Here is a 172,301-nt window from a genome sequence, read left to right on the forward strand (position 1 = left end):
ATTGCCGTAGCAACGAAAGCCCCAGTGATCGAAGCCGTTCTTGTCCCACCGTCTGCTTGAATGACATCACAATCAATCCAGATTGTACGTTCTCCTAACGCATCCAAATCGACTACCGCTCGGAGCGCCCTTCCAATAAGACGTTGAATTTCCATTGTTCTTCCTGAAACCTTCCCTTTAGAAGATTCGCGAATGTTTCTCGTTTCCGTTGCTCTTGGCAACATGGAATATTCAGCCGTGATCCACCCTTTTCCACTGTTTCTCATAAAAGGAGGCACTCGTTCTTCGATGCTGGCATTACAAATGACCTTTGTTTCTCCAACCGTTATGAGGACGGAGCCTTCCGGATGCTTCACATAATCTGTCTCGATTTCAATATTCCGCAATTGATTCTTTTCTCTACCATCTGTTCTCATATCATTACCTCCTGTATTTTCGTACGTTATGTAAAAACGGTCTAATCAAAAATAGAAGAGGTGGCATTTTGCCAACCTCTTTTCAGATGTTTCTATAATAGTATATCAAAAAATCGTTATTTAAAAACTAATTGCATTCACATTTTCTGGTCTTGTCACTGGTTCTGTGATGGTTTCGCCGTCTTTAGACACTACCGTTGCTTCACCATTCACTAAAACAGAGACTCCTTTAATCCCTTTTTGCTCTGTTAAAGAAAGAACGAGAGAATTTAACATATGTTCAGAAACCATTTTTTCTTCAAGGCTTCCATAAACTGCTTCGTTAAAGTTCAATGTTACGGTTCCGTCTTCAAGCTTCGGATCGTCTAATAGTTTGGCACCTGTAAAATCACTTGCAAGTGCAGAAGAGTATCCTGGTCCATCAATCAACTCTTTCACAACCGCAGTGATTTCATCCACTGAATTTGAGCTTACGCGTTTAGTAACAGGAACGTAATACGTTTTATCATCCGTTTGCGATACATAATACACCGTTAGTGGTTTTGTGCTCGTAAGATCCACCACACCGGAAGTATCCACGTTGATACCGACTTTTCTCGTTAATCCTTTTTCATCAATCGGTGTTCCGTTAACAGGCATTTCAGTCAGTGGATATCCATTCACTCTAAGCTCTACTTTTTCAACTGAATCAAATTGAGTAAGCGTCCACGTGACGGATTGAAGAATTTTCTGCTCATCTTCAGGCTGGTAGTTATTGAATTCCGGAGAGAAATCGGCAATGGCCGTTCCGTCTTTAATATCGACCGTCACTTGTGTATCCGCCGGAAGCACGGCTCTAAAACCATTCGGCAGCACATTTTGAACCGGTCCATCTACGACCAGATACTCAAGAGCTTGTTTTGCCACACTTTCTTCACCTGGGAGCGGCAGCGATTGTGAGACAACATACCCCTTTTTATCGATGAGATATAGCTCTGTCATGACCGTTTCAGCAGTTGCTTCTTCCTTGCTCACTTCTTTTTCTGCGTCTTCTCCTTTAGCCGTATCCACTTTCTCCCCTTCTTTTAAGTAGGATAGGTCTTGAGGAGGATCGATTTTCTCTTTATCATCACCGAAACTGAGTAATCCACAACCTGAAAGATATACAGAAGAAGCTAAAACCGTTACAGCAATTGATACCTTTGCTTTTTTTGCCATTGGGAAACCTCCTAAAAGACAGTTTGTACTAACATGTATACGAGCCCGCTCTATAAAATAGACCGAAACTTTTTGAAAATAAAAGAACCATCCGATCACAGGATACTAATCCTGTAATCGAATGGTTTCTGCTTTCACTTCTCCGACTGTCAGCCAATCGGAGGCAATGCGTGAAAAGATGGCCGAAGACCCTGTGTTGAAAAAGCGGTGTTCAGGCTTTTGCACTCCCCTGTATAGGAGATTGTAATAATCGAGAATCGTACTTACTTCCCGTGCCGTTTCATCTCCGGAGCTTATCACACTGATCTCCGGACCCATGTAGGCTTTAATCTTAGGCTGTAATAGCGGGTAGTGGGTGCACCCCAGAATCAGCGTATCGATATCCGTATCTTTAATGGGGCGGAGAGTCTCTTCTACTATTTCTTCCGCCATGGAGCTATTGTATTCTCCACTTTCTACTAAAGGGACAAATTTCGGACAGGCGAGTGACGTGACATCCAAGCTGCCGTGCAGGGAGTGGAGTGCTTCTACATAGGCACCGCTATTAATCGTCCCGACTGTTCCAAGGACACCGATTCTCTTATTATGAGTATGCTTGATTGCCGCTCTGGCCCCAGGGTGAATGACGCCTATTACCGGGATGTCCAAGTGGGTCTGAATTTCATCCAGCACAACCGCAGTGGCGGTATTACATGCGATGATCAGCATCTTCATATCATATTGCATGAGATATTGGGTCATTTCCCATGTGAATGTTTTCACTTCTTGAGCTGTTCTGGGTCCGTAGGGACAACGGGCTGTGTCACCAAGATAGTAGATGGTCTCTTTCGGTAGCTGACGCATCACTTCTCTGGCAACGGTAAGCCCCCCAACCCCAGAATCAATGATGCCAATTGGTTGAATCACGTTATTCCCTCATTCTGGTTTCATTTCTTGATGAAGCTTTGCTAAATTATCTTTTAATAGTAACACTTCTTGTTCGGAGAAATCCGTCAGGACACTCTGTAAATAATCTTGCCTTTTATTGATGACTTCTTCAATAATTCTTTCGCCCTCTTTTAGCATATGAATCCGGACGACCCTGCGATCATTTTCATCCTTCACGCGTTCCACCAACTGATTTTTCTCCATTCTATCCACGAGATCGGTTGTGGTACTGCAGGCAAGGTACATTCTATTCGATAGATCACCAATGGTCATATCACCATATTCAAATAACCACTGCAGTGCAATGAACTGCGGCGGGGTGATGGTGTACTGACTCAATATTTCCCTTCCTTTTTGCTTAATGATCGATGATATGTAGCGCAGGTCTTTTTCTATATCTGCAACAACCTGTAATTCTCCAATGATTTCTTTAGAATTCGTCATGATTACTCTCCTTTTAAAATCAGAAACCGGATATGTACTCCTTATTGAAAACGGGAATCGATCACATAAGACCTTCCTGTTTTAGCTTCTATTATATGATGGGACCTAAGTGACCTTTCTTTCAGCCTAGACTTCCCCTACTAGCATTTTCGCTCTTTTACTGTAAAAATTCAAGACAAGTTCACAAATGGTCCAGAACTAAAAGAGACTGACTCTCATTCAAACATTAATAGGCATCCGCGGAAGACCCGTTAATTGTTTGTCATTAGAATCAGTCCCTTACAATTAAAGCTTGAGTTCCCCCATGCGAAGAAGCTCTACAACAGCTTGAGATCGCCCCTTCACTCCAAGCTTTTGCATGGCGTTGGAAATATGATTCCGAACTGTTTTCTCGCTAATAAATAGATCACTAGCTATTTCTTTAGTTGTTTTGTCTTGAACTAACAGTTCGAATACTTCTTTTTCTCTTTTGGTGAGCAACGGTTTGTGTGTAAAATCATTGTCCTTCAATTATGGTAACCCTCCTTGCCTTCGCCAGCTTTAAACCGCGGGGATGGGTATTGTGGTCGTCAGAATATCATATGTGAAGGGAGGGTTTGGAGTGACATAGAGAAGGAAGTTAAATGAAAAATAGGCAACGGTTTTTACAACACACTACAATGGGCTAAGATACCGCCATTTTGCAGTCAAGCTTCGCCTTCATTTCTTCCGTCCAAGGGACACCTTTTCCGGTCTGTTTTGATATTTGGACCATGGTTCCTCTACCTGTAAAGCAAACCTCTTCTCTTTCATTCAGACCCATATAGTGTAAATCCACTGAAGATTTCCCCACACTATTCGCCTTTACACAAACCTTCAGCTGTTCGTCGAAGAATACTTGTTTGACAAAATCACATTGTAGATCTGCAACGACAGGAATCGTATCGTGTTCAGGTTTTACCCAGTTTTGCATAAATCCTTTGTGTTTAAAAAATTCGATCCTAGCTTCTTCGAAATAAGTGAATGGAATGGTATTGTTCATATGTCCAAACATATCAGTCTCGGAAAACCGAACCTTTATATGGATTGAAAATGAAAATTCTTTTTGCCATGTTGCTATATCATCAATGTATGTAAAATGCTTCAAATTGGCTCCTCCTTTTGGGAAATGAATATAGAATAAGAAAATGAATGATCATTCATTATTTATTATAATCTTTTTCTGATAAATAAGAAACCTATAAAAGACAAAAAAAGCACTCCCCGAAGGAAAGTGCTTTTTGACTTTTACGATTAATCAACCATATGGTCGCTTCCGAAGAAGTTTTTAAACATTTGGAAAGTGGTCTCTCTATTCAGTGCTGCAATCGATGTCGTAAGAGGAATCCCCTTTGGACATGATTGAACACAGTTTTGAGAGTTCCCGCAGTTTGCAAGGCCTCCGTCTCCCATGATCGATTCAAGACGCTCATCCTGATTCATGGCACCCGTTGGATGGGCATTGAACAGACGGACCTGTGATAATGGAGCAGGACCGATGAAGTCCGATTTACTGTTTACGTTAGGACATGCTTCCAAACAAACACCACATGTCATACATTTCGATAACTCATATGCCCATTGACGTTTTTTCTCCGGCATACGCGGTCCGGGACCAAGATCGTATGTTCCATCAATCGGAATCCATGCTTTTACTTTCTTTAAGCTGTCGAACATGCGGCTGCGGTCTACCTGCAGGTCACGAACAACAGGGAAAGTACGCATAGGCTCCAAGCGGATCGGTTGTTCCAATTGATCAACTAAAGCGGTACAAGATTGTCTTGGCTTTCCGTTGATCACCATTGAACAAGCCCCACATACTTCTTCCAGACAGTTCATATCCCAGTTAATCGGAGTTGTTTGTTCCCCTTTTGCATTGACCGGATTACGACGGATTTCCATCAGTGCAGAAATAACGTTCATATTCGGACGGTAATCAAGCTCGAACTCTTCTTGGAAAGTTGCTGTTTCCGGGCCATCTTGACGAGTAATGATAAAACGGACTCTTTTGTTTTCACTCATCATTTATTTCCCCCTTTTTTCTTAGAATAGTCACGCTTCCGTGGTGCAATCAGTGAAGTATCTACTTCCTCGTAATGGAATTCAGGTGAATTCGTTGCGGCATTGTATTTAGCCATCGTTGTCTTCAGGAATTCTTCATCATTACGTTCAGGGAAGTCAGGTTTATAGTGAGCTCCACGGCTCTCGTTACGATTTAAAGCACCGATTGTAATAACACGGGCCAGTTGCAGCATGTTCCACAATTGACGGGTGAATGTTGCCCCTTGGTTGCTCCATTTAGCCGTGTCATTGATATTGATGTTTTGGTAACGTTCCATTAATTCCTGGATCTTTTCATCGGTCTGTTTCAGCTTATCGTTATGACGTACAACGGTTACGTTATCCGTCATCCACTCACCAAGTTCTTTATGAATGACATAAGCATTCTCAGTACCATTCATGGACATGATGTTGTTCCATTTTTCTTCTTCCTGTTTCACATAACGATCGAATAGAGAAGAAGGGACGGATTCAACTGTTTTCTCAAGCCCTGAGATATATTTAATAGCATTAGGACCTGCAACCATACCACCATATATAGCGGATAGTAATGAGTTCGCCCCTAAGCGGTTACCTCCGTGCTGAGAATAATCACACTCACCAGCAGCGAATAAACCAGGGATATTGGTCATTTGATCATAATCCACCCATAGTCCACCCATGGAATAGTGAACCGCAGGGAAGATTTTCATTGGTACTTTACGCGGGTCATCACCCATGAACTTCTCATAGATTTCGATGATTCCGCCAAGCTTAATGTCAAGCTCTTTTGAATCTTTATGAGATAGATCCAGGTAAACCATGTTTTCACCGTTAATACCAAGCTTTTGGTTTACGCACACATCAAAGATTTCACGTGTTGCGATATCACGGGGTACAAGGTTTCCGTATGCAGGATACTTCTCTTCAAGGAAGTACCACGGCTTTCCATCTTTATATGTCCAAACTCGTCCACCTTCACCACGGGCCGATTCACTCATGAGGCGAAGCTTATCGTCCCCTGGAATGGCTGTCGGGTGAATTTGAATGAACTCACCATTTGAATAGTAAGCACCTTGTTGATAGACGATCGAAGCGGCTGAACCTGTATTGATAACAGAGTTGGTGGATTTACCGAAGATAATCCCTGGTCCTCCGGTTGCCATGATCACTGCATCAGCTGCGAACGATTTAATTTCCATCGTTTGAAGGTTTTGAGCAACGATTCCTCTTGCCACTCCTTCGTCATCGACCACGACGCCAAGGAATTCCCAACCTTCGAACTTATTCACAAGCCCTGCTACTTCATGACGTCGAACCTGCTCGTCCAACGCATACAATAATTGTTGACCAGTCGTAGCACCAGCGAAAGCTGTTCTATGATGCTGCGTTCCACCGAAACGACGGAAATCCAGTAATCCTTCCGGTGTACGATTGAACATTACCCCCATACGATCCAGTAAATGAATAATCCCCGGTGCCGCTTCTGTCATTGCTTTAACAGGTGGTTGGTTCGCTAAGAAATCCCCACCATATACTGTATCATCGAAATGTTCCCAAGGAGAGTCTCCTTCTCCCTTGGTATTAACGGCTCCGTTAATACCACCTTGTGCACATACAGAGTGAGAACGCTTAACGGGTACCAGTGAGAATAAATCTACTTGCGTTCCTTTTTCTGCTGCTTTAATTGTGGCCATCAGGCCGGCTAAACCGCCACCGACAACGATGATTTTGCCTTTACTCATCGTGACTCACTCCTTTTCCTACCATACTTCGAGAGCACTTATTTAATCTATTAGACTCGTATCTATTTCTTCTTATACGAAGGCAAAAATTGCACGCATACCGACAATCGATAATGCTACAAAGATTCCGATCGTAACATATGTAGCAATTAATTGAGAACGAGGTGACACTGTAATTCCCCAGCTCACGCAGAATGACCATAAACCATTCGCAAAGTGGAAGATTGTTGAAAGAACACCCAGCACATAAAACCCTAGCATAAATGGATTAGATAAGATGTTTTCCATCATTTGAAAGTTCACTTCAGCCCCAAATGCTGCTGCTACTCTTGTTTCCCATACATGCCAAGTAACAAAAATAAATGTGATTACTCCAGACACACGTTGAAGTAAAAACATCCAGTTACGGAAATAGCCAAACTTACTTGCATTGTTCTTAGAAGTGAATGCAATGTAAATTCCGTAGATTGCATGGAAATACAATGGAAGGAAGATGATAAAAATTTCAAGGATATAACGGAAAGGTAAACTTTCCATGAAGTGTGCCGCCTGGTTAAATGATTCTTCCCCGCCAGTGGCAAAATAGTTCACGACTAAATGTTGTGTTAAAAATAATCCAACTGGAATAACACCTAGCAATGAATGAAGCCTGCGATAATTAAATTCTCGATTTCCAGCCATGATTTACCCCCCTTAATGATAAAATATGAATTCGTTTTCTAATGCATTTATAAGAATGACTAGACGACGATACATATTTTATATTGTAACAATAATGTGACATGTTCATTTTACTCCCAAGGAGTGGAAGCGTCAAGAAAACGTATACATAATTTCGACAATACCGCAAAAATATTTTCAATTTATTGATAACAGAAAAGATGAGGTATCGTCCCGTTAAATGTTCGAAAATTCAAATAAATATCAAATAAAAGTTATATCACCAAAATATCCCAAGGTCATTTTTCAAGGTATGGGATGATAAATCCCCTGTTCATGTATATAATAGTTTTATAGAAAGAGGGGATTTACTTGGAACAGAAAAAAGAAGAAGTACATCAACCGTCCGTTCCAATCTTCGGATATGAAATGTTACGTGACATATTGATTCCAGAAATTTTAGGAAAGCATACTCCCGATATATTATACTGGGGTGGAAAACAGCTCTCTCGGAAATTCCCCCTTCAGTCATCAGAGGAACTGATTTCGTTCTTCGCTGAAGCCGGCTGGGGAACTCTTACACTGCTGGAACAAAAAAAGAACGAGATGACCTTTGAAATAAGCGGACCGGTGTTAGAACGACGCCTTGCCTTAAAGTCGGATGTAACATTCAAACTGGAAACGGGCTTCCTGGCCGAACAAGTACAGTTACAAAAGAAATGTGTGGCAGAAGCTGCCGACGAACTACATAAACGAAGTCAGTCAGTGAAAGTGATTGTAAGATGGGACGAGAAAGATAAAGTAGAATAGTCCCTGCACAACCAACCACTAATACTTTAATAAAGGGTTGCCCCAATCGATGGGGCAACCCTTTTTCACTTGTCCCGTTCTCTGCTACTTTAGTATTATAACGTGATTTCTTCCATCTTCACCGCGTCCAGGTTAAAGGCAGTATGTAGGACGCCTGCTGCTTTTTGCATATTTTTCTCGTCTACGACTGCCGATACTTTGATTTCAGATGTGCTGACCATTTTCACCACGATGTCGTTTTGGGCCAGCACTTCGAACATCTCCGCCGCCACTCCAGGATTGGAGATCATACCGGAGCCGACGATCGATACTTTTGCAAGCTCACTTTCATGCTCAACATGGGTAAAGCCTAATGGCTCTTTGTTTCGTTCCAGAACAGCAAGGGTTTCCTCCAGGTCTTGTTCTTTAATAGAGAATGATAAATTGGTCGTATTCTGATCGGTCTGGCTTTGAATGATAATATCCACATTCAGGTGATTTTTGGCTAAGGTGGTAAACACTGAAGATAGTCCCGTTAATGCGTTCCCCAGTCCAAATACAGTTACACGGGTGATTTCCCCTTCAAAGGCTACGCCTCTCACGATCAGGTTTTGTTCCATGCTTGCTTCCTCCTCAATATACGTTCCTTCAACTTTTTCAATACTGGATCTGACCTCTAACGGAATTTGATAATTCTTGGCAAATTCCACTGCCCGTGGATGCAGGACTCCGGCCCCTAAATTAGCCAGTTCCAACATTTCATCATAGGAAATGGACGGTAACTTTCGTGCTCCTTTAATATATCGCGGGTCCGTTGTGTAGACCCCGTCTACATCTGTATAAATATCACAGCGTTCTGCTTTCAAGGCAGCCGCGATTGCAACGGCGGTTGTATCCGATCCGCCGCGACCGAGAGTTGTAATTTCCCCCGCTTCAGTCATCCCTTGGAATCCTGCTACGATCACCACTCTTCCCGATTGAAGGTGACTCATCATCTTTTCAGTATGAATATTGGTGATCCTCGCATTGCTGTGAACGGATTCCGTCTCGATCCCTGCCTGCCAGCCTGTGAATGAGATGGCATCATGTCCGGATTGAATCAGGGCCATCGTGAGAAGCGAAATGGTGACCTGCTCTCCTGTAGAAAGAAGCATATCCATTTCTCTCTTACTTGGTTGCGATGTAATCTCCCTTGCCAATCCAACGAGTGTATCCGTCGTTTTCCCCATGGCGGATACGACGACCACAACATCATTTCCTCTTTCTTTTTCCTCTGCGATTCTTGACGCAACATTTTGAATTCTTTCCACAGAACCTACTGAAGTCCCACCGAATTTTTGAACAATAATACTCACAGCTTCTCCCTCTTTCTCAATCGAGTGCTTCGTTAAGACTCATTTTTTGATGGTGAAGAGTACAATCACAATCATCCTAAAACGTTCATGGAACAGGTTCATCACCTGCGCTGGATAATAAAAAAAGCAATGAGAATAATATCTCATTGCTTTATGAACATACAGCAGAACATACTAAATAGGTTCATGGGCATTGTGAGATAGCTCTCCAAGATTGAATCATCTTGACAATCCTACATTTCTTAAACGTAGAACCAGCGGAATCAGCATGAGACCAAAACCACTTCGGCGAATCTCCCCTTTCCAAGCATCTCAACAGAGCTCATACTCCTCTTTACCTGTACTTTTGAAGTTCGCACCTCTATCACCACTTTAAAAAGTGATAATGTTATAAATTTTCGTTAATTATAGCACAGGAGAAATATTGATTCAATGTCTAATTGAAACAATATTTCATTTGATTATTCATTCGTGTGCTGTTTTGAATGAGCATGCGGTGGTTGATTTCCGCTGCAGGTGCTCGCTTTCCGCGGGGCGTGAGTTGAGCCTCCTCGGGCTTTGCCCTGCGGGGTCTCAACTTTCCCGCTATTCCCGCAGGAGTCGAGCACCTTCCGCTCCAATCAACTATCATAGTCAATTAGTAACTTGGAAAATACCAAATTAACAACACACTTTAAAAAATGAGCGATTATAATCAACTTACTATTTCTTATGTCCCCTACTTCAACTTCTCAGCCAAAACCTTCGCCACGGATTCGGGTATCCCGATCTCTACAAACTCTTCCACCGTCGCTTCTTTCATTTTCTTCATGGAGCCGAAGTGTTTAAGAAGCTGTTTCTTTCGTTTTGGTCCGATGCCGTCGATGTCGTCAAGGGTGGACTGGAAGGCGCTTTTTCCTCTGAGCTGTCTGTGGAAGGTGATGGCGAATCGGTGGACTTCATCCTGGATCCGCTGCAGCAGGTAGAATTCCTGGCTTCTCTTTCCAAGGGGGATGATTTGCAATGGATTACCATACAGCAGTTCAGACGTCTGATGCTTATCGTCTTTCGCAAGGCCGCCAAGCGGGATATCCAACCCCAACTCATTCTCAATGACATCCCTCGCCGCTTCAATCTGACCTTTCCCCCCATCGATGATGATGAGATCCGGTAAAGGAAGACCATCTTTTAGAACTCTCGTATACCGTCTGCGAACGACCTCCCTCATGGATTCATAATCATCAGGGCCTTTCACGGTTTTAATCTTATACTTTCGATACTCATTCTTCGCAGGCTTTCCGTCAAGGAATACAATCATCGCAGACACAGGGTCCGAACCTTGGATATTCGAGTTATCAAATGCTTCGATACGGAAAGGAGTATAAATGCCCATATGCTCCCCTAGACTTTCGATCGCCTTTATCGTCCGCTCTTCATCTCTTTCAATCAGGGCGAACTTTTCTTCAAGTGCCTGTTTCGCATTCTTTTCGGCAAGCTTGACCAACTCTTTCTTCTTTCCCCGTCTAGGCTTGGTGATTTTCACCTCTATCAGCTTAGCCGCCAATTCTTCATCAATCTCCTCAGGCAAAAAAAGTTCCTTTGGCTTAAAATGATTGGATTTCGAATAAAACTGACCTAAGAAAGTAAGAAATTCGTCCTCGGGTTCATTATAGAGTGGGAACAGTGACACATCCCGTTCAATGAGCTTACCTTGACGCACAAAGAATACCTGTACACACATCCAGCCTTTATCAACGGAATATCCGAACACATCCCGATCAGTGAAGTCGGTCATGGTCATCTTTTGCTTTTCCATTGTCGCTTCAATGTGAAGGATTTGATCACGGAATTCCTTCGCTCTCTCAAATTCCAGATTCTCTGCTGCTTCATTCATTTTCACCGTTAATTGATTCTTGATCTGTTTGTATCCGCCATTCAGGAACCTGGAAATTTCGTCAGTCATTTGTCTATATGTGTCTTTGCTTACTTCTTTGATACAAGGAGCCAGACATTGACCCATATGGTAATAAAGACATGCCCGATCAGGAAGGGTGGTGCATTTTCGTAACGGATACAGTCGATCCAGGAGCTTTTTCGTTTCATTTGCGGCTCCTACGTTAGGATACGGACCAAAGTACCGGCCTTTTCCCCTTTGGACTTTGCGGGTCGTAATAAGTCTCGGGTGTCTCTCGTTCGTTAACTTGATAAACGGATAGCTTTTATCATCCTTTAACATGACATTGTATTTAGGGTCATATTTTTTGATCAGGTTCATTTCAAGCACAAGGGCTTCCAGATCAGATGAGGTCATGATGTATTCGAAGTCCTCAATTTCACCTACCAGCCGTTGAGTCTTGGCATCATGAGAGCCGGTGAAATAAGAGCGTACTCGATTCTTCAGAACTTTTGCTTTCCCCACATAAATAATCGTACCTTGTCTGTCTTTCATCAAATAACATCCCGGCTGATCCGGTAATAGAGCTAATTTATTCGTAATGGTAGAGTTCATCGTCTCTCCCCCTTCTTGTCTGCCCATTTATAGACGGTGATGGTTGAATAAACAGGATCGAATAGCTCCTGTGAATGGAATACTTGGACTTTTTCTATTTTTTCATCAAGGTTTTCAATACCCTGTTGTTCGAATCCTTTAACCACTGCTCCGGTCAGGTAGATCTCTTTATTCGTATGCTGAATGTCCTGAAGGAATTGAGAATAGGTTAACACACGCTTATGTGAGTAAGGTGCATCCAGATAGGAGTATACTCTTGTTTCTTCCCATGTGTACACCACAATCGGAGTTTTCTCATTTTGCTCTGTGAAGTATGACTCTGTTTTGTAGACGGCGGGTGCAGAAGCGTGATAATCGGTCAATACGCCCACACTTGTTCCTATATGCAAAATAAACCAAAGGCTCAGAGCGATGATCTTCGTTGCATTGAGTTTTTTCATCCATCCTATCAACAAGAAGAAAACTGCTAATATGGCCAGAGGCAGAATATGTCTCGGTTTATCAATATTTTGTGCAAATAACCCCCAGATAAAATAGGATCCAAAGGCAATCAGGAGCAATATGGTGCCTGTACCAGGTTTAGTCCACTTTCCAGTCATTTTTACACTTAATAAAAATAGAAGCGCCGTGATGACCATAATAGAAAGTGATTGTGTAAATAATCCGTTCCAGCCTATATTGATAAATATATAATTCCATAACCTTTCAAAAAATCCTGTATCTGACTCTACCGTTCCTCCCCATTCCGTAAAGTGTCCGTCGGTAAACCCTAAGGCAATCTGTAGCAGGGTCTGAAGGCTCCCCGCATTGGCAGCCAGTGCCGATAGCCACACCCCTTGTGAAAGTATGAGTAGAGTCAGGTGAAAAGCGATGGCTTTCACTTTTTCTGAACCATTGCCACTCTCCTTCCAAAACACAAACCAATAGTAAAGGATCCCCGCACCAAAACCGATATAGGATAATCGTATACCCATCAAGATGGCAAAGAGGAGAATGGGAAGGACAGCCGCATCCTTCGTCTTCCGTATGACAGCCCGGTGCAGACTCCATAAGTACCACCATAATACCGGGATGGCCGCACCTTCACTCATAGCTTGAACGGTCATCACACTCGGATAAGAAAGGGAAAAAAGGAAAAGCGTCGCAATGATGGCTTTCTTTCTCTCAAGGTAATGGCCAAATAACCAATAAACAGGAAGAATCGAGCTAACCAGCAAAATCGTATTGAAAATCTGAAGGGATAGAACCGGGTCATCAACAAAGATGTGCACCATCATTCCCCCGAAAATAAAAAAAGGGTACCCTGGAAAATGAGGCTGCATCTTCAATAAATCGAATTCAATCACGCCCAGAGCATAATCGACTTCGTCCCAGCTTGAAGCATAGGGCGGAAGCAATATAAGTCTGTATATAAAGTACAGGCTGAAAACAACCAGTATACTTATCATCCATTTGTTCAAATGTTTATCGATCATTGTTTTTCTCCTGTTTCTCTCCAAATAAAAACCAACTCAGTTTGAAAACCTTCTTAGCCTATTGTAAGGCTTTATAAGAAAGGTTTCCAATCATGAGTTGGCTCAGGGGGATTTAAGCATTTATTGATTTCACATCATGCGATTTTTTGATTGTCTTTTTCTGTTGTTCCATCCCCGCAGGCACGGACTTTCGATTAAAAGGGTTAATGAGTTTATCCGTTCGGATTAAGTATATCCATAAGAATACGAATCCGAAGTAGAACCAATAGGCAAGCACCTGTTCAATCGTTGGATTGTGGCTATAGCCGAACATTGCCGCCATGAACAGACCAACTTGACCGCTGATCAGAACCTCATTTCCTGTGTCTCTCTCATAGTGAAGCTCATCTTGAAAGTGCTCAGGCATAATTTCCACAAGATTATATACTTCCGCGGGTTTTCCTTCTGCTGTTGTATATAAAGAGCCCATGATCCCAAGATCCTGAAGAATCCCTACTCCTTGAACAAGTAACCCGGCTGCGATGAACATGATCAGCAAACCTGTCACATTAAAGAATGTTTTCAACTTGAATTTCATGGCACCTGAGAAGAACGCATACCCAAGAACCATGGCAAGTAATAATCCACTGAGCGCTCCGTAGCTTGTGAATACTTTCGTTACGTCTCCTCCACTGATGGCAGCGAAGAAAAATACGGTTTCGACACCTTCACGAAGGACGATCAAGTATGAGTGAATGATCATCGCTGATACGCTGCCTGCCGTCAAGGCCGCATTGATCTTCTTCTCCATTTCCGTGTTGATCCCTTTGGACTGCTTTCTCATCCAGCCAACCATATGAGTCAGCAGGAAAACGGATGCGAACATGATGCCAACCTTCAAGTAAACTTCAGCTCCAAAGCTCGAGAACCCTGTCAGGACGACTTGGAACAGTAAAGCGACTAGAAAGCTGGATACAAGTGCAAGTAAGACTCCTACATAAACCCATTTCTTATATTTGTCTGCTTTTAATCTTGTAAGATAAGAAAGAATCAACCCTACAATCAGAATGGCTTCTAAAGACTCTCTCAGTGTAATCAAAAATGCTTGGAAATCCACTTTGTTTCCCCCTTTGTTACCTTCTATTACTGTTTATTTTTACGTTTATTGATCGTTATGAGTACAATAAGAATCAAAATCAGTGCTAGTGAGAAATAGAGCCAGAAGCTTGAGCTTCCCCCTTCTCCCATTCCATCTAAGAAGCCAAGATTCTCTTCGCTTAAATGACTTTCATCGGCTTTTTCAGAAGGAATCGGAAATAACGGTCGAAGTTCTTTGATGATCGACTCTACTTCTTTATCGAAAGCATCAGGATCATTATCTTTGCTTCCAATCCCGAACAACCCGGGATTTCCCAAAGAATTTAGGGCAGTATCGAATGAAGCATAAATCTTATCTGCTTCTTCCTGGCTTTTTTCTTCAACAACAAATGGTTCCAATACATTAAAAGTCCCTCTTGCTTTGGCAAGAAGAAGTTTCGCCTGACCATAATCGTCGAATTGATTTTGAGCAAAATGCAGTCTTCTTTCGATATTCAGCATCAATGCCGCTCTCCAGCTTTCTAATAAAAGATCCTTGTCTTTTTCCTTGAAAGCTTTCTTAATGTCGGGCTGCACCTTTGAAAAATATAGTCCAAAATCCTTTTCATACGAATCATATATTTTCTTTGCATTATCCCAGTCATCATTCTCTAAGCTGTTTTCGAGCTCTTTATACGCTTCAGCGATTTTCTCTTCTCCTGGATCCCCATAAGAATAAGCAGACGCCTGTGACGGGATAAATATGTAATTGAGAATAAATATCAATGTAAGACTAAAAAAAAGGCTTTTTTTCATATGGAAATCCTCCTGTATTTTCAATGATAATGATTATCATTATACTTGTCAATACGATTTTAAAGGCTTTCAAACGATGTTGCAGAAATTTTGTGAACATTATATTCTATATCCACTTTTTCAACCGGCCGCTTCATTTCTTTCGCGATCGCCGGAAGTACATTAAACATATAAGCTTTGAACTTGATGAAGGATCGTCCCTTCGTCCGAACCCTATATTCAATCGGAACTTCCGTCATTCTGAAACCTTTACGCATGATATTTAGAGTCACCACTTGAGCATAATTATAGTCATGAATGATTTCAGCATGTTCCATTACTTGTTTGGAGAATGCTCTCATCCCTGATTGACCGTCATAAATCCAGGTTCTCAGCAACACACATTGTAGTAAGGTGAAACAATAATTGCCGAGGCGGCGATGGATCTTCATTCCGTCGATGGTCCCCTTAAAGCGGGATCCCATTGTATAGTCTGACTGATTTGTGAAGATTGGCTCTAATAGCTCAGGAATTTGAGATGCAGGATATTCTCCATCCGCATCAATCATGACACCAATATCCGCACCCTTTATCAGCGATTCCTTTAACCCTCTTCTTACTGCCGCCCCTAAGCCTGAATTACGTTCCATATGTACGATATAGTCTGCTCCTGCTTCTTCTGCAACCTTAACGGTGTCATCGGTCGACCCATCATTCACGACCAGTACTTCCACTCTGACATCAGGATGAAACTCTCTGGGAATGTCACGAATGACATCCCCGATGGTTTCTTCTTCATTATAAGCAGGCAAAAAAACAACAACCTTCTGTTTATTCACGGTGTTCTTCCTTTCTTCTAAACGCTTCTTCTAATACAGGTCCACGTGCATGGCTCGGGAAAGGTGCTCCCAGAATATGAGCGATGGTGCTGGCCATGGAAACAAGACTATGCTTTGATTCTACCTTGCGTCCCTTTTGGATATTAGGTCCATGCATAATAAATGGCACGAATCGCTCCCCTTCATCAAGATGCCCGTGTCCCCCGATTCCATCAGCCTGTCCATGATCGGCACAGATAAATAATGTTGTGTTTTCCATCTTGCCTTCTTCCGTCATCCATTGGACAAAGTCTTCAATCAATCGGTCTGCTTCTTTTATCTTTTGCAAATACTCGTCGTATAAAACCCCGCGACTGTGTCCGGTTTGATCGGTCCCGATCATTTGTACGATGAATAAATCCGGATCTTGTTCTTTCATGATATGTTTCGCTTTTTTCATGATTGTCGGATCCGCTTTATCGTTATGCATGACGGCTGTGAACGTATCCACGTCAGACCCCATGGAATCGACCAGATGGGCAACCCCTAAAAGCCTTCCCTTCTTCCCTACTTTTCGTAAAGAGTCAAAGATGCTTTCGACTTTAATCCCCAGCTTCCATACCATATTCGAAGTGATCCCGTGTTCATACGGATACGTCCCGGTGAACATGGATGAAAAACAGACCACCGTGCGGGCAGGATATACCGTCTCCATGTTGGAGAATTCGGTTCCTTCTGCCTTGAGGGAATCCAAAAACGGGGTTTCCGCTTCCTGGTAACGTTCCTTCCTCATCCCGTCCACCACAATGACCACTACACGATCTGCCCGATCCTCTTTCCAATCTTCCGCCTCTTTTGCATATTCTTCATACATCTTTGGCTTCCAATCGAATAAATAACGGTGAAGAATGAAGGTGAAAACCAAAAGACCCCCAAAGAAGCTTAAAAACTGAACAATTGGCAGCTGCTGGCTTGTATCAAGGAGTGAGTAAGTGTACTGCCAGTAAGCCAGCAATAATAGAAATTTAGGAAGCTGCTCCTGGGCATTTCCACTTGTAGAGTCACTGTTTTTCAGTACGAGCTTCCAGAACCTTGTGAAGTTAAGCCACGACGTTCCGATGCGTAAGTGATAATATAATGTTCCCCAGAATAAAATTGTGAAGAAAAAGTAAAGACCGATTCCTAACAGGGATAACCCGAGATTCCATTCCCATCCGATGATTAAGTAAGCCACAATCGGCAGCCACAGGTAGTTCCTTAAAAACAATGGGAAATCATAAACAAAAAATAATATAAATAGTGGCAGGGTGATCGCTAAACTAATTGTGAAATTCAGCCAAAATGGTAACGAGGCAAAATCACCAAGATGAAAGAGAAGCATCGTACCTACAGTAAAAATGGGTGTGAAGGGTTTTCCTTCATTTAATAAATTCCAGCAGCGTGCTGCTACCTTTTCAAACTTAGAGGCGCTTTTCACTTCATGCCCCTCCTTTTCTTTTACTTAACTTTTTAATGAGTGTCAGTGAAATAGGATACTTCACCAGGGCATACAGTCCAACAGAATAGGAGAATATGAATTTGATCCCATGTGTCAGAACTGCGATGGTAATACCTGTTTCCATCGGTATTGAGAATTGATTGAGGCCAAAAGCCATGATCGTTTCATAATTCGCAAGCCCACCGGGTGTAATTTGAAAGACCTGACCGAGAATGGTTAGGCTATTCACCCAGATACCCTGAAAGGTCGAGATTCCTGTATTCGTTGCGATGCATACAGACAGCAACAGGGCCGCTTCCAATATCCAACTGATGAAAACAAGGAAAAATGCATAGGAAAATCCCCTCCCCTTTATGAGAGAGAGCGTGACATTCCATTGCTGATAGAGGAATTGACGCTTGTAATAAGAGATCCATCCTATCACCAATAAGATGATTCCTCCGACCACCAATATAACATCTGTTGATAGTGGGTTTTCCAATGCTACAAACGATATCCCCAATGATACGAGTAGACAGAGTGAAAGGATATCCATCAGCCTTACTATAATAACAGATTGAGCCGAAGCTGATTTAGATAATCCTTCTCTTTCATATAAAATATACGAACGGAGAACGTCCCCGCCCTTGATGGGCAGCAGATGATTGAGTGCCAAGCTGTACCAAAGACCATACATGGCACTGGAAAGCTTGATTTGATCACCTAGAAGTTTTTTCGTGGCTATCCCTTTTAAATAGAAAGAGGAACCGTAAATGACCATACTCGAAATCACCATGACGGGATGAAGGATCAGCTGGTATAATAACCGTTTAAACTGCTCATGGTCCCATCCTGTTGCAATGAACCATATAAAATAGCAAAGGATTCCGAGTCCGATAATGAACTTAAGAGATTTATAAATGCTTTTCATTTTGTTTTGCCCACAGAATGGTATTCCCTATTCCCTCTTCAATGGTGGTGATTGGAGAATATCCCAGGTGAGATTGAGCCTTTGAAATATCTGAATGAGTAGAAAAAACATCCCCGAGGCGATAAGTATCATAATTCACGTTCATTTCAGGAAAATGGTGACGAAGAATCTCTAACAATCTAGTCATTTTCACAACCCGACCACTTCCCAGATTGTAGGTTTCTCCTCTTTTCCCCTTATGTAAGGTTAATTCAATCCCGTGGATGATATCATCGATATACGTATAGTCCCGTCCACTGTCACTGCCAAAAATGGAGATGGACTCGTTTTTCAGAAGTTTCGAAATGAATTTAGGAATCGCCATATCCGGTCTTCCCCATGGGTCATACACCGTAAAGAAACGAAGGATGTTCACATGCATATCGTACATATGTGCATACATATGGCAGAAGCTTTCTGCACTCCACTTCGAAGCAGCGTATGGAGAAATGGTCATACCGTCTGCATCCTCTTCCTTTAACGGCATTCCCGGCTTATCCCCATAAACAGAGGATGAAGACGCAAACAAGAAATGTTTGACTCCGGCTTCTCCACAAGCCTCTACCATATTGATGGTGGCTTTAATATCATAATCCACATATTTCAGCGGCTCCTCCAATGAATAGGCCACCCCTGGCAAAGCGGCTAAATGGATGACCGCGTCGGGCTTCAATTCATTGATGATCGCTCTAGTCTTATCACGATCTAAGAGGTCAACTTCGTATAAATCCCCAGTAGGGAATTTAATCTCACTCACATGCTGTTTTTTTCGATGAGCTGAATAATAGGTATGGAAACAATCAATGATTGAAACCTGATGACCCACTTTGAGAAGCCTTTTTGTCAGGTGCATCCCGATAAATCCCGCACCACCTGTAATCACTATTTTCACTTTCATCACACTCTCTTGACTTTTAGACAATAGGTTTAGTTTAGCACAAACGTGCATGGAGAATAAGAATGACTTACAAATAGAGACTGACCTCAACATAAGGCCAGCCTCCATACACTATATTATAATTGATTCAGGATGTTAAGAATAGATTCACTATGCTGTTTCGCTTCATCTGCTTTTTCAGAAGAGATCGCTTCAAACCATTTTTGAGAAAGATCAAACAGTTCTTGTGATTTCTCTTCTCCCAGTTGATTCTTCACGTCCACCTCTAGCATTTTAACAAACATATTGCCTTCCATAGCCTCTACTTTTGCTTTCGCAACATCACCAGACTCTAGAGCTTCTGCAGCTTCTTCATGATATCCTGCTGCTTTACCTTTGATTGCTTTCGTGTAAAGTGAATTTACTTTATCAGCATCAATCGTGGATGGGTCATTCTCCAGGGAGAAGATGGAATCCAATTCATTTGCAGCAGCCTCGTCTCCACCAGCTAAAGATCCTTTAATAGCCTGGAGGAAACCATATCCTTCGGCTTGCATAATCGCTAACTCTTCCGTATTTCCTTCTTCAACCGCTTTGCTGATTTTTTCAGCATACGAATTTGAAGCAAGGTAATAGCTTTGATAGATCGATTTATCTGTCACTTGCTTATAAACAGCGAAGTCTTCCGCATTTGAATCAGCCAATGCTTCTTCCTGTAGAGATAGACCGTTGTTAATGTTTTCTACCATGCTGGATTCACCTGATAATTCATATAAGCTATCACGCTTTTCAGCTGTAGGAATGAATACATTTTCTGCTAAGTACTTGACTTCAGCAAACTTTGCTTTGGCATCATCCGCTTTATCCGCCTCAATGTCCTCAGCTGCTTGGCCCTGTAATCCTTTTTGAACTTGATAGAAATACGATTGTGTCAGTTTATCAATGATTTGACGGGCAACGTTTTTCTCAAGCTCGCCTGATTGACCGCCTGAAATAGCGGCTTCAATCCCTTGAGAAAATTCACCATTCACTTCATTAACCGATGCTTGTAACTCAGAAGTATATAGGTCATTGACAGTCTCCCAATTTACTTCCTTGTCTTCTTTCATCTTCTCTAATTCAGCTTTCATATCTGTGTACGCTTTAACTTGTGATTCTGCATTAAGTGCCATTTCTTCTTTTTCTTCTTTTGGTTCTTCTTTCTTCTCTTCAGAAGATTGATCTGTTTCTTTCGGTTCTTCAGATGTGCTTCCGCAACCTGCTAATACGGAACCTGTTAAAAGGAATGCTGCGAAAATTTTAGTTAGATCTCTCTTTTTCATATGTATGTACCCCCAGAATGTATTGAAATATAAATGATAATGATTTTCATTTCCGTTTAAAATTATATCGAGAATGATTCTCATAGTCAACGTTTTTTGAAAATTTTGTTGAAATAAAAAGAGAGAGGGCTCAATCTTGAGTGACCAGCAGTATGTACCATCCATAAAATACAAAAACACCGGGGCTGTCATGACAGCCCCGGTGTTTTAATAGTGCTTCTTATGCATGTTTGTTTAATAGTTCAGCAAGTGCTTCCTTAGGTTGGAAACCGATTACTTTATCTACTACTTCGCCGTCTTTAAGGACAACTAAAGTCGGGATACTCATAACCCCGTATTTACCTGCTGTTTCCTGGTTTTCATCAACGTCAACTTTGACGATTTTTACTTTGTCGCCCATTTCTCCATCTAACTCTTCCAGAACTGGAGCGATCATTTTACAAGGTCCACACCAAGGTGCCCAGAAATCCGCTAATACCAGTCCAGAATTTGTTTCAGTCGAGAATGATTGATCAGTAGCATGTGTAATTGCCATTTATATGCGCCTCCTAATATCTTTGAATGTAACGTAAGTATATCACCGTTTTTTTTGTGATGCTATTAATCTGCTCGTAGGTAATATTCCCTTCAGATAACGGAATATACAGGGAAGAAAAATAAGGATCAGCCATCTGGCTGCATCCTTATTTTCACTACATACTATGCTCATACCCTTTAGACGCTACTTCAAAACGTCAATGGAATTAAGAAGAGGATACTTTAAGCTTTTTAAACTCTTCAGTCAGCATCGGTACCACTTCGAACAGGTCACCAACGATTCCATAATCCGCTACGTTGAAGATGTTCGCTTCAGGATCTTTGTTGATCGCAACGATGACTTTTGAATTCGACATACCCGCTAAATGCTGGATGGCTCCAGAAATACCACATGCAATATAAAGGTCAGGCGTTACGACTTTACCTGTTTGACCAATCTGCAGGGAATAGTCACAGTAGTCGGCATCACATGCTCCACGTGATGCTCCTACAGCTCCACCAAGAACCTCCGCCAGTTCTTGAAGAGGATTAAATCCATCTTCACTTTTCACTCCGCGTCCGCCGGCGATGATGACTTTCGCTTCAGAAAGGTCCACCCCTTCGCTTGCTTTACGTACGACTTCTTTAATGATTGTGCGTAAGTCTTTAATATCGACGGAAAGGGAAGAAACTTCTCCTGTACGTGACTCATCTTTCGCTAATGGTTCGATGTTATTCGGACGAATCGTCGCAAAAATCACACCGTCAGTCACGATTTTCTTTTCAAATGCTTTCCCGGAATAAATCGGTCTAGTGAAAACGAGGTTCCCTCCAGCTTCTTCAAGATCCGTTGCATCAGAAATCAATCCTGTGCTTAGCTTACTGGCCACTTTAGGAGACAAATCTTTTCCAAGTGCAGTATGTCCGAAGATGATACCTTCAGGCTTCTCTTGGTCGATAACCGATAGTACGGCTTGAGAATAGCCATCCGGCGTATACTGCTCCAGTTTATCATCTTCCACAACCACTACTTTGTCCGCACCATATTGAATCATTTCCTCACCTAAAGCGCTTACACTTTTGCCGATTAGAACGGCTATTACTTCTCCGCCTTCAGATACTGTTTTACCTGCCGCAATCGCTTCAAAGGAAACATTACGTAATGATCCGTCCCGAACTTCTCCAAGTACTAATACTTTTCTCGCCATGTTAAATACCCCCTGAATGTTAGTTATTACTATGAGTCAGCCTTATATAACTTTCGCTTCATTGCGAAGAAGTGAAACAAGCTCTGATACTTGAGCATCCAATTCGCCTTCTAACACTTTACCTGCTTCCTTCTTCGGTGGAAGGTAGATTTCAATCGTTTTTGTCTTCGCTTCTACTTCATCTTCGTCTAAATCGATATCATCCAATTCCACTTCATCTAAAGGCTTTTTCTTCGCTTTCATGATTCCTGGAAGTGATGGATATCGTGGTTCGTTCAATCCTTGCTGTGCCGTAACAAGTAAAGGTAGGGATGTTTCAATCACTTCTGAATCCCCTTCTACGTCACGTGTGACTGTTACCGTTTCGCCATCAATTTCTAATTTCGTTATCGTTGTTACATAAGGGATGTCAAGCTGTTCTGCCACACGTGGTCCAACTTGTCCAGATCCACCATCGATCGCAACATTACCTGCCAGGATTAAATCTACTTCCTGTTCTTTTAAATAGTGGGCAAGAATTTTGGCTGTAGTGAATTGATCACCATGATCAAGGTCATCCTCTGTGTTGATCAGGACTGCTTTATCTGCACCCATTGCCAGTGCTGTTCTCAGTTGCTTTTCACTTTCTTCTCCGCCAACTGTCACAACCGTCACTTCTCCACCATGTGCATCGCGAACTTGAATAGCTTCTTCCACTGCATATTCATCGTAAGGATTTATGATAAATTCAGCTCCATCTTCAGAAATTTGACCGTTTTGGATCGAAATTTTCTCCTCAGTATCAAACGTTCTTTTCAAAAGTACATAGATGTTCATGCGTAAGTCCCTCCTAATAATGTAAACATTCTTTCCCTTAAAAAGATTTTGACAATTTAACCCCTTTGAATGGGCAGCTTGAACGGAAACGTCCATTCAATACTGCCCCTCAATAAGAGTTTACTATATTACAAGAATGTATTCTAGCCTTTAAAGTGCGGTTCTCTCTTTTCAACAAACGCTGAAATACCCTCTTTGGCATCCGCCGATACAAAAATTTCACCGAAAAGATCCGATTCTCTCATTACACCTTCATAGAAACGATCATCTTTTGTATAACTTAACAGCTCAATGGCTGCTTTCATCGCCCCTGGGCTCTTCTTCGCTATCTTATCGGCCATTTCCTTTGCTTTATCGAAAAGCTGGTCCTCAGGATATGCTTTATTGGCAAGTCCCCACTGTACCGCTTCTGTTCCGCTGATAGGCTCACTCGTTAATAGCATTTCTGCCGCTTTTGCCCTGCCTACCAATTTCGGCAAGCGCTGGGAGCCGGCAAATCCAGGTACAAGGCCTAACTGAAGCTCCGGCAGACCGAGCTTTGCATTCTCGCTGACCAATCGGATGTGACATCCCATTGCAAGCTCCAAACCTCCTCCTAGCGCTGCGCCATGGATGGCTGCAATGATCGGCTTTGAAAAGTTCTCCATCCGCTCAAAGACGTCCTGGCCTTTTTTCGCCAATTGAGAGAATTCTTCACCCGTTTCAATCGTTGTGAATTCTTTAATGTCAGCTCCTGCCGAGAAGAAACGCCCCTCACCCTTCAGTAAGATCACACGTACTTCAGCGTTTTCTTCCAGCTCATCCAGAACTGAATCGATTTCTTTAATAAGTCCACTGGCTAAAGCATTAGCAGGAGGTCTTTGGATTAGAACCGTTGCTACCTTTCCCTCTAATGACCATGATAAACTTTCCATCTCTCATCCCCCTAAACTAATTTAGTTCCTGCCGCCACACCCATGAAGTAATAGTTTGTGAATAGCAGGGACTTGAGCTACTAAGTCATATTTCTGTTCGTTCATCACCCACGTTGTCACCATTTCATCCAGAGTACCGAAGATCATTTGACGAGCCAGCCGGACATCCAGATCACTTGAAAATTCTCCGGATTCTATTCCGCTAATCAGAATTTTATCGACTAATTGCAGATATCCTTTTAATACATCGTTGATTTTCAAGCGGATATCCTTATTGGATTGCCTGAGCTCCAGTTGGGTCACAATCGCCAGATGGTGATCATCCGACAGAATTTTACAATGATTTTCAATCATCACTAATAATTTCTCTGAAACTGTCTGTTTTCCTGCTATAACTTCCTCAATTTTTTCGACAAAGAGTACCATTTTTTCTTTGAACAACGAAATCAGGATATCTTCTTTATTTTTAAAATAGAGATAAATCGTTCCATCAGCGACCCCGGCCTGCTTCGCAATCTTGGATACTTGTGCCTGATGGTAACCATTTTCTGCTATAACGATAACAGCAGCATCGATAATTTGCTTGTATTTAGGTTTATTTCGTTTCATGAGTTATTGACCTGCCTTAAGAAAATATGAATGACTGTTCATTCATATTTTTATAATAAAAGGTTTCTCTTTACTTGTCAAGAAAAGATGCCTTGTCCAATTTCACAGCAAAAAGAAAAAGCCCAATGGTATTCATTTAACTTGTTTTCTGTTCTTCTTCTGTCTTTTGGCGCTCTTCTTCTACAAGTGCTCTGCGTAATATTTTTCCTACTGCCGTTTTAGGAAGCTCTTTTCTAAACTCATAAATCCGGGGCACCTTGTAGGCAGCCAGGTATTTACGGGCAAATTCATTGAGTTCTTCCTCTGTCAGGACTTCTCCTTCTTTCAGGACCACATACGCCTTTACGGTTTCTCCTCGGTACTCATCCGGAACGCCTGCAGCTACAACCTCTTGAATCGCAGGGTGTTCATAGAGGACCTCTTCGATTTCACGAGGGTAAATATTAAAGCCTCCCGCAATGATCATATCCTTTTTGCGATCCACAACATAGAAGTAACCTCTCTCATCCATATACCCCAAATCCCCGGTCAATAGCCAGCCATCCCTTAACGTTTGTTCGGTTTCCTCAGGACGATTCCAGTAACCCTTCATCACTTGAGGACCTTTCACGACGATTTCACCCATTTCATTCGGCGGAAGCGGTTCTCCTGTTTCCAGTGAGAAGATGGCTGCATCCGTACTTGGCCAAGGAACCCCTACGCTTCCCTTGATCCTCTCTTTATCCCAAAGGAAATTGGAATGTGTGACAGGTGAAGATTCTGTCAATCCATATCCTTCAACCAGTTTCCCGCCGGTGACGACTTCAAATTGCTGCTGCACTTCAACAGGCAATGGGGCGCTTCCACTTAGGCATGAATCGATGGAGGATAAGTCATAATTCTTCAGTTCCGGATGATTCAGCAGGCCGATATAGATGGTAGGTGCACCAGGAAATAGGGTCGGTTTCTGCTTTTGAATGGTTTTCAAGGTTGTTTCCGGATCAAATTTAGGGAGTAAGATCATTTTATATCCCTGCATGACGGATAATATCATAACGGCTGTCATACCGTACACATGAAAGAATGGAAGGATTCCAAGGACACGCTCTTCTCCTTTTTTACATTTATAAAGCCATGCGTCACACATGGAAGCATTGGCGACAAGGTTCTTATGAGTAAGCATAACCCCTTTCGGGAAACCTGTCGTCCCGCCTGTGTATTGAAGAAGGGCAACATCGTTTTCAAAATCGAATGCCTGATCGGCACTTTCTGGTTTGGCTGTTTTCATGATCTCGGTAAATAAGTGATTCTGTCCTGAATGGTCCACTTTCACAACAATGCCGTATTGTTTCTTCTGGATGAATGGGTAGATGAGATTCTTGGGAAATGGAAGGTAGTCTTTGATAGCGGTTACAATAATGTGCTCAAGTTCAGTATTCTTCATCACTTTCGACACTCTTGGATATAAAATATCCAATGTCAGGATCACCTTGGCACCCGAGTCCTTCATTTGGTATTCGATTTCCCTCTCCATATATAGTGGATTGGTTTGTACGACAATTCCACCTGCATAGAGAATGCCATAGTACGCGATGACGGATTGTGGAGTATTCGGCAGCATGATCGCCACCCGATCGTCTTTCTTAATCCCAAGCGTCTTCAGGTAATGAGCGAACTTGAGTGCGGATTCATGTAATTCTGTGTAGGTCAACTCCTTGCCCATAAATTGAATGGCTACTTTACTGCTATAAAGGGTAGCTGCCTCAGTTAAATAGGACTGTAGCGGCTTTTCAGTCAGATCGAGCTCCGTGGGAATCTCTGCTGGATATTCAGCAAACCATGGTTTGTTCATTGTAATCCCTCCCTTTGAATATTTAGAAAATTTCTTCTATTCACTATTATAATATAAGGGGACTTCAGTTACAATTTCAATTCAATCCACTCGATACTTTTTTCCTATTTCTTAGGCTTGACCTTCCTTACAGATGATTTTATCAAAGAAAAAAGACTGCCTATTCAACCATATGACAGTCTGCTCGTACATTATTATTATTTTAGCATTGTTTCAATATCCAAGCTCTTTATGATATTAACCTCGATATAAGTTCAATCATTTACGTAAAAAACAACATATAAATGATCCCTACGAGTAAAAAGCCCCCACATAGCGTGAGCATAACCTTTGCCAATGTTTCCATATTCCCTCTCCTTACGATATTCCGGCTCCTATGACATAGGATAAACCAACTGAAATGACCAATGAAATGAAGCCGACTGCCCGGTTGTCATTAGCGATTTCTTCATCAATTTTAAATTTGGGTGTGAGAAATTCATAAATGAAATAGCCGATCAGTAGTAGAAAAAAGCCAAACACACCCCACCCGATGGTTGTCAGGATGGTATCGTTATGGCTGATGGAATGGCGGAAGATATTCGCTATCCCGAATATCTTCCCTCCGGTTGCCATCGCCACGGCCAAGTTGCCTTTATTTATTTCTTCCCAATTCTTGTACTTGGTGACCAGTTCGAAGATAGCCAAGAACAGAACCAGACACAGTATGACCACGCTATAATTCCCAGCCGTTTGAACAAATTCATTTTCCCAAAAGTTCTTCATTGTAAAGCTCCCTTTACCGCTTTATTTAAACCACTCTATTTATTGGAGCAGTCTCAAAGGCTCTTATTTAAATTGAACGACTGTGACACCGGTTCCACCTTCACCTGCATCCCCGAAACGAATGTTTTTGACCGATCGGTGATTGTTCAAGTATTCCTGCACTCCTTGCCTTAAAGCTCCCGTACCTTTCCCATGAATGATGGAAACCCGGGGATAACCAGCAAGCAGAGCATCATCGATGTATTTCTCCACTCTGGATAACGCATTTTCGAAACGCTCACCACGCAGATCCAGCTCAAGGCTGACGTGAAAATCTTTCCCTTTCACTGTGGCAAGTGGCTTCGTCTCTACCTTCTGTTGTGATTGAATGAATTCAAGATCTGATTCCTTCACCTTCATTTTCATGATGCCCATCTGTACCTGCCATTCTTTCGCAGACAATCGTTCAATCAAGTGGCCTTTTTGATCAAAGCTTATAACTTTGACTTCGTCCCCGGCTTTTAACTCATGCTTCGCCTGATTGACTTTTTTCTTTTGACCGGACGTTTTCAATTTCGGTGTAGCCTCTTCCAATTGTTTCTTCGCATGGATCAGTTCATGTTCTTTGATTCCAGCTGATTTTTCATGCTGCATTTTTCGTAAATCTTTAATCACTTGTTCAGCTTCTGCCTTCGCCTTTTCTACGACTTCAGTGGCTTTTTGTTGAGCTTTTTCGTAAAGTGTATCCTTTTTCTCATAATACTCCATCATTTGCTTCTGCATATCTTTATGCATTTTCTCAGCTTGCCTTAATAGTTCATGGGCTTCCTCAAGCTCCCGTTCCCCCTGGCGTCTGCTGTCTTCGAGGGAGGCAATCATATTCTCCACTTCTTTACTATCCGTTCCGATATGGGACTTTGCTCTCTGAATGACTGAATCTGAAAGCCCTAAACGCTTCGAAATCTCAAATGCATTACTTCTTCCCGGGACCCCGAGCAAAAGCTTATAGGTAGGACTTAATGTTTCTACATTAAATTCCACACTGGCATTCACGACTCCTTCACGATTGTACCCATATGCTTTCAATTCAGGATAGTGAGTGGTCGCCACGACTCTTGCACCCGTTCCATGTACATCATCCAAAATGGAAATGGCAAGGGCCGCACCTTCTTGAGGATCTGTACCGGCACCCAGTTCATCAAACAGCACTAAACTCTCATGATCTGCCTTTTTAAGGATGTCCACGATATTGACCATATGAGAAGAGAAGGTACTTAAGCTTTGTTCAATCGATTGCTCGTCGCCGATATCAGCATACACGGTGCGGAAGACGCCGACTTCTGATCCATCGAGAGCCGGGATCGGGAGACCGGCCTGGGCCATTAAACTCGTTAATCCCAATGTTTTCAGGGTAACGGTTTTCCCCCCGGTATTCGGCCCGGTGATGACAATGGAAGAAAAGTCAGTTCCCAACTCGATATCATTCGCCACCGCCTCATCCATCGGCAAAAGAGGATGTCGGGCTTTGTTGAGCCTCACCCGACGTTCATTATTGATCGTCGGTTTAGACCCTTTAATAGATCGTCCGAATTTTGCTTTTGTGAACATGAAGTCAATATCCGACAGGACGCTGACAATCAAGAGCAGTTCTTCTCCTGATTCTTGTACACTTTCAGACAGCTCCTGGAGAATCTTTTCAATTTCAGCTTGCTCTTTTAATCGAAGCTCACGAAGTTGATTATTCAGTTGAACGATGGCTTCCGGTTCAATAAATAACGTTTGCCCCGATGATGATTGATCATGGATGATCCCGCCATATTGACCCCTGTACTCCTGTTTAACCGGAATCACATATCGATCGTTCCGAATGGTAATGATTGCATCTGATAACATTTTTTGAGCATTGGAAGAGCGGATCATTCGTTCAAGTTTCTCCCGGATCTGTCCTTCATTGGCCCGGAGCTGCGTACGGATCGAGCGGAGTGCTTCACTGGCTGTATCAAGGATTTCTCCGTTATCGTCGACGACCTTCCTAATATCCTGCTCTAAATGAGGAAGGGGAATGACCGTACCCATTTTCTCCTGCAGCAGGGGTACGTCCACTTCTTCCTCCAATAATTCCTCTACAAAAAGCGTCAGCTTCCTGCTTGCCCGGATTGTACTCGCCACCTGAACGAATTCAGAAGGGGAAAGCATCCCGCCTATTTGAGCACGCTTGACGTGAGGACGTATATCGAAAATCCCGCCTAATGGGGCATGCCCCTTCAACCTGAGGATGGTCATGGCTTCATCTGTTTCTTCGTGAAGAGCTGTAATTTCTTCATACTCAACGGATGGCATGAGAGAAGATACCTTTGCATGACCAAGAGCCGATGCAGCATATTGCTTTAATAATTCTTTGATTTTATCAAACTCTAACGTTTTTAATACTTTAGAATTCACGGAATGTATTCCACCTTTTATCAGTTTCGCTTAATAAATTTGATTAACTCTTTTTTATCCCAAGTATTGATTACAGTATCTTTCCTGATCCAGCCTTTTCGAGCTGTTCCGATTCCGACTTTCATGAATTCCAGGTGATCGATACTGTGTGCATCTGTGTTGATGACGAGCTTTACATTCTGTTCCTGGGCTTTACGGATATTTTCTGCAGACAGATCGAGCCGATTCGGATTTGCATTAAGCTCCAACGCCGTATCGGTTTCTTTCGCCAGCTGGATAAGAAGATCCATATCTACGTCATAGCCTTCTCTTCGACCAATGATCCTCCCTGTTGGATGAGCAATGATATCCACGTGGGCGCTCTTCAGGGCCGTTGTCAGCCTTTCCATGATCTTTTCTTGTGATTGAGAAAAACTCGAATGAATCGAGGCAATCACAAGATCGACTTTTTCAAGAATGTCATCCTCATAGTCCAATGTACCGTCAGGAAGAATATCCATCTCGATTCCTGACAGGACTTCTATATCGTCATACTTCTTATTGATCTCTTTAATTTCATCGATTTGCTTGAGTAATCGTTCTGTAGTCAGCCCGTTTGCCACACGTAAGTACTGGGAGTGATCTGTGATGGCCATATATTGATATCCTTTGGCACGGCAAGCCTCTACCATTTCTTCAATCGAAAATGCACCATCCGACCAGGTGGTGTGCATATGAAGATCCCCTTTTATATCTTCTAATGTGATAAGGGAATAATCCTTATGGAACTCTTCCACTTCTTTCCCATCTTCCCTCAGCTCTGGCGGGATCAGGGGCAGATCAAAATGGTGATAAAATTCTTCTTCGGATTTAAATGTCTGTATCTCACCGGTTTCATTATTCTCGACGCCATATTCACTAATCTTTTCGCCGCGTTCTTTGGCAAGCTTTCGCATGCGGACATTATGATCCTTTGATCCGGTAAAATGATGAAGCGCAGTAGCAAACTCTTCAGGCTTCACGATTCGAAAATCAATGCTGACATCCCAATCATACGAAAGAGTCAGTGATACTTTCGTATCTCCTGCAGCGATGGTTTCCACGATATTAGGCAGTTTCAACAGACCTTCCTTCACTTCTTGAGGATTCTCTGTTGCGAGGATGAAATCGAGGTCCTTGATGGTTTCTCTCATTCTCCTTAAGCTTCCCGCCCTTGAAAAGGTTTGGATGCTGTCCATGCCTAAAAGAAAACCTTCCATTTCCTCAGCGATCCCATTCATAAATGCGATCGGCAGACGGTCGGGTCTCTTGCCAACCTGTTCGATGGATGCGAGGATCTTCTCTTCCGTCTTCTTACCGAAGCCTGCTAAACCTTGTACTTTATTTTCCTTACACGCCTGCTCCAGGTCTTCAATACCTTCCACCCCAAGTTCACTATAAAGCTTCGCGATTTTCTTTCCACCTAATCCAGGTAATTGAAGGAGGGGGATCAATCCCTTAGGAACCTCTTCCTTTAACTCTTCAAGGACAGAAGATGTTCCTTCGTTTATGTATTCCTCGATGACTCCCGCCGTACCTTTGCCGATCCCGCTCAGCTTCGTGAAGTCACTGATTTCCTGTAAGCTTCGGTCATCATTCTCAAGTGCTGCTGCCGCTTTTCGATAGGCGGATATTTTAAAAGAGTTTTCGCCTTTCAATTCCATATATATCGCAATGTTTTCTAATAATTTTATAATATCTTTTTTGTTCAAGAGATTCACCCACTATCTTAGAATTAACGATCAGGATCCTTTAAGATTCCAAGTCCCTTGCAAAAGCAAAATAACTCCATCTATATAGTAGCAAAATTGCTATAAAAAGAAAAAAGACTGACTTATAAGATGAACAAATTCGCTAAGGCATCCCTAACGAATTTGAATTGCATACTTATAGTCAGCCCCTTCTTTTAGGCTACATATTCAATCCACCAAGATTTCACCATATCAGAGAAAACAGGAGTATGTTTAACCATCGCTTGCGCAATAAATGAGTTATTAATGAATGTTTGAACCGACTCGATCGGCAATAATACGGCGATAAATAATAGAATGAAGATCATTAAGTATGCTTCGATAAAACCTAATATCCCTCCGCCAAGAACATTCAACTGCTTTAATAGAGGAAGATGTGCAACAAAATCGAGCATCGATCCAATGATTTGCAGGATGATCCGGACTGCGAAGAAAATCATGGCAAATGCGATTACACGATAATAAGCCTGATCTAAATTGGTCGATTCAAAAATCATATTCAATGTGGACTGCTCGTCCAATACAGGATAAGGAATCCATAATGTTAACTTCGGTGCAAGCTGATCATAATATATGTATGCTACAATAAAAGAAACGATAAATCCAAATATGTGGACCAGTTGCAAAATGAATCCACGTTTTAAACCTATTAAAAATCCTATCACCAGGATGATCAACAAAGCTAAATCCAGCATCTTTTTTTCAATCCTTTAAACGTTTGATTTCTCGTTCCAGCTCTTCAAACTTTTCTTGTAGTTTGAGATAATCATTTACGGCATTCACCGCTGTCAGAACGGCGAGCCTGCTTGTGTCGAGAGATGGATTCATGGAGTTTATTTCTCTCATTTTGTCATCCACTTTAGAACAAACAAATCGGATTTGACTAGTTGATTCAGTCCCAACAATCGTATATGGTTGACCATATATGTCTACAGTGGTGCGATTTTTTTGTTGTTCAGACAACCTGAAAGCCCCCCATTCATAAGAATCCTAAACATTATCATACCACGAAATCTTTTGATTTTGGAAGGAATTTGTCATATTAGCTCACATTTTTTATTATAAACATGAATTTTGTCATAAGGAGAGAGAAACTTGGCTAATACCGTCATTCAAGCAAACAAAGAAACCATTGAGAAAATGAAAGGCCACTACCAAAACGTATTAACGGAGAAACTGCCTCCGGGTGCCGTTTTTGTAGCAAAGCCATCCGGCTGTACGATCACTGCCTATAAATCGGGGAAAGTATTGTTTCAGGGGTCTAACGGAGAAGGAGAATCAAGTCAGTGGGGCAAAATTGAACCTCCAAAGGTAAAATCACCTTCCAAAGGGACGACGACACTGCCTGAGAACTTCGCCGACTGGTCTGTCATCGGATCGGATGAAGTGGGCACAGGCGACTTTTTCGGACCGATCACTGTGGTAAGTGCGTACGTGAAGAGGGAGCATCTTCCACTTATGAAGGAACTCGGAGTAAAGGATTCTAAAAATTTATCCGACCCTCAAATCATCAAAATTGCCCGGGATTTAATTGCCGCCATTCCGTATTCATTACTCATCCTGCATAATCCTAAATACAATGCGATGCAGGCAAAAGGGATGACCCAGGGGAAAATGAAGGCTCTCCTGCACAATCAGGCGATCCTGAATCTGTTGGAAAAAATGGACCCGGAACTACCCGAGGGCATATTGATCGATCAGTTTGTTGAAAAGAATACATACTACAAGCATATTTCTGCACAAAAGAAAATCCAACGGGACCGCGTGTATTTCAGCACAAAAGGTGAAAGCATCCATCTTGCTGTAGCCGCTGCCTCGATCATCGCACGTTACGCCTTCTTAAAGGAAATGGACAAATTGAGTGAGAAAGCTGGTGTCGAAATACCCAAAGGCGCCGGAAAACATGTAGACGTTGCCGCAGCGAAAATCATTAAACGTAAAGGGATTGAAGAATTAAAGTCCATGACGAAATGGCATTTCGCGAATAGTGAGAAGGCGATGAAGTTAGCCGGGAAATAAGTAAAATCCCCATCGGTTATTCCGGTGGGGATTTCTGTTTGGATGGTTGTGTTATCTTGGATTCAGCCATTGAATTATGAATGATATTTACCTGTTGAATTTACTGCAATATTCTCCTGTTAAAATCCCCCCGATATCCTCCTGCTGAATTCACCCCAATATTCTCCTGTTAAAATCCGTTCATTTTTCAACAGGCAAAAACCTCTCCAAACAGCAAAAAGGTGCCAGACGATTGTCTGACACCTTCCACTTTGATCTGTATTACCCTCTCAACTCTGCTCCAGCTTTTTCCTTCACTGTTTGCAGTACTTTATCATGTACTTTGACCACTTCTTCATCCGTCAATGTCTTAGCCGGGTCGAAGTATTTTAACGAGAACGCAAGGGATTTCTTGCCTACTTCCATATGCTCCCCTTCATAAAGATCGAAGACTGAAACTTCTTTCAGAAGCTTGCCTCCTGCGTCTTTAATGAGGGACTCAAGCTCCCCGGCTTTCACATCTGTATCCACGACCAGGGCGATATCCCTTGTGATCGATGGATGACGCGGGATTGGCGTGTAGCTTAATGCCGGCTTTTCGTAATGGAAGATTGGTGAAGCCTTCAGTTCGAACACATAGGTTTCGTTCAGGTCCAACTCTTTTTCCGCTTCCGGATGAATCGCTCCTACAAAACCGATGACTTCATTGTCCAATAGGATTTCAGCCGTTCTTCCCGGGTGCATGCCCTCTACCGTTGCCTGGCGGTAAGAAATGACTTCGGATACGCCGATTTCTTCGAACAGCCCTTCAAGGATACCCTTCGCTACGTAGAAGTCAGCAGGCTTCTTTTCTCCCTGCCAAGGATGCAGATGCCAAAGGCCCGTCATCGCCCCTGCAATATGCTCCTCTTCTTTAGGCAGCTCTTCTCCTGGTTCCTGTAAGAAAACGGATCCCACTTCATAAAAGGCAAGTGAATCATTTTGGCGTGCTTTATTGTACGTAAGCACTTCAAGAAGCTGTGGAATGATGCTTAAGCGGAGATTGCTTCGCTCTTCACTCATAGGCATCAATAAGCGGACAGGCTCTCTTACGTCCAGTGCATATTGTGTTGCTTTCTTATCATTGGTTAGAGAATACGTAATCCCCTGCAGGAGTCCTGCTCCCTCTAAATAACGGCGAACCGTACGGCGTTTCAACTGATGATTTGAAAGTCCGCCAGGTGTTGATTCTCCCTTAGGCAGTGTCAGCGGAAGGTTGTCATAACCGAAAAGACGTGCCACTTCTTCAAGTAAATCTTCAGGGATCGTAATATCCCCTCTTCTTGTAGGAGCCGTTACAACAAACGTTTCTCCAATGACTTCTCCGTCAAATTGAAGACGGCGGAAAATATCTTCCACTGTATCAGCTGAGATGGACGTTCCCAGTGAAGAATTGATTTTTTCTAACGTAATCTCTACTTTCACAGGTTCAACTTCAAGTTCGTTAAATAAAACCGTGCCTTCAAGCACTTTCCCCTGTGCATATTCAGCCATCAGTTGGGCAGCTCTCTCCCCTGCTTTCAGGACACGATCAGGATCGACACCCTTTTCATATCGTGTGCTCGCTTCACTGCGCAGTCCGTGATCTTTCGAGGCTCCCCTGACAATCGCACCAGTGAAATAAGCTGCCTCAAGAAGGACCGTCGTTGTATCATTTTGAACCTCAGAATCCGCTCCACCCATCACTCCTGCAAGAGCGACCGGCTCAGTACCATTCGTAATGACAAGCTGGCTGCTTGATAAGGTTCTTTCTGCATCATCAAGTGTTACGAATGTCTCCCCATCAGTCGCACGACGGACAAGGATCTCCTTGGAGCCAAGGCGGTCGTAATCAAACGCATGAAGAGGCTGACCATATTCCAATAACACATAGTTCGTAATATCGACTACGTTATTATGTGGTCGGATCCCGGCTGAGATCAACGCATTTTGCATCCATAATGGAGATGGACCGATTTTCACATCTTTGATGATTTTGGCACCGTATAGAGGATTATCTTCTTTCGCCTCCACTTTTACCGTTACATAATCTGACGCTTTTTCGCTGCATGCAGTTAAATCTGTTTGAGGAAGCTTCACTTCACGATCCAAAATGGCGGCTACTTCATACGCCACTCCCAGCATGCTTAAGCAATCAGAACGATTGGGCGTTAAGCCCAATTCCAGAATCGCATCATCAAGATTCAATAATTCAACTGCATCTCTGCCTACTTCAGCATCATCCGAGAACACATAAATTCCCTCTGCATGTTCTTTCGGTACTAGCTTTCCTTCTACTCCAAGCTCTTGAAGGGAACAGATCATCCCGTGAGATGCTTCACCACGAAGCTTGGCTTTCTTGATTTTGAAGTTACCCGGCAGGACCGCTCCAACCTTTGCGACAGCCACTTTTTGACCCTTGGCAACATTGGGTGCTCCGCAAATGATTTGAACAGGTTCGTCTTCTCCTACATCCACTAAGCATTTATTTAATTTATCCGCATCGGGATGTGGCTCACATTGTAATACATGACCGACGACCACATTTTTGATTTCTTCCCCGATTCGTTCAACACCTTCAACTTCAATACCGCTTCTTGTAATCTTCTCTGCCAACTCTTCAGGTGTGACACCAGACAAGTCTACATAATTTTCTAACCATTTATATGAAACAAACATGTGTTAGTACCTCCTACCAATTTTCTTTTACTCTTCTGTTCCGAACTGAGTGACAAAGCGCGTGTCGTTTGTGTAGAAATGACGGATATCATCGATTCCGTATTTCAGCATGGCAATACGTTCAGGTCCCATTCCGAATGCGAAGCCTGTGTATTTCTTGGAATCGAATCCTGCCATTTCGAGTACGTTCGGGTGAACCATCCCAGCTCCAAGAATTTCGATCCATCCCGTTCCTTTACATACACGACAGCCTTTTCCACCACAGATCTTACATGAAATATCCATCTCGACTGAAGGCTCTGTGAATGGGAAGAAGCTCGGGCGCAAGCGGATTTCACGATCTTCGCCGAACATCTTTTTCGCAAACACATTAAGCGTTCCTTTCAGGTCACTCATGCGGATGTCTTCATCAATGACGAGTCCCTCGATTTGAGTGAATTGATGAGAGTGTGTTGCGTCATCTGTATCACGACGATACACTTTCCCTGGACAAATAATTTTAATTGGTCCTTTGCCTTTGGCCAGTTCCATCGTTCTTGCCTGCACCGGAGATGTATGAGTGCGCAGAAGGGTTTCTTCCGTAATATAGAAGGAATCCTGCATATCACGTGCCGGGTGTCCCTTGGGAAGGTTCAGTGCTTCAAAATTATAATAATCCTTTTCCACTTCCGGCCCTTCAGCAACGGTATAGCCCATTCCGATAAATAAATCTTCAATTTCTTCCACAATCATCGTAAGCGGATGGTGATTCCCTTTTTTCACAGGGCGCCCCGGTAACGTAACATCGATCGTTTCAGATTGAAGCTTCTTTTCAACTGCTTCTTTTTCAAGAATGGCCTGCTTCGCTTCAAGTGTTTCTGTAATGGCTCCACGAACTTCATTTGCAAGGGCCCCCATTTTAGGACGCTCTTCCGCTGAAAGTTTCCCCATTCCTTTTAAAGCTTCGGTTACAGGTCCTTTTTTCCCCAGGTAAGCTACACGGATATTATTCAGTTCTTTTAAATCCTGTGCTTCGTTCACTTTTTCGATTGCTTCTTGTTGAAGGGATCGTAATTTGTCCTCCATTTATACTTCCTCCTTTAATGTATATCGTCCGAATGATCGTACTGGATTGGTTTAAAAACAAATAAAAAAACCCCATCCCAAAAAGGGACGAGGTTTATATCGCGGTACCACCCTTATAAGCATATCCACGAGGGACATACTCACTTCATTCGGATAACGGCTTTGCCGGAGCATCTTTACATTCATCAACTGAATGGTCCCGATGCCAACTCGAGAGGTGAAATCTTCACATCATGCTATCTTAAGAATGCTTTCAGTCCAGGGCATTCTCTCCCTTAAAGAAGGTCATGTGCTACTTTCCTCTTTCAACGTTTTTTAAGTTATATGTGCATTATTATAGTGAATTTCCAGGCGGATTTCAAACCTTTTCAAGAAATTCACTGCCCATTTTTAAAATAGTATAATAAAACGCCTGCTGCGATCGCTACATTTAACGACTCGCTTTTCCCATAGATGGGAATATATAGATTCTGATCGGTTTCAGTCAGGAGGTCTTTCGATATACCATTTCCTTCGTTACCTACTATAAGAGCATAGGAAGATTGGGGGTTGATCGTTGTATATTCAACACCATTTTCAAGTGCTGTCCCGTAAACTGGGATTTCCCGTTCTTTCAATTTTGAAATGGTTTCATTGAGATCCCCTCTGATGATCGGAATATGAAAGTGACCTCCTTGTGCGGAGCGCAATACCTTAGGGTTATATGGGTCAACCGTTCCTTTGCCTAATACGACCATATCAATACCCGCTGCATCAGCCGTGCGAATGATCGTCCCGATATTCCCGGGATCCTGAAGGCCATCCAAGAGCATGAATGTTGCCGCTTTTTCAATGTCATGTTCATCTTCTTTTTGCTTACAAACGGCGAAAACTCCTTGTGACGTCTCGGTATCGGACAAGGCTTTACCGACTTCTTCTGATACCATCGTCATGGAAACGGAGTCTACGGTCCATTTTTGCGGAAGATCCGTTCCTTCCACCACTATAAGCTCAAGGATCGTATCTTCTTGCTTTAATGCTTCTTCCACCAGGTGAAAGCCTTCAACTATGTATGTACGGGTAAGATCCCGTTCCTTTTTGGTTAATAATTTTTTCCACTGCTTCACAACAGGATTTTTTGAGGATTGAATATACTTCAATCGTATCCGCTCCTTTAGATTACTATTCAGGGTCTCATTATACCTTAACTTTCCTACATAATAAATTCAATTTGAGACAAGATAACAATGAATTCCTCAACTATCGAAAAAGGAGAAATGTGTGATGAATCTAAACTTACGAAAAGCGATCATACACAACGTATCTGGCAACAACCAGGACGAACTGAGAGACACCATCGTTGACGCAATCCAGGGAGGAGAAGAAAAAACCCTTCCAGGTCTCGGTGTACTCCTTGAAGTCTTCTGGCAAAACGCAGATCCCCAGGAACAAAAAATGGTCCTTGAAACATTAGAGGAATCATTGCAGCAGCAACAAACACAGTAAGGACATGGGTAACCCTGAATAGGGGTTGCCCTTGTTTATTTGTCTTCACCTTCCATATTAAAATTCCCCCTGATTTGGTTTTACTGCATCTCCTCCAGTGGTAATGAAGAATACATAAGGTAACGGAAGGGGGAACGAGTGTATGAGTCAAAAGAAAAGCGCATTAGTGATCATCGACATGATTAACACTTTTGATTTCCAAGGTGGAGAGGATTTATACGAAAACACCTTGAATATTGTAGATAATATCCGCGAAATGAAGAGAAAGGCGAAGGAATCCGGCATTCCGGTCATTTATGTGAATGATAACTACGGCCTCTGGCAGGACAATATGAATGACATCATCGAGCATTGCAAAAAGAAAAAAGGTGAAACCGTAATTGAAAGACTTCACCCTGATACAGATGACTATTTTATCATCAAACCGAAGCATTCGTGCTTTTTCGGGACGCAACTTGATATCCTGCTTCATCAGCTGGATGTAAAACACCTGATACTAACCGGAATCGCAGGGGATATCTGTGTACTCTACACCGCCAATGATGCCTACATGAGAGAGTACGCTATCTCGATACCGAAGGATTGCATGGCTTCAGAGACAGACGAGGACAATGAAAGTGCCATTCGCATTATTAAAAAAACGATCGGTGCCGACATGACCCTATCTGATCAAATGACTTTATAATGACAGCCCCACTGTCTCATGAAAAAGAGACCCTAATCCAATAGGGTCTCTTCATTGCAATCAATCAAATGTAATCTTCGCCACTGTATCTTTATCTAACTTCTTGATTACTTCTGTAATCAGTTTAACCGCATTCTCATAATCATCACGATGCAACATCGCAGCATGGGAATGGATATAGCGCGTCGCAATGGTGATGGATAAAGCAGGAACTCCGTTTGCAGTTAAATGAATCGCACCGGAATCCGTTCCACCACCGGCAATGGCATCAAATTGATACGGAATGTTATGCTCATCCGCTGTTTCTGTTACAAAGTCACGAAGCCCTTTGTGAGAGATCATGGATGCATCATACAGGATGATTTGTGGGCCTTCACCCATCTTACTTGAGGCTTCCTTGTCAGAAACGCCAGGTGTATCCCCTGCAATTCCAACATCTACACCAAAGGCAATGTCAGGCTGGATCTTGGCTGCTGACGTTCTCGCTCCACGCAGGCCAACTTCTTCCTGCACTGTTCCTACACCATACACCACGTTTGGATGCTCTTGACCTTTCAGGTTTTTCAGTACATCAATGGCAATCGCGCATCCGATGCGGTTATCCCATGCTTTCGCAAGAAGCATTTTCTCATTGTTCATCACCGTGAATTCGAAATGAGGGACAACCATATCCCCCGGCTTCACTCCCCACTCCTGTACTTCTTCGCGGCTTGAAGCTCCGATATCAATAAACATATCTTTAATATCAACCGGCTTTTTACGTGCTTCCGGAGGCAGGATATGCGGTGGTTTGGAACCGATCACTCCCGTTACTTCTCCTTTATTCGTCACGATCGTCACTCGTTGGGCAAGCATGACCTGTGACCACCAGCCTCCTACTGTTTGAAAACGCAGGAATCCTTTGCTGTCGATTTGTGTGATCATGAAGCCGACTTCATCAAGATGCCCGGCCACCATGATCTTAGGTCCGTTCTCATCGCCGACTTTTTTAGCAATTAAGCTTCCCAGGTTATCTGTTGTGATTTCATCTGCAAATGGTTCTATGTATCGCTTCATTACGTTTCGTACTTCTCTTTCATTACCCGGTACACCTTTTGCATCGGTTAAATCCTTGAGCATAGTCAATGTTTCGTCTAATTTTGTCACTGTTTCGACCCCCTAAATGTTTATACACTCTCATTATACTAAAATCTGTCCGATTCATCAAAATTTCCTGAATCTTCTTAAACTATCGCTCGTGAACCGGATTAATATCCTTCTTTTTGACGATTATAATTCACTTCATTCTTCTTTACATAAGCCTCAAACACCTCTTTATGGGAAAACCCTAACAGCTCACCCAAATAGACATAATGCCTGAACAATTGTTGAAAATGCTCAACCGAACGCTCCTCAGCAAAGTGATTGGCCGACTTGAATACTTCCAGGAATTGTTTCGTTACATCTTCATTTGCGTAATTGGTTTCCCCTAAATCAAATTGCTGAATACCGATTTCAAGTCCCAGTGAGAGAATAAAATGGATTCCATCCACAAATTCTTCAAGGATCACTTCCTTCGATGAAGAGGTTTTCTTACTCCAGAACTTAAAGCTTCTCGTTTCGTTTGCCAGTTCACCCACTTCAACAAGGAGGGCAAGGATCTTCTTTTCAATTAAATCTGCGTTTTGCAAACCATGTTCTTCTTCAATATGCTGATCCAGCTTCTCCTGCATGTCCAATAACGTTTCAATATTCATGACGTTTTCTCCCCTCGTGATGCTCATTTTTCTGATGTTCTCTCTTAGTATGACAAATTTTCTAAGAAATTTTAAATAAAATGAAACCTTTTTCTGTTTTTATCGTAAATAATAGGAGAAGACTTATGCCTAGGGAGGTAATGGTAATGCTTTGGCTTATTCGGTTAGTGATTTTTTTCCTTATTCTTTATCTTTTATACCGCAGTGTGAAATACATTATAGACCCAAAGCGAAAACTGGAACTTGCCCAGGAGCAGAAACGTTTTTACTTTCTCGATGATCAGGAAAATGTACGTAAGAATTTTCACGTAACCTATAAAGGAGTTCTTTTCGAAGGAGAAAAATATTTAGGAGCAACTGAAAAATCCTTTGAGGTGGTCTCCATCTTTGTTTGGTCAAAAAACATCTCTTCTTTAAAGGGACTGACTCAAGAAGATTTTCAATACCTGCAGAATGAAATCAAAGAAAGATACCCGAATGCAAAGCTGGATTGGAAAAGCCCGATTCATGAATTCCTACAAAATAAGCAATAAAAAAACGGCTGCTTAGCCGTTTTTTTATTTACCCGGAAAGAACTCTCTCCATTCGATCACTCTTACTTTTTCTCTTAGCAGGTAAAAGAGGACGATGAGTGCCAGCAAAATCATGACAAGAATAGGAGGGGAAAATTGTTTGATGTATTGACCGAAAACCGTGTAAAAAAACGCCAGGGGAATATTAGAAATAACTGAGGCCCGGATGAAAGGTTTAAGCTTTTTCTTGCGTTCAAGCAAACAAAGGTTCAGCAGCTGATAATGGACAAAAGGAATCAACCGCAGAATAGCCACTTGACCGGTTGTGAGAGTCGCATTCCTTCCAAACCATTTTTCTTTCAGTCTCAGGAGCTTTTCATAGAAAGATGTAAAGCTCTTAATGACAAAATAAAAAGTAATAGATAAGAGCGTTAATCCGATTAATGAATACAGAGTGCCGAATATACTTCCGAACAGCACTCCTCCCGCCATACATACAAGGGCTACCGGGATGAACAAAAATTGCCTTAGGATATGAAACAAGATAAACAGAACAGGAGCCAAATACCCACTAGCTTCCATGAGGGCGAATGCAGCAACTAACCGTTCGTCCATGGCTAAGGTGACCTCCTCTGCTTTTCTAAGCTGTTATAGCCACTCTCTATATAGTATGTAGAGGAGACGGGTTAAAGAATGAAAACTTCAATTTCTACAACTTAGTATTCAGCCAGATAAAAAGCAGGCTATGAAGCATGACAAGAAGCGGAAAACCGAAAGCGAATACTTTATGTTTCGTTTTATGCCTGTATACCTTCATCCCCATATAGGCGCCTATGCTGCCCCCGAGGATCGCCACCTGCCACAAAGTACTCTCCCTGATGCGATATTCATTTCGCTTGGCCTTCCTTTTATCCTTGCCCATGATGATAAAGCCGATGATATTGATGACAATGGCATAGAGATATAAGATACCTGTTAACGTACCCATGATTCCTACCTGCTTTCCAATGAGATTTATATAAGAAAGGACCGGCCAGAGGCCAGTCCTTTTTGTCTGCTAGCTTAGCAGGTTATTATTTGTTTAGTTGAGCTTTAGCAGCATCTGCTAATTGGTTGAATGCTTTTTCGTCAGCAATCGCAAGCTCAGCAAGCATTTTACGGTTAACTTCGATACCAGCAAGCTTTAATCCGTGCATTAAACGGCTGTAAGAAAGACCGTTCATACGAGCAGCCGCATTGATACGTGTGATCCATAATTTACGGAAATCACGTTTCTTTTGGCGACGATCACGATAAGCATACATGTATGATTTCATGACTTGTTGATTTGCTACTTTATATAAAGTATGTTTTGAACCGAAATAACCTTTGGCTAATTTAAGAACTTTTTTACGACGTCTGCGTGTTACTGTTCCGCCTTTTACGCGTGGCATAATAATTCCCTCCTGTTTCTATTACTTCTTATTTTAGGTTGTCAAGCATATGACGAATGCGTTTGAAATCTCCTTTAGAGACAACAGCCGCTTTACGTAACTTACGCTTTGCTTTAGTAGATTTGTTTGCGAATAAGTGGCTTGTGTAAGCGTGTGAACGTTTAAGTTTACCAGAACCTGTTTTCTTGAAACGCTTAGCTGAGCCGCGGTGAGTTTTCATTTTTGGCATGTGCTTTTCCTCCTCGGGTCCTTTATTTTTCGTTAACTGGTGCAAGCACCAAGAACATACTGCGACCATCCATTTTCGGTTTTGATTCAACGGTTGCTACATCTTTACACTCATCACTGAAGCGATCCAGAACGCGTTGACCAATTTCTTTGTGCGTAATCGCACGACCTTTAAATCGGATTGACGCTTTAACTTTGTCTCCTTTTTCAAGGAACTTACGAGCGTTACGAAGCTTAGTGTTGAAATCATGCTCATCAATCGTCGGGCTTAAACGAACCTCTTTAAGATTGATGATCTTCTGATTCTTACGTGCTTCTTTGTCTTTCTTCTGTTGTTCAAACTTAAACTTACCGTAGTCCATGATACGAGCAACGGGTGGTTTTGCATTTGGAGCAACCAGAACAAGATCAAGATTTACACGTTCAGCGATTTCAAGAGCTTCATTCTTGGTTTTAATCCCAAGTTGCTCACCGTTTTGATCGATAAGACGTACTTCACGGGCACGAATCGTTTCGTTTAAAATCATGTCTTTGCTAATAATTAGCCACCTCCAAGGTTTATTAAAAGAATACACGGCTTTGGCCGACGCACTCGGACCTCCTCTGCATGCTTGAAGCATACAAAAAAGATGCGAGTGTCGAAACACCCGCACCTGATTATTAAGCATATATAATGGCTTTAATAGTCAATCACATACCTGTAAACAGCTGAACGCGTTATTCAGGTGAGAAGCGGGTAGCTTCTTCTTGTACCAAACTGTATTCAATTCACCTTAGATAATATATCACATGACAATACCGCTGTCAAATAATCATTTAATATCACAACGTATTTCATAATATCAGACATCTAAGGAGAGTGCAATAGTTTTTTGAAATTTATATGGGAGGGACGGACCTTGGTGCAAGGTCCGTCCCTCTTTCTCTTCTTATCGTTTGGCTTCTTTTGTGATGTGGCCGATGAACTCGTCAAGGGAAATCGTTTCTGATTTCTGCTCTCCGTATTTACGGACGTTGACAGCCGTTTCCTTGATTTCATTATCCCCCACCACAAGCATGTAAGGTACTTTACTCATCTGTGCTTCACGGATCTTGTAACCGATCTTTTCATTACGGTCATCGATATCAACGCGCAGCCCTTCAGACTGAAGCTTTTCTTTCACTTCTTTCGCATAGTCGAAGTGGACATCCGGAGAAACCGGGATCACCTGAACCTGCGTTGGAGCAAGCCAAGTCGGGAATGCTCCTTTGTATTCTTCGATCAGGAATGCCACGAAGCGTTCCATTGTAGATACGACACCACGGTGGATGACAACCGGGCGATGCTGCTTCCCGTCTTCCCCTACATATGTTAAGTCAAAGCGCTCTGGAAGTAAGAAGTCCAGCTGAACAGTGGATAACGTTTCTTCCTTACCAAGGGCCGTTTTCACTTGAACATCCAGTTTAGGGCCGTAGAATGCCGCTTCCCCTTCTGCTTCAAAGTACTCAACGTCCAGTTCATCCATGGCTTCCTTGATCATTCCTTGTGCACGGTTCCACATCTCATCATCATCAAAGTACTTCTCCGTATCTTCAGGGTCACGATAAGACAGCCGGAAGGAATAGTCATTCAGATCAAAGTCTTTGTACACTTCTTGAACCAGGCGGACCACACGCTTGAATTCTTCCTTGATTTGATCAGGACGGACGAAGATATGTGCATCATTCAGAGTCATCCCACGAACACGTTGAAGTCCTGATAGTGCTCCTGACAATTCATAACGGTGCATCAGACCAAGCTCGGCGATCCGGATCGGAAGCTCACGATAGCTGTGAATGCCGTTTTTATAAATCATCATATGATGAGGGCAGTTCATCGGGCGAAGGACAAGATCTTCATTATCCATCTCCATGACAGGGAACATATTCTCCTGGTAATGATCCCAGTGACCGCTTGTTTTGTACAGCTCAACGCTTCCCATGACAGGTGTGTATACGTGGTCATAGCCTAAACGCTCTTCTTTATCAACGATATAACGCTCGATGATACGACGGATCGTGGCACCTTTAGGCAGCCACATCGGCAGGCCTTGTCCTACTTTTTGCGAGTTCATGAATAGGTTTAATTCTTTACCGATTTTACGGTGATCACGCTCTTTCGCTTCTTCCAAAAGACGCAGATGCTCTTCCAGGTCTTCTTTCTTGAAGAAGGCTGTACCGTAAATGCGTTGAAGCATTTTATTATCACTGTTTCCGCGCCAGTAAGCCCCAGCGATGCTTAACAGCTTGAACTCTTTAATTTTATTCGTGGACGGAATGTGGATTCCACGACATAAATCGAGGAATTCTCCTTGCTCGTAAATCGAGACTTGTTCTCCTTCAGGAATCGCCTCAAGTAATTCAAGCTTATACTCGTCACCGATTTCTTCATACATTTTCTGTGCTTCGTCGCGGCTTACTTCTTTACGGACCACTTCCAGGTTTTCTCCAGTGATCTTCTTCATTTCTTTCTCGATCAGTGGGAGATCTTCGGGAGTGAACGTGTGCTCGGAATCAATATCATAATAGAATCCGCCTTCGATGACAGGTCCGATTCCAAGTTTGGTTTCAGGATATAGTCGTTTAATCGCCTGTGCCATTAAATGGGCTGTACTGTGACGAAGAATTTCCAGTGCATCTTCTCCTGGAGGTGTAACGATTTCAATCGCCCCATCCTCTTGAATCCCTGTACGTAAATCAATTAATACATTATTTATTTTACCAGCGAGCGCCTTCTTCTTCAGTCCGGGACTGATGGACGCAGCAATCTCTTCTGTTGTCGTCCCTTTAGGAAACTCCTTGACATTTCCATCAGGGAACTGCATTTTCACTACTTCTGACATGTGATTTCACTCCTTAAGTAATCTCTATAAAACATAAAAAACCCCGACCCTTCACGTTTGAAGGGACGAGGTTAATAAGTAAACTCGTGGTTCCACCCAACTTCTCATTGTGTGCAAAATACAGACAATGACTTCATTGAAAACGAATAACGACATTTAGCCGTCAATCATTACTGTGAATCCGTCAAGATTCAGTTCATAATTGAAGTTCCGAGGTGGTAAATATCACTACCGAATTAGGAAGCTTGCAGCCAGGTGACTTCCCTCTCTGTGAATGGAATAGGAATATTGTTGTCCTCATCATAACCTTTATTTATTGACTTATTATGTAGGTATTATAATCGGTTATGTTTTGAAAAGCAAGAGCATTCTATAAAATAAGAAGCCTATTCATTCGCGATATCCCAGGAAGGATAGAGCAGTGTATCAGGGAAGTAACTCGACGGCAAGAGATCGATCCGTTCTTCAAAAATATTCTGAAGCGTCCTGATCAATTGATGGTCCCCATTCCCGTACACGAGTATCTTCTCCGGTGCAAGGGATAATAACGGAGCTATGGTGTACGAATCAACGTATAACGGGTGATTCGTCAGAAGGCGTTTATCAATCGCCTTCGTCAATTCCTGCCGTGTCACCTCTTTCATGTCTTCATCAAAGAAACGATAGCCGTAACCCGTGGAGTACAGATGGATCGTGCGCATTTTCTGCTCCCTCGATGCCAGATACTCCCGCAGCATATGGACAAACATTTGATATTCCTGCTCCATCTTATATTCATCAATAGCAAGATCCAGCATGAGGAGCAGTCTCTCCTGAAGCTTCTTCAGCCTGAACTTGCTGAAGGAGTCGAATGATATGGGGGCCTTCCCTTCCAACAAAAGCTCCAGGCTGTCATGGACGTATTCGGCCTCGTCCCATTCACCGATCAGCTCCATCAATTCAGGTCGTTCACCCATCCTCATCTCTGATACGATTTCTAATATTTGATTGATTTCATCAACATCTTCATAGAAGTAATTTTCTTTCAGGGCTGATTCGGACCAGTCCATGCATTTATCATTTAAGACAAAGTGGGAAACCCCATTGAACAGTTTTTCTCTTTCCTTGAAGAAAGGGGAAACCTCTATCGTCAGATTATAGTGAGTGTTATGTTGAAAGAGCGTTTCATGAAACCATGATTGGATGAACTCTTTATTGAGGTGTGCTTGAAGCTTTAACGCATCATTTTTTTGCTTGAAAATAAATTCAATCAAACTTTCTCGCCTCCTTAAACCCAAATCCCTGATTTATATATATGGGAGGCTTGTATCATTTAGAAGTTGATGAGGGAATTTAATTATCTCTTTTCGAATCTATTAATAGTAAATGAAGCGAGTAGTGGGATTTCCGCTCCAGGGGGCTCGCTTTCCGCGGGGCGTGAGTTGAGCCTCCTCGGGCTTTGCCCTGCGGGGTCTCAACTTTCCCGCTATTCCCGCAGGAGTCGAGCCCCCTTCCGCTCCAATCAACATTGTATTTTTAAACATCTCAGGATTCGTTATCATTCACCCAATAGAATAAACTCTTATTGGAACAATGCTTAGGAAATAAATAATGAATTTATTTCACCAAAAATTCATTAATGAAAAAGAAAAGGTCAAACGCTAAGCGAATGACCTTCCTTTTTTACTTTATACTATTCTCTTCTATTCCTTCCATCAATCAACACAGGCTGGGACAGGTATTTAATCCGTTCCATGATTCGTGCAGCCTTCAGTTTTTCTTCTTCTCCCCGTTGACTGTACGTCAAGTGATGCGTCAGTTCGTTGAAGTTGAAGTTGGAGGTGAAGAATGTCGGCAGGTTTTCAAGCATTCTGTACTGGAGGATCGTTCCGAGGATTTCATCTCTTCCCCAGCTTGACATGGTTTCTGCGCCGATGTCATCGAGCATGAGGATCGGTGCCGCTTTAACCATTTCCAGCTTTTCATTTACCGTGTTGTCTCCCAGCGATTGCTTGATTTCTCTAAAGAACTCAGGAACGTACACAATCAGGGACGCGATTTTTTTCTCGGCGAGTTCATTGGCCATCGCCCCTAATAAATAGGACTTACCCACTCCGAACTTGCCGTAAAAATAGAGTCCTTTCATTTTTGTACCTTCCGTGTAGTTCTCCACGAAATTCTTCGCTAATCGCACAGCCTCCAATCGGCTTTTCGAATCAAGATCCAGGGTTGAGAAGGATGCTTGTAAAATATCCTTCGGCACATACAGGCTCTTGATTAGACGCTGGGCGCTCGTTCTTTCATCGTGAATGATTTTTCGAGGGCAGCGATGGTAATCGATGTCGATGGTGTTGCCTCTGATCACCAAATGAGGGTCATACCCTTCCATCATATTCTTACACTCCTGTAAAGAAGGACAGTATCGACATTCTTTACTTTGAGAGATGTATTCATATAACTTCATCAGACTCTCATTTACCATTTCCCCTGTTACACGGCCTTCATTCCTGCGGATAAAATCCTTCACATCATTGTTTTCAAGAATCTCTTTTTTCATTTGCTCATATCTTTGTTGAAACGAACCAGAAGTCGCCAACTTTTTCAGGGTGTTATTTATTCTCTCCACCGCTACGTTCACCTACTTCCGAAAATTTTTAAGCTCTTCTTCGAGTTTCTTCTTTTCTGCTTCGAAATCATATCCATCAAGGGAAGAATCAATTTCTTTCTCGGTTTCACCTTCCTGGAACCATTCCGGGAGTTTTTCCGTACGAGTCGGCTTTCTTCGCCTATTCGTTTTATTTTCCTTTTTCCCTTCAGCCCACTCAAGATACTGCTTATGTTCTTTTTTGGCTAATTCCATGGCTTCACTTGCAGTCGTCACCTTTTTCCTCGACCAATGGGCCGCGATTTTTTCCATATATCCTTTTGTGAGCTTCATGTCCGTTTTCAGCAAAACATATTGTACCAGGACATTCATGACACCAATCGGCAACTTCTGTGACATGAGCACCTCTTCAACAGCCTGAAGGTCCGCCTTGGAAGGAGCTCCTCCATTTGATATGTCAGATAGAACATCCTTGGGCGACGTTGTTTCCAGATAATCAATAAGCTCTTCTTCTTTCGTGCGGGGTTTGTCCGATTTCACAGGCACTTTAGTCTCTATTCTCGCAGTCAAATCTGGCAGTTGATCACCTGTCTGAACCCCATACCAATCACGTGCGGTTTTGCGCAGCAGCTCTATATCGATGGTATCATCTGCATCCAGGGAGCTTAAGACGATATTTTTCATCTGAAGAGGATCAATTCCGTACAGATAGCTGAGTTTCAGAACCGTTTCCTTTACAGTAGACGTAAAGGCTTTACGTGGAACCATGGATTCAGATAATCCTGCCAGTAATAACTGAAAATCAAAATCGATATCATCCAGTGGAAGACCACCATTCTTCCCATATTTCATATATTGTTCACCAGACTTAGTCTCGGAATCCATATTTGCATCGTGTTGGAGAAAATTAATCTGTTCCGATGTGAAAACATCCTGAAAGGACCGGGTGATGTTTACATGTTGCTGTTTATCCACCGATTCGTCAGTGAAGAATTTCTTTAAACGCAAATAATGAGTCCTGCCTATTTTCCGGTAAAGATACACATTTAACATGCCATCATGAAAGAATTCCTGAGGGGTAAGAGGTGGCTGCAGTTCATAAAGAAAGCTCCGATCCTCGTTGTCCCTTTTTTCGAACGCCTTTAACAATCCTATCCCTTCAAGCTTCATTCTCGCTTCATATACTTCTTGAAGATTGACAGACAGAACGTTCATCAGATGATAATGAGTAGAATGTGTGGACCACAGCCTGTTTTCTTCTACTTCTCCCCACAAACTCATATAAAGACTGTAACAAACCGAACCAATTAAAGGCTGGTACAGAAACGTGATGATTTTCCGATCGTATTCCTGAAGAATCCCATTTGTCCCTACCGTGTAGTGATCGATTGGTTGTATTTCATTCCAATGCTTCTTCATCATAGTTGGATTCTACCTTTCAAAAAAATAAAGAGAAAAGAGCTAAAGAATTACATCTTCAGCTCATTCTTCTACTCTTTTTTTATTAATTCTTTCAGTTCGTCTATAAATACATTAATATCCTTGAATTGTCTATACACAGATGCAAAGCGTACGTATGCAACCTCATCTACCTTAGCAAGTTGATCCATGACCATCTCACCGATCTTAACCGATTCTACTTCAGAAGCACCCTGATTACGGAGGTCCTTTTCAATATCCGTTGAGATCTTTTCTAATCTCTCAAGAGGTACCGGGCGTTTCTCACAAGCCTTGATCAACCCTCTCAAAATCTTCTCTCGACTAAACTCTTCTCTAACCCCTTCTTTTTTCACCACAATTAAAGGAAGCTCCTCAACCTTCTCGAAGGTCGTGAAGCGGAAAGTACATACTTCACATTCTCTTCTTCTCCTGATTGAACGTCCTTCATCAGCAGGTCGGGAGTCCACTACTCGTGTACCATTATGCTGGCAAGACGGGCACTTCATAATATCAGCTCCGTTATTACATACTATTACTTTCATCATATAAAAAAGCTGCGACTTACACAAGCTTCTATCGGATTTACCGTTATTTCACTTTTGTCAGTTCGCTGTCAAGCCTTTGATAATAATGGTTAATCTGTGCTTTTAAGACCGTATATGTACCAAAGATTTTCCCTTTATCCGCACTGACCTTGAAATCGATTGCCGTTTCAAAAGGTCTTACCGTGATGACCGTTGCGACGATAAACAGTTGGGGAGTACCATTTTTACGGACCGTAATTTCCCCTCTGTCCTTGGACTGGGAAATCACCTCATACTCAGAGGATGAGAATAATTCTAATACTGCATTAAATGCACCTTGATGCATGGATTTATAATAGCGTGATTTCAGGTCTTTATCTTCGTGCTGATCAGATGTCTCACATTCTGATTGAAACCGTTTAAAAAAAGTACGTATTCCGCTCATATAAAGTTCCTCCCTTTATTTACCCTTATTTTACACGAAAACCACACGAATGAAAATTCAAAATCAATTCCTGTTCAAAAGCATAAAAAAAGAGATGCATCTAATACGCATCTCTTCTGAGTTATCTTCGATTAAAGGGCTTGAGCTTGAGCCTGAGACTTCTTCACTTGTACAGGACCCATGCCACGTGGCAATTCGATTGTTTCACGTGTGTCAGCACCAAGAGCATCTGCAATATATTCAGCAGCGATGTTAGGATCTAAATCACCGCAAGTATATACATCAATACTGGCATAACCATGTTCAGGAAAACTGTGAATAGTCAGATGTGATTCTGAAATGATCACAACTCCACTAACACCTTGAGGAGCAAATTTATGGAAAGCTACCTCACGTACCTCTGCACCTGATTTCAGCGCAGCATCTACGAATGTTTTTTCAATTCCTACAACATCGTTTAATTTTTCAAAATCGCAACCCCATAATTCTGAGATTACATGACGACCCATTGTTTCCATTTCGTGTTTCCCCCTTTGACATAATTTTTTTCGTCAAAATGAACGTGTCCTTTGGCAAAATCTTAACTACCACGGGGGAAAGTTAGTCCGAAGAGGTCCTAACCCTTTAAGTAGCTAAATCAGTATTCATTTGCTAATAAGAAGTTCACGAAAAATAGTATACTTTGTTTAAAACTCTTTTGCAATAAATTTTTATAAACTTTTTTATATGGGTGGACGATCGTTGACTGCAACTAGATTACGCGGGTTATCGCCCAATATAGTAAAGTGCGTATTGGATTATGTTCTAAACGTTGACCGTTCCTTTTCGCTCCAGGCACTCGCTTTCCGCGGGGCGGGCGGTGAGCCTCCTCGGCTGTGCCTGCGGGGTCTCACCTGTCCCGCTGTTCCCGCAGGAGTCGAGTGCCTTCCGCTACAATCCACTCTATGCTACTACACTAGTTACATGTTTTGACAGATAGATGCAAAGAAAAACATTCCTAAATAAACTTTCTGCCAAAGGAACTAAATATATCAACCATACAAAAAAGTTGTAAGATTCTACTACTTATAAAAAGTGTAATAAAAGAAAAAAACGCACCTGGAAAGGTACGTTCTAAGGATGCAGCTTATTGTTTATTTGGGTTCTTTCAAACGTTGACTTCTTGTTTTGCGTTCATTTTTGATGCGACGAATTTAGCCAGGTCGACGACGCGGCATGAGTAGCCCCATTCGTTATCGTACCAGGCCAGTACCTTGACTTTTCGATTTCCCATTACCATTGTGGATAGTCCGTCGATGATCGCTGAATGAGGATTTGTATTGAAGTCGATTGAAACTAATGGTTCCGTTGTGTATTGCAGTACTCCGTGTAAGGAACCAACAGATGCCGTAATGAAAGCTTCATTGATTTCTTCTACTGTTACGTCTCTTTTCACATCCACAACAAGGTCCACCAGGGAAACATTTGGTGTTGGTACACGTAATGCCATTCCGTGAAGCTTGCCGTTTAATTGAGGCAGAACCAATGATAATGCTTTGGCTGCACCAGTCGTGGTCGGGATGATCGATTGACCGCATGCTCTGGCTCTTCTTAAATCTTTATGTGGATTATCAATATTCTTCTGGTCATTTGTGTAAGCATGGACAGTCGTCATAAGTCCATTTTCAATACCAAATTGCTCATCTAATACCTTCGCAACCGGCGCTAAGCAGTTCGTCGTACAAGATGCATTTGAAATGATGCTGTGTTCTTCAATATTTAATGCGCTTTCATTTACACCCATCACAATGGTAATGTCTTCATTTTTACCCGGAGCTGTCAGGATGACCTTTTTCGCTCCCGCTTCTAAATGAAGGCTCGCTTGATCTTTCGAATTGAATTTTCCAGTAGCTTCAATCACAATGTCGATATTTAATTCGCCCCAAGGCAAAGCTTTAGGATCACGATTGCTTAATAGTAGGACACGTTTCCCATTGACGATGAGTGCATCATCTTCCGTCACGACATCTGCCTGGAATGTTCCATGATTTGTGTCATACTTAATTAAATGTGCTAATGTTTCAGCCGGGTAGCTTGCGTTAATGGCTACAACCTCTAAGTTTTCCTCTAATATTGCTTTTCTGAAAACCATTCTCCCAATACGTCCAAAACCATTGATTGCAATTTTCGCCTTCATAAATCCGGCTCCCCTCTATATTAATGTTATACTTATATGTTTATTTGCTAAAAATAGTATAACATATTTAGAGAATATGTTAATAAGTATTTTGCGGATTTTTAATGTTTTATTATTCTGACAATAGTCTTATTGAATGTATATTTTTGTGGTTTGAATTCATACATCCTTTTCGAGGCTCCGGACTTTTATATTGTCTTTTTTTACGGGTAAGTGCTGGTTGAGTTCCGCTCCAGGTTGCTCGCTTTCCGCGGGGTGGGCGGTGAGCCTCCTCGGCTTCGCCTGCGGGGTCTCACCTGTCCCACTTTTCCCGCAGGAGTCGAGCAACCTTCCGCTACACTCAACTTTGATATCTAGCTCTCAAAAGATAATGAGTGTAAAACATTTATTCAAATAGCATAAGATCAAAATAAAAAGCCGACAAGAGGTTTCCTTGTCAGCTCATTTGTCATTCTATGGTTTTAGATCCCACTCGACTAGTAGTGCATCAAGTTGTTGTTTGGTCTCGTGTAGGGTTCCGTTGTTGTTGATGACTGCGTCGGCAAGGCTTGCTTTGTCCTTTAAGGGGAATTGAGAAGCGATGCGGGATGATGCGTCTTCCTGATTGAAGTGGTTCCGCTCCATTAGTCGGGATAGTTGGGTTTCTTCGTTCACGTATACTACGACTGTGCGATCGACCATCCACGTCAGGTTGCTTTCGAATAAAAGCGGGATATCCATGAAAATCGTATTTTTACCAGCTGCAATGGCTTCATCCTTGTGTGCGAGCATCATGCTTCTGACGGCAGGATGAACGATTCCATTCAGCTTTTTTCGTTTTTCTTCAGAGTTAAAGATGATCTGGCCGAGTTTTTCCCGATTGATGGTTGAATCGTGATCGTGCAGTATGTGTTCACCGAATTCTTCCACAATCGCAAGGTAAGCCGGCTGATCAACCTCCACCACCATACGGGCAGCAAGATCAGCATCAATGATCGTATAGCCTTTTTCATTTAACATTTTCGACACTGTACTTTTACCACTTGCAATGCCACCTGTTAATCCTATAATGCTAGCCATTATCCTATCCTATTCCTTTCCAGCTCAGCCATTAAAACCTCAGGATCCCTATAAGGATCAACAGAACTCCCGGGAGAAATGACACTCGGTGGATCCATCGCAAATGAGAGAAGAATTCCCCCATTTTTAATCCTGAGAATAAGAACGTAAAGCTCATCACCAGGATGGCTAAAGTAAGTATGAATGGCGAGAAATTTAATAACGCTGCGCCAATTCCGGCACCGAATGCATCCAATGATAGTGCAATTCCAAGCATAAATGCTTCAATACCAGTAATTGTACCCGATCTATCAAAGTCTGCCGTTAATGGCCTTCTTAAAATTTGAACCACCAAGCCTATGGATTTAATCTCAAAGTTGATTAACGTTTTTTCTTGGGATAATACCGTTTCTTTTTCCGGTCTAAAGAACTGGTACAGTACGGCCGCTCCGATCACAACCAGAATCAGCCCGCCGATCCTGCCAGCCCAAAGCGGAGTGATGATGGATCCGATGGTCTGACCAAGCAACATGGCCAACAATAAGGAGCTCGCCGAACAAATGGATATGATGCTGATTGATTTTGTAGGGATTTTCACTTTTCGTAATCCGTAAGTTAAACCTGTGCTAAAACTATCAAGACTTACAGCAAACGCCAGCAGTAATAAGGAGATTGTTTCACTCATCTAATAGCCCTCCCAAAAATCATTACAATACTATATGGTAAGGGCTTATCAGATGTTAATTGTTCTTTCTAACGTTGGCAGTCGGGACAATAGTGCGTCCCTCTCCCTGCTGAGACCTTCTTCTCGATGGGAGTGCCACACTTTCGACAAGGTTCTTCCTTCCGGCTATACACCAAGAGGTTCTGTTGGAACATACCCATTTGTCCCTGAGAATTCACATAGGAGCGAATCGTACTCCCTCCCATTTCCACGGCTTCGGTTAGCGTATGAATGATTTCTTTGTGCAAACGTTCAATTTCTTCAGGTGAAAGAGATTTCGATTTCCGGTCAGGATGTATACCTGCACGAAACAACGCTTCATCCACATAGATGTTCCCCAGTCCCACGAGGACGGTCTGATCTAATAATGTGGCTTTCACAATTCTTTCTGTCCTGCCCAGTTTTTCAGCCAGGTAGCCAGCCGTAAATTCGGATTGGAATGGCTCCGGACCCAACTGCAGGAGGGGAAGATGAAGCAGTTCCTCCCCTTTCCTGAATAGGTGCATCGTCCCGAACTTCCGGACATCACGGTATCTGAGTTCTGTGTTATCCGTAAAGTGAAATATGACGTGAGTGTGCTTTTCAATGGGATCCCGACTTTCGGACAGGTTGTACTTCCCTTCCATTCTCAAGTGAGAAACAAGGGCCACGTCGTTTAAATAAAAGATCAGGAATTTCCCTCTTCTTCTCATTTCAAGTATTTCCTGCCCCTTCAAGCTATGAACAAATTCATCGGGTTCGTCGGGGCTTTTAATCATCTTAGGCCAAAAAACCGAGACGTCTTTGATTTTCTTTCCAATCACAAGAAGCTCCAATGTCCTTCTGACCGTTTCTACTTCAGGCAGCTCCGGCACTCTGCCACCTCCTTATCAAACTCTACTTCGCGTCATACCATGTTTGACCGTATGAGTAATCGACCTTTAATGGAACTTCTAACTCCATCGCATTCTCCATTACTTCAGGAACAATTTTCTTTAACACTTCGATTTCTTCTTCAGGCGCTTCAAAGATCAATTCATCATGCACCTGCAGCAATAATCGTGATTGAAGATTTTCTTCTTTCAATCTGGCTGCCATATCAATCATGGCTTTCTTGATGATGTCGGCTGCACTTCCCTGAATCGGCGTGTTCATCGCTGTACGTTCAGCGAAACTTCTTAAGTTGAAATTACGGCTCGTGATTTCAGGCAGGTAACGTCGGCGATTAAGCAGAGTCGTCACATAGCCCTTCTGTTTGGCATCCTGGACGATATCATCCATATATTCTTTTACACCAGGGAAGCTTTCCAGGTACTTCTTAATGAATTCCCCTGCTTCTTTTCGTGAAATATCAAGGCTTTGAGATAGACCGTAGTCACTGATTCCGTATACGATTCCGAAGTTAACGGCTTTCGCATGCCTTCTCATATTGGAAGTGACCTCTTCCTTTGCCACCCCGAAGACGTCCATCGCTGTTTTCGTATGAATGTCCATATCATTTCTGAAAGCTTCCACTAATTTCTCATCCTTGGCAATATGGGCAAGTACTCGCAGCTCGATTTGAGAGTAGTCCGCTGCGAACATGACCCAGCCTTTTTCAGATGGAATGAACGCCTGACGGATCTTCCTTCCTTCTTCAAGCCGGATCGGAATATTTTGCAGGTTAGGGTCCGTCGAGCTTAATCGGCCTGTTTGAGTCAGGGCCTGGTTGAATCGTGTATGAATCTTACTCGAATCTTGATGGACGACCTTCAATAACCCTTCTAGATAGGTGGATTGCAACTTCCCTAACTGACGATAGTGAAGGATATGATCAATGATTTCATGCTTGGACTGAAGTTTTTCCAGTACGTCAGCAGAAGTGGAATAACCGGTTTTGGTTTTCTTCACGACCGGTAAACCCAGCTTTTCAAAAAGAATCACGCCGAGCTGCTTAGGAGAATTAATATTAAAGCTCTCTCCGGCTTGTTCATGTATGTTCTTTTCCAGCTCTTCCAGGCGGTGTGAAAGCTCTTCTTTCATAGTGAGCAAACGCTCTTGATCCACTTTCACGCCGGTGAATTCCATTTCGGCTAAAATAAGGGCCAGGGGTAATTCTAACTCTGCAAATAATTCATAGAGATTGTTTTCTTCTAATTCTTCCATACATGTGTTCTTCAATTCATGAAGAATGAATGCTTTTCGCGCAAGATGCTCCGATAGAATATCAGTGGAAGGAACCTTCTGCTTGGCACCTTTTCCGTATACCGCTTCATCGGATTCGATAGAAGGCTGACCGTGTCCTTTTGAGATCGTAGCGAAGTCTTCACTCGATTCAGAAGGATTGATAATGTAAGATGCTAACAGCAAATCAAACTCGATCCCTTTTATGTCAACTCCCTGTCTCTTTAGAGCGACGACGGTTTCCTTCGAGTTATACACGTATTTTGTTGCGCTTTCGTTTTCAGCCCATTCCTTAAATGCTTCTGAATTCAATGCGGTCTGAAGGGTAAAGAAAATCGTGCCTTTCTCATTGTGCAGACTCATCCCGATTACTTCGCCGAGGTGATAATTCTCCTCCAGCATTTCAATGTATAAGGAGCTTTCGTCTGCAAGATGTTCTTCTTTGATGGTTTCCACTATCTCAAAGGAGATATCATCCAGTTCCTGAGGCTCTTCTTGAGTGGTTTCGCCCATTTTCTCCAGTAGTGAGTTGAATCCGAGATCCCGGTAAACTCCCTTTAGTTTCCCTTCATCCATCCCATCATAATTCAGTTCTTCCACTCCAATCTCGATTGGAGCTTCCCTCAGGATGGTCGCGAGTTCCTTACTCATGATCGCTTGTTCTTTATTTTCTTCGAGCTTTTCTTTTAATTTCTTCCCGCTGACCTGGTCAATGGAGTCTAGCAGCTTCTCAAGGGAATCAAATTCTTTTAGCAGCTTGATCGCCGTTTTCTCCCCTACACCCGGCACGCCTGGAATATTATCAGAGCTATCCCCCATCAGACCTTTCATATCGATGATGCGATCAGGTGTGATTTCCCATTTTTCTTTTATATGATCCGGAGTATACACTTCAATATCCGTTATGCCTTTTCTCGTAATACAAACCGTCGTAGTCTTCGAGCTTAACTGGGTTAAATCCTTATCCCCGGAATACACTTTTACCTCGTACCCGTCAGATTCCGCTTGCAGGGAGAGCGTTCCGATAATATCATCCGCTTCATAGTTTTCTTTTTCATAGCGCTTAATTCCGTATGCATCCAGAAGCTCGCGGATATATGGAAATTGCTCGGACAATTCCGGTGGAGTCTTTTGTCTGCCACCTTTGTATTCCTTGAATGTCTTATGTCTGAAAGTCGTTTTCCCTGCATCAAAGGCGACTAAAATATGTGATGGTTTTTCGTCTTCGAGTATTTTTTGCAGCATGGTGGTAAAACCATATACTGCGTTTGTATGTACACCTTTGTCGTTATTTAATAAAGGCAGTGCAAAGAATGCACGGTAAGCAATACTATTGCCGTCGATCAATACTAATTTCTTGGACATGTAAGTACCTCCTGTAAAGGCTTCTGATTCTATATGTTTATTCTATCATGTTGGGGAATGAAAGGAAAAAAGGGGGGCCTTATTAAGTAGTTAAATCAAACGAATCAATAGTCTAACTGATGAGACCAAAACAAAAAAACTGTTGAAGAATGAGATTACCTCAATCTTCAACAGCTCCTTTTATTCTGTATACCCCATTAACAGTCTTGCGTATGGGGAGTCGGATGGTAAGATGATGACCGTTTTATCATCCACTGTTTTCTTATATGTTTCAAGCGTTTTGTAGAGGTCATAGAAGTCGGGATCCTTGGAGAATGATTTGTTGTAGATTTGTGCCGCTTCCGATTCTCCTTCTGCCCTGATGACATTGGCGTCGGCCCCGGCTTTTGCCAGCAGTTCCTTCACTTCACGATCTGTTTCAGCGGTGATTCGCTGTTTCTCGGCATCCCCCATCGACAGGTATTCCTGAGCCTTTGATTCACGTTCTGAAATCATACGCGTATAGACGGAGTTTTCATTGGCTTCCGGTAAATCCGTACGTTTCATGCGGACATCCTGAACGACAATTCCGTATCCATCCCGTTCTAGAAGCTCGTTCACTTTGTCTGTCACCCGATCGTTCAAACTTCCCCGTGAAGACTTTTCATCATTGATGATTTCATCATATTCTAATTGCCCGAGCTCGGACCTGACGACAGAGTAGATGAACTCTTCCATTTTCGTCTCTGCGTTGATGACCGTCCTTGCATTCTTGATCATTTTAAGAGGATCTTCGATGCGCCAAACCGCATAGTTGTCGATGAGCATCCGCTTCTTATCTTTCGTATTAATTTCAGCTTCTGTCACATCATAGGTCATTTGATGCTTAGGAAGGGTTGTAACCGACTGAATGAACGGAAGCTTATATTTCAAACCTGGTTCTTTGTCTATTCTTACGACTTCCCCGAATTGACGGACGACTTTATATTCTCCTTCTTTGACAATAAAGAGACTGGTAAACAGCAGAAGAAGGACGGCAGCGAGAATGACAAGGAAGATTCCTAATTTTGTATATCGCTTCCACTCGATAGGCTCTTTCTTCTTTTGATTGATGTCAAAGACGTTTTGATCACTCATTCTCTTCACTCCCTTCCTGCTTCACCGGGCCGTTTTGATTTTCAAGCTGTCGAATCGGGAAGTATTTCAACGTTTCTCCACTATCCTTCATAATGTAGATTTCCGCATTTGGAAGAACATTTTCCAAGGTTTCTAATACTAGTCGTTTTCTCGTAATCTCAGGATTCGATTTGTATTCGTTGTACAGCTTATCAAATACGGCTACATCTCCACGGGCCTGCTCCACACGCGCAATTTTATCCCCTTTTGCCCTGGACATGATCGCATCTTTTTCACCTTTTGCTTCATTTGATCGTTGGTTCCGGTATTTCTTTGCTTCATTGATTTTCGTGTTCATCGTTTCCCTTGCATCCGTTACGGCTGTAAAAGCTGATCGGACCTCTGCATTCGGCAGTTCTACATCCTGTAGTTTCACTGCAAGAATGGAAATACCGATATCATAATCATCGATCAGGGTCGTTAGTAATTCTCTTACTTCCGCCTCGATTTCAGCTTTTCCAGACGTTAACGCATCATCTATTAAAGAGCTCCCTATAATGCTTCTTAAAGAAGAGGAAGTAGCATCGTAAAGAATTTCTTTCGGGTTGTCTGAGTTAAATAAGTACGTTTCAGGATCTGTGATTTTCCATTGAACCACTAGATCAGCGAGAACGATGTACTCATCTCCCGTGATCATTTTCGTTTCTTTCGGAAAGTCCTTGATCTTTCCGTCTTTTTCTTCATATCCAAATTGAAGACTGAAGGTTTCTTTAGACAGGACTTCCACTGATTGCATCGGCCATGGCATCTTGAAATGCAGCCCCGGCTCAATGACCGGCTCTCCCGCTTCTCCAAACGTCAATACCAGCGCTTGTTCTGATTCATCAACGGTATACCAGGAAGTCAATAATACAACAATTAAAATAATGGCTGCCACAACCATCCCTGTCACCATGTAAATTCTTTTTAAGCTCATATGCGCCCTCCCTTTTCTATCTCTATATCTTATTAATCGCCTACTAAGATATACGGACTTACTACAGAAAGGTTTCAAGAATATTAAGAGAAGATGACAAAAGAGGGAGGAGCGGGCTCGAGGTGAGTGGATTCCTAACTGAATGCACCCGTCAGGCGACAACGTAAAGTTTTGATCTAAACCCAGCATTCACCGGATAGATAACCCTTTCAAAATAAAAGGCTCTTTTCGCAAAGACTGTGGTTATCTTAAGGAAGCAAGTAGTAGTTGATTTCCGCTACAGGATGCTCGCTTTCCGCGGGGCTGGCGGTGAGCCTCCTCGGCTGCGCCTCCGGGGTCTCACCTGTCCAGCTATTCCCGCAGGAGTCGAGCATCCTTCCGCTCCAATCAACTTTCTGAGCATGTATCCTTAATAGAAAACAATTAAAACAAGCTTTTTAGCAAACGATCTCATTTGAGGTAAGTAGAGATTGATTGTCCTTTTAGGGAAGAAGAATTATTTTTTCTACTTATATTGTTTTCTGGTACACCTTGAAGCTCTGTCACGAAAAAACTATTAAAGATGGTGAGGGGAACTGCGCAGACTCCTGCGGAAGTACGGGCGTGCCGAGACCCCGGAAGCGAAGCTGAGGAGGCTCGGCCGAACGTCCGCGGAAAGCGGAGCAGTTCCCCTCACCATCCAGCATAAACCTGGTTGACAGAGCCCTGGCAGATTCTATGCTAGAATTCAACAACCTTTGCGAAAAGAGCCAAATAAAAAAGCGAAAAGACGAGAACGGGGTTAGTTCTCGCCTTTTCTTAACACCTTGGATGAAGGGGTTTCACTTAGTATCGTAACACCCTTTTATTAACAGGATTTTAACCTATTGTAAATCCAATGTAAAATAATTGTAAACTTACTAAGATTTGCTCGTCCCATTACCCAACGAATAGCTTGAAGACTGTTTGTATAAGGATACTGTGAACGTCGTACCTTCATTCACTTCACTGTCGACTTGAATCTTCCCTTCATGGGCTTCAATAATATGCTTCACAATGGCTAAACCTAAGCCCGTTCCGCCGGAATTACGGCTTCTTGCTTTGTCCACGCGATAAAATCGTTCAAAAATACGGGGAAGTTCTTCTTTACTGATTCCCATCCCGTTATCCTTGATGCTCACATGAACCATTTCCTTATCTTCCGTCACTGAAATCAAGACATCCCCACCCTTTGGAGTGTAGGCAATCGCATTACTGACCAGATTAATGAAAACTTGTTTTAATCGGTAGGAGTCTACATCCGCAAGACCTCTTGACTCAAAGGACGTTTGAAGGGAAATATCTTTTGACTTGGCTTTTTCCTTCAGTATCGGAATCACGTCCTCAATTAAACCGGCAATCTCTACTTCCTGCAGAGAAAGCTCGAACCCCTGTTTTTCAATCTTGGACAATTCCAATAAATCCTGTATTAAGGATTGCAGGCGGTCGCTTTCCATCAGAATGATATCCAGGAAGGATTTTAACGTATCCTGATCATTCATCGCCCCATCCAGTAGTGTCTCCGAGAAACCTTTAATGGATGTGATCGGTGTCTTCAACTCATGAGAGACATTCGCAACGAAGTCTTTTCTCATCTGCTCGAGCTTCTTGAGCTCCGTGATGTCATGGAAGACCACGACAATCCCTTTCCACTCATCGTTATGACCGATTATTGGAGCCCCGTATACTTCATAATGCTTTCTTTCTATTTTATGAGGAAGAAGGATCTGCTTTCTTAACCGTTCCTCTGTCATGAAGATTTCTTCCACAAGCTTATTCACTTCCTGATAGTGAATGACCTCATGGTATCTTACTTTTTTCAGCTGGCTTTCTTTCAGATTAAAAAAGTCCCTGAACGTACGGTTCGTCAATACAACAAAACCGCGATGATCAATTAAGAGAAGGGCACTTCCCATGTTTTCAATCAGCGTCGTTAAGCGGTCCTGCTGCATTTCCTGGGAATTGACCATTTCCTGCAGATTACGGGCGAGAATGTTAATGGAGGTACTTAACATTGTCGTTTCATCCAGGCGGTCTTCGTATGTCCTTGCCCGATAATTCCCTTTGGCGAGCTCCATTGCCACATTCGTCGCCGATTCAATGGGCTTTGTATACCTTACCGTGATCCTCGATCCCAAAATGATAATGAGAATTAGCGCAAGCCCTAAGGAAATGGATAGCACAAACCAAATTTGCTGTATACCTTTCTCGAAGGCTTCTACCTCGGTACTCATGATAAGCAGCCCATTTAACTGGTTATTCCCGCTCTTAAGGGGGTACCAGTAATATCTGTACTCCACACCTGCTGTCACCAGTTTTCTATGCTTTTGCTTTACATCCCAGTTCTGCTGGATTTCTTTAATGATCCTTTTTTGCTGAGGACCAACCAGTGATTCCGAACTTTCCGTATCATGGACTATACTTCCTGATTTATCAAGAATGGTAATCCTGACATCCAATATGTCACTCAATTCTATGATCATGTCGGGATTGATTTCTTTCGGTGTCCCGTTTTCTTCAATGGAATTAGCCAGTAACCTTGCCTCTTTTTGAATCCGGGAATTAAATGTATCCAGATAGAAATTCTTGAAAATCTGACCCAGAAGCAAACCAAGTCCTATTAATACAGCAATGATCAAGGTGATTAGAGCAAAAAGAAGCTTTGTTCTAAACTTGGTCATCGATTTTTAGGCTCCTCCAATTTATATCCAAGCCCTCGGATGGTTTTTATATAAGTTGGTTTTTTCGTGTTGGATTCTATTTTTTCCCGTAAATGACTGATATGAACATCCACTATTCTGGTGTCCCCGGCAAAATCATAATTCCATACCGCACTTAATAGCTGATCTCTCGTCAAGACCCTGCCCTTATTGTCCGTTAGATATAAAAGAAGTTCGAATTCTTTAGGTGTTAATTCCATTTGTTCACCTTGGAAATATGCTTCATACTGTTCCGGATAAACCTTTAATTCTCCCACTTCCTTGTAATCCGTCGGTTCAATGGAAGAGGATTCCGCCGCTTCCTGTATGGCTTGACTGCGTCTTAGAATAGCCTTGACCCTTGCAACCACTTCACGTGGACTGAACGGCTTTGTCATATAGTCGTCTGCCCCAAGCTCGAGTCCAAGAACTTTATCAAACTCGTCATCCTTCGCCGTCAACATAAGAATGGGGATATTAATCTTCCTCTGGCGCAGTTCTTTACAGACTTCGATTCCATCCATGGAAGGAAGCATCAGGTCTAGAATAATCAGGTCTGGGGATTGCTCAATCGCTTTATCCCTTCCTTCTTCACCATCATGTGCCGTAGTAACGGAATAACCGGATTGCTCAAGATTGTACTTTAAGAGTGTTGCAATAGACTGTTCATCATCGACTACCAAGATTTTTTTGCTCATTTGTTGTGCCTCCATACAAAAGAAATTAACCCCAACATCCAACGTCATTATGTAATTGTACTTTCATTATAATATAAATCTTGAGGGTTACCATCATTTAGAGAGTTTTAATACTTTTTAGTTTTCTTGCCGTACGATACTAACCGGTCCAAACTTTGTTCTCTTCTTATATATGATGCACTTCTCCCGCTTTCTTTATCAATTTTATGCATAATAAAAAGAGCTATGGATATCATAGCTCCTTCAGGTGTTTAGAAGTTTTCTAATGCATGGCTGTTCATTTTTTCTAATCGGTGAGGGGGGCATACTTTGATGGTACCGTTGATGACCTTCTCATCTTCTTCATTGGTAGCTGTTACATCGATGGTTACCAAATGAGTGTTGGGATCCACTTCCTTCACTTCAAACAGGAATTGTACGGTTGCGTAATGATAGACCGGTTTAGGGAATTCAATGTTTTGCTCTACTATATGAGAGCCCGGACCCGGTAAGTATTTGGAAACGGCAGATGTAATGATGCCTGTTAACATGATTGAAGGGACAATCGGCTTTTTGAATGGCGTTTGAGAAGCATAATCATGCTGGATGTATAATGGATTGGCATCATTTGTGAGCCCCAGGTATAGAAGCAGTGCGTTATCTTCTATTTTTTCTGTAAGGGTCAGCTTTTCACCAATTGTCATTTCTTCAATTTTTCTTCCCAGTTTTCTCTTTTTCCCTAATAACATAAGAAGCACCTCCGCGTATGTAAACGATTACAATTTTAAATTATAAAAATTGTTTTTATTATCTGTCTATTAATATTTTATCATTTATAGGGTTTCCATACAAAGAGTTTTTACGCGTTGGGTGATTATTTTAATAGAACATCATTTTGCAAAGTCTAGTTGGTTAAACTTCCTCGATGAGCGAGTAGTGGTTGATTTCCGCTCCAGGTGCTCGCTTTCCGCGGGGCGTGAGTTGAGCCTCCTCGGGCTTTGCCCTGCGGGGTCTCAACTTTCCCGCTATTCCCGCAGGAGTCGAGCACCTTCCGCTACAATCAACTTTCTGAGTATGTTTCTTTAAAAGAAAATAAATAAAAAATCCTTTTAATACAGAACACTATTATAAAAAGAAACTCGATCATTTCCACCAGTATTCTTCCATAAAAAAACTGACCCCCAATATGGAAGCCAGTTTTGGATTGAGTGTGTATTAAGCCAAAGAAGACATGACGTTTTTAACGGCGTCTGCAGAGTTTGCGAGTGCGGCTTTTTCTTCTTCGGTTAGTTCGAGTTCGATGATTTTTTCCAGTCCGTTACCGCCTAGGATGGTTGGAACACCGAGGTAGATCCCTTCGAATCCGTATTCGCCTTCCAGGTATGCAATGGCTGGGATGACGCGGCGTTGGTCCTTAAGGATGGCTTCTACCATTTGTACAAGTGAAGCAGCAGGAGCATAATAAGCACTTCCGTTACCCAGAAGGCCTACAATTTCCCCTCCGCCTTTACGGGTACGCTCGACGATCGCGTCTAATCGATCTTTAGGGATTAATGTTTCCAGAGGGATTCCTCCAGCGTACGAGTAACGAATAAGAGGAACCATGTCATCCCCATGGCCGCCAAGAACGAATCCTGTAATATCTTTCACAGAAAGGTTCAATTCTTGAGCGACAAATGTGCGGAAACGGGCTGTATCCAGAACGCCGGATTGTCCGATAACGCGCTCTTTAGGGAATCCGGACTCTTTGAAGACTGTATAGGTCATAGCATCCACCGGGTTTGTCAGAACGATGATGTAGCAATCCGGCGAATATTTAACGATTTGCTGCGTGACCGATTTCATGACCTTTTGATTGGTTTGAACCAGATCATCACGGCTCATTCCAGGTTTACGGGCAATCCCTGCAGTGATGACAACGATATCCGAATCCTTTGTATCTTCATAATTGGAAGTACCGATGATGTTTGAATCAAATCCTTGTACCGGGCTCGCTTCAAGCATATCCAACGCTTTCCCTTTCGTTGGGTCTTCATTTTGAGGAATATCGACCAGCACAACATCTCCAAGCTCTTTCTGAGCAAGCATCAGTGCTGTAGTCGCCCCTGTGAAACCTCCACCGATAACAGATACTTTTCTACGTTTAATAGCCATCATAACTCCTCCTATTCGTGTCATTATGTAAAGGAAGGAGTGCTCCGTTTCGAAGCACCCCATCCCTATTTCAAATTAAGATTATCCCATGTTTTCGATTAAAGCAGAACCGAACTCAGAACATTTCACTTCTGTTGCTCCATCCATTAGACGGGCGAAGTCATATGTTACGACTTTAGAAGCGATTGTTTTCTCCATGGATTTCGTGATTAAGTTAGCAGCTTCTGTCCAACCAAGGTGCTCAAGCATAAGCACACCGGAAAGGATGACAGATGAAGGATTCACTTTATCCATACCTGCATATTTAGGAGCCGTTCCGTGAGTTGCCTCAAAGATCGCATGTCCTGATTCGTAGTTGATGTTTGCTCCAGGAGCGATTCCGATTCCACCAACTTGAGCGGCTAATGCATCAGAGATATAATCCCCGTTTAGGTTCATTGTTGCCACTACATCAAACTCAGCCGGACGAGTAAGGATTTGCTGTAAGAAGATATCAGCGATTGAATCCTTCACGATGATCTTGCCAGCTGCTTCAGCTTCGGATTGTGCTTTGTTAGCAGCTTCCAATCCGTCAGCATCTTTGATTTTGTCATATTGAGCCCAAGTGAATACTTTATCACCGAATTCTTTTTCAGCAAGCTCGTAACCCCAGTTTTTGAAAGCTCCTTCAGTGAACTTCATGATGTTCCCTTTGTGAACCAACGTTACTGATTTACGGCCTTCTGTGATCGCGTAATTGATCGCTGCACGAACAAGACGGTTTGTCCCTTCTTCAGATACAGGCTTGATTCCGATACCGGATGTTTCTGGGAAACGGATTTTGTTAGCACCCATTTCATCTTGAAGGAAAGTGATTAATTTCTTCACTTCATCAGAACCTTTTGCGTATTCGATACCTGCATAGATGTCTTCAGTGTTTTCACGGAAGATGACCATGTCAGTGTCTTCAGGACGCTTAACCGGTGATGGAACACCTTCGAAGTAGCGTACCGGACGCAGGCAAGTGAACAGGTCTAATTCCTGACGAAGCGCAACGTTCAATGAACGGATTCCGCCGCCGACAGGAGTAGTAAGTGGCCCTTTGATCGCGATGAAATATTCACGGATTGCTTCAAGTGTATCGTTTGGAAGCCATTCGCCCGTTTTGTTGAATGCCTTTTCCCCTGCATATACTTCTTTCCAAGAAATCTTGCGCTCACCTTTGTATGCTTTTTCTACAGAAGCATCCAGCACGCGCTTGGCTGCTGCCCAAATATCTGGACCCGTTCCGTCACCTTCAATGAATGGGACGATTGGATTGTTTGGCACATTAAGTTGGCCGTTCTGGTTTGTAATTTTTTCACCTTGTGTCATTATGTAACCTCCATTTATTCATTATCAAAGGGGATGACCCATAATTGCCTTATGCATTTAGAGTCAGTCCCCTTCTCATATTCATTACACCAATATTTTCACCATTTGTAAATATGGATGTTTAACCTCTTTGTTCTACAGGCACATATTCCTGCTTGCCAGGCCCTACGTAATCAGCACGTGGACGGATCAGGCGGTTGTTTGAATACTGCTCCAGGATATGAGCTAACCAGCCGGATACCCGGCTTACAGCGAAGATCGGCGTGAATAGGTCATGATCGATGCCTAAGCTGTGGTAAACGGATGCTGAATAGAAATCAACATTAGGCGGTAAGCCTTTATTAGATGTAAATACATCTTCTACCTTAACGGACATTTCGTAATATTTACTTTGTCCAGTTAATTCAGTTAATTTTTTAGACATTTCTTTAAGGTGCTTGGCACGCGGATCTCCTTGACGGTATACACGGTGACCGAAGCCCATGATTTTTTCTTTCTTGTCCAGTTTGTCGAGGATATACTCTTCCGCTTTATCGACAGAACCGATTTCAGTAAGCATCTTCATTACCTGCTCATTTGCTCCACCGTGCAGTGGTCCTTTTAAAGCACCGATCGCAGCAGTGACACCTGAATACACATCAGAAAGAGTCGCGACACATACACGTGCAGTGAATGTAGAAGCGTTTAACTCGTGATCCGCATGAAGAACAAGCGCTTTATTGAACGCCTCGATTTCAACCGGCTCAGGATCTTTCCCGGTTAACATATATAAGAAATTAGCAGCGAATCCTAAATCTTTGCGAGGAGCAATCGGCTCTTGTCCATTACGAATACGTGAAAAGCTCGTAACGATTGTAGGAATTTTTGCTTGAAGTCGAACAGCTTTTAAATAGTTTTCCTTTTCGTCCATTACATCTGCTTTATCATCATATAGTCCAAGTAAAGACACGGCAGAACGTAAAGCCGCCATAGGATGGACTTCCTTGATGTTGTACATCTTGAAGTGCTCGATGACCTCTTTAGGCAATTCAGCGTTATCTGCCAATAGCTCTGTAAATTCCTGAAGCTCTGATGAAGTAGGTAATTTCAGATGCCATAATAAGTAGATAACCTCTTCGAAACTGGCATTGTTTGCTAAATCATCAATGTTGTAGCCAACATATGTAAGAGTATCATCAATGATCGAACTGATGGATGATGTTGTTGCTACAACCCCTTCTAACCCGCGAGTTGCTGTCATAATAACCTCTCCTTTTGTTAAGTATTTCTCTTTACCCATTTTCATATGAGCATAAAACCCTACAAGACTATCAAATAAGTCAGTAGGCTTGTTTAAAAAGAACATAAATAAAGGTTGAGCGATTGCTCAATTCCTATACAAAAAATGATTCCCGGCTCTTCCTATGATATCACGAGAGCTTGGGATGCGCTTACATTTCCTATTATAAACAATTATCTGACTTTTGTGAATGAAAACGCATCAATTTCTATAAAAATTATTTTTCTAGAAAAATAAACCATAGCATTGAGGCGTGCAAACGGGGTGGTTACAGGGGTTTCTCATCCCGTTGTAAAAGCACTAAATATGTCGAAGATGTATAATCAAAGTCAACCTCCCATCAGAGATATGGAGGATGGATCCTGCCACCGGCACGGACGCCAGTGGCATTCTATAAGAACAACTCATATAATTTCATCACGAGGTACGCAATACCGGCTCCAATCAACGGCCCCACAGCCACTGCTTTAAAGAATGCCACCGCCAAGACTGTACCGAGGACAAGAGCTGTCGTAATATGAGGGTCCTCCTCCAACAGCGTTAACCCGCTCTTTGCAATTAAGGCCACCGCCATCCCGGAAGCGAGGGCAATCCACGCATAAGGTGACTTTAATGAGTCATACAGGTCTTTAAAACCGATCTCGCCTGTAGCGATTGGTGCCAATACGGCAATCGTTATGATGGTAACACCCCAGTTAATCCCTTTGGACTGAATGCTCGTAAACACTTTTTCATCGATGCCTGCCAGCTTTAGAAGGATTAGAAATGTTACGGCTATAATAATGGACTGGTTTTTTGCAGCGAAGCCAATTCCCAATAGGAGCAACAAAAACATGAATGCCTGTGACATTAGTAACCTCTTCCTTTCGTAATCATTATCCTGACATATCAACTTTTATCATTTGTTGTAAAATTGATCAACCTCGTTAAATTAAACTTCCTTTCATTTCCTGTCTCCTTTAAAATAGAAGTAGAAGATCGGGTAGGAGGGAAGCCCTTGAATGTAGAATATGTTTATCGAACGATGAGGTTCATAATCGTTTTAGCTATCGTCATGCTCTCATTGATTTCACTCTATTACATATGGAAGCTTGCTTATCCGTTTATCATTGCCATTGCCATCGCGTTACTCATCAATCCTCTTGTGAATTGGCTTGAAAAATGGCTGCCCAGGATATGGGCGGTTGCTTTATCTCTCATATTGATTATTGCGATTTTTGCTGGGCTTATCACCTTATTGATTGCTGAGATTGTTTCCGGAGCGAATTATTTAGCTGAAGAGCTTCCTAAGCATGTGCAGACCCTGGTCAAATATGCTGAGGATTTCATCGTAGGTCAGGTGATTCCACTATACAACCAGCTATCAGGTTTATTCAAGAACCTTGAAGCAGGGCAGCAGGATACCATATTAGAAAATGTCCAGACCGCCGGAACGAAAATCGCCACATCGGCAGGGGATTTCCTGCAAAACTTTTTCACCAAATTGCCTCAGTTGATCTCATGGATTCCCAACGCGGCATCCGTCCTGATTTTTGCCGCTTTAGCCACATTTTTCATCAGTAAAGACTGGTATTCATTATCTGCCAAAGCAGAGAAAATCATTCCCGGAAAGGCAATGAGCAGCGGGAGAAAAGTATTCATCGACCTGAAAAGGGCCCTATTCGGATTTGTAAGGGCACAGTTCACCCTCATCTCCATCACGGCTATCATCGTGTTAATCGGATTGATCATATTGAGAGTGGATTACGCCATCACCATTGCGCTCGTAACGGGTCTCGTTGATATTTTACCGTATCTTGGTACAGGAGCGGTTTTCGTACCTTGGATCATTTATGAGTTTATTACAGGGAACGTAGGATTAGGTATCGGTTTATCCGTTCTCTATCTAGTTGTCGTGGTACAGCGTCAAATCATGGAGCCGAAAGTCCTGTCATCAAGCATCGGACTCGATCCACTCGCCACCCTGATCGCCCTCTTTGTCGGCTTTAAGCTCATCGGGTTTCTTGGCTTGATTGTCGGTCCCGTTGTGCTGGTCATTCTATCCACCCTCAAAAGAGCCGGCGTCTTTGAAGATACGTGGAAATTTATTATGGGTGTAAAATAGCAAAAAGCACTGCTCCCCATGAGCAGTGCTTTTTGTATTATCTGTATATGATCACATTCCCATTATTGACCCAGCGTTTGAACAGCTTATAAATGAACGGTTTGAACATTTTGCGTGTAGGTGGCAGTAATAGCAGGAACCCGATTGCATCGGTAATAAAACCAGGTGTCAACAGAACGACCCCTCCGACCAGAATGCACAATCCATCAATGATGGCATCTCCCGGCAGCTGACCGTACTGCATATCCTGCTGCGCTTTTCGAAGTGTTTCCATTCCCTGTTTTTTCGCCAAATAAGCTCCCAGAATTCCTGTTGTAATAATCAGTAAAACGGTCGGGATCAAGCCAAACGCTTGTCCGGAAAGAACAAGCAAACCAATTTCCAACGCGGGCACGATAATTAGCAATAACAATATATATCTCATGAGGGATTCCTCCATAAATTTAATACTTATTACTCTCTATTATAACATATTAAGAATTTTAAAGTATTATGTGAGGATTGACTTAGTTAAGCAGAAAAAGCCAGAGTCCATTCCAGACTCTGGCTTTTCATATTTCAAATTATAATACGCTTGCGTGTCCGTTATAGATGACACCGCGAGTAGCGTCTACTGTAATTTCCTGACCATTTGTGAATAAAGAAGTGGCATTGTCCACACCAACGACTACTGGAATTCCTAAGTTGATACCTACTACTGCTGCATGACTTGTCAGACCGCCTTCTTCAACGATCAAGGCAGAACATTTCTCAAGGGCTGGCATCATGTCTTTATCAGTCCCGATTGTCACAAGAACTGATCCTGGCGTAGTATTCTTCACTGCTTCATCTGCAGACATCGCCACGACTGCTCTTCCATAAGCAGATTTACGGCCGATTCCTTGACCTTTAGCAACGACATCGCCTACCACATGGATTTTCATCAGATTGGTTGTTCCAGATTCACCGATCGGAACACCTGCTGTGATGATAATGCGATCTCCATGCTTCGTCATTCCTGAATTGACGCTTTCTTCTACTGCCATATCAAGCATTTCGTCCGTAGTTGTCACTTTGCGTCCAACTGTAGGGTAAACGCCCCAGACAAGTGCCAAGCGGCGTGATACGGAATCTGTTCCCGTTACTGCTACGATTGGAGCTTTTGGACGGTACTTAGAAATCATGCGTGCTGTGTGCCCGCTTTCCGTTGGAGCCACAATCGCATTGACGTCAAGGTTAAGAGCCGTGTGCGCTACAGATTGCCCGATGGCATCCGTCATATTATGCTCACTGTCTTTGCTGCGTGCCGCCAGGATATCATTGAAATCAAGGGCTGTTTCCGCTCTTGAAGCAATGTTGTGCATCGTTTGCACTGCTTCTACAGGATATGTACCTGCAGCTGTTTCACCAGATAGCATGATCGCATCTGTACCATCGAAGATCGCATTGGCTACGTCACTTGCCTCTGCTCTAGTCGGTCTAGGGTTGCGTTGCATGGAATCAAGCATTTGAGTGGCCGTGATGACAGGCTTACCAAGTGAGTTACACTTCCTGATCAACATCTTCTGAACCAATGGTACTTCTTCAGCCGGGATTTCCACACCAAGATCTCCACGAGCTACCATCAATCCGTCTGATACTTCAAGGATTTCATTGATATTGTCTACACCCTCTTGATTCTCGATCTTAGGGATGATTTGAATATGAGAAGCGTCATGCTCTTCCAATAATTGACGAATTTCAAGTACATCAGATGCACGGCGAACGAATGATGCCGCAATAAAGTCGACACCCTGTCCGATACCGAATACGATATCCTGAGCATCCTTATCCGTAATCCCTGGAAGGTTTACGGAAACTCCCGGTACGTTTACACCTTTTTTATTCTTTAAAGTGCCGCTGTTGGCAACATACGTATGAATCTCGCCATTCGCTTTATCGATTTCCGTTACTTCCAATCCGATCAGACCATCGTCAAGAAGGATTTTAGAACCAACATGGACATCTTCGATTAATCCTTCGTATGTAACGGAGAATTTCTCAGTTGTCCCGAGTACTTCTTTCATGGAAACGATAACGCTTGAACCTTGCGTTAATTCGATTGCACCATCTTCCATATTATTCGTACGGATTTCCGGGCCTTTTGTATCAAGAAGGATCCCGACTGTTTTTCCGGCTTTTTCGGCTGCTTCACGGATATTGATGATTCTCTGTCCATGTTCTTCATGGTCACCATGTGAAAAGTTTAAGCGGGAAACATTCATTCCGGCTTCGATCAGTTGTGATAACTTCTCTACACTCTCACTTGCAGGACCGATCGTACATACTATTTTCGTTTTTCTCATTTTCTTTACCTCCTGAAATCTTACAACAATTTAGATTGAAAGCTCTTTGGAAAGTCTGTACATGCCCAAGTCAATTTGATGTGGCTTGGCAAGTGCTTCAATAATATCGTAATCAACTAGTTGATTTTTCTCAATTCCTACTGCTCTTCCGCCTTTTCCTTCAATCAATAACTCTACTGCACGTGCACCTAAACGGCTTGCTAGCACGCGATCAGATGCGGTTGGTGTTCCACCGCGCTGAATATGGCCAAGGACAGAAACACGCGTATCCATTCCCGTAGCTTCAGTGAAACGATTAGCAAATTCATTTGCCGACATGACACCTTCGGCCACAATGATGACACTATGTTTCTTCCCGCGCTCCTGACCTTTTTTCAGACGGGTCACGACATCATCAAGATCGAATTTCTCCTCAGGGATCAGAATGGTTTCAGCACCGCCTGCAAGACCGGACCACAGGGCAAGATCTCCTGCATTACGTCCCATTACTTCGATGATGAATGTTCTTTCATGTGAGGTTGCCGTATCGCGAATCTTATCGATCGCGTCGATGACCGTATTCAAAGCCGTATCGAAACCGATTGTGTATTCAGTTCCCGGAATATCGTTATCGATCGTTCCCGGTACACCCACACATGGATATCCCCATTCAGTTAATGCTTTTGCCCCTTGGTACGAACCATCTCCACCAATGACAACAAGACCTTCAATTCCATGCTTCTCTAATTGCTCGATGCCTTTTTTCTGTCCTTCTTTGGTCTTGAATTCTTCACAGCGGGCTGTATACAGCATCGTTCCGCCACGATGAATGATATCTCCAACTGAACCAAGTTCAAGCTTCTTGATGTTCCCGTTAATCAGTCCGTTATACCCCTGATAAATACCGTACACTTCAATATCAAGGAAAATGGCTTTACGCACAACCGCACGAACGGCTGCATTCATACCTGGTGAATCTCCACCACTTGTTAATACACCAATCTTTCTCACTACGATCACCTCATTAAGAAATATGCCTTTATATGTAAATGAATGGTACAACTTGTTAATGGTTTCACATATATCTAAGAAAAGGAAAATGGAACAAACTATCCTGTTGCATTCACTACATTATTATGGACCAATAGACTATGGATTATTTCTAAAATAACACGAAGATACAAGGTTCTCAACAAGTTACTCAAAGGAAATGCTAAAGACGAAATAATCTATTAAATGGAAGCGTTTTAATTGTTAAAACCTTCAAAATACCGTCACAAATCTTTAATTGGATGGAAAATTAATGAAAAAGACTGACAAAAGGTATTTCCTATTTGTCAGTCCATAGTTCATTATGATTTTACCCCAATTAAATCATTTAAAACAGAATATTCACCCATCGCTTTAAATTTTTCATAGCGATGCTGGATCAATTCATCTTTTTTCATGGGGATTAATTCTTTCAAGGATGCCTTTAATACATCATTGATATATTGTGCTTGCTCTTCGACACCTTTATGAGCACCGCCTTTAACTTCCGTGACGATTTCATCAATGATTCCGAGCTCCTTCAAATCCGGTGCTGTAACCTTCATGGATTCAGCCGCCCGTTTCGCTTGTGTGGAATCCTTCCACAGAATGGCCGCCGCCCCTTCAGGTGATATCACGGAGTAGGTGGAATTTTCAAGCATATGAATATGGTTCCCGACTCCCAGTGCCAGGGCACCTCCACTACCACCTTCACCGATGACCATGCAGATAACGGGAACGGTCAAGCCTGCCATTTCTACAAGATTTCTTGCAATGGCTTCACTTTGCCCCCGCTCCTCTGCCGCTTTACCGGGATATGCGCCCTTTGTATCAATAAAGCAGATGATCGGACGGTTGAACTTGTCCGCTTGCTTCATCAATCGTAAGGCTTTTCGGTACCCTTCCGGATGAGGCATTCCAAAGTTCCGGCGAATATTTTCTTTCGTATCTTTCCCTCTTTGGTGTCCGATGATGGTCACAGGGACATCATGAAATTTACCTACGCCTGAAACAATGGCTTCGTCGTCCCCATACAGGCGGTCTCCATGCATTTCGATGAAGTCCGTAAAGAGATAGCCGATATAATCAAGCGTCGTCGGGCGATTCGGGTGTCGTGCTACCTGAACCCTTTCCCACGGCTTCATGTTTTCATAGATATCATTTTCAAGCTTCGTGAGCCTGTTCTCCAGTTTCTCGATTTCTTTTGATAAATCGACGTCGGAATTTTGAGTGAACTCCTTCAGCTCGGCTATTTTTTTCTTGAGCTCAAATACAGGCTTTTCAAATTCCATCTCATTTACCATGGCAGATCACCGTCCCACTGATGTATATCAAGTACTGTCCCGATTTTCTCTTTTAACTCGAGCCTCGAGATGACTCCGTCAAGTTGACCATGCTTCAATAAAAATTCGGATGTTTGGAAGTCTTCCGGTAAGTCTTCCCTGATCGTCTGCTCAATGATCCTTCTGCCTGCGAAGCCGATAAGCGCTCCGGGTTCAGCAAAATTATAGTCCCCTACGGAAGCGAAACTTGCGGATACACCGCCTGTTGTCGGGTGCGTCATGATCGAGATGAAGAGTCCTCCATTTTCGCTCAATCGATTAAGGGCCACACTGGTCTTGGCCATTTGCATCAAGGAAAGGACACCTTCCTGCATTCTCGCGCCTCCAGATGCTGTGAAAATAATGAATGGGACTTTTCGTTTGTCGGCTTCTTCGATGGCTCTCGTGATCTTCTCACCGACGACAGAGCCCATGCTTCCCATTCTGAAACGTGAATCCATGATGGCCGTGACCACTTCGATTCCGTTCACCTTACCTGAACCAGTTAAGACCGCCTCATTCATACCTGTCTTTTTACGGTCCTTTTCCACTTTCCCCTCATAATCAGGAAAGTTCAAAGGATTACCGGAAGTAAGGTCATGATCAAGCTCCTTGAAGGTACCTTCATCTATAAAACTATCGACTCTCTCCGGTGAGCTCATCCCATGATGATATCCGCAATGAATGCACACCTTTAAGTTTTTTTGAAGTTCTTTCGTGTACATGATCTTTTTACAATCAGGACATTTGGTCATGATGCCTTCTGGAACGTCATGTTTAGCCGCTTCAGAAGGGATGGTTGCATATTTTTTCTTTTTGGATTTATTAAAAAGTTCCTTAAGCAAGGTGAAACCTCCTTAACTAATTACAGTCGCTTATACGTCTTCTGAAGAAAAAAAATGAAGGTGATAAATACTTTAAATCAATTTCCCAGGGACAGCTTCCGCTTTCGTTTCTAGTAGTAAATGCACGATATAAAACTGCTTGACTATCAGTTTAATGGAAAGGTTTAAAAAAAGATGTTGGAAATTGTCGCATCCATATCGACAATTTCCCTGACCCTTTTATACGTCTCTTGCACAGTCTCTTTATCCTGTTTCTCTATTCCTTGAAGCATTAGGATAATCTCTTCCCTCATAGAATTCGTCATCTTGATTTCTCCACAAATCAATGTTTCAAAATCATTTAAGATGTTCCAAATCCGTTGAGCCAAATGATTGGCGTTCATCATCACGATGTCCCTGAACACATCGTCCAGGCATTCCGCTTCTGTCACTTTATCAAAAAGAGCATCCATCTTCTTTTTTTCTGAAAATAGATCTTTCAGCGCTTCTTTTTCAATCATCATTTTCGTATAAAGAATGTCCTCCTGGGCTTTGTGGTCCTCGAGGATGAACATTCCTAACAAGTCGATGAGGTGATGATCGCGAAAATCCCTTAAGAAGGTACCCTCGCCTCTTTTGGTTTCAATCAGTCCCAGCAATTCCAAGGCCCGTAATGCCTCCCTGACAGAAGAGCGCCCAACGTTCAATCGTTCGGACAGCTCTCTTTCAGAAGGGATTTTATCGCCTGGCTTGAGGCCGTCTTTAGATATCATTTCTCGCAGTTGGTGAACAATTCCAATATATACTTTAGCGTGGGAATGGAGAGAGTTCACTTCTGACATCATTCACTCTTCCCGATTACCGCTAAATCTTCTGTCTTTTTGCGAATGTCTTCCGGATCCACCTTCAAACGGGCGACTCCCGTCTCCATGGCGGATTTTGCGACTGCAGCTGCAACAGCAGGTGCTACACGCTTATCAAATGGTGCAGGGATGACGTAATCCTCGTTCAATTCATCTTCTCCGATTAAAGCCGCAATCGCTTCAACAGCAGCTTGCTTCATCTTCTCATTGATGTGTGTCGCGCGAACATCCAGTGCCCCTCGGAAAATTCCAGGGAATGCAAGGACATTATTTACCTGGTTAGGAAAATCAGATCGACCGGTTCCAACCACTTTGGCTCCAGCCGCTTTTGCCAACTGAGGCATAATTTCAGGAACAGGATTGGCCATGGCGAAGATAATCGGATCCTGTTTCATAGAGGCAACCATTTCTTCTGTTAACGCTCCTGCAACAGACACACCGATAAACACATCTGCGTCTTTTAGTACTTCAGTCAGTCCACCTTTGATCTGATCACGATTCGTAAACTTGGCAACTTCGTCTTTGATTCCATTCATTCCTTCGGGACGGCCTTCGTAAATCGCTCCCTTGGAATCACACATAATGATGTCTCTCACACCATAACGGTAAAGAAGCTTAATGATCGCCATGCCCGCAGCACCGGCTCCATTGGCCACTACTTTAATTTCTGACATCTTCTTCCCGACAATCTTGAGGGCATTCATAAGACCGGCCACGGTTACAATGGCTGTACCATGTTGATCATCGTGAAACACAGGGATATTGGTCTCTTTCTTCAAGCGCTCTTCAATTTCAAAGCAATTCGGAGCTGCTATGTCTTCTAAATTCACTCCGCCAAAGGTAGGCTCAAGAAGTTTAACCGTTTCAACAATCTTGTCCACATCCGTTGTGTTCAAACAGATTGGAAACGCATCCACACCCGCAAAGCTCTTGAATAGAACGGCTTTCCCTTCCATAACAGGCAAGGAAGCTTCCGGTCCGATATTTCCAAGACCTAAAACCGCCGTACCATCTGAAACAACCGCTACCATGTTCCCTTTCATTGTGTAATCGTAAACCGTTTCAGGCTTGTCATAAATGACTTTACACGGTTCTGCCACCCCTGGGGAATAAGCCAGGCTCAGGTCTTCAGCATTCCGGACCTCCACCTTGGATGTTGTTTCTAATTTCCCTTTGTTTACCCGATGCATATGCAGAGCTTCTTCACGCAATGACAATCCACTCACTCCTTCTGTTTCTTTACATGCTATATGTCGATTCATGATTATCATAAATCTTCTAACTGTACATGATTGATAGTGAAAAAAATAAAGATATAGAGGTGGTCTGACCACCTTTTTCTATTAAACAATAATATAAATATTGGTTTTAGTAAAGTAGGTTATTGTAATATGACATTTGCCTCACCCAGAATCCGATGCATTTCCCTAAGAGCCTCTTGAGACGGGGACACACGTAAATGATCCGGAAGCTGGACACTCTTTTTTTCACGTTCATAATAAACGATGACAGGATTCTTCCCTTTGAACCGTTGAATCGTTTGCTGAATGCGCTGCGTACAAGCCTCTTCATCCTGATCCATGGCAATTTTCAAATAGAGCTTCTGGTCCCTTGCTTTCACTCTCGCCTGGACTTCTTCCATCGCTTCCACCTGATTCACAATGAACTGAAGCTTATCGTTACGTTCTTCCACGTTTCCACCAAACAGGAGGATATTCCCTTCTTTAAGCTGAATCATATGATTTCGATAGACATTCGGAAACACTACCGCTTCGATCTCTCCACTTTCATCACCGATTTCGAGGAAGGCCATCACTTCCCCTTTTTTCGTCCGGATGGATTTTACTCCGGTTATATAACCGCCAAATGTGATTTTCGACCCCTTCTGAAGATCGGCTATTTGCTGTAAGCCAAGATCATCATACAGGTGACGGTAGGAAGAAACGGGATGGTCGGATAAGTAAAGACCCAGCACCTGTTTCTCGAATTGAAGCTTCGTATCGATGGTCATATCCTCTACTTCGACATGCTTGGGCTTTAACAGGAACGCCTCTTCCTCATGAAACAGATCGGGATCACCTTCAGGGTTGACAAGTTCCGCATGCTGAGCCGCAACATCAAGGCTCGCAAGCAGTGTGGCACGATCCATTTCGAATTCATCGAACGCCCCGGATAATACTAAATTTTCGAGAATCTTCCGGTTAATCGTTTTGGAAGATACCCTCATGCAAAAATCAAACAGATCCTGAAATGGTTTGTCTTTTCTGGCACGGATGATTTCCTTTAAAGCAGCTGCCCCTATTCCTTTGATGGCCCCTAAGCTGTAACGGATCCTATTCTTTCCTTCTACCGTAAAGACAAATTGACTCGTGTTAATGGACGGCGGCAGGATCTCAATATCATAAAGCTTTGCTTCCCGGATGTACTGCGCCACTTTCGTCTCATTTCCCACTACCGATGTCAGGAGGGATGATAGGAAAAAAGCAGGATAATGTGTTTTCAAATAAGCCAGTTGATAGGCGATCATACTATAGGCCACCGCGTGGGAGCGGTTGAATCCATAATCTGCGAAACGGACAATCAAGTCATATATGGTGTGCGCGACTTCTTCGGTATATCCTTTCCGTGTTGAACCGGAAACAAAATGCTCCCGTTCCTGGTCGAGGACATCCTTTTTCTTCTTCGAAACCGCTCTTCTGAGCAAATCTGCTTCCCCGAGGGAGAAACCGGCCATTTTCGAAGCAATCTGCATGATCTGTTCCTGATATACAATGACACCATAAGTCATTTCAAGAATCGGCTTTAAGTCAGGCAACGGATATTCCACCTTTTCCCCACCGTGCTTCCGTTTGATATACGTCGGGATATTTTCCATCGGCCCCGGACGATACAATGCATTTACGGCCACGATATCTTCGAAAGAATTAGGCTTCAGTCTTTTTAATACATTCCGCATTCCTTCAGATTCAAGCTGGAATATTCCATTGGTCAGTCCTTTACTTAATAATTCAAAGGTTTTCGCATCATTCATGGGAATAGACTCAATGGAGAATGATTTATTGGTTCCCATTTGAACGTTCTTCACAATTCTTTCTAATATACTTAGATTACGGAGGCCGAGGAAATCCATTTTCAACAACCCGATTTCTTCCAATATATCCATAGAGAATTGAGTAAGATGGATTCCGGATGAACTTCCCTGGATGGGTACCCATTGCACTAACGGAGCTTCACTCATCACGACTCCCGCCGCATGGGTCGACGTGTGTCTTGGAAGCCCTTCAAGTTTAAGAGCCGTCTGAAATAATTTCTTATAATGATCAGAGCTCGTCACAAATTCGCGGAATCCCTTTGACTTTTCATAGGCTTCCTGCAGCGTGATCCCCAGCTGATTGGGAACAAGCTTGGATACCTGCTCCTGCTCCTTCATATTCAATCCGAATACACGACCTGTATCACGCAGGGCTGCCTTCGCTGCAAACGTCCCGAACGTAATGATCTGGGCAACGTGAAGGCTCCCATACTTCCCTTCCACATACTCGATCACTTCGTCCCGCCGGTGATCGGGAAAATCGATATCGATATCCGGCATGGACACCCGTTCAGGATTTAAAAATCGTTCAAACAACAAATGATGCTCGATCGGATCCACATCTGTAATCCTCAACGCGTAAGAGACCAAAGAACCCGCTGCCGATCCCCTTCCCGGTCCCGTCAGGATCTTCCTTTCCTTCGCATACTTCATAAAATCCCAGACAATCAGGAAGTAATCGCTGAATCCCATCCTGCCGATGACTTCAAGCTCATAATCCAATCGTTCTATGTACTCATCGGAAACCGACTCTACTCTTTCACTCAGGCCTTTCTCACAAAGATGTGTCAATTCCTGAAGGGCAGACACTCCCTCAGGCAGGGGATATTTCGGGAGGAGCTGCTGATGGAAGGGGATGGTCAGGTGACACTGATCGGCAATCTTCATCGTGTTTTCAAGCTCCGTGACATGATCAGGAAACAAATCCACCATCTGCTCTTTAGACTTGAAATAATACTCCTGTGAACCCAATACGTCCCGGTCATCTTCGGATAGCTTTACTCCGTCACGTATCGCACCCATGCATTCATGGGCGAAATGATCTTCCTGGTCTAAATACTGAACATCATTGGTAGCCACCATATCCGTTCCTGTCTCCTTGGCGACTTGTTGAAGTAAAGGAATAAGAGTATCCTCAGACGGAATCCCATGATTTTGTATGCTTAAATAAAAGGAGTCCCTGCCGAACATCTGTTGATAGGCGTGGATGCACTCCTTTGCTTTTTCACTTTCATCATTCAATAAAAGGGTCTCAATCTCCCCTTTGATTCCAGGTGAGATCGCGATTAATCCCTTGCTATAAGATTGAAGCCACTTCAACGGAAGCCCATTTTTAGTCTTGGCTCCGATCGCACTCGAGATCTTCAATAGATTTTGATAGCCCGTCTGGTTTTTCACCAACAGAACAAGCGGATAGGACCCTTCCTCGTTTTCCGTTGCAATATCTGCAGTTAACCCGATAATCGGTTTTATATTTTCTTTTAAACACGCCTTATAAAAAGGGATGGCGGCATACATCATATTTCTATCGGTTAAAGCCAGTGCTTTATACCCTGAATTCTTCGCTTTATGTACAAGTCCATTTATCGATATCGTGCTAGACAGGAGACTATAGGCACTCGCTATTTGTAAATGAACAAATGACATGTTATGCACAACCTTTTTCTCAATATACTTTTATTATAGGAAAGAAACCGCAAAAAAGAAAATATGTTCTCCCTCATATCTTGTCTACTAACCCCATATAGTTATCGTAAAGACACGTAATAGATGGAGATGATGAAATGGCAGAAGCTTTCTTTCCGGAATTGGTGAAAAGTTTTTTCATAGCCTTTGGTGTTTTACTAGGTGGATCCCTGCTCGGCGGTTTAGCTTCTTTTGCTATGGGACAGCCTTTATTCATTGAAATGTGGCGTTTATCTAATTTCCTTAGGATATGGGCGATCATTGCGGCCATCGGAGGTACATTCGATACAGTATACAGCTTTGAAAAAGGCTTCTTAAACGGTGAAACAAAGGAGTTATTCAAACAGTTTCTATTAATACTATCAGCTTTAGGCGGTGCAAACACGGGTGGGATGATTATTAATTGGCTTACACAGGAGCATATTTCATCATGAGAATCCCACCCTTTTACCGGCTTCCTTCCTGGCAGCGGTTCTTCGCCGGAATGGTCGTGGGAGGCATCATCAGCTGGATGATTTTTCTCTTTATGTTCGGCGCCATGCATGAAAAACAAACGCATCTAATAGAAGAGCAGAAAAATGACATCAGCAAACTGAAAAATACCCTGTCTTATTTACAGGAAGAATACAAACAACTAAACAGCGAAAACGAAGACCAACTCACCATCCAGGAAGTCAAAGTGAAGATCATCAACAATACCAAAACAAAAGTTGAATTACTCAGCATACACGAAACAGAGGACCAGTTGAGCGAAGATTTGCGGAGCCTTTTGACCAAAGACTTAGAAACGGTGTACGGGAATAAGGAACTCATCAAGAAAATCATCGAAAATAAAACCGTTAAATTAAATGATAAGTCCTTCAATTTGAAAGTGCGGGAGATGTACTTTTATACGACTACGCAGATTACGTTGGAGTTGAAGTATGAGGAATGATGAATGATGATTGATGCTGCCGGACGAACCTGTTGGAGAGGCGTTAGTGCCTATGATGAGAGGTTCGTCTTTTGTTGAGTGAAGGCTTTTCTTTGCTGTAAATGATTCATTTCTTTTGAAACGATTGGGATATTCCTTTCCGGTCCTTCGATACTGCTCCTTAACCGGCAATTCGAGCATACTTACCCTAGACTTCCATTGTAATTGCGTCGTTCCTTACCATAATTGCGTCGATTCCAACCACAATTGCGTCTAGATTGATGGTAATTGCGTCATTTTTTTAATTATTGCGTCTGGAATCCCCATAATTGCGTCAATATCCTGAGTTATTGCGTCAATTACCATATTATTACACCATCTTCCACATACTTCGGATACCTGAAGATGAGGGTATCATTACGATTAGTACATCATTATTCTGACCATGATCAATCACTTCACTATGATCTATGTTTAATTCCGGATACATTTCTCTAATTCTTTCTTCATGCCTCCTCACTGTCTTCTTTCAAAAGAACCATCATGATTTTCCTTCAAAAACAAATCATACTCTTCCGCAAATCGCTCTGCCTCTTCCAGGAAGGGATAATGGTTACTCTTCTCAAAGATTACTAATCTGGAGTGAGGTATACCTTCAGCCATCTCAATGGAATACATTAAAGGACATTGGACATCATATCGGCCACACATGACTAAAGTGGGGGCTGAAATAAACTCCAGTTTTCTACTGACATCATAAACTTGTAATTCACGGATAAAAAAGTTCATTCTCGAAGCAGACATCCCTTTATGAATATCTAGTGAAAAATGCTCACTATATTTTTCAGGTGCATATAAAGATAATTTCGTCCTTTCCATCGACAATTCTTTTCTTTTCTCCATTGGTAAATCCGGTCGCTTTAACGTTTCAATCAGTTCCTGCATTCTGTGGAAATCCGGGTGGGCACTATTATAAATGCAATCCTTCGAAAATGTCATATACTCTCTCGCAGCCGCTCCGACAATCACATTAAATGTCAGACTTTCCGAGAAATGAATCCCGTAAAGTACACCTAACATCCCTCCAGTTGAATGACCGGCGAATCCCCATTGAAGAAACCCTAGTGCTTCCCGAATCGCTTCCAAGTCGATTAAGGATTCCAGCATACTTAACTGATAGGGTTCGATTGCTTTATCCGATTGACCTGCTTCCCGTAAGTTGATCAAGAAGACTTGGTTGGTTCTTGTAAATGACTCCGCAAAATAGTCCCCGGTTTCGTTGAACTCAGAATAATGGTGGGTCACACAAATCGGTGCTCCCTGACCCTTGATAAATAGCTCAAATACTCCGCGTGTGGTATGTTGTAATTTTCTTTTCCATTTTCCCATAATCATGTTCCTTTCTGATTGAAACTGTTTTTATACAAAAGCATTAATAAAGGATTTTTGTATTCTAGAAAAAAAGCAATTTCATGGATAGCTTAAAATAATCATAAATAAGAAAATAGAAATATTAACACCACATACATATAAGCATTATTTGGTGACTTTTTATTGATTGTTTTCCTTTTTATATCTATGGTTAAAAATGCAAGAAAAATAATGATCAATACAAATGTAATAGCTTCCTTAATTGACAACAGTCCAGTTATAAGTTTCAGTAGTAAAACTAAACTCACGATGAATAAGAACGTTAAAGGAATATATTCAAGTTTGAATTTGACGTTTTCCAAGTGAATCACCCCCAATATTCCTCACCTTTTTTCATCAGCTTGCTCTCACTTTAGAATGAATCAGAATAAAAAATCGAAAGCTTAACCTAAATCACGTTCTCTTCTCAGCTTCCTTTCAACTCCAGCTTTACCATCTCCGGCTGCTTGCATATTCTTTTTCCAAATAACTTTCCTCATCATAATACCAATGGTTCCTATTAATATCAGGACCACGCCAATCCCCCTGAACACAAGCAATACTCCAAAATGATGAATAAGTACACCGCCAAGAAGGGGTCCGGCAATAAACAATATACTCAACGTAGAATCCACTATACCCGATACCCTGCCTATCGCTTCAGCTGGAGGTTCCTTCTGGATCATGTAATTCACTGCCGTAAAAGTTATCCCAGTGCCAATACCTCCGATAAAAGCAAAACAGATTGCTGAGATGAATGTACTTTGATGATCCAGAAAACCTAAACCGCCTGTCATAACACCGATCAGGAGACTGCCAGTCCCGAAGAACCATCCATAGCTCTTGATGGTATCCAGCTTAGTAAGAATAAGAATAACCAGAAGAGAGCCGACCCCGATCGCCGATATCGTCCAGCCTGTCATCTCTGTCCTGTTGGGAAACACCTCGCTGAATAATGTTACAAGCTGAGCATCGATCATTTGAATGGTCAGGGTAATGACCATACCGTAAAGTATACTTGCCAGCAGGATCCTGTTCTTAAAAACGATTTCCCATCCTTCCTTCCACGAACGTAAGAAATGAACATGAACATCCGGGGTTGTTCCTTCGTTATTCTCGTTATTTCGTAAAGCTATTCTTGAGAGGATGATTCCTGAGAGGATGAAGGAAGCAGAATTGATGCCAATAGAAATGTCCGGACTGAATACCGCGGATACCGACCCACCAATTAGCGGACCCACCACTTTCACCAATTGAAGCAGGCTACCGTTAATGGTAACAGCCTTCATTAAATGATCTTCATCGACAATGTTCCTCACTAACCCTTGCTGGGCCGGGGTGCCGACCACTCCAACGGAATTCCTTAACAGAAGAACTAACAGAGCCACTATAGGGGAGGACACAAACACAAGCAATAGCGTTAGACATCCCCTGATCCAATCGGAATAAATCAGGATTCTCAGCTTGTCTTTCCGGTCCACAAACACCCCTGCCAACTGGCCAAATAACGTACTCGGAATGGCATACATAACAGGGATCATGGCAATCAACATAGGTTCAGCATTCCATGTATACCTGAATAGAATGAGAACGGCGATAAAGTCAAACCAATTCCCAAGATTCGATAGTGCATTTGCTGAAAAAAACTTGATGAAATTATGATCTCTCCAGATCGATCGATTTTTCTCCATACTTGATTCCTCCACATTCACTCTTTATTAAAGAATAATCGGCGAATGTCAGAGGAATATCAGAGAAAAGCATCAAGCTGGTTTCGAATGATAAATTCTAAATCAACTAATTGAAACTCTTCCTCATATCTCTTCAACTGAATGGCATAAAATTGTGAAAGGTCACGGTCCCTTACGAATTCAGTCAAATAAAACAAAATGATATTTAGGCTAATGAACAATCCAGGGACATATCTTGCTTGTAAAAACTGGTCCAATCCTCGATCAAAATAGTATTTCGCTTCGACTGCATCCCTTTTGTAGAGAGAGGCAATTCCTTTAATAACCATAAAACTTGCTTTCTCTCTTAAAAAAGGATACTGTTCAAGTTCTTTCTCAATCTCCAATAGTCTTCCTGTTATCCGGTCATCTTCTTTTTTTGATAATAGTATGTAGAGCTCAATGAAGGAAAGGAGTGGAATAAACCCATCCACTTTCTTTTCATGAACCACTTTTTTCGATTCTGCTAAAAGAATTTCGGCTTCCTCCAGCTGCCCATTGAATACAAGAAGGGGTAACCGATTTAACCATTCCAATTCAGTACGATGATCTACTGGGATGTTCGGATTGGATGTTGCTTTGGTGAAATACTCCAGACACTTTTTCTTGTCCCTTGCTATGTAGGAATATATGTGAAGCAAGTAATAACATCGATCCCAAAATGGAATATCACTAGATTCAGCTATCCATTTGAAATTCCCCTTCATGAATTGAAGATAAAGACGGTTCTGTATATTCATTTCAAATCCCAATACGGACTGATTTTCCTCCAGAAGCTTCAGGGCATCACCTTGCCCATATAAGTGATATTTTCGAAAGAGCATTGCCATACTGGAAGATACCGCATCGTCCTTCAGTAGGACATTCTCCCTGACCATTTCCCTGATCTTCAGCTTATAACCTACTCCCCTTATGGTCTCAACGCTCATAATGGAAGAAAGGGGCTTCAATTTTTTCCTGACTCTGTAGATATGATCATCGACCGTTCTGTCAGTTGGTTCTTCCCTTGTCCAAACTGCATCCAGCAACTCATCCCGTGTGAAAATGCGGGACGGACTCCGAAATAAACACTCAAATAACAGAAATTCCTTTCTCAAAAAATGAATTTCTTCTGAATGATATTTTAGTATATATTCATTGTGTAATAGCTTAATATTATCCATTGATTCACCTACATCGTGTATCCTTTTTCATGAAAACACTTCATTAGTTTTTCTTTTAAAGCTAAATGCTTTTCTACTGAATACAAGTAAGTGCTATCCATCCAATGTTTTGGAGAATAATTCCACACCGGTTTTGTAATATTCTCTTCCCTTTCCCATTCGTACCTGGGGAAAATGTGGGCGTGTAAGAAGGCATCTGTGTTTCCGTAAATGACATACTACGAACCTCCCAATTCACATTTTTTACCTCCCGATCATGAAAACAAAACAATAAAAATTTGATAAAAGCGAAACAGCGCTCCTATAAATACGACACCTACAGCAGCCATCATTAGGTACCTGAATTTGAATAACCACTGGTGTTTATATTCATTGGGGTCCTTCCACTTCTTAACATCCTTTTTCAAAGTGTAAAAGAAAAGGAGGATCAGCGGCAAAACAATAAGTAAGAAAATACCAAGAAAGAAAACCTGATTGTAGTACACCATGGATGATTCCTTCAGAAAAACTTTCAATACTTCACCCAGTGCAACAAAAAGCAAAATCAACAGCATGACATTGGATGTAAAAACAGTAGAAAGTTTTCTCCCTTTCCTAATGTTCCTAATGATTAAATATGGAATCATAAGAAGGAGGACAAGCACTGCCAATGCGTAAAAATATGTACGTCCAGACATGGAATCCCTCCTCTTTTACTTAACTAACAAAAAACTGTGACATCCAAGCAATATAGTATGAGGCAGGGATAAATATTAGTTGCGCAATCACTGTTCCAAACAGTCTGGAAATGATCATCATGATGGAAAGACCTTTTAATTCTGTATAATTCCCCTTCCCATTTGCCACATCATCAGCCAACACGGAAATCTTTGGATCAATGAACAGGGTAAGTAATATGGTTGCGATACCATTGATCAACCCCGAAGCCATCATCGCACTGTGTCCTCTATCAGGTACGATGATCGCAGCATATAGCGCAGATAAAACACCAACCGTGTATACCGCTGTAATCATCATATTAATAAAAAATAATCTCTTGGGAATTGCCCTAAAGTTGATTCCCTCCAAATATCTTTTACCCGGCTTGGAAATATGATTGATCCCCCTTTTATAAAGGTCATTTTTAAACCCAAGCTTGATCAATCGGGGAACAGAACCTCCCTGCTCTGAAAGATGGATAATCCCTCTGGAGAACAAAGCAACGAATGTAGGCAATAATACAATTCCCAGGATTGTCCCTAAAGTCGATGCACCAATCAACACCCTGAATTGCCCTTCTATCACTTCTAATTCTCTGCCCTCAGGTGCAGCATCGATGAGACCGCCTGTAAAGGGCTGCTGCATCATATTCGACATCCTTGAAACAATGACCATCATATTAAACAAAGAAAGACCCGAAGCAATTAGCTTCACCCTTGCCCCGGATAACCGGACAGCATAAGCAAGGGTTTCAATGCTATGTATAATCAGAATAAATAGTGCAATCGATATAACTGGTAAAGAAACAAACTCCACGACGACAACTCCCTTATTTATCCAAAACATATTATAACATTAAAAATAAGGAACATTCTGTATTTTTGAAATGTTCCCTGAGTTCGACTCTCCTTTATTTTCTATACGCCTCATACCAATGAAAAGGTTGCACTTCTTTTAAAGTCTTAAATAGAAGATTACCTTCCGGATGAAAAATGCCCACCTTCACGCTATCTCCCCATTAGAAGAGCCTTTCCTGACATATACCACATGGTGTTAGTACTTTGTACTCGGAGTTTTCATCATCCCGCACGACACAAATGGAATGAGTGACTTCAGTATCCAGTTTATGTGCTTCCAGTATGGCTCCGGTTTCGATACATAGTTCTGTGGAAGCATTGATGATTTCCGGGGAAACACTAGTGAGGATTTTTCCGCTTTTTGTATACATTGCAGCAGCACCACCCCAACCTGTCGGGTATCTATTTTGGATTAAGGCTAATGCTTCTTCGAAAAGTGTTATTTCAATATTCATCTATTGGCCCCCTCTAAAAAGTAAATTTCAAACTTCCTATGTACTCTATACTACGTTGGTCATTTTCATTTTACCAGGCGAATGAAGGGCTGAAATCTTCCTATTCTAACTCGAAAACTATTGAAATCAAATGAAATGACGTATTTTCCGCTTCAATAAGTGCTCATTCGGAGTAGAACCTAGATCGGTACTCTCTCTCCAGCGGTTTATGATCCGGTTTGGACTCTTTTTGATCCTCTTTTTGAAAATATGATCCGGTTTCGGGAACTTATGATCCTGATTTTCGATATATAATCCTGATTTTCCCTTTATGATCCTTTTGTCGAAAAGTCCTCATTCAAGGGCTTTCTGCAAAATAGAAAAGCTCCAAGCATTTGATCAACTACCTGAGTTCTTAGGAGCAGTCAATACGTCTGTAAGAAGAAACCATGTACCAATAAGCGCATTCCTAGTCAAAAGAAAAGAAACTGGTTACACTAAAAATAATGATCTTATAGAAGTGGAGAGGATATGATGAAAGCACTCATATTTGAGAAATTTGGAGGACCGGATGTCTTGCATTACCGTGAAATTGAAGATGCCGCCATCGGAGCGGATGAAATCTTATTAGAAATGAAAGCAATCGGCCTGAACTTCGCCGATGTATATAGAAGAAAAGGAAATTATCATTTAGCAGGAAATCCTCCTTACATATGTGGGTATGAAGGAGCCGGTATCGTCAAGCGTGTCGGAAGCAACGTCTCAGGAATAGAAGTCGGGGACCGCATCGCTTTTGCCGATGTCCCTTATGCGAACGCTGAACTTGTGGCCGTACCAAAGGAAAAAGCCATTCCACTGCCTGACGATATATCGTACGAAACAGCTGCCTCCCTTTTATTACAAGGGCTCACTGCTCATTACTTAACGAAAGACAGCTATAGTATCAAAAATGGGGATACTGCTTTAATCCATGCGGCAGCAGGAGGAGTCGGACAGCTCCTTGTCCAAATCATCAAGATTTTAGGTGGAAGCGTCATCGGTTTAACGTCCTCTGAAGAAAAGAGACAAGCGGCGTTGTCCACTGGAGCCGACCATATGTTTTTATATAGCGAAGACTGGAAACAGCGAGTCAAGGATGTTACTGAAGGTAAAGGCGCGGACGTTGTATATGAATCCGTAGGTTCCACATTAATGGACAGCTTTGAGGTCACCCGCATCGGAGGGACGGTCGTATTCTTCGGTATGGCGGGCGGCGATCCTGTTTCGGTTGATCCCCGTATGCTGATGGACACCTCGAAGACACTGACAGGCGGAGACCTATGGAATGTGTTGACGTCTCACGAGGAACGGGTGACCCGCTCACACGAATTATTCGGATGGATTCAGGAAGAAAAGTTAAAGGTTTCTGAACCAACGATCTTTCCATTAAGCGAAGGTGCAAAAGCCCATGAATACCTGGAAAGCAGAAAAAGTACAGGAAAGATTTTATTGATTCCGTAAACATATTTGAAGAGACCCTCCCTTGCAGGACCGGGTCTCTTTTATCCAAGCACTCTATAACTGCTGGGACAACCGGATCATATCACGACACTGGATGCCATTTTCAAATATTTCTTCCGGGTAGTGCCTGATGAAAAAATCCAAATCCACCCCGACGATCCTGAATCCACATTTCTGATAAAGAGCCAATTGACCAATACCAGAGTTCCCGGTACCCACTTCTATGGTCTTATATCCTTTCTCCCTTGCCACTTTAACCGCATTCATCACCAGCTGTTTACCGATCCCTTTTCCATGCAACCCTTCTGCAACCGCTACATTCACTAACTCGACGGTCTCTGGTCTTGTTGGGAGTAATACGTAGACTCCAACAATCTTCCCTTCACTTTCCGCTACATAACACTCCCCTCTACTCACATATTCCTTTACAATTTCTTCTGAAGGATCTGCGAGTAGCAGCAATTCCATTGGGAGATCTTCATCTGTCTTTCGTTTTCTGATAACCATTTTACCCTCACCTAACCATTGACGTTTGTTTCAATCCATACATATTGCTCAATAAATAGTCCTTTTTAGCACAATCGCTATTCGGCTAGTAAGCTATCTTATATGCTTGCTACACTTATTTCCTGCAAAACAGATGCCTATAAATATATGATTATTTAGACTCAAACAACCCTGTTGACTTTGTTATATGAATAACTCCATTGTTCGCTTCTTTTTCAGATGCGAGGAAAGATTGAAACTGTGATAACTTATCATCGACCAAGGTCTTATTCAGGTCTGTATTAGAGGAAAGCAGATAATCGACTATTGCTTTTTCTTCTGTAATGTTCAACCCGCCTGGAAAATCTTTGTAAACGATCTCACTGAAATAACCCTGAAGTTGCTCAGCTCCATTTTCCACTCCGAACTTCAAGGCATGTTCTCTAGCCGATGGAAAGTCTAAATTTGGATCAAAGCGTTTTAACAACCCACCAAATTCTTTCATATGATTTTGCCCGATAGTTGAACTGTAAAATGTACCATCCGGTTTTAACACTCGCCTTACCTCTTTTAATGCTTTTTTTCTATTTGGGACATGATACAACATATGGCTGGCTATAATAATATCAAAGCGATTATCTTCAAAGGGAATATCCTCAATATTTAATGGACGGTAATAGATATTTGGGATCCCCTCTAAATTCTTTTGAGCTGACTCAACCATACCCTCGGAATAATCAGAGAGAATCAAATTCCAGCTACTATCAATCCGTTCTCTATTTTTCAACCAAAAAGTACCGTCCCCGCATCCCATTTCAAGAATCCTACTAGTAGGAGAGATGTTCATCTGTTCAAAAAGCCATAGATGCCAATCCTTTTTATGGTCACTATACTTCTCATGAATGTTTATCCGGGTATTTAGATTCGCTGGATTACGATATTGTTCTTCTAATGAATTCAAGCTTTAATCCCTCCACACACTAAATTTTTCCCTATTGATTATTTAACCTGATATCCCACTAACACGTCTTCAATCATGTCGACAGTTTCAACCAAATAAGTAGGGCTAGATTGACTTATTTCCTCAAATGAACCATATCCATACGTCACTCCGATAGAGTCAATTCCGGTATTATGTGCCCCAATAATATCGTGCTTCCTGTCTCCTATCATAATAAAGCTGCCTGGTTCAAATTCATTATAAATATCTAGAATGTATTGAATGATCTCAGTTTTTGATGTTCTTGTTCCATCAAGGTTGCTTCCTGCAATCAGGGTGAAAAACTGGTCAATAGTAAAATACTTCAGGATTTGTTCAGCGAATACAGTAGGCTTTGAAGTTGCAACAACCAACGTAAATCCTTTTTTCTTTAATGATTTCAATAATGATGGGATATTAGAATATAGCTTATTTTCAAACATCCCCTTCTCCTTGAATCGCTCTCTGTAAAAATCAATTGCTCTTTGTGTTTTCTCCTCATCAAAATCGTAATTTTCAGCAAATGACACCTGTAGTGGTGGTCCAATAAAACATTCCAGCTCATGAACATCTGGCACCTCAACGTCCAAATTCTCTAATGCATACTGAACCGATTTAGTGATCCCTTCTTTTGGGTCGGAAAGTGTTCCATCTAAATCGAATAAAATGATTTTATATTTGTCCATATAAGCTCCTTTCAATTAATATCAGAAACTTCTACATACGCCTTTCAGTTGGACAAGAAAATGAATAAAGGTTCGTTTACTACCTCTCAATCTTCAATACATCCTCAGAAGGAGACAGATAGTCTTTTTCTCCAATTGAAAAAGAAGTTCTTTGACGTTTTAGTTCAGCATACTGAACAACTTTATCCTCATTAAGAAAAACCATTAAATAGATATCATCTCTACTACGGATGTTGCTGGGATCTTCAAATTCAACCCCCAACTGCTTTTCAATATATTCTTCTGGAGTATAAGGTTCAAACAAGTAAGCTTTACCCCACTTAAAATCCGCTAATGATCTAACTTTTATAACCTTATTATCTTGATCTTTAACCATTGAATAAACGGCCTTCTCAAAATCCTTATTATGAAGACCATCACTTTGGCTACAGCCAACAATCATGAATACTATGAGTAGGAAGGAAACCGTTATTATTCTCAAGGCAGACAGCTCACTTTCCTTATTATGATTTGCCCCTGGTAGAGCCTCCCCCTGATACATGCACATTAATTATTTATTTGATTCTTCAAATACTCTATCTTCCCCATATCTTTATGATTATTTTGATCTGCCCGATAGCTGTCCTTGGATGAAGCCTCGTAAACACGTAAATATTGCTCGGGACTCAGCAGATAATATTTCACTTCTCCCTTACGATGCATTTCCAGATCTTCCAATCGTACCCCCGCAAAGTCCGGCAACGTGTCGATGATTCCAAACTCAACGGATAATCCATCTTTAGAGAACTCATGTTCATGTAAATCGATTAGGCGATATTTCATTGAATTCATGATGTTCACAATTTCGTTCCAGTTATGTATGGATGTTTCAGGAGGTACTTCCCATCCTCTCTTATCGCCAGGCACATGTATGTCCAGATCCTGTGCGTCCCAGCTCTTTTCTGTGACCACTTCCAATCCCACAGAGCCCATCAGCAATGGAGTGATTCCAATACCATTTAGCTTCCTGGCAATTTCAATAAACTCATTAAACTTTTGATGATACGCCTTCACTTCTAAAAAACTCCTCCCCCGAGAATACGTTATGGTAGTTTTCCTTTTCATAGTTGAGTATTTTTGTAATGCTCTAATATTTCGATTAGAACCGCTTTGTTGTATCCTGTTTTTCCATGGATTCTTTCAGCCCACTCTTCCACCGTTTCAAGCTTCGGATCCTTCATCAGCCCTTCTGTCGTACTTAAAAAGCTCTCCCAGTTATAAAACTCCCAATGAGCAATTTCAGATTTGTACGGGATTTTGCATTCCAATAATGGATGGTTCTTTATCATTTGTTGAGAATGCTCAGCAGCCATTAAAAAAGTATCCATCTCAACTGGCGCGGTCTGAAAAACTTGCCTCGATACTTTTCCATTCGGTCGATGATAAAGAATTTCTGTTCCTGTTGGATGATCTTTAACCTGTACTTTTGCTGCGGGGAAGAAACCACTTACCTTTTCGCTGGAGTAATCTATGCTATCCGTATCGATTAAAATCGGATTCAACCATTGGTCACCCAAATCACAAAGGAATCGTTCACCCTTTTCATTCAGTGCGATGACAGCCGCATGAGCCTCTTCCGAATTCAGGTTATGACCAACGGGATAAGCCTCTACCCCATCCCGTCTAAACTCATCCAGTAACCAGAGTGCAAGATCGAAACAATTCCCGGACATCCCGAATTGTTCCCGATGCTCCCGCATAAGAGAAACATCCCGCTGTTTCTTCTCGCTTCCCCCGTTATAAAACCAAACCTTTGTTAATGTCTCCATGGGAAAATCATTGAATTTCTTCCACGTCTTTAAAATACTTTCTGAAGCTATCATTCTTGCACCTCGGATTCTTTCTTTATTTGATCTATGTATGGCTTGATATAGCTTTTATATTCGTCCGTTAAGATTATTGAGTTTGAAAAATTTGATATCAACAGATTACGGCTATCTGGAGCTACGATGCTTTCACTTAAATCATTAAAACTATTTTTCACTGCTGCTACTTAGTAATATATCTTTGATTTCCCTAATAGAAGACACAATTGAATATGGAATATGATCCGTTGGTTTTTCTCCCCCTCTGGAATTGACCCATATTGCATCCATTCCTGCTTCCATGGGGCCAAGAACATCATGTGTCCACGAATCACCTATGAATATCGTCTCTTCAGGTTTCTTATTAAAAGCTTCTAAAGCAATAGTATAGATTCTGGAATCAGGCTTTCTAATACCTATTTGTTCAGCATGAACTATTTTATTGTGGCTGAATATATGTCCTAGTCCCATATTGACTATCTTTTGTCGAGGGTCATAAAGTCCGTTTGTTACAATTCCTACTTCATATTGCATATTCAGTTCATTCATTAAATGTAATACATATTCGTTAACAGTAATGAATTTCATGCTTGTATTAGTAAAAAGAGATTCGAGTTGTTCAATTGCTTCCATGTTCACCTTCACTTCAAAGTAGTCAAAAGCACTCTTCCATCTTTCTCTCTTAAATTCCAATGTGTTTATTTCCCCACTTACAAGTTTCTCTATTAAAGATTTTGGAGGTTGTTTTATTTTCTTCAGAAATAGTTGTTTATCCATCCCCTTTGTCAGTGGGTGTTCTGTAAGAGACTGAACCAGTCCATCATCAAACCAAGACGAATTTTCAAGTAGCGTGTCATCCAAGTCAAATAAAAGAAGGCTATACTTTTTCATTGACGTATCAACCCTTTTAACAATTTTTTATAGAGTACGAAATCATTTGTATACTAAAGTTGCCTCTTCAACACAACCTCCCCCCACATTATTTCACCCGTCTTCTCAAATCCCAGACCTTCATATAATCTGATGGCACTCACATTTTCCGGTTCCGCACTTGTGAATAATTCTATATTTCCATATGTATGGGTCAATTTTTCTAAAAGTAGTTGCGTTGCCTTTTTACCATAGCCTCTCCCTTGATAATTTTGATCGATCATTAACCGGCACATCTCCATACGGTTTGTTTCAGGGTCGATCCCATACATGATGAACCCTACCATGCTATGTTGATGATAAATGGCCAATGGATATTGTTCTTCCATAAATGTTGATTGCAGCAATGAATAAGCGTTATCTGCGACAAATTCCTTCTGATGCTCCGAGACAGATAAGGTTACACATTCCTCCCAATTGTCAGCATTGATCTCCTTTAATGCCAGATTCATATAAACCACCCTTTCGATATTATGGATGAAATCGTCCCATCACCACGGTATCGTAATAACGTCCATCCGATAATAATTTATCCTTCTTCAGCACCCCTTCTACTTCAAAACCGTTGTTTTTATATAGTGTTATGGCTTTTTCATTTGTTTCAAGCACATTCAAGGTGATCTTCTTAATCTCGTTGGCATCTGCCCAACGGATTGACTCTCTTAATAGATTTTTCCCAATGCCGTATCCCCAGAACTCTTGTAATACACATACACCAAACTCCACTTTATGAGCAATCCGCTTTAATGGTTTCCCCTCACACCTTGAGAAACCTGCAATCCTGTCTTTCACTTCACACACCAAAAAGAGATTCTGGGGACTCTCCGTATCTTCTTTAATGAGGTGTTTAAAGCCCGCCTCATCTATGTATGCTTCACCCTTTTCCCTATCCATGTTTTCTGTCTCTCCGTCTGCCTGCAGTCGGACTTCTGAGAGACTTTTTGCATCATCTTCCCTTGCTGACCTTATGATATAGGTTAGATTACGAATATGAAATTCTATTGGATTAATGATTATTTCGATCCACTCCTCGCATTGGGGATCACTCCCACCATCAAGCTATCACAAAATATTATCCATTAATTTCTAATTTCTAACAACACTTTTCATCCAGACACAGTAAGGAAATCCTTCCTGTCCTTCAAAGCCGAATCAGTGATATGAGGGAACAAATGAATAAGGAGTTGAAGTCGTTGGGTCGGTTGAATGACTTGGTGTTTTATTAAGAAGAGATGAATTATTTTTGTGACTGTCATGTTAGAGCTTCTGATTAGTTACAGTCTGTATTGGAAATGTCAAAAATAGCTGAAGATCGTTCTAGTGACCTCCAGCTGTACCTCCAATCAGCGGTGCGACGGCCATGATCCCTGCATCTTCCTCAATTGCATGATCTGACCCGTATGGTAAGCATCGTGCATCATGATGTCCAACAATTTCTCTTCAAGAGAATTTTCTTCTAGCATTTCAGTCGTTGTTTTACTAAGCGCCTCCCTTAAGCGACGTTGGGACGATTCAACACGCTCAACGACTGCTTTCCATTCCTTATCATCATTTATTTGTTCCGTAAGATAGAAAGTTTCATTGCCATCGAGAGTCTGAGCCCATTCCCGACCTTCCAATTGTGCCGTCAGTCTTTCTTTGTAATAAGTAAGGTGATTCACATTTTCCCATATGGTTTTCGTCGCTTCTCCATCCGGTCTCCAACAAGCCTGTTCAGCACTGACCCCTTCAATTGCTTGTTTTAACGGTGCATACCAACTTTCCTGGTCGTATGTAGTATCGAGCATTCTTAAGAGCAAGTCAGTTCGTTTCATGGGTATTTTCCTCCTTGGGATTGAAGTTTCATATTGATAGTACTTCCGCATAAAGTGAAGAACTCCTCCTTTTAAAAGGGTCGGTACAAAAAAATCGGGCCAGACCTCATCTTTCATTTCCACACTCTTTTTCACATAATGTAAGCCCTCCTGGAAAATAGTAAGAGCATATGCGAAAAGGAGAATCACAATGAAAAAAGCTATCCTCTTTACCATCATTCTTGCTCTTATTCTTCCATCAACACCCTCCGCATCCATAAACAATCAAGTTAAAGCTGCTTTTATCAGGGAGGGGAATTTGTGGACCTTGATAGATAACCATGAAACACAAGTAACGAATTCCGGAAACGTGCACTCTCAACCGAAATGGTCAACCGACGGAACCTGGATTGCCTATCAAGTAGAGACCACTTCTGAATTCGATAAAAGGGAAATGCAGTCAGAGCTGTGGACTTACAATCTTAAAACGGGGAAAAAGAAGAGAATTTCTTATAACGGTCATTCTCCAGAATGGGCTCCCCATAAAAACCATGTTGCTTATAATAATAGAGGAATTCTAGATATTTCAGACCTCAAGCGTTTCTACAACATTGCAACCGGGGTCAGTGATTTCACGTGGCTTCCGGATGGCAGTGGCTTCCTTCTGTCTTCGTCAGGGACCCTCAACCCGGATGGATGGTCAAGTGCCTCTTTGTTCATAAAAAAAGTCGGAGATAACTATGAGGATATTATTCTTTTTGGTGGCGTGGAGCTATTCTTCACCCTTCCAAGGGAAATTGGGACAAGTGAGCAAAACAAACTGATTGCCGTCTATGCCGAGCAGCTGACCTATTCACCGAGCGGCAAATGGATTTCATTCGTTGTGTCTCCCACCGCGTCCTGGTCCATGGACAGTAATATGGTATGTGTCATAGATAAAGAAGGGAAAAATTTCGAGATATTGGACGAGATGATCCTGGATGTCGGACAGCCCAAATGGTCACCGTCAACAGATACGCTAGCCTATATCGCAGGCGGAGGGAGAATCGTGTTCGGCTTCAAAAATAAAGATCTAAAGGTAAAGGAAATGCCTGTTTCAGGAACCTACACGCCTGCCCATTACGCTGATCTTGATTTTAATTGGATGACCAATAAATCTCTGGTGGTTTCAAGAATCAAAGAACAGGAGTGGACCAATGAATTCAATAAGCACCCGCTGCCTGCCCTTTATACTCTGAATATCGATTCGAATCACCAAATAAAAATCACGAGTCCCCCTAAAGGATATGGAGACTATGCCCCTCAGTATATCGCGTCCATTTCAAAACTTGTTTGGTTAAGAGGGACATCTATAACAGATACGAAAAGGGACCTGTGGATAGGGAACAAGGATGGTACTGATACTAAGCAATGGTTGCGGAATATTGAGGAAATTGTATTTTATAAAAGGTAAGGTTGGATCAAATATCCTGAAAGCGGATCATAAATCTAAAATCCGGATCATAAGTAACGCAAACCGGATCATATCTCAATGTAGCCTGAATTTGTTCAAGGTTTTTAGGTTCCAAGTGGATTTTATAATTACTACTCGCAAAATCCCCCCTCCATTTCCTTGTAAAAAGAAGAAAAAAACCAAAAAGCCGGGCATAACCCCGGCTTACAATTAATACATTCAAAAAAATGACCTCCACTAATAACAAGTCACTTTTCAATCTCTAACACAACCACATCAAACAACTGCCCATCCGCATAAAGCACGAACGCCCACTCACCCCGTTCAGGAATGGTAACAGCCGATGGGGCATGAACATCTGCACCATTGTTCTCACCGCCCAGAGGAATGGTCCAGCCTTCACCGTTATTCAATACAGGGTGCACTGTCTCCGACTCTCTGTGATAACCAACCACTGTCAGTTCTGAAGCATCCGTATTCCACAGATGCCACATCCATTTTTGTGCGGTCAGGCTTGGCATATCAGCTCCGATGATGCCTGATTTGTTTTCATTTCCGATCATATTCCGGTCAAACGTGGTTGCCTTCAGGTCCCAGTTAATTTTGTCAAAGTCACTTTCCTGAACGTATTCCGGAATATCTTCTGGTAATGTGACAGGGCTCCCTTCTTCTATTTCATCCACACGTACGACGACATCTCCATAAGCCTTGCCGTCAAGGGAGACTTCATACCTCCATAGTCCGCTATATGGAACCTGGAAACTTGTGGTGAAGCGCTTCAGGCCTGAGTATCCTGGTGATGGCTCTGTTATTTTTTGAGGCGACACCACTTCAATTTTCTGATCTGTTTCCTTATGAACTGCCGAAATGGAGAGTTCTTTCCCTTTGTATGTGTCAAAAGGTTCTTTGAAACTGAAAATATAGCCATAAGGCATACCGGCATGCAGTTCAGGGTCGGGTAAGATGCTGAACAGGATTTTGTGATTCTCCTGATAATCATGATGGACTTGCCATGTATCCGGACTGCCATTGTTTGTTTCATTTTGCTTAAACAACAATTCGGTCGAAACGAAGAAGCCTATTAAACAAATGGCAACAGTGGTCATGATGAAAATAATGAATGGATTAGGTTTTTTTGCCTGGACCGGACTATGAACGGCTTGCCGAATCTTATTTCTTTGAAATTCCGTAAAGTGCCGGCCCTTGTGAGTTGTAGAATCCATCGCTTTCTTTAAATCATTAAGCTTATCCTCCATCATGCTCCCCCCTTTCCATCATTTTTTTCAGCTTACTCCTGCCTCTGTTCAACCTTGTTTTGATTGTATTTCCATTCAGACCTAATAGCCCTTCCATTTCATCAATGGAACATTCTTCATAATAATAAAGCGTGAAGACCTCCCGATACTTTACGGGCAGGGCCAGGACACATCGTGAAAGAAGCTCTTCCTCACTTCGCTTCAGTAAACTCATTTCAGGTAACGGGTCACTTGATGTAAAAAGAGAAAAAAGGCTTGAATTCATCACCACTCTCTTAAAGGCGGAACTCTTCAGGACATCCTTCGATCGGTTAATGACCAGTCGATATATCCATGCTTTAAATGAGGTAATTTCATCTATTTTTTCATAATGCTTGTAGCATGTGATAAATACATCCTGAACGATGTCTTCAGCCAGACTCCAATCCTTTACATAGTTATAAGCTAATTTCGTAAGATGTTCGCCGTATTCCTCCATGATCATTTCCAGCCAGGACTCCCGGTCTTCTGAATGGGCTTCGTTCTTCACCCTCCTCACACGCTCCTCACCTCATTCCCCTTTATGCTAAGACGAATCAATCAGGGATTGGTTTCATTTTTTAAAAAATCTGCCTCCTCTGCATTCAACACGCCTATCCAAGTATTCTTTGATTTATCCAGAAAATAACATATAATTCTTATAGATTAGAAGTTTAAACAAGAGGGGGAAAATACATGTCTATTCACCATAAAGTCATCGGAGAAGGTTTTCCCATTGTGATGATTCATGGGTGGACGCTTGACCACCAGGCGATGCTGCATGCAATGGAACCGAATTTCGAGAACAGAAGCGGTTGGAAAAGGATATACATAGACCTGCCGGGAATGGGGCTTTCCGAACCTCAACCATCCATTAAGAACTCGGATGATATGTTAGAAGCCGTTGTTGGGCTGCTGGATGAGCTGATCCCCGATCAACCGTTCATCGTGTGCGGGTATTCCTATGGGGGATACGTGGCAAGGGGAATCGTAGAGGCACGACATGACAAGATTTGCGGCTTAATGCTTCTGGCACCCATGATCATACCGGATTCTGACAAAAGAGAACTACCGGAGCAGGTCGTTTTGAAAAAGGATCCGAGCCTGCTATCAGATCTCTCTTCAGAGGAAGCGGATGCATTTTCCTCCATGGGAGTCGTTCTAGGTAAAACGGAATGGGAGAGGTTCCGGGACGACATACTGCTTCCTTCGAGCCAAACGAATGCTGAATTCGTAAACATGATCCGAGAGAATGGATATGGCTTCACCTTCGAACTTTCAGAGAAGCTTGACTATCCAACATTAATTGTAACTGGGCGGCAAGACCATGTAGTCGGATATCAGGATGCCTGGCAACTGATAGAGTATTATCCAAGGGCAACGTTTGCTGTGCTTGATATGGCGGGTCATAATGTACAAATCGAGCAAGTCGATGTATTCAATTCTCTAGTGCATAACTGGCTGGACAAACTTGAAACTGAAATCATCGTACACTCTTAACTATTCTTAAGTAAAAGGACCATTTAAACGTGGTCCTTTTACTCTCTTTGCCCGGTCTCATTATCATTTTATGACTACAAAGATTTCGTCATGCCGAACCATCATCTTCGGTCGTTTTTTTCAGTACGCGTATTTTTTAATAGAATGTTAGACATTTGTTAATTTGCTCCTGCGCCTAAAATACTTGTCTCAATTCAATCTGACCTTCCCCATGCATTCTGTTTCAAGAAACTTTGTCGTATTGAAGTGTTTGTACATCTCTGTTCCATTCAGGATATGGACCGCTCTATTCTGAATCACATTGACACCTCCCTTACACATTCATTCGATCATTTTTACAAACAAGATTCTATCTTGATTCAGTCCATCATAATTGGAAAATACCGATACTCCATCCACATCTTTATCGCCTTGTTCCACTTCAAACCCCATCTTAGTATGATAAGCGATCGAACCCTTATTGACCGGGGAAGTGACAGCACGGACTACACCTCTATTATGCATTTGAACCGACATGAAGAACTCCTCATACAGTCGCTTCCCAATCTGTCTTTTCCGGTATTCAGGATTAACCCCGACAAAGTGGATATATGCTGAATTCTCATCCGACTGAGACAGGAATCCAATTAAAAAGCCCACTATCTCTCCATCATGTTCAGCTATAAAACTAGTATCTTTAAAATGTACGAAGAATAACTTAGGTAGCATATCCGACATCTGTCTTCCACCCCACCATTCGTTAATCAATGGGGAAATGACACCATAATCAGAACTTCTGACATTCCTAATTTGCATAGAGACCCCCCTTTCCCAATTATATTTTTTGTGCTTTTGCAGGAAATAGTTTTTTTAATTCCAATAAATCCTCAATGATCATATCAGCCTTAGCAAGCTCCTCTTCCTGGGCAAAATCAAAACGGCATCCAACTGCCACCAGACCATTGTCCTTTGCCGCATGGATATCCGATAGCCGGTCCCCTACGACTGCTCCTCTCGAAATCTCGTATGTATCAACAATATGCCGGACCAAATCTGATTTATTCATAGATTCAATATGCTGAATACTGAATACCCCTGACACCCATTCATCCAAGCCATAATAACCGACAATGGCGTTTAAGTATTCTATTAATCCGTTACTGGCTATGTATATGCTGAATCCATTTCCTTTTAAATGGCTGAATACCTCCTGAACATGAGGATATAGGGCACCTTTTCCCTTCCTTATATTTTGAATTAACCTCTCTAGAAAATAAACATCGGTCTGTTCTCTATCTTCTAGAGAATGGTCGGGAAGTAATGTTTCCCATACCTTTGGCAAAGGCACACCCATGATCTCCCGGTATTTTTCAATCGGCGTTTCAGCATCCCACTGATTTTGTGTTCGTAACCGTTCAAAGGTATCATCCAGAGAAGTTTCTAGTATTTTATCTGTTTGAAAGAGTGTTCCATCCATATCAAAAATGAGTGATTGTGTCATGATTATTGTTCCTTTCCTTCAATCCATTAAATTCCAATTATTCCAAAAACTCTCCCAATAAACAATCGATTTGTAAATCTTTTATCTACATAAAAATTCGCTATTCCCACTTATTACCATTCATATAATACTATATTGTGACAGGAATATTTTTACACAGAGCAGGTCCTTACATGAAATTTTACAAGTTTTTAAGAATAACACGGACTGCTCTACCGTAAAATGAATTTTGTGACAAGACGAAATCCACCTCAAGACCTAGGCTAATATTAGCCTAGAGGTGGCTGTGATGCCGTTCGTATTACAGTATCTTTAAAAAGAAGGTTAAAAGACAAATCAGTATTAGGGGGGAAACACATGCAAGCTTTAACCAATTGGGTATTCCGCAATAAGGCAGCCATGACACTATTTATCATCATTACATTGCTTCTCGGCATCATCAGTTATTTCCGTCTGCCTATGGAATTCCTGCCTGAAGCGGATAATCCGCAAGTGACAGTCGTCACCCTGGGTCAGGGGTATGACGCCGGCTCCATGACAACGAACATCACAGAGCCTGTGGAACAGGCTGTGACATCGATTTCAGGAAAAACATCGATTCTGTCCACGACCGGGGAAGGATATTCCCAGGTGACCATCAACTTTGATTCAAAAAGTGATATGAAGGAAGCCAAAAACAAGGTCGAAGAAGCGATCAAAGGAATCCAGCTTCCTGATGGATTCGGGCAACCGCAAATCTCTCAGTTGAATACGTCCATGATTCCGATTAGTCAAGTCTCGGTGACATTTGATGACGGCTTGACCAAAAAGAACCTTGACCTCGTCAATGATGAGTTCAAGCCGCTCTTTGAAAATAAGGGCTCCCTGTCTCAGGTAAGCATTGCTGGAGAAAACAGCCCACGGGTCCAAATCAATCTTGATCATGACAAACTGGAAAAGTTACATATCCCGGTCAACGCAGTGATGGGCGTGTTGCAAGGTCAGGATGTTTCCGCCTCTGCCGGGAGCACGACGATTGACGGTCAGAAGAGTACCATCAACGTCACGGACAATCTGACTTCCGTCGATGCGTTGAAGAACTTGCCGGTACCTTTACAAGTCCCGAATGCTCCTGTCGTTCAATTGAAAGACATCGCCACCATTGAAAAAGTGAAACCCGAAAACACCATCACCCGTGTCAACGGGAAAGAAGCCTTGGCATTCGTCCTCTTTAAAGAGAGCGATGCCAGTGCCGTTACCGCCGGAGACGATGTTAAAGAAACAGTCGATCAAATCAATAAGGACTATGACGGTGTAGAAGCAACGGCACTGTTTACTACTGGTGATATGGTGGAGAACTCAGTGAACAGCATGGTTCGCGAAGTGGCACTGGGTGCTCTTTTCGCAACGCTTGTCATTCTCTTATTCCTAAGAAAATTCAAGCCAACCCTGATCACCGTCGTTTCCATTCCATTATCGCTCTGTATCACGCTATTCCTGCTCTGGTTATCCGGAGTCACCTTGAACATCCTTACATTGGGAGGAGTCGCAGTAGCGGTCGGTCGACTCGTTGATGACAGCATCGTTGTCGTCGAGAATATTTTCAGGCGAAGCCAAAATGAAAAACTGACCAAACAGAATGTACTGCTCGCGACAAAGGAAGTTTCCCGTGCGATTACGTCTTCCACTCTCATCACAGTGGCTGTATTCCTGCCGATGGGACTCGTCAACGGATCGTTGAAAGCATTCCTGCTTCCGTTCGGTTTGACTGTTACGTATTCATTGCTCGCATCACTGCTTGTAGCCGTTACGGTCGTGCCATTATTAAGCCGAGGAATGTTGAAAAATACAACCTTGCCAAAACACAACACGCCGCACCGCTATGTGAATGTGCTGCGTTGGTCACTCAATCACAAATGGATTCCCATCCTGTTGGCCATTCTTGTATTCGGGGGATCCACCGCTCTTTATATCACGTTACCGAAAGCTGCTACGAGTGCAAATGACGCCTCTTTTGTTGCTGTCACCATGGAGTTCCCGAGTGATACACCAGAAGAGACAATCAAAGACCGCACGATGAAATTCGAAGATACATTATCAAGTTTTGAAGGATACGATTACCTGATCTCTCAGTACGGTGCAAGTGAAGAAAACGCCGAATACGGAGCCGTGAGTGATCCAAACACAGCGGTGTATACCGTCATCATGAAAGAAGGATCCGATGCAGAATCCTTCATCGAAGAAGTGAATGAAACGAAGAAGGATGAAAAAGGTGTGACGATTACAGCTTCACCATCGTCCATCTTCGGAGGCTCATCCAACTCAAGCATCACCTATGATGTCGTCGGAAATGACACCAATGAACTTCTGACTACATCCAAAACCATCATGGATAAGATCAAAGATGTAGACGGAGCGAAGAAAGTCTCAAGCAACCAGGAGAAAACGTCACCTGTCTTCACAGTGAACGTCAACACGGAGAAAGCAAATGCACAGCAAACCGCCATGCAAATCCGTTCCTTATTGAATCCGCAGCCGATCGGAGCCATCAATCTGGATGATGTAACGACACCTGTATTCCTGGACGCAGGCCTCAATCCTGAATCAACGTCAGATTTGAAAGACTTGACGATTGCCACAAACTCAGGCATCCAGCCTCTTGCGGAAGTGGCATCCATCACGGAAGAAGAAAAACCAAGTACCGTCCTGCATAAAGATGGTGATTTATATGTTCGAATTACGGCAGAGGTAAAACCTGAAGAGCTTTCGGTCATTTCGAAGAATATCGGTACCGAAATCAAGGATATCGACCTACCAAAAGGGGTTTCCCTGGATACCGGCGGCGCCGCTGCCCAGCAGGCCGACGACTTCAAGGACCTTGGCATGACGATGCTTGCTTCCATCATGATCGTCTATCTGATCATGGTCCTGACCTTTAAAACGTTGAAAGCACCACTCGCGATTCTGATCACGCTTCCACTCGCCTCAATCGGCGCCGTCCTCGGACTGCTGATTGCTAGGGTCCCTGCAGACGCAACGGCGCTTATCGGAGCATTGATGCTGATTGGTATTGTTGTGACGAACGCCATCGTCCTGATTGACCGCGTGAAGCAGAATGAGGAAACGATGATCATTCGTGACGCGATTTTAGAAGCATGCGGCACTCGCCTTCGTCCAGTCGTCATGACGGCCATCGCCACGATCTGTGCCATGCTTCCGCTTCTCTTCGGTCACACAGAAGACGGAAGTCTCGTATCGAAATCCCTTGCTGTTGTCGTCATCGGCGGTCTTGCCGGTGCCACGGTTCTGACGCTTGTGGTCGTTCCTGTGTTTTATGAATTGCTGTATTTCAGGAAGTCGAAGCGCGAGCGTGCTCAGCAGTTGGAAGGTGAGGAGAAAGTGGCTCAGTAGATGAAAGTAAAATAGAATGAAACAGGTGCTTGTCCTCTTGGGGATAAGCACCTGTTTTTCTTTACATGGTTGATTAGTTTATTCAGCTGCTGAACCCAACGACCCTACGAAATGCATCCATTTACAAATCTCTGTAAATGACAAAATGATTAAAGGAAATCCATCCTCTGCATAGAACATATCTAATAGAAAGTTTATAAAAGGAGAAGATACGAAATGATCGATCAACTCATACCAGCAGTCATTGCTTTTATACTAGTCTCAGTCCTATCTCCACAATTCATTGCTCTCTTAAGAAGATTAAATCTCCTGCAGCCGATACGAAAAGAGCTTCCTTCCAATCATCAAATAAAAAAGGGTACACCGTTAATGTTTGGAATCATTCTCTTTATCGGAATCATCGTATCCTTATTTTTTTCACCTACGCCCCTGATGTTTTTCTTGGCCATTACCTACATTCTTTTCAGCTTCATTGGCTTTTTGGATGATTTTTGGAAAGCGTCACGTCAAGATCCCGGCGGTGTATCAAGTAGAACGAAGCTTATCTTCCAATTTCTATTTACCGGTACCCTGCTTTACTACCTGATGAATGCACAAGGGATTGATACGACCATCGGTATCTATCAAGATTTCTCTATTGATCTTCCAATGGCCTTATATCTCATCGTAATTACCTTATTCGTCGTGGCCTCTGCCAATGCGATTAATTTTACTGACGGCTTGGACGGTCTATTAGGAGTGGTCGCGATCCCTACCTATTTTTTCTTTTTTATGATTTCGGACAGTAGTGAGGTCCAGCTTTTTTGTTTAGTCATGATCGGATGCTTGCTCGGCTTTCTCATCTATAATATCTTTCCTGCCCGGGCTTTTATGGGGGATACAGGATCATTGGCGATAGGGGGCTCCCTTTCATTTCTTGCCGTTATTGAAAAAGTGGAGATTCTCATTCCCCTCCTATTCTTTATCTACTTTGCTGAACAACTTTCGGTCATTCTACAGGTGGCTTCATTTAAATCGAGGGGTAAGCGAATCTTCAGAATGACTCCGATTCATTATCATTACGGGTTAAAATATGGATGGGGTGAAACGACCATTGTGACCGCCTTTGGATTTGTTTCGTGGATATGTACGTTTATCTGTTTCGCGTATTGGAAGTTTGTTCTCTAGCCGCATGATAAAAGGACAAAGGAGCTTCAGTAGTTTGAAGCTCCTTTGTCCTTTAGATTTATTCCCTTCAGACCAAATGAAAAGAGTCTTTCACCATCCCGCTGAACTTTTCTTGTTCTTCTAAATGAGGTGAATGGTTACTATTTTCAAAGATATAAAATGTTGAATTGGGAACAAGATTGAAAATCTCTTCTGAATATACAAATGGGCATTGAGAGTCGTGTTTTCCACAAAAAACGATGGTCGGGGTATTAATTTTCGAAATGTCCTCTCTGATATCATACGTTGGCAGTTCGTTAGAAGCATAATACTCTAAACGTTTTTGAACCACTTTTCCACTGCTTGGCTTAGAAAAGTATTCATCAAATCTGCTTGGGTCATTCAACGACATTTTCGTCCATTCCCTGCCTGCTTGTACCCGTTCTTCTTTTGTTGCATCATCGGATTTCAGGATGGAAAATACCTCTTTCAATCGATTGTTATTAGGATTTTCATCACAATAAATACTTTCCTGATCGTTCACATACTCATTTGTAGCTGAAGCCCCACCTACAATTAATCGATTTAGAGAATCGGGATGACCAGCAGCATAAACCAGCCCTAACATTCCACCTGTGGAATGGCCGGCAAAGTTCCAGCTGTCATATCCTAAAGCTGATCGGATGGATTCCAGATCCTTGCTGGTTTCACTCATACTTAGCTCTTCCTCATCTTGAATCTCAGTGGATTTCCCCGTTTCTTTCAAGTTGACCAGGTACACTTTAAAATCTTCCACAAACCGGTCAGCGAAATGGTAGCCTCGCTTGTTAAACTCGCTATATAGATGAGTCACACATAATGGTTCCCCATGTCCCGCCTCAAAGATTTCGAAATCCCCTCGATCTGTTTGGATCAGCTTTTGTTGCCACATACTTTCTCCCCCACTCTGTTTTGTCTGTATCGTTAATTTAGATTTATTGGGTATTTTTTCTTAAACACTACTACCTATTAGACGGGAGCCAAAAGAGAATAGTTTCAATTATTCTGTTAACTTTCGTTTTAATCCATTTGAAACGGTACAGCTGCAGATCATTATCTATTGCTGTTTGTTATAATCTCTTCCTTTAGAACCTCTGCAACATCTGTTTGAGCCGATTCATGAAGCACCGTTTAAGTATTTTATACTTCTAATAGAAGACACAGCTTTCGAAGAAGCAGGATAATTATGAGGAGAAAAATGAATGAAGAAAGATTCAGGAGTTTCATTTCAGATTCGAGAGAAAACCACGGGGCGGGCAGGTTGGGTCATGCTATTTATTGTACCAACGTACCTGCCCGCCTTGGCTTGATGAATTTCTATACTTATGAAATAAGTTGATTTAGAGCAGCCCCAAATAAGATATAGAACTTTATTTGAGTAAAACTCTTATACTTCTAACGAAAACTTATATGATCTGCAAGCAAATGTATTAATCCCTCAGCTGTCTCTTTTTTACTACTATACTTTATTGGTAATTGAAATGTAGAAACAATAAAATGTTCTGATTCTTCACCATAGAGCGAACCTGTTTTATTAGCAACCACCAATTCCGCTTTGGAAGTCCTCATTCTAAGCTTTGCCCTTTCGAACAAGTACTCATGATCATCTGTATGCTCTAACTTAAATCCGACAAGTAAACAGGACCTTTTTTCCTTTTAATAGACTCATATATTCACCTTCTGCATTCTTCCTTATTGGTATCTAATCTTCCTATAAACTCCGACTCCCAGGTAATATAAGAGACCAATCCCCATTATGATTACTCCATAGACCATAAATCCCAATCCTTCAAATCCTCTGATAAAGACAATTCCTATTACAAAGGATATATAACCTATTGTTGATATGGATAAGGGGATAATGAATCCTCTTTTATTTTTGGCCATGAAGAAATGAATAAAACTCAAAATCAAAATGGCAGCCAGGACTGATACAGCAATTACTGCATCTCCATAATACTTCCACCACATGAAAATCTACCCCCTTTCGTATTATCTTTCGACTGTTACCAAGTAAAGGTTGTGTCACGTATATACCTCTTTCAGTTAATTAAAAAGATCATCATCTTTGTACGAGGTGATGGGAAGTCTAATTTTTAATGATTGGATTTGTTTGTTATGGCTAATAACACCTCGTATACGTAAGCCTCATCAGCCCCTCTTCTCACTTCATCCCCAATCAATGAATAGAGAATTGAGTCCTCTAATTCTCTGGCCACTTCTCTTTGCTCATACAAAGTCTCGAATATGTCACGGAACGTTACCACTTTTGTTTCAGTTGTAACGTTTTTATTCTGTTCAAACATATACAGTTTTGCGTGAGCTATTATATCCGAGATATTTGCCAATAGGACGATGAAAATGACCACACCTAGTATGATACTGATTTTCCTCAAAGATATGCTCCCCCTCATACCCTAAATCAATCCTGAATAATGTGATTCTGTTTTATTGTTTAACGTTCAGAACTCAAATACCGCTCCTTAATCAACCTTCGATGATGATTTTCATGCCCGGCAATAATGTACGCAATCGCACGGGCTGTCACTTCTGAACCGTTTGCGTTTCCACGCCGGCGCAACGATTCTTCATCCATGCTGCTTAGAAGAAGAATGGTGTGTTGGCGGACAAGAGCTTGATGATGTAAAAGGTCCGATAATGAAAAGCGATTGAACTGCCCTCTTTTCACATACTCATCATCATTATATCCAGGAAGCATTTCCTGTTCTCCCCTGCCGATACTGAGAAGGCGGTAGCACATAATGCGCTCCGTATCGGTTATGTGGCCGATGACTTCCTTGATGGTCCATTTTCCCGGAGCATACTTAAATTCTGCCGTTTCCTCACTTAAGTCTTTCAACAGTTTCTTGGTTTTCTTTTGTTGATCATCAAGAATCTGGAGCAGGTCTCCATCTGGGACATTGTTTACATATTCCTTATAATATGGGGGATATTCGTTTGTTTCTGGCTTCTTCAACATAGCTTCTACTCCTTTACACATGCTAAATGCATATCAATGATCGATTTACTTCTAAGAAACCCAAGATCTTCATAAAGTTTAATCGCTGAATTATCCTTAATGACAGATAAGCGGGTAGCCGGATACCCTGCACTCGAAGAATGGATCGAATGGGTTAACAAATATCGTCCAAGCCCCCTCTGTTGGTGATCAGGGTCCACGACTAAACTCATGATAAGAGGATAGTCTTCAAATTCCATGTGCAGACAGACACCCACAATGTTGTTAGTGCGATGATCGATCACAACTCTTGAACACTCATCCATGATTTTATTATGTTTATGTTGATTGATAAATTCGTTTACGTGGAGAAGATAATCCTCTTTCGTTCCGATTTGCTTATACGCCGGATTGGCTCTATAGGCTTTCATGAGTAAACATGCGATATCATTCGCATCTCCACGTGAAACAGCCCTTGAACTATACCCTTCAGGGAGAATGGCCTTCATTGGTTCCGTCGGACGGATCATCCATACATTCACTTCATGAATCTTGCATCCTAGTTGTTTATACGCTGCCACATCTTCTTCTACCACTTCTCTTACAATGATTTTATCTTCAGTAGTCGATATCTTTTTAACATAGTTTAATAGCTTCTGGACCAACCCTTCATAATCCTTATAGGGTGGCACAACAAATAAATCCGACATGAAATTAGGTTTTAGAAATGCACCGCCAATAATGGTATCGCCATCCATGATGAAATATCCGCAGTCAAAAATGGATGCGACTTCTATTAACGACTCAGAGGACCTTCTAAAATAGGAATCTGCATTTTTTTGTCCATGATAAATGGAATAGTACCGTATGTATTCTTTGGGTTCTTGATAAACTAATCTTAATCCGTCTTCTAGTTTAATAAGTTGTTTCAAAGATTGACCTTGCTCACTCATGTTTTTCGCCCTTTCTCTTCAGCTCTACTCTGACCCTTTAACTTAATACCAATTATTTCAAATTCAAACGGGTTACTCAAGTAAATGGTCGAAAAAAATGATGAAAGTTCCCTATCTAGATAACAAAAAGAACATTGGGGGTATAAGCTCTTCCCAATGTTCTTTATCTTCAATTAACCTGCCTTATCGTATTTTCTAATTAAAAAGTAAAGGAAAAGTAAATATTACGAAAGCCGCCCAAAGTCCGTAGACCGGCAAATACTTAGTAACGGAATCTTGGATGGTTGAAGGTCCGGATTTGTTTTGTAGAAAACGCATATAGGAGAACATAATCCAAATTAGATTTGCCCAGATAAGGATGTTTACACCTAAAACAGCAAGTCTGTTTGGAGTAATCCCATAAGAAGAAAGTCTGAACACGATGGCTGACAATGCCACACTGTCAATGATAAGGGCAAGAACAATCAGGGCAAAATTTATATAGTCTGAAATGGTTTTTTTCTCATCTGAGTCGCTTTCGGTAATGGAAAATATGGTAACGACCAATACACCAAGGAGTATTCCGTTGAAGGCTATCAGGAAATTACGGTCCAAGAATGGATTTTTTCCGAGCCATATAACCGCAATAAGATAGACCAACAATGTGATCAGGACAAGAGGGCTAAAAATTTTAGCTAGATAGGGTGTAATATTCTTAGCAAGTTTAAGGTTCATTGATACCAGGTAGGCAGCCACAATAGCGAGAGAGGAAGCACCAAATAAAACGACATTGCTAAAATAAAATTCCTCTATTTGCAAGCCGATAAAGCTGAATAACTGCATGGTTAATGCCGCCAGTACCATTCCACTCACAGCCATGCTGGCGTAGAGAATACTAAATTCCAAATTAAATTTGATATAGGCTAATCTAGTACTACCTTTTGAATACTCATTTCCTGTAAATGCAATCCCTAACACGATCCATAAGAATATGGGCATGTGTAAATAAGTAAGGATAATACTGTCTTTATCATTTAAAGGCAGCATATTAAGATAAACCCCGGAAATCAGGAACAACCCTACAAGGGAATAAACAACACTTTTTTTCGGGGTATTTTTGTAAACAAAATAGGTAGCAATAAAAGGAATGATACCAAAGGCGAGGTTAATTGGAGCAATCACTTCCTGTTCGACAAAATGAAAAATGATCCTGGTCAATATCCCTGCCATAATGGCTAAAATGCCCATGAATATAAAATCTTTTTGAACCTTGGAAGATTTTTCTGTATTTGCTGCCTCTTTATAATTCAATCTTTCATACCAAACGCCAAGGACCTGAGAATCAGGATTGTGTTCCCATGCCTGTAAGAAGGAATTTTTAAAAGCTTTTGGGTCTTTTCTATATATTCTCTCCAGTTCATGAGGATTGGTCATGTTTTCAATAATCACGTTGTTAAATTCCATCGTAATACCTCCCCTAATAATTAATAATTACCTCCAAACTGTTTAACTGTCTTCGTCATTTTTGTATTCCAAAATATCCAAGCTGACACTCTAAAGCCTTACAAATTGCTTCCAAGGTGGATAATTTATTCTGTTATTGATTTTAATATAATATTTATTGTTTTACAATAAATATTTATTAATTTTTAAAATAATTTTATTGTTATTAATAAAAATTAATAACAATACCTAAATCTGCTCTGGCAGGTCAAACAGGTTTTTTGTCGAAACTTATACATGAGACATGAGACGTATGAAATTCACTAAATTGGGGGGGAACATGATGGCAGAAGTTTTGTTGTTACACCATGTTTTAGGCAGAACAAAGGGGATTGAAGCAATCGCCGATCAACTGAGAGATGCGGGGCATACTGTGCATGTGCCAGATTTATTTGAAGGCCGCATATTTTCCTCATTGGAAGAAGGTTTAGGATTTGTTAAGGAAATCGGGTTTAAAGAAGTGACGGCGCGTGGCGTTCGGGCAGCCGGCGACCTTCCACGTGATGTCGTTTATGCTGGTTTTTCACTCGGTGTCCCCGCAGCACAGCAGCTCTCTCAAACTCGTGAAGGCGCAAGAGGCGCACTGTTTTTTCATGCCTGCCTCTCGACCTCGGAGTTCGAATCTCAGTGGCCTGACGACTTGCCTGTGCAAATTCATGCCATGAGTGAAGATCCTTTCTTTGTAGAAGACGGTGATATCAACGCGGCCCGTGAACTTGTGGCATCGACCAATCACGCTGAACTTTTTCTATACGAGGGCAAGGAACACCTCTTTACCGATAGCAGTATGCCTTCTTACGATGCTGACGCGACGAAGCTTGTGATCAAGCGGGTTCTCGAGTTTCTCGCATAGCTGTATCTTGGTCAATCACAGGGTCCATTTTAAAGGATTTTCCAAGAAGGATTTAAATCGTTAAGGTTCAATTCCTTTGAAGCACGGAGACGGTTCTGTGCTTCCTTTTTGATTTAAAGGAAGCAATAAACAAGGAGGAACGAACAATGAAACCAAGAATTACCGTATTAACTCTCGGAGTAGATGATCTGGAAAAATCACTGGAATTTTATCAAAACGGTCTACATCTTCCAACTGAAGGGATAGTTGGGAAGGAATTTGAGAATGGCGCCGTGGCTTTCTTCGATCTGCAAAATGGAGTCAAACTCGCCATCTGGGAACGAAAAAGTTTAGCGAAAGAAGCCAATGTCCCCCTCTCTCCCAGGAGTCCTTCTGAATTCACAATCGGACATAATGTAAGCAGTAGAGCGGAAGTGGATCAGGTGATGCGGGAGGCTGAAACAGCCGGGGCAACAATCACTGATCCAGCGAAGGATACATTTTGGGGAGGATATTCTGGTCACTTCCTGGATTTAGACGGACATTTATGGGAAGTAGTTTGGAATCCACATTGGGAATTAGAGCAGTAAAGATGCTTGGTAAAACCAGCTCAATATTATTGTGCTGGTTTTTTCTTTCTATTCTAACTAAAAGGAGTTTGACATGTATCACATTTTCGCATGATTAAACACCTTTATAGTAGAAGTTCGTTGTTGATTATTTTGCTCTTGTTATCCTTCAAAAATTAATTATTAAGATCTTCTGCTATCTTCCGGAAGAACCCAGGCACGGGGACACCACTATCCATAAAATACAGCTCACTTACAATGAGAAAGAACAGTGAAAATACAATAGCAATAACAATAAAAACGGTCCATACTTTGCTATCTTTAAATTTTCTTTCATTATGTTTCTTCTTTCTGTATAAGCTTTGCGCCATTCGCATCCGTTGGTTTTTATCTTGTTTGTGAGCATTCATAGGTTTCATTCCCTCCCTACTAACAATCCCTTTCAAGGATTAAGAATTTCGACAAGAATGATTCACATTACCAGTGCTTTCCTACTGAAAAATGAAAAACACTTTTCACCATGCTCCATCTTAATTCTAACTACAAAACGGCCTTTTATAGACTTAATACCAATTATTCCAAAATAAACCAGAATACTCAAGGGGAATTTCAGATAAAAGGGACTTACCCTATTCTGGATAAGCCCCCTTCCCTCTATTGCTCTTTCAATATTGAATACTTTCGATAAGCCTTATAATAACTCCCGGCCAATAAAACTACCATAAAGGCCGGAAACAATTTCAAAAGGACAAATGGAGTTTCAAATAAGAATGCTTTCCAAAATAATGCACTCTCCATACTCCAAAGACCTTCATGGTATAATCCCGGATCCCTGTAGTAGCTAAAAGAATAAATCAGAAAAATCATACCAAACCAAAAGGAATAGCCCATGATTCGTTTATAATAATGACTCTTTGACTCTCGGTCAGAGAAGATTTCATTCTGGCCATCATTTTCTTTTTGCCAATACCGTATTCCACTCAGCCAGTACCCCTTCAGGTAGTTCCAACCGAAATCCTCATAGATCCCTTTGTATTCCTCGAACTTTTTCTTGGATAAATAATCTTGATAGTCCAGTCGCATCACAAATCTCTTGTCTGTTTTTTCGAAGGTGTATATTCCCAGCCCACTAATGTTTGTGCAGAGATAGCCTTTTTGTAATTGCTCGTTCAGCCAATGCTCTTCTTTTTCAATACTTATGAAAAATTTAAACTTCTTCATTCGCTTCACTTCCTTCATACAAGGATAAAAGATGCAAGAGCCTTTCTTGCTCCATTTTCAAAATAGCGCTTCCTTCTGAAGTTATACTGTAAATTTTTCTCCGGCCTGAATGTCCAACAGGTTCAATCCACCCGTGTTTATTCAAGTTTTCAATCGCACCGTATAATGTCCCGGCCGCTAACAGAACGGTCCCATTACTCATTTCTTCAATCTTCTGCATGGCAGCATAGCCGTGGAGTGGCTCACGCAGAGCTAATAAAATGTAATGCATGGTTTCAGACAACGGCAATAATTTATGTTTCATGTTCTCACCCTTTTATTCAGTTCAACTATATAGTTCAGCTTAATAATAATTTATTACAGTTCAACTGAATAGTCAACCGTATTTTCAAATTTCAATCAAAAAAAGCCGATTTCCGCTACGTTCGGAAATCGACTTGCTGTATTCCATATTACCAGTGGGCTTGCAGCATATTGCCATCTAGATCATAAAAGTGGAAAAAGGCATGACCGTTATCTTCTTTAATATCATCGACCTTAACCTGATGATCCAGTAAGTGTTGATGAAATTTAGCCAGCTCCGGACTTGTAAAGCCAATGCTGAATTCTTGTTCTTGGTTAATGGTAAAATGGGCAAAAGTTACGTCTTCTGTTGGGATTAGGATCAGTAAGAAAGGTCCTTCATTTACTTTTATCACCGCAAGTTCCTCCGTTAAGTTTACTAACTGAAGACCTAATACATCTCTGTACCAATGTGCAGACCGTTCTAAATTCTTTACTGGAATTCTAATATAATGCACTTGTTCAATGAATGAATTACTCATATCCTTCTCTCCTTTTTACTGGTATATCAAGTAGTTCGCTTTCTATATACCTTCCTCTTCAAATTCCTAATTAAATTCTACAATACTAAGATTTACTGTGAATGCACTTCATTTCTCTCTACTACTAATGTCTTTGTCAACTGTTATCAGTTCTATCACTATCTTCTTCCAGACCTTTCACTTTACCGTCTAAAATATCGTCTACAGGAGTGTAATGATTATTAGGGAGTTTCTTTCTTCTAATAGCTTTAATAATAATAAACGCTGGTATGGCAATATAAACAACAAAAGCAAGTCCACTAGATAGTACCTCTTGTACGCTATTTATAATTTCCAACTGTTTACCCTTACCTCCCTTATAGAAAAAAATAATTTTATACTATTAGAAAGTGAACTGCTGGAAAAAGAATCACCCGGGAGCACCTGGTTATACAGCTGATGCTCCATTAATCGATAATCTCATATGAAATATTTCAGAATGCCTTCCGAAAACTCTTCATACTTAAACGACCCCAATCTCCTTTTAGATCATCAAGATGCACTATACTCCAAGCGTTAAAAAAGGTTTGTCCGCGTTTGTTAAAGAAGAAGTGGTCGTCTATGCAGTAAGATGCGTGTTGGATGATCCCGTCTGAATCTTCCCACGTCACCACATCGCCCGCCCTCAAATCTTGAGAGGTGACATGATATTCTTCAAGTTCTAAACGTTGAAGAAACGTTTGAGGATGGACCCATTCATGTATGATCCATTCTTGTTGAGTGATGGCGAACAGAGTGGCTGATAAACAATTACTACCTGCTCTGGAGGGAAAGGTGTTGGCAAACTTAATTAAGTGTGGAGGTGTTTTGATCGGATAATCGTAGCAAATCCAATCCTCCCATTGTTGTGCAATATCTTTCATTATTTCTTCCTTACTGTGATAAGAGAGTTCATCCCACATCGCTTTATGGAGGACTAGATACTCCTCATCCTTCACTTTTATCATATTTCCACTGAGGGATGATGTGCCTACAGTGTAGTCAGAGATTGGATGAATCAACCCCCTGCCCGCTTCTATTTGAATGCGAAAAAGGTCGATTTTCTTCTCAACAGGAAGATGATTCACCCAGCCTGGAGGTGTCACCAGTACATAGGCCACGTCCTTTGATAGATTCCAATACTCATAACTGTTCACAAGTTGTATCTGTTTATAAGATGAATGGTTCATAAACTCTTCGTGAGGAATGACCAAGACATTGCTTACATATTCTTTAAAACTAGCAAGTTTAGTCTCTGGGAGGAAAAAGAGATCTTTATCCGGTACATACGTTTGTATCCATTCTTTTATAGTGTTTGGTGTTGGCTGGATCTTTCTTTTCAATTTCATTCACCTCTGTCGTTTATCCTCTACGAAATTCCAAGACAAGTCCATCTCCAATCTGAGAAGACTGTTTCAGCAGCTCCTTGCTGGCAGAATCAATCCAATAATATTGAAGGGTCTCTCCAAAATACGTTTTCACCTTCCAAGCTTCAACAAAATCTTCTACCCCTCTTTTGACACGCTCTAATTCTACTACTTGAATATGAATATCGACTTTTGACTCAAGTGTTGCATTGAAACCATCCAATTGCAGAGAGTAACCCGCCTTTAAAGGAAGCACCCGCAATATAAGCTCGACAGAAAATGTGTCAAAGTAGTTTCCGATTAATTCGAATGTTTTTTCTGTATCTTTATTCGTGATATGTACTCCTTCATCACCATATTCGGCTTTGACATGTTGACTACCATTTAAGTAATCAGTAAATGAAACGGGTCTAAACGTTGCCTTTTCAATGATTGTAATGCCTTTTCTGTTGCCTAAAATGTCTGAATTCAATTTTTGGACTCTCTCAATAGCTTCTCGGCCATTGATACGAACAAACTTTACCTTTTCAGTAGTAGAACCAACCTTTGTTTCTCTTCCGTTCTCAATAAGATAAATGTCTTTTTCATCTTCAGTCTCAGTTAATGAAGCTCCACTTATTCTGACTGATTGTGATTGACTACCTGCCATTTCCCCACCCCTTTTTTATCTGATTTCCTCCGCCAGTTCTAGAATAATTTCCTCCTAGTTTCGTGAAACTTTCAATAGCTTGTATTGAATTGTTAGAAATTTGTTTGTATTCACTATGTATGAATGCATTTTTAGCAAACCTGCCTCGATAAATGCAGAAAGGCTTTAACCGGAGATGCTGATCTGCACCGATGACCAACAGTATCATATTAGGGGTTTCTACTAAACTCAGTTATTAATTCCTCTGTGGCCAGTATTGTGGCAAATTCATCATTCAAAGTAGCCATCAACTATAATTAATGCTTGTCTCCCTCACACTATAAGATCACCCTCAAGTATGATGTCTTCACAATACCAATTATTTCAAATTCACTCATAAAACTCAATGATTAACCCCCATTTACACGATTAATACAACTATATGCTTTGACGGACGATCGCATCGACTACTTGCTCAATTGGTGCAGTTGCGTCAATGATCCTTCCGTTTCTCGGAATGTCTTCTTTCGTTTCGTGCAAACGAAAGATGAGCTCCCGTTCCGATTTCTTCTCGCCAAATTCATTATCAGGTCGCGCGTCCAGGCGGCGGTTTAATGTTTCCATATCGACTTCTAGAACAAATACACCGTCAAATAAACCGATGAATTTCGAGAAGTTACGAGAGCCACCGCAGAAAAAAGTTAACGGCTCCTCCTCACTATCGATCAACGCTTTTACTTTATCTACATCCCATATATGGTTCTCATGGGAGGCGGTGTCGGTCTGTTCACCAGTTTCCGGATCGCCCTGATAGGCTAGTTCCCGGTCACCATGAATAGCTTGATAGCCGCGACGCTGCAATTCATTACAGACAGTGGTTTTGCCAGTGCAGGATACACCTTCAATCAGATAATTCTTAACGCCCATTCCTAAAGCCTCCTTTTCATTAGAAACTAATAAGTAAGCTTTCAAAATTTGGCATCTCGTTGAAAGCTTAATGTTATCATTAACCCAATACTCCCAATAGTGTAAGTACTTAGATTCACAATCAATCAAACGTAATTTCTTTACTCGGGTAAACATCTGCAAACCAACGTAATACTCCATTATGATGGTTTATAATTTGTTGGGCAGTAATGTCCTGTGAATCCCAGGTGCTGTGTGCATCTGAAGCTAAAGTGACCTTATATTCCATACTAAAGGCTCTTCTACAGGTTGTATCAACACACGCTTCTGTTTGAATTCCTGCAATGACTAAATGTTCAATCCCTAGTTTTTTCAGTTCATCATCTAATGAAGTATGAAAAAATGAATCCGGAGTCGTTTTTTGAATGATGACATCTTCTGTGTTTGGAGTAATGGCAGGATGAATCTCCCATCCCTTTGTGCCATATTCCAAGGGTTTACCAGCAGGCGCATTATGTTGTATATAAAGAATGGGTGTCTCGGTAGAGCGTGCTTTTTCGATTAAATCTTTTAAAGTTTCTATTAATCTTTCTCCTTTCGACACAACATGCCCTTCTTGAAACATCCCATTTTGGACATCTATCACCAGTAGTGCATTCTTCATGATTCTCCCCCCACTTGAGATAACCTCTTTCCATTAAGGTTTTTCCTTGTATTTCATTAATGAGACTTAACCCGGCTTACAAACGAACGTAATTCCTGAGTACTAATTGAAATGATTATGACTTCTGTAAAGCAATCATATCCTTATTTGAATAAGAGTTCCTTAATATCTTATTAATTAAAAATAAACTTCATATAGTCTGCGTGACCTCTTATTAGTTCAGTTTCTTCGTCAGTTGATACCCAAAAAAATTGAAAGGTAAGTTCTTTTTCTTCACCTCCACCTGTAGGGTTATGCTCCCATTCATCAGCAATTTCATTACAAACTATTTTATAAAAATACCTATTATGTATAGCACCATCATCATTTTTCCAGTAGTCTTCTGAAATCAATTTTTCCACTTCCATCCCTTGAATTCCAGTTTCCTCTTTGATTTCTCTAATTACTGCCTTATACGTGTCTTCATTCTCTTTTACTGTACCTTTAGGTATTTGAATACCAGCCTCAGGAATACCCTTGTGCCGAAATACCAATACTTGTGTCTTTTCATCTAGTACTCTAGTGACGTATCCATAAACTTTTTTTATTGGTAGCATACATACACTCTCCAATGTTAATTTCATTCTCTATAGAGTATGATACCGTTCACCGTAACGCCTTTAAAGGTAAAATTAGCGAATTTCAAAATTTCTCATAATATTTTTTTGGAATTTTCCTCTAGGCAAAAAAGGATCTGGAAGCTTGCTTTCAGATCCTTTCCATTTCCCCCCCCTATAAAAGGCGCTAGTTTCTCCAGTACTCAGTCAGACTGATATTCTGTAATACTTACTACCGGGATAAAAAAATAACCGAATAGTGAAGGTGTAAATACCACATTTTCAAGCAGCTATTCAGTCGGTATGATCTATTGAATTTACTTTTCTCCACGGCCAATCGCATCGTTCAACTTAGCGCGATGCTTGTCATTCCATGTTTCCGAGTCCTTTACCAGTTCATCACAGAAAGCAGCTACGTCCTCACCCGTGAGGTCAGTGACTTTCTTGCCTTCCGCTGCACCTTCTTCGAACAGGTCGAGAATACCATTAAAGATACGGCTTGTGTCCTTCCAGTCGGTGATACCCCCAGCGGTCCACATATATTTTTGGATCGCTTTGTAAGCATGGAGGTACTCACTTGGAAGTGTCTTCGCGCGAGCCTCCATTGCTCTCCATTCCCGCTTGTCGGCCAAACTTCCGGTGATTTTTTCAATAAATTTCATTTTACCCTCTCCTTTTGATTTCTTTCGTTTTGAGTTCGTTCATTTTGCTTGAGACGAAATCCCATTTTCCCCAGAAGATTTCGAGTTTCTCATGACCTGCTTCGTTAAGTGTGTAGAATTTTCTCGGCGGCCCCACGGTAGATCGCTTTTTTTCGATGTTCACCAGATTGTTTTTCTCAAGGCGCATGGTGATCGTATACACTGTGCCTTCAACCACATCCGTGAAGCCAAGCTCTCTCAGCTGTTGCGTGATTTCATAGCCATACGTTTCACCGCGGCTGATGATTTCTAGCACACAACCCTCAAGTACCCCTTTTAGCATTTCAGTGAAATTTTCCAACTATACACCCCCTCAATTGTATTTTCCTATATTCTCAGTACTTTGTTTCAGAGGAATTTCGGTATTGTACTTAGTATTACTTACTACTGGTATATAGTATGACAAAGTAGCTTGAATTGTCAAGAAAATTTTTAAAAGCTGAAGACGGACTACCCGATCTTCAGCTTTTATTTCGTTGATTTATATTAAAGACTAGTTTAGAAAGAAAAGGTATCTCCCAGTTGATAAATTTTCCTATATTTTTTTTGAAATTAAGATTATATTCCAGTCCCTAGATTTCCAGAAGCTTTCTTGACATAGCCTTTACTATAAGAAAGTGAGGGCTGGTCATGAGATAGCGATAAGACTTTTCTTTCACTTCTTTCATCCTTTCTTGCGGTTGGGGTTCAATCAGCTCATCGAGATTGAAAAATTGAGTGGTTTCATTAATAATACTCTGCATGGGCCTTCTGTAAAAACTTACGTCAATCGTAATATTCGGTTTGTTCCAGGTTTCTGTTAAGAATTGGGTCTTAAAATAATCTTCGCATTGGTGTCTTGTATAGTCCATAAATGGGTGATGAACCGAAAATAAAAAGGTTCCACCTGCTTTTAGAATGCGATGGAATTCTTGAAATGTATGAGTCCAATCCTTTAGATAATGAAGCGTAAGTGAGCTTACAATCACATCAAAGGAATCATCCTCAAACGGAAGGGACTCTTGAAGATCATGACAAAGAAGTGTCGCTTCGTCCCCTAATCGATGCCGCGCTGCTTTTACCATTTCGGAACTACTATCTATACCAGTGACCTCAGCCCCCTGAAGCAATAATTGAGAAGAATACCATCCCGCCGCACAACCGGCATCAAGCACCCTTTTCCCTTTTAATCGGGAGGGCAAAGCCTTCATCATGGCTGGTCGTTCATAATAAGCGTTATAAGGACTTTTCTCATCAACGTCGTTTTGATATGTATTGGCTAACTTATTATAAATGTCTTTAGTAGAATTTCTCATTTCATTCCTTCTTTCATGACAAGGGAGTGGTTGCTTTTAACAATCACCGCCTGGTTAATTATCTTACTTATTTTCGATATCACTTTCAGTGGTTCCCAAAAAGTAATTATCTCTTACCTTTTCGTTCTAAAAGAATAGGTGCTATATTTAGTAAGATTGAAGCAATTGTCAAAAACCATAGTGCCCTTGCCATACCAGGCACTACATCCGATAAAGCCGCCCAATCTTCCACCTTTACCCACCGAGATACATAACTGTAATCTGCACAAAGTGTTAATGCTGTAAATGATAACCCTAACGCCATAGCGAGCTTATAGTCCTTTCCTGCTGTATACATATAAAGATTTATAACAGTTGCTACTATTGCAATAACCCCTAATATTACCCACATAACTCTTCCTCCATATATTTTTATTTATAACATTCAATAATACTCATGTGCTTCATTTCAATTTTCGCATTACTTTTTTATCAGACATTAATTCAGGTACCACATGTTAGTTGAATAAGAAAATATACTACCTGATTGAGGAGGACAATTGGTTTCAAATAGCTCCATCGCCCCATATGGGCAACAATGAAGTTCACTCAACAACCGTAAACTCGATATAAGGCATCTTTTCGTTAGCTTCTTCCATGGCATCATATAGTTCTAATACTACTTTCTCATACTCGTTTTTGGGGTCATTGTTCTTTATATAATCTACGGTATTATCGTTACCTATATAAATTGCACGGTATTTATGCGCTTCTGAATCTATGACATCGACAATGCCAGAAGAAAAGTGGTCGTTTAACCCTGAAAAACCATCTGCAACAGATAACCTAGCTGCTTCTTCCCCTGCCTTTTCAATTTTAATTTCGGTGTATCGCAAGGTTTTATTTGTCATCTCTTTTCTAGTTAAAACAGTACTTTTTGGAGGGGAATCAAAATCGTTGACCTCAAGCTTTTCATAAATAATAGAATCTCCATTATTAAAACAACCAGCTAGAAGAAAAGCTGCCATTATAATATATAAACAATATTTAATAAGAACGCCTCCTTAACGCTTGGCACCAAAGCATATTCAACAACTTAAATGACAGTTTCGTGGATTGTATATAGGACTACAACCAATATCCTACTCAAAAAGTAGAACAAAAAAGCTGAAGAACCGTGCGTTGAACTTCAACCCTTGTCATTCTTTAGAAAAGCTTCAGATTGTTCAAATTTCAGTTAGAAACATTTGTAGTGCTTTTCTTTTTTTTAGTTTTTAAAATAGTGACTGCTAACATAACTAGACTATTGAAGAGTAACAAAAGTGCTAAATATGCTGATCCAAATGCTTGACCTTGATCGTGAAGATAGCTTGCATAAGTAAGACCAATAATATGAAACAATACGGGGCTCAAAAGCATGATTAAGCAGAGAATCCAATTGGACTTTCCTTTGCTTTTGTTTCTTACAAAAACAAACCATCCACCTGCAAAAATTAATATCGCTAATAGAATTAGCATCTATTTAACCACCTCTGGAAACATTATATTCACCAAATTTACATTTTCCTTAATTGTTTCAAATATATGTAAAATACACAATCACTTATTTGATTAACTGTCCCTTTATCGAAATATACATCCACAGTTACAGGCTTCCCTTCCTTTGTTACTTCGCCAACGACTAACTAAAAAAAACGAGCCTAAAATCTTTATGATTTCAAACTCGATGTTTATGGTGAATCTACTGTTTCCCATAAATCACTTTATACTACTGGATATAAACATGGAGGCATCCTGATTCATGAAAATACTTTCTCCATGATGGAATGTCTTGATTACCGTTGACTTAAATCCCGCTTCGGATAGCCTTTCTTTCAGTTCTTCATGGACAAAACCGTTATGAACCTTCGGGTGGCTGATATGATCGTTTTTATCAAAATCAACAATTATGAGCTTGCCACCATCATTCAGAATGTGAAACAACTCATTTAAAATCTTTTCAGTATCGCGAATATGAAGAAGGACGAGTGACATTAACACGATATCCGCCTTAAGATCTGGAGTTCCCTGAGTAAAATCTGAATAAAGAGCTTCCGAGTTGGTGGTACCTTTTTGAGAAATCTTTGCTTTCGCAACCTCTACCATTTGTTCTGATGAATCCACCAACAAAATGGATTCCACTAAATCCGTTAATTGAAGACTAATCAGACCAGTCCCACTCCCGTAGTCGATTAAAGATTTTGATTTACTATTTTGTAGTTCTTGTTTTACTTCCTTAACAATTACTTTAGCTAATTCTATTCGATCTTCTGTATCGTATCTTTTCGCCATCTCTTCAAAGACGTTATTTTCCATATTTCACTCTCCTATCCATAGCATTGAAGCTGCGTGGTAAACATAATATCAAATCATGTAGATGTGATCTTCCTTAGCGAAACCTTTCGCATAGACCCAAGTCGACGCGATGGAACAAGGAGAGCTTTATAACTCTATTTCCATCCGCCTCATTTTTGTCTTTAAGTTCATTGATTCATAGAACTTAATAGCATTTTCGTTAAACTCCCACACGCCTAGTTCTAATGAGTCTGCTTCTATATTCTTTGCGTACTCTACTATTTTTTCAAAGAATACTCTCCCCAACCCTTTTCCTCTGTACTTATAATCGACACCAAAATCGTCCATATAGACCACTTTCTTTGGAATGAGAATGGGCCTTTCCTCTGTATGTTTGATCGTAAGGATTGTATAAGCGATTGGTGGGCCTTCTTCGAGTAAGAATACCTTTGTATTTTCTCCCTCTATCAAGTGGTTAAAATATTCTTTGTCTAACGTAGTATCAGCCATCTTATAATGGTCTGGTCTTTCCTTTGTATGCATTTCGTGCACTTGTCTTTGGATTCCCTGAACCACTTCATAATCACTCTTTGTGGCTTCTCTAATATGTATATCCAATATACTTTCCCCCTGATGTTTGCTGTTTTAATTTTTTTGAATTAATCTTTTTTCACTTAATACCAATTATTTCAAAATCCAGCATTTTACTCAAGAAGATTTTTCACAAAATAGAGGTATCCACTACTCCTCCCTCTCTACAATAAAACGTTAATATGCTGAGGGTCAGACACCGAAATCCTTATCTATTTTAATAACTTGGTAACTATTCTAACAACCACACACTAAAAAAAGAGCTACATAAAAAGCCAATTTACTGATAAACGCAGTAAATTGGCTTTTCGGTTGGTCTTTATTAACTCCTATAAATTACTTAAAAATGAGGATACTATCGGACACGGGGCGCTCACCAGCGTCGTCTGACGGTTGATTTACAAGTTGGTCATTAACGATCATCGCTGATGAACCTCCACCATCAAGGTTCATTCCTTTAACCGCCCCAAGCGATTGAAGGATTCGAGCACTTTCATAGAAGCTGACACCAATACTCTGTTTCGGGTTACGACCCTCTACAGTAATGAATAATATATTTCCGTTTTCTTTAATGCCCGCAAAGGATCTTGGATGACGATATTGTGCAAAATGATAATAGAAGTCATTGCTCCATGCAAATCCCTCTTCTTTTGCCTGAATTTCTATCTTTCCATCGTCAAGTAGTTGAGGTGCTCCATTGATGATATCTAAACTAGATTGAGTTTTTATCTGCTTTCCATCAGCTGTTACTGTTCTCGTGATCGACAACTTCTCTCCTGCTGAGACATTATTTTCTAGCCAGTCTGCCTGTTCTCCTGTGGCTGAAAGCACACTGCCGTTTGCAGGAATACTGTGCCCTCGTTCGGAGTATGTGTCAACAATTTCCCCATTTTCCTCCAGTACGACCTCAAAGCCGTCTCCTTTAGGAGTAACATCACCGAAATAGGAGTTATATTCGATGATTTCTTCTTCATCAGTACACGTCACATCATGCTTGGGTTCATTGGTTTCCTTGTCCGCGACCCCACCGCAGCTACGGATCAATCCAGGTTTCCGGTTGATACCATCAATGACCGAGCTTTCGCCACTTTCAGTTTCGACTTGTAATGAAGTTGAGGTATTTGTTATCTCTGCGTTGTTACCAGAAAGAAGGAGGCTTGTACGATCTCCAATCGCTTCGCTTACCAATTGTCCATTTACTATTGAGACCCCCGCCGGATCACCTGGAATTCCGTCAGCTGAACCTACGACAAAGTAGCCTCCATTTATTCCAGCTAATGCTTGAGTCCGATTTACCATAGAAGATACGGTTTCGCGGCCTGTGACTTTATTCTTTGCCAGTGAATTCGTCAGTTCACCCTGAAATTCATCAGGATCAATCTCAAGAACATCTATTTGCCATGGACCCGTTGATTTCGTTGTTCCATCATATTCCGAAAAAGTGGCTCTTGCTTTCTCAAATCCTTGGGCTTTCAATTGATCAGCTAATTCATCTGCTTATTTCTCTTCTTTGAAATCCCCTGTACGAACCACATATCCAATTTTTTTCTCTTTTACATCTGTGAATGTCGAATGTTTATTCTCTACTTTATGAAGCTTTGCTTGGTATCCCTTTTCCTTCATTTCTTGAATAAGGGTATCGGCTTTTTCCTTTGTATCAAAAAAAGCGACATCCACCGTATAATAGGCTTTATCTGAATAATAACCTCTAGTAATGTCCGTGTATGTGACTCCTTTGGCTAATTGTTTTGTAATCCGTGATTCAGGTAAATTTGTTCTTCCCGATTGATAGATTCTCTTGAGGATTTGCAGCCTTGGCATCATGATCCTGCACTCCAATTGAAAGAACAGTAGAAAGTGATAACGCAGATACAATAGCCGTTTTCATTAATGAACGATACATGTCTTAAAACCTCCAAACATAGTTTGTTGCAACACCATACTAGCGGGAAATTAATAATAGAACGTTACACTAGTATAAATATTTGATGAACTTCCTTCAGATTTTATTAACTTTATATCAAGGCAAAGCAAAGATCAGGATCAATTCCTATATAACAAAATGAAACCATTGTAATAAAACCAAAAAAACCGAGCCGCATCCATCACCTTCACACAGGCGGCAACAAAGTCACGAGCAAATTTTCCTTTGTTATTATCTTGTGCATACACTTCTGCAATGGCGCGGAGGACGAAGTTGGAACCGAATACGAGGTGCCGGCAATGTATTTTTGTACACACAGAGAATCGAGGTGATTGGTTCATGGAAAATATATCAGCTGAAGAAAAACAGCAATCGATTGAAGCCTTTCTATCGATCATTCGTAAATCGGAAAATGCCCTTGCTCATATGAAACCTGGTGCTCCTCAGACAAAGTTGCTTGAGAAGCGATTGAAAGCCGCTCGGATTGGCGCAGATGTGCTGGATGCACGTTGGGAAGGCAAAGGCAAAGGTTTAGATGTCAGCAAAAAAGACTTGAAAGAGGCAAAAGAGGTTCTGGAGGGCTTGCTGTTGACGCTTCCTTCCTTTCTTGAGAAGCTGAAGTCCGGAAGTGGGCAGCGTACCTACATCGAGAGAAGGATAAAGGCATTTCAGATCGCCGTTTCCTATCTGAATGACTCTGTCAACTAAAATAGCTGACCGGGGGCAGTTGGATAGTGAGGAAACTGTCCCCGGTCTATATTCTTATATGAATAAGTATTATATAAAACTACCTGTCTTAATTATTACTCCAGCATTACCTTAAGTCTTATAGAATTTGAGTTTCTTAGATCATATACATATTCAGACTTTTTCACAAAGCTTACTTTATTTATGAATAAATACAAGTGTCAGTTAACTTGCTACCATCTGAGGATACGTTAATCCTTCTTAGATCAACGCCCCCTAATACGGAACAAGAAATACGCTTAATCTCATATCACTCAAAGTGAAGAGATTTCTTCAATAGATTTTGGGTAGGCACTGTTCAATACTTTTCTGAAGTGATAGTAGTTTAGAATTACTATTTATTTTTATGTAAAAACTTTTTAAGAATGTTTTAATATTAAACACTAAGAACCAATACTCTTCATTCTCAAGCTGCTCTTTTTGAGACTTTAATTCAATAGGTAAGTATTGTACTAGTTCTTCTATTTTTTGAATGTCCAGTCCTCTTTCCAACATTTCAAGAATAGGGTTAATTATCCTTTCATCTTCATCGTGGACATAGACACTGTTAGATACCAGAACCTTCCCCCACAATGTCTTTAGTATTTCCGGATGAAATTCCGTGTCTAATTTTGGGTTTTTTACCAGTTCATCAAAAGTGTCAGCTACGTGAGCAATACTATGTGCCCACCCTTTACCAGCGACATATCCTCTTAAATCTCTCTCAAGGTTGATGTATTTAATTAACTTCTCTTTAATCCTATAAACTGTGCTTGGTGATAAAAAGTTTGCTTGATTATCTCTGTACAAGATCAATGCTATTAAAGGGTAGCAAACGCTCTTGTGAAGACTGTATCCGTTTCTTCTTCACCGATTCCTTTAAAAATCAGTTCACTTAAACAAGCATCTAATAGTTCTTTTAACAGTTCAGGTTCTAGTTGATTATTCTCAATTATCAATCTATAAAAAGAGGTATAAATCAACTGATCGCGGAGTTCACCATCTGTTGAACCAATATGCTCTAGCATAGACTTTATTATCAATAACCTATCCACCTCTTGCCAGTTACTTTCTCCATATTTAATCTTTGTTAATATACTTTTTAACGCACTTTCACCCATAGAAACTTTTCCTAATGATAAACTCATAAATATCCCCTTTCACGATGTAATATTAGTTATTCAAACTAACGCCACATTAGGTTATTGTACAAATTTGTACATAAGAACATCATCAATATATTTCCCATGACTTAACTTGTATTCTTTCATTAAACGACCTTCTTCCAAAAAGCCCATCTGCTTGTACAGCGAAATGGCTCTTTGATTTGTTGAAAGGACCCCTAAACTTACCTTTTCAATTAATGGGTTCTCTTCTGCCCAATCTAATAATGCCTTTAAAAGCGCCTTCCCTATTCCCATGTCTCTGTAATTTTTACTTATCGACATTGAAACAGAGCCAGTATGTGATAATCTCTTCGTCGTTTGTGAACGAAATTCTATCGATCCGACAACTACACCATTTACTTCCGCTACGATAAGCGTTTCTTTGTCGTTATCCAATCTACGTTGTATTCGTTCTTTCTCCTCCTGCACAGGCTTTTTTTCTAGCTCCTCTGCTACTACGATGAAATATTCACCTTCAGAAATAACAGACCTCTCAATTTCCAAAAGTATCTCCGCATCGTCTACTCTTACATTTCGAATCTTGTATTCTGCATTATCTTTAGACACTGGCATTTACGTCCTCCTAAGTGATCATCACTAATGGAATAAATACGACTTCCGATTATAATATCCTTCTTCAATGATCTGGTCCTATTGTGGATTAAAGATAAGAATCTCTTATCCTAGATAACTGCCCTTTAACGGCTTTCAAGGTGAACAATCCAATTCCCTTTTTTAGAGTTTCAAAAAGGACGCTCCCATAACAAACGCGCCCTTTGTTATTTAAGATCACCCAAATATTGAATAATTAAGGTGCAACAAATTCAACTTTTATTCTATCCGGGTCTTCAAAGTAAACGGCATAATAATCGTCTCCCCCCGCAAATGGATGCTGGTTTGTGTAAAGAACGTTTATTCCCTTATCTTTTAATTTCAAAGTCAAATGATCGACGTGTTCTCGTGAATCTGCGTGAAAGGCTAAATGATTTAAACCCACTCTACATCTATGATATGGAATGTCAAGAAACCGTTCTTCTGTTTGTACAAAAACAATATATGTATCTTCCATTTTCCAACTTTGCCCACTTTCCCATTCTTGGAAAAGATCATATCCTAATTCTCCAAGAAACCAGCTCCAAAAATCAATTGACCTATTTAAATTAGATACATAAATTTCAATATGATGGAGTAATCCTTTTCGCACAATGCCTCCCCCTTTATTTTTCCATTCCTAATGATTTTGGGTGTAAAAGAAGAATGTAGTCACACCATCTTCATTCTTCTTTTCTGTATATAAATATTTCCCGATGGTTTTCCTCCAAGATGAATAAGCAGATTTGTTTTCCTTTATAACAGACACTTCCCACCTGCCACTGAATTTCTCAAATAGACTGATAGCAGCTTTTCTACCTACATCCCTTTGGCGGTATTTCTTCATAATAAAAAATTCAGCCATTGAGTGATAGTGGTCAGTGTCCTCATCCTTGATACTTCTGATCAAAGCAAATCCCGCCAATTTATCCTCTACTTTAATAAAGAATGGAAATCTGTCCGGCTCACTCCAGTAATGATCCACATACTTATAGTCATAGAGACCGAATTCATTCACATCATCATGTGTAAATTCGCTGAAATCATAAAGGTACAATTCAATTAGATGTCTTAAAGCCGCCTTGTTCTCATAAGCTACTTGTTCCACTATCATATTCATAGATTGATCACATCCCCACCAGAATCAGTTCCGTATTTATTAAGTTCATATTAACATATTTTGTCACTATTCCTTTCTTAAGCTCACAATTTAAAAAATATGGAGTATATTTTTTTCAAAGAAAAACATCGCTCCTATCCATGTTGAAAGAAGCGATGTGAATGGAGTGATTATATAACCGGCCCCTCATACGGAACTCTCGGCATCCGGTGAAAATCGTACGTCGCCAGTTCTTCTACTTTTGTAAAGTAGGCGTGTAAGCTTTCAGCCAACATTAAATTCATGTTCCCATTTTTTTCATTAATCAATAGGATGGGCTTCCGCATCGAGTATGCGTACCCGATTTCAAATGACGTTCCGCTGTCCACGTACTTGCCTTCGTAATCGCGGATGCCCACCAGCACATCGGAACGCCTCAAGTGTCTCAAGTCATTGCGAAACACCTTCCGCCTCCATTCTTTTGATCCAAATTCAAGATGTTCGAATTGATGAAATCGTGCGGAGAAGATTTCCGACACATATGGATTCCGCATAAGGGACTGCTCGAGCCTTTGTACCCGGTCGACTTGTTCCTCGCTGAAGAAGGGACTTGCGATAAATACTCTGACGTTTCTGATGATCGTGCTCTCCATCGGAACTCCCCCTAAAAGGTACTAATAGTGTATTTTATTAGTGTCCTTCCGGATTCATGTATAAGAGTTTGGGTGTAGGCAATACCAGAGGGACAGGATTCTCCAATGAAAATATAAACAGTAGAGTGGGAACTGAACTGTCCCTACTCTACTGTTTTTCATTTACTGTACTTTGATGCGATTCGTCTCAGGCGGTGCTACGCTTCCGCCTGATTCAATGATATAGGTAATGAATGAGTCCAATGTCGGCGGCCCTTCCACAGAATCATGGCCTTTTTTAAAAGCAGTGAACCCGTCTCCGCCGGTTGTAAGATAATTGGTGAGGGCCACAGTATATGCCTGATCCGGCTGAATGGCGTTTCCATCTCTGTCGGTCATCGCTACGACTTTTTGTCCACGTGGTGCATCTTTATCGTAGGTGTAGTGGAGCCCCGATGTCTGCATGATCGTTTGAAAATTACCCGTCCACTGCTGTTCCAGTGCTTCTTTGATTTCGGCACCGGTCAATGTTAGTTTGACGAGGTTGGTGCCGAACGGGAGCATGGTGTACAGTTCTCCCCAAGTAAGTTCGCCTTCATCCAGATTCGCCCGGATTCCACCCGGATTCATGAATGCGATGTCCGTGTTCATGTTCTCCCGGTGTGAATCTGCGATAAGATTTCCAATCGGCCGCTCCCCACTGGCGGTTTTATCCTTTGTGATGGGGGCTACGGCCTGACCTATTTTCTGGTCCAGCATCATCTGTTTGTCTGCCGAGTAAGAATCCACCATCTTTTTAATTTTTTTGTCGGGCAGGGTTCCATCGTGATAGGTGGAGATGATGGCTGCCTGCTTTTTGACAATTTCCTTCGTCTCCCGGTCGATCAGGAGGTCTACGTCTGAAAAGGCTGTTCCATATGAGTACGATTGTATAATCATTTTCCCGTCAACGGACGTATTGGCAAAGCCGTGACTGTGTCCGCCGAAGATGATGTCTACTTCATCATCGATGCGGGGGGCAAAGTCAGCGAGGTCTTAAGCAGGATTTGTTCCGTCTTCGCTTGAAGAAGCGGAAACATGCCCGAGAACGACAATGGACCGAACTCCTTTTGCCTTCAATTCCTTTACGCTTTGATTGATTGCCGTGACTTCATCTGTGAATTCAATGCCTTCAATCCCGCTTGGCAGGACGATATCTTTCGTTTCTGTCGTAACAACTCCGATTAACCCGATGGGCACCCCATCGACTTCTTTGATCAAATAGGGTGGTAAAATGGTTTTCCCTGTCTTTTTATTGATGACATTGGCAGCTGTGTATGGAAAAGCCGCCCCTTCAAAGGTACCCGTTTTCTCATGTTTGCCGCCATCAAGGAGCCTGAACATCTCCTCCGTTCCTTCATCGAACTCATGATTCCCTAAAGTCCCGATGTCGAATCCGACCTCGTTCATCCATTCGACGGCAGGTTCATCCTGCATAAGAGATGACACAGGCGAGCTTGCACCAACCATGTCACCTGAATGGACCAACAGGGTATTTTCGTTTTCCTGCCGGTGCTTTTTTAAATAGGCCGCCAAGTATTCAGCACCGCCTACCTGCTTTCCATTCCTCGTTCGAACCGTTTCCAGCTGGCCATGAAAGTCATTGACTCCCAGAAGCTGCACAGAAATATACTCTCCAGGGTCAGTGGAAGATGACGCAAATGATGATCCGATGAAGAAAACCCCAGCTGCCATTACTGCCAACATCCTTTTACTTAAAGACATGGAAAACCTCCCTGTGCTTTTGTCATCTTCAAGGTAGCACAGTAGTTTTGATCCATTTTTAATAGAAAGTTATGGTTTTGTAAAGACGTGAAAGATATCTTTATTTTTCTTACAAACCTCTAATTGACCATCAACTAAAACAAATATTTTATGAAAAACAAGAAGAATCCATTTTAAAAAAGTTGATCAAAATGGATTCTTCTCTAGTATATTTAAGTTTTGGATTTATAAAAAAGGTTAATTATTTTCAACCCTTCACCTTAAACCATAGTGTCTTTTTCTTGAAGAACATTTCAGAAAATCACTTGAAAGCAGTCAGTGTGACCTTGGCTGCCCTTGCTATAAGTTCATTATCATAGGCAGCATCCTCAGTATCACGGCTGGATAGGATCGCAATGATGATGGGATCTCTATTCGGCGGCCAAACGATAGCAATATCGTTTCGCGTTCCGTAGCCTCCAGCCCCCGTTTTATCACCTACTTCCCAACCTTTAGGTACAGCTGCACGGATCAGTTCGTCTCCAGTAGTATTCCCCCGCATCCAATCTGTCAGGAGTGTACGCTTATCATGCGGGAGCACGCCGTCGACCGTCAAGGCCTTCAGGTTGGTGGCAAGTGCCCTTGCTGTACTGGTATCACGGATGTCTCCTGGGATGGCACTGTTCAAATCAGTCTCATAGCGATCAGCCTCGGTGACATGATCACCGATTTTCCTCAGTACATTTTCGAAGCCGTCAGGTCCGCCGAGTTCCTGCAATAAAAGGTTCCCTGCGGTATTATCACTGTACCGGATAGCCGCATCGCTAATTTCCCTGAGGGTCATCCCGGTATCCACGTATTGCTCTGTAATGGGCGAATACGTGACGAGGTCATCTCTTGTATAGGTGATGACCTCGTCAAGTTCGTCCATCGAGTTTTGCTGCACCACCAACCCTGCAGCCAAAGCCTTAAAGGTGGAAGAATAGGCAAACCGTTCATCAGGTCGATAAGCTACCGTCCGATTTGTACCGGTGTCAATCGCATAAACTCCGAGGCGGGCATCAAACTTTTTCTCGAGTTGCATGAACTTATGTCCAGTCCCATGAATTGTTGCTTTTTCTTTTGCCTCGGTCTGCTTTGATCCGTTTCCAAAGAGGCTTAAACTGATAAGACTTAGAACCAATAGTCCAACACACGTCCAGATTTTTAACATTCTGACACTTTTCAACATCACCAGTCCTCTCACTTTTTATTGACAATAGTCTAATTAGACTCTATACTAGCTTAGTCTAATTAGACTATTGTGTAAAGGAATGATAATGAAATGATCAAATCTTTTTTAATGCTAGGACAATCGAATATGGCAGGTCGTGGATTCTTGCATGAGGTAGCCCCGATCTATAATGAAAAAATTAAGATGCTTCGCAACGGTCAGTGGCAAATGATGACAGAGCCTATTAATTATGACCGTCCTGTTTCCGGTGTAAGTCTGGCAGCATCCTTTGCAGACCTGTGTACGAAAGCCAACCCTGATGATGAAATCGGGTTGATTCCTTGTGCGGAAGGTGGCAGTTCCTTGAATGATTGGCACCCGCAAGGTACTCTTTTTCTACATGCTTTGTCTGAAGCACGATTTGCTCTTGAAACGAGTGAAATTTGTGGCATCCTTTGGCATCAAGGTGAGAGTGATAGCCATCTATCTCTACATGAGACGTATTATGAAAAGTTATCTCTTATCATTGAAACGTTACGTGAAGAATTAAACCTTCAAGACGCCCCATTAATTATTGGTGAGCTTGGTCATTTCTTAGGGAAAGAAGGTTTCGGAAAGTATTCATCAGAGTTTCAGGAAATCAACGCAGAATTGCATCGATTTGCTCATGAGCAGGAAAATTGTTATTTTGTATCGGCAGAAGGTCTAACTGCCAATCCGGATGGTATTCATTTGGACGCCGTTTCCCAACGCAAATTCGGGTTTCGCTACTTCGAGGCATTTTCGAAAAAGTGTCATATCTCAGGGCCTCTTTCGGATGAAGACCAATCCCTAACGGTCAACCATACCTATTCGAAAAAGGAACAAATCTATATTCACAGTTTGAATTTAGCTCTGGGCAAAATCACATACGCTGAATTTGAAGCACAGATGGCGAAGGTGATGCAGCCTTGATTCCCTTACTCATCCTTGGCTTACTTATTCAAAACCCCGGCGCTCATGGATACGAACTATTAAGTTTAATGGAAAAACGACATTATAAATATATCGTTAACTTTACCAAAGGATCATTTTATTACAATTTACAGCAACTCCAAGAAAAAGGGTTGATTGAAGAAACACATCAAGAACGGCCAAACAAAGGTCGTGACATTCACACCTTTAAAGTAACGTCTTTAGGAATAGAAGAATTTGATAAATTAATGGCCAAATACGGAACCAAATCGGAGTATGTAAACTTACAAGTTTATGGGGCATTACTCTTTGCGGATGTATACGATAAACATAAATTAGTAGAGTTAATCCAATCCCAAATTGATCAAACTGAAGCCAGAATTGCTCTTCTCGATGAGTACTTAGCTACCATTGAGGAATCACCTGGTCAAATTGATTATTTTGGCCGTATGAATGAAAATTCCCGTTCTCACCATTTAGTGAACTTAAAATGGTTTAAGGAATTGAAGGCAGATATAGAGAGTGCGACTGATTAAATAAAAACGAAAAAACGTCCTATTTTTTTGCCCAAGGGACGTTTTTTATGTTTCTCCTATAGATTCACCATATTCCCGTCTAAACTCGCTTCTTAGATAATGAGCATCAACCAGTATCATGCCAGCTTGAAGATAATCGTGCAGGATTTCGGTGAATCATGCGGCTTTCGTCATAATCGTGCGAGAAATGCGATCATCATGCCGACATGTCGAATCTTCTTTATCTATGAGAAAAAAACGCCGTGGGGACAGGTAAGAACCGTTTCGCAAAAAATAAGCGGAGAATTTCCGCTTACATTCAGAATGAAAGGTGTTTTTGGGGTAATTAAGCGGAGTTTTTCCGCTTAAGCAAAGAATACTCGTCCGTTATTGTATTTTTTGAGTCAATAGGCGGAATTTCTCCTTCTATTTCAGCCTTTTTAACCTAACAATGACGAATTAAGCGGAATTCTTCCGTCTATCTGGCAGCTCTGGTTAGTAAGCGACATGGGAAAAAGGAAAAGCCACGGGGACAGGCACCTCGACTCCAATGCAAAGAACCAATGGACCTGTCCCCGCAGCTCCCTCATCCTCAACTCAACAAACTCCCCCTCAACCAAGCCTTCTCCCTGAACGGTCCGATCGGAATCTGAATCAAGGTCGTCAGATTCTCAGAATCCAATCTATAAACCCCATCCGTCACCGCTGTATCAAACCCAAGCAGCGGGTGTCCACCAAACCCACAGGCCGCCGAAGACAAGAGCAGACGCTGGACAAGCATTCCCGCTTCCATTTGCATGATCCGGTAACCTCTGTATCCAAGGGTATCTTGGAAGTAATCCTTTTTCCCAATAATATGAAGGCACAGCGGCACCTGAAGCAAATTGACGTTATCCAGCGACAGCCCCGATTGCAGGTGGAGACGATAATCACCGGTACCGATCTCCCATAGTGAATGGCGGCCGCTGTCATATGCGTATGCGCCATTTGGGATGCCTTCTACGTTATACAAACAGCCATATATGGAAACACGGGGTGCTTCACCATCAAAAACGTTGTCTAGGTCACTGCGAAACGAGTATGAATGAGTCGCCCTTTTCAATAAGGCAGCCAGCTGCTCCTGGCTGACCTTCCCCATGACAAAATCCATTTCCGGAGAATGGCGCTTTTTGCAGGCATCAACAAAATCATAAGTACCAGACTCAATTTCCGGAAGATGGATTTCTTTTTCTCCCGTTCTCATAACCGGTTGTTTCGTCACCTTTTGAAAACCACCGGTACAATCGAGTTTAGAAGCTTCATTCACCTCCAGTAACCTAGGAAACTCCCAAACCTTTTCAGACTTTTCATAATGTCTTAGAGAAATAGCTGGCAGCTCCCGGCATAACTCTTCAGCGGTAACAGCCCGCTCCATCCCCCTCCCACCCCAATTCGTTGCAGCAACGGAAAGCGGGACGACGGAATAGACGCTTTCCTCATCCTCTGTCAGTCCAAGCAAATGGTTGATGGCGGAATCGAGAAATTGAACATACACCCCTGACTCGAATCCAAACCGTTTGGCCGTTTCCAGCAGCTGCCCCATCAGAACGCCGGCATCCAGTCCCTGCAGGCGATAGGATAAGTTATTGTATTTAAAAAAGTTTTTCCAAAACCTTGTAGAGACGAAGGCCGTGGCAAAACACGTCGAGATCTCGCAGCGATTGCCGAGTGCCCGTTCCACATACGAATCGATATCCCCTTCCCGGAGCAGAACGAGGCGGTGGTGGGCAGCATCATAATGATAGATTCCATCGGGCAAATCCTCGAGCTTTAAATAGAGATATAATTCATTCGGATACAGCGCCCCTCCGGATGGAGCAAACCGCCGATACGAGTGGATGGGGTAAGCCGCCTCTTCCTGATACTCATCAGGATGCACCGACTGACTTACCCCGATGATGCCGTAGACGTACCAGAGAAAATGACCGATCCTTTCTACATCGGGTTGTAATGGCGGCTGTCCCTCGGGGAGTGACAGTGGTACTTCTGTAGACAATGGGACCACCCGCAACCCCCGGTAAAGCTTATAGGGAAGAGGCGCATCCTCCCAGTCCACTTCCCAGTTTGGCTGATTGGCCCGATTGATATTAAATTGCAGATTGTGCAGAAATTCTTCCAGACTCATCCTCCTCACCTCCTCGTACCTTAAGGAAACGGATGCGGTTTTTGATTGAGTTGCTCATAGGTCAGCGGCCGCTCGTAGTATCCCAGTTCTACCGGGACGTTAAGGACTCTTTCCAATCCTGTAAGACGGGTGAGATGATGACCGAATGTCATGGGAAGCATGCCGGGAATCAAGACTTTCACGCAGTATAGTCCGTTCTTTTCAAGTTCTGGTGCGGTTTGGTCAACGACAATGACATCAAGGTTCCGGTTTCGGAATCTTTCAAGAATATCTTTAAGGTCATCCGTCAGATCACTGTGATCGGATCTCCAGTTGAATTGCTCTTGGAAACTTCGCAATGGCCTGCTCTCATCCTGTAAAAACGTGAAACGTTCCTCTGCCTGGGAGAGTCCATACAGCATGCCGTGATCATCCATCTGCCTTACGAGGGAATCATCGTCCAGCATTTTTTCATAATTCGCCTTGTTCTTCTCCAATTTTTCATCCAGATTCAGCATCATACCTGCGAGCTCCTGAATCGCGCTTTTTGCCGCTCTTACAGGATCCAGATGGGCACCTGCGGCGAGGATCAGATTCAACCCAGTATCCTTCCTGTTCTTGGCCATCGCAAAGACGCTTGGAATTCCGTGCTCCATGGTGGAGTCATACAAATAAAGATCATACCCTGCGACCGCCCGCATCCGTTCGATCATTAACTGGAGCTCCTCATCCTTTGCTGTTAGAGGATCGAGACGCGGCAGATTGAGCTCGGCATACCAGGTCAAAAGGAACGAGTCCCGTTCGACCACCTCCATGATGCCGTAAAAAATCGCTTCCTCCCTGCTTCCGCCAAGTGCACAGCCATTGGACGTTTCATAAACAAAACCGGATGAACTGCAGCCCAGACTGTAATAGGCAAGGAGTTCTGGGACGAGAATCGGCCGCTCTTCGATGAGTGAATAACCCCATACCCAGTCCATTGCCCTGTCAGGGTCAAACTTTTCAAATAGAAAACCTGGCATGGCGTACTGCTCGTCGGTGTGCACGCCGACCTTCAGGGGATTCAGTGCATGTTCCGCCAACTGTCGGTAGCTATCATGGACGACTGTCCGTTTGCCACGGGGCTCCAACCCGCAGTGACGCTCCAATCCTTCAAGGATGGCGGTCAGCTCGCTGTCTGAGTAGACTTGTGTCCGTCCGGCCGTCCCTTCATCCCCGGAGAACATCGGCATATTGACACTCGCATCGGCAAATGGTGTCACCAGGTCATACATCTTGCTGTTGAAAAGTCCGGTCCGATTATCCAGATAGTCTTTTCTCAGGACGTTTTTCAGTTCATCCAGGGGAGTACAGCGGAAACTGCCGGCATGGATCTTCGGACTGGGCTTGAGGGAAACACGGGCTAACTTCGGAGAATCGTCCGGTATCGGGCTGCAATTTTGGCATAATGAGTCGGGAACGAAAGTGTGCCAGGAGCTGTTCAATGTTTTCAAGTCGGTAAAACATACCTGTCCTTGGGAGTGTGGCTTTGCACTTTCAAGGACCCTGGTAACTTCTGCAGCGATGATGTGAGTCATGTGCACTAAACCGGTATTCGAAGCCCACGGGTCTTTCGTGATTCCACCGTCTTCAGCGAGTTTTTCCTGTACCTCCCGCATCTCATTCCGTTCCTTTCCTCCAAGGAGACGCCTCAAATCAGCACATTGTGAGCATCCCGGTGTGTTGGGCTGAACCAGTGGGCCGATGATCCCTTCTCCGAACGAAACGAAGCCTCTCAGCCATGGAACCGAAGTCCCCCTCATCACTTCTTCTGCCATTTGGTGTACAGCCGGATTCCATGTATCATCCAATGTCAGTACCAAATCGGTATTTACCGGGAAGCTCTTTTCAACGTTTTTTTGCCTGTATACTGGATAACGGGCTGACAATTCGGCACATACTCGATCCGAAAGCATCCCCTCCCCTACAATCACCACGAAAGAATTCATTGCACTCCCTCCTCTCGCAGCAGCACACCAAACACGCCTGCGAGCTCCTGTTTAAAAACGGGCTCAATATTCAGTTCATACACCACTACCTGCTTCTGATTCCGTTTCAAGGTTTCGATTGCTTCTTTCAGAGGCTGGGTCCTGTCTTCATTAGCTGGAATGGTGATTCTTTCTGCCTTTCCTTGCTCTAACGCAACGCCAACAGGGTTTGCATCGAAAGCCTCCTTATCGTTCTGAGCTTGAAAGAGTGCATGTTGGAGGGAGTTCCTCAATGCCATGGTGATCGTTAAATCGGCATTTCCATACCAGCCATTCCTTCCACGAACATAGACGACAGGAAATCCGGCCATTTCCTCCCCTAATCCGATTTCCGGCTGGCCTTGCATGGTGGTCAGTGCCTGTAGATAATAACGGCATGCTTCATCCTCAACCTTATCCAATTCAAGACGGGAAATCGTACTGCTTTGAACCGATTCTCTTTTTCGCAGCCCATCAGTCAAACACTTCCGAAGACCGCGGTCGAGGCATTCTGCAAATGTCGCTCCTGCCCCGATGGCTATATATTCACCAGTCTCATGGGGAACGATCAAACTCCCCAACCTTGAAGCATACATCTCTACTCCCTTTAACCCGGCTTCCCGGCGTGCTTCTTCATGGGTCAAGCCGCTGCAGATCACCTCATCCAGCAGTTCGGCAGGGCCCTCGGACAGGGCATCGACCGGCTGGACACGGCACTGAGCCAAAGGCAGCTGCTTCGTATCCCCTTCCTCCCATACATGAAAAATCCCCGTCTCTTTTGACGTTAGCAGAGTAAAGAGATACAGCACTTTTTCAGGGTCAGATCTTTCTGACACCTGTTCCAGCCGCGTTTCCAGACTTTGAACCAATTCAGCCGCTAACTGTCCTGTCTCCAGGGGATGGGATAAAAAGGAATGCCAGCTTCCTTCAAGCGTTTCTGTATCCAGCAGAAAGATTCTATTTCGCTGATCAGATTTGGTCACTCCTGTAATCTCTTTAAATAATTCAAAGACGATCATGTTCGCAATCATCGCTACAGGGATCGCCGATTCGATCGAAACCTGATTTTCTTTTCGTAAGGCCGGAGTGTGGATCCGCCTCCATGCAGATTCCCAGCCCGCCTCAGAATCAGGATGGATGATGGGTCCGGCGATTCCTTTCTGCCTGTGACAAATCGCCGGAATAAAAAGCTTCTTATCTGTCCTGCAAATGCCGTGTAGGAGGTCCAATTCCTCAAGGTCTTCTTTTTGACTTACGTATAAAATGGAATCGAAAGGCTTCAGGGTCTCCCGCCATCCGCCTTTACTGAATGTAACTTCCTGGAGCTCTACCTCCGGATCGGTTCTCCGAGCATGGTCCACCAGTTCCAGCAGCCGGCCTCTATTCGTCGATCCCTCGTCGGTCAAGAGCACCTGCAGCTTAGCCATCCCGGATTCAATCAGCGATGAAACGAGTGAAGTCAGAATAGGACCAGATCCCACTGCCAGGACGTTGGTCCGGCGGTAAGTTTCAAACCTTGAAGCTCCCGAATCTGCCAAACTGTCGACAAATTCGATTTGTGATGCGAATTTTTTCACTGCATGTTCGGAAAGCTGGTGTGGCAGGTCTCTGCTTACGTCCCGAACAAATCCATTTTTATGCAAAACCTCTGCCATTTCCATGACCCTGTTTTTATAAGGTCCAGGCAGTCCATTCGTCAAATACTCAAGGGAGTACTCCCCATTGAACATCGGCAGCAGCTTCTCAACCCATTGGTCAATTCCGCTTCCTTCCATACGGAAAGAGCATAGGTTATTCCTGAAATAAACACCTCTGCCTGGTTCAGGGAGGTAAAACGTATCCCTCTTTACTTTTAAACGCATAGAAGGGTCCAATTTTCCCATAGCGCTCCTCCTTACCCCCGCTAATCTCTCTTGTATTTTTGGCTGTCATTACCATCGTATGAGTCTCAATTTGTCCCTTATGTATACGTGAAGAATAAAATAAAGACCCCTGCACGAACTCACACAGGGATCCATTTGAAAACCATATTCTAAAATCCGATTAACGTCCGCAGCGTCCACATCTGCCGCAGCCGCCACATCGGCCACCTCCGCCGCATCTTCCGCAGCCTCCGCAACGGAAGCATCCACCACAGCCACCACACCCAAAACAGCTAAAGAAGCATGAGAAAGCAAAACCGAAACAGCCTCCAAACCCAAGGAAAAGTCGTTCGTCATTCGGATCATACATGTTTTGATCCCATGAAACAGGCTGTGTTGCCTGGAAATCACCTACATTCAGATTTTGAAGTTCATTGTGAAAATGATTCATCAATTTCATTACCTCCCAAAAAAATTAGCCAATGTCTCTCACCATTAAGGAACAAGAACAATTGAGCTTTCTAAGAAAAATTTCAGTCATTTAGGTAAATTCACTAAAAATTTGAACACTCCCAAACAATTTATGTCATCTTGCTGGGTATTGTTACTGATACAAAAGCCTATTTTGCAAGAACATGTTGTAAAGAAGAATACAAAAATACTCCAACCAATGGACTGGAGTTTGAACTCTTATGTATGAACCCTTTATATTCAGGTCCCTTTTCAATTTGAAAGGGATGATTTTTATGAGTGTCCGTCAGAACATTATTAAAGGAGCCGGTATCCGCCGGCTCCTCTAAGACTTATCTATGATTTCTGCACACTTCTCTTAAATCCTTCATCACTTCTTCTTTTTCTTCCCATGAATAAATCGAAGCCCCTGCAGCCAGAGGATGTCCTCCGCCGTTGTATTTTTTGGCGATGGTGTTGATGACTGGTCCTTTTGAACGCAGACGGACTCTGATTTGATCACTTTCTTCAATGAAGAAGACCCACGCTTTAATGCCTTTCACGTTACCCAATGTACTGACCAGTAAAGAAGCATCTGAAGGAATGACCTGATGCTCTTCCAGAATTTCTTTCGTCATGATCATACTCGCACAGCCATCCCCATCCATTTCGAAGTTTTGAAGGACGTATCCGTGCAGCTTGATGACATTGGCATCGATCTCGTACATTTTATTGAATAATTCATTACGGTCAAAATCAAATCGGATCAATTCCCCTGCGATATCAAACGTATTCTGAGTTGTGCTCGGGTAAAGGAATCTTCCCGTATCTCCAACGATTCCGGCAAATAACAACCTTGCTCCCTCATCAGACAGCGTGAGTCCCTTATCCTTACCGAACAAGTAGAATTCATAAATCATTTCGCTTACTGAGCTTGCGGATGTATCGATCCATAAATAATCCCCATATGCATCTTCATTGGGGTGATGATCGATTTTCACGAGCTTATCTCCTAAATGATAACGACTGTCACAGATACGTTCTTCATTCGCTGTATCGCAAACGATGATTAAAGCTCCTTCGAACACGTGGTCTTCAATGACATCCAGGCGTTTTAAATAATGAAGGCTTTCCTCTTCTTTTCCGACGGCATAGATCTTTTTTTCCGGGAAGGACGTTTTCAGTATTTCAACGAGGCCCCCCTGGGAACCGTAGGCGTCAGGATCCGGGCGAACATGTCTATGTACGATGATTGTTTCATATTGTTTGATGAGGTCCAGTATTTGTTCTTTCATGGGAATCTCCTTTGTAGTGGAATTTTTTATTTGGCATTCTGTCCTGATATCTGTAAAATAGTAGCGAGAGAAGTCAACGATGGAGGACAAAACTATGTATTTTCTCGCACTACTGATAGTCGTAACATTCACGTTTTATGTCTTTTATAAAATCAGGCAGGTCCGAACGAATCGACCAATGGAAAAGAAATGGTTATCGGCGAAGGCAAGCATTGCACTAGGGCTATTTGTTGCCTTATTTGGTATAAACCAGCTACTTTTATTTCCGGGAACGCTGACGTATTTTATCGGCGGTCTTTTTATCCTGATCGGGCTTGGAAGCTGCTGGGCAGGATATAAGCTGTACAAGCACGTGCTTCCTTATGCTCAAAGAGAAGCGAAGGAACTGGATAACCAATAAGGTATGAAAGACTAGATGTTTGATCTAGTCTTTTTTATGTTTGCAAATACTTTTTCATGAGCGAGTAGTGGTTGATTTCCGCTGCAGATGCTCGCTTTCCGCGGGGTGTGGGTTGAGCCTCCTCAGCTTCGCTTCCGGGGTCTCAACTTCCACACATTTCCCGCAGGAGTCGAGCATCTTCCGCTCCAATCAACATAAGTTTTTCACTTTATCCTACTCTCAATCACTCTTGATTATATAAAGACCTAATGTCGATCAATCAGCTGACAAATCATTAGGGATTTCCCCATGAGTACGCCTTCGTTATATACCTCTACATCCACTTTACCAAATTTTCTTCCTACGTCGAGTACCTTTGGATGGATTTCTAGGATGCTTTCCATCTGGACGGGTTTGATGAAGTAGATGGTCATGTTTTCGATGACGAGGTCGCCTTTTTTGTACGGTTTTAGTACACGGTTGGCGGCATCGGTCATTAGAGTGGTGAATACACCATAGGAGAGCGTTCCGATCCCTGTGGTCATTTGCGGTGTGACGGCAAATTGGTAGATTTCTTTGTTGTCTTTCTTTTCGCCAACTACTTCCACTGCGTTTGAAATGAGATCATCAATTGTCTCCCCGACCTGTGGCTGACGTTGGATCATTTGCAGGGCCTTCAAAACATCTTGACGGCTGATGATTCCCTGCAGTTTGTTCTGTTCATTGACGACGGGAAGTAATTCGATCCCTTCCCAGATCATGATATGGGCGGCGGATGCGACGCTCGTATTCGGGCTGACGGTGATCGGCTGCTTCGTCATGATTTTATCGATGCCTGCATACTTTTCCTGTCCCATGACGTCCTTCGAGGTCACCATCCCATGGACCTTCATGTTGCGGTCCACGACAGGGAAACGGCTGTGGAATGTGTACTGATTCTTTTCGTACCATTCTTCTAACGTATCGTCGAGGTGCAGGTAAATCGTATCGTCCACTTTGGTTAAAATGTCTTCCACTAACACGATCTCTTTTTTGATGAGCTGATCGTAAATCGCCCGGTTGATCATGGTGGCGACGGTAAAGGTGTCATAGGAAGTGGAGATGATCGGGAGTTCGAGTTCATCTGCGAGCTTCTTAACGTCTTCATCTGCATCAAATCCCCCGGTGATCAGGACCGCGGCCCCTGCACGCAAAGCGTGTTCCTGTGCCTGGTTCCGGTTCCCGATGATCAAGAGGTTCCCCGCTTCCGTATATCTCATCATGGCTTCAAGCTTCATGGCTCCAATGACAAATTTGTTGAGCATCTTATGCAGGCCGGATCGTCCACCGAGTACTTGTCCATCGATGATGTTGACCACTTCTGCGTACGTGAGCTTTTCGATATTTTCTTTCTTCTTCTGTTCGATACGGATCGTCCCGACGCGTTCGATGGTGCTGACGTAGCCTTTCGTTTCGGCATCTTTGATCGCCCTGTATGCCGTTCCTTCGCTTACGGTCAATGCTTTTGCAATTTGGCGGACGGAGATTTTTTCACCGACTGGCAAGGTATCTATGTAGTCTAATATTTGTTCGTGTTTAGTAGCCAAGCTTTTCACCCTTCTTTATAACGTCCTGGTTTATATGTTTATTATAATGTGAAAAGCGTGGTCTTTCAATTTTATCGGGGCTTTCGAGAGTGAAAGCCCCAATGAGTGAGTGCATATTACTACTTTTGAGGAGCGAGTGCAGGTTGATTTTCGCTACAGGGGCTCGCTTTCCGCGGGGCTGGCGGTGAGCCTCCTCGGGCTGCGCCCTGTGGGGTCTCACCTGTCCAGCGTTTCCCGCAGGAGTCGAGCCCCTTCCGCTACAATCAACTTATGAGGTTTGTATTCCTCCCCTTCAATAAATACCACTCTCTCCATAATGCTCATCCAAACGACCGCGATCTCACTTTCCGTGCCGGCTTTGATTTCAACATCTTGCCCTTACTTGTTCCTTTAGGTGTGTAAAGAAGGGCTGCAAGGTTTCCGGCTACCACAAAGGTTGCAAGGACGAGCCAGCTGATGGCAAAGGTGCCTTGAAGGCCTTCTGCAAAAATAGACATGCGGGGTGCTCCATAATAAATAAAGGCCCCTGTGAATAGTAGACAGAGAATGTATCGTTGTTTCATACGTTCTTCCTCCTCTCTAGGCTTGTATCATGTATATGCGAGAGAATGGAGGATATTGTGTTAACATGAGAAAAAGGGTGATGCCATTGCACCACCCTTACTGATTTAATATTCGATTACATCTCCGGCCTTCATGACCTGTCCTTCAGAATCCTCAAGCATGTCAACGAATTTATGCGGATCCTGTTTGATCGGCGGGAATGTATCATAGTGAATCGGCACGACTTTCTTCGCTTTTAAGAAGCTTGCAGCCGTCGCCGCATCTTCTGGTCCCATCGTGAAGTTATCCCCGATTGGAAGGAAAGCAAGGTCAATCGGATGACGTTCCCCGATCAGCTTCATATCAGAGAATAAGCCGGTATCCCCCGCATGGAAGATGGTTTTCCCTTCAATCATCAAGAGAACGCCGGCAGGCATACCCATATAAATGATCTCATTGCCGTCTGTGATCAGACCGGAACCGTGGAATGCCTGTGTCAATTTCACTTTCCCGAAGTCAAACTCATAAGCTCCACCGACATGCATCGGGTGAGTCTTCACTAATTTCCAGCTTAAGTACGTCGCCAGTTCATGATTCGCAATCACCAAGGAATCATTTTTCTTCGCAAGCTCGACCGTGTCACCTACGTGATCGTTGTGACCGTGTGTAAGGATGATCACATCGGGTTTCTCGTCATCCACTTTAAGATCCGTCAGTTCGTTTCCGTTGATGAATGGATCGATCAGGATCGTTTTACCATTGGTTTCGATTTTGACTACTGAATGTCCATGATATGAAATCTTCATTTTGCATCTCCTCCAAATAAACTTATCTATTTTTCTTTCTCTCGTTTGCTATTTTATGTTATACCCCAATTTTATAAAAATAAGCGATTAGTAGCAATTAAGTTGTTGTCTCTACTCATATAAGACAGTAAAAAAACCAAGGTTTACCCTTGGTAAGAAAGATTATCTATTTGACCGCTGAATGATCATCCGTTTCCTTTTCCAGTACATTCTCGATATAATCTTTGCCCCATTCATACATACCCTCTAAGATTGGCAACAGTCTTTCCCCATGCTCGGTGAGTGAGTATTCGACTTTAGGCGGGACGACAGGATACACTTCCCGGTGCACAATTAAATGATCTTCGAGTTCTCTTAATTGATTAACAAGCATTCTTTGAGTGATACCCGGCATAAGAGATTTTAATTCACCAAATCGTTTCGTTCCTTCCTTCCCTAGATGCCACAATATTAACATTTTCCATTTACCCCCGATTACTGCGAGGGTTAATTCTTTTTCACAGTTGAAATTCTTCTCTCCTAAATTTGGCATTTGCCTCAACTCTCCTTTATTCATCCAATAGTATACTTTTTATCACTATATGCGGTAAAAGTGCGTACTTTTAATTTATTTACATACTGAGTATACTAAACATCATGCTAGTGAGTAAATAACTTTCAGAAGGAAACATTTACTTCTAGCCGCTTAGCACAACAAAATAAAATTTTCCAGAAGGAGCAAATATATATGAAATTACAATTAGCATTAGATCTTGTCGATATCCCAGGAGCCATTGAATTAGTTAAAGAGGTAGAAGAGTATATTGATGTTGTAGAAATTGGTACACCTGTTGTCATCAATGAAGGGCTTAAAGCAGTGAAAGAAGTAAAAGCAGCGTTCCCTAACTTAACCGTATTAGCAGACTTGAAAATTATGGATGCCGCTGGATATGAAGTCAGCCAAGCCTCTGCTGCAGGTGCTGACATCATTACGATTCTTGGAACGGCAGAAGACGAATCAATCAAAGGCGCTGTAGAAGAAGCCCGAAAACAAGGGAAACAAATCCTTGTTGATATGATTGCCGTCAAAGACGTTGCCGCCCGTGCGAAAGAATTAGACGAACTTGGTGCCGATTATATTTGTGTACACACAGGTTATGATTTGCAAGCTGTAGGAAAAAATTCCTTTGAAGATCTACACACGATCAAAAGCGTTGTAAAAAATGCCAAAACGGCCATTGCCGGTGGAATCAAATTAGAAACACTACCGGAAGTCATTAAAGAACAGCCTGACCTCATCATTGTAGGTGGCGGGATCACAGGCAAAGAAGATAAACGGGCTACTGCACGTGAAATGCAGGAATTAATTCAACAAGGGTAATGAAACGATGAAGTCTACTCAATATTTATCCAAAGTCGTCGAAGAATTAAGTCAAACGGTGCACTTAATCTCTGATGAAGAGGCAGAGAAATTAGTAAATCAGATTCTGGAATCCAAGAAAATCTTTGTTGCTGGTGCCGGCAGATCTGGATTGATGGGGAAATCCTTTGTGATGCGAATGATGCACATGGGGATTGACGCCTATGTCGTCGGGGAAACAGTAACAGCTAACTTAGAAAAGGATGATCTATTAATCATCGGATCAGGCTCAGGAGAAACCAAAACGCTAGTGGCCATTGCTGAAAAAGCTAAAAGCTTGGGAGGTACCGTCGCAGCGATAACCATTTCTCCTGATTCAACCATTGGAGAATTAGCTGATTTGACCGTTACATTACCAGGAGTAACGAAAGACCAGTCCGAGGGTGATTACAAAACGATCCAACCAATGGGCTCTCTATTCGAGCAAACGATGTTGTTATTTTATGATGCCATCATTCTGCGCTTCATGGAGAAAAAAGGATTGGATTCTGGTAAAATGTATGGAAAACACGCTAATCTAGAATAGAGTTAAATACAGAAAAAGCCACATTTCAGTATGTGGCTTTTTCTGTATACTTCTATGTAAAGCATTGCACTCCAATCAACTTAAGGACATAACACCGAGGGCTTCCTAATCTCTCCTATATTTACACAAAAAAGCCGACTGAACATTCCCATGCAGTCGGCTTCCTGTTGTTATTGTTGCTCTAATTGAGTTCTAGTATCTGAATAGTCTACATCATGCGCCTCAGCAACCGCCTGGTACGTCACATATCCATTCAATGTGTTAATACCTTTTAACAGAGCTTCATTGTCTAAGCACGCTTTTTTGTAGCCTTTGTTTGCGATTTGAACCGCGTATGGTACGGTTACGTTTGTTAATGCGATGGTAGACGTACGTGGTACGGCACCAGGCATGTTGGCAACAGCATAGTGTACAACGCCGTGCTTCACGTATGTTGGATCGTCATGCGTTGTGATGCGGTCTGTTGTTTCGAAGATTCCGCCTTGGTCGATGGCGATATCGACAACAACTGAACCAGGTGTCATCGCTTTGATCATGTCTTCTGTTACTAATTTAGGTGCTTTCGCTCCTGGAATTAGTACAGCACCAATGACAAGGTCTGCTTCTTTGACAGCTTGTTCGATATTCAACGGGTTGGACATAAGTGTTGTTACGTCGCTACCGAAGATATCATCAAGCTGACGAAGGCGATCCGGGTTAAGGTCAAGGATCGTGACGTTGGCACCAAGACCGACAGCCATTTTCGCTGCGTTCGTACCGGCAACTCCTCCACCGATGATCGTTACTTTACTGCGGCGAACCCCAGGGACACCTGAAAGTAATACACCTTTTCCACCGTGGATCTTCTCTAAGAACTGGGCACCGATTTGAGTCGCCATACGTCCAGCCACTTCACTCATCGGAGTCAGTAATGGAAGGGCACGATTCAGTTCAACCGTTTCGTACGCGATTCCGATCACTTTATTATCAATTAACGCTTTCGTTAATTCCGGCTCTGGAGCAAGATGTAAATATGTAAATAAGATAAGCCCCTCGCGGAAATAAGAGTACTCACTTGGAAGTGGCTCTTTTACCTTCATGACCATATCCATGGACCATGCTTCCGCTGCAGAATCAACGATGTGTCCACCTGCTGCTTTGTAATCTTCATCTGTAAATCCTGAACCCATTCCCGCTCCAGCTTCAATGTAAACCTCATGTCCGAATTGAACAAGGTTCACAACACCAGCCGGCGTCATGGCCACACGATTTTCGTTGTTTTTAATTTCCGTTGGTACACCAATACGCATACTAAGCCAACCTCCTAAATGCACTATTGCTCCTTGGAGCATTCACTTCCTAAATATAACACTATTCATATATAATAGCGAAGGGCAATTACTCACCCTGTAAGCACTTACATTCTAACAAATAAATAAGGAAATATCTCTATTTTTCTTTAAAAAAATAAATGATTATTTCTTCGCTTTTTTTCAAAAATTCTTTAAAATAGAAACCATGCATCCTAGTATACCTAAAGGAGACTTTTTTTATGAAACAACCTATGATCGAACGGCTCGGACTTGAAAAGGTCCCACCCGAATTAAAATCAACCACATGGATCGAATATTTCATCATACAGCTCGCCTTCTCCGTGAACGCAGGAAACTTCCTCATCCCTGCACTGGCCATCCTTGAAGGCGGACTATCCTTCCAGGCAGCATTTCTTGCCACCGTACTAGGAGCAAGCGTCGCCTTCCTATTCGTATCATTCCTGTCACTACCGGGCTCCCGCTACGGCCTGCCAGCCCAATACGTCCTAAGATCCATCATCGGAACCCGGCTGTCGATGCTTATCGCATCCCCCATCCGGTCCCTGACGTCCCTCTACTGGTTCAGCGTCCAAACCATCGGAGGAACCTTCGTCATCATCTCCATGGTTGAAAAAGTAACACCGCACACGATTCCGTTCATCCCGGTCGCCATCGGACTCGCCATCATCATGACCCTTCTAGCCCTCATCGGCTTCGAAGCCGTCAAAAAAGCGACCAAACTATTCATCCCGATCCTCGTGATCGGCCAGGGAATCATCCTGTACCTGTTCCTAACAAAAGGAGCCGATTCCCTCCCAACACTCACACAAGGCCAGGAACCCTTCTCCATCGGAACGTTCCTATTCTACTCGAGCCTCGTCTTCGTCCAATACATCTCAGGCGTCAGCGCATCCTCCGACATCACCCGCTACAGCAAAAGCGACCGCCACGGATTCTGGGGACTTTACGTGGGCAACGTCGTCGGATTCATGATGACTGCACTGCTTGGAGGATTGAGTGCGAGCTTGTTCAAAGATTTAAACCCATTCGTCGCAGCGGGTCAACTAACTGACTCCAGCCTGCTTCTATTGGTGATCACGGCTTGTGCGATGGTATCGATGATATCGATTAATCTTAGTAATGCGTATACAGGGGGATACAGTCTGCTTAATGCACTGCCCTCCTTATCGCGGATTCAAAGTGCCTTGTTGTTTAGTATCGCAGGGATTATTTTAAGTTCGTTTCCGCAGCTGGTTTATAATGCTCAGGAGTATATTTCTTATCTGGGGATCTTGATCATTCCGATATCAGCGATTGTGGTGGCTGATTATTTGGTTATACGGAAAGGGATGATTTCTGAGAGTGCGCTGGTTCGGCTTGCGAGTGGGGAGTCGAATTTTAATCGGGAGGCGTTGTATGTGTTGGGGGTTGGGATGGTGTTTTACTTGGTGATTCCGGATTCGTTTTCTCCGGGATTTAGTTGTTTTATTATGACAACCATTATATATGTTCTTAGTAAAATAAGGAGTAGGGCGGAAGAACAGAACCCTGTTCAGAAACTTGGTTAAGGAAAAAGAGTGAACCTGTTTATTATAAGGTTTACTCTCTTTTAAATTATTTGAGCTCTCAATAAATATACCAATGTTCAATTTTTGTAATAGGTCATTAATTAAAAACTGTGTCTTAAATCAACAAAGCAAAATTCTTTTAACCTACTATGTTAATCTTTCATAGAGTTCTTTTAATTTTGAGTTCCCAAGCATATTAGCATTTAAATTATTCCATTCTGTCTTATTAAACAATAACACTTCATCAAATCCATTTATTCTTAGTTTAGCCAAAAAAGTATTGTTTGACTGAATGCTATAATGCCAATTATTTCTAATTATTCCTTTACCTTTTGGATTCCACTTATCAGATTGATTAATCATCTGAATAAAAGTGTTTACAGCTCCAATAACTTCATTTTTATAATGAGTTTCTATGCTCATAAGTATTCACCTCCTGTTTTGTTTATGACGAGAAGATATAATATAAAGTATTTACACTTTATTACTAAAGAAAGTATGAAAACTACTAAAGAATTATTAGTAGTTTTCATACTTTTATTGATAAAATTCTTCTTTTACATTTATGTTATTAGTATTATGACCATACTTTGAGAACTTATAGCGTATATACATGGATATCTTGTCCTCATGTGTTGATAAAATTATTTGTCTATCTGAAAAATCGTTTCTCAGCAACTCAACAAATGATGCCATATTTATTTCATCCATGGTTTGAATTGGATCATCTATTAATATTGTACCAAGCCCTCTATCATTATAGACCTTATTTAAGGCTAAAGAGAAAGCAAGAACAGTTGCAGATAATTGGCCGGAACTAAATGAATGCATGATATCATGTGCAGTTTTCTCAGGGGGAACAAAATTAATTGATTTTAACTGAGGATCATCTATTTGATCACTTTGTTCTTCTTTAATAAATACCCCTATGCCTCTTTGATGGTTTTGAATTATCTTTCCACTAAAAATATAAAATGGTATCTCTATTTCACTAATCATCTTGGCACGGTAACCATTAATTTTTTCATTATAAATACCAATTGCTTCATTAAGAGGATTAAGAGATTCATCTATCTGTTCCAATTGTTTAACCAATCTTTGTTGTTTAATAAACAACTCACTCGCTTGCATATAGTACATGTATTCAATATATTGTTTCTTTTGATCGATATTTGCAATACTCGTATCTTTAATCACTTCGTCGCTGTTAGCAAATACATTCTTATAAACCCGTTGATATTCTTTATACTTTTCGTACTCTAATTTACTTTTAGAGAGTTTACTATAAAGAATTTCCTTTATCCTCTCCACTCTTTCACTTAAATTATTCACATGATTCTTTTCTTTATTAAAGTAGGTTGTAATGTCAATATTTAATCCAATGAAGAACTTCTTGGCTGCATTAAAGTCAATATTTAAAAGCTTATACTCTTGAAGCTGATTAAAAAAAGTATCTGCGATTGAATTACTTATATATTCTTCTATATTAATTGCCAGCTGAGTTAAACACTTCTCATAAAGCTTGTTAATTTCATCCAGGATTATTGTAGAAGAATTATCTAGTTCCTCTTTAAACATTACAGTTTGATTATCTATTTGTTCAATAAGACCCTGGTAAGTTCCCCACTCCTTACCACAAAGCGGACAGTTGTTACCATCAATCTGTTTACTATTAATATATTCATCAAACTTTGAAACAAGATCTTCTCTAGTTGAAATGAGTTTTTCCACAATACGTGAGAGGTTACTTGTATTTATACTTAAACCTTTAATAAAATTAATCTTTTGAACGAGATTCTCTTTACTAAGAGTAGGCTTAAAATGTTCAAATACTAAATTCCAATTAATCTCGTCTTTAAAGATATCTTTATTTTCAATCTTAAATTTAATTTTTTCAAACGTTTTTTTCAAAGAATAATTGCTCTTGATTTGCTCAAATTCTTCTTCAAAATGACCCAAGATAATTAAAGCTGATAGTCTTTGATCTTTTGATGCAACACCACGAATTCTTTCGTTATTAGTTTCAATCAAAAATTCATCAAAGTTAGTAATTAGACCTTTAATACTTTCAAGTTCTTCTAAATAACTGGCTTTCTGTTCTTTATCTAGAGGTTTAATAATTTTCTGGTCCCATACAATTTTATTAGAAGGAATATTAATTAGTTGTAAATATTCTACTTCAGAAGTTTGAACATCCTCATCTCCAGCAGGTGTAAAGTCGATGGTTATTTCAGAAATTCCCCTATTTAATCTCGTTTTGTAATGAGACAGTTTATTTTTTACTTTTTCAAGAATATCCCGTTCTTTAATTTCAGATTCAATATTAAAAAGTTTACTAATAGAATCCATACGTTCTTTTTCATTCTTCTTGAGTAAGTGACTTGACTCTTCCTGTTCAATATAATGGTATAAACTGAACCTAGACTCAAAATCTGTAATTTCAATCAACTCTTCTATTGTATGCTGAGACGACTTATTCTGTTCAGTCAGGTCCATGTCAAAGTCTTCGAGCAAATGAACAGAATAATCGAAATCAAATGGTCTCTTCTTAGACCTATTTAATGAACTGGGTTCAATCTTTCGCCCAATAATTATTTTGTCAATTACATTTAAATAAGCGTCGAATACTTCTAATTCGATTTTTAAAATAACGGATTTAGATTGATCTTTAGCAAATAAGTAATCATCATACCCTCTGTTTCCAACATTGATTTTTAATTGTTTAATTCTTCGGATACTACCTGTAAATATTAATTCGATCACATCAAAAATACTAGTTTTTCCAAATCCATTTGGTCCATCAAGGATAGTAACAGATTGATTTTTGAAAGAGAGTGTTGAATTTTCTATGGATTTAAAATTTTCAATATACACCCTAGAAATTTTTATACTATTCAATATATTCAACCCCTATCGCGGGTAAGATATCATTAATATTAAGTTCGGGGTCCTTGGAGTGTTGTTCAAGCATTAGAGAGACAATTTTTGTTTGTGTCTGATTGAGTTTTTCATCTATTTCCTTCTTTAAACTAACTAATTCTTCCTGCTTCATTATTACACTTAAAAATGGTAATTTAATAAATAACTTTGATACTAGATCGTACAAATTCGCTTCTTGACCTTCAACAGGACTTCTATCTTCTTGTTTCTTCTTAAAAGAAGTAAATAATTTCTTTTCCTGCAAGAGATAGTTAAGCACTTCTATTACAGGTACCTCTCTAGTTTCATTTAATTTATTTTCTAAAGTTTCCAACTGATTTTTGGTATAGGTTAATACATACTTTTTGAAGTCATAAGGGTCCTCCTCTAAGCTGTAAATATATTTTGTTCGTTCTTTTGAATAGTAAAGAGATTCCGTCTCTAGTAAAAGGAGTAATGAAAGATTCTTATCAATACCAGATACACTTATTTCCATTAGAATAGAATCAAAACATTGATCCAATTGATCCTGTAACCCCTCAAGAGCTACTTCCCCCTCTTTAAATTTTGCGACAAGATAAAAATCAAATTTATTATTATTTGTTCTAGTAAAAAAGGAGAAATTTGTTGAATAATTCCCTTTAAAATTTATTCCTTCATATAACTCAAATCCAGCTTCCTTAAAGATTATATTAATTAATTTATTCATTCGGTTTAAATTCCTCCATTGCAGTATTAAGATCCATGAATCTTATTTTTTTAGTTCCTGTGAATTTTTCCTTATCTCGATAATCGGTATCAGATTCAACTTCTGTTATACTTCCTCTATACTCCTCATTAATTGACTTATTGATATAGGTCTCCACTTCAAAAAGAAGTTCTAAAAGAGCTGCATCTTTATTGAAATTATTGAAAATATCCTTACCCACTTTTGAACAGGCATACCTTCCATTGTTAAGAATAATGGTAATCAAGTTTGATACCTTACTTTTTTTAATTAGAAGAATATCATTTTTGAATTTTGCTGCTTCTAACAAATGATGAAAAGTAAACAAACACTCAAATAACATCTGCTTAACTCCATGTTGATCAATAAGTCTTTTATATTCTGCTATACTAATAGAATTTGATTTTTTCACATGTATGTTGGGTGCAATTTTTCGACAGATAAGAACAAAGTCTTCAGGAGATAATAACTTTAATATTTCCATATGATGAGTCCATATTTTTGCTTTTTCTTCATCTAGTTCTATATCAATTCCCTGTTCTTCACAATACTCTTCAAAATATGTTGTTAAATCGTCTATGAGTAAACTAGCAACTGTTTCAGTAGTTAAGTCGAATACGCTGTCATTTTGAAGAATTTCTAAAACCTCTGTGAATGTGATATTTGGAACTGACTGCTTTTTCAAGTGGATATTGGATATGAGATTATTCACTGCATGTAGTAGGTTTGAGTAAGCATAGTCAATATTTTCACTACTCATTGAAGAAGTATTTCTTGGTATAACATTTTGAAGAAACATCTTAATTTGTTCTTTTATTTTAATGTTAATTTCATCAACCTGAACAACCCTATTAACGCTTAATTCTCCATTGTCTTTATTATTAATATTAATCTTACTCCATGCACTATCGAATTTATCTTCTTCAAATAACAGCTTCTTAAAATGGTTAAATAAGTCCTTTTTTTTGTCTGGTACATAAGCCATTAAATCACTCTTCAAATCCTCAACCTTAAAGTCTTTTATATATATTGCTGTATGTAGACTTGCTTCCCTTACTGCTGGTTGAATAATTGTTTTTCCTAATAATTCAAGAACCGTGGCTTTGTAACCTCCAATAGTTTCTTTATCTTGATATGACTTTACTTGATGTATTGTGAAATACTCATCCTTATATTTGATACAAAAATCTTCAAACCATTCAATTTCAAGTGAGTAATGATTTATTTCCTCGTTACCTACACCTAGTTCATTCATTAAGCAAAGCATAGTATAAACTGCTACTTTTCCTTGATATGTATATCCATTCCAAGAAGATGCAGCACTGCCACAGGCAACAGCTGTCCAATTAGTCTCTATTTCAGTTCTCTCCATATATCCTCCTAAACTGGGGTCTGACCCCCAGTACATTAATGCTTTACCGTACAGAGGGTCAGACACCTTATCAACATAAATCTGACTATTAACTAAAAGAAGCTTTTTCTTTTTTCTTATATAGCCTGCTTCTCCTTTTTAAGTTGCAGTAAACTGTTCTCAATATCTTGGAGAACTTCTTTATTTGTCTGATGAATTTGAGCGATGTCTTCCCTCAGTTCCCCCTCTGATTTGTTTAGAGGGAAATAAGTTTCAATATAGTTTTCACGCGTGAAGGTGGAGTTAAATTCCTTAAATAGGGAATCAATTTCTTCAAGAATAGTTTCTCGTTCTTTTTTCAGTTTGTGCTCGGAGATCATGTCTGTAATAGCAGAAATTCCGTCGAGTAGTGCTGGAAGCCCCTGAAGGAACTTGCCAAATTTTGCAACAGCTTTGCCCCATTTCATGGCTTGCCACGGCTTGAATTTAATTGGCAGCTTGGCCATATCCCTCACTTTTATAATTGCTTGGGATAAGGTTTTAGAGGATTGGGATGCGAGCTTGGAACCAAGTTTTGCTCCTGCCTGTCCTGAAAATTTAAGTAGTTTGCTTTGTATGTCACTATGGAAAGATAAAGAAGATTCTATACTTTTCAATAGGTTCATCTGCTCATGGAAAAGGGATTCAGTATGCTTTTGGATGATAAGATTTATTCTTTCGCTAAGGATATGCCCCTCTGCTCCAATTTTGACTTGTACTCTATTTTTCAAATGATCTGTGTTTGTGCAGGAGTTAATGACTGAAAAAACATCTTCCCTCAGGTTTAGGATTTCCTCCTTGATATTTCTATATTTCATGATTATATCTCTGCTGAATTTTTCTATTTTTTGATCCAGATCCTCTAGCTGATGGCTGCTTAATTCAACACTTTTCTTTATATCGTCCCGTGCTGCTTCCAGCTGGCAGATGGATTGAAGGATGGCGTCTTTAATTACGCTTATACCTGCATTTCTCAAAAGCTCATTCTTGAATTCTTGGATGAACATATCAAGTTCTGTTACAAGGGTATCCATTCTGGAAAGTCTTGAATATTCGGGTTCTTCGTTAAGCCAATGCTCCAGCCCCATTCCGTATGGATCTGCTGACACACAGATGACTTTCGGTTGTTTTTTCACATTGACAATACTATTGATTGTATCGACAACGACTTTCTGTTTAATTTCGCTGTTACGGTTATAATCCATTTCATCATCTAGGTCTGCAACCTCATCCATCTTGTTGATGACAAACAGAGTAGACTCTGCCTTTCCTAGATCTTCGAGCAACCATTTAATAGTAGAGTGGTGACTATCTTTTAATGGATTAACTGGATCGATGGTATAGATGATCACATTCGCTTCGGAGATATATTTCTGTGTCCGCTCACTATGAATCATATGTTCTGAAAACAGTCCTGGAGTATCCACTATATAGAAATCATCTTTATTTTGATGATGTTCAAGACGGAAGATTGATACTTCATCAGTTGTTGGTTCCGGTGAGATTTCAATATCCGAACGCTTGGTAAGAGAAGAAAGAATCGTTGACTTTCCATCTGTAAAAGCCCCAAACATGGCAATGATAAATTTTTCCTTCTCCAGGTTTCCAATTGATGTCTCGACCTTTTCGATCAGTGCGGAAACGTCGATATCGTACTGGTCGAAGGTAAAAAGTTTTTCTTTCAAAGATTGTAATCGTTCAAGCAAATCCTGTTTATCTGTTTGAAAGGTTTTCGCCATTTTTCATTCTCCTTACTCCTTTGATTGCAAAGCTTTCATCGGTTTTTTTATAGTAGTCAATCAGGTTTGAAAAGGCTCGGTATGTGAACTCCTGAGGGGATTTCAAATAGAAATAGCCCTCCTTTTGATCAGGATAAATGTTTACCATCAACACACCTACATTGGGGTATCTATCGAGCTTATTCAAACGATAAGATCTTGTTGTTGCGGAGGTGGCTGCTTCCCCTATAATCATTCCCTGAGCGAGTTTTAGGTCAAAGTAGGCAAATTCAACGGACCTTTCCTCTATATTAGCTACCATTGATTTACCAATTTCCACTTTAGAGTGAGCCAGGTCACTTATTCTATCATTCATGGAGAAGCTCAATTTCTCAACCTCACGGATAAAGTGGTCCACAGTTAACAATGTGTTTTGGATGCTCCTATCCAGGTTTTTAAACTCTTTATCAGTGTTTGCTCTTGCTTCTTTCTTGATCTTTTGAACCAGATTTCGGATTTCATCATAAGCCATGCTTTTTGCTTCTCTTTTGCGTTTATTAGGATCACCGAAAAACCATTCCCATATTTTTTTCATAAGACTGATGACACCTGTGATGATGCCAAGAACAGGGTTAAAGACAAAAGCTACAATAATCCCTATTACCGAAAATCCCAAGTCAAGGATCTGTCCAAGAACATACTTCATACCGATCTGCATCTTGCTAATGATATTGCTGATATTGAAATCACTATTCTTATAACCTGAGAATTTAAACTCTAGATCCATACGTCGCTGAAGTTGGATCATATTTGATTGTATATCTTCTGTTAATTCTTTTATGATTTTATCCAGAGAGTCTTTAGTTTCTTCCTCAAATCTGGCTTTCTCGCTGTGTAACTCGCTTTTGATCCTTGTTTCTCCCCATTGGTTGTCAATTCCATCATATATAATCTTTTGCATATTGCTCTGCATCTTATCCACTTTAATATCGATGAGATTGAGAACATTATTTTGGCAGGACCTGACAGCATCACGTGAAGAATCCAAACATTCTTTGATTTGAAACTTTAAGCTTTTGATCGTTTCATCAAAGCCTTTTTTTCCCTTTAGGATTCTGCTCGTCACTTCCTCTAGGCAACTGAAAAACTTGTAAGTATTGGAGATGGCGATTTCCTTAATACTGGACTCGGATAAATGCTCAATCAGACCTTCGATTTTACTAAGATTACTAAATTCATAGGCATTGGTGGGCGAACCAAAAATGGTTTTCATTTTTTCTTGATCTCGTTTCAAGTCATCTCTTAAAGGACTGCCGACTGATAAAAATCCAAGATGGGCATGCACGATTAAGTTGTCGACATAATGGTCTCCCAATATTTCACTGAATTTCTCCTTTGTCCTCTCTTCTATTAATTTTAAACTGTTATCGGTTAATCCTTTTTTTAGGATATACGGGTTAGGTTTTGAACGGACATTTATGATGGAGTAGACCTTTGCTTGGTCCTTTAAATAGGATTTTATTTTTCTTAACGTCTGCTCCTCAGGCTCTTTATTTGTTCCAATGACATAAAAGACGACATGGGACTTCTCGACACCCTTCTTGATCTCCGATATGTATTTCCTCTCATTGCCTTCAATGCCCGGCATATCAAGCAGGTTGACGTTTTTTAACGTTTTATTCGTAAGCGACTTCGTATAATCCTTGCTTCCGTCCCCGATTAGCCGTCCGTTTCCACGCTGAAGCGCTTCAATCAATGTACTTTTCCCTGCATTTGTCTCTCCGAAAAAAGATAAGTTGAAGGTCTCCCACTCTACATTTCTCATAAGATAATTTAAATTCTGCTTAATCTTATTAATGCCGTGTGCAATATCCCCGTTAATTTCATACAGCATATCCCTTAATTGCTCATTCTCTAACTCTATTGATGACAATTGGTGGAACTCCTCTAACGTCTGTAATACGTTTTGAGCTTCTTCATAAAATATATCCGAATAACTGACCTTCGCTGTCTCGGCCACTTTTGATCCCCCTTCTAAATCATTCCTATGAACCTATTATACCCTCTTCCTTATTAAGGAAAAAGAACTAATTATAGTAAAGTGCAATTAGGGTGCTTGTAAATCCACACATAAAACCTTGACCATAACTTACCCTATTGTTAAGGACATCTCCTCCTCACCTAGTAATAATTACACTCTTCCAGGTGCTCAAACCAAGCCTCTGCCATATGAACCCTTCGAACGAGCTTCACTGCAAGAAGGATCTGACCCCATTATCCCTTATGTTATTTAACGTTTAATTCCTAAAGGGACTTTTATTTTCAGAGATTGCAACTATAACAATTGAACTTTTTATTAGCTCAATACCTCGTATCTCTCTTTTCAACGGCTACAATGTATTAGCATTCTATAGAATTTACTGTATAGATGATCGCATATAGAGCCATATATAAAGCTCGTGTCCCTCAGACCAGAGATTTGTCGCTCGCTTTCTTCAGTATCTACATCACCGCAGACTCTCTTGCGTTAAGCTACCGCTACTTCCGCCTTCACTGTACGGGACTTTTCCCCAACAGATTGTACCCATGCTGGGCGAACATACAAAGGGAGATCTGGATTCCAGATCTCCCTTTCAATTTCAAAAAATACATTTCTTTTTGTGAAAAATGAGGTCAGAAGACCGTATTGTCAGTTGGCATAGGCCGACTGGGGAATGGGGCGGTAATGACGAGTAAAAAGTTTTAAATAATTTGAGATGCTCAAGTCACTCTGCATCATCTAAAATAAATTAGGTAGTAAGGTGTCCAAAAACCACTAAATGGGACAAGGCTGCAGCCTTGTCCCTTTTCAACACTATTCGCAGTGAACCTAACACTCACTCTCTCACCAGTTCCCCCGCTGTTCTAATGTATCGGGGTCTGACCCCCATCTCATTAACGCCTTACCGTACCGAGGGTCTGATCCCAATACTAAGATTGTTACATTGACTACAGTGTATCCAATGTATAACAATTACTAAAAGTTGAATAAAAAAGCTGGATATAGATTCAATGTTTCATTACTAAAAACGAAACGATTAGGATTATTTTGGTGTACGAGAAAGTATCCAACATTATTTTTCGACGAAGAAAAATATTTAGAAGTTAATCCAATTACCGATGCTTTAAATAGCTCCTTAGATATCTAAACCAGGACAAACCCCCAGTTTATTAAAGCTTCACTTAACCGAAGGTCCAACCCCAAAATCTTTCGCTTATCTGTTCTTTTTAAAAATGTATTACAATCCAAACTATATTAAACTATCTAATGCTTTATCTAACTAAATAACTTTAACATTAAGGAGAAATATACTTAACGAATTACTCTATGATTTTTATAAAAGATTAATCAATCTCAATTTATATTGCTCTATCGAATGTTCTTTACCTACTTGTCTAATTCTTTTAACCCATTCAATAAGGTTTTTTTTATCTCTAATATGTATAGGGGTTATGCTTTCATTATTGAGAAGATATTCAGACAAAGAATTACAGTAACCAAAAATTTTTGGTGGTAAAGATGGCACTATATCAAACTCATTAAGTATATGATGTGGACAATGTGAACTTATAGTGATTTTATCTCCATATCTTGGCATACCAAAAGTGAAGCATTGAGTTTCTCTTTTCAAACATGAAGAAAGTGAATACAAAATTGAGGATAGAGCTCCCCCTAAAGAATGCCCTGTAAAAATCACTTTAGTAGATTCAACTGAAAATTCTTCTATTTTCAAAAAAAGGGCATTATAAACTTTTAAAACTTCATTGAGGAACCCTGAATGATACTTATTTTCATCATCAAAAAAAGTCATTTTCATTTTTCTTATATTAATATTAACAAACCAATCATATAATTGGTGTGTACCCCTTACTGAGATAAATAGGATGTTTTTAAGTTTAATACCAATAATAATCATTTTATTTTCCTCAATAATAAAGTAATCTCTAAAATCAAGGGCAAGTAATAATTTATTAAAATTTATGGATTCTCCACTCGAAATTATATTTTGATATTCAAAACAGGGAACAATCTTAACACGTTTTATTTTGTCGATTTCATATTTAGGTATATACTTATATGCTAACTCTGATAAGAGACATGTAACATACGCTTTTTCATTTGAAAAGTTATTATTATTCCAAACGGATTTATGGACTGCTTCCCATATGGAGTAGTACTCTGATTTATTAGACATAGTTCTCCTTCTATCTTTGTGCATAAAATATTGGTAAAGAATGATCAACAAATTAGGATACATTAATTCACAATCTATAGTAGATTATGCTGTATCAATAAAACATCTGAATAAAATAGCTCTATACTGGTATACGGAAAATTGGGGTCAGACCCTCCGATACATAGAGACAAAATGCCAAATTTTTCACCAGGGTTTCTAATAAAATCATAGAAGAATATGCAACGCCTTGACTTATTCTTCTATAAAGATCCCTAATTCTTTTCTTACTTCTTCATCACACATTACCCTAATTCTTTTCAACTCATTAATAAATTTTTCTTTGAAAGGATCTTCATTAGCAATATTCCAAAAATAATCTCCTAATATCTTGTGATTATAAATATACTGCAGAATTTCCATATATTCTCTAAATTCTTCTGAGCAGAACTTAGAGTGCCTTCCATCGTACGTATTTTGGATACTATTATATATAGAACCTTTTGGTACGATTAAAAATGAACCATCAAACCTGCGAGTAACACTAGAGAAAGTTACCCCCTCTTCCTCTCTATAAGGCTCATATTTTCCTTTACTATTCACTATTAAATCCTCAGATACAATTCTTTCAGCAGATTGGTATTTCTGATTTTCCATCCAATCTTGTAATTCTATAACTGCTTGTGGAAAAATTGGCTTTATTTTGTCAAACTCTAAACGAAAGTAGCTAAACTCAGGATCGTTATTTGGCAGTTCCCATATCAACCTTTTCACTTTAAAGACCTGCACCATATTAAATCCAAAATTTATGGAAACCATACCATTCTCTATATCATCGAAAAAATCAATGTCTATTAAATCCATGCCACCACCTTCATGTATAAACGTATGATTAAAGTTTGTAATAGATATTTGCTTAAGAATTTCAACTACTTGACTTCTTTCTTTCCATATAACTGTACTTGGTTTTGTCTGCTGAAGAACGTTTTGTTCTATGAATCTCCACAGACTTTTGCTTGATTCCCCCTTATCGTTAGATATTCTTTCCCATTCAAGTAATCTGTTTAAGAATTCTTTTATATTTGGTCTTTTATCAGGATTTTCGGCTGTTGAATCTCTTAAAAGCTTATACAATTCCACCAAGTGTTGTTCAGGGTACTTAATGTGTAAACGATTATTTTCGAAATAATTAAATTGCCCATCAAATGCATATTCTTCACCCGTAAGTACTACCCAAAGAGTTTTTGCAAATGAATATACATCTGCTGGTTTAGGATCTGTTACTAATAATGGAATTCGCATCTCTGGTGCCATTGTTTTTCTATTCCCTAATGCTTCTTTTGCTCTAGTTAAATCTTCTTTTTCGGGATAATCTATTAAACCAAAGTCGCCAAAGCAATATTTCCCTTGATAATACAATATATTCTCTGGCTTTATATCACGGTGAGAAATATTTTTATTATGCAATTCACTTAGTGTTAAAGCTAGGTCTTTAAAGATAGCTGTTAATTCATAGATATTTTCAGAGGATTTGACCATTTCTTCTAAAGGTACAGCTTTTGGCATAACAAAAAAGTACTTCCCAGTTGCTTCGCACGGTAATTCATAATTATACACTGGAATAATCCCTTTCTGCCCATTTCTATAAAGCTCATTTACTTTAATAGCCTCTGTTTTAAATCTTTCTAATTTTAGTTTAGAAAATTCACCAGTAACTTTTTCAATTTTTGAAACTTTCACTGCAAATTCTTCGTCCGATTTATCTCGCATAAGATAGACCCAACCATTACCACCTTCTCCAAGTTGATCTATTCTTCTATAATCTGAATAAGTCATTTATTTATCTCCTTTTAATAAAACATAAAATTGTTACTGCCCTACTTCATTTGGTTTAAGCTAATGCACTAGGGACATACACCAGACTTTTACTCACCTTCAAAATAAGAAAAATCCACTTCTTTCACAACAAACTTTTTCTTGTTACTAACCCCAATATTATTTTCTATCATCAACTTAGCTAACTTCCTACCATCAATCAAAACAATTTTCTTAACATCTACCAATCTTTCAACATATTCTTCAGCTGCCTTTGAAAAGTTAGAGGTTGTTATGAAAATACCTTTTTTGGCACCTTTTGCGTCCAATGCCCCTGAGAATCCCATCACTTCTGGACTTCCTACTGTATTTTCCCACCGTTTTGCTTGAACATAAATATTATCCAGGCCTAATTTGTCTTCTTTGATAATGCCGTCTAAACCACCATCATTGGTCCTTTTAGTAACTTCCCCATCACCATATCCCATTGAAGTTAATAACTCTACGACAATCGTTTCTAACCTTCGCCAATGGGCTTGTTTAAGGTGATCGATTAAATCTTTTATTAAATCGGACTCAATTTCTTCGACTTTCTCTTGAATGGTTTCAAAAGGATCAACAACTTTTTCAAGCTCCTCAATTTCATCTTCTTTTTCTTTAGAATTATCATGGAGAAGTTCTAAACCTTCTTCTGTGATTTGATATGTATATTTACTTACCTCTTCGATATAATCTTCTTTCTTGAGTGAGTATCTTGCTGACCTCATTCTATTGGCAAAAATAAACTCTTTACCATCGGAATAGGTGATGTTTAATTGCTCCTCTGATAATCCAAGTTGATCAATAACTCCGTCGTTTATCATAGTCGTGGTATAAGGTTTTTTATCCCTAAGAACATTTAATAAGGGAATTAAAAGTTCCTTTTGAGCAGGAAGAGAATTAGCAATTTCCTTGTCATGATACTTAAAAGATATATTGTTTGTTATTAAATCAGTGGTTTCTTGTTCTGTTTTTGGAATGCCACTCTTTTTAAATATCTCCAAAATTTCGTTCTTTGTAAGACCATTTTCGCTTAAGAATTTTATTTTAGATAAAACATCAAATGACTCATCACTAAAAAACTTCTTTCTGCCATCTTTCTTCACTGGAATAAACTCTGAAAAATATTTTATCCACCATCTACCATTGGCTTCTGACCACCCTACTTTTTTTGATAAAGCAATTTGAGTCATATAAAATGGTTTTTTCATGATATAACACCCTCAGAACATTTTAGTTATATTTTACCGTAAAAATAGTTGTTATTAGTAAACTAGTAAATTTCAAGAAGTAATATCTTGATCAAGTTGCTCCGCTTCCAGTTAGCGAGAGTAAAAACGGGGTCTGACCCCAATATCACCAAATAAGGTGTCCAAAAACCACTAAAAGGGACAAGGCGGCAGCCTTGTCCCTTTTTAACACTATTCGCAGTGAACCTCACACTTTCTCTCACCTTATATGTGCCGGTTCCCCCGCTGTTCTTATCTAAGCACGCAATAATGCTCCATTTGGTTCTTTTAACTCTTGCTCTACTATTTGATTCATCTTAGAGAAGTGGTCCAGAAATTGTTGTGCCAGCTCTTGTTCCTTCGTGTCACTTTTCAATGAAACGATGTCACGCAAAATCTGAGCCATCCACAAATTATCGAAATATCGGTACTTGCCTGTATTCCATGTCGTTTGTTGAGGGGATTTTTCATTGACATAGTACTTCCAGAAAGGCATCTGTTTCGATTCCTCGTCTGTCAGTTGGAGTCTGTAATGGGAATGGGCAGGAATATTTCCATCTTCACAAAATTTACCGATGAAATGATCCTTTACCATATAGACACCTAATATCCGTCTGTCTTTTTCAGGCATGCCGGGATCGACTGCTGTCAGCAGGACCGCACTGTTTTGGTGTAAGCGACTGGGCTTGTTTGGCTTACCCTTTTTAGTACCACTTTTTATTTCACCAGAGGAAACCGTCCAATCTGAAAAGGAGCTACTCTGTTCTTCTGTATCGCACCTGTAAACCATCTGCGATTCGGGATGAAGTTTATGATTTTTCATACTTTTTTCATGCCCCACTCGAAGCTCCTGGTTTCTTCTTTGCCGTGCCTTTTCCTCTTCTTTCTGCATTTCTTCCTCTTTGAGTTCCATTTCCTGCTCGTGTAAAATTTTTTCAAGTGAGTTGGCAGCACTTTTATCATGTAGTTTCAAGTGCTGTCCAAATGCATCCGGGTATACAAATTTTTTATTTTCCGAGGCGAAATGGATTTCAACCACCGTATCACTATGATTCACGATGCTTCCCATACCAAACCGCTCATGTGTAACTTTCTTATTGATTAAATTCAATATATTAGTCCTCCTTGTATAAACACTCGGGTACTATTGCCTAAAAAGCTCACAAAAACTGTTTGAATTTCCCTACGGAATAAATAAGATATTTAATTAAACGTTCAATACAAAAAATCAACAGGTGATAATTATAGCATTTTTTCAAGAAAAATACAAATTAGATGTTGACAACCTGTTTTATTGCGAGGTAAAATAAATTTTTGTTTAAATCTTGATGATTGGTACAACCCTGATTTTTTTCATTTAGCCGGTCAATCCCAGAGTCTTCAAATCCCTTTTTTACAGACATCTCCATCCAATAGTTATCTAAAAACAGGACGACCCACAACTCATTTGGAGCAAACGCAAACAAGAAAAGGTGAATTCTTTTCTCCACTACTTTTATCACCAAAGGAAAAAACCTCATTCGTACAAATGCACGAATGAGGTTTACCACCACAATTTATTCTGAAGAGTCTTCTACGTTCTCCTCCGTCACCAACTTCAACGGCACCGGAATCTTCTTCTCTACTTTCTTACCTTGCAACACATCAGCCCCAGCCTGAACGGCCAGCTGACCAATCTTCTCAGGCTGCTGAGCAACAGTCGCAGAAAGATTACCATTACGAATGCTAGTCATCGCATCTTCATTTCCATCAACGCCAACGACTAATACATCACGGCCAGAACTCTGGATAGCCTGCAGTGCTCCCAATGCCATTTCATCGTTATGAGCGAACACCGCTATGATATCCGGATTCCCCTGAATCAGGTTCTCCATCGTATTCAATCCTTCAGTACGATCGAAGTTTGCCGTCTGTTTGGCTACGACATCAAGCTTTTCATCCGCGATGTTGTGGAATCCTGCTCCCCGATCACGAGTGGCGGATGCTCCAGGGACCCCTTCAAGTTCCGCTACTTTCGCACCTTCACCTAGTTGCTCCACCAGGTATTCTCCGGCCATTTCGCCACCCTTTTCATTATCCGAGCTGACGAGTGTGGCGACGGCTCCTTTTTCCGCTAAGCGGTCAAGGGTGGTTTAATGTGGAATGATCCAATTTAACTTTATGCATTAATCTAGAAAAACGCACTTTCAAACTAAAGACAAATGAACCTTAACTATTTCCGTTTTTCTGTCCACTTTTCCAATTGCTAGGTTTGGGGTCTGACCACAAGATTCTGCACTCTTTTAATGGAGGATTAAACTGTAGCAACACTAACTGCTTCCAGATTATACCCATTTATTCGAAAAACTTCATCACAAAGAATATCTATATCTTCTTGATTATGACTTGTGACTAGGATAGTACGTCCTTCTTTTTTAAACTTTAATAATAAATTTCGAATGGTATTCACACTACTAGCGTCTAAAGCATTAAATGCTTCATCCAAAATAAGAACCTGCTGGTCTTCCATGATTGCTTGAGCGATTGCCAATTTCTGTTTCATTCCTAAAGAGTAATTCTTAACTTTTTGTTTTGCATCTGGTTGCAAACCCACTCGTTCCATTGTCTTTTTAATTTTTTCATCGCTAATTTGCCCACGGATCGAGGCTAAATCTTGTAGATTCTGAAAACCAGTCTTGCTGGCTATATATCCCGGACGATCTATAATGATGCCAAAGTTATCGGGGAATCTCTTTGACTTACCAATCGTTTCCCCTTGAACTTTAATTTGTCCGCTATCAGGAAATACAAATCCACAGATCATTTTGAATAGTATTGACTTTCCAGATCCATTAGGACCAATAAATCCATAGATCTTTCCTTTTTCTATATTTAAATCAATACTGTCAAAAAGAGTTAATCCTTTAAATGATTTACTAACATTTGTCATTGAAATGACAGACATATTTACACCTCACCTATTAAATTACTGTACTTTTTCGAAACAAGATGTTTATGATTAAAATGGCTATGGCATTCATAACCAAGAGAACTATGGTTATATAAAATGGTGAACTGTTTGCTAAGTAAGCAAACCCATTAAGTCCTACTGGCAATACTTCCCTTACATTAAATCCTGGTAACATTAGAACCATTAATATTCCAATTAGTAAAACTCCGTAAATTGACTCCTTATTAATCCAAGCCAAAATAAAAGCTACTAAGGTATAAAAACATAGTTGAAAGAAGCCGTTAACAAGAAAGTGATAAATAATCTGATTCAAAGGAGATTTCAAAAGTGATACGTTTAAACTAATATTAATATCAAATAATAAGGCGCTTAAGAATGAAATCAGTATTATTGAAATTAGAAATACTAGATTCATAAGCAATAAGTTTTTTAGCCAACTCCAAAACCACGTGAATAAACTTTGATATCGTATGATTTTATAGTAACCTAAATCACCAACCTCGTTACTCAAAAAAACTTGAACAAAGTATAAGAACCCAAAGTAAATAATTGAATAATTAAAAAACGACAAGTACATAAAATTCTCACTGCTAGTTCCTTGCAAGGCTTTTACAGCAATGTCCCATACAGATGCCTCAGGAACAGCCTTCAAGGAATTAGCTGAAGTAAAGATTGCCGTTACGCATAAAATGAAATAAATTATAATTGGAGTGTAAGGTATAATGAGCTTTTTAAAATTTTTGTTATTTATATCTATAACTTGTAAGTACAAAATTATAATTAAAAGGAGAACTACCACTACTAGATGCTCAATTATAGCAACATCAAAAGTATTAGCTGCTTTAGCTATAGAAAAATAGGTTGCTGGAGATAAAAAGGATAGTTCCTTTGGCAATAATTTAAACCCAATTATTGTACTTATAAAAACGAATGCACATACTGCAAATACTAAGTTTTTATTTCGGGTTACTACATAGAATATTGCAATGAATAAATGTAGTAGCGAAAAGGATAATATTAATAATATAACTTGTGCTATAAATGCAAGAAGAGGAGCTTCATATAAATTCACTAGTACATGTAAAGTATTTGTAACATAGTCTGATTTACCAATTCCGCTCCATGTTGATTCATACGGAAATCCAATTGTCAAAAAGAAAGACATAAAACACCACACGAGTAATACGGGAAAACTTCTAAACCAAAATTGTATCAATGAGTGATAAATCCATTTTTTAAAAGATCCTAGTCTGATTAACACTTGATAATCAAAGTCTACAAGTGTAGATTTTATAGAGTTAAATACCACTAATGGGACGACAAAGAAAACAATAAGGTACAAATCATTCATTACCCGTAAAGTAATGTCCCAATTATTAAATGATAATTTTAACTCTGTGGCACTCCCAAAAATCTCATTTTTTAACATAAACCCATAAAAGTAAAGAACAATCCCCAGGAAAACCCATTTCAACTTAAGTAAACTATATAAGTAATCTATTTTTCTCTTATTGCCTTTACGCATTTTATATTACCCATTCTTCTCGTTTATGTATGGAATATATATAGACAGCAAGAATAGCAACGAGTAGGGTTACAAATGGTATTAGTACCGTCCATAGAGGCTGTTCTATAATATTAAATGGAAAGATTGTGCTTAATGGTGAGAATTGAGGTCTCCCAAGTACACCTGAAACAAAATTGAATACATGATAATAAAGAAATGGAGCAGATAAAGCAACAAATGAATTGTTTAAAGTAAGAAGTAATACAAATGCAAAAGTGGAGAATAAAACTGCATTGATAGAAACCCAGATTGCATAGATTAAGCCATATGTTAAATCTCCATAAGATAAAAATTGTGAAAATGTAAAGTCTGGCACAGTCGCATTTTGATCCATAAAGGCATAGGACACTAAATCAAAATTCGGTTCAACATAAAGTACAAAGACACAAGAGCCAAAGACCAATAAGAATGTTATTAAACCCGTTAATACTGCATTTACTATACCCTTACATAGTAAGTACATATTTAAAGGAATTCTAGGCCGAGTATATTGAATAAAATTGTTTCGCTGTTCCTCTAAAAAAGTTGGTAAATAGATTGCAATAATAATAGCAGGAAAAAGCAAAGGAATAATTCCCGAAACCATTTCTTGGAAAACCTCTATAGGAACAAAAAACTCATAAGACCCTATAATCATAAAGAATCTAAAGACTGGAATAAATAAAATAATCATCCATATTAGTATATTTCTAATTGTAAACGCTCTCTTAAATTCGACGAATAATTGGTTTGTAAGCACACTTTTCACCTCTTAAATTCTCTGAAAAAAACGGTTCTGTTTACAAAAACCACCTTACTTTACTCCGTATACAACCTATATTACTTTAAATTATTACTATTTGCCACAGATGCTTATTCAAATCGTCACCTCATTTTGTCTAATTAGGTGATGAGATGACCTTCTATTTATACGTTAGGATTCAATTATTATGGTTTAAATAAGCTTGTAGACATAGCTTATTAGCCTTTGTCTACAAGCTGTGAGCTGATTCTTTATCAACTTTTGATTAGTTACTTGCCCAACTTCCAGTTACTCGTACATTTACTGGAGTATTAAGATCATTACTAAATTGAACTATTGCGTCATAACCAGCAGATTGAATACTTGGTAAAGAATAAGTTTTACTGTCCGTTACATCTCTACGCCAACTTGCTGGACCTGAATGACCAGTTTCTCTAGCGTCTACAGTGTAGGATCCACCAACGGATCTTGAAATTAATGTAGCGTATGCTCCACCTTTTGCTTTCGTTTGGTAATTTGAATATCCCCCTCTGTTAGGATAGATGTCGTATGATACTTTAGTGTTATAGTTAAGTAAATAACACGGAGGTCGATCAACATGGCAGGGAGAAATAGAGTA

At 41.1% G+C, this 172,301-nt stretch carries 172 protein-coding genes, 3 pseudogenes, 1 riboswitch and 2 other annotated features (1 of these 178 only partly in view); of the genes and pseudogenes, 22 read left to right on the forward strand and 153 right to left on the reverse strand.

What is annotated here, in order from left to right:
• From rph to DET59_RS10055, 9 genes are all read right to left on the reverse strand, one after another.
• A protein-coding gene (rph, locus tag DET59_RS10015; protein ID WP_113969535.1) for a ribonuclease PH crosses the window boundary here: on the reverse strand, positions 1-416 show its 5' portion. Its footprint begins 322 nt before the window's first position; the window shows 416 of its 738 coding nt (coding positions 1-416); it begins with the start codon at positions 414-416; its stop codon lies beyond the left edge, outside the window.
• Between the two features lie 120 nt (positions 417-536).
• Positions 537-1,613, reverse strand: coding sequence for a GerMN domain-containing protein (locus tag DET59_RS10020; protein ID WP_113969536.1), 1,077 nt, complete (start codon positions 1,611-1,613; stop codon positions 537-539).
• Positions 1,614-1,718: 105 nt separating this feature from the next.
• On the reverse strand, positions 1,719-2,519 hold the full coding sequence (racE, locus tag DET59_RS10025; RefSeq protein ID WP_113969537.1) for a glutamate racemase: 801 nt from the start codon (positions 2,517-2,519) through the stop codon (positions 1,719-1,721).
• 9 nt (positions 2,520-2,528) lie between these two features.
• Positions 2,529-2,984, reverse strand: coding sequence for a MarR family winged helix-turn-helix transcriptional regulator (locus DET59_RS10030; protein ID WP_113969538.1), 456 nt, complete (start codon positions 2,982-2,984; stop codon positions 2,529-2,531).
• 285 nt (positions 2,985-3,269) lie between these two features.
• Entirely contained in the window at positions 3,270-3,494 is a 225-nt protein-coding gene (locus tag DET59_RS10035) for a helix-turn-helix domain-containing protein (RefSeq protein ID WP_032087424.1), read from the reverse strand.
• A gap of 154 nt (positions 3,495-3,648) precedes the next feature.
• Positions 3,649-4,110, reverse strand: a complete 462-nt coding sequence (locus DET59_RS10040) for an acyl-CoA thioesterase (protein WP_113969539.1) — start codon at positions 4,108-4,110, stop codon at positions 3,649-3,651.
• 146 nt (positions 4,111-4,256) lie between these two features.
• On the reverse strand, positions 4,257-5,024 hold the full coding sequence (gene sdhB, locus DET59_RS10045) for a succinate dehydrogenase iron-sulfur subunit (protein ID WP_113969706.1): 768 nt from the start codon (positions 5,022-5,024) through the stop codon (positions 4,257-4,259).
• A complete protein-coding gene (gene sdhA, locus DET59_RS10050) occupies positions 5,024-6,787 on the reverse strand; it encodes a succinate dehydrogenase flavoprotein subunit (protein ID WP_113969540.1) in 1,764 nt (587 codons plus the stop codon). The genes sdhB and sdhA overlap by 1 nt, the downstream gene beginning before the upstream one ends.
• A gap of 72 nt (positions 6,788-6,859) precedes the next feature.
• The gene (locus tag DET59_RS10055; RefSeq protein ID WP_113969541.1) at positions 6,860-7,468 is read right to left on the reverse strand and encodes a succinate dehydrogenase cytochrome b558 subunit; all 609 of its coding nucleotides are present in this window, start codon (positions 7,466-7,468) and stop codon (positions 6,860-6,862) included.
• Positions 7,469-7,819: 351 nt separating this feature from the next.
• Here DET59_RS10055 and DET59_RS10060 point away from each other — a divergent pair, with 351 nt between their 5' ends.
• A complete protein-coding gene (locus tag DET59_RS10060; RefSeq protein WP_258549635.1) occupies positions 7,820-8,257 on the forward strand; it encodes a YslB family protein in 438 nt (145 codons plus the stop codon).
• A 95-nt stretch (positions 8,258-8,352) separates the two neighbouring features.
• On the opposite strand, the gene DET59_RS10065 is transcribed toward DET59_RS10060, so the two are convergent.
• The 21 genes from DET59_RS10065 to zapA all read right to left on the reverse strand — a co-directional run bounded on the left by DET59_RS10065 (position 8,353) and on the right by zapA (position 32,681).
• The gene (locus DET59_RS10065) at positions 8,353-9,591 is read right to left on the reverse strand and encodes an aspartate kinase (protein ID WP_113969542.1); all 1,239 of its coding nucleotides are present in this window, start codon (positions 9,589-9,591) and stop codon (positions 8,353-8,355) included.
• 193 nt (positions 9,592-9,784) lie between these two features.
• Positions 9,785-9,963: riboswitch (Lysine riboswitch) on the reverse strand.
• 346 nt (positions 9,964-10,309) lie between these two features.
• The gene (gene uvrC / locus DET59_RS10070; protein WP_113969543.1) at positions 10,310-12,079 is read right to left on the reverse strand and encodes an excinuclease ABC subunit UvrC; all 1,770 of its coding nucleotides are present in this window, start codon (positions 12,077-12,079) and stop codon (positions 10,310-10,312) included.
• Positions 12,076-13,554, reverse strand: coding sequence for a glycosyltransferase family 39 protein (locus tag DET59_RS10075; RefSeq protein WP_113969544.1), 1,479 nt, complete (start codon positions 13,552-13,554; stop codon positions 12,076-12,078). The genes uvrC and DET59_RS10075 overlap by 4 nt, the downstream gene beginning before the upstream one ends.
• Positions 13,555-13,666: 112 nt before the next feature.
• Entirely contained in the window at positions 13,667-14,650 is a 984-nt protein-coding gene (locus DET59_RS10080; RefSeq protein WP_113969545.1) for an FTR1 family iron permease, read from the reverse strand.
• Positions 14,651-14,676: 26 nt separating this feature from the next.
• The gene (locus DET59_RS10085) at positions 14,677-15,426 is read right to left on the reverse strand and encodes a hypothetical protein (RefSeq protein ID WP_113969546.1); all 750 of its coding nucleotides are present in this window, start codon (positions 15,424-15,426) and stop codon (positions 14,677-14,679) included.
• 59 nt (positions 15,427-15,485) lie between these two features.
• Positions 15,486-16,244, reverse strand: coding sequence for a glycosyltransferase family 2 protein (locus tag DET59_RS10090; RefSeq protein ID WP_113969547.1), 759 nt, complete (start codon positions 16,242-16,244; stop codon positions 15,486-15,488).
• The gene (locus tag DET59_RS10095) at positions 16,237-17,700 is read right to left on the reverse strand and encodes an alkaline phosphatase family protein (RefSeq protein WP_113969548.1); all 1,464 of its coding nucleotides are present in this window, start codon (positions 17,698-17,700) and stop codon (positions 16,237-16,239) included. The genes DET59_RS10090 and DET59_RS10095 overlap by 8 nt, the downstream gene beginning before the upstream one ends.
• 1 nt (position 17,701) lies before the next feature.
• Entirely contained in the window at positions 17,702-18,631 is a 930-nt protein-coding gene (locus DET59_RS10100; protein WP_113969549.1) for a lysylphosphatidylglycerol synthase transmembrane domain-containing protein, read from the reverse strand.
• Positions 18,615-19,562 carry an NAD-dependent epimerase/dehydratase family protein gene (locus tag DET59_RS10105; RefSeq protein ID WP_113969708.1) on the reverse strand — a complete coding sequence of 316 codons (948 nt, stop codon included), beginning with the start codon at positions 19,560-19,562 and terminating at the stop codon, positions 18,615-18,617. Before DET59_RS10105 ends, DET59_RS10100 begins: the two co-directional genes overlap by 17 nt.
• 122 nt (positions 19,563-19,684) lie before the next feature.
• Positions 19,685-20,869 (reverse strand): hypothetical protein, encoded by a 1,185-nt coding sequence (locus DET59_RS10110; RefSeq protein WP_113969550.1) that lies wholly within the window; start codon positions 20,867-20,869, stop codon positions 19,685-19,687.
• A gap of 220 nt (positions 20,870-21,089) precedes the next feature.
• Complete coding sequence (gene trxA / locus DET59_RS10115; RefSeq protein ID WP_113969551.1) at positions 21,090-21,404, reverse strand: thioredoxin; 315 nt, start codon at positions 21,402-21,404, stop codon at positions 21,090-21,092.
• A 208-nt stretch (positions 21,405-21,612) separates the two neighbouring features.
• Positions 21,613-22,593 carry an electron transfer flavoprotein subunit alpha/FixB family protein gene (locus tag DET59_RS10120; protein ID WP_113969552.1) on the reverse strand — a complete coding sequence of 327 codons (981 nt, stop codon included), beginning with the start codon at positions 22,591-22,593 and terminating at the stop codon, positions 21,613-21,615.
• A gap of 42 nt (positions 22,594-22,635) precedes the next feature.
• Complete coding sequence (locus DET59_RS10125) at positions 22,636-23,409, reverse strand: electron transfer flavoprotein subunit beta/FixA family protein (RefSeq protein WP_113969553.1); 774 nt, start codon at positions 23,407-23,409, stop codon at positions 22,636-22,638.
• 143 nt (positions 23,410-23,552) lie between these two features.
• Positions 23,553-24,323 carry an enoyl-CoA hydratase gene (locus tag DET59_RS10130; RefSeq protein WP_113969554.1) on the reverse strand — a complete coding sequence of 257 codons (771 nt, stop codon included), beginning with the start codon at positions 24,321-24,323 and terminating at the stop codon, positions 23,553-23,555.
• Between the two features lie 21 nt (positions 24,324-24,344).
• Positions 24,345-24,932 (reverse strand): TetR/AcrR family transcriptional regulator, encoded by a 588-nt coding sequence (locus DET59_RS10135; protein WP_113969555.1) that lies wholly within the window; start codon positions 24,930-24,932, stop codon positions 24,345-24,347.
• Between the two features lie 136 nt (positions 24,933-25,068).
• Positions 25,069-26,763 (reverse strand): long-chain-fatty-acid--CoA ligase, encoded by a 1,695-nt coding sequence (locus DET59_RS10140; protein ID WP_397540933.1) that lies wholly within the window; start codon positions 26,761-26,763, stop codon positions 25,069-25,071.
• 357 nt (positions 26,764-27,120) lie between these two features.
• Entirely contained in the window at positions 27,121-27,528 is a 408-nt protein-coding gene (locus DET59_RS10145) for a DUF350 domain-containing protein (RefSeq protein ID WP_113969557.1), read from the reverse strand.
• Between the two features lie 63 nt (positions 27,529-27,591).
• Positions 27,592-29,949, reverse strand: coding sequence for an endonuclease MutS2 (locus DET59_RS10150; RefSeq protein ID WP_113969558.1), 2,358 nt, complete (start codon positions 29,947-29,949; stop codon positions 27,592-27,594).
• A 20-nt stretch (positions 29,950-29,969) separates the two neighbouring features.
• The gene (gene polX / locus DET59_RS10155) at positions 29,970-31,679 is read right to left on the reverse strand and encodes a DNA polymerase/3'-5' exonuclease PolX (RefSeq protein ID WP_113969559.1); all 1,710 of its coding nucleotides are present in this window, start codon (positions 31,677-31,679) and stop codon (positions 29,970-29,972) included.
• A gap of 194 nt (positions 31,680-31,873) precedes the next feature.
• The gene (locus DET59_RS10160; RefSeq protein WP_113969560.1) at positions 31,874-32,413 is read right to left on the reverse strand and encodes a CvpA family protein; all 540 of its coding nucleotides are present in this window, start codon (positions 32,411-32,413) and stop codon (positions 31,874-31,876) included.
• 7 nt (positions 32,414-32,420) lie between these two features.
• Complete coding sequence (zapA, locus tag DET59_RS10165) at positions 32,421-32,681, reverse strand: cell division protein ZapA (protein WP_113969561.1); 261 nt, start codon at positions 32,679-32,681, stop codon at positions 32,421-32,423.
• A 132-nt stretch (positions 32,682-32,813) separates the two neighbouring features.
• Between zapA and rnhC the strand changes: the two genes are divergently transcribed.
• Positions 32,814-33,737, forward strand: coding sequence for a ribonuclease HIII (gene rnhC, locus DET59_RS10170; RefSeq protein ID WP_113969562.1), 924 nt, complete (start codon positions 32,814-32,816; stop codon positions 33,735-33,737).
• A gap of 261 nt (positions 33,738-33,998) precedes the next feature.
• Here the strand turns inward: rnhC and pheT are convergent, their stop codons facing one another.
• The 3 genes from pheT to DET59_RS10185 form a co-directional block, all read right to left on the reverse strand.
• On the reverse strand, positions 33,999-36,413 hold the full coding sequence (gene pheT, locus DET59_RS10175; RefSeq protein WP_113969563.1) for a phenylalanine--tRNA ligase subunit beta: 2,415 nt from the start codon (positions 36,411-36,413) through the stop codon (positions 33,999-34,001).
• Between the two features lie 27 nt (positions 36,414-36,440).
• Entirely contained in the window at positions 36,441-37,478 is a 1,038-nt protein-coding gene (gene pheS, locus DET59_RS10180) for a phenylalanine--tRNA ligase subunit alpha (RefSeq protein WP_113969564.1), read from the reverse strand.
• A gap of 80 nt (positions 37,479-37,558) precedes the next feature.
• Positions 37,559-37,796: a binding site (T-box leader), on the reverse strand.
• 59 nt (positions 37,797-37,855) lie between these two features.
• Entirely contained in the window at positions 37,856-38,617 is a 762-nt protein-coding gene (locus DET59_RS10185) for a TrmH family RNA methyltransferase (protein ID WP_113969565.1), read from the reverse strand.
• A 124-nt stretch (positions 38,618-38,741) separates the two neighbouring features.
• Between DET59_RS10185 and sspI the strand changes: the two genes are divergently transcribed.
• Together sspI and DET59_RS10195 are read left to right on the forward strand one after the other, a co-directional pair.
• Positions 38,742-38,963, forward strand: coding sequence for a small acid-soluble spore protein SspI (gene sspI, locus DET59_RS10190; protein WP_113969566.1), 222 nt, complete (start codon positions 38,742-38,744; stop codon positions 38,961-38,963).
• 142 nt (positions 38,964-39,105) lie between these two features.
• Positions 39,106-39,648, forward strand: coding sequence for a cysteine hydrolase family protein (locus tag DET59_RS10195; protein ID WP_113969567.1), 543 nt, complete (start codon positions 39,106-39,108; stop codon positions 39,646-39,648).
• 60 nt (positions 39,649-39,708) lie between these two features.
• On the opposite strand, the gene DET59_RS10200 is transcribed toward DET59_RS10195, so the two are convergent.
• Together DET59_RS10200 and DET59_RS10205 are read right to left on the reverse strand one after the other, a co-directional pair.
• A complete protein-coding gene (locus DET59_RS10200; RefSeq protein ID WP_113969568.1) occupies positions 39,709-40,794 on the reverse strand; it encodes a M42 family metallopeptidase in 1,086 nt (361 codons plus the stop codon).
• A gap of 101 nt (positions 40,795-40,895) precedes the next feature.
• Positions 40,896-41,384 carry a dUTP diphosphatase gene (locus DET59_RS10205; RefSeq protein ID WP_113969569.1) on the reverse strand — a complete coding sequence of 163 codons (489 nt, stop codon included), beginning with the start codon at positions 41,382-41,384 and terminating at the stop codon, positions 40,896-40,898.
• 146 nt (positions 41,385-41,530) lie between these two features.
• Here DET59_RS10205 and DET59_RS10210 point away from each other — a divergent pair, with 146 nt between their 5' ends.
• Positions 41,531-41,917, forward strand: coding sequence for a sigma-w pathway protein ysdB (locus DET59_RS10210; protein WP_113969570.1), 387 nt, complete (start codon positions 41,531-41,533; stop codon positions 41,915-41,917).
• A 24-nt stretch (positions 41,918-41,941) separates the two neighbouring features.
• Here the strand turns inward: DET59_RS10210 and DET59_RS10215 are convergent, their stop codons facing one another.
• The 26 genes from DET59_RS10215 to DET59_RS10345 all read right to left on the reverse strand — a co-directional run bounded on the left by DET59_RS10215 (position 41,942) and on the right by DET59_RS10345 (position 69,957).
• A complete protein-coding gene (locus tag DET59_RS10215) occupies positions 41,942-42,511 on the reverse strand; it encodes a TVP38/TMEM64 family protein (protein WP_113969571.1) in 570 nt (189 codons plus the stop codon).
• A gap of 94 nt (positions 42,512-42,605) precedes the next feature.
• Positions 42,606-42,884, reverse strand: coding sequence for a DUF1294 domain-containing protein (locus DET59_RS10220; RefSeq protein WP_113969572.1), 279 nt, complete (start codon positions 42,882-42,884; stop codon positions 42,606-42,608).
• A gap of 85 nt (positions 42,885-42,969) precedes the next feature.
• Positions 42,970-43,329, reverse strand: a complete 360-nt coding sequence (rplT, locus tag DET59_RS10225; RefSeq protein WP_113969573.1) for a 50S ribosomal protein L20 — start codon at positions 43,327-43,329, stop codon at positions 42,970-42,972.
• A gap of 28 nt (positions 43,330-43,357) precedes the next feature.
• Positions 43,358-43,558 carry a 50S ribosomal protein L35 gene (gene rpmI, locus DET59_RS10230; protein WP_032087387.1) on the reverse strand — a complete coding sequence of 67 codons (201 nt, stop codon included), beginning with the start codon at positions 43,556-43,558 and terminating at the stop codon, positions 43,358-43,360.
• A 22-nt stretch (positions 43,559-43,580) separates the two neighbouring features.
• Positions 43,581-44,084, reverse strand: coding sequence for a translation initiation factor IF-3 (gene infC / locus DET59_RS10235; protein ID WP_060671022.1), 504 nt, complete (start codon positions 44,082-44,084; stop codon positions 43,581-43,583).
• Between the two features lie 90 nt (positions 44,085-44,174).
• Positions 44,175-44,312, reverse strand: a sequence feature (ribosomal protein L20 leader region).
• A gap of 174 nt (positions 44,313-44,486) precedes the next feature.
• Positions 44,487-46,418, reverse strand: coding sequence for a threonine--tRNA ligase (gene thrS / locus DET59_RS10240; protein ID WP_113969575.1), 1,932 nt, complete (start codon positions 46,416-46,418; stop codon positions 44,487-44,489).
• A gap of 386 nt (positions 46,419-46,804) precedes the next feature.
• A complete protein-coding gene (locus DET59_RS10245; RefSeq protein WP_113969576.1) occupies positions 46,805-47,671 on the reverse strand; it encodes a putative sporulation protein YtxC in 867 nt (288 codons plus the stop codon).
• Positions 47,672-48,090: 419 nt separating this feature from the next.
• Positions 48,091-49,023: a primosomal protein DnaI gene (gene dnaI, locus DET59_RS10255; RefSeq protein WP_113969578.1), complete on the reverse strand. Its 933-nt coding sequence runs from the start codon at positions 49,021-49,023 to the stop codon at positions 48,091-48,093.
• A gap of 12 nt (positions 49,024-49,035) precedes the next feature.
• Entirely contained in the window at positions 49,036-50,424 is a 1,389-nt protein-coding gene (locus tag DET59_RS10260) for a replication initiation and membrane attachment family protein (RefSeq protein WP_309472467.1), read from the reverse strand.
• 68 nt (positions 50,425-50,492) lie between these two features.
• Entirely contained in the window at positions 50,493-50,948 is a 456-nt protein-coding gene (gene nrdR, locus DET59_RS10265; RefSeq protein ID WP_113969579.1) for a transcriptional regulator NrdR, read from the reverse strand.
• 82 nt (positions 50,949-51,030) lie between these two features.
• The gene (locus tag DET59_RS10270) at positions 51,031-51,411 is read right to left on the reverse strand and encodes a cytosolic protein (RefSeq protein ID WP_113969580.1); all 381 of its coding nucleotides are present in this window, start codon (positions 51,409-51,411) and stop codon (positions 51,031-51,033) included.
• A 131-nt stretch (positions 51,412-51,542) separates the two neighbouring features.
• Positions 51,543-51,929: an adenosylmethionine decarboxylase gene (speD, locus tag DET59_RS10275; RefSeq protein ID WP_113969581.1), complete on the reverse strand. Its 387-nt coding sequence runs from the start codon at positions 51,927-51,929 to the stop codon at positions 51,543-51,545.
• A gap of 629 nt (positions 51,930-52,558) precedes the next feature.
• Entirely contained in the window at positions 52,559-53,587 is a 1,029-nt protein-coding gene (locus tag DET59_RS10280) for a glyceraldehyde-3-phosphate dehydrogenase (protein WP_113969582.1), read from the reverse strand.
• A 453-nt stretch (positions 53,588-54,040) separates the two neighbouring features.
• Complete coding sequence (gene coaE / locus DET59_RS10285; protein ID WP_113969583.1) at positions 54,041-54,646, reverse strand: dephospho-CoA kinase; 606 nt, start codon at positions 54,644-54,646, stop codon at positions 54,041-54,043.
• A gap of 31 nt (positions 54,647-54,677) precedes the next feature.
• Positions 54,678-55,310, reverse strand: coding sequence for a sporulation membrane protein YtaF (gene ytaF / locus DET59_RS10290; protein WP_113969584.1), 633 nt, complete (start codon positions 55,308-55,310; stop codon positions 54,678-54,680).
• A 68-nt stretch (positions 55,311-55,378) separates the two neighbouring features.
• Positions 55,379-56,203, reverse strand: a complete 825-nt coding sequence (mutM, locus tag DET59_RS10295; protein ID WP_113969585.1) for a DNA-formamidopyrimidine glycosylase — start codon at positions 56,201-56,203, stop codon at positions 55,379-55,381.
• A 22-nt stretch (positions 56,204-56,225) separates the two neighbouring features.
• Positions 56,226-58,856 (reverse strand): DNA polymerase I, encoded by a 2,631-nt coding sequence (polA, locus tag DET59_RS10300; RefSeq protein WP_113969586.1) that lies wholly within the window; start codon positions 58,854-58,856, stop codon positions 56,226-56,228.
• A 180-nt stretch (positions 58,857-59,036) separates the two neighbouring features.
• A complete protein-coding gene (hflC, locus tag DET59_RS10305; RefSeq protein WP_113969587.1) occupies positions 59,037-59,972 on the reverse strand; it encodes a protease modulator HflC in 936 nt (311 codons plus the stop codon).
• Positions 59,965-60,927, reverse strand: coding sequence for an FtsH protease activity modulator HflK (gene hflK / locus DET59_RS10310; RefSeq protein WP_113969588.1), 963 nt, complete (start codon positions 60,925-60,927; stop codon positions 59,965-59,967). Before hflK ends, hflC begins: the two co-directional genes overlap by 8 nt.
• An 899-nt stretch (positions 60,928-61,826) precedes the next feature.
• On the reverse strand, positions 61,827-63,626 hold the full coding sequence (pnpS, locus tag DET59_RS10315; protein WP_113969589.1) for a two-component system histidine kinase PnpS: 1,800 nt from the start codon (positions 63,624-63,626) through the stop codon (positions 61,827-61,829).
• Positions 63,623-64,342, reverse strand: a complete 720-nt coding sequence (locus tag DET59_RS10320; RefSeq protein WP_113969590.1) for a response regulator transcription factor — start codon at positions 64,340-64,342, stop codon at positions 63,623-63,625. The genes pnpS and DET59_RS10320 overlap by 4 nt, the downstream gene beginning before the upstream one ends.
• Before the next feature lie 251 nt (positions 64,343-64,593).
• Positions 64,594-65,070 carry a MaoC family dehydratase gene (locus DET59_RS10325; protein ID WP_113969591.1) on the reverse strand — a complete coding sequence of 159 codons (477 nt, stop codon included), beginning with the start codon at positions 65,068-65,070 and terminating at the stop codon, positions 64,594-64,596.
• A 466-nt stretch (positions 65,071-65,536) separates the two neighbouring features.
• Positions 65,537-66,475 carry a malate dehydrogenase gene (gene mdh / locus DET59_RS10330; RefSeq protein ID WP_113969592.1) on the reverse strand — a complete coding sequence of 313 codons (939 nt, stop codon included), beginning with the start codon at positions 66,473-66,475 and terminating at the stop codon, positions 65,537-65,539.
• 81 nt (positions 66,476-66,556) lie between these two features.
• The gene (icd, locus tag DET59_RS10335; RefSeq protein ID WP_113969593.1) at positions 66,557-67,828 is read right to left on the reverse strand and encodes an NADP-dependent isocitrate dehydrogenase; all 1,272 of its coding nucleotides are present in this window, start codon (positions 67,826-67,828) and stop codon (positions 66,557-66,559) included.
• A 121-nt stretch (positions 67,829-67,949) separates the two neighbouring features.
• Positions 67,950-69,068, reverse strand: coding sequence for a citrate synthase (gene citZ / locus DET59_RS10340; RefSeq protein ID WP_113969594.1), 1,119 nt, complete (start codon positions 69,066-69,068; stop codon positions 67,950-67,952).
• A 430-nt stretch (positions 69,069-69,498) separates the two neighbouring features.
• On the reverse strand, positions 69,499-69,957 hold the full coding sequence (locus DET59_RS10345) for a DUF441 domain-containing protein (RefSeq protein ID WP_113969595.1): 459 nt from the start codon (positions 69,955-69,957) through the stop codon (positions 69,499-69,501).
• A gap of 147 nt (positions 69,958-70,104) precedes the next feature.
• Between DET59_RS10345 and ytvI the strand changes: the two genes are divergently transcribed.
• The gene (gene ytvI / locus DET59_RS10350) at positions 70,105-71,211 is read left to right on the forward strand and encodes a sporulation integral membrane protein YtvI (protein ID WP_113969596.1); all 1,107 of its coding nucleotides are present in this window, start codon (positions 70,105-70,107) and stop codon (positions 71,209-71,211) included.
• 37 nt (positions 71,212-71,248) lie between these two features.
• Here ytvI and DET59_RS10355 read toward each other — a convergent pair whose 3' ends face one another.
• From DET59_RS10355 to dnaE, 8 genes are all read right to left on the reverse strand, one after another.
• Positions 71,249-71,635 (reverse strand): FxsA family protein, encoded by a 387-nt coding sequence (locus tag DET59_RS10355; RefSeq protein ID WP_113969597.1) that lies wholly within the window; start codon positions 71,633-71,635, stop codon positions 71,249-71,251.
• A 139-nt stretch (positions 71,636-71,774) separates the two neighbouring features.
• A complete protein-coding gene (gene pyk, locus DET59_RS10360) occupies positions 71,775-73,535 on the reverse strand; it encodes a pyruvate kinase (protein WP_113969598.1) in 1,761 nt (586 codons plus the stop codon).
• A 30-nt stretch (positions 73,536-73,565) separates the two neighbouring features.
• Positions 73,566-74,525, reverse strand: a complete 960-nt coding sequence (gene pfkA / locus DET59_RS10365; RefSeq protein ID WP_113969599.1) for a 6-phosphofructokinase — start codon at positions 74,523-74,525, stop codon at positions 73,566-73,568.
• A 341-nt stretch (positions 74,526-74,866) separates the two neighbouring features.
• Positions 74,867-75,847, reverse strand: coding sequence for an acetyl-CoA carboxylase carboxyl transferase subunit alpha (accA, locus tag DET59_RS10370; protein WP_113969600.1), 981 nt, complete (start codon positions 75,845-75,847; stop codon positions 74,867-74,869).
• Positions 75,841-76,710 (reverse strand): acetyl-CoA carboxylase, carboxyltransferase subunit beta, encoded by an 870-nt coding sequence (gene accD / locus DET59_RS10375; protein ID WP_113969601.1) that lies wholly within the window; start codon positions 76,708-76,710, stop codon positions 75,841-75,843. Before accD ends, accA begins: the two co-directional genes overlap by 7 nt.
• A gap of 164 nt (positions 76,711-76,874) precedes the next feature.
• Positions 76,875-77,531 carry a FadR/GntR family transcriptional regulator gene (locus DET59_RS10380; protein ID WP_258549636.1) on the reverse strand — a complete coding sequence of 219 codons (657 nt, stop codon included), beginning with the start codon at positions 77,529-77,531 and terminating at the stop codon, positions 76,875-76,877.
• Positions 77,531-78,769, reverse strand: a complete 1,239-nt coding sequence (gene ystJ, locus DET59_RS10385; RefSeq protein ID WP_113969602.1) for an NADP-dependent malic enzyme — start codon at positions 78,767-78,769, stop codon at positions 77,531-77,533. Before ystJ ends, DET59_RS10380 begins: the two co-directional genes overlap by 1 nt.
• Before the next feature lie 164 nt (positions 78,770-78,933).
• Positions 78,934-82,290 (reverse strand): DNA polymerase III subunit alpha, encoded by a 3,357-nt coding sequence (gene dnaE / locus DET59_RS10390; protein WP_113969603.1) that lies wholly within the window; start codon positions 82,288-82,290, stop codon positions 78,934-78,936.
• 137 nt (positions 82,291-82,427) lie between these two features.
• On the opposite strand from dnaE, the gene ytrH reads away from it, so the two are divergent.
• On the forward strand, positions 82,428-82,763 hold the full coding sequence (gene ytrH / locus DET59_RS10395; protein WP_113969604.1) for a sporulation membrane protein YtrH: 336 nt from the start codon (positions 82,428-82,430) through the stop codon (positions 82,761-82,763).
• Positions 82,760-83,263: a sporulation membrane protein YtrI gene (ytrI, locus tag DET59_RS10400; protein ID WP_113969605.1), complete on the forward strand. Its 504-nt coding sequence runs from the start codon at positions 82,760-82,762 to the stop codon at positions 83,261-83,263. Before ytrH ends, ytrI begins: the two co-directional genes overlap by 4 nt.
• Before the next feature lie 495 nt (positions 83,264-83,758).
• Here the strand turns inward: ytrI and DET59_RS10405 are convergent, their stop codons facing one another.
• From DET59_RS10405 to DET59_RS10435, 6 genes and pseudogenes are all read right to left on the reverse strand, one after another.
• On the reverse strand, positions 83,759-84,631 hold the full coding sequence (locus DET59_RS10405) for an alpha/beta fold hydrolase (protein ID WP_113969606.1): 873 nt from the start codon (positions 84,629-84,631) through the stop codon (positions 83,759-83,761).
• 425 nt (positions 84,632-85,056) lie between these two features.
• A complete protein-coding gene (locus DET59_RS10415) occupies positions 85,057-86,343 on the reverse strand; it encodes an MFS transporter (RefSeq protein WP_113969608.1) in 1,287 nt (428 codons plus the stop codon).
• A 59-nt stretch (positions 86,344-86,402) separates the two neighbouring features.
• The gene (locus DET59_RS10420; protein WP_113969609.1) at positions 86,403-87,545 is read right to left on the reverse strand and encodes a winged helix-turn-helix domain-containing protein; all 1,143 of its coding nucleotides are present in this window, start codon (positions 87,543-87,545) and stop codon (positions 86,403-86,405) included.
• 254 nt (positions 87,546-87,799) lie between these two features.
• Positions 87,800-88,222: a hypothetical protein gene (locus tag DET59_RS10425; RefSeq protein ID WP_113969610.1), complete on the reverse strand. Its 423-nt coding sequence runs from the start codon at positions 88,220-88,222 to the stop codon at positions 87,800-87,802.
• 19 nt (positions 88,223-88,241) lie between these two features.
• On the reverse strand, positions 88,242-89,060 hold the full coding sequence (locus tag DET59_RS10430) for a lipid II flippase Amj family protein (protein ID WP_258549637.1): 819 nt from the start codon (positions 89,058-89,060) through the stop codon (positions 88,242-88,244).
• A 94-nt stretch (positions 89,061-89,154) separates the two neighbouring features.
• Positions 89,155-89,556, reverse strand: a pseudogene (locus tag DET59_RS10435) (cytidine deaminase).
• Positions 89,557-90,069: 513 nt separating this feature from the next.
• Between DET59_RS10435 and DET59_RS10440 the strand changes: the two are divergent.
• Entirely contained in the window at positions 90,070-91,035 is a 966-nt protein-coding gene (locus DET59_RS10440; protein WP_113969612.1) for a quinone oxidoreductase family protein, read from the forward strand.
• A gap of 54 nt (positions 91,036-91,089) precedes the next feature.
• Here the strand turns inward: DET59_RS10440 and DET59_RS10445 are convergent, their stop codons facing one another.
• The 10 genes from DET59_RS10445 to DET59_RS10490 all read right to left on the reverse strand — a co-directional run bounded on the left by DET59_RS10445 (position 91,090) and on the right by DET59_RS10490 (position 97,774).
• The gene (locus DET59_RS10445; RefSeq protein ID WP_113969613.1) at positions 91,090-91,542 is read right to left on the reverse strand and encodes a GNAT family N-acetyltransferase; all 453 of its coding nucleotides are present in this window, start codon (positions 91,540-91,542) and stop codon (positions 91,090-91,092) included.
• A gap of 151 nt (positions 91,543-91,693) precedes the next feature.
• A complete protein-coding gene (locus DET59_RS10450) occupies positions 91,694-92,482 on the reverse strand; it encodes a class I SAM-dependent methyltransferase (protein ID WP_113969614.1) in 789 nt (262 codons plus the stop codon).
• Between the two features lie 38 nt (positions 92,483-92,520).
• Positions 92,521-93,186, reverse strand: a complete 666-nt coding sequence (locus DET59_RS10455; protein ID WP_113969615.1) for an HAD family hydrolase — start codon at positions 93,184-93,186, stop codon at positions 92,521-92,523.
• A gap of 79 nt (positions 93,187-93,265) precedes the next feature.
• The gene (locus DET59_RS10460) at positions 93,266-93,562 is read right to left on the reverse strand and encodes a hypothetical protein (protein ID WP_258549638.1); all 297 of its coding nucleotides are present in this window, start codon (positions 93,560-93,562) and stop codon (positions 93,266-93,268) included.
• A 170-nt stretch (positions 93,563-93,732) separates the two neighbouring features.
• Entirely contained in the window at positions 93,733-94,239 is a 507-nt protein-coding gene (locus tag DET59_RS10465) for a phosphoribosylanthranilate isomerase (protein WP_113969616.1), read from the reverse strand.
• A gap of 47 nt (positions 94,240-94,286) precedes the next feature.
• The gene (locus tag DET59_RS10470) at positions 94,287-95,048 is read right to left on the reverse strand and encodes a hypothetical protein (RefSeq protein ID WP_113969617.1); all 762 of its coding nucleotides are present in this window, start codon (positions 95,046-95,048) and stop codon (positions 94,287-94,289) included.
• Between the two features lie 150 nt (positions 95,049-95,198).
• Positions 95,199-95,921 carry an HAD family hydrolase gene (locus DET59_RS10475; RefSeq protein ID WP_113969618.1) on the reverse strand — a complete coding sequence of 241 codons (723 nt, stop codon included), beginning with the start codon at positions 95,919-95,921 and terminating at the stop codon, positions 95,199-95,201.
• Between the two features lie 53 nt (positions 95,922-95,974).
• Positions 95,975-96,412: a GNAT family N-acetyltransferase gene (locus tag DET59_RS10480; RefSeq protein ID WP_113969619.1), complete on the reverse strand. Its 438-nt coding sequence runs from the start codon at positions 96,410-96,412 to the stop codon at positions 95,975-95,977.
• A 19-nt stretch (positions 96,413-96,431) separates the two neighbouring features.
• The gene (locus tag DET59_RS10485; RefSeq protein ID WP_113969620.1) at positions 96,432-96,977 is read right to left on the reverse strand and encodes a GNAT family N-acetyltransferase; all 546 of its coding nucleotides are present in this window, start codon (positions 96,975-96,977) and stop codon (positions 96,432-96,434) included.
• A gap of 326 nt (positions 96,978-97,303) precedes the next feature.
• A complete protein-coding gene (locus tag DET59_RS10490) occupies positions 97,304-97,774 on the reverse strand; it encodes a DinB family protein (protein ID WP_113969712.1) in 471 nt (156 codons plus the stop codon).
• A 190-nt stretch (positions 97,775-97,964) separates the two neighbouring features.
• On the opposite strand from DET59_RS10490, the gene DET59_RS10495 reads away from it, so the two are divergent.
• The gene (locus DET59_RS10495; RefSeq protein WP_113969621.1) at positions 97,965-99,206 is read left to right on the forward strand and encodes a TolB-like translocation protein; all 1,242 of its coding nucleotides are present in this window, start codon (positions 97,965-97,967) and stop codon (positions 99,204-99,206) included.
• A 7-nt stretch (positions 99,207-99,213) separates the two neighbouring features.
• On the opposite strand, the gene DET59_RS10500 is transcribed toward DET59_RS10495, so the two are convergent.
• From DET59_RS10500 to DET59_RS10510, 3 genes are read right to left on the reverse strand one after another with little or no spacing between them, the layout of a single operon-like run.
• Positions 99,214-99,429, reverse strand: coding sequence for a hypothetical protein (locus tag DET59_RS10500; protein ID WP_113969622.1), 216 nt, complete (start codon positions 99,427-99,429; stop codon positions 99,214-99,216).
• Positions 99,430-99,454: 25 nt separating this feature from the next.
• Complete coding sequence (locus tag DET59_RS10505; protein WP_113969623.1) at positions 99,455-100,462, reverse strand: helix-turn-helix domain-containing protein; 1,008 nt, start codon at positions 100,460-100,462, stop codon at positions 99,455-99,457.
• Positions 100,452-100,991 (reverse strand): sigma-70 family RNA polymerase sigma factor, encoded by a 540-nt coding sequence (locus tag DET59_RS10510; RefSeq protein WP_258549639.1) that lies wholly within the window; start codon positions 100,989-100,991, stop codon positions 100,452-100,454. The genes DET59_RS10505 and DET59_RS10510 overlap by 11 nt, the downstream gene beginning before the upstream one ends.
• Before the next feature lie 185 nt (positions 100,992-101,176).
• Here DET59_RS10510 and DET59_RS10515 point away from each other — a divergent pair, with 185 nt between their 5' ends.
• Positions 101,177-101,980: an alpha/beta fold hydrolase gene (locus DET59_RS10515; protein ID WP_113969625.1), complete on the forward strand. Its 804-nt coding sequence runs from the start codon at positions 101,177-101,179 to the stop codon at positions 101,978-101,980.
• A gap of 321 nt (positions 101,981-102,301) precedes the next feature.
• Here DET59_RS10515 and DET59_RS10520 read toward each other — a convergent pair whose 3' ends face one another.
• Entirely contained in the window at positions 102,302-102,775 is a 474-nt protein-coding gene (locus DET59_RS10520) for a GNAT family N-acetyltransferase (protein WP_113969626.1), read from the reverse strand.
• A 19-nt stretch (positions 102,776-102,794) separates the two neighbouring features.
• The gene (locus DET59_RS10525; RefSeq protein WP_113969627.1) at positions 102,795-103,460 is read right to left on the reverse strand and encodes an HAD family hydrolase; all 666 of its coding nucleotides are present in this window, start codon (positions 103,458-103,460) and stop codon (positions 102,795-102,797) included.
• A gap of 357 nt (positions 103,461-103,817) precedes the next feature.
• On the opposite strand from DET59_RS10525, the gene DET59_RS10530 reads away from it, so the two are divergent.
• Together DET59_RS10530 and mraY are read left to right on the forward strand one after the other, a co-directional pair.
• On the forward strand, positions 103,818-106,850 hold the full coding sequence (locus DET59_RS10530; RefSeq protein WP_113969628.1) for an efflux RND transporter permease subunit: 3,033 nt from the start codon (positions 103,818-103,820) through the stop codon (positions 106,848-106,850).
• Positions 106,851-107,066: 216 nt separating this feature from the next.
• Entirely contained in the window at positions 107,067-108,017 is a 951-nt protein-coding gene (gene mraY / locus DET59_RS10535) for a phospho-N-acetylmuramoyl-pentapeptide-transferase (protein WP_113969629.1), read from the forward strand.
• 67 nt (positions 108,018-108,084) lie between these two features.
• Here the strand turns inward: mraY and DET59_RS10540 are convergent, their stop codons facing one another.
• The 7 genes and pseudogenes from DET59_RS10540 to DET59_RS22245 all read right to left on the reverse strand — a co-directional run.
• Positions 108,085-108,927, reverse strand: coding sequence for an alpha/beta fold hydrolase (locus DET59_RS10540; RefSeq protein ID WP_113969630.1), 843 nt, complete (start codon positions 108,925-108,927; stop codon positions 108,085-108,087).
• Positions 108,928-109,727: 800 nt separating this feature from the next.
• Positions 109,728-110,006 (reverse strand): hypothetical protein, encoded by a 279-nt coding sequence (locus tag DET59_RS10545; protein ID WP_113969631.1) that lies wholly within the window; start codon positions 110,004-110,006, stop codon positions 109,728-109,730.
• 125 nt (positions 110,007-110,131) lie between these two features.
• On the reverse strand, positions 110,132-110,431 hold the full coding sequence (locus tag DET59_RS10550) for a hypothetical protein (RefSeq protein ID WP_113969632.1): 300 nt from the start codon (positions 110,429-110,431) through the stop codon (positions 110,132-110,134).
• Between the two features lie 59 nt (positions 110,432-110,490).
• Positions 110,491-111,015, reverse strand: a complete 525-nt coding sequence (locus tag DET59_RS10555) for a DinB family protein (protein WP_113969633.1) — start codon at positions 111,013-111,015, stop codon at positions 110,491-110,493.
• Between the two features lie 5 nt (positions 111,016-111,020).
• Complete coding sequence (locus DET59_RS10560; protein ID WP_113969634.1) at positions 111,021-111,947, reverse strand: GNAT family N-acetyltransferase; 927 nt, start codon at positions 111,945-111,947, stop codon at positions 111,021-111,023.
• Positions 111,948-112,142: 195 nt separating this feature from the next.
• Positions 112,143-113,390, reverse strand: a complete 1,248-nt coding sequence (locus tag DET59_RS10565; RefSeq protein WP_113969635.1) for a DUF4153 domain-containing protein — start codon at positions 113,388-113,390, stop codon at positions 112,143-112,145.
• A gap of 42 nt (positions 113,391-113,432) precedes the next feature.
• Positions 113,433-113,517 (reverse strand): annotated as a pseudogene (locus DET59_RS22245) (helix-turn-helix domain-containing protein); the annotation flags it as partial.
• 195 nt (positions 113,518-113,712) lie between these two features.
• Here DET59_RS22245 and DET59_RS10575 point away from each other — a divergent pair.
• Positions 113,713-114,282, forward strand: coding sequence for a dienelactone hydrolase family protein (locus DET59_RS10575; RefSeq protein WP_113969636.1), 570 nt, complete (start codon positions 113,713-113,715; stop codon positions 114,280-114,282).
• A gap of 146 nt (positions 114,283-114,428) precedes the next feature.
• Positions 114,429-114,851, forward strand: a complete 423-nt coding sequence (locus DET59_RS10580; protein WP_113969637.1) for a VOC family protein — start codon at positions 114,429-114,431, stop codon at positions 114,849-114,851.
• Positions 114,852-115,006: 155 nt separating this feature from the next.
• Here DET59_RS10580 and DET59_RS10585 read toward each other — a convergent pair whose 3' ends face one another.
• From DET59_RS10585 to DET59_RS21640, 21 genes are all read right to left on the reverse strand, one after another.
• Positions 115,007-115,240 carry a hypothetical protein gene (locus DET59_RS10585; RefSeq protein WP_113969638.1) on the reverse strand — a complete coding sequence of 78 codons (234 nt, stop codon included), beginning with the start codon at positions 115,238-115,240 and terminating at the stop codon, positions 115,007-115,009.
• A 244-nt stretch (positions 115,241-115,484) separates the two neighbouring features.
• Entirely contained in the window at positions 115,485-116,051 is a 567-nt protein-coding gene (locus DET59_RS10590; protein ID WP_113969639.1) for a DUF2812 domain-containing protein, read from the reverse strand.
• Positions 116,038-116,355, reverse strand: a complete 318-nt coding sequence (locus DET59_RS10595) for a PadR family transcriptional regulator (protein WP_113969640.1) — start codon at positions 116,353-116,355, stop codon at positions 116,038-116,040. The genes DET59_RS10590 and DET59_RS10595 overlap by 14 nt, the downstream gene beginning before the upstream one ends.
• Positions 116,356-116,503: 148 nt before the next feature.
• Positions 116,504-116,875 carry a VOC family protein gene (locus tag DET59_RS10600; protein WP_113969641.1) on the reverse strand — a complete coding sequence of 124 codons (372 nt, stop codon included), beginning with the start codon at positions 116,873-116,875 and terminating at the stop codon, positions 116,504-116,506.
• A gap of 136 nt (positions 116,876-117,011) precedes the next feature.
• Positions 117,012-117,212, reverse strand: coding sequence for a hypothetical protein (locus tag DET59_RS10605; RefSeq protein ID WP_113969642.1), 201 nt, complete (start codon positions 117,210-117,212; stop codon positions 117,012-117,014).
• A 136-nt stretch (positions 117,213-117,348) separates the two neighbouring features.
• Entirely contained in the window at positions 117,349-118,236 is an 888-nt protein-coding gene (locus DET59_RS10610; protein ID WP_113969643.1) for a hypothetical protein, read from the reverse strand.
• A gap of 19 nt (positions 118,237-118,255) precedes the next feature.
• Positions 118,256-118,909 carry a DUF3108 domain-containing protein gene (locus DET59_RS10615; RefSeq protein ID WP_113969644.1) on the reverse strand — a complete coding sequence of 218 codons (654 nt, stop codon included), beginning with the start codon at positions 118,907-118,909 and terminating at the stop codon, positions 118,256-118,258.
• 417 nt (positions 118,910-119,326) lie between these two features.
• On the reverse strand, positions 119,327-119,815 hold the full coding sequence (locus DET59_RS10625; RefSeq protein ID WP_113969646.1) for an AAA family ATPase: 489 nt from the start codon (positions 119,813-119,815) through the stop codon (positions 119,327-119,329).
• A gap of 121 nt (positions 119,816-119,936) precedes the next feature.
• Entirely contained in the window at positions 119,937-120,458 is a 522-nt protein-coding gene (locus DET59_RS10630; protein ID WP_181778117.1) for a cysteine hydrolase family protein, read from the reverse strand.
• A 173-nt stretch (positions 120,459-120,631) separates the two neighbouring features.
• Positions 120,632-121,054 carry an NUDIX hydrolase gene (locus DET59_RS10635; protein WP_113969648.1) on the reverse strand — a complete coding sequence of 141 codons (423 nt, stop codon included), beginning with the start codon at positions 121,052-121,054 and terminating at the stop codon, positions 120,632-120,634.
• A gap of 317 nt (positions 121,055-121,371) precedes the next feature.
• Positions 121,372-121,716 (reverse strand): DUF1048 domain-containing protein, encoded by a 345-nt coding sequence (locus DET59_RS10640; RefSeq protein ID WP_113969649.1) that lies wholly within the window; start codon positions 121,714-121,716, stop codon positions 121,372-121,374.
• Between the two features lies 1 nt (position 121,717).
• Positions 121,718-122,056 (reverse strand): PadR family transcriptional regulator, encoded by a 339-nt coding sequence (locus DET59_RS10645; RefSeq protein ID WP_113969650.1) that lies wholly within the window; start codon positions 122,054-122,056, stop codon positions 121,718-121,720.
• 271 nt (positions 122,057-122,327) lie between these two features.
• Positions 122,328-123,050: a class I SAM-dependent methyltransferase gene (locus tag DET59_RS10650; RefSeq protein WP_113969651.1), complete on the reverse strand. Its 723-nt coding sequence runs from the start codon at positions 123,048-123,050 to the stop codon at positions 122,328-122,330.
• Between the two features lie 106 nt (positions 123,051-123,156).
• Positions 123,157-123,441 (reverse strand): hypothetical protein, encoded by a 285-nt coding sequence (locus tag DET59_RS10655; RefSeq protein WP_113969652.1) that lies wholly within the window; start codon positions 123,439-123,441, stop codon positions 123,157-123,159.
• A 193-nt stretch (positions 123,442-123,634) separates the two neighbouring features.
• The gene (locus tag DET59_RS10660) at positions 123,635-124,057 is read right to left on the reverse strand and encodes a hypothetical protein (RefSeq protein ID WP_113969653.1); all 423 of its coding nucleotides are present in this window, start codon (positions 124,055-124,057) and stop codon (positions 123,635-123,637) included.
• Positions 124,058-124,262: 205 nt separating this feature from the next.
• Positions 124,263-124,547 carry a hypothetical protein gene (locus DET59_RS10665; protein WP_113969654.1) on the reverse strand — a complete coding sequence of 95 codons (285 nt, stop codon included), beginning with the start codon at positions 124,545-124,547 and terminating at the stop codon, positions 124,263-124,265.
• Between the two features lie 240 nt (positions 124,548-124,787).
• Positions 124,788-125,384, reverse strand: coding sequence for a class I SAM-dependent methyltransferase (locus tag DET59_RS10670; RefSeq protein WP_113969655.1), 597 nt, complete (start codon positions 125,382-125,384; stop codon positions 124,788-124,790).
• A gap of 126 nt (positions 125,385-125,510) precedes the next feature.
• A complete protein-coding gene (locus tag DET59_RS10675; RefSeq protein ID WP_258549640.1) occupies positions 125,511-125,981 on the reverse strand; it encodes a GNAT family N-acetyltransferase in 471 nt (156 codons plus the stop codon).
• Between the two features lie 309 nt (positions 125,982-126,290).
• Positions 126,291-127,430 carry a phosphodiester glycosidase family protein gene (locus DET59_RS10680; protein ID WP_113969657.1) on the reverse strand — a complete coding sequence of 380 codons (1,140 nt, stop codon included), beginning with the start codon at positions 127,428-127,430 and terminating at the stop codon, positions 126,291-126,293.
• 21 nt (positions 127,431-127,451) lie between these two features.
• On the reverse strand, positions 127,452-127,778 hold the full coding sequence (locus DET59_RS10685) for an SPOR domain-containing protein (protein ID WP_113969658.1): 327 nt from the start codon (positions 127,776-127,778) through the stop codon (positions 127,452-127,454).
• On the reverse strand, positions 127,717-127,857 hold the full coding sequence (locus DET59_RS21640) for a hypothetical protein (protein WP_181778118.1): 141 nt from the start codon (positions 127,855-127,857) through the stop codon (positions 127,717-127,719). The genes DET59_RS10685 and DET59_RS21640 overlap by 62 nt, the downstream gene beginning before the upstream one ends.
• A 360-nt stretch (positions 127,858-128,217) precedes the next feature.
• On the opposite strand from DET59_RS21640, the gene DET59_RS10695 reads away from it, so the two are divergent.
• On the forward strand, positions 128,218-128,586 hold the full coding sequence (locus DET59_RS10695) for a hypothetical protein (protein ID WP_113969660.1): 369 nt from the start codon (positions 128,218-128,220) through the stop codon (positions 128,584-128,586).
• A gap of 312 nt (positions 128,587-128,898) precedes the next feature.
• On the opposite strand, the gene DET59_RS10700 is transcribed toward DET59_RS10695, so the two are convergent.
• From DET59_RS10700 to bla, 9 genes are all read right to left on the reverse strand, one after another.
• Positions 128,899-129,414, reverse strand: coding sequence for a DUF2785 domain-containing protein (locus DET59_RS10700; RefSeq protein ID WP_181778119.1), 516 nt, complete (start codon positions 129,412-129,414; stop codon positions 128,899-128,901).
• 11 nt (positions 129,415-129,425) lie between these two features.
• On the reverse strand, positions 129,426-129,752 hold the full coding sequence (locus DET59_RS10705) for a hypothetical protein (protein WP_113969662.1): 327 nt from the start codon (positions 129,750-129,752) through the stop codon (positions 129,426-129,428).
• Positions 129,753-129,806: 54 nt separating this feature from the next.
• Positions 129,807-130,343 carry a GNAT family N-acetyltransferase gene (locus DET59_RS10710; protein ID WP_113969663.1) on the reverse strand — a complete coding sequence of 179 codons (537 nt, stop codon included), beginning with the start codon at positions 130,341-130,343 and terminating at the stop codon, positions 129,807-129,809.
• Between the two features lie 235 nt (positions 130,344-130,578).
• On the reverse strand, positions 130,579-130,974 hold the full coding sequence (locus DET59_RS10715; RefSeq protein ID WP_113969664.1) for a VOC family protein: 396 nt from the start codon (positions 130,972-130,974) through the stop codon (positions 130,579-130,581).
• 27 nt (positions 130,975-131,001) lie between these two features.
• On the reverse strand, positions 131,002-131,481 hold the full coding sequence (locus tag DET59_RS10720; protein WP_113969665.1) for a GNAT family N-acetyltransferase: 480 nt from the start codon (positions 131,479-131,481) through the stop codon (positions 131,002-131,004).
• A gap of 170 nt (positions 131,482-131,651) precedes the next feature.
• The gene (locus tag DET59_RS10725) at positions 131,652-132,113 is read right to left on the reverse strand and encodes a nucleoside 2-deoxyribosyltransferase (RefSeq protein ID WP_113969666.1); all 462 of its coding nucleotides are present in this window, start codon (positions 132,111-132,113) and stop codon (positions 131,652-131,654) included.
• A gap of 162 nt (positions 132,114-132,275) precedes the next feature.
• Positions 132,276-133,031: a bifunctional metallophosphatase/5'-nucleotidase gene (locus DET59_RS22065; protein ID WP_258549641.1), complete on the reverse strand. Its 756-nt coding sequence runs from the start codon at positions 133,029-133,031 to the stop codon at positions 132,276-132,278.
• A 96-nt stretch (positions 133,032-133,127) separates the two neighbouring features.
• Positions 133,128-133,856, reverse strand: coding sequence for a metallophosphoesterase (locus DET59_RS22070; RefSeq protein ID WP_258549642.1), 729 nt, complete (start codon positions 133,854-133,856; stop codon positions 133,128-133,130).
• A gap of 301 nt (positions 133,857-134,157) precedes the next feature.
• Entirely contained in the window at positions 134,158-135,048 is an 891-nt protein-coding gene (bla, locus tag DET59_RS10735; RefSeq protein WP_397540934.1) for a class A beta-lactamase, read from the reverse strand.
• A 111-nt stretch (positions 135,049-135,159) separates the two neighbouring features.
• Between bla and DET59_RS10740 the strand changes: the two genes are divergently transcribed.
• Together DET59_RS10740 and DET59_RS10745 are read left to right on the forward strand one after the other, a co-directional pair.
• The gene (locus DET59_RS10740) at positions 135,160-136,002 is read left to right on the forward strand and encodes a sialate O-acetylesterase (RefSeq protein WP_113969667.1); all 843 of its coding nucleotides are present in this window, start codon (positions 135,160-135,162) and stop codon (positions 136,000-136,002) included.
• Positions 135,999-136,538 (forward strand): PadR family transcriptional regulator, encoded by a 540-nt coding sequence (locus tag DET59_RS10745; protein ID WP_113969668.1) that lies wholly within the window; start codon positions 135,999-136,001, stop codon positions 136,536-136,538. Before DET59_RS10740 ends, DET59_RS10745 begins: the two co-directional genes overlap by 4 nt.
• Positions 136,539-137,109: 571 nt before the next feature.
• Here the strand turns inward: DET59_RS10745 and DET59_RS10750 are convergent.
• The 5 genes from DET59_RS10750 to DET59_RS10770 all read right to left on the reverse strand — a co-directional run bounded on the left by DET59_RS10750 (position 137,110) and on the right by DET59_RS10770 (position 144,273).
• Positions 137,110-138,681, reverse strand: a complete 1,572-nt coding sequence (locus tag DET59_RS10750; protein WP_113969669.1) for a SagB family peptide dehydrogenase — start codon at positions 138,679-138,681, stop codon at positions 137,110-137,112.
• A 20-nt stretch (positions 138,682-138,701) separates the two neighbouring features.
• Entirely contained in the window at positions 138,702-140,648 is a 1,947-nt protein-coding gene (locus tag DET59_RS10755; RefSeq protein ID WP_113969670.1) for a TOMM precursor leader peptide-binding protein, read from the reverse strand.
• Positions 140,645-142,549, reverse strand: coding sequence for a putative thiazole-containing bacteriocin maturation protein (locus tag DET59_RS10760; RefSeq protein WP_113969671.1), 1,905 nt, complete (start codon positions 142,547-142,549; stop codon positions 140,645-140,647). The genes DET59_RS10755 and DET59_RS10760 overlap by 4 nt, the downstream gene beginning before the upstream one ends.
• Positions 142,550-142,709: 160 nt before the next feature.
• Positions 142,710-142,979 carry a heterocycloanthracin/sonorensin family bacteriocin gene (locus DET59_RS10765; protein ID WP_113969714.1) on the reverse strand — a complete coding sequence of 90 codons (270 nt, stop codon included), beginning with the start codon at positions 142,977-142,979 and terminating at the stop codon, positions 142,710-142,712.
• Positions 142,980-143,331: 352 nt separating this feature from the next.
• Positions 143,332-144,273, reverse strand: a complete 942-nt coding sequence (locus DET59_RS10770; RefSeq protein ID WP_113969672.1) for a DHH family phosphoesterase — start codon at positions 144,271-144,273, stop codon at positions 143,332-143,334.
• Between the two features lie 94 nt (positions 144,274-144,367).
• Between DET59_RS10770 and DET59_RS10775 the strand changes: the two genes are divergently transcribed.
• Positions 144,368-144,673, forward strand: a complete 306-nt coding sequence (locus tag DET59_RS10775; RefSeq protein ID WP_113969673.1) for a YtpI family protein — start codon at positions 144,368-144,370, stop codon at positions 144,671-144,673.
• A gap of 245 nt (positions 144,674-144,918) precedes the next feature.
• Here the strand turns inward: DET59_RS10775 and DET59_RS10780 are convergent, their stop codons facing one another.
• From DET59_RS10780 to DET59_RS10800, 4 genes are all read right to left on the reverse strand, one after another.
• Complete coding sequence (locus DET59_RS10780; RefSeq protein ID WP_113969674.1) at positions 144,919-146,238, reverse strand: DRTGG domain-containing protein; 1,320 nt, start codon at positions 146,236-146,238, stop codon at positions 144,919-144,921.
• A gap of 320 nt (positions 146,239-146,558) precedes the next feature.
• Positions 146,559-146,801: a hypothetical protein gene (locus DET59_RS10790; RefSeq protein WP_113969676.1), complete on the reverse strand. Its 243-nt coding sequence runs from the start codon at positions 146,799-146,801 to the stop codon at positions 146,559-146,561.
• A 105-nt stretch (positions 146,802-146,906) separates the two neighbouring features.
• Complete coding sequence (locus DET59_RS10795) at positions 146,907-147,587, reverse strand: metal-dependent hydrolase (RefSeq protein ID WP_113969677.1); 681 nt, start codon at positions 147,585-147,587, stop codon at positions 146,907-146,909.
• A 166-nt stretch (positions 147,588-147,753) separates the two neighbouring features.
• Entirely contained in the window at positions 147,754-148,119 is a 366-nt protein-coding gene (locus DET59_RS10800) for a winged helix-turn-helix transcriptional regulator (RefSeq protein ID WP_113969678.1), read from the reverse strand.
• A 195-nt stretch (positions 148,120-148,314) separates the two neighbouring features.
• On the opposite strand from DET59_RS10800, the gene hxlA reads away from it, so the two are divergent.
• Both hxlA and hxlB read left to right on the forward strand, forming a co-directional pair.
• On the forward strand, positions 148,315-148,947 hold the full coding sequence (gene hxlA / locus DET59_RS10805) for a 3-hexulose-6-phosphate synthase (protein WP_113969679.1): 633 nt from the start codon (positions 148,315-148,317) through the stop codon (positions 148,945-148,947).
• A gap of 7 nt (positions 148,948-148,954) precedes the next feature.
• The gene (gene hxlB / locus DET59_RS10810; RefSeq protein WP_113969680.1) at positions 148,955-149,512 is read left to right on the forward strand and encodes a 6-phospho-3-hexuloisomerase; all 558 of its coding nucleotides are present in this window, start codon (positions 148,955-148,957) and stop codon (positions 149,510-149,512) included.
• A gap of 170 nt (positions 149,513-149,682) precedes the next feature.
• Here hxlB and ald read toward each other — a convergent pair whose 3' ends face one another.
• Positions 149,683-150,801, reverse strand: a complete 1,119-nt coding sequence (gene ald, locus DET59_RS10815; RefSeq protein WP_113969681.1) for an alanine dehydrogenase — start codon at positions 150,799-150,801, stop codon at positions 149,683-149,685.
• Positions 150,802-151,043: 242 nt separating this feature from the next.
• On the opposite strand from ald, the gene DET59_RS10820 reads away from it, so the two are divergent.
• On the forward strand, positions 151,044-152,372 hold the full coding sequence (locus tag DET59_RS10820) for a purine-cytosine permease family protein (RefSeq protein WP_113969682.1): 1,329 nt from the start codon (positions 151,044-151,046) through the stop codon (positions 152,370-152,372).
• Positions 152,373-152,519: 147 nt separating this feature from the next.
• Here DET59_RS10820 and DET59_RS10825 read toward each other — a convergent pair whose 3' ends face one another.
• The 16 genes and pseudogenes from DET59_RS10825 to DET59_RS21875 all read right to left on the reverse strand — a co-directional run.
• The gene (locus tag DET59_RS10825) at positions 152,520-152,795 is read right to left on the reverse strand and encodes a hypothetical protein (RefSeq protein WP_113969683.1); all 276 of its coding nucleotides are present in this window, start codon (positions 152,793-152,795) and stop codon (positions 152,520-152,522) included.
• 114 nt (positions 152,796-152,909) lie between these two features.
• Complete coding sequence (locus DET59_RS10830; protein WP_181778120.1) at positions 152,910-155,270, reverse strand: AAA family ATPase; 2,361 nt, start codon at positions 155,268-155,270, stop codon at positions 152,910-152,912.
• Entirely contained in the window at positions 155,263-156,000 is a 738-nt protein-coding gene (locus tag DET59_RS10835; RefSeq protein WP_113969685.1) for an ABC-three component system middle component 1, read from the reverse strand. The genes DET59_RS10830 and DET59_RS10835 overlap by 8 nt, the downstream gene beginning before the upstream one ends.
• Positions 155,993-157,390 carry an ABC-three component system protein gene (locus DET59_RS10840; protein ID WP_113969686.1) on the reverse strand — a complete coding sequence of 466 codons (1,398 nt, stop codon included), beginning with the start codon at positions 157,388-157,390 and terminating at the stop codon, positions 155,993-155,995. The genes DET59_RS10835 and DET59_RS10840 overlap by 8 nt, the downstream gene beginning before the upstream one ends.
• A 116-nt stretch (positions 157,391-157,506) precedes the next feature.
• Complete coding sequence (locus DET59_RS10845) at positions 157,507-159,147, reverse strand: LeoA/HP0731 family dynamin-like GTPase (protein WP_113969687.1); 1,641 nt, start codon at positions 159,145-159,147, stop codon at positions 157,507-157,509.
• Complete coding sequence (locus DET59_RS10850; RefSeq protein WP_113969688.1) at positions 159,122-161,146, reverse strand: GTPase; 2,025 nt, start codon at positions 161,144-161,146, stop codon at positions 159,122-159,124. Before DET59_RS10850 ends, DET59_RS10845 begins: the two co-directional genes overlap by 26 nt.
• A 1,354-nt stretch (positions 161,147-162,500) precedes the next feature.
• Entirely contained in the window at positions 162,501-163,361 is an 861-nt protein-coding gene (locus DET59_RS10855; protein WP_181778121.1) for a lipase family protein, read from the reverse strand.
• 234 nt (positions 163,362-163,595) lie between these two features.
• Positions 163,596-165,176, reverse strand: a complete 1,581-nt coding sequence (locus DET59_RS10860; RefSeq protein ID WP_113969690.1) for a protein kinase domain-containing protein — start codon at positions 165,174-165,176, stop codon at positions 163,596-163,598.
• 89 nt (positions 165,177-165,265) lie between these two features.
• Complete coding sequence (locus DET59_RS10865; protein ID WP_113969691.1) at positions 165,266-166,405, reverse strand: restriction endonuclease; 1,140 nt, start codon at positions 166,403-166,405, stop codon at positions 165,266-165,268.
• A 274-nt stretch (positions 166,406-166,679) separates the two neighbouring features.
• Entirely contained in the window at positions 166,680-167,534 is an 855-nt protein-coding gene (locus DET59_RS10870) for a malate synthase (RefSeq protein ID WP_113969692.1), read from the reverse strand.
• 160 nt (positions 167,535-167,694) lie between these two features.
• Entirely contained in the window at positions 167,695-167,913 is a 219-nt protein-coding gene (locus DET59_RS21645; protein WP_181778122.1) for a hypothetical protein, read from the reverse strand.
• Between the two features lie 66 nt (positions 167,914-167,979).
• Positions 167,980-168,552 (reverse strand): annotated as a pseudogene (locus DET59_RS10880) (substrate-binding domain-containing protein); the annotation flags it as partial.
• Between the two features lie 164 nt (positions 168,553-168,716).
• Positions 168,717-169,367, reverse strand: coding sequence for an ABC transporter ATP-binding protein (locus DET59_RS10885; protein ID WP_113969694.1), 651 nt, complete (start codon positions 169,365-169,367; stop codon positions 168,717-168,719).
• A gap of 16 nt (positions 169,368-169,383) precedes the next feature.
• Entirely contained in the window at positions 169,384-170,898 is a 1,515-nt protein-coding gene (locus tag DET59_RS10890; RefSeq protein ID WP_113969695.1) for a hypothetical protein, read from the reverse strand.
• A gap of 1 nt (position 170,899) precedes the next feature.
• On the reverse strand, positions 170,900-171,679 hold the full coding sequence (locus DET59_RS10895) for an ABC transporter permease (RefSeq protein ID WP_113969696.1): 780 nt from the start codon (positions 171,677-171,679) through the stop codon (positions 170,900-170,902).
• A gap of 268 nt (positions 171,680-171,947) precedes the next feature.
• On the reverse strand, positions 171,948-172,301 hold a 354-nt coding region (locus tag DET59_RS21875; protein WP_220154061.1), incomplete at its 5' end, for a hypothetical protein.

It is taken from the genome of Rossellomorea aquimaris (assembly GCF_003315075.1).
Classification (GTDB): Bacteria; Bacillota; Bacilli; order Bacillales; family Bacillaceae_B; genus Rossellomorea; species Rossellomorea aquimaris_C.

What these genes read in the sequence shown, in the direction of transcription:
- DET59_RS10020 (WP_113969536.1), bottom strand. Translation starts at nt 1,613, where the DNA reads ATGGCAAAAAAAGCAAAGGTATCAATTGCTGTAACGGTTTTAGCTTCT.
- DET59_RS10030 (WP_113969538.1), bottom strand. Translation starts at nt 2,984, where the DNA reads ATGACGAATTCTAAAGAAATCATTGGAGAATTACAGGTTGTTGCAGAT.
- sdhB (WP_113969706.1), bottom strand. Translation starts at nt 5,024, where the DNA reads ATGAGTGAAAACAAAAGAGTCCGTTTTATCATTACTCGTCAAGATGGC.
- sdhA (WP_113969540.1), bottom strand. Translation starts at nt 6,787, where the DNA reads ATGAGTAAAGGCAAAATCATCGTTGTCGGTGGCGGTTTAGCCGGCCTG.
- DET59_RS10055 (WP_113969541.1), bottom strand. Translation starts at nt 7,468, where the DNA reads ATGGCTGGAAATCGAGAATTTAATTATCGCAGGCTTCATTCATTGCTA.
- uvrC (WP_113969543.1), bottom strand. Translation starts at nt 12,079, where the DNA reads ATGAACTCTACCATTACGAATAAATTAGCTCTATTACCGGATCAGCCG.
- DET59_RS10075 (WP_113969544.1), bottom strand. Translation starts at nt 13,554, where the DNA reads ATGATCGATAAACATTTGAACAAATGGATGATAAGTATACTGGTTGTT.
- DET59_RS10085 (WP_113969546.1), bottom strand. Translation starts at nt 15,426, where the DNA reads ATGAAAAAAAGCCTTTTTTTTAGTCTTACATTGATATTTATTCTCAAT.
- DET59_RS10100 (WP_113969549.1), bottom strand. Translation starts at nt 18,631, where the DNA reads ATGAAAAGCATTTATAAATCTCTTAAGTTCATTATCGGACTCGGAATC.
- DET59_RS10110 (WP_113969550.1), bottom strand. Translation starts at nt 20,869, where the DNA reads ATGAAAAAGAGAGATCTAACTAAAATTTTCGCAGCATTCCTTTTAACA.
- trxA (WP_113969551.1), bottom strand. Translation starts at nt 21,404, where the DNA reads ATGGCAATTACACATGCTACTGATCAATCATTCTCGACTGAAACAAAT.
- DET59_RS10120 (WP_113969552.1), bottom strand. Translation starts at nt 22,593, where the DNA reads ATGGCGAGAAAAGTATTAGTACTTGGAGAAGTTCGGGACGGATCATTA.
- DET59_RS10125 (WP_113969553.1), bottom strand. Translation starts at nt 23,409, where the DNA reads ATGAACATCTATGTACTTTTGAAAAGAACGTTTGATACTGAGGAGAAA.
- DET59_RS10130 (WP_113969554.1), bottom strand. Translation starts at nt 24,323, where the DNA reads ATGGAAAGTTTATCATGGTCATTAGAGGGAAAGGTAGCAACGGTTCTA.
- DET59_RS10135 (WP_113969555.1), bottom strand. Translation starts at nt 24,932, where the DNA reads ATGAAACGAAATAAACCTAAATACAAGCAAATTATCGATGCTGCTGTT.
- DET59_RS10140 (WP_397540933.1), bottom strand. Translation starts at nt 26,763, where the DNA reads ATGAACAAACCATGGTTTGCTGAATATCCAGCAGAGATTCCCACGGAG.
- DET59_RS10145 (WP_113969557.1), bottom strand. Translation starts at nt 27,528, where the DNA reads ATGAAGAACTTTTGGGAAAATGAATTTGTTCAAACGGCTGGGAATTAT.
- DET59_RS10160 (WP_113969560.1), bottom strand. Translation starts at nt 32,413, where the DNA reads ATGCTGGATTTAGCTTTGTTGATCATCCTGGTGATAGGATTTTTAATA.
- pheT (WP_113969563.1), bottom strand. Translation starts at nt 36,413, where the DNA reads ATGTTTGTTTCATATAAATGGTTAGAAAATTATGTAGACTTGTCTGGT.
- pheS (WP_113969564.1), bottom strand. Translation starts at nt 37,478, where the DNA reads ATGGAGGACAAATTACGATCCCTTCAACAAGAAGCAATCGAAAAAGTG.
- sspI (WP_113969566.1), top strand. Translation starts at nt 38,742, where the DNA reads ATGAATCTAAACTTACGAAAAGCGATCATACACAACGTATCTGGCAAC.
- DET59_RS10195 (WP_113969567.1), top strand. Translation starts at nt 39,106, where the DNA reads ATGAGTCAAAAGAAAAGCGCATTAGTGATCATCGACATGATTAACACT.
- DET59_RS10205 (WP_113969569.1), bottom strand. Translation starts at nt 41,384, where the DNA reads ATGAATATTGAAACGTTATTGGACATGCAGGAGAAGCTGGATCAGCAT.
- DET59_RS10210 (WP_113969570.1), top strand. Translation starts at nt 41,531, where the DNA reads ATGCTTTGGCTTATTCGGTTAGTGATTTTTTTCCTTATTCTTTATCTT.
- DET59_RS10215 (WP_113969571.1), bottom strand. Translation starts at nt 42,511, where the DNA reads ATGGACGAACGGTTAGTTGCTGCATTCGCCCTCATGGAAGCTAGTGGG.
- DET59_RS10220 (WP_113969572.1), bottom strand. Translation starts at nt 42,884, where the DNA reads ATGGGTACGTTAACAGGTATCTTATATCTCTATGCCATTGTCATCAAT.
- rplT (WP_113969573.1), bottom strand. Translation starts at nt 43,329, where the DNA reads ATGCCACGCGTAAAAGGCGGAACAGTAACACGCAGACGTCGTAAAAAA.
- rpmI (WP_032087387.1), bottom strand. Translation starts at nt 43,558, where the DNA reads ATGCCAAAAATGAAAACTCACCGCGGCTCAGCTAAGCGTTTCAAGAAA.
- infC (WP_060671022.1), bottom strand. Translation starts at nt 44,084, where the DNA reads ATGATTTTAAACGAAACGATTCGTGCCCGTGAAGTACGTCTTATCGAT.
- thrS (WP_113969575.1), bottom strand. Translation starts at nt 46,418, where the DNA reads ATGTCAGAAGTAGTGAAAATGCAGTTCCCTGATGGAAATGTCAAGGAG.
- DET59_RS10260 (WP_309472467.1), bottom strand. Translation starts at nt 50,424, where the DNA reads ATGATGAAGAAGCATTGGAATGAAATACAACCAATCGATCACTACACG.
- nrdR (WP_113969579.1), bottom strand. Translation starts at nt 50,948, where the DNA reads ATGAAGTGCCCGTCTTGCCAGCATAATGGTACACGAGTAGTGGACTCC.
- DET59_RS10270 (WP_113969580.1), bottom strand. Translation starts at nt 51,411, where the DNA reads ATGAGCGGAATACGTACTTTTTTTAAACGGTTTCAATCAGAATGTGAG.
- speD (WP_113969581.1), bottom strand. Translation starts at nt 51,929, where the DNA reads ATGGAAACAATGGGTCGTCATGTAATCTCAGAATTATGGGGTTGCGAT.
- DET59_RS10280 (WP_113969582.1), bottom strand. Translation starts at nt 53,587, where the DNA reads ATGAAGGCGAAAATTGCAATCAATGGTTTTGGACGTATTGGGAGAATG.
- coaE (WP_113969583.1), bottom strand. Translation starts at nt 54,646, where the DNA reads ATGGCTAGCATTATAGGATTAACAGGTGGCATTGCAAGTGGTAAAAGT.
- ytaF (WP_113969584.1), bottom strand. Translation starts at nt 55,310, where the DNA reads ATGAGTGAAACAATCTCCTTATTACTGCTGGCGTTTGCTGTAAGTCTT.
- polA (WP_113969586.1), bottom strand. Translation starts at nt 58,856, where the DNA reads ATGTCCAAGAAATTAGTATTGATCGACGGCAATAGTATTGCTTACCGT.
- hflC (WP_113969587.1), bottom strand. Translation starts at nt 59,972, where the DNA reads ATGAGTGATCAAAACGTCTTTGACATCAATCAAAAGAAGAAAGAGCCT.
- hflK (WP_113969588.1), bottom strand. Translation starts at nt 60,927, where the DNA reads ATGAGCTTAAAAAGAATTTACATGGTGACAGGGATGGTTGTGGCAGCC.
- pnpS (WP_113969589.1), bottom strand. Translation starts at nt 63,626, where the DNA reads ATGACCAAGTTTAGAACAAAGCTTCTTTTTGCTCTAATCACCTTGATC.
- DET59_RS10320 (WP_113969590.1), bottom strand. Translation starts at nt 64,342, where the DNA reads ATGAGCAAAAAAATCTTGGTAGTCGATGATGAACAGTCTATTGCAACA.
- DET59_RS10325 (WP_113969591.1), bottom strand. Translation starts at nt 65,070, where the DNA reads ATGTTATTAGGGAAAAAGAGAAAACTGGGAAGAAAAATTGAAGAAATG.
- mdh (WP_113969592.1), bottom strand. Translation starts at nt 66,475, where the DNA reads ATGGCTATTAAACGTAGAAAAGTATCTGTTATCGGTGGAGGTTTCACA.
- icd (WP_113969593.1), bottom strand. Translation starts at nt 67,828, where the DNA reads ATGACACAAGGTGAAAAAATTACAAACCAGAACGGCCAACTTAATGTG.
- citZ (WP_113969594.1), bottom strand. Translation starts at nt 69,068, where the DNA reads ATGACAGCAACTCGCGGGTTAGAAGGGGTTGTAGCAACAACATCATCC.
- DET59_RS10345 (WP_113969595.1), bottom strand. Translation starts at nt 69,957, where the DNA reads ATGTCACAGGCATTCATGTTTTTGTTGCTCCTATTGGGAATTGGCTTC.
- DET59_RS10355 (WP_113969597.1), bottom strand. Translation starts at nt 71,635, where the DNA reads ATGAGATATATATTGTTATTGCTAATTATCGTGCCCGCGTTGGAAATT.
- pyk (WP_113969598.1), bottom strand. Translation starts at nt 73,535, where the DNA reads ATGAGAAAAACGAAAATAGTATGTACGATCGGTCCTGCAAGTGAGAGT.
- accA (WP_113969600.1), bottom strand. Translation starts at nt 75,847, where the DNA reads ATGGTAAATGAGATGGAATTTGAAAAGCCTGTATTTGAGCTCAAGAAA.
- DET59_RS10380 (WP_258549636.1), bottom strand. Translation starts at nt 77,531, where the DNA reads ATGTCAGAAGTGAACTCTCTCCATTCCCACGCTAAAGTATATATTGGA.
- dnaE (WP_113969603.1), bottom strand. Translation starts at nt 82,290, where the DNA reads ATGTCATTTGTTCATTTACAAATAGCGAGTGCCTATAGTCTCCTGTCT.
- ytrH (WP_113969604.1), top strand. Translation starts at nt 82,428, where the DNA reads ATGGCAGAAGCTTTCTTTCCGGAATTGGTGAAAAGTTTTTTCATAGCC.
- ytrI (WP_113969605.1), top strand. Translation starts at nt 82,760, where the DNA reads ATGAGAATCCCACCCTTTTACCGGCTTCCTTCCTGGCAGCGGTTCTTC.
- DET59_RS10405 (WP_113969606.1), bottom strand. Translation starts at nt 84,631, where the DNA reads ATGGGAAAATGGAAAAGAAAATTACAACATACCACACGCGGAGTATTT.
- DET59_RS10415 (WP_113969608.1), bottom strand. Translation starts at nt 86,343, where the DNA reads ATGGAGAAAAATCGATCGATCTGGAGAGATCATAATTTCATCAAGTTT.
- DET59_RS10420 (WP_113969609.1), bottom strand. Translation starts at nt 87,545, where the DNA reads ATGGATAATATTAAGCTATTACACAATGAATATATACTAAAATATCAT.
- DET59_RS10425 (WP_113969610.1), bottom strand. Translation starts at nt 88,222, where the DNA reads ATGTCTGGACGTACATATTTTTACGCATTGGCAGTGCTTGTCCTCCTT.
- DET59_RS10440 (WP_113969612.1), top strand. Translation starts at nt 90,070, where the DNA reads ATGAAAGCACTCATATTTGAGAAATTTGGAGGACCGGATGTCTTGCAT.
- DET59_RS10445 (WP_113969613.1), bottom strand. Translation starts at nt 91,542, where the DNA reads ATGGTTATCAGAAAACGAAAGACAGATGAAGATCTCCCAATGGAATTG.
- DET59_RS10455 (WP_113969615.1), bottom strand. Translation starts at nt 93,186, where the DNA reads ATGGACAAATATAAAATCATTTTATTCGATTTAGATGGAACACTTTCC.
- DET59_RS10460 (WP_258549638.1), bottom strand. Translation starts at nt 93,562, where the DNA reads ATGGTTAAAGATCAAGATAATAAGGTTATAAAAGTTAGATCATTAGCG.
- DET59_RS10470 (WP_113969617.1), bottom strand. Translation starts at nt 95,048, where the DNA reads ATGATAGCTTCAGAAAGTATTTTAAAGACGTGGAAGAAATTCAATGAT.
- DET59_RS10475 (WP_113969618.1), bottom strand. Translation starts at nt 95,921, where the DNA reads ATGAAAAAGTATAGCCTTCTTTTATTTGACTTGGATGACACGCTACTT.
- DET59_RS10480 (WP_113969619.1), bottom strand. Translation starts at nt 96,412, where the DNA reads ATGAATCTGGCATTAAAGGAGATCAATGCTGACAATTGGGAGGAATGT.
- DET59_RS10490 (WP_113969712.1), bottom strand. Translation starts at nt 97,774, where the DNA reads ATGAAACGAACTGACTTGCTCTTAAGAATGCTCGATACTACATACGAC.
- DET59_RS10495 (WP_113969621.1), top strand. Translation starts at nt 97,965, where the DNA reads ATGAAAAAAGCTATCCTCTTTACCATCATTCTTGCTCTTATTCTTCCA.
- DET59_RS10505 (WP_113969623.1), bottom strand. Translation starts at nt 100,462, where the DNA reads ATGGAGGATAAGCTTAATGATTTAAAGAAAGCGATGGATTCTACAACT.
- DET59_RS10515 (WP_113969625.1), top strand. Translation starts at nt 101,177, where the DNA reads ATGTCTATTCACCATAAAGTCATCGGAGAAGGTTTTCCCATTGTGATG.
- DET59_RS10520 (WP_113969626.1), bottom strand. Translation starts at nt 102,775, where the DNA reads ATGCAAATTAGGAATGTCAGAAGTTCTGATTATGGTGTCATTTCCCCA.
- DET59_RS10525 (WP_113969627.1), bottom strand. Translation starts at nt 103,460, where the DNA reads ATGACACAATCACTCATTTTTGATATGGATGGAACACTCTTTCAAACA.
- DET59_RS10530 (WP_113969628.1), top strand. Translation starts at nt 103,818, where the DNA reads ATGCAAGCTTTAACCAATTGGGTATTCCGCAATAAGGCAGCCATGACA.
- mraY (WP_113969629.1), top strand. Translation starts at nt 107,067, where the DNA reads ATGATCGATCAACTCATACCAGCAGTCATTGCTTTTATACTAGTCTCA.
- DET59_RS10540 (WP_113969630.1), bottom strand. Translation starts at nt 108,927, where the DNA reads ATGTGGCAACAAAAGCTGATCCAAACAGATCGAGGGGATTTCGAAATC.
- DET59_RS10545 (WP_113969631.1), bottom strand. Translation starts at nt 110,006, where the DNA reads ATGTGGTGGAAGTATTATGGAGATGCAGTAATTGCTGTATCAGTCCTG.
- DET59_RS10555 (WP_113969633.1), bottom strand. Translation starts at nt 111,015, where the DNA reads ATGTTGAAGAAGCCAGAAACAAACGAATATCCCCCATATTATAAGGAA.
- DET59_RS10560 (WP_113969634.1), bottom strand. Translation starts at nt 111,947, where the DNA reads ATGAGTGAGCAAGGTCAATCTTTGAAACAACTTATTAAACTAGAAGAC.
- DET59_RS10565 (WP_113969635.1), bottom strand. Translation starts at nt 113,390, where the DNA reads ATGGAATTTAACAACGTGATTATTGAAAACATGACCAATCCTCATGAA.
- DET59_RS10575 (WP_113969636.1), top strand. Translation starts at nt 113,713, where the DNA reads ATGGCAGAAGTTTTGTTGTTACACCATGTTTTAGGCAGAACAAAGGGG.
- DET59_RS10580 (WP_113969637.1), top strand. Translation starts at nt 114,429, where the DNA reads ATGAAACCAAGAATTACCGTATTAACTCTCGGAGTAGATGATCTGGAA.
- DET59_RS10585 (WP_113969638.1), bottom strand. Translation starts at nt 115,240, where the DNA reads ATGAATGCTCACAAACAAGATAAAAACCAACGGATGCGAATGGCGCAA.
- DET59_RS10590 (WP_113969639.1), bottom strand. Translation starts at nt 116,051, where the DNA reads ATGAAGAAGTTTAAATTTTTCATAAGTATTGAAAAAGAAGAGCATTGG.
- DET59_RS10595 (WP_113969640.1), bottom strand. Translation starts at nt 116,355, where the DNA reads ATGAAACATAAATTATTGCCGTTGTCTGAAACCATGCATTACATTTTA.
- DET59_RS10600 (WP_113969641.1), bottom strand. Translation starts at nt 116,875, where the DNA reads ATGAGTAATTCATTCATTGAACAAGTGCATTATATTAGAATTCCAGTA.
- DET59_RS10615 (WP_113969644.1), bottom strand. Translation starts at nt 118,909, where the DNA reads ATGGCAGGTAGTCAATCACAATCAGTCAGAATAAGTGGAGCTTCATTA.
- DET59_RS10625 (WP_113969646.1), bottom strand. Translation starts at nt 119,815, where the DNA reads ATGGGCGTTAAGAATTATCTGATTGAAGGTGTATCCTGCACTGGCAAA.
- DET59_RS10630 (WP_181778117.1), bottom strand. Translation starts at nt 120,458, where the DNA reads ATGAAGAATGCACTACTGGTGATAGATGTCCAAAATGGGATGTTTCAA.
- DET59_RS10635 (WP_113969648.1), bottom strand. Translation starts at nt 121,054, where the DNA reads ATGCTACCAATAAAAAAAGTTTATGGATACGTCACTAGAGTACTAGAT.
- DET59_RS10640 (WP_113969649.1), bottom strand. Translation starts at nt 121,716, where the DNA reads ATGAAATTTATTGAAAAAATCACCGGAAGTTTGGCCGACAAGCGGGAA.
- DET59_RS10650 (WP_113969651.1), bottom strand. Translation starts at nt 123,050, where the DNA reads ATGAGAAATTCTACTAAAGACATTTATAATAAGTTAGCCAATACATAT.
- DET59_RS10655 (WP_113969652.1), bottom strand. Translation starts at nt 123,441, where the DNA reads ATGTGGGTAATATTAGGGGTTATTGCAATAGTAGCAACTGTTATAAAT.
- DET59_RS10660 (WP_113969653.1), bottom strand. Translation starts at nt 124,057, where the DNA reads ATGGCAGCTTTTCTTCTAGCTGGTTGTTTTAATAATGGAGATTCTATT.
- DET59_RS10665 (WP_113969654.1), bottom strand. Translation starts at nt 124,547, where the DNA reads ATGCTAATTCTATTAGCGATATTAATTTTTGCAGGTGGATGGTTTGTT.
- DET59_RS10670 (WP_113969655.1), bottom strand. Translation starts at nt 125,384, where the DNA reads ATGGAAAATAACGTCTTTGAAGAGATGGCGAAAAGATACGATACAGAA.
- DET59_RS10685 (WP_113969658.1), bottom strand. Translation starts at nt 127,778, where the DNA reads ATGATGCCAAGGCTGCAAATCCTCAAGAGAATCTATCAATCGGGAAGA.
- DET59_RS21640 (WP_181778118.1), bottom strand. Translation starts at nt 127,857, where the DNA reads ATGTATCGTTCATTAATGAAAACGGCTATTGTATCTGCGTTATCACTT.
- DET59_RS10695 (WP_113969660.1), top strand. Translation starts at nt 128,218, where the DNA reads ATGGAAAATATATCAGCTGAAGAAAAACAGCAATCGATTGAAGCCTTT.
- DET59_RS10705 (WP_113969662.1), bottom strand. Translation starts at nt 129,752, where the DNA reads ATGAGTTTATCATTAGGAAAAGTTTCTATGGGTGAAAGTGCGTTAAAA.
- DET59_RS10710 (WP_113969663.1), bottom strand. Translation starts at nt 130,343, where the DNA reads ATGCCAGTGTCTAAAGATAATGCAGAATACAAGATTCGAAATGTAAGA.
- DET59_RS10720 (WP_113969665.1), bottom strand. Translation starts at nt 131,481, where the DNA reads ATGAATATGATAGTGGAACAAGTAGCTTATGAGAACAAGGCGGCTTTA.
- DET59_RS10725 (WP_113969666.1), bottom strand. Translation starts at nt 132,113, where the DNA reads ATGGAGAGCACGATCATCAGAAACGTCAGAGTATTTATCGCAAGTCCC.
- DET59_RS22065 (WP_258549641.1), bottom strand. Translation starts at nt 133,031, where the DNA reads ATGATTATACAATCGTACTCATATGGAACAGCCTTTTCAGACGTAGAC.
- DET59_RS22070 (WP_258549642.1), bottom strand. Translation starts at nt 133,856, where the DNA reads ATGTCTTTAAGTAAAAGGATGTTGGCAGTAATGGCAGCTGGGGTTTTC.
- bla (WP_397540934.1), bottom strand. Translation starts at nt 135,048, where the DNA reads ATGTTAAAAATCTGGACGTGTGTTGGACTATTGGTTCTAAGTCTTATC.
- DET59_RS10740 (WP_113969667.1), top strand. Translation starts at nt 135,160, where the DNA reads ATGATCAAATCTTTTTTAATGCTAGGACAATCGAATATGGCAGGTCGT.
- DET59_RS10750 (WP_113969669.1), bottom strand. Translation starts at nt 138,681, where the DNA reads ATGAGTCTGGAAGAATTTCTGCACAATCTGCAATTTAATATCAATCGG.
- DET59_RS10755 (WP_113969670.1), bottom strand. Translation starts at nt 140,648, where the DNA reads ATGAATTCTTTCGTGGTGATTGTAGGGGAGGGGATGCTTTCGGATCGA.
- DET59_RS10760 (WP_113969671.1), bottom strand. Translation starts at nt 142,549, where the DNA reads ATGGGAAAATTGGACCCTTCTATGCGTTTAAAAGTAAAGAGGGATACG.
- DET59_RS10765 (WP_113969714.1), bottom strand. Translation starts at nt 142,979, where the DNA reads ATGAATCATTTTCACAATGAACTTCAAAATCTGAATGTAGGTGATTTC.
- DET59_RS10770 (WP_113969672.1), bottom strand. Translation starts at nt 144,273, where the DNA reads ATGAAAGAACAAATACTGGACCTCATCAAACAATATGAAACAATCATC.
- DET59_RS10775 (WP_113969673.1), top strand. Translation starts at nt 144,368, where the DNA reads ATGTATTTTCTCGCACTACTGATAGTCGTAACATTCACGTTTTATGTC.
- DET59_RS10790 (WP_113969676.1), bottom strand. Translation starts at nt 146,801, where the DNA reads ATGAAACAACGATACATTCTCTGTCTACTATTCACAGGGGCCTTTATT.
- DET59_RS10795 (WP_113969677.1), bottom strand. Translation starts at nt 147,587, where the DNA reads ATGAAGATTTCATATCATGGACATTCAGTAGTCAAAATCGAAACCAAT.
- DET59_RS10800 (WP_113969678.1), bottom strand. Translation starts at nt 148,119, where the DNA reads ATGCCAAATTTAGGAGAGAAGAATTTCAACTGTGAAAAAGAATTAACC.
- hxlA (WP_113969679.1), top strand. Translation starts at nt 148,315, where the DNA reads ATGAAATTACAATTAGCATTAGATCTTGTCGATATCCCAGGAGCCATT.
- hxlB (WP_113969680.1), top strand. Translation starts at nt 148,955, where the DNA reads ATGAAGTCTACTCAATATTTATCCAAAGTCGTCGAAGAATTAAGTCAA.
- ald (WP_113969681.1), bottom strand. Translation starts at nt 150,801, where the DNA reads ATGCGTATTGGTGTACCAACGGAAATTAAAAACAACGAAAATCGTGTG.
- DET59_RS10820 (WP_113969682.1), top strand. Translation starts at nt 151,044, where the DNA reads ATGAAACAACCTATGATCGAACGGCTCGGACTTGAAAAGGTCCCACCC.
- DET59_RS10825 (WP_113969683.1), bottom strand. Translation starts at nt 152,795, where the DNA reads ATGAGCATAGAAACTCATTATAAAAATGAAGTTATTGGAGCTGTAAAC.
- DET59_RS10835 (WP_113969685.1), bottom strand. Translation starts at nt 156,000, where the DNA reads ATGAATAAATTAATTAATATAATCTTTAAGGAAGCTGGATTTGAGTTA.
- DET59_RS10840 (WP_113969686.1), bottom strand. Translation starts at nt 157,390, where the DNA reads ATGGAGAGAACTGAAATAGAGACTAATTGGACAGCTGTTGCCTGTGGC.
- DET59_RS10845 (WP_113969687.1), bottom strand. Translation starts at nt 159,147, where the DNA reads ATGGCGAAAACCTTTCAAACAGATAAACAGGATTTGCTTGAACGATTA.
- DET59_RS10855 (WP_181778121.1), bottom strand. Translation starts at nt 163,361, where the DNA reads ATGTCTAATAAATCAGAGTACTACTCCATATGGGAAGCAGTCCATAAA.
- DET59_RS10860 (WP_113969690.1), bottom strand. Translation starts at nt 165,176, where the DNA reads ATGACTTATTCAGATTATAGAAGAATAGATCAACTTGGAGAAGGTGGT.
- DET59_RS10865 (WP_113969691.1), bottom strand. Translation starts at nt 166,405, where the DNA reads ATGAAAAAACCATTTTATATGACTCAAATTGCTTTATCAAAAAAAGTA.
- DET59_RS10885 (WP_113969694.1), bottom strand. Translation starts at nt 169,367, where the DNA reads ATGTCTGTCATTTCAATGACAAATGTTAGTAAATCATTTAAAGGATTA.
- DET59_RS10890 (WP_113969695.1), bottom strand. Translation starts at nt 170,898, where the DNA reads ATGCGTAAAGGCAATAAGAGAAAAATAGATTACTTATATAGTTTACTT.